Genomic DNA, 225,971 nt, shown 5'->3' on the forward strand with positions numbered 1-225,971 from the left:
ATGCGGTGCCGCATGAATTCGCGGAACACGAAGATCGGCGCCTGGACGTAGAAGGTCATCGAGTTGTGCTCGAACGGCGAACCGTGGCGGTCGCGCATGAGGTAGTTGATGAGGCCGCGGTCGCGCCCCGTCGCCTCGGTGCCCTCGGCGGCGGCCTCGAGGGTCTGCTCGCCCTGGGTCGAGACCCGGGCCGCGAAGAGCACGTCACTGTCGGATGCCGACGAGCGCACCAGCTCGACGGTGACATCGCTGCGGAACTCGATCTCGGGGCTGTCGGCGCGCTCACTCACGGCTCACACACTACCCGCCGGGGTGACGCCGGATGACGCCGCGGCGCCCCGACACCGCGGCCGGCATTACTGTGGAGCGGTCATGGAACTCCTCCCCGCCATCGTCGTGCTGACCGCGCTGCTCGCGGTCACCGTCGGCATCGGTCTCACGCTGCGGTGGCGGCAGAACCGGCCGCGTCCCTTCGACCCGCAGGAAGTCGTCGAGCCGACCCGCCTGGGCGCGGAGCGGCTCGGCGACGAGGCGACCCTGCTGCAGTTCAGCACCGAGATGTGCGGCCGGTGCCCGGGCGTCCACCGCACGCTCCGCGAGATCGCGGACGAGCGGGACGGGGTCATCCACCTCGACGTCGACCTCACCCACCGCGTCGACATCGCGCAGCACTTCCGGGTCCTGCAGACCCCGACCACCCTCATCCTCGACAAGCACGGCATCGTGCGCTCCCGGTTCGGCGGCACACCCGGACGCCAGGTCGTCGAGATGGAGCTCGACCGGGTGACCACGGGAGCCGGCCGTGGCTGAGGTGCGCGGGATCGATCCACGCGGGCCGCGGTTCGCGGCATCCGTCACGTCGGTGCTGCTGCTCGTTGCGACGCTGCTGGCGCTGCTGGGGAGCTCGACCGCTCACACCGACGCCGGATTCGGCTGGCTCGGCCCGCTGGGCGGCGGCATGTTCATCGTCCCGGTCCAGGGCTGGGTGCTTCCGTTCACACCGCTGCCGGCGCGCCTCCTCGACCCCGGCTTCCTCGCCGTCCTCGTGATCGCGGTGCTGTTCCTGTGGGGTGTGATCTCGCCGCGCACGGCGCCGTGGGGTGTGCTCTACCGCCGCCTCATCCAGCCCCGCCTCGCTCCCCCGACCGACCTCGAGGACCCCCGCCCGCCCCGTTTCGCCCAGGGCGTCGGACTCTTCGTCACCACCGTCGGTCTGCTGCTCCACGTGATGGGCGTCCCGGTGGCGCTCCCGATCGCCGCGGGCCTCGCCTTCATGGCCGCGTTCCTCAACGCCGTGTTCGGGCTGTGCCTCGGATGCCAGTTGTGGCTGGTCCTGCAGCGCGTCGGCCTCGTGGGCCGTACCGCCTGACGCTCCGCTGCGGCCGCGTCAAGTCATATCGCACGCTCATGGACGAGGTTTAGGCTCGGCAGCGATCCGTCACGACCACGACCGAGGAGACACCATGAGCGTCACGAGCGAAGCCACCACCAGCTGGAAGGGCACCCTGTTCGAAGGGGCGGGCGAGGTCGCCCTCGAGAGCTCCAACCAGGGACCGTTCGCCGTGAACTGGAAGGCGCGCAGCGAGGGATCCACCTCGGTGACGACGCCCGAGGAACTCATCGCCGCCGCACACTCGTCGTGCTTCAGCATGGCCCTCTCCAACGCCCTCGCCGAGAACGGCACCCCGCCCGAGAGCGTCGAGACCACGGCATCCGTCACCTTCATCCCCGGCTCCGGGATCACCGGCTCGCACCTGAACGTCAACGCGTCGGTGCCCGGCCTCTCGGCGGAGGACTTCGACCGCATCGCCAACGAGGCGAAGGCGGGATGCCCCGTCTCGGCAGCCCTCTCCGGCATCGAGATCACGCTCGAGGCGACGCTTGCCTGATCGCCGCGTCGTCGTCTCGGGGGCGTCGGGTCTGATCGGACGGGCGCTCGTCGATTCGCTGCGGGCCGACGGGTACACCGTCACGCGACTCGTCCGCCACGAGGCGCAGGCCCCCGACGAGGTCACCTGGGCGCCGGGCGATTCGCCGCTCGACCCCCAGGTGCTCGCGGGGGCTGCGGCCGTCGTGAACTTCAACGGCGCGACGATCGGGCGCTTCCCGTGGACGCCGTCCTACAAGAAGACGCTGGTGTGGTCGCGCATCCATCCGACGCAGACACTCGCCCGCGCCCTCCGCGAGCTCGGGGACGAGGCGCCGTTGTTCGTGAGCTCCTCGGCGACCGGGTACTACCCGCCCGACGCGCACGGCCGGACCTTCGACGAGTCGGGTCCGCGCGGCGACGCGTTCCTGTCCGACCTCTGCGGCGAGTGGGAGTCCGCGGCGACCGCATCGGGCGTCCGCACCGCGCTGCTGCGCACCGCCCCCGTCGTCCACCGGGACGGCGTGCTGAAGCCGCTGCTGCTGCTCACCAAGCTCGGCCTGTCGGGGCCGCTCGGCCGCGGCACGCAGGTGTGGCCGTGGATCTCGCTCGAGGACGAGGTCCGTGCGATCCGCCACATCATCGACCGCGGGATCACGGGACCGGTCAACCTGACGGGGCCCGAACGCGCCACCGCGAACGACCTCGGCTTCGCGCTGGCACGCCGCCTGAACCGCCCGTACGTGCTGCGCGCGCCCCTGTGGGCGGTCCGGCTCGTGCTCGGCAAGGACGCGGTCGAGGCACTGCTCGCCAACGACACGCACGTCGTCCCGGCGGTGCTGCTCGAGTCGGGCTTCACGTTCCGGCATCCGACCGTCGAGGACGCCGTGGCGGCGGCCGTCTGACCGGTCAGCCGCGACGGTCGGCGCGCTCGCGCGAGATCGCGGTGCGGATGGCGCTGCGTGCACGCCGGCGGTCGCCCGCACCGTCGTAAAGGAGCCCCATCCGGTACCAGGCGCGCCAGTCGTCGGGGTCGCGCTCGACGGCGTCGCGGTACGCCGGGAAGAGCGCATGGGCCTCGGCCTGCACGGGGCGTCCGCTCGGGCGCAGCGACAGTTCCTCCTCCGGCAGGCCGCCCTCGGCCTCGAGTCGTCGGCCGAGCCGCTGCGCTCCCAGGCCGAAGCTCAGCTCCCGCCACAGCGCCCACACCGCCACGACGGGCAGGAGCACGAGGGCGATCCCCATCGCGATGCCCACCGGATCGCCGCTCGCCACGAGCAGCACGGCGCGCTGCGCGACGAGGGCGATGTAGAGGACGAGGACGACGGCGACGATCCCGACGCCGATGCGGGTCCTCATCGGGCGGTCGTCGCGGCGACCTGGCCCGAGACGTCCCCGTCGGCGACCGGCACGGTGCGGGACGTGTGCGGCATCCGGATCCCGATGTCGATCATCGCGTCGAGACCGACGACGATCCCCGACGCGTCGCGCGCGGCATCGAGTGCCACGCGGATGCCGGGGGCATAGGCCGCGGCAGGGTCCACGGTGTCGTGGACGATCGTGAGCGACTCCCCCGGCCCCGACAGGATCGTCTCCTGGCGAGCGATGACGCCCGGACGGCGGAGCGAGTGGACGGGGACGCTCGCGATCTGCTGACCCCGCGCGCGCTGGTCGACGTGCGGCGCCTCGACGGGTCCGACCTCCGACCGCGCCGCGGCGATGAGCTCCGCGGTGCGGACGGCCGTGCCGCTGGGCGAATCGACCTTCGTCTCGCGGTGGGTCTCGACGATCTCGATCGAGGGGAAGAAGGGAGCGGATGCCGCGGCCAGCGCGGACCCGATCACCGAACCCAGCGAGAAGTTCGGGATGAAGACGGCGCCCGTGCCGGCGGCATCCACCAGCGGGCGGACGAGGGCGATGCGCTCGGCGGACCATCCGGAGGTGCCGACGAGGACGTTCTTGCCGCGCTCGATCGCGGCGCGGACGACGTCGATCGACACGGCCGGGGTCGAAGCGTCGACGACGAGATCGGCCCCGTCGAGCTCGGCGAGGTCGCTCGAGGACCCGAGGACGGCGACCGTCTCGTATCCGTCGGTCGCTGCGATCACCTGGGAGATGATCCCGCCGAGTTTGCCGGTCCCGCCCACGAGGGCCACGCGCGTCGTCATGCCACCAGCCTAGGCGGGCAGGAACGACGCGATCGTGTCCCACGCGAGCTTGACGACCAGCAGGCCGAGGACGACGAGGAACACGACGCGGACGAAGCCGTTGCCGCCGCGGGTGGCCATCCGTGCGCCGAGGAGACCACCGGCGATGTTGGCGCACGCCATCAGCAGGCCCAGGGCGAGGATGATCTCGCCGTGCACACCGTAGACGATGAGCGCGGCCAGGTTCGTCGTGAGATTCGCGATCTTGGCGTTCACGCTCGCCTGCAGGAACCCGAAGCCGAGGACGCCGACGAGGAGGATGACGAAGAACGACCCGGTGCCCGGCCCGAGGATCCCGTCGTAGAAGCCGACCCCGAGCCCGATGGCGCCCGAGCGCCACACCACGGCGCGGCGATCCGTGTGCCGCGGCTCGTGGTGCAGCCCCATGCGGGGCCGCAGCAGCGTGTAGACGCCGACGGCGACGACGGCGACGAGCACGACAGGGGTCAGGAGTTCGCGGGGCACGTACCGCGAGAGAGCCGCACCGACGGCGGAACCGGCGAACGCCCCGGCGACGAGCGGGATCAGGAGGGTGAGGTGGACCCGGACACGACGCAGATAGACCCAGCTGGCCGAGAGCGTCCCGAAGAAGGACGAGAGCTTGTTCGTCCCGAGGATGAACGGCGTCGCGACGTCCTTCGGCACCCCGATCACGAGGGCGGGGAGCTGGATGAGGCCGCCTCCTCCGACGACGGCGTCCACCCAGCCGGCGACGCCGGCGGCGACGACGAGGAACAGCAGGGCGCTCGCGGAGACGGGGAGCCACTCGGCGAGGAGAGGGCCGGTCAGCACCTCACACCGAGAGGATGTCGGGGAGGCCCGTCCGCAGCTCCACGGGCAGGTGCGCGAGGTCGTTGTGGGAGACGAGCGTCCACGGACGCCCCGGGCGCTGCGCCAGCACCGTCAGGCCGCAGTGCGCCTGATTGATCGTCAGCCACCGCCATTCCGGCGCCTGCAGCACCTCGCGCACGAACCACGCGATGACGAAGTTGTGGGTGATCAGCAGCTCGTGCGCGTGGGGACGGTGCGCGAGGAATTCCGCCCCGGCATCCGCCATCTGCGCGGCTCCCGCGTCGGCCTCGGCCTCGGTCACTCCCCCGAAGAACGGCTCGTAGACGTGGGGGGTGTCCGGCGTCATGCCACTCGGCACGCAGTCGAACAGCAGGGCGGTGGGCTCGGGGTCGACCGCGGGCAGGCGCTCGGCGACAGCGCGAGCGGTCTCGGCCGCACGCAGCAGCGGTGAGTGCCACACAGCGGTGAGCGGGACCCCCGACAGGCGATCCGCGAGGAGCTCGGCCTGGCGGCGACCACGCGGCGAAAGCGGTCCGTCAGCCAGCCCGTGCTCGGCGTCGAGGTGCTCGCCGTGCCGCACCAGATACAGATAGTGCGTCACCTGATTGCTCGCTTCGTCGAAACTGCGCCGGGGGTTGCCCCGGCTCCTTCCACCCTAAACCAGCCTCAGTCGGTGGCCCGCGCGATCTCGGCGAGGTGGGCACGACTGAGGTGCACCCCCACCCCCTGCACGAGTTCGTCGACGTGAGCGACGGCGTACGCGTTGACGATCGGGGCCGCGACGACCCGCTGCGCGAGGAGCCAGGCGATCGCGACGGCGGCGGGCGGCACCGCGAGCTCGCCCGAGATGCGGTCGAGCGCCCGCAGGGTGCGCGCGCCTCGACGGTTCATACTCGCCGCCAACTGGCGACCGCGCACCGTGCCCCCGACGTGGTCGCGGTCGCGATGCATCCCCGACAGGTACCCGTGCTCGAGGGCCTGCGACGGCGTGACGGCGATGCCCTGCGCTCCGGCGACCAGTCGCAGATCGCCGTCGAACTCGTCGCGCCGGAGCACGTTGTACGGCACGTCGAGCACCGTGAAGCGGGGGTATCCGGCCGCCGACAGGATGCGGGCCTCCACCAGCTGCGCGGCGCGGTAGCCCGCGGCGCCGACAGCACGCACCTTGCCCGACTCGACGAGCCACTCCGCCGTGGCGAGGGTGTCCTCGAGCATGGTGGTGCGGTCGGAGGTGCCGTCGAGGGACAGCACGTCGATCCGGTCGGTGCCGAGTCGGATGAGGGATGCCTCGACGGCCCGCACGAGGTTGACCGGGCCGAGACCGGGGTTGTCGGCGCCGCGACCGACCCGGACCGTGAGGACGATGTCGTCGCGGTTGCGCCGGGCCGCCATCCATCTGCCGATGGCGTGCTCGCTGCGACCGGCGGCGTAGCTGTCGGAGGTGTGGAGCGCATTGCCGCCGCGGTCGACGTAGCGGTCGAGGATGGCGTGGGCCGCCGCGATGTCGACGTGCCAGCCGAACTCGCCGCCGCCGAGGATGAGCGGGAAGACCGAGAACCCGGTCTCGCCCAGGGCGACGCGCACGGTGCGGCCCACCGGAGCGCCGTGGACGGGCAGCGGACCGGAGGGGTGCAGGGCGGGCGCGGCGCTCGGCGACGTCGGATCCGCCGTCTCGAACGCTGCCATGCCCGTCTCCTTGCAGAGCGCTCGGGGAGGCATGCGTCCACGCGCCGCCGGGTGCGCTCACTCCGAGGGTAGAACAGCCCTCGGACGCGACGTGCACAGCCACCCCGTGGACGATGACGTTTCGATAACGGTTGCCGCAGCGGGGCGGCAGCGAAACGGCGAACGCCCGCCCTCCGAAGAGGACGGGCGTTCGTCAGAGGAGGATCAGGCCTCGACCGCCGCCTCGGCGGCCGCGTCGCCGGCAGGAGCCGACTCTTCGACCACGGGCTCGAGCGACAGCTTGCCGCGGTCGTCGATCTTGGTGATGCGGACCAGGATCTTCTGACCGACACCGAGGACGTCCTCGACGTTCTCGACGCGCTTGCCGCCGGCGAGCTTACGGACCTCGCTGACGTGCAGCAGACCATCCTTGCCGGGCAGAAGCGAGACGAACGCACCGAAGGTCGCGATCTTGACGACCGTGCCCAGGAACTGCTCGCCGACCTCGGGGTTGGTCGGGTTGGCGATGGCGTTCACCTGCGCCCGCGCGGCCTCGGCCGAGGGACCGTCGACGGCGCCGATGTACACCGTGCCGTCGTCCTCGATCGAGATCTGCGCGCCGGTCTCGTCCTGGATCGCGTTGATCGTCTTGCCCTTGGGGCCGATCAGCTCACCGATCTTGTCGACCGGGATCTGGACGCTGATGACGCGCGGCGCGGTCGGCGCCATCTCGTCAGGCGCGTCGATCGCCGAGTTCAGGACGTTCAGGATCGTGAGGCGGGCATCCTTCGCCTGCGTCAGCGCGGCGGCGAGCACCGACGACGGGATGCCGTCGAGCTTCGTGTCGAGCTGGATCGCGGTGATGAACTCGCTCGTGCCGGCGACCTTGAAGTCCATGTCGCCGAGGGCGTCCTCGGCACCGAGGATGTCGGTCAGCGCGGCGTAGCGCGTCTGGCCGTCGACCTCGTCGGTCACGAGACCCATCGCGATGCCGGCGACGGGTGCGCGCAGCGGCACACCGGCGTTCAGCAGCGACAGGGTCGAGGCGCACACCGAGCCCATCGACGTCGAGCCGTTGGAGCCGAGCGCCTCGGACACCTGACGGATCGCGTACGGGAACTCCTCGCGGCTCGGCAGCACGGGAACGAGGGCGCGCTCGGCCAGGAAGCCGTGCCCGATCTCGCGACGCTTCGGGCTGCCGACACGGCCGGTCTCACCGGTCGAGTAGGGCGGGAAGTTGTAGTGGTGCATGTAGCGCTTGCTCGTCGTGGGCGACAGCGAGTCGATCTGCTGCTCCATCTTGAGCATGTTCAGCGTGGTGACACCCAGGATCTGGGTCTCGCCGCGCTGGAAGATCGCCGAGCCGTGGACGCGCGGGATGACCTGCACCTCGGCGTCGAGCGGACGGATGTCGGCCAGCCCGCGGCCGTCCATGCGGACGCCCTCGGAGAGGATGCGGCCGCGGACGACGACCTTCGTCACCGACTTGTACGCGGCGGAGAACTCGATCGGCGCGCCGGCGGGCAGCTGCTCCGCCTCGACGGCCGCGATGAGCTCCGCCTTGACGCGGTCCTTCACGGCGTCGTCGGCAGCCTGACGCTCCTGCTTGTCGGCGATCTGGTACACGTTCACCAGGTCGTCGTAGGCGCGGCCGGCCACGAAGTCGTAAACCTCGGAGCTGTACGGCGGGAAGACGGGGTAGACGCCCGGCTCGCGCGAGGACTCGGCGGCCATCTGCGCCTGCGCCTCGACGAGCTGCTTGAGGAACGGCTTGGCGGCCTCGAGGCCACCGGCGACGATGTCCTCGCTCGGCTTGACGGCGCCGCCCTTGATGAGGTTCCACGAGTTCTCGGTGGCCTCGGCCTCGACCATCATGATCGCGACGTCGCCGTCGGGCAGGACGCGACCGGCGACCATGAGGTCGAACACGGCCTCCTCGACCTGCTTCTGGTTCGGGAACGCGACCCACTGGTCGGCGTGCTCGCCGTGACCGGGGATGAGCGCGAGGCGCACACCGGCGATCGGGCCCGAGAACGGCAGACCCGAGATCTGCGTCGACGCGGAGGCCGCGTTGATCGCGAGGGCGTCGTAGTACTCGCCGGGCGCGATGGACAGCACCGTCACGACGATCTGGACCTCGTTGCGGAGGCCGTCGACGAACGACGGACGCAGCGGCCGGTCGATGAGGCGGCAGACGAGGATCGCCTCCGTCGAGGGACGACCCTCGCGACGGAAGAACGAGCCGGGGATCTTGCCCGCCGCGTACGAACGCTCTTCGACGTCGACGGTCAGCGGGAAGAAGTCGAAGCCCTCACGGGGGTGCTTGCCGGCGCTGGTGGCCGACAGGAGCATCGTCTCCTCGTCGAGGTAGGCGGCGACGGCGCCCTGCGCCTGCTGGGCGAGGCGTCCGGTCTCGAACCGGACGGTGCGGGTGCCGAAGCGTCCGTTGTCGAGGACGGCTTCGGCGGCGGTGATTTCAGGACCTTCCAAGAGGTCTCTCCTTCTTTGTTTAGACTCGCACGCGCGTTTCGCGAGCGAGATCGTGCGAAGGAGCAGGAACAGGCAGATATGGGCGCGCGGAGAATCCGCGAGGACCGCCTGCGCTGGCCACCAGTCGAAGACCACCATCCGCGGGAACGGGATGGGAATCCACCACAGGGGACCAGCTTCCTGCCGGGCCTGCTCCATGAGCTCACTGTGAAGTTGAGCGGATGCCGCGATGAGAACCGCGGGCAACCCGACCCAGCCTATCAGCGGACCCTTCGGAGTGCGTATCGTGGCGGCATGAGCGACGACGAGAAGACCGCGGACGCGGCATCCGAAGACATGAAGCGGAAGTTCCGCGAGGCGCTCGAGAAGAAGAACGCGCACAGCCGGAAGGGTGAAGCCCACCTGGACGGAGACTCCGCCGTGCACGGGACGCACGGCGCCGTCACCAAGCGCGAGTTCCGACGCAAGAGCGGCTGAGCCCGAGCGGCCCGACATGACGGCGGGCCCGGACGCCTTCTGGCTGTCCGGGCCCGCCGCGTTCGTGTCGCGTCAGTGCGAAGCCACCTCCGCGCGGCGGCGAGCGCGCTCCTCCTTGGCCGCTGCCTCGTCGAGGGCGGCGTCACCGATGCCCGTCGTGTCGACGGCGCCGGTGTCGTCCGAGACGCCGTGACCCGTGAGCGTCGACTCGTCGAAGGGTCGCTGCCCCGCGAGGACCGCGGCGACCTGCTCGCGATCGATCTGCTTCGTCCACGTGCCGATGAGGAGCGTCGCGACGGCGTTGCCGGTGAAGTTCGTGAGCGCACGGCCCTCGGACATGAACCGGTCGATGCCGACGATGACGCCGACGCCGTTGACGAGGTCGGGGCGGTAGGCCTGCAGACCGCCCGCGAGGGTCGCCAGGCCCGCACCGGTGACACCGGCAGCGCCCTTCGAGGCGATGATCATGAAGACCAGGAGACCGATCTGCTCGGGGATCGACATCGGCGCGCCCATGCCGGCGGCGATGAACAGCGACGCCATCGTCAGGTAGATCGCGGTGCCGTCGAGGTTGAACGAGTACCCGGTGGGGACCGTGATGCCCACGACGGGCTTGGAGACGCCGAGGTGCTCCATCTTGGCGATCAGGCGCGGCAGGGCCGACTCGCTCGAGGAGGTGCCCACGATGAGCAGGTACTCGCGGCCGAGGTACTTCATCACCTGGAAGATGTTGATGCGGGCGACGGCGTACAGGAGCGTTCCGAGGACGCCGACGATGAACACGATGCACGTGATGTAGAAGGCGATCATCAGAAGGCCGAGGCTCAGGATCGCAGCGACACCGGTCTTGCCGACGACGGCGGCGATGGCACCGAACGCACCGATCGGGGCGAGCCAGAGGATCATGCCGAGGATGCGGAAGACGAGCGCCTGGAGATTCTTGACGGCGTTCATGATGGGCTCGCCCTTGGCGCCCATCTTCTGCAGCGCGAAGCCGACCAGCAGCGCGATGAAGAGGACCTGGAGGACGCTCTCACCGGTGAAGGCCGAGAAGAAGGTGGTCGGGATGATGCCGATCAGGAACTCGCTCGTCGTCTTGGCCTCGGGCAGCGAGTCCGTGTCGTAGGTGGCGCCCTGCATGTTGAGGCCCTCACCCGGGTGGATGATGTTGCCGACGACGAGACCGATCGCCAGGGCGAACGTCGACATCGCCATGAAGTAGAGCAGCGCGAGGCCGCCGATACGGCCGACCGTGGCCGCCTTCGCGATGGAACCGACTCCGACCACGATCGTGCAGAAGATGATCGGCGCGATCATCATCTTGATGAGGTTGACGAACGCCTTGCCGACCGGTTCCAGCTCGACGGCGAAGGTCGGCCAGACGAGTCCGACCACGCAGCCGAGGATGACCGCGATGATCACCGAGACGTAGAGCCAGGTGTGCTTGTCCCAGGCCTGCTTGCCGCGGCGCGGGTTGTATCCGGGGAGCCGGAACGAGGATGTGAGGGCCATGATCTCTCCTGCGTGACAGTCGTTGTCGTGAGCCGACGGCTGTGTCGACGGGGACCAGCGTGCGCCTGTCCGCTCCGCCCCTGCAGTTGTGGTCGTATTGTTCCCACAACGGCGAGAGGAGTGCAGCGTGGCGCGACCCCGACCGACGAGCGCGGCATCCCGCGTCTTCGTCGCCGTCTCGGCCGCCGTCGTCGTCCTGTCCCTCGCGATGGCCGGGATCCTGCTCTGGGAGGGGCAGCGCGCCGTCCGGGCGGAGGCAGAGCGGGTGACGCGCGCGGTCGCCGAGACCATCGCCGACAGCGCCGGCGTCGTCGACGCCCTCGCGCAGGGGGACCGCGCCGCGGCGTCGCGCGTCCTGCAGCCCGTGATCGAGGCAATCATCGCCGACGCCGGCGTCGACTTCGTGACCGTGATGGACCCCTCCGGCATCCGGATCACCCATCCTGACCCGGCTCGGATCGGCGAGCGCTACCTCGGGACCATCCCCGAGGGCACCGCGACCCTCACGGAGGAGTTCACCGGGACCCTGGGGCCGTCCGTCCGGACGATCGTGCCGGTCGTCTCGGACGGCGAGGTCGTGGGTCGAGTGTCGGTGGGCGTCACGATCGGATCGATCGCCGAGACGCTCGGCCCGCGCGTCCTGGTGGCGGTCGGCATCGCGGTGGTCCTCGCCGCGGCGGGGCTCGCCGGAGCCATCTTCGCCCGGCGGGCGACCCGGCGGGTCACCGGAGACCTCCCCGCCGGCGCCGTGCGCGACGCCGTCTCGTCGTACGAGTCCATGCGCACCCTCGGGGAGGCGCTCCGGGCGCAGACGCACGAGCACGGCAACAGGCTGCACACGGCCATCGCCCTGCTCGAACTGGGCCGCACGAGCGAGGCGATCGAGATCCTCTCGGAGGACGCCCGGCAGAGCCAGTTGCTCGTCGATCAGGTCGCGGCCCGCCGCGAGGGCGACCCCACCGTGGGCGCCCTGCTGCTCGGCAAGGCGTCGCAGGCCGCCGAGCGCGGTGTCGAGTGGCGCGCGCGCATCGACGCCGACGCGCCGCGATCGGTGCTCTCCCCCGTCGACGCGGTGTCGGTCGTCGGGAACCTCATCGACAACGCGCTGGATGCCGCGGCGTCCGGCGCCGCGCCGCGGTGGGTGGACGTGCGCATGACCCGCACCGCGGAGGACGAGCTCGCCGTCGAGGTCGCCGACAGCGGGGACGGCATCCCGGCTGAGATCGCGGACCGCATCTTCGCGCACGGCTTCTCGACGAAACCCGCGGGCGAGCTCGGTCGCGGCGTGGGCCTCGCCCTCGTGCGCTCGATCGTGGAGGAGGCCGAGGGCACGATCTCGGTGACGTCCGATCCGACGACGTTCCGCGTCATCCTCCCCCGGAGGAACGGATGATCGGCGTCCTGGTCGTCGACGACGACGCCCTCACGCTCGAACTCCACCGGCACTACGTCGAGCGGCTGGACGGCTTCGAGGTCGTCGCCGAGTGCACGGGCGCGCGCGCCGCCGTCGCCGCCCTGCTCGACAATCCCCGCGCCGCCGACATCGACCTCGTCCTGCTCGATATGACGATGCCCGACGGCTCGGGCCTCGATGTCCTCCGCCACTTGCGCGCCCGAGCCGGGACGGTCGACGTCATCGCGATCACGTCGGTCCGCGATGCGGAGGTGGTGCGACAGGCGATCACGCTCGGCGCGGTGCAGTACCTCGTCAAACCCTTCACGTTCGGCGACTTCCAGGATCGGATGCAGCAGTACCGCCGCTTCCGCGACCAGGTGTCGCAGACGGCGGGCGCGGCGACGCAGGCCGAGATCGACGCGATGCTCGGGACCCTGCGCACCGCGCCCGCGCCGACCCTGCCGAAGGGGCTGTCGCCCGAGACCCTCGGCCGCGTGAGCGCGCTGCTGCGGACGGGGCCGGCGTCGGCACGGGAGGCGGCGGACCGGCTCGGGATGTCGCGGGTCGCCGCGCGGCGATACCTGGAGCACCTCGCCGAGGCGAGCCGGGTCGAGCGGGTGCAGCGATACGGGACCCCGGGCCGCCCTGAGACGGAGTACCGCTGGAAGCAGTGAGCGGCGCCGCTCAGCGCTGCACGCCGGCCCGCCCGCCGGGACGGCCGACGAGGACGTAGTCCGGGACCTTCGCCGTCAGCCCGTCCCCGGCCGTCCGGCCCCGCAGCCGGCGCCACACCCACGGCAGCGCGTCGCGGCGCAGCCACGAGCCGGTCGGGGGCTCCTCGTCGACGTGGAAGGCCTCGTCGAGACCGGCGAGCGCCTCGGCGTCGGGCATGCCGAGCGCCTCAGCGGCGCGGTAGGCGACGTAGCGGTGCCCCCGCGAGCGCAGGTGGACCTTGTCGTCGGCCCAGAGCTCGACGCGCGACAACTCGGGGAGGGCCGCGAGGTCGAGGAGGATCGTGCCGGTGCGTGCGGCCGCCCGGCGCAGGTGCGCGTTGTAGACGGCGAAACGTCGGGTGAACACGCCCGCCGCCCACCTGTCAGGGAGGAACACCGTCGCGAGCAGCACGTCGCACCCCGCGTCGCGGAGGCGGATCACGGCATCCTCCACCTGCGCGGCCAGCGCGACCGGGTCGCACCGCACCTGGGTGAGGTCGTTGGCGCCGATCAGCACCGACACCAGGTCGGGGCGCATCTCGAGGCATCGGGGCAGCTGCTCCTCGACGAGGTGCGCGACGCGGCGACTGCGGACCGCCAGGTTCGCGTAGCGGAAGGGACGACGCTCCCCGCCGCTCAGCGCGAGCAGGTGCGCGAGCCGGTCGGCCCATCCGCGGAACGCACCCCGCGGCATGCGGGACGCATCGCACAGGCCCTCGGAGATCGAGTCCCCGAGCGCGACGTACCGGGACCAGGAGCGCCCGCCCGCGGCGCCGGGGGAGGCGATGTCCGGGCGGGGCCACGCGAGCGCCCGGCGCCCGGCATCCGTCCGGTGCAGCATCGCCGCACGGTCGTAATGCTCGACGAGGCGGTCCGCGAGCGCCTCCCAGGTGCGTCCCGACACCGCGTCGCGGGCGGCGCGGGCGAAGGCGCGCCGCTTCGCGCCGTCGCCGGCGAGGTCGGCGACCCGCGCGCGCAGGTCGTCCGCGTCGCCCGGGCGGTAGAGCCACCCGTCGACGCTGCTGCGGACGAGGTCGACGGGACCGCCGGCCCCCGTCGCCACGACCGGGACGCCGCTGGCCTGCGCCTCCTGGATCGTCTGGCCGAAAGTCTCGCTCTCGCCGGGGTGGACGAAGACGTCGAACGACGCGAGCGCGGTCGCCAGCGCGTCGCCGTCGAGGTGGCCGAGGAAGACCGCGTCCGGCAGGAGGTGCTCGAGGACCGGTCGCGCAGGCCCGTCCCCGACGATGACGAGACGGATGCCGGGGATCCCCCGCAGCGCCGCGAGGTCCTCCACCTGCTTCTCGGGAGCCAGCCTCCCCACGTACCCGACGATCACCTCGCCGGGGGCGATGCTCCGCCGCCACCGCTCGTCGCGTCGGCTCGGCGTGAACCGCGCACCGTCGACGCCGCGTCCCCACAGCGCGACGCGGTCGACGCCGAACCCCTCGAGCTGCGCGCGCGCCGACGCGGAGGGGGCGAGGGTGAGGGTCGCGCGGCGGTGCAGCCGGCGCACGTGCGCCTCGGCCAGGGCGGCCCCCTGCGGGAGCCCGTACCTCCCCGCGTACGAGACGACGTCGGTCTGGTACACGGCGACGCTCGGCAGCCGGCGCGCCTCCGCGGCGAGCAGCCCCTGCCACCCGAGCAGGAACGGCGAGGCGAGGTGGACCACGTCCGCGTCGAAGCGGGCGAGGTCGCGGGCGAGCGAGGCGACCGGCGGCACGGCGAGACGGACGGCGGGGTACCGCGGCAGCGGGACGGACGGCACGGCGCGGCCCGGCATCCCGAGCCCCCGGCGTCCGGCGGCGGGCGCGATGACGAACACGTCGTGCCCGCGTCGCTCGAGATGGTCCCGGATCTGCAGGACGGATCCGGTGACCCCGTTCATGTGCGGGAGGAAGGACTCGGTGACGACCGCGACTCTCACAGCACCAGGGTGACGGGCGGCGGAGCCCTGACACAGCGCGGAAGGCCCGGATCGCGGAGTGTTCATCCACCCCTCCCCGCGCGTCCACCGACCGGTTCCGCGCCGTCCCCCGTTCGCGCGTCGTTCACCCCCGCCTGCTACACAGGCGCCGTGTTCGCCGATCTGCTGACGAGCGTCGCGGCGGGCCCGTGGGCGCTGCCGGCGCTCTTCGCCCTCGTCCTCGCCGACGCCGTCCTCGTCGTCGTCCCGGGCGAGGTGGCCGTCACCGCGGCGGGGGCGCTCGCGGCCGCCACCGGAACGCCGCCGCTCGCCGCCGTCGTCGGGGTGGCCGCCCTCGCCGCCTTCTGCGGCGACGCGCTCTGCTACGGCGTGGGGCGCTTCGCCGGCGTGGAGCGGTGGGGATGGATGCGGCACCGCCGCATCCGTGCCGCGTTCGAGTGGGCGGGAGCCCGCCTGTCGCGCGGGACGGCGACGGTGGTGTTCACGGCGCGGTTCATCCCCTTCGCCCGGCTCGCGGTCAACCTCACCGCGGGAGCGACGAGGGTGCCCGCGGCCCGGTACCTGGGCGCGGTCGCGGTCGCGGCGACCGCCTGGGCGCTCTACCAGGCGGTCGTGGGTGCCGCGGTCGGCGGTCTCCTGCCGGGCAGCCCCGCGCTGGCCGTCGTCGTCTCCATCGCCGTTGCGATCATCCTGGGCGTGACGATCGACGCGGCGGCGGCCCGCTGGACGGGCCGCCGCTCACGCTGACGGGGTCACTCCCCCGTGAGACCGCCGAGCAGGTGGCCGAACGAGCCGCCCTTGCCGAGGTAGGACTCGGGGTCGAACGGGTCGAGCGTCTCGCCGGCCGGGCGCCGCGTCACGGCATCCGCCAGTTCCCGTGCGCCGCGCTCGATGCGAGCCGACAGCGGCGAGACGTCGTCGGCGCGGGCGCCCCAGTCCGAGGACGCGGCGAACACACCGGTCGAGACCGCCTCGGCGTGCAGGTAGGCGAACAGCGGACGGATCGCGTAGTCGATCGCGAGCGAGTGCCGCGCCGTGCCCGCGTTCGCCCCGATGAGGACGGGCTTGCCCTGCAGCGCGTCGGGGTCGAGCACGTCGATGAACGACTTGAACAGGCCCGAGTAGCTCGTCGAGAAGATCGGCGTGACGACGATGAGCGCGTCGGCCGACACGACCGTGTTGATCATCGTCTCGAGGGCGGGCGGGGCGAACCCGGTGAGGAGGTTGTTCGTGATGTCGTGCGCATACTCGCGCAGCTCGAAGGTGTCGACGGATGCCTCCACCCCCCGCTCCCGCAGGTCCGCGAGCACGGCGGTCGCCAGCTTGTCGGCGAGCATCCGCGTCGACGACGGGTTCGAGAGCCCCGCCGAGACGACCGCGATGCGACGGGCGGTCATCGCGCACCGCCCAGACCGAACGCGGCGCCGACGGGAGCCGGGGTGTCCTGGTACGGGCTCGGGCCGGAGAGGTTGTCGCCGCGGTTCGCGCGCGGGCGGGCCTCACGGACCGGACCGTCACCGTACGTGGCGGCCACCCGCGCCGCGTGGGTGGGGGCATCGGGGACGATGGCCGGCCGATCCTTCGCCAGCTCCTTGCGGAGCACCGGCACGACCTCGCCGCCGAGGAAGTCGAGCTGCTCCAGCACGGTCTTCAACGGAAGCCCCGCGTGGTCCACGAGGAAGAGCTGACGCTGGAAATCGCCGAACAGGTCGCGCATGCCCGCGTACCGGTCGATCACCTGCTGCGGCGACCCGACGGTGAGCGGCGTCATCTCGGTGAAGTCCTCCATCGACGGGCCGTGGCCGTAGACGGGGGCGTTGTCGAAGTACGGGCGGAACTGCGCGACGGCATCCTGCGAGTTCTTCGCCATGAACGCCTGACCGCCGATGCCGACGATCGCCGTCTCGGGAGCCCCGTGGCCGTAGTGCTCCCAGCGCTGACGGTAGAGGCCGATGAGGCGCTGGTAGTGCTCGGCGGGCCAGAAGATGTTGTTCGCGAAGAAGCCGTCGCCGTAGTACGCGGCCTGCTCGGCGATCTCGGGCGTGCGGATCGAGCCGTGCCACACGAAGGGCGGCACACCGTCGAGCGGCCGCGGCGTCGAGGTGAAGCCCTGCAGCGGCGTGCGGAACTTGCCCTCGAAGTCGACGACGTCCTCACGCCACAGCTTGTGGAGCAGGGCGTAGTTCTCGATCGCGAGCGGCACGCCCTGACGGATGTCCTTACCGAACCAGGGGTAGACGGGACCGGTGTTGCCGCGCCCGAGCATGAGGTCCATGCGACCGCCCGACAGGTGCTGCAACATCGCGTAGTCCTCGGCGATCTTCACGGGGTCGTTCGTCGTGATGAGCGTCGTCGAGGTCGAGAGGATGAGGCGCTCGGTCTGCGCCGCGATGTACGCGAGAGTCGTCGTCGGCGAGGACGACCAGAACGGCGGGTTGTGGTGCTCGCCGATGGCGAAGACGTCGAGGCCGACCTCTTCGGCGTGCTTGGCGATCTCGACGGTCGCCGCAATGCGCTCTCGCTCGCTCGGCGTGTGACCCGTGGTGGGGTCCTGCGTGATGTCGGTGACGGTGAAGATGCCGAACTGCACCCCAGGCCAGGTGGTGGTGGTGCTGTTGGTGTCGCTCACGGTGTCCCTCTCGATTCCCGGACGGATCGCGCCCGATTCATGCAAGTGAATATACCGGTGTCAACGCCGTGGTGTCCACGTTATTCCCGCGGGTACTCTGGCCCGGATGAGTACCGCCGCCGCGGGCCGCACCCGCCGCATCCCGATCTGGGACAACGCCCGGGCCGCCTGCATCCTGCTCGTCGTCCTCGGGCACGCCATCCAGCGGCTGACGTACGACTCGGACATCGCGCAGAGCCTCTACTTCCTGATCTACGCGTTCCACATGCCGGCGTTCGCGCTCATCTCGGGCTACTTCTCGCGCTCCGACCCGCCGAGCAGACGACGGATGACCCGTCTCCTCACCGACATCGTCGTGCCGTACGTGATCTTCGAGGGCCTGTGGACGCTGACGAAGTTCCTCGTCGAGGGCCAGGCGAACCCGAATCTCACCCAGCCGTCGTGGACCCTCTGGTTCCTGCTCGCCCTCGCCATCTTCCGGCTCGTGCTGCCGTACCTCGCACTGCTCCGGATGCCGCTGCTCTGGACGCTCGTCATCTCGATCACGGTGGGCTACTTCCCCAACGTGGACGCGACGCTGTCGCTCTCGCGCACGCTCGGGCTGCTGCCGTTCTTCGCCCTGGGATGGTGGCTCAGCCATCACCGCATCCTCGAACGCCACGGGCTGCTGCAGCGACGGAGACTGTCATTGCGTCTGGCCGCCGCGGCGATCCTCGTCGCCGCCGGCGTCTGCGCGTGGGTGTTCGTCGGCCCGCTGAAGGAGATGAACCTCAGCCAGTGGCTCTTCTACGAGGAGAACTACGTCGATCTCGTCGGATGGCAGTGGTGGGCGGGCGGCGTGCGACTGCTGCTCATGGCCCTCGCGCTCGTGCTCAGCGTCTCGTTCTTCGCGCTCATCCCCCGCGGCCAGTACCGCTGGACCTCGATCGGACGGTACACGATGTACGTCTACCTCCTGCACTCCTTCGTGCTCTACCCGTTCCGGGAATCGGGGGTGCTGCGCGGACTCGATCCGACGTGGCTGTGGCTGCCGCTCGTCGCCCTCCTGTCGGTGGCGATCACGGTGCTCCTGGCGTCCCGACCGGTCCGCCGCGTCTTCCGCCCGCTGATCGAACCGCGCCCCGGATGGCTGTTCGCCGACCCCGACCTCACGCGGAGCGACGGACGGCGCAACGACCCGACGGGGTCGCGGCGGCCGGGCGCGCCGAGCGGGACGCCCAGGACCTGAGAGGAGTCAGGCGGGGGCGAACGTCAGGCCGAACGCCGCGGCGACGCCCTCGTTGACGACCCGCCCCGCTCGCACGTTCAGTCCCTTGGCCAGCGCGGGATCGGCCGCCGATGCGGCATCCCACCCCTTGTCGGCGAGCGCCGTGACGTAGGGCAGCGTCGCGTTCGTGAGGGCGCGCGTGGAGGTCTCGGGCACCGCGCCGGGCATGTTCGCGACGCAGTAGTACACGGCGTCGTGGACGCCGAACGTGGGGTCGTCGTGCGTGGTCGGACGCGACCCCTCGAAGCAGCCGCCCTGGTCGATCGCGATGTCCACGAGGACCGCGCCCGCCTTCATGCCCGCCACCATGTCGAGCGTGACGAGCTTCGGCGCCGCCGCACCCGGGATGAGGACCGATCCGATGACGAGATCAGCGGATGCCACCTGCTCCGCGATCTCGTACCGGCTGGAGGCGCGGGTGTGCAGGCCGGCATATCGTTTCTCGAGCTCACGCAGCCGCGGCAGCGAGACATCGATGACGGTGACGTTCGCACCCATCCCGAGGGCGTTCGCCGCCGCGTGCTCGCCGGCCACCCCGCCGCCGATGACGACGACCTTGGCCTTCGGCGTCCCGGCGACCCCGCCCAGGAGGGTGCCGCGGCCGCCTGCGGCACTCATGAGCGTGTGCGCGCCGACGGTGATGGAGATCCGGCCGGCGACCTCGCTCATGGGCGACAGGAGGGGCAGCGACCGATCCGCGGCCTGCACGGTCTCGTACGCCACGGCGGTGGTGCCCGCCGCAATGAGGGCGTCGGTGAGCGGTCGGTCCGCGGCCAGGTGGAGGTAGGCGAAGAGGGTGAGGTCGCCCCGGAGGTGACCGTACTCGGCGGCGATGGGCTCCTTGACCTTCACCACGAGCTCGGCGTCGCCCCAGGTCGATTCGGCGTCCGGCGTGATCGTCGCACCGGCCGCCGCGAAGGCGTCGTCGGAGAGGCGGGAGCCCGCGCCGGCACCGGACTGCACGAGGACCTCATGACCGCGGGAGACGAGGGCGTCCACACCGGCGGGGGTGATCGCCACCCGGTTCTCGTTGTTCTTGATCTCAGTGGGGACCCCGATGCGCATGGCGGCACGCTCCTCGTCGGCGAGTGATGTGGATTTATCCTGCAGATGATTCGTGACGAACGTGTGACAACGGCAAATCCTTCGGTGAAGATGGCCCGAGGATGGAAGAAGGAGACGGAATGACGGCTATTTCGCACGACCGGGCGAAGGATCTTCGACCCGCCGTCGACCTCGACGAGGTCGACCGTTCGATCGTCGACGCCCTCGCCGCCGATGCGCGGCTCACGAACGCGGAACTCGCCGCCCGCATCGGGGTGGCACCGTCGACCGCGCACGCCCGCACCCGCGCGCTGGTGGAGCGCGGGGTCCTCACCGGCTTCCACGCGAGCGTCGACCAGCGGGTCGTCGGTGCGGGACTCCAGGCGATGGTGCACGTGACACTGCGACCCGGCTCGCGCCACGAGAGCATCACGGAGTTCGCCCACGAGGTGCGCGGGCTCCCCCAGGTCATCCAGATGTTCTTCCTCGGCGGGTCGGACGACTTCCTCATCCACATCGCCGTCGCGGACTCCAGCGAGGTGCGGGCCTTCGTCGTCGAGCACCTCTCCGCGCAGCGCAGCGTCGCGAACACCCGGACGAGCATCATCTTCGACTACCACCGCAATCGCGTCGCCGCCCCGTTCCACTGAGCCGGTAACGACCCGCAACATTGGGCGGCACGCCGGGGCGGCCTGCTTATCCTCGGACCATGTCCGCTCAGAGCCTCCCCGTCCTCGACCTCTCACTGCTCGATCAGGGGCCCGAGGCCGCCGACGCGTTCCGTGCCGAACTGCGCCGGGTCACCCACGAGGTCGGGTTCTTCTACCTCACCGGCACGGGCGTCTCCTCCGAACTCGAGGCCCGCCTCCACCGCGCGGCGCGCGCCTTCTTCGCGCTGCCCGACGAGGCGAAGCTCGAGATCGAGAACGTGAAGAGCCCGCACTTCCGCGGGTACACGCGTATCGGCGGCGAGCGCACGCAGGGCCTCGTGGACTGGCGCGAGCAGATCGACATCGGACCGGAGCGCCCGGCGGTGACCGACCCGGACGCCCCCGCCTACGCCGCGCTCGTCGGACCCAACCTGTGGCCGAGCGCCCAGCCCGAACTCCGCGGGATCGCCGAGGAGTGGACGACGATCCTGTCGGACGTGGCCCGGACGCTCCTGCGCGCGTGGGCAGAGGCCCTCGGCGCACCCGCGACCTACTTCGACGACCACTTCGGCGAGGCGCAGACCCTGCTCAAGATCGTCCGCTACCCGGGGTCCGCTGCGCCCGAGCCCCAGCAGGGCGTCGGTGCGCACAAGGATGCGGGTGTCGTCACGCTGCTGTGGGTCGAGCCCGGCAAGGGCGGCCTGCAGGTCGAGCGCGACGGCGAATGGATCGACGCACCCGCCGTTCCGGGATCCTTCGTCGTCAACATCGGCGAACTGCTCGAACACGCCACCGGCGGGTACCTCACCGCGACCAACCATCGCGTCGTCTCGCCCCGGGCACCCGAGGACCGCATCTCGGTCCCGTTCTTCTTCAACCCGTCACTCGACGCCGAGCTGCCCGCGATCGACCTCCCGGCGGATCTGGCCGCGCAGGCGCGCGGGGTGTCGCAGGACCCCCGCAACCCCATCCACGGGCTCCACGGCGAGAACGCGCTGAAGTCGCGACTGCGGGCGCACCCGGACGTCGCCGCGATCTGGCACCCCGACCTTGTCGCCGCGCGGGCCTGATCCGGAACGACGAAGGCCGCCCCACACCGTGGGGCGGCCTTCTCAAGAATGTTTTGCGCGATTGAACGCTGGGTGCGGTGCCTTATCGACGGAGGCCGAGGCGCTCGATGAGCGAGCGGTAACGGTTGATGTCGACGTCCTGGAGGTAGCCCAGGAGACGGCGGCGCTGACCGACGAGCAGGAACAGCCCACGACGCGAGTGGTGGTCGTGCTTGTGCTCCTTGAGGTGCTCGGTGAGGTCCTTGATGCGCTGCGTCAGCATCGCGACCTGCACCTCGGGGGATCCGGTGTCACCGGGGTGCGTCGCGTACTCTTCGATGATCGCCTTCTTGACGTCTGCTTCCAGTGCCATAGGTGATCCCCTTCCTCTTCGTTGCGCGGCGCCCGACGCCTGATGCGTGGGCTCTCTTTATCCGCGGCCGATCGAACGGCAACCACAGGAGTCTACACGACGGGGACCGAGGTCACCGCCCGCCGTCAGTAGCGCGAGGTCACACCGAGGTACTCGTCCAGCGTGAGGCCGGTCTTCTTCAGATGCGTCGCCACCCCCATGCCGACGTACCGCAGGTGCCACGGCTCCCAGCGGTAGCCGGTCACCTTCTCCTCGCCTCGGGGGTACCGCACGATGAAGCCGTACCGATGCGCGTTCGCGGCCACCCACCGGCCGGCGCGGGTCTCGCCCCAGGACTGCGAGATCGAATTGACGTCGATGGCCAAACCGGTCTGATGCTCGCTGTGGCCGGGTCGCGCCGAGCGCCGTTCGGCCTCCGCCCTGCCGTGCTGACGGACCTTGCTCGCGAAGACGCTCTGCTGCGAGGCGTAGGAGCGGAAGCCCGAGATGATCGAGAGCGAGACGCCGTCCTTCCTGGCGTCGGCCCGCATCCTCGCCCAGGCGCTCGTCAGCTCCGGACGGAGCCCGTTGCCGTAGGAGGACGGCAACGGGATCGACTTGTTCACGATCAGGATGCCGCGGATGTACATCGGCTTGCCGGGGGCGACGGTGCGGACCGCGGGCGACCCCGCGGAACGCCACTGCGCGGTCGTCATCGGGGTCAGATAGCCGTCCATGCGGTGGAGGATCGAGGACCCCGTCGACAGGCGCACGAACGAATCGCCGGGGATCCGCGAGCGGATGGTCGTCTTCGGGCGGCCCGCCCGCGCGTACTCGGCCGCGCTGAGCGCTTCGACGGTGTCGATGCTCCGGTCGCCGGCCGAGGTCGGCCACGTGACGAGGCCGTAGACGATCGGGGACCATGCCGTCTTCGCGTAGACGACCGGAGCGCGCGCCACCTGCGGCTTCCCGGCGCGCCGGTACTCCGCGGCCGTGACCACCCGGTGCGATCCGTTCGTGCGGACGAAGTGCACGGCGGGCGACCAGGCGGCGCGGTACCAGCCGCCGGCCACCACGGAGCCCGCGCGCGGCGAACCCGCCGCGCGCCGCTCCGCCGACGTCATCTTCCTCGTCTTCCCGTCGGGCGTGCGCGCGTAAAGGTCCGACGGCCCGGACTGGTAGCGGAAGTAGCGCGTCGTCGGCACATGTCCCATCAGGCGGACCTTCGGCGAGCCGGCGCTCACGAACGACGTCCGATCGAGCGCGACGACCTTGTCGACACCGCGGTCGTCCGTGCCGTCCGGCCAGGTGATCAGTGCGTACACCTGAGGGGACCACGTCACCCGCCCATAGGTGACGGGAAGGGTGCGGATGCGGGGACTCCCAGCGGCCTTCCATTGCTCCCGCGACAGCGCGGTGACGCTGCCGTCCGTCCGGGTGCGGTAGACCCGCGGGTCGGTGGACCACGGCGTGCGGTAGTAGCCGTGGACCGTGACAGCCGGAGACGGGGAGGCCGTCGGTGTCGGGGTGGGCGTCGGTGCCTGGGTCGGCGTGGGCGAGGGCGTGCCGGTCGGCGCCGCGGTCTGCGCCGATGCCGCGCCGGGCGTCAGGACCACGGTCAGCGCGAGTACCGCCGCGGCGAGCACCACCGTCCACCGTGCCCGCGGGCGCTCGTTCCCCATGATGCTCACCTTAGGGCAGAGCCCGGGCGCACGTGTGGCCCGACCGAGGAACGGCCGGGCCACACGTGAGGCGTCGGATCAGGCGACGTCGAGCAGATCGATGATGAAGATCAGCGTCTTGCCGCCGAGGAAGTGTCCACCGGCGGGACCGTACGCGAGGTGCGGCGGGATGACGAGTTCACGCCGGCCGCCCACCTTCATCCCCGGGATCCCGTCCTGCCATCCCTGGATCAGGCCGCGGAGCGGGAACTGGATGCTCTCGCCGCGGTTCCAGGACGAGTCGAACTCCTCACCGGAGAGGTACTCGACGCCCACGTAGTGGACGGTGACGGTGTCGCCGGGCTTCGCCTCGACACCGTCCCCCTCGATCAGGTCGCGGACGACCAGGTCGGCGGGTGCGGGACCCTGAGGCGCGTCGATCTCGGGCTTGGTGCGGTCTGCAGTCATGAGTCCATCCAACCCGAGGCGCTCTCCGTGGTCAAAGCCGTCAGGCCTGGACGGAACCCTGGAGGTCGAGCTCGATGGTGACGTCCTTGCCGACGAGCACGCCGCCGGTCTCGAGCGCCGCGTTCCAGGTCAGACCGAAGTCCTCGCGGTTGATGACGGTCTTCGCCGTCGCACCCGCCTTGTAGTTGCCCCAGGGGTCGGTGCCGAAGCCACCGAAGTCGACCTCGAAGGTGACGGGCTTGGTGACGTCCTTGATCGTGAGGTCGCCGTCGACGAGGAAGTCGCCGCCCTCGACGCGCACACCGGTCGACGTGAAGGTGATCTCGGGGTAGGTCTCGACGTCGAAGAAGTCGGCGCTGCGGAGGTGGCCGTCGCGGCCCTCGTCCTTGGTGTCGAGCGATGCCGCGTCGACCTTCGCCTCGAGAGTGGCCTCGAGCGGGTTCTCGGGGGCGACGAGGGTCGCCTCCTTGACGTTGAAGTGGCCACGGACCTTCGAGATCATCATGTGGCGGACACTGAAGCCGACCTCGCTGTGCGAGGCGTCGAGGATCCAGGTCCCCGCCTTGTAGCCGGGGATGTCGAGGGTCGCGGTGGAGTCGGTCATGGTGGTCCTTCGTCTGGGGGCCCGGAATGCTCCGGCGGTCGAGAGGGCGAAACGTCGCCGCATCCGATCCTATTCCCCTGAATAGAAAAACCCGCCGCGGGCGGGGGTCTTGACAGCGTCGGGAGTGAGCGGGATCATTTTTCCAAGCCAACTCAGCGCCCGGAAGACTCGCAGGCATCGCCGCGGCACCGGGCGCTGAGTCTTTTCTCCGGCAGTCCCCCTCAGCGGGCGAGGACGTCGCCGCGGGCCCGCGTGGCGCGCTCGAGGTAAACACGCTCGTCGACGGCGGCCGCAGGGTCGCGGCCGGTCACCACGCGCTGCCGCGCGGCGGCCAGCGAGGTCGCCTCGGCGATGAAGCGCCGCATCGCCGCGGACCGGTCCCCCGGCAGCGTCCGCGCCCAGGCGACCGCACGCGCGCGACCGGCGCGGGTCGCCAGCATGTCGACCTCGCCGGGCGAGAACCACCCCGCCGCGGCGTAGTCGCCGAGTCGCGCGCGGGTCAACCGCGCCTCCTCGCGTCGCAGCAGGACGACACCGACGATGAACAGCACGAACAGCGGCACCTGGAGTGTCGTGTAGAGGGCGAAGAAGTCGGCGAACACGGCGGAACCGTTCCAGAGGGCGTGCAGAGCGATGGCCCCGACGATTCCGAGGAGCCACCGCGGTGTCCCCGCGGAGCCGCGGAGCCCGATCCGCGCGGCCCGGCCGAGCGCGTACCCCGTCACTGCCGTGAACATCACGTGCGCGAACGGCGACAGGACCCCACGGAGGAAGAACGTGTAGGCGGCGCTCTCGACACCCTCGGTGATGAGGCTGTCGGCGAAGTAGAGGATGTTCTCCGTGAAGGCGAACCCCGCCCCGACGAGGGCGCCGTAGACGACACCGTCCACCGGTCCGTCGAAGGCGCGGCGCGCGGCGACGAAGACGAGCAGCACCCCCGCGCCCTTGGCGAACTCCTCCACGATCGGCGCCTGCACGACGGCCGACAACGTCTCCGGCACCTGCGGGACGACGAGACCGATGACGAGGTCGACCGCCAGGGTGAGGGCGACGGATGCCACCGCCCCCCACGCGAGCGCGAACACCACCAGGCCGCGGGGCTCCGGCTCCCAGCGGTCGATGATCCGGACCGCGACCAGGACGAGCGCGAGCGGGACGAGCGCCAGGACCCCCGCGACGACCGCGGCGACGGGGCCGAGGAAGGTCAGGAAGTAGGCCGCGAGGCCGAGCGCCACCAAGACGAGCACGATGCCCACGATCCAGAGGACCGTCCGCCCGGCTCCCGGCGTGGGCACGGGCAGGTCCCGGCGCGGCGGAGCCGGCGGGGGCGTCGCCGGCATCGAATGGGTCGGCTGCGCGAGCGGCGACGGGAACGACATGCGCTCAGCCTAGGGGCGGGCGCGCACGAGCCGCCGCCGCGCACGGGAACGATAGCCTGGGACCATGCGCTTCGCCCACGTTGTCCCCGACGGAGTCGACGAGCCGCAGCTGGTCCTGGTCGAGGAGGATCGTGCGACGGTGGTGTCGCGCCTCTTCGACGGTGCACCCTCGCGCCTGCAGCGGCTCATCGAAGGAGGTGACGCCCTCCTCGCCCGCGTCCGGGACGCGGCCGCCGACCCCGAGGTCGAGTGGATGCCGCTGGGCTCCCCCGTGTTCGCGTCCGCGATCCTCGACACGCCCGTCACGATCGCCGTGGGCTTGAACTACGCCGCGCACTCGAGCGAGCTGGGACTGAAGGCGGACGCCGCTCCGACCATCTTCACGCTGTGGCCGGGCTCCCTGGGCGGGCACCGCCAGACGACCACCTGGCCACGTTCGCTGAGTCAGTCGGTCGACTACGAGGCCGAACTCGGTGTCGTGATCGGCCCAGCGGCCCGCGACGTCGCGCTCGAGGACGCACTCGACCACGTGTGGGGCTACACGGTCGTCAACGACATCACGGCCCGCGACATCCAGTTCTCCGAGGCGCAGTGGTCGCGGTGCAAGTCGTTCGACGGCTTCACCCCGACGGGCCCCTTCGTCGTGACGGCGGACGAAATCTCCGACCCGCAGGATCTGCACATCTGGGCCGTCGTCGACGGGCAGACGGTGCAGGATGCCTCGACGGGCCAGATGATCCACCCCGTCGCCAAGCTCGTCTCCTACCTTTCGCGGTCGGCGACCCTGCTCCCCGGCACCCTCATCTCGACCGGCTCCCCCGGTGGCGCGGGCTACTCCCGCGATCCGCAGATCTTCCTCCGCGACCGTTCGACGGTCACGGTCGGCATCGACGGCATCGGTGAGCTGACGACGTTCTGCCGGATCACCGACTGACCCGCAACGACGAGAGCCCCGGATGCCGCGCATCCAGGGCTCTCGTCGTTCCGAATCTCGGATCAGTAGCCGTTGCTCTCCAGCAGCTCCTGGCACGAGGTGGTGACACCCTGCCAGGTCACGCTTCCCGACGGGTCCTCGAAGCAGGCGTTGATCTGAGTGGTCAGATCGCCTCCGACGCTCGCCGCCAACGAGACGAGGGCGATGACGACGATGATCCCGATGATCAGCAGCACGACGCTCACGATGATCGCCGCGATCGCCAGACCGTTCTTCACGCCGGCCTTGCGGCTCTGCACGAGAGCCACGATGCCGAGGATGAGACCGATCACCTGGGTACCGGGGATGATGGCGAGGATCAGCGCGACGATCGCCATGGTGCGGCCGGGGGTCGATCCGCCCGAGGGGGCGGCGTTGTACTGCGGCGCGTTGCTGTAGGCGGGCGCTTCGTAGGCCGGCGGTGCCGGGGGGACGTTCTGGGAGTTCGGCTGGTTGGGATCAGTCATGGAAGTGTCCTTCTGGTCGGTCATCGGCCGGGATTACGACCCCGACGCTAGCGTTCACCGTTCTCCCAGACAACCGGCAATCAGTGCTGCTCCACGTCACCCGGTTTCGTGATAACGGGGATCGCCCGCGTGACCGCCTGCAGCCCCGACAGGCGTGCCGGCGACAGCTGCTTGTCCACCTCGTCGCGCGACATCAGGCCGGCTTCGACGACGAGGTCGCCGACGTTCCGCTTGGTGAGCAGCGCGGTCTTGGCCAGGGCCGCGGCGGCGGTGTAGCCGATGAACGGCGTCAGTGCCGTGATGACGCCGACCGACGACCCGACCATCGTCCCGAGGCGTTCGCGGTTGGCCGTGATGCCGTCGACGCAGTTGACCCGCAGCGTGCGCATACCGCGACGCATCCAGGTGATCGACTGGAAGATCGAGTGCGCGATCACCGGCTCGAACGCGTTCAGCTGCAGCTGCCCGCCCTCGACGGCCATCGTCACCGTCAGGTCGGCGCCCGCGACGGCGAAGGCGACCTGGTTGACGACCTCGGGGATGACCGGGTTCACCTTGCCGGGCATGATGCTCGAGCCGGCCTGCCGGGGCGGGAGGTTGATCTCGCCGAAGCCCGCCTGCGGGCCGCTCGAGAGGAGCCGCAGGTCGTTGCTGATCTTGGAGAGCTTGATGGCGTTGCGCTTGAGCGACGACGAGAACGACATGAAGGCACCGGTATCGCTCGTCGACTCCACGAGGTCCTCGGCGGTCTCGAGGTCGAGTCCGCTGATCTCGCGCAGGTGGCGGAGCACCGAGCCGGAGTAGTCGGGGTGCGTCGTGATGCCGGTGCCGATGGCCGTCGCACCCATGTTGATCTCGTAGAGCAGGTACGCGTTCTCGCGGAGCCGGTGGTAGTCCTCCCCCAGCGTCGTCGCGAAGCCGTGGAACTCCTGCCCGAGCGTCATGGGCACGGCATCCTGCAACTGGGTGCGGCCGACCTTGAGCACGTCGTGGAACTCGTCGGCCTTCTTCAGGAAGGCCTGCCGCAGCAGGTCGAGCTCCTCGAGGAGGGACTGCAGGTCGAGGCCGAGGCCGACCTTGATCGCCGTCGGGTAGACGTCGTTCGTCGACTGACTGCGGTTCGTGTGGTCGATCGGCGAGAGGAACGCGTAGTCGCCTTTCGCACGGCCGGCCATCTCGAGCGCGATGTTGGTGATGACCTCGTTCGCGTTCATGTTGGTCGAGGTGCCGGCCCCGCCCTGGATGACGCCCACGACGAACTGGTCGTGGAACTCGCCGTCGATGACGCGCTGCGCCGCACGGTCGATGAGGTCGGCGCGGGATGCCTCCAGCACGCCGATCTCCTTGTTGGCGCGCGCGGAGGCCTGCTTGACCATCGCGAGGGCGACGACGAGGTCGCGGTAGACGGAGATGGGCCGCATCGAGATCGGGAAATTCTCGAGCGCTCTCGCGGTGTGGATGCCCCAGTAGGCGTCGGCGGGGATCTCCATCGATCCCAGGGAGTCGGTCTCGGTACGCGTCATCGCGTCAGGTGCCATTGCGGTGTCCTTGTGGGTCACAGGGTGCGGGGATAGGACGAGCCTATCCCCGCACCCCCCGACCTCAGCGGTTGACGCTCGACATGTCGGCGTAGCGGTCGCCGACCGCCGGCCCGACCCCGCTCAGCCGGCGCAGCTGGTCGTCCGTGAGCGCGAGCTCGGTGGCGCCGATGTTCTCGTCGACGCGCTCGAGCTTGCGCGTCCCCGGGATGGGCACGATGTCCTCGCCCTGCGCGAGGAGCCAGGCGAGCGCGACCTGAGCGGGGGTCGCGTCCACCTCGCCCGCGACGCCTTCGATGACGTCCACGATCCGCAGGTTGGCGGCGAGCGCCTCGTCCTCGAACCGCGGGTTGTTCCGACGGAAGTCGTCCTCGTCGAGCTGGTCGACCGAGCGGATCCGACCCGTCAGGAAGCCGCGCCCGAGCGGCGAGTACGGCACGAACCCGATGCCGAGCTCGCGCAGCGCGGGCAGCAGCTCGGCCTCGGGATCGCGGGTCCAGAGCGAGTACTCGGTCTGCACGGCGGTCATCGGATGCACCGCGTGAGCGCGCCGGATGGTGGCGACGGATGCCTCGGACAGCCCGTATCCGCCGATCTTGCCCTCCCGGACGAGGTCGGCCAGCACACCGACCGTGTCCTCGATCGGGACGGACGGGTCCATGCGGTGCTGGTAGTACAGGTCGATGCGATCGGTCTGCAGCCGGCGGAGCGACCCCTCGACGGCGGTCCGGACGTTGTCGGGACTGCCGTCGATGCCCGGCTGGTCGCCGTCGGTGTGGCGGATGGTCCCGAACTTGGTCGCGATGACGACCTCGTCGCGGCGGCCGGCCTCGGCGAGGGTGCGACCCAGCAGCTCCTCGTTCGTGTACGGCCCATACATCTCCGCCGTGTCGAGGAGGGTGACGCCGCGGTCCAAGGCGCCGAGGATCGTCCGGGCACCGCCGGCGTCGTCCTGTCCGGCGCCGGTGTAGAAGGCGCTGATCCCCATGAGTCCGAGGCCGATGCGGCCGACCCGGGGACCGTTCTGGCCGAGTGCGGTGGTCTTCATGATGCGGTGATCTCCTTGTCATAGATGTCGATCTTGTGGTCGATGGCGGCGAGACTCAGCGTGACCTCCTCGAGCCGGCGGCGGACGACCTCCCGGTGCTCGACGAGCAGTCGATGCCGTTCCGCGATCGTCGCGTCCCCCTCGCGCACGAGCTCGGTGTAGCGACGCATGGTGGCGATCGGCATCCCGGTCCAGCGGAGCCGCGTGAGGAAGCGGATCCAGGCGAGGTCCGCCTCCGAGTAGCGCCGGTGGGTCGAGGAGGTCCGGTCCACGGGATGCAGCATCAGGCCCGCACGCTCGTAGTAGCGGAGGGTGTGCGCGCTGACGCCGGTCGCGTCCGCCGCTTCGGCGATGGAGGCGCCGGCAGAGGTGGAGAGGAGGGACATGCCCTCACGGTAGGACTTCGAGTGCGCGCGAAGTCAAGAGGCTCAGGCGGGCTTGCGGGAGAAGGCCTCGAGGCGCTCGTCCGGTGTGAGGGCGGCCATCCGCTCCACCCACTCGGCCGAGAAGTAGTCCCCCGTCGGCGCCTCGACCACGGGGACGACCGTGTGCGTGATCGTGTCGTCGTAGACGTGCACGAGGTGGAAGGACTGTCCGGCATCCATGCCGTTCACCTCGGTCGCCGGTCGCTGCAGGTTCATCGTGTAGCAGGTCGCGGAGGCGACGCTCACGGGGATGCCGGCGAAGGTGCCCGAGGTCGAGTAGTGCAGGTGACCGGCCAGGATGCCGCGCACGTCGGTGCCGGCGAGCACGGCCGCCAGCTCGTCCTGCTCCCGGAGCTCGAGGATGTCGAAGAACGGGATGTGGCTCGGGATCGGCGGATGGTGCAACGCGAGCAGCGTGCCGAGCGGCGCCGGCTCGGCGAGCACCTCCCGGAGCCACTCGCGCTGCGCCGCATCGACGAGGCCGTGATGCCAGCCGGGGACGGTGGAGTCGAGGACGACCAGTCGCAGCCCGTCCAGGTCGTGGACCGCGGTGAGCGGCGCTTCGGAGCCCGGCTCATCGAAGAGCACCTCCCGCAGGGCGGGTCGCTCGTCGTGATTGCCCGCGACCCACACGACCGGCGCATCCAGCTGCTCGGCCATCGGTTCCACGAGCTCGCGCAGCCGGCGGTAGGCGGCGGGCTCTCCCAGGTCGGTGAGATCGCCCGTCACGACGATCGCGTCGGGGCGGATGCCGGTGCGCTCGACGGCTGCGAGGGCTGCCGCAACACCGCCCGTGGCGTCGTAGGCGCCACCGAGCGGGCGATCGCCGGCGAGCAGATGGGTGTCGCTCAGATGGACGATCGTGCGGACGGCGGGCGCGTGGCGGCCGAAGGAGACGGGCTGCATGCCGCCCAGCCTATTGACGCCCCCGGACGCGCGGCGATCAGTGGTTGAACAGGATGAGCAGGAGCCCGCCCAGCACGACCAGGCCGCAGACCGCGAACGCGGCGTACGCCCCGACGAGGGCGATGCGCTTCTGCGCCGGGCTCAGCGGGTTCTTCTTGGCGGCCTTCTTGGCGGCCTTGGCGGCCCGCTTCTGCTCTTTCGGCGTCATCACGGTCAGCGCGTCGGTGAAGGTGGCCGGGATGACCACCGGCACCCGTCCCGCCCGAACCAGCAGACGCAGACCGATCGCGTAGAAGGCGACCACCGTCGCGGCGGCGAGGAGCGCCGCGACGAAGACCTGGACGAAGGCGAGCCAGTTGACGTCGACGCTCATCGGGTTCCCTCCTCGTCGGATGCGGCGGCGGACTGCGCGACGCGCTGCTGACGGCGCGTGGGGGGCGGTTCCTCCGTGAGATCGACGGCGGCACCCGAGTCGGCCACCTCGCTGCTCATCGCGTTCGCCGCGGTGACCTCGTTGCGCCGGGACCGCAGGAAGATCGCGAGCACGACGGCGACGGCCACGACGGCGCCGATGATGACGCCGATCAGCTCACCCGGTCCCTCGCCGAAGAGGTTCTCGAGTCCGACGATGAGGAGGGCGGCCAGTGCGCCGACGATGCCGGCGGCCGGAAGCGTGAGGACCCACCCGACCGTGATGCGCCCGACGGTGCGCCAGCGCACGCTCGACCCGCGGCGACCGAGGCCCGACCCGATGACGGACCCCGAGGCGACCTGCGTCGTCGACAGGGCGAAGCCGAGCGCGCTCGAGGCGAGGATCGTCGACGCGGTGGATGCCTCCGCCGAGAAGCCCTGTGCGGGCTTGACGTCGGTGAGGCCCTTGCCGAGCGTGCGGATGATGCGCCACCCGCCCATGTACGTGCCGAGAGCGATCGTGAACGCGCACGCGAAGATGACCCAGAGCTCGGGCTCGGACTGCGTCTGCCACCCGACCGTGATGAGGGCGAGGGTGATGACGCCCATCGTCTTCTGCGCGTCGTTGGTGCCGTGCGCGAGGGCGACGAGCGACGACGTGAAGATCTGACCCCAGCGGAAGCCGTCGCGGCCGTCCGGCTTGTTGTCGTAGCGGCGGGTGACGGCGTAGGCGATCTTCGTGGCGGCGAAGGCGATGATGCCGGCCGTGAGGGGGGCGATGAGGGCGGGGAGGACGACCTTCGACAGGACGACACCGACGTTGATCGCGCTGACGGACGCGCCGACGATCGTCGCCCCGATGAGGCCGCCGAAGAGTGCGTGCGAGGAGCTCGAAGGAAGGCCGAGCAGCCAGGTGAGCATGTTCCATGTGATGGCGCCGATCAGCCCGGCGAAGATGATCGCGGGGAAGATCGAGGGCGAGAGCTGATCCTCGCGGATCATGCCGCCCGAGATCGTCTTGGCGACCTCGGTCGACAGGAATGCGCCGACGAGGTTGAGGATGGCAGCCAGGAGCACCGCGACCTTGGGCTTGAGTGCGCCCGTCGCGATGGGTGTCGCCATCGCGTTCGCCGTGTCGTGGAAGCCGTTGGTGAAGTCGAAGAAGAGTGCCAGTGCGATGACCAGGACGACGATGAGTGCTGCGGTCTCCACAGTTCGCTTTCCGTCGGGAATCGGGGGAACGGGTGCCGCGGCGATCGGCGTTGCGAACGAAAAGTTCACCCAGACGTCACCAGGGGTTCAATCGGGCCTGGGAAATCCTCGCACACGATCCGCCATGGCATAACCCGCGCGCGCCCGCGAGGGTCGGTTAGCGTGGTCGGGTGACCTCCGAAGCCGTGACACCGCCCGTCGCCGACCGCCGCCCGTTCACCCGCACGCACCACGGAGACGACGTCTCGGACCCCTACGAGTGGCTGCGCGCGAAGGACGACGAGACCGTCATCGGCCACCTCGAGGCGGAGAACGACTACACCGACAGCCGTACGGCGCACCTCGCCGGCCTCCGCGAGCGGATCTTCGAGGAGATCAAGGGCCGCACGCTCGAAACCGACCTCTCCGTCCCCTCGCGCCGCGGGCAGTGGTGGTACTACGGCCGCACCGTCGAGGGCAAGCAGTACGGCATCAACTGCCGCGCCCCCATCGCGGACGTCGCGGACTGGACGCCGCCCGTGCTCTCCCCCGACACCGACGTCCCCGGCGAGCAGGTGCTCCTGGACGGCAACGTCGAGGCCGAGGGCCACGACTTCTTCTCGCTCGGCAGCCTCGACGTCTCGAACGACGGCACCCGGATGCTCTACGCCGTCGACGTCGCCGGTGACGAGCGCTACACCCTCCGCATCCGCGACCTGGTGACCGGCGACGACCTCGCCGACGTCATCGAGAACACCTTCTCCGGCGCGGTCTTCTCCCCCGACGGCCGTCACGTCGTCTACACGACCGTCGACGACGCCTGGCGACCCGACACCGTCTGGCTGCACGAAGTGGGGACGGATGCCGCATCCGACCGCGTCATCTTCACCGAACCCGACGAGCGGTACTGGGTCGGCGCCGGCTTCACGCGCAGCGACCGCTTCCTCGTCATCGGGGTGGGGTCCTCCATCACCTCGGAGGAGTTCCTCGTCCCGGCCGACGACCTCACGGCGGAGCCCCGATCTGTGTGGCCGCGCCGCGAGGGCGTCGAGTACTCGCTGACCCACGCGGTGATCGACGGGGAGGACGTGCTCTACATCCTCCACAACGACGGCGCGCTGGACTTCGAGCTGGTGCGGGTAGCGGCATCCGACCCCACCGGGCAGCGGCACGTCGTGCTGCCGCACCAGCCGGGTCGGCGGTTGCTCGACGCGTCCGCCTACCGCGACTGGGCGGTCGTCGAGTACCGCCGCGAGGGCCTCGCCCGCGTCGGGATCCTCGACTACGCCACCGATGAGGTCACCGAGATCGCCTTCGACGAGCCGCTGTACGCCGCCGGGGCGAGCGGATCGTCGGAGTGGGCGCCCCCGGTCATCCGTCTCGGTTACGCCTCGTTCGTGACGCCCGGCACGGTGTACGACTACGTCGTGGCGACGGGCGAGCTCCTGCTGCGCAAGAGCCAGCCGGTCCTCGGCGGGTACGACCCGGCCGACTACGGTCAGGAACGGGTCTGGGCGACCGCCGACGACGGCACGCGCGTCCCCGTTTCTCTCGTGTGGAAGCGGTCGTTCGGCGAACCGGGAGCGGCGCCCCGCCCCCTGCACCTCTACGGCTACGGCTCGTACGAGCACTCCATCGAGCCCGGATTCTCGGTCGCCCGCCTGTCGATGCTGGACCGTGGCGTGATCTTCGCGATCGCCCACGTCCGCGGCGGTGGCGAGATGGGGCGCCAGTGGTACGAGGAGGGCAAGCTGCTGCACAAGCGGAACACCTTCACGGACTTCGTCGCCGTCGGCCGTCACCTCGTCGCCGAGGGGTACACCTCCCCCGACCGCCTGGTCGCGGAGGGCGGCTCCGCCGGCGGTCTGCTCATGGGCGCCGTGGCGAACCTCGCCCCCGACCTGTTCGCGGGCATCCTCGCCGGCGTCCCGTTCGTCGACGCGCTGACGACGATCCTCGACCCGTCCCTCCCGCTCACCGTGATCGAGTGGGACGAGTGGGGCGACCCACTGCACGACGCCGACGTGTACGCCTACATGAAGTCGTACACCCCCTACGAGAACGTGCAGGAGGGCGTCCGGTACCCCCGCATCCTCGCCGTCACCTCGCTCAACGACACCCGGGTGCTCTACGTCGAGCCGGCGAAGTGGGTCGCGCGGCTGCGCGAGGTCGGTGCGGACGCCCTGCTCAAGTGCGAGATGGTGGCGGGGCACGGTGGCGTCAGCGGGCGGTACAACTCGTGGCGCGAGCGCGCGTTCGAGCTCGCCTGGCTCCTCGACGTCCTGGGACTGGCCGACGCGGACTGACACTGTAAGCGGGGCCGTGGGTACGATGCCCCCATGGCACCCGTTCCCCGCTACCGCGCGGCGGTCCGCATCGATCTCGACCTCGTCTGCGCGCACCCCGACGATCTCGTCGGCGGCATGGACGACGCGTCACGGATGTCCGCGTCGTCGATGGATGCCGAGGACGCGCTGCTGTCGCTGATCGAGGTGTCGGTGGCCGACGGCGCGCAGCACCTGGTGCGGATCGCGTCCACGAGCTCGTCGATCGTGGACTCGGAGTGGCAGGGCACGTCGGGGACCCTTCCCGAGGGCTCGTCGGACACCGCGCGGGTCGCCCGGGCCGGCGCGCGCCTGGCCGGCATCGACTGGGCGCTCGACGAGCTCTTCGGCGGTTCGACGAGTGAGGCCACGGCATCCGAGCTGCGTCAGCGGACGATCATCAAAGGTCTCGTCTGGAACGCCTCGGTCCTGGTCGTCGACTGCCTCTTCGACGACGTGCGGCAGCTCGCGGACGCGGCAGACGACCGATCCGCCTGGCGGGAGACGCATGTGATCTCGCAGCTGCCTCCGCAGTACGCCACGCACTACGACCGGGCGTTCGCGCAGAAGTTCCTCGCCGCCACGATCGAGGTCACCTCCCGGCTCAGCGCCTCACCCGTGTACCCTCCCACCGTCGCCCACGAGCTGGCGCTGAAGCTCGTGCTCGACGAGGCGGCGCGCAGCGCCGAACGCCTCACCGGCGACCTGCCGGAGGGCTGGCGCGAGCACCTGGACACCGTGCTGTTCCAGGACCTCGATGCGGAGTCCCTCTTCGTCGATCAGGATGCGTCGAGCAAGCAGGATGCCGCCGCCGCGACTCCTCCGCTCGACTTCGCGAGCTGGTTCATCCCGTATGCGCACGCGCCGGCGCCGGCGCCGTACGCGAGCGACGATCTCAAGGAACCATCCCGCGGCTAGCACGCTCGGCCGCGTCAGGCAATTGTCAGTTTTGCCCGCGCCGATCCCGTAACATTTTGAGCCCCAGGGGGAGTACTCCACGACGGTCGGTTCGTCATTACGGATGTGAAGGTGCATCCCGGACCACCGGTCCCGATCAATCGGGATGGAGAAGACTCTGGCGTCCTTTCACCACGCCATTGAGGAGACTCCTGTGGAAATCACCCCTCTCGTCTGGGGCATCACGATCGCCGTCACGATCGCCTTCTTCGTCTACGAATTCTTCGCGCACGTCCGCAAGCCGCACGAGCCGTCGATCGGCGAGTCGGCGCGCTGGTCCGCCTTCTACATCGGTCTCGCGCTGATCTTCGGTGTCGTCATCGGCCTCATCCCGGGATGGGGCTGGGTTTACTCGGGCGAGTACTTCGCCGGGTACCTGACCGAGAAGGCGCTGTCGATCGACAACCTCTTCGTGTTCCTCATCGTCATGACCGGGTTCGCGGTGCCGAAGAAGTACCAGCAGAAGGTCCTGATGATCGGCATCGTCATCGCGCTCATCATGCGCGGTGCGTTCATCGCCGTCGGCGCCGCCCTCATCGAGAACTTCTCGTGGATCTTCTACGTCTTCGGCGCGCTGCTGCTGTTCCTCGCCTACCGTCAGGCGTTCGCACACGGTGAGTCCGACCCGGCCAACGGCAAGTTCATGCAGTTCGTCCGCCGCATCCTGCCCGTCAGCGACGAGTACAACGGCGACAAGCTCACGGTGAAGAAGGCCGGTAAGCGCTTCGTCACCCCGATGCTGCTGGTGATCATCGCGATCGGCTTCGTCGACCTCATCTTCGCGGTCGACTCGATCCCCGCGATCTACGGTCTCACCAACGAGGCGTACATCGTGTTCACGGCCAACGCGTTCGCCCTCATGGGTCTGCGTCAGCTCTACTTCCTCATCGGCGGTCTGCTCGAGCGCCTCGTGTACCTCGCACAGGGCCTGGCCGTCATCCTCGCCTTCATCGGTGTCAAGCTCGTCCTGCACGCCATGCATGTCAACGAGCTGCCGTTCATCAACGGGGGCGAGCCGATGCTGTGGGCTCCCGAGATCCCGATCTGGTTCTCGCTCCTGTTCATCGCGGCCACTATCGTCGTGGCCACGGTGGCGAGCCTCGCCAAGACGCGTCGCGACCGCGACCGCGAGCTGGACGCCGGCGCACCGACCTCGACCCCCTCCCCCGCAGAGACGAAGGAGCACCGCTGACCGATGGACAGCGACCATACGATCCCACCCACCGATGAGATCGGACCCGTCGGAGTGATCCGATGAACGATCTGGCACTGAACATCGCCCTCGTCGTGGTGTTCGTCCTGGTGGGCGGGGTGTTCGCGGCGACCGAGATGGCGCTGGTGACCCTGCGGGAGAGCCAGATCAACGCGATCGCCGCGCGCGGCAGGCGTGGGCAGAAGGTGGCGGGCCTCGCCCGCAACCCCAACACGTTCCTCTCGGCCGTGCAGATCGGCGTCACCGTGGCGGGCTTCGCGTCCGCCGCGTACGGCGCGACCTCGATCGCCCCGTCGGTGGCGCCGCTCATCGAGTCGTGGGGCGCAGACCCGGGCTTGGCTCTGACGATCGCGACGCTGATCCTCACGCTGCTCATCGCGTACCTGTCGCTCGTGCTCGGAGAGCTCGTGCCGAAGCGTCTCGCCATCCAGCGGAACGCCCAGTTCGCCTACGTCGTCGCGCCCGTCCTCGACGGGTTCGCCAAGGTGATGAGGCCGGTCATCTGGCTGCTGTCCGTCTCGACGAACGCCCTCGTGCGCCTCCTCGGCGGAGACCCGCACAAGACGGGTGAGGAGATGACGGATGAGGAGGTCCGCGACATCGTCGCGAGCCACGAAGGTCTGCCCGAGGACGAGCGCCGCATCCTGGAGGACGTCCTCTCGCTGCGGGAGCGACAGCTGAGCGAAGTCATGCGACCGCGTCCCGACGTCACCTCCCTCGACGACAGCGCGACGATCGGCGAGGCCATCTCCGCCGTGCACGAACTGCCGTTCTCGCGGTACCCCGTCGCCGACACGTCCATCGACGACATCATCGGCTTCGTGCACGTCCGGGACCTGTTCGAGGCGGCTGCGGATGCGGCGGCCCCGCTGTCCAGCATCGTCCGGCCGATCCCCTACTTCCCGTCGACGGCGCGCGTCCTCCCGACGCTGACGAAGATGCGGGCGGAGGGTCACCAGATCGCTGTCGTCGTCGACGAGTACGGCGGTACGGACGGCATCGTGACCCTCGAGGACCTCGTGGAGGAGGTCGTCGGTGAGATCTTCGACGAGTACGACGACGCCGTCGCCCCCGTGGGTGATCGCGAGATCATCGACGGGCGCCTCAACCTGCAGGACTTCTCCGAGGCGACGGGGATCACGCTCCCCCGCGGCGCCTCGGACACGGTCGCCGGATTCGTGACCGAGCAGCTCGGTCGCCTCGCGGTCGTGGGCGACACGATCGACGTCGACGGCGCGACGATCCAGGTGACCGCCATGGACCGCCGGCGCATCGCGGAGGTCCGCGTCACGCCTCGTGAGGCCGAGACGCCCGTGGCGTGAGCCGAAGCTACCCGCCCGCTCGACCCTCGCGAAACGTCGTGCGAGCGGGTAGCGTCATGCCCTAGACGGGCTGAGCGCGGTGGGGACCTGCGCTGCTCGCGACTTCTTGGGGGAAGACATGACGAGTGCGTCGACCGTCTCGCGCGCGACCGATCCGGCGCTCGCCCGCACCATCCCGTCGCTGGACGGGATCCGAGCGCTCGCGGTGCTCTGCGTGATTTGGGGGCACGGCGCGGCCACGCTTCCCCAGAACGACGTCGTGGTGTTCCTCCGAGCGAACCTTCCCGGCGGATACTTCGGCGTGCAGGCGTTCTTCGTCCTGTCGGGGTTCCTGATCACGACGCTGTTGCTGCGCGAGCGCGGCAAGACGGGTCGCATCTCGCTCTCGGCCTTCTACCGCCGTCGGGCGTACCGCATCCTTCCCGCGCTGTTCGTTTTCCTCGCGGTCGTCTCCGCGCTCGCGGTGACCCGGGTGATCGACGGGCTCGGCCCTCGCGACATCATCAGCCCCGCCCTGTTCCTCCGCGACTACTGGCCGCTCGACGGCTCGTGGTGGACGGGGCACACATGGTCGCTCAGCGTCGAGGAGCAGTTCTACGTCCTCTGGCCGCTCGCCGTCATCCTCATGCCCCGCCGGGTCGCGGTGAAGGTGCTCGTCATCGGCGTCCTGATCTCGCCGTTCGTCCGGATCGGGACCTACCTCCTGCCGTTCGTGCCCGAGGGAGGAGTGACTTACATGTTCCACACCCGCGCGGATGCGCTGATGATCGGATGCCTGTTGGCGTACGGCGCGGGAGAGCGATGGTTCGAGCGCCTCACCGAGTGGATCTTCGCGCGTCACCTGCAGTGGGCGGTGGTGGTGTGGCTGCCGCTGTCCTGGGCGCTCACGTCGAGGTTCGAAGGCGTGTGGATGTACACGGTCGGCTACGTCGGCGATGCTCTCGCGGTGGCGCTCGTCATCGTGTGGATGATGCGGGCCCCCGCCTCGCCGTTCGGACGATTCCTGAACTGGCGCCCGATGGTCCACATCGGGCTGATCTCCTACAGCCTCTACCTCTACCAGCAGCTGTTCCTGACCCGGCACAACGAGACCTGGTTCGGGGGGCTGACGATCGGCGGACTCCTGGCACTGCTGCTCGTCGCGGAGGCGTCCTACTGGTTCGTCGAGCGTCCGTTCCTGCGCCTGCGCGTCCGACGCGAACGGGCGAAAAGCGACGCAGCGGTGGTCGGGGCACTCTGAGGGCTTCGGCCTGCTCCCGGGGCGTGCGACGGTCGCGGCCTGCGCCGGTCGCCTAGTGTTTCTGACGATGACCGAGGGTTGGCAGATCCACCTCTTCGTCCCGGCGGCGGCGCAACAGCCGTGGCATGACGACGAGGCGGCCGAGGTTTGGGCGCACGCCCGTCGGGCCTGGTTCGTCGCAGGCCCGCAGGCGACTGTGGGCTGGTTCGGTTTCCGCCTGGGCGCGCGGACTGCAGTCGCTCTCGCCGAGGCGATCGAGCGCTGGACGGATGTCACCGATGAAGACGATCTGCGCGACTGGCCGGCGGATCTGCGAGAGCTTTCGAGTGGCTCTCCTCAGCGTCATGCTGACGTCGTACACGTGGAGCCTGCCTCGTTCCTACCCGTCGCACTGTGGACCTTCACGGCCACCACGGAAGCCGCTGCCTTCGATGTCGCTGAACGCCCGCGGCCTATCGAGCACAGCATCTGGGAACCGGGGACGGTCGGATTCTGGATCGACGTCGCCACCGCCCACATGCTCCTGCGGGTTCCGTGGGGATCACAGGGCGCTCTCTCACAGCTCCGCAAACAACTGTGGTCGTGGCTCGTCGAGCGCGACGCGGAGCGGCTCAGCGCAGAAGCCGAGTGAGCCCGCACCTGCCGCCTGACAGCATGAGGCATGCCGGCTACAGGACGTGAACCTGCAACCCCCGTATGACAAGTACGGGTCGACGCACAGCGATGGTGCCGGCTACAGGACGTGAACCTGCAACCCCCGTATGACAAGCGCGGGTCGACGCACAGATGGAGTGCCGGCTACAGGACTTGAACCTGCAACCCCCGTATTACAAGTACGGTGCGCTACCAATTGCGCCAAGCCGGCAGGTGGCCCAGTCTATCCGGGCCGCGCCGGTCACTCCGCAGGCGCGGTGGGCGTCGGCGTCTCCGCCGGTGCCGTCGGCGTGGGGGTCGGGGTCTGCTCGGTGTAGAACGCGTCGCTCGCGCTCGTCAGCACGAACTGCGAGAACTCCGCGGCGTCCGACAGTGCACCCATGTAGGGCTGGCCGTTGACGAGGATCATCGGCGTGCCGGTGAGCTCCAGACCGTCGGTGTCGGGGATGCCGGCGATCGCGCGCTCGGTGGCATCCTTCGCCCACTCGACGAAGTCGCCGTCCTCGATGCACGACCGCAGCTTCTCGGGGTCGCTCGCGCCGACGGCCTGCGCCAGGTCGGCGAGCTCGACGTCGGAGAACCCGTCCGTGTCCATCGCCGGCTGACGCGTGAGCAGCTCGGTGTTGTACGCGAAGAAGACGCTCTCGTCGTGGGTCGCGACGCAGGCCGCCGCCGCGGCGGCGCGCAGCGAGTACTTCGTGCCGTTGGACTTGGCCGTGAGCATCGACACCGGGTGGTAGCTGAGCGTCGCGGCTCCCTGGTCGACCCACGTGGTGAGCTGGTCGACATTGGCGAGCTGCCATTCGCGCGCACCCGGCGAGAGGTAGTCGACGTAGACGCGGATGTCGACGGGAGCAGCGGTCGGGGATGCCGTCGGTGCCGGCGTCGCCGCCTTGTCCGACCCCGGGGTCGCCTCGACGGCGCTCTCGTCGATCGCGCCCTGGTCCGCCGCGACGCCCGTGACGTCGCTGACCGCGAAGCCGTCCGACGATGCGGTGCTCGGGGTCAGGTCGCGTCCGCCCATCGTCGACGTGACCGACCACACGACGACGGTCGCGACGGCGGCGACGGCCGCGGTCGCCAGGACGCCGAGCGAGATGCGACGAGCGATCCGCGCGCGCGACTGGCGGACGTGGACGCGCTGCGCCTTCTCTCGCACGGCCTCGCGGCGGTCGGTCGCGGATGACGGAGTGTCGCCGGAATCGGTGGACATGAAACCTCGGGAAGATCTGTGGTGGCCTCAGGGCCCGGCGCTCGGGGGTGGCGCACGGTCCGATGTTAGTCAGACGCGCTGGAAAAAGGCTGACGAGACCGCATCCCCTCTCGCGGCCCTCCCGTGCCATACTGAACACGCACCCGATGGCGGGTGTGCGGGGTCGTCCCCGCTCGCTTCACTACGGATCGTCCGGCACGTACCTGCCGGTGAAGGAGAAGAAACAATGGCGTCCGTCACGTTCGACAACGCAACCCGTCTGTACCCCGGTGGAACCCGCCCCGCGGTCGACAAGCTCAACCTCGAGGTCGCCGACGGCGAATTCCTCGTCCTCGTCGGCCCGTCCGGCTGCGGTAAGTCCACCTCCCTGCGCATGCTCGCGGGTCTCGAGGAGGTCAACTCCGGCTCGATCCGCATCGGCGACCGCGACGTCACCGACGTCCCGCCGAAGGACCGCGACATCGCGATGGTCTTCCAGAACTACGCGCTGTACCCGCACATGACCGTCGCCGAGAACATGGGCTTCGCGCTCAAGATCGCCGGCGTCGGCAAGGAGGAGCGCGCCGCCCGTGTCCTCGAGGCCGCCAAGCTCCTCGACCTCGAGCAGTACCTGACCCGCAAGCCGAAGGCCCTCTCGGGTGGTCAGCGTCAGCGTGTCGCCATGGGTCGCGCCATCGTCCGTCAGCCCCAGGTCTTCCTCATGGACGAGCCGCTGTCGAACCTCGACGCCAAGCTCCGCGTCCAGACGCGTACGCAGATCGCGTCGCTGCAGCGTCGCCTCGGCGTCACCACGGTCTACGTCACGCACGACCAGACCGAGGCCCTCACGATGGGTGACCGCATCGCGGTCCTCAAGGACGGTCTGCTCCAGCAGGTCGGCACCCCGCGCGACCTCTACGAGAAGCCGAACAACGTGTTCGTCGCCGGCTTCATCGGCTCGCCTGCCATGAACCTGTTCCCGGCGAGCCTCGCCGACGGCGGCATCCAGTTCGGCACCGAGGTCGTCCCGCTCGACCGCGACACCGTCGGCCGCGCCACCGGCAGCCAGGTCACCGTGGGTGTGCGCCCCGAGGACATCGAGGTCGGCCCCGCCGACGGTCGCGGCCTCGCCGTTCAGGTCGACCTCGTCGAGGAGCTCGGTGCCGACGGCTACCTGTACGGTCACGTCGACATCGACGGCAAGCGCACCGACGTCGTCGCCCGTGTCGACGGCCGCAACCACCCGAACGCGGGCGAGACGGTCACGCTGGCCGCCAAGCCTGGCCACGTCCACGCATTCGACATCGAGTCGGGCGACCGCCTCAACGACAAGCCGGTCGTCTCGGCCTGATCGTCATCATCAGCAGGACCGCGGCGCGGGAAGGTCTCCGGACCTCCCGCGCCGCGGCGCGTCAGCCGGAGGTCACCGCGTGGTCCATTCCCTGAGCATCACCGCCAGCAGCGTCGACGCAGGGCTCCTCGCCCTGCCCTGGTCGACCCCGCTCGGCGAGTGGCCGAGCGACGCGATCGTCTCGCTCCCCAAAGGCCTCTCCCGCCACCTCGTGCGTTTCGCGAGCCTGTCGGGGCGGGTGATCGCAGTGAAGGAGACGACCGCCGAGATGGCGCGCCGGGAGTACGAGATGCTCGGCTCGCTCGGCCGGCTCGACGTGCCCTGCGTGAGTCGGGTGGCGGTCATCGACGGGCGGCGGACACCCAAGGGCGAACCGCTCCCGGCGGCCCTCGTCACCGCGCACCTGCGCTTCTCGCTCCCCTACCGCGCCCTGTTCACCCAGGTGCTGCGTCCCGACACCGCGACGCGCCTGGTCGACGCGCTGGCGGCCCTGCTCGTGCGCCTGCACAACGTCGGCTTCTTCTGGGGCGACGTGTCGCTGTCGAACACGCTGTTCCGACGGGATGCCGGGGCCTTCGCCGCGTACCTGGTGGATGCCGAGACGGGCGAACTGCACGAGGGCGGCCTCACGCGGGGTCAGCGCGAGCACGACCTCGACGTCGCCCGCACGAACATCGCCGGCGAGATCATGGACCTCGAAGCCGGTGGCCGCCTCGAGGGCGGTGTCGATGCCGTCGCCATCGCCGACGGCATCATGTCCTCGTACCGCTCCCTGTGGAGCGCGCTGACCGAGACCGAGAGCTTCGCCGCGAACGAAACCTGGCGCATCACCGAGCGTGTGCAGCGGCTCAACGGTCTCGGCTTCGACATCGGCGAGATGTCGATCGACGAGACCGCCGACGGCACGAAGGTCCTCATCCAGCCGAAGGTGGTGGATGCCGGCCACCACCAGCGACGTCTGCTCCGCCTCACCGGGCTCGACGTCGAGGAGAACCAGGCGCGGCGCCTGCTCAACGACATGGACGAGTTCGCCGCCCGCGTCTCACGCCTCGGCAGCGACGAGGAGATGGTCGCGCACGAGTGGCTCACGCGGGTGTTCGAGCCGGTCGTCAAGGCCATCCCGTGGGAGCTGCGGAGCAAGCTCGAGCCCGCCGAGGTGTTCCACCAAGTGCTGGAGCACCGGTGGTACATGTCGCAGGCGCGCGGTAAGTCGATCCCGATCGCGGAGGTCCTGTCGTCGTACATCGACGACGTCCTCCGTCACCGCCGCGACGAGGCGACCGTGATGGGGCCGCCGACCGAGACGATGGCCGTTCCGGTCGTCACCGCCGATCTGCCCCTCCCCGACGAGGACGACGAGGAGCAGGTCGACTGGCGCGACCTTGTCTGAGCGGGGTCAGTACCCGACGGTGAACCGCTCGTTGCGGTGCTTCGGCGACTCGATCTCGTCGAGGACGGCGATCGCGAAGTCGGCACCGGAGATGAAGGACTCGCCTTTGTCGTCGGTGACAATGACGTCGCCGCCGTCGCGGTACGAACCGGTGCGCTCCCCCGGCGCCCAGGCGCCGAATCCGCCGGCCGGGTGGATGTAGAACCACTCGCGGCCGGTCGTGTCGGCCTGCAGGTCTTCGAGGATGCCGATGGCCTCCATCGCTTCGGGCTTGATCTCCTCGGGGAAGCCGCTGTCGATCACGCGGGGCCCACCCGGGGCGACGAGGCTACCCCCGGCGCCGCCGACGACACCGACCCGCACGGACAGCGGAAGCTCGCGGATCAGCTCGGTGACGGCATCCCGCATCTTGCCGGCCATGTCACCGCGCGGCGACGTCGCGAATACGACGACCTCGACGCCCTCCAGCTCGGCGACGAGCGCGGGCGCGTCGAGGAGCGTGCCCTCGACGTAGGTCGCGCCGTCGACGCGTTCGGCGGGGAGCTTGCGGGCCACGGAGACGACCGTGTGGCCGCGCTCGGCGGCCTCGGCGACGATGTGGCCGCCGGCGTAGCCGGTGCCACCGATCACAGCGATACGGGTCATGGGATGCGTCCTTTCGCAGTCGGTGACGTCAGTCTGGCGCGCGTTCCTATGCCTGGGCTCTCACTCGGACGCCGCGCGCAGCGTGGCGACCTGGTAGAGCGCGACGGATGCGGCGATGCCGGCGTTCAGGGACTCCGTCGCCGCGTTGATCGGGATCGACACGATCTGATCGCACGTCTCGGTGACCAGGCGCGAGAGACCCTTGCCCTCGGAGCCCACGACGATCACGACGGGGCGGTCGGCGAGCTCGAGCGCGGGCAGGGAGACGTCCCCGCCGCCGTCCAGACCCAGGATGAAGACGCCCTGCTTCTTGAACTCCTTGAGCGTCGTCGTGAGGTTCGGCGCGATGGAGACGGGTATGCGGGCGGCCGCCCCGGCGCTCGTCTTCCACGCGGCGGAGTTCACGCCCGCCGAGCGGCGCTGCGGCAGGATGATCGCCTGCCCGCCGAACGCGGCGGTGGAGCGGATGATGGCACCCAGGTTGCGGGGATCGGTGACGCCGTCGAGGGCGACGAACAGGGGCAGCTGGCCGCGGTCGATGACCTGCTCGAGCAGGTCCTGCGGGTGGGCGTACTCGTACGGCGGAACCTTGAGCGCGACACCCTGGTGCACACCGTCGAACCCGGCCATCCGGTCGAGCTCCTGACGGGTGACCTCGAGGACGGGGATGTCGCGGTTGGTCGCGATCGAGAGCATCTCCTTGACGCGGTCGTCCATCTCGACGCGCTGCGCGATGTAGAACGCGGTCGCGGGGATCTTGGCGCGGAGTGCCTCGAGCACGCTGTTGCGCCCGGTCACGGTCTCGGTGTCGTCACCGGACTTCGCCTTGGGCGCGCGACCGCCCGTGGTCTGGCGGATCTGCGGTTTGCCACCGGCGGCGACGAACCGCTCCTTGGCGGCCTTGCGCTTCCCGGCGGGGTGCCAGGCGCGGTCCTCGGCCTTGGGGGTCGGGCCGCGCCCTTCGAGCGAGCGCTTGTTCTTGCCGCCGGATCCCTTCGTGGGACCCTTCTTGCCGCGTCCGGCGGACGGGTTGCCTGGCTTAGCCATTGTTCAAACTCCAATGGGTCCCTTCGGGACCGTCTTCGAGGACGACGCCGGCCGCCGCGATCGCGTCGCGGATGCGGTCGGCTGCCGCCCAGTCTTTCGCCGCGCGGGCCTCCGCGCGCTGGTCGATCATGGTGGTGATGAGGGCGTCGAGGGCGGCGTCCGCCGCGGCGCCGTAACCGACCGCTGTCGCGGAATCGTCTGCGGGAAGTCCGAGGACCTGCAACATGGCGACGACGCTCCCCCGGTGCGTAATGGCGGTCGCCAGGTCCCCCGCATCGACCGCCGTGTTGCCACGGCGCACCGTGTCGTGAAGCACGGCGAGCGCCTGCGGCACGCCGAGGTCGTCATCCATCGCCGCCGCGAACGCGTCCGGGATCCATCCCGGACGCAGTGCCGTCGCGGGATGTTCGGTCGCCCGCAGGACGCGCTGCAGGAACGACTCGATCCGACCGAGCGCCGCCTCGGCCTCGGCGAACGTCGAGGCGGAGAGATCCAGATTCGAGCGGTAGTGAGCGGCGAGAAGCGCGTACCGCACCACGACGGGGTCGTTCTCCTCCAGCACGTCCTCGGCGAGCAGGAAGTTGCCGAGCGACTTCGACATCTTCTGATCGCCGACGGTCACGAGTCCGTTGTGTACCCAGTACCGCGCGAACGGATCGCCGGCGGCGGTCGACTGCGCGAGTTCGTTCTCGTGGTGCGGGAAGCGCAGGTCGAGACCCCCGCCGTGGATGTCGAACTCGGGCCCGAGGTAGCGCCGGCTCATCGCCGAGCACTCGATGTGCCAGCCGGGACGGCCCGATCCCCAGGGCGATGGCCATGCGGCATCCGCCGGTTCGCCCTCCTTCGTGCCCTTCCACAGGGCGAAGTCGCGCGGATCGCGCTTGCCGCGCGGATCGGCGTCGGCGGCGGACTCCATCGCGTCGACGGACTGGCGGGTGAGCGACCCGTACTGCGGCCAGGACCGCACGTCGAAGTACACGTCACCTGCCGCGGCGTACGCGTGGCCGGCCTCGATGAGGCGTTCGATGAGTTCCTGCATCTGCGGGATGGATGCCGTCGCCCGGGGCTCGTACGTCGGGGGCAGGATGCCGACCGCGGCATACGCGCGCGAGAACTCGAGTTCCATCCGGTACGCCAGCGCCCACCAGGGCTCGTCGTCGGTCGCGTTCGCGAGGACCTTGTCGTCGATGTCGGTGACGTTGCGGACGAACGTGACGCGACCGAAACGGTGGGCGAGCCACCGACGGAGGACGTCGAAGCTCAGCGCCGCGCGGACGTGGCCGATGTGCGGCCCCGACTGGACGGTCGGCCCGCAGACGTACATCGTGACGTTTCCGGGGTCGGCGGGCGCGAAGTCGCGCAGCGCCTGAGCCTGGGAGTCGTAGAGCCGAACCGTCACCGGTCCATGCTACCGGCGGGTGGCGGAGGCACCCGCGTCGAGACGATAGAAAAGGAGGGTGCTGCATCTGCTCGCCGTCCTCGCCGCCGCGCTGCTGTTCGGGACGACGGGAACCGCCAACGCCCTCGGTCCGGACGACGCCTCGACGCTCTCGGTCGGCGTCGCGCGGATGGTGGTCGGCGGCATCGGGCTCGCTGCCCTCGCGTTCCTCCTCGCCGCCCGGTTCCGCCGGCGGACGCCCGACCGGCCGCGCCCCGCGCTCACCTGGCGCCCGCTCGCGCTCATGGCGGCCACGGGGGTCGCGATCAGCCTCTACCAGCCGCTCTTCTTCCTCGGCACAGAGACCAACGGCGTCGCCGTCAGTACCGTGATCGCGCTCGGGTCCGCTCCCGTGCTCGCCGGCATCCTCGAATGGGCGATCTCGCGCCGGGTGCCCTCCGGATTGTGGATGGCGGCCACCGCCCTCGCCGCGGTGGGTGTCGTGCTGCTGGGGATCGGCGGCGGGTCGGGCACGGGTGGCGTCGACGGCGCGGGTCTCGCCGCCGCCGTCGGCGCCGGCGCCTGCTTCGCCGTGATCGCCAACGCGCAGCGGCGCCTGCTCGACGCGGGATGGGACGCCTTCACCGTCGTGGGATCGATGGGTGTCGGGTCGGCCGTCCTGTGCGCCGCGGCGATCCCCTTCGTCGACCTGAGCTGGGCGGCGACGCCGTCCGGGCTCGTGATGGCGCTCTGGCTCGGTCTCGCGACGATCTCCCTCGCCTATGTGCTCTTCACGTGGGGCCTCCAGGGGCTGACGGCGGCTACGGCTGCGACGCTGACCCTCGGCGAACCCCTCACGGCGACGGTGCTCGGCGTGACGGTGCTCGGCGAGGGACTCTCCCCTCTCGCGGTGACGGGCCTCGTCGTCCTGGCTGCGGGTCTCGTGACCGTGGCCTGGGGGTCGCGGCGACCCCGCGACCCCGCCCCGTTCGCCGTGGAGGCCTGACGTGCCCGCTCCCCTCGACATCCGCCTCGACGACCTCACCGGGCCGGCCAGCACCGCCCTCGTGCGGCAGCACCTCGCCGGCATGCACGCGCAGTCCCCCGCCGAGAGCGTGCACGCCCTCGACGTCGGCGCGCTGCGGCATCCGTCCGTCACCGTCTGGTCGGCGTGGCGGGAGGGCGAGATCGCCGGGATCGGAGCCCTCGCCCGTCTCAGCAAGACCGACGGCGAGCTGAAGTCGATGCGGGTCGCCGACGCTCATCTCGGCACCGGCGTCGGCCGCGCGATCCTGCGTCACATCCTCGCCGCGGCTCGCGCCGACCGCCTCACCCGGGTCTGGTTGGAGACGGGGTCGGATGCCGCGTTCCTCGCCGCGCGCACGCTGTACGCGAGTGAGGGGTTCGTCGAGTGCGAACCGTTCGGCGACTACCGCCCGGATCCCGCCTCGACCTTCATGACGCGAGAGCTCTGAGCCGCGAGGTCACGCCGGCACGACGACGGCGACCGCGAACGCCGCGACGCCCTCTCCGGTACCGGTGAATCCGAGCCCGTCCGTCGTCGTCGCCGAGACCGCGACGGGGGCGCCGAGCGCCTCGGACAGCACCCGCTCCGCCTCCGCGCGCCGCGCGGCGAACCGCGGCCGGTTCGCCTGCACCTGCACGCTGACGTTGCCGATGCGCCATCCCGCCTCGCCTGCGAGAGCGCGGGTGCGGGCGAGGAACGCTGCGGCATGAGCACCGGCGTACTCGGGCTGGTCCGTGCCGAAGTGCGTGCCGATGTCGCCGAGCCCTGCGGCGGCCAGCACCGCGTCGACGATCGCGTGCGCGACGGCATCCCCGTCGGAGTGCCCGTGGAGTCCCGGCTCCCCCGGCCACTCCAGGCCGGCGAGCCACAGCGTGCCCTCGCCGCCGAAGGCGTGGACATCGGTACCGATCCCGACCCGCGGGATCGCGACCGGCGCCGCGGGGACGACCGGCGGGATCGGCGAGACGAGCCCGCGTGCCCGGTCGAGGTCGGCCGGCGTCGTGATCTTGAACGCCCGCTCGTCGCCGGGGACGGTGCGCACGACCGTGCCGGCGGCCTGCAGCAGGGCGGCGTCGTCGGTGTGGTCGGCGGCGGCATCCCGATACGCGTCGTCGAGGACGGCGCGGCGGAAACCCTGCGGGGTCTGCGCCGCGGCGAGGACCGACCGGTCCACCGGCTCGACGACAGTGTCGGCGTCGATCCGCTTCAAAGTGTCGACGACGGGCAGCACGGGGATGACCGCATCCGACCCCGCGGCGACCGCGTCGATCACGCGGGCGAAGACCTCGGGCGGGGTGAGCGCGCGGGCGGCGTCGTGGACGAGGACGATCTCAACGTCGGGCCAGACCGCGGACAGTCCCGCCGCGACCGACGCCTGCCGGGTCGCTCCCCCGGCGACGACCGAGACCAGGTCACCCCGATCACCGGCGGCCTCGTGGGCCTCGGTCGTGGCGTCGCCGACGCGGTCGGCCGGTGTGACGACGACCACCTGGGCCTGCGGAGCCGCGAACACGCCGCGCAGCGCGTGACGCAGGATCGTGTGCGCATCGATCCCCACGAACGCCTTGGGCGCGTCGGCCCCGAGCCGCGTGCCCGACCCCGCGGCGACGACGATGACGGCCACACGCGGAACGGGGATGATGCTCATGCCTCCGAGCGTACCGACGCGTGTGCCCGCGGGCGGCGCCGCAGGAGGAACACGGCGACGGCCAGCAGCACCGCACCCCCGACGGCGATGGGCAGATCGAGGAACCACTCCATCACCGCGAACGGCGGGACGAACGCGCACACCCAGGCGAGGGCAACGACCGCCCGGGGCGGTGTCGACCCGAGCGTGCCGAGGGCCTCCCACCGTGCGATGGCGAGGGAGAGCAGGAGCAGGACGGCCAGCACGACGACGAAGAGGATCGGCCGCGACCACCACCAGGCCTCGGAAGCCGGTGTCGGGGCCGCCCCGGGGATGAGCAGGCTGACGCCGGTGAGGGCCAGCATCACCGGCAGGTGCCAGAGGTAGATCGTCATGAGCCGGGACCCGAGGACGAAGACGACCCCCTGCATCGCGCGGAGCGACATGAGGCGCGCGAGCGCCGGCTTGAGCAGTCGCAGCAGACAGGCCTGGGCGATCCCGAGGACCACGAGCGGCACCGTCGGCGGATTGAGGTTGCCGAGCATGCTGGTCGAGTACGGTCCGACCGCCGTCAACGGCCACAGGAGCAGATAGCAGGCGGCCGCGATGCCGGCGAGGGTGAGCGGATGCCGCCGGTCGAACCATCCGTCGGCGTACCAGAACCCGAACTGCTGCACGAGGGGCCAGACGAACAGCAGGTTCAGCAGGCCGACCTCTTCGACACCCGACGAGAATCGCACCACGTCGACCGCGATGACCCCCAGGGCGAGGACGACGAGCGTCGCCACCGGGCGGCGGGCGTGGCAGGCCGCGAGGAACGGGACCGCCGCCTGACAGAGGAGATACGCCGCGAGGAACCACAGCGGCGACCCGGCGCCCACGGCGGCATCGGACACGAGCTGCGCCGGCAGACCGGCCGCCGTGGCGACGCCGAGGACGACCGCGAAGAAGACGAAGAGGGGCAGGGCGGGCTGCGCGAGACGGAGCGTGCGCGTGCGGATGAAGCCGGCGGCATCCCCGCCCTTCGCCGTCCATGACCGCCAGCCGGTGGCCGCGGCGAATCCGCCGACGACGAAGAAGAGCGGCATGATCTGGCCGACCCACGTCGCCGCGTCGAACCACGGCTGCTCTTCGGCGGGGCGGGATGCGACGAGACCGCCGTCCGGCCCGGGTCCGATGCCGACCTGCACGAGGTGCACGACGATGACGAACAGGACGCAGACGACCCGGGCGAGATCGAGGGTGAGGTCCCGCCGCGACAGGTCGACGGCGGCGGGTGCGGCGCGGGTGGTCACGGCCTCATCATGGCGCGCGCATCGCCCGAACGCACGCATGCCGTCCCGCGGCAAACGAAGAACGGCCGGCTGAGCAGCCGGCCGTTCTCTCGTGGTCTCAGGAGGCGAGGACCTCGTCGAGGACGCTGGACGCCTTCTCCTCGTCGGCCTTCAGTGCCAGCGCGATCTCGGAGATGAGGATCTGCCGCGCCTTCGCCAGCATCCGCTTCTCACCCGCGGAGAGCCCGCGGTCCTGGTCGCGGCGCCACAGGTCGCGCACGACCTCGCTCACCTTGATGACGTCACCCGACGCGAGCTTCTCGAGGTTCGCCTTGTAGCGACGCGACCAGTTGGTCGGCTCCTCGGTGAAGGGTGCGCGCAGGACGTCGAAGACCTTCTCGAGCCCGTCCTTGCCGATCACGTCGCGGACGCCCACGAGATCGACGTTGTCCGCAGGGACCTCGATGATGAGGTCGCCCTGGGTGACGTTGAGCTTCAGGTATTTCTTCGTCTCGCCCTTGATGACGCGATCCTTGACCTCGATGATGGTCGCAGCGCCATGGTGCGGATAGACGACGGTTTCGCCAACCTCAAAAAGCATGCAGTTGTGTCCTTTCGGCAACCTCCAGAATACCACAGGCGACATACGCTAGAGTTCGCCGCCCCCTCCGCCCGGTCCCGCCGTCGTGACCCCATAGGATGAGAGTGCCGCCGTTCGTGTCATCTGGAGGATCCGTGAAATCGCGTCTCATCGCGTCCCTCGCCCTGGGCGCCGCCGTCGTTCTGGGAACCACGGGCTGCAACATGCTGGCCCCGCAGGCGACGACCATCCAGTACTCGGCGTCCGACGGCGTCAACATCCCCGAGTCCGGGCCGCTGAAGGTCCGGAACGCCATGATCATCGCCAACGAGGACGGCTCGCTGGGCAACCTCATCGCCGGCATCGTCAACGGCACCGATGAGGACCTGGTCCTCAACGTCACCGTCGGCGACCAGCCGCAGCGCGTCGACGTCCCGGCGAACAGCACCGTCAGCCTCGGCGTGACGCAGGCTCCGCTCCTGTTCGACGACACCGGCAAGCCCGGCTCCGACGTCGACGTCTCGTTCCAGTCGGGCGAGGGCGAGGGCGTCCGCGTCGCCGTCCCGATCCTCGACGGCACGCTCCCCTACTACACCGAATTCGTCCCGACGCCCGCCGCGACGGCGACGACCACCGGCTGACACCCCCGTCACGAAGGCCCCCACCGCGAGGTGGGGGCCTTCGTCGTCGAGGGGGCGCTCAGGCCTCGAAGCGGTAGCCGAGTCCGCGGACGGTCAGCAGCATGACGGGGTCGCTCGGGTTCGTCTCGATGCGCGAGCGGATGCGCTTGATGTGGACGTCGAGCGTCTTCGTGTCACCGAAGTAGTCACTCCCCCACACCCGGTCGATCAGCTGCCCGCGCGTCAGCACGCGGCCGGCGTTGCGCATGAGCAGTTCGAGGAGCTCGAACTCCTTGAGCGGCATCGAGATCTCCTTACCGTCGACGGCGACCGTGTGCCGGTCGATGTCGAGGGTCACGCGACCGCCCTGGATGATGCGGTCGTCGACGTCGAGCTCGTCGCTGTCCGCCCGGCGCAGCACGGCGCGCATGCGGGCGAGCAGCTCACGCGAGGAGTAGGGCTTCGTGATGTAGTCGTCGGCGCCGAGTTCGAGCCCCACGACGATGTCGACCTCGCTGTCCTTCGCGGTCAGCATGATGATCGGCACCTTGGAGGTCTGCCGGATGACGCGGCACACCTCGGTGCCCGGCATCCCCGGCAGCATCAGGTCGAGCAGGACGATGTCGGCGCCGCGCGACGTGAACGCGTCGAGGGCCAGGCCGCCGTCCTCGGCGATCTCGACCTCGAACCCCTCCCGTCGCAGGAGGTAGGCGAGGGGGTCGGCGAGGTCGGGTTCGTCTTCGACGATCAGGACTCGGGTCATGAGGCTTTCCTTCGGCTGGGCGCCTTCGCGCCGATCTTCTTCTTCTTGGGCTTGCGGGTGGTGGAGGTGTCGACGGCGGCGAGGGGCAGGCGGATCGTGAAGGTCGACCCGCGGCCGGGGCGCGACCAGAGGTCGACCGAGCCGCCGTGGCGCTGGACGGCGTGCTTGACGATCGCGAGCCCGAGTCCCGTGCCGCCGGTGCGCCGGGACCGGGCCTGGTCGGCGCGGTAGAAGCGCTCGAAGACGCGCTGCTGGTCCTCCTCGGGGATGCCGATGCCATGGTCGGCCACGGCGATCTCGACCGCGCCGTCGGCCTCCCGCACGCCGACCCCCACCTGCGCTCCGGGCGGCGAGTAGGCGATGGCGTTGGCGAGCAGGTTGCTGACCGCCTCGGTGAGGATCTGGCGGTCGCCGCGGACGAACAGGCCGCGGTCGCCCCCGCGGGCGACGCTGATCTCGGCGGACTCCGCCGACACCGCGAGCGACTCGATCGCCGCGCGGACCACCTCGTCCACCGAGACGTCGCGCATCTCGGAGATCTCGTCGGCGGACTGCAGGCGGGAGAGGTTCATGATGCGGGAGGTCAGCTGCCCGAGGCGGGTCGCCTCGGCGCTCAGACGCCTGACGAAGTGACGCACCTGTTCGGGGTCGTCGGCGGCGGACTCGATCGCCTCGGCGAGGAGGGTGACGGCGCCGACGGGGGTCTTGAGCTCATGCGAGGTGTTCGAGACGAAGTCGCGCCGCATCTGCTCGACGCGCTCGCGCTCGGTGATGTCGCGGATGACGATGAGGGTCAGACGCGGGGTGATGACGCTCGCCCGCGCGGCCACGACGCGCGGCTCGACGCCGCGGTTGAGCGTCATGTTCTCGGTCGCGGGGAGCCCCGTCTGGCGGGCGCCGCGCACGAGGGCGCGCAGCCGCTCGGCGTCGAGGCTCTCGTTCACCCGCAGCGAGAAGACCTCCGCCGTCGCGGAGGCGGCGAGGACGAGCATCGACGGATCGACGACGACGGCCGCGTCGTCCATGGCCTGCAGAACGGATGCCGTGCCCTCGGGGAGATCGGTCGAGGTCACCAGCCGGGTGCGCTCCCGCGATCGCGCTGCATAGAACACGAGCGCGGCTGCACCGCCGCCGACCAGGAGCCCCACGACGAGCGCCAGCAGCTCGAGCTGCGTCGAATCCATGACCCCAGCGTAGGGTGGGCACACCCCCGCCATCGGACGGAAATCGGCCCGTAGGTCGGTCACCGCCGACTGTTCACCGTGTCGGCACCGACCGTTAACCTGAGCGCGGGAGGATCGCCGAGGTCTCTGCGCGACAGTCGCGCCCCTCACCCGCCCGCACGAAGAGAAGGTGCTCCATGCGCGAAGTTTTCCACCAGTCCCTCGAGGACGTGCAGACCCGTCTCGTCGAGATCTCCGAACTCGTCACCGTCGCCATCGAGAAGGCCACCCGGGCCTTCGCCACAAGCGACGTCGCCCTCGCCGAGGACGTCATCGACAACGACCAGGTCATCGATGACAAGGCCATCGAGCTCGACGAGCTCGCCATCGAGATCCTCGCGCGCCAGCAGCCCGTCGCGCGCGACCTGCGCATCGTCGTCGCGGCGCTGCGCGTGAGCGCGTCGCTCGAGCGCATGGGCGACATCGCCGAGCACATCGCCCAGCTGACGCGGATGCGCTTCCCCGAGCGGGCGGTCCCGAAGGGACTGAAGAACACGTTCACGAAGATGGGCGAGATCGACACCGAGGTCGCCCGCACCCTGGCCGACCTGCTGCGCACCGAGGACCTGTCGCTCGTGAGCCGCCTGCACGAGCTCGACGACCAGCTCGACGCACTGCACCTCGCGGTGTTCGAGAAGGTCCTGAGCGACAACTGGCAGGGCGAGGCATCCGCCACCGTCGACGCCACGCTGGCCTCCCGCTATCACGAGCGCTTCGGCGACCACGCCCTGTCGGTCGCCAAGAAGGTGTCGTACCTCGCGACCGGAACCTGGGCCGCCGACACCGAGGGCGTCGACCTCGAGGTCTGAGCCGCCGCAACGAGGAAGAGCGGATGCCGAGAGGCATCCGCTCTTCGTGTTCCCGGTGTGAGGCGGGTTACTTCTTGCCCTGCGAGGCGACCGCGGCGGCGCCGGCAGCGGCGGCGTCGGGGTCGAGGTACTCGCCCGGTCCGATCGGGACGAGGTTCTCGTCGAGGCGGTACACGAGCGGGATGCCGGTGGGGATGTTGAGCTCGGCGATGTCGTCGTCGCTGATGCCGTCGAGGTGCTTCACGAGCGCGCGCAGCGAGTTGCCGTGCGCGGTCACCATGACGGTCTTGCCCGTCTTCAGGTCGGGGACGATCTCGCTCTCCCAGTAGGGGAGCAGGCGGTCGATGACGATCTTCAGCGACTCGGTGCGGGGCACCTCGCCGTCGATGCCCTCGTAACGCACGTCGCCGACCTGCGTGTACGGGTCGTCGTCGGAGATGTCCGGCGGCGGGACGTCGAACGAGCGACGCCAGAGCATGAACTGCTCCTCGCCGAACTCCTCGAGGGTCTGCGCCTTGTCCTTGCCCTGCAGGGCGCCGTAGTGGCGCTCGTTGAGGCGCCACGACCGCTTGACCGGCACCCACAGGCGGTCGGCCGCGTCGAGGGCGATGTTCGCGGTCTGGATGGCGCGGGACAGGAGCGAGGTGTGCAGGATGTCGGGCAGCAGACCCGACTCCTTGATCAGCTCGCCGCCGCGCTGGGCCTCGGCCTTGCCCTGATCGGTGAGACGGACGTCCACCCACCCGGTGAACTGGTTCGACTTGTTCCACTCGCTCTGGCCGTGCCGGAGGAGGATCAAGGTGTAGGGGGCTGTCATGCCCGCAATCCTACCGGCGCGGCGGGTGCGATCATGGGGGCATGACGCGCTCCGATCCTGTCGTCGGACAGGTGACCCGGGGGACGACGAACACCAACCGCCTGCGCCGCGTCGACCGCTGGATCGCGCGGCATCCGGTGCTGCGCCGGACCGCCGATCCGCTCGTGGTGGACCTCGGGTACGGAGCGAGCGGGGTGACCGCGTTCGAGCTCGAAGCCCGGCTGCGGCGAGCGCGCCCGGACGTCGAGGTGCTGGGGCTCGAGATCGAGCCGGCCCGCGTGGAGCGCGCCCGCGCACAGCTCGCGCAGGTCCGTGCGGGGGCAGGGGTGTTCGCCGCGGATGCGCGCGTGTCGTTCGCGCGCGGCGGGTTCGAGGTGCCGGTGGCGGACGGTCGCCGCCCGGCGGTGATCCGCGCGTTCAACGTCCTGCGTCAGTACGACGAGGCCGACGTGCCCGCGGCGTGGGAGCGGATGGCGTTGCGCCTGCGCCCGGACGGGATGCTCGTCGAGGGCACGTGCGATGAGCTAGGCCGGATCGCGACCTGGATCGAGATCGGACCGGATGCCGCACCCCGCTCGCTCACGATCTCGTTGCGGCTCGCGGGGCTCGACTCCCCCGCCGTCGCCGCCGAGCGGCTGCCGAAGGCGCTCATCCACCGCAACGTCCCCGGCGAGCGGGTGCACGACGTCCTCGACGCCCTCGACCGGGAGTGGACGCGGGCGGTCGCGGCGTCGTCGTTCGGCCCGGTCCAGCGGTGGCGCGCCGCTCTCGACGCGCTCGTTGCGGCGGGGTGGCCGATCGGCGGGCGGAGCCGGTGGCGACTGGGCGAGTTCACGGTGCCGTGGGAGGCCGTCGCGCCCCGATGAGCGGGGCGCGTCACACCCGCGGGAGCAGCGCGCGGGCCTCGTCGGGGCGCAGGCCCGTCGCGCACAGCAGGTCGGTCGCGAGCGGCCGCAGCGCCGTGATGAGGGTCTGGTCGCCGAGCGATCCGTCGGGGACGAGGGCGACCGGGTCGAGGCGGGCCGCCACCGCGGTGAGCACCTCGCGCGCCGCCGGCTCGTACGAGATGTCGGTCAGCGACGAGGCGACGAGGTTCGCGCCGCGCACGAGCTCGAGGAGCAGATCGGCGGCGACATCGCGCTCGCGACCGTCGTCGCTCAGGTAGACGGCGCGCCGGGCGACGACGCGAAGGTTGCGCACCGCGAGGTCCATGGCCTGCCGCATCCGCTCGAACCGATCGAGCTCGAACCGCTGGCGGCGGAGGAACGGCGAGATGCGGGCGATCGCCGCGCCCGACTCGACCGAGACGCGCCAGTCGTCGACGCGGCCCTGCAGCTCGCGCGCCTTCTCGAGCCCGCGCTCGGCGCGCACGCGGCTGCCGCGACGCAGGCCCTGCGCGACGGTGCCGGCGGCGCCCTCGAAGGCAGCGAACAGGCGCGTCGCGTCGGCGAGGGCGGTGCGGAGCGGGCTGCGCGGGATGAGGGCGGTGACGAGCAGCGCCATCGCGCCGCCGATGAGGGCGTCGAGCAGTCGCAAGAACGGGGTCTGCGAGGGGACGACGACCACGATGATCGACTGGATCGCCGCGGCGATCGCGAAGCCCGCCTGCGGCGAGACGAACCGCGCGATCGACAGGCTCACCCCGAGGGTGAGGGCGAGCTGCCACCACCCGCTGCCGGCCGCGAAGACGACCAGCTCGGCGACGAAGACGCCCAGCACCATGCCGATAACGGTCTCGAGCACCCGCCACGGTCGGGCGTCGCGGACGAGACCGAGGCTCGAGATTGTGACGGTCGCCGCGATCAGCGGAGCCGGGTGCCCCAGTCCGTAGTGCGCGATCGAGAACGCGGCGCTCGCAGCGACGACGAGCTGCACGATCGCGACGGCGGACCCGCGCAGTCGCGCCCAGCCCTCGCGCGGATACCTCCGGGCGGTGGGCACCGGAACCGTGGTGGTCGGTTCGGGCGCCATCGTCAGCGGCGCTGCGACAGACGGGGCAGACGCGGGACGGATGCCGCACGCCCGGCATCCGGCGGAACGACGACCTCCTGCGCCGCGGCGATCTCGCCGTCCGCGACGGCCACGGTCAGCGCCGCGTCGACGGGGACGGACCGCTTCACGATCGCGAGGGCGATGGGGCCCTCCTCGTGGTGGCGGGCGACGGAGGTGATCGCTCCGACCTCGGCGCCGTCGAGGCGGACCGGTGCGCCCGGGTCGGGCAGCTCGGCATCCGATCCGTCGAGCTGCAGCGCGACAAGGCGACGCGGCGGGTGCCCGAGGTTGTGCACCTTGGCGACGGTCTCCTGCCCGCGGTAGCAGCCCTTGTCGAGGTGGACGGCCGTGCGCAGCCAGTCGACCTCGTGCGGGAGGGTCCGGCCGTCGGCCTCCGCGGCGGCGCGGGGACGCCACGCGGCGACGCGCAGCGCGTCGACGGCGAGGTGACCGGCCAGGCGGACGTCGCCGCGGACGGCGGCGGCGGCGAGCTCGTCGAGGGTGGCCCGCGGCACGATCGCCTCGGCCCAGTCGCGCTCGGCACCGGGGTGCGGTTCGACCGGGGAGTATCCCCACCCACCGTGGCTCACGCGGGGCCACGGGTCGCGCCACACGAGGGCGGCGCCCAGGGCGTCGACGGCGGCGGCGGTTCCGCCGACGACGGCGTGGTCGGCGGCGTCCTGCGGGTCGACGCGCAGGCGGAATCGCATCCGCGTCAGCCAGGTCAGCAGCGCGTCAGCGCGGTCGTGGTCGACGATGAGCCACGTGCGCTCCCCGTCGTCCACGACGGATGCCGCGTGCTCGACGTGCCCCTGCGGGTCGAGGACGAGCAACTCGGTGCCGACTCCGGGCTCGAGGGTCGTCAATGCCTGCGAGGTGATGGAGTCGAGCCACGAGAGCCGGTCCTCGCCGGAGACGGTGAGGACGGCGCGGTCCGCAAGGGGCGCGACCGCGGCCCCGCTCGCGAGGTCGCGCTGCTCCCGCACCGGGTTGCCGAGGTGGGCGAGCCCGCGGCCATCGAGGACAGCACCGGGCACGGCCGCGAAGGCGTCGGCGGTCATTGGACCCTCGCGAGTCGAGCGGAGGCGTGGGACGACAGGTCCGAGCCGAGCGCGGCGATGTCCCACGCCCACAGCAGGTGCCCGTCGACGAGCCCGTACATCCGGGTCGCGGCGCCGTACTCCTTGGCGCCCGCGGGGCGGACGATCGCGTCGGTGGCGATGTCGATGCGCGGACCGCGCACCTGGCCGAGGTAGATCTCGCTGATGCCGTCGGAGTGCACGAGCGCGACCTCGATCTCGAAGCCGTCCTCCGCCGTGCGGAGAGCCTCGACGTCGTGCACCGTGCGCGCGTCGGCGCGGGGTGCGAGGGCCGGCAGCAGCGCGGGCCCGGGATCCTGCTCGGTTGCGGGGCGGGACAGCCGCCAGTACCCGGTCTCGGCGACGAGGTCGCGGCGGCGGCCCTCGGCATCCTCGAACCAGGCGGTCGCCGCGTAGTTCAGGGCGTCGCCACCGTCATGGCTGAAGCTCACGCGGTGGGAGAACTCACCCGACATCGTGCGACCCTGCGCGTCGTACTCGAGGACGCCGGTGCCCTCCCACACGCCGAGGAGCCAGGAGAGCGGGACCAGATCAGCCGGAAGGTCGGTCGGCAGATCGATCACGATGTCAGCGCTGACCGCGGTAGAGGTTCCAGACGACGACGCCGGACACGAACGCGATCGCGAGCGATGCGAGGCCGAGCAGCCCGACGAAGAAGAGTTCGAGTGCGACGAGATCCATGCCGTCCACTTTAGCGGCCGGGAGCGGGCTCCCGGTCGGCGGATGCCGGTGGATCAGCTCGCGAAGAGTTCGGCGAGCGCGAAGCCGGCGCCGATGAGTCCCATCACCAGCATCGCGCCGAGGACGCTCGCCGAGATGCGCATGATGAACCCCTGCGACCGCCCGGACGCCAGCTGCACCGCGAAGGCGAGGAAGAAGCAGAATCCGAGACCGACCAGCAGCCACGCACCGCGCCAGTCGGGCTCGACGAACACGCCGACGGCGAGGGCGACGAGAGCGGCGGCCACCCAGACCGCGATCACTCCGGCGGCCCGTCGACGAGGAAGGATCTCGGGCGCGGTCATGGTCCCTATTGTGACGCACCGGCGCGGGGCCCGCACGGCGGCGAGCCCGCGTCGCGGCGGCCGCGGGGTGAGCCCCTAAGATGAGACCGGTTCCGAGTCCGCACCGGAGGGTCCCCCTTGGCACAGTTGCTCGTCCTGAGCTCCGCCGCCGGCGGCGACTCCGTCCTGCCCTCCCTCGAACTGCTGAGCCACCGGGTCCGCCAGATCCCCGCCGAGGCGGCGCAGCTGGTGAACGCCCCCAATGCGGACATCGTGTTCGTCGACGCCCGTAAGGACCTCGTCGCCGCGAAGTCGCTCTGCAAGATCCTGACGACGACGGGTCTCGACGCGCCGCTTCTGCTGGTCGTCACCGAGGGCGGACTCACCGCGGTCTCCCCCGACTGGGGCATCGACGACGTCGTCCTCGTCGGCGCAGGCCCCGCCGAGGTCGATGCCCGCATCCGCCTCGCCATCGGACGCGTGTCGAAGGAGCAGGTCTCCACCCGCATCCAGACCTCCGGCATCACGATCGACGAATCCTCCTACTCGGCGAAGGTGCACGGTCGCCCGCTCGACCTCACCTACAAGGAGTTCCAGCTGCTCCACTTCTTCGCGACGCACCCCTCGCGGGTGTTCACCCGCGAACAGCTGTTGAGCGAGGTGTGGGGTTACGACTACTTCGGCGGCACCCGCACGGTCGACGTGCACGTGCGCCGGCTGCGCGCGAAGCTCGGGGACCTCGAGCAGCTCATCGGCACCGTGCGAAACGTCGGCTACCGCTTCAACGTCTACGAGGACGAGCAGCTGCCGGGCTCCTCCGCCTGAGTCGGATGCCGCGGCATCCGTCGCCACGTTCACGCAGACGTCACCGTCCCCTGCAATGATGTGGAGATGATCGACACCCAGGTTCACGACTCCGGACTGGGCGACGCGGACGACGACGACTTCGACGACGTCGTCGAAGCGTACGACTCGCAGCTGCCCGACAACCGCTACCTCGACCGCGAGCTCAGCTGGCTCGCGTTCAATCAGCGCGTGCTCGAGCTCGCGGAGGATCCGAACCTGCCGACGCTGGAGCGCGCGAACTTCCTCGCGATCTTCGCGAGCAACCTCGACGAGTTCTTCATGGTGCGCGTCGCGGGGCTCAAGCGCCGCATCCTCACCGGGCTGGCCGTTCCCACCAACGTCGGACGCGCTCCGCTGGACGTGCTGACGGACCTCGCGACGTCGGCGCACGCGCTGCAAGAGCGTCACGCGGCGGTGTGGTCCGAGCAGGTCCGCCCGGCCCTCGCCGACGCGGGCATCGAGGTCGTCTCCTGGGCCGAGCTGTCGGACCCCGAGCGGAGCACGCTGTACGACTACTTCTCGGCGCAGGTCTTCCCGGTACTCATGCCGCTCGCCGTGGACCCCGCCCACCCGTTCCCCTACATCTCGGGTCTGTCGCTGAATCTCGCCGTGCGCATCCGCAACGCGCGCACCGGCCGTCAGGAGTTCGCCCGTCTGAAGGTGCCGCCCATGCTCCCCCGCCTCATCGAGGTGGCGAAGAACGGCTCCACCGTGCGGTACCTGCCGATCGAGGAACTGATCTCCGAGAACCTCGACGACCTGTTCCCGGGCATGGAGATCCTCGAGCACCACACGTTCCGCCTCACGCGCAACGAGGACGTCGTGATCGAGGAGGACGAGACCGAAAACCTCATCCAGGCGCTCGAAGCCGAGCTACTGCGCCGCCGCTTCGGTCCGCCGATCCGCCTCGAGATCACCGAGGACATGGACGAGGTCACGCTCTCGCTACTGCTCGATGAGCTCGACATCACCGAGAACGACGTCTACCGCCTGCCCGCCCCCCTCGACCTGCGGGGACTCTTCTCCCTGTCGCAGATCGAGCGGCCCGATCTGCGCTACCCGGCGCACGTGCCGAAGACCTCGACGCCGTTCCAGCCGGCCGAGCAGAACGGACGCGCCGACATCTTCGCGGCGATCCGCAAGGAGGACGTCCTCGTCCACCACCCGTACGAATCGTTCACGACGAGCGTCGTGTCGTTCCTGCAGCAGGCCGCACGCGACCCGCACGTGCTCGCGATCAAGCAGACGCTGTACCGCACCTCGGGCGACAGCCCGATCGTCGAGGCGCTCATCGACGCGGCCGAGAACGGCAAGCAGGTCCTCGCGCTCGTCGAGGTGAAGGCCCGCTTCGACGAGGCGGCCAACATCGTGTGGGCGCGCAAGCTCGAGAAGGCCGGCGTGCACGTCGTCTACGGCCTCGTGGGGCTGAAGACCCACTGCAAGCTCCTTCACGTGATCCGCGAGGAGGACGGCGTCCTCCGCAGCTACAGCCACATCGGGACGGGCAACTACAACCCGAAGACGAGCCGCATCTACGAGGATTACGGCCTGTTCACCGCGAACGAGCAGGTCGGTCGCGACCTGACCCGCCTCTTCAACGAGCTGAGCGGCTACGCGATCGAGAAGAAGTTCAAGCGGCTGCTCGTGGCCCCGCTCCACCTGCGCAAGGGCCTCCTCCGTCACATCGACGGCGAGCGCCGCAACGCGCTGGCCGGCAAGCCCGCCCACGTGCGCATCAAGGTCAACTCGATGGTCGACGAGCAGATCATCGACGCCCTCTACCGCGCCAGCCAGGCCGGGGTGAAGGTCGACGTCTGGGTGCGCGGCATCTGCTCGCTGCGCTCGGACCTGCCGGGGGTCAGCGACAACATCACGGTGCGCTCGATCCTGGGGCGCTACCTCGAGCACTCCCGCATCTTCACGTTCCACAACAACGGCGACCCGCAGGTCTTCATCGGCAGTGCCGACATGATGCACCGCAACCTCGACCGCCGCGTCGAGGCGCTCGTGCGGGTGACCGAGCCCGCGCACGTGAACGAGTTGATCTCGCTGTTCGAGCTGGCGATGTCCGACACCACGAGCTCGTGGCACCTCGGCGCCGAGGGCGAGTGGACGCGGCAACATCTGGATGCCGAGGGCAACCCGCTCGTCGATCTGCAGGAGAAGACGATGTCGCAGGTGCTCCGCCGCCGGCGGGCGCGGGCGGTGCGATGACGGAGACCGCGGTCTACGCCGCGGGCGGCGTCGTCTGGCGGATGGTGGACGGCAAGCTGCTCGTGCTGGCGATCCACCGCACGAAGTACCGCGACATCACCCTGCCCAAAGGCAAGGTCGATCCCGGTGAGACCCTCGCCGAGACGGCCGTGCGCGAGATCTTCGAGGAGACCGGCATCCGTGTCCACCTCGGGGTGCCCGTCGGGATCTCGAAGTACCGCCTGCCGAGCAAGCGGACGAAGATCGTCCACTACTGGAGCACCGAGGCGACCGAGGAGGCGATCCGCGGGTCGTCCTTCGTGCCGAACCGCGAGATCGCCGCGATCGAATGGCTCACCCCGAAGAAGGCGCTCGAACGGCTGAGCTATCCGGTCGACGTCGAGATCCTCGAGAACTTCCTGCGCCTCGTCGACGACGGCGTGCTCGCGACCTTCCCCGTCGTCGTGCTGCGCCACGGCAAGGCGACTCCCCGCGAGGACTGGAAGGGGAAGGATGCCGCGCGCCCCCTTACCGACCGCGGCAAGCGCCAGGCGAAGGCGGCCGTCGGGCCGTTGCGGGCGTTCGGCATCCGTCGGGTCGTCTCGAGCGACGCGGTCCGCTGCGTCGACACCGTGGCACCGCTCGCGAAGACGCTGGGCCGCGACATCCGTCGGACCGAGCTGATCTCGCAGGATGCCTGGGAGGAAGGACACGCGGATGTGCGCGCCGTCGTCGGCAAACGCGTGAGGTCGCGGAAGGCCGCTGTGCTGTGCTCGCACCGACCGGTGATCCCCACGATCATGAGCGAGCTGGCGCTGGCGACCGGGAGCCTGAAGGGCTCGTACATCGAGAGCGCCGCCGACCTCGAGGTCGGCGGGTTCTCCGTCGCGCACCTGTCGGCGACGAATCCCGGCTCGGGCATCGTGGCGATCGAGACGCATCCCCCGAAGGTGTGAATCGGCTGAGCGAGAGGCGTTCGGACCCGACCCGTTCACCTGTCGTTCACCTGTCGAGCGGAACCTGGTCACCGGCGACTCTTAGCGTCGAGCCAGCCCCGCACCGGGGTGTCCCGATCACCCGAAGGAATTCACACGTGAAGCTCAACCGCATCGCCCGCGTGGGCGCTGTCGCTGCCGTCGCCGTCCTCTCCCTGTCGGCCTGCGCCGCCAACGAGGGCACCCCTGCTGGCGCCGGCCAGCCCTCCGACGGCGGCAGCTCGCTGTCGGGCACCGTCAAGGCGACCGGCGCCTCCTCGCAGGGCGCCGCCCAGCAGGCGTGGACCGCGGCCTTCCAGATTGCCAACCCGGACGTCACGGTCAACTACCAGCCGACCGGCTCGGGCACCGGCCGCGACAACTTCATCGCCGGCTCCAGCAACTTCATCGGCTCGGACCGCGCCTACAAGGCCGACGAGATCGCCGCCGGGAAGTTCGGCGCCTGCGCGACGCCTGACATCGTCGAAGTCCCCGCCTACATCTCGCCCGTCGCCGTCGTCTTCAACCTCGAGGGCATCACCGAGCTGAACCTCACGCCCGAGGTCATCGGCGAGATCTTCAACGAGAAGATCGAGAAGTGGAACGACCCGAAGATCGCGGAGATCAACGAGGGCGTCGAGCTGCCCGACCTGGCGATCACGCCCGTCTTCCGCGGCGACGAGTCCGGCACGACCGGCACCTTCACCGCCTACCTCGCCTCCGTCGCGCCCGACGCGTGGCCGTACGAGGACGACGACGCCTGGCCCGTCAAGACCACGCGCTCCGAGGCTGCCCAGCAGACCTCCGGCGTCGAGGCCGCCGTCAAGGCCGGCAACGGCACCATCGGCTACATCGACGCCTCGCGCGTCGGTGACCTGGGCTCGGCCGCCGTCAAGGTCGGCGACGAGTTCGTGCCGTTCTCCTCCGAGGCCGCCGCGGAGCTCGTCGCGTCGTCGCCGCTCGAGGAGGGCCGTGCCGACGGTGACCTCGTCTACGACGTCGACCCCGCCAAGGCTCCCGCCGGCTCGTACCCGATCGCACTCGTGAGCTACCTCATCGGCTGCCAGCAGTACGAGGATGCCGACACCGCCGCCATCGTGAAGGCGTACTTCTCGTACATCGTCAGCGAAGAGGGCCAGAAGGTCGCCAACGAGGCCGCCGGCTCCGCGCCGCTGTCGACCGAGGTCGCCAGCGAGGCCCAGGCCGCCATCGACCTGATCGGCGCCAAGCAGTAACACCCCTGCTGCGGGTGGCCCTCCACGGAGGGTCACCCGCAGCCCCACGTCCGCCCGCTTCCGACCCGAGGACTGCGATGCCCCCCACCTCCGACCTGGCCACCGACCAGGCGCCCACGAGACGACCGATGCGTCGCCGCGGCGACCTCGTCTTCTCCAGCACCGCGCTCGGCGCGGGCATCATCATCCTCATCGTGCTCGCCGCGGTGACGCTGTTCCTCATCGTCGAGAGCGTCCCCGCCTTCACCGCGAACCCCGACGAGACGCAGTTCCTGAGCGGCGAGCCGTTCTGGCAGTACGTCTGGCCCTTCGTCTTCGGCACACTCTGGGCGTCGATCATCGCCCTGGTCGTGGCGACCCCGCTCGCCATCGGCATCGCGCTCTTCATCTCGCACTACGCCCCGCGCCGGCTCGCCTCCGCCCTCGGCTACATCATCGACCTGCTCGCCGCGATCCCCTCGGTCGTCTACGGCCTGTGGGGCGCCCTCGTCTTCTCGCAGATCCTGCAGCCCTTCTACGTGTGGCTGAACGAGAACCTCGGCTGGATCCCCTTCTTCGCCGGTGCCGTCTCCCCCACCGGGCGCACGATCCTGACGGCATCCCTCGTCCTCGCGGTGATGATCCTGCCGATCATGACCGCGATCACGCGCGAGGTCTTCCTGCAGACGCCCGTCCTCCACGAGGAGGCGGCGCTGGCCCTCGGCGCGACGCGCTGGGAGATGATCCGCATGGCCGTGTTCCCCTTCGCCCGGGGCGGCATGGTCTCGGGTGCGATGCTCGGGCTCGGTCGCGCCCTCGGCGAGACGATGGCCGTCACGATGGTGCTCTCGGCCACGGGTGCGGTCACCTTCCAGGTGCTCAACTCGAACAACCCGACGCCGATCCCGGCGAACATCGCCCTCAACTTCGGTGAGGCGTACGGGGACGGCGTCAACGTCCTCATCGCGACCGGCCTCATCCTCTTCCTCGTGACCTTCGCCGTCAACGCGCTCGCGCGGTGGATCGTGAACCGTCGCGCCGAGTTCTCTGGAGCGAACTGATGACGACGACCCTCACCCGCTCCACGGCCCGGACGCCCGTCGGCAACTCGCTCACCGCGGGTCAGCTGCCGAAGTGGATGCCGTGGGTGCTGCTGGCCGGCGCCCTCGCCCTCTCGAGCATCGTGTTCGCCATCATGAACGGCGGCGGTGACGTCGCGGACTTCAACATCGCCGCGGCGGTCTTCGTCGGGGTGGTGCTGTTCGCGGTCGTCCTCGTCATCCTCTCGAGCGTCGTCGAGACCCGGCGCCGCGCCGCCGACCGACTGGCGACCGTGCTGGTGTCGATCGCCTTCACGATCGCGCTGCTGCCGCTGATCTCGCTGCTGTTCACGGTCGTCGTCAACGGCATCGCACGATTCGACCCGATGTTCTTCTCGTACTCGATGCGGAACATCGTCGGCGAGGGCGGTGGAGCGATCCACGCCATCTACGGCACGCTCATCGTCACCGGGTGGGCGACGCTCATCTCCGTGCCGATCGGCCTCATGACGTCGATCTACCTCGTCGAGTACGGACGCGGCCGTCTCGCGAAGGCGATCACGTTCTTCGTCGACGTCATGACCGGCATCCCCTCGATCGTCGCGGGTCTGTTCATCGTCGCCGTCTGCGCGCTCATCTACGGACCCGGTCTCAACACCGGCTTCATGGGATCGCTCGCGCTCAGCGTGCTGATGATCCCCGTCGTCGTGCGGTCGAGCGAGGAGATGCTGCGGCTCGTGCCGAATGAGCTGCGCGAGGCGAGCTACGCGCTGGGTGTGCCGAAGTGGCTGACGATCGTCAAGGTCGTGCTCCCGACATCCGTCGCGGGCATCACGACGGGCATCATGCTGTCGATCTCCCGCGTCATCGGCGAGACCGCGCCGCTGCTGCTGACGGCCGGCTTCACCCAGTCGCTCAACGTGAACGCGTTCGACAACCCGATGATGACGCTCCCCGTGTTCGTCTACGACCAGTTCCAGAACCCCGGCACGAACATCCCCGCCGCCCTCGAGCGGGCCTGGGCCGGCGCGCTCACCCTCATCATCATCGTCATGGCGCTGAACCTCATCGCACGCTTCGTCGCGAAGAAGTTCGCCCCCAAGTTCGGCCGCTGACCCGCGGCATCCGACAGAAAGCACCCGAAGTGTCCAAGAGCATTGAAGTCAACGACCTCAACGTCTACTACAGCGACTTCCTCGCCGTGGAGGGCGTGTCCCTCGACATCGAGCCCCGCAGCGTGACGGCCTTCATCGGCCCGTCCGGATGCGGCAAGTCCACCTTCCTGCGCACGCTGAACCGCATGCACGAGGTCATCCCCGGCGCGCGCGTCGAGGGCGAGGTCCTGCTCGACGGCGAGGATCTCTACGGTCCTGGCGTCGACCCGGTGCTCGTGCGCCGTCAGATCGGCATGGTCTTCCAGCGCCCGAACCCGTTCCCCACGATGTCGATCCGCGACAACGTGCTGGCCGGTGTGAAGCTCAACAACTCGCGCATCTCGAAGTCCGACGCCGACGCGCTCGTCGAGAAGTCGCTGCGCGGCGCGAACCTCTGGAACGAGGTCAAGGACCGTCTCGAGAAGCCCGGATCGGGCCTGTCGGGTGGTCAGCAGCAGCGCCTGTGCATCGCCCGCGCGATCGCCGTCTCGCCCGACGTGCTGCTCATGGACGAGCCGTGCTCGGCCCTCGACCCGATCTCGACGTTCGCGATCGAGGAGCTCATCCAGGAGCTCAAGAGCGAGTACACGATCGTGATCGTGACGCACAACATGCAGCAGGCCTCGCGCGTCTCGGACAAGACCGCGTTCTTCAACATCGCCGGCACCGGCAAGCCCGGCAAGCTCATCGAGTACGACGAGACCGGCACGATCTTCACCAAGCCGTCCGTCCAGGCCACCGAGGACTACGTCTCGGGTCGCTTCGGGTGAGTCCTACTCCCTGAGGCCACGCGCCGGCACGGATTCGGGTTCCGTGCCGGCGCGTTTTCTTTGTGCGCGGATGCGTCGCGTGCGTGGGTCGGGTTGGCGTTCGCGGATGCAATGGATGCCGGGCGACACGCGGCATCCATCGGATCCGGAACGGCGTGTCGGGGCGGATCTGTTGCATCCATGAACGGCCTTCCTCCCCAGAGGGTGGGATGCGGCGGCTTTCCCTCGGTTCGGGGTGCGAGTCCGTGCGGGGTGACAGCGGCGGCGAGGATCGCGGGATGTGCGAGCTGCGGCATCCGGTTCTCCGTCTTCGTCAGTTGCTCGACGCGGGGTGGTCGATGCGTCGGGTGCAGCGTGCGCTGCGGACGGGTGAGCTGCGCCGGGTCCGCGTCGGCGTCTTCGTTCCGCCGGACGCGTGCGCCGACGCCGTCGCGATCGCCCGGCACGGCGGGTCGATGGCGTGTGTGACCGCGGCGCGGCATCGCGGACTGCGGGTGCTCGACGAGGACGATTCGCCGCACGTCTGGATGCGGCCGGGCGGCCGGTCGCACGACGCGGACTGCGACTGCGTCGAGCACTGGGACGCGCCGGGCGTCGGTGAGTCGCGGCGCGAGCCGTCGCTCGCCCGGGTGCTGCGGCAGGTCCTCCTGTGCCGTGGCGTCGAGGCGTTCTTCGTCGCGCTCGAGTCGGCCCGACGACAGCGAATGCTCGACGGCGACGACATGCGGTGGCTCGCGCAGAACCTGAACGCCGCCGGACGCGAGGCTCTCGGGCTGAGCCGGGACGACGCCGACAGCGGTCTCGAGTCGCTGCTGCGGTGGCGGCTGCGCGGGTTCGGGCTGACCGTGCGGACGCAGGTGCGCGTCGCGGGCGCCGGTGTCGTGGACGCCCTGATCGGCGACCGCGTGATCGTCGAGGTGGACGGGCGGGAGAACCACGACGGCGCGTCGCTGCGGCACAAGGACCTCGTGCGGGACGCGAACGCCGCCCTGTGGGGATATGTCACGCTCCGGTTCGACTACGCGATGGTGCTGCACGACTGGGACCTCGTCGAGCGCGCGATCTTCGCGGCCCTCGCGCGGGCGTGACGCGTTCACGGATGCAATGGATGCGGGGCGACACGCGGCATCCCGGGGCGGGTCGGCGGCGTGTCGGGGCAGATCTGTTGCATCCGTGAACGGCAACCCGCCGCGGGGTCAGTCGCGGGGGCTGAGGAGGTAGCGGTTGAAGGATGCGGTGAGCTCGGCGTCCACGGCCAGCGGGCGACCGTCGACGGCGGTGATCGGGGCGGCCAGGCGCACGCTCGAGACGAGCCAGGCGGCATCCGCTTCGTGCAGGGCCGAGACGGGCAGCGTCTCGTAGGCGGTCTCGAAGCCCTGCGCGGCGAGGTGATCGAACAGGCTCAGCTGGGTCGTGCCGTGCAGAATGCCGCCGTTCGGCGCCGGGGTCACGAACGCGTCGCCGCGGCGGATGATCAGCGACGCGGTCGGCGCCTCGAGCACGAATCCGTCGGAGCTCACGAACACGGCGTCGTCGGCTCCGCGGCGCTTCGCCTCGCGGATCGCCGCCATGTTCACCGCGTAGGACAGCGTCTTCGCGCCGAGCAGCAGCCACGGTGCACGCCCCGGCAGATCGATGCTGTACCCGCGGTCGAGCACCGCCACGGCGATGCCCTCGGTGCGCGCCTTCGTGAAGTCCGCGGCCGGCGCCACCGTGACCCACGCGGTCGGCGTCGGACCGTGCTCGACACCGCGGCTCAGGATCAGCTTGATGACCGCCTCGCCCTCCCCCGACGCGGCCTGCGCACGCCGGATCGCCTCGCGCCACTGCCCCAGGTTCGGCGCCGGCAGCTCGCAGATCTCGGCCGAATGGGCCAGACGCTCGAGGTGCGGCTCGACCTCCTGCGCGTGCCCGTCGACGACGCCGATCGACTCGAAGATCCCGTCGCCGCGCTGCGTGCTCAGCTCGCCCACGGTGAGCGCGGGCGCCGACGGATCCACCTCGGTGAACGTGTCGGCGAAGTCGGTGCGCGCATCGTCGGATGCCGCGGGGTCGATCATGAGAGCGAAGCGCCAAGCCATGCGATGAGCCTACGCGGCGGCATCCGTCGTCGGCGGTGTCGACGGATGCAACGGATCGTGCGCGACACGCCGTTGAAGTGCGACGGGATGCCGGGTGTCGCCCGGCATCCGTTGCATCCGTGAACGCGCACGGCGCCGGCGCCGCGACACGCCCGGCCCGAACGAAATCCCCCGCAGGCTGGAATACCCGCGGAGCCCCTCCGTTACACTTTTCTAGCCGGGCCGCAGTAACCCCGGGCTCCATCTTCAGCCGCTGCGAGCGGCCACGCGCCGAGAGGCGTTCTGCGGCCCGGCACTTTCATGCCCGCGAAGGGGGCTCCGACTCAGGTGAGGCCGTCGCGACGCCACAGGGCCGCGGCCGCCGTGAGGTCGCCTGCGTAGGTGTCGAGGCGCAGCGCGCGGGTCGTGAACTGCGACGCCCGGCCGGGTTCGCTCGCGTCATAGTCGTCAGCGAGGTCGGTCGCGCCGGCCGAGACGACGCGCGAGAATGCCGCCGCCCGTTCGAGGGCGAGCGCGAAGTCGCCTGCGAACACCCCGCGCATGATGAGGTCGATGAGCGAGACCAGCTCGTCGGGGCTCGCCGGAGCCGGCGCCCCCGCGATGACGACGTCGGCCGACGCGAGCCGCGTGCGTCCCCGCTCGTAGAGCAGCGCGGACGTGGCCGGGTCGTCGTGGATCATCAGCTGCAGCAGGTACAGACGCCACAGCGCGCCCGGCAGCGACCGGGCCGGCGACTGCGCCCACAGCTCGGCGATGGTCGCGATGCCGTGCGCGTCGGTGAAGGTCACGAGCCGGTCGATGACCTCGTCGTGCGGCGCCTCGCGCACCCGCGAGAGCAGAGCGGATGCCGTGGCGTGCGCCACGCGGCTGGCTTCAGCGGGATCGTCGGCGGCGAAGTTGCGATCGAACGAATCGGGGGAACGGCGGACCGGCTTGTGGAAGTCGCGGGACGCGTCAGACATCGCTCCAGGCTACCCCGCAGCGCGGGGACGGGCCGCGGCCGGCTCAGGCGGTGGGGATCGTGATGATCGGGTCGGTCGTGGGCGAGCCGTCGGGCGATCCGCCCTTCTGCTCGACCGTCACCGCGACGATGTCGCCGGGCTGGAACTCGCCCGACAGCAGCGCCGTGACCTCGTCGGACGGGTCGAACACGCCGGCCGAGATGGGCTGGTCGCCGCGGATGAACCACAGCTCGAACGAGCGGTCCGAGGCGATCTCGGGCGCGTCATCCGTCGTCAGCACGACCTTATCGAGCTCGTCCGACCAGTGCAGCACGGCCTCGCCGCCGTCGGTGAACTGACCGGTCACGGTCTGCGCGTCGGGCGCGGCCTCGATCTGCTCCAGCGCCTGCACCTCGAGGGGCGTGCGGGCCTGTTCGACGAGGGATCCGACGCCCCAGCCGATGCCGACGAGGAGTGCGGCGGATGCGACGAGCGCGAAGAGTCCGCGGGTCCAGTTGCGCCGCTGCACGGCCTGGATCGCTTCGGTCGGCGGGCCGGCGACGACCGGGTCGTCCGCGGGAGCGGCAGCCGACTCGACCGCAGGCTCAGCGGCGACAGGCTCCGCGGCAGCGGCACGCGCCGAGGCCTGCGGCATCCCACTGATCTGCTCGAGCAACCGGGCCCGCAGATCGGCGGGAGGGGCTTCTTCGCCCGCGCCTTCGGCGAGGAATCCAGCGACCTGCGCGTCGGCGTCGACCTGGTCCTGCCACTCGGGGTGGGCGGCCAGTGCGTCCTGGTAGGCGCGCTCGTCCTCCGGGGACAGCGCAGCGAGCGCGTGTCCTGCCGAAAGCTCAGCGAAATCCTTCTCGTTCACAGTGTCACCCCCATCTCCTGTCGTAGGCGGTTCAGTCCGTCGCGCATACGTGTCTTGATCGTTCCGAGCGGCGCTCCGAGGAGCGTCGCAATCTCACTTTGGCTGTATCCCCCGAAGTAAGCGAGGGTGAGGGCCTCACGTTGCGGGTCGGGCAGAGACCGGAGGGCGCGCACGACGCGACGCCCTTCGATCTTCATCTCGACCTGCTCGGCAATGCCTTCTTCTTGTGTGTAGGCGTCTCGGGCTCCGACACGCATATCCCGGTCCACGCTCGATTGAGCTGAGCGCACCCGGTCGACGGCCCGACGATGAGCCATCGTCAGGATCCAGCTTCTTCCTTGCCCTTTGTTCGGAGCGAACGATGAAGCGGATTGCCACACCTCGAGGAAAACCTCCTGCAGCACTTCCTCACTCTGGGACGGGTCGACGAGGACGCGTCGGATAAGGCCGAACACGCGAGACGACAGCGTGTCGTAGAGCTCAGCGAAAGCCGCTTGGTCGCCGTCGGCGATACGGACGAGCAGATCGCCGGCGTGATCCGCCGACTGCCCGTCCTCGGGGACGTCAACACCGTCGATAACCATTACTCCCCAGCATGCCATTCCCGCGTCGCGGAACCCGGATGACGGGGCGCGAAACCCCGCTGAACAACGGAATCGAGAGCGTTTCGTGACCGTCGGCATCCGCTCCGTCGGGACCGGCGAAAAAGAATCTCGGGAAATGTGCAATCCGTTTGCCTAGTGGTTCCGAAGACCAGACATCGCCGCCGCAGAGGGCGGTCCCAACACATGGAGGACAACATGTTCAGCACGAAGAAGAAGATGACCGCAGCACTCTCTCTGACGCTGGTCGGTGCGTTCGCTCTCGCCGGCTGCTCGTCGAGCACCGCCCCCGAGGGTGGCACCAGCAGCGAGGGCATGGAATCGCAGGAGCCGATGGAGTCGCCCTCGCCCGAGATGACCGAGGACACCATGGACCCCGCCGCCAACCTGGTCGGCCCCGGCTGCGCGGACTACGCTGCTGCGGTTCCGGACGGCGCCGGCTCGGTCGCCGGTATGGCGCAGGACCCGGTGGCTACCGCGGCATCCAACAACCCGCTCCTCAAGACGCTCGTCGCTGCTGTCAGCGGCCAGCTGAACCCGGACGTCAACCTGGTCGACACCCTTAACGGCGACGAGTTCACCGTGTTCGCACCGGTGGACGAGGCCTTCGCCAAGATCCCCGCCGACACGATCGAGGGTCTGAAGACGGACTCCGAGACGCTGACGTCGATCCTCACCTACCACGTGGTCCCCGGCCAGATCTCGCCCGACGACATCGTCGGCACGCACGCCACCGTTCAGGGCGCTGACCTCGAGGTCACCGGCTCGGGCGACGAGCTCATGGTCAACGACGCCAACGTCATCTGCGGTGGCGTCCAGACCGCGAACGCGACCGTTTACCTCATCGACACGGTGCTGATGCCCCCGATGTAATTCACGGTCTATCTGACCGGCGGCGTCGTCGAAGCTCTGCGGGCTTCGGCGGCGCCGCCTTCTTTTTCCCTCGTGCGGGGGATGCCGCGGGTCGGCGCCTTCCCTAGCGTCGAGGTATGGCGAACAAGAACATGAACGGGATGTCGCTCGGTTTCTGGATCACGTTCGGGATGCTCGGCGGCGCGATGGTCGGGCTACTGTTCCTCGACAACATCGGCCTCGGCGTCGGGTTTGGCCTGTCGTTCGGGATCATGCTCGGCATCATCTTCGGCAGTTCGAAGAGCGCCGAGTGACGGATGCCGCGCCGCTCCCCCAGTAGGCTGGGACGCTGAGGGCCTCTAGCTCAGTCGGTAGAGCATCGGACTTTTAATCCGCGGGTCGTGGGTTCGAGCCCCACGGGGCCCACCTCTCGACCAGTGCGCAGACAACACACGATGCGCGCGAATTGTCGCCGCTGCGACTCAGCCACCCGACCCACTAGCGGTCCTCCGATCACCGCCGCGATGCGGCTGCAATGCGCTCATGCGTCGCGCGCACGAACGCGGCGTAGCCCCCCGGCGTCCGTCCCCAGAAGCGGCCCGACGTGACCACCTCGTTCTCGTCCGTTGCCACCACGGACGCGCCGAGCGCGCGGGCGGCGTTGACGAGTTCGACATCCTCGTGTTGCTCGAGGTCGCCGAACTCCCCCGCCGCGAAATACACATCCCCGCGCAGTCCGAGATTTGCCCCGTGAACGTTGCCCGCGGGTCGGCCGGCTGGATGTGTCTCTAACCAGTACGCCACGTGCTCCGGTGTCAGATCGGCGAAGTCCGGGCGGACAGTGCCCAAGACGACGTCCGCACCCAGGGCGCGAAGATCAAGCTGGTGACTGAGCCACCCGACGGGAACGGCAGAGTCCCCATCCGTCGTGCTGACCCAGACGTCAGCCGGTGACGGCTCCCCCAGCTCGGCCATCGCAGCCCTCACCCCCACTCGTCGCCCGGTCCCCACGTTCCGCGCCTCGATGCTGACGGTGTGCACCGGCCAGGCTCGCGCGATCCGCTCCGACGCATCCGTGCACGCATCGAGGACGACCACCGTCGCGATCGAGACACCCGGGTGTGTCTTCCGCGCGTGCGCGATCGCGGAGGTCAGAGCGGCGAGACACGCGTCGAGCAATTCGGCCTCGTCGTGCACCGGGACGACGATCGCGACCGAGGGCACCCTCACGGAACGAGCCCGGTCTCCGCCGCGACCGATCGGGCACCCGAGAGCCCGTAGACCTCCAGCACGAAGTCCTCCTCCTCATGCTGTAGCAGCCGGACGAACCCCTCCGCGCCGCGGAGCGCCGCGTGCACGGCATCGCCGGAGAGCGGATACTCCGTCACCGGGTGACGCCAGTGGCACGCGACAAGGTGCCCCCCGGCCGTCAGTGCACCTCGCATCCGCTCGATCGCCACAGTCAGATCGCCGCGGCTCCAGTAGTAGCCGACCTCCGACAGCATGATGAGGTCGAACTGGCCCTCCGGCCATTCGTCGGGAAGAGCCATCCGCTCGAATCGAACCGTTGTCCGACCGCTGAGTCGGCGGCGCGCCATCGCCAGCGGGGCGTCGGCGATGTCGACCGCGCGCACCGCATCGGACCGGTCGGCCAGCAGCTCCGTCAGCACACCCGTTGAGCAGCCCAACTCAAGCGTCGAGCGATAGCGCTCGCGAGGAAGACTCGCCATGGTGACGGCCCGCTTGCGCTGCTCGTACCAGCGCGATTCGAACCCCCACGGGTCATCGCCGTTCCGCTCGTAGAAGGACTCGAAGAAGTCGGCACCCACACTCGACGCCGGCGGTCGCACGAAAACCTCGAAGGGCCGGTCGAAGTGCGCCTGCATCCCGTCATGGAGCATCACCTCGTCACCCGGAGCCGAAGACAGCGGAGCGATCTGACTGCGATGACGACGCATGGCTGCGAGCTTGCGATCGGCAGTTTCGTTGTCGAGCGTGAACACCTCAAGGTCATCCCACGGCACGTCCTCCGACGACCCCCAATGCCACAACCAGATGGGATAGCCCCGCCACGGGACGCGAAGATCGCCGCATACCTCCGCGGACACCTCCCCCACGACACGGTGATCCCGATGACCGTCGCCCGTCCACGGCGATACGACGAGGCGCTTCACCGCCCCCGTGAGAAGTTCACGAAGGGATGCCGCAATCGCACCCCGATGGCTGTCGGTCCCACCGTCCGGCAGCCCAAGGAACTGCAGCTCGATCTCCGGGCTCAACTGCTCAAGAGCCTCGGCCACCTCGCGGCGCCGCAGCGTCGCGAGATCACCGGGTGTGTGGGACGGCGAATCCGGGTGCGACCCCTCGCCGTCGGTCACGACGAGCACCGTCACCCTCGTCCCGCGGCGGGCGGCGCTCGCCATCAGCCCTCCGGCGCCCAGGGTCTCATCGTCGGGATGGGCGGCAACGACGACCAGGTGCTCCACGTCCGCGTCGAGGTCCGGAAGAGCCCGTCCGTCGAAAGCCTCGCGCCACACCTCCTCCGTCGTTCCCGCATCGAGGTGACTGAAACTCACCATGTGCCACGTCCCTCCGCGATGTCGGCTCCGATCCTCGCCACGTCGCGCTCGCCGTGGTGCTGACGCAGGTAGATCTGCAGATCGGCCACCCGCCGGGCATGCCCTTCATCTGCGACGAGGGGCAGCGGCCCCAGTGCGCGCGCTGTGTCGGCGAGCGTCGATTCGACCGCGCTCGCGACGATCGCTCGCGCGCGGCCGGCGAGGGTGCCGGGATAGCGCAACGCCGCTGAGCCGTCCATCTCCTTCGCGGCGGTGCGGAGGGCGAGGCGCGCGCCCCAGAGCGCCATGTCCGCGTTCCCGAGATGCACGCGCGACAACTGGTCGGCACCAGGACGACGCGCGGCATCCCGCAGGGCGGAACGTAGCGGCAAGACGCCACCCCACCAACATGCCGCCACGCCGATCCCTCCGGCTGCGAAACCGGGCCGACGCAGATACCAGCCCGGTTCACCGACGGGCACCGCGGGCGCGTCTGCGAAGTCGACCGGAGCACTCACGATCTGGTCGAGTCCGCGGGCATGCCATGGTCCCGACCGGGGGGCGACCTCGGGTCGCTGCATCTCGACCGCGAACAGCCGACGCTCGTCGCCGACCCATGCGGTGACGAGCGCATGCGTCACCTGCTGCGCGAGCGAACACCACGGCTTAGTCCCCGAGAGGTGCCACCGGGAGCCGACCATCTGCGCCTCGAGCCGCACTCCCGCACCTTCGGCAGCGAACACACCCCACGATGATTCAGAGCCCGCGCCGATCGAGGCGAGATCGACCTCGCAGCCACTCCGACGCGCCTGCTCGAGGATGGTGAGTGCGTCCAGGTGAGGTTCGAGAATGCGCGCCGCCGCCACATCTCGGAACGCGACCGCTGCGAGGAAGGTCCACTGCTCGGCGAGCGACCACTGTTCACTCACAGCCGCGCCCGCGGAAACGACCCACACGAGAGTCGCGGGAACGTCCGTCCCGAACCCAGCGACTCGATCAGCCGCTGCGAGGGACGCGGCGGCAGCCTCGGGGAGGGGCCCGTCGCCTAAGCGGACTGCATCGAGATCTTCTGGGACGTCACTCACACCCGGAGTCTGTCCGCGATGCGTGCGCAGAGGCAGAGGCTTGCGATGCCACGGACCCGTCGGGTACATCCTCGTGACCAGACCCCTCCCGGCGATCCAGATCGCGCCCTAGTGTCGTACCCGCAGGTCGCCGTTCATGAGCTGTGTGGGCGGCCCGAACGAATCGCTGCGACCGCGGTGCCGAGCCGGGGCCGCTATCTCGACAAGAGGAGACGACAGTGCCGAACTACCTCATCGCCTTCAACGACGAATGGGTGCCGCCGCAAACCACAGAGCAGCTGCAGACCAAGAGCCAGGCGTCGATGGCAGTGCTCGAAGAGATGAAGCAGGCGGGCGTGTTCGTCTTCGCGGACGGCGGCATCGACGCGTCGACGGCGCTCTTCAGCGTGCAGCTGAGGGGCGGCGAGCCGGCGTTCACCGACGGACCCTTCGTCGAAACTCAAGAGCACCTCGGCGGGTTCACCGTGATCAACGTTTCCACTGACGACGACGCACGCTACTGGGCGGGACGCCTCGCCCTCAGCCTCGACTGGCCGCAGGAAGTCCACCGCTTCCCGGGTGGCGTCGAAGACATCATCGACCGGCAGACTGCCGAGGGCGAGTGACCACCTCTCTTGCCGCACCAAAGGGTGCTCGCGCCCACGGGTCTTGACGGCGTACTTGCATTTTGCAAGTATCCCCACATGAGCCTCTTCATCACCTGTCCTGTCGCCGATGTCGAACGCGCCACGGCCTTCTACACCGCCCTCGGATGGACTCTCAACGCGGACATGTCCGACCACAACGTGTCCTGCTTCGCGATCGCGCCCGACCAGTACGTCATGCTCGGCAGCCGCGAGATGTACGCGAGCGTCGGCGGCGTCGAGGATCTGATCGGCGGTCCCGACACCCCGTCGAAGGTGACCGTCTCCTTCGATCTCGACAGCCGGGAAGCCGTCGACGCGATGGTCGAACGGGCGCGAGCCGCGGGCGGCCGCGTCGGCGACACCGACGACTACCCCTTCATGTACCAGCGGCAGTTCGACGACCCCGACGGCTACCACTACTCCCCGTTCTGGATGAAGCCGGACGCCGATCAGACCTCGTGAGCGACCTCGCTGCCGCCCTCGACATCGTCGGCGCGCGGTGGGCTCTGCTCATTGTGGAGCGGCTGCTCGAGGGTCCACAGCGCTACGGCGACCTTCAGCGTGAGCTCGGTGCACCGACGAACATGCTGGCGACCCGCCTCAAGGAACTCGAAGCCGCAGGCGTGCTCCGCCGTCTTCCGCTGAAGCACAACACCCGCGCCTACGCCCTGACCGATCGCGGCCTCGACCTGGCGGACGCGATCGCGGCACTCGGACGTTGGGGATCAGGGCTGAGCGACACTGAGTAGCGCCTCGTTGGACGGCACTCACGACCCTGTGCTCAGGCGATCCGGGGACTGAGCACCCCGATCCCCCAGCGCCGGCCGATGTCGTTGTACCGGCTGACGAACCGACCGGTGATGCCGCAGGCGAGATCGGTGAACTGCTTGCGAGTGGGCATCGAAGACCACTTTCAGGACCACGCGAGACCGCGGAGGGTCAGCAAAGTGCCGCCCGGCTCAGCACTCGTCGCCATTGACCGCCCGAAAAAGCCCCGAGCGCAAGCCCCTCGCCCCTTGAGTCCGGGGAGCGCGCCGGAGCGTTACGGTTACGGCATGCTCCGCCTCGTCGCCCGGGTCTACTGGACGTTCAGCCGATGGACGCTCGCGACCGAGCCCGCGCCGACCCAGCCCACCGTCGTCCTGGGGGCGCCGCACACGTCCAACTGGGACTTCGTGCTCATGCTGGCCATCGCGTGGCGCCTGAAGATGCGGTTCCGCTGGCTGGGCAAGGAGAGTCTTTTCCGCGGCTGGCGCGGCCCGCTGATGCGCTCGATCGGCGGCATCCCGGTCGACAGAGCGAACCCCGCTGGAGTGGTCGACGCGCTCGTGCAGCGCATCCGCGACGGTGAGGTCTTCGGCCTCGTGGTGACGCCGGAGGGCACGCGCGGCGGCGTCGGGCACTGGAAGTCGGGCTTCTACCGCATCGCCCGGGAGGCCGGCCTCGCCGTCACGCTCGGGTATGTGGACCGCACCACCATGACCACCGGGCTGGGACCGACGCTCACGCTCATCGGCGACGTGGGCGCGGACATGGATGCCATCCGCGCGTTCTACTCCGATAAGTCGGGATTGCGGCCCGAGCGACGCGTGGAGCCTCGGTTGCGCGAAGAAGGCGATCCTCGACCGACAACGTCGCCCTAGGCGGAGCCGACCCTGCGATGGGCTGAGCCGTTCAAGCGGACGCGACGCTACGAGACGGCTTCGCCTGCGTCGGACGTCACGAACCAGTCGGTGAACGATTTGGCGCGGCCGTCGTCGGTCAGCTCGATGACCATGAGGTTGTCGTACTGCCGACTCTTCTCGGTCGAACTCGGGTAGCTCGTCCGACCGCGGATGATTGCGATGTCACCGTCGACAGCGGTGAGCTCGTAGTCGAACGACCACGTGCCGGGCTCATCCTTCTGCGCGAGCCAGCCCGCGATGATCGCGTCGTGACCGACCCATGGGGGCGTTGATGGGCCGTCGCGGTACTCCGCCGCCGGCGTGAACAGCGAACGGATGTCGTCCGGGTCGTTGGTCTCCCACGCGCGGATGTAACCGGCGATCCACGCGTCGGCGGCCTCAACAGCTGCCTCTCGATCCCACATGACCTGAGGCTCGCCGACGTCGGCGGCGAGCGCAAGGTCCGTCCCGGGTTCGGTCGCAGCAGGCCGACGTCGCCGTCAGAACAGGCGAGCGACGCCCCCGGCGTGATCAAGGGACTGGATGTCACCGACGAAGGTGTCCGTGTCCGCCCCAGTCGGTAGGCTCACTCAGGCCGGGGATCCGGCGATCACTGGGGGAGAAAAATGAAGATTCGTCACGCACTCGTCTCGTTCACTGCCGCGGGAGCCCTGCTGTTGGGGGGATGTGCAGCCGCCGGCGATGAGGCCACGAGCAGCGCACCCGCCACACCTGCAGCGATCGAGGTCGACGAGCAACTGACGACGGTCGACGTCAAGGTGGCGAAGTCGATGCTCGACCCGGAGGGCGCGCTCACCGACGATGAGATCGTCGCGAGCGCGAAGGAGAAGGGGCTCTCGGCCGTGGTCGAGGGCGACACCGTCGTCTACACGATGACGAAGTCTCAGCGGGACGAGATGCTCGCCGACATGCGATCTTCCGCGCGGGAATCCGCCGACGAACTCGTCGCCGACGACACCAACTCTGTCACCGCCGTCGACTTCAACGACGCGATGACTTCCTTCACGGTGTCGGTCGATCCCGCCACGTACAACGCGATGGAAGGGTTCCTCGTGCTCGGCTTTTACATGCAGGGCGCGCTCTTCCAGCAGTTCACGGGAGTTGCCGCGGACGACATCGACGTGACCGTCGACTTCGTCGACAACTCGACGGGCGAGGTGCTCGACTCGGGCTCGTTCCAGGAAATGCGCGACAACCTCGACCAGTAGGGCACTTTCGGGCTGGTCAGCCCCCGATCGCGTTCATCCCCCGCGCGGGCTGCAGGAACGACGGGTCGTTGATCGCGTGCCCGGGCAGCTTGCCCAGCACGCACGCGTGCAGCACCTCGGCGATCACGCGACGCCGATCGGCGGGCGCGGCATCCCCCGGCATCCCGCGCACCGCGCTCGTCACGTCGTACTCGGTCAGCGAGAACAGGCAGTTGCGGAACTGACCGTCGGCGGTCAGCCGCAGACGGTCGCACGCACCGCAGAACGGCGCGGTCACCGACGCGATCACGCCGACCTCGTGCGGGCCACCGTCAATCCGCCACTTCTCGGCCGGAGCGCCGCCGCGGCCGGGCACCGGCTCCAGCGACCACCGCTCCGACAGCGCTGCCAGGATCTCCTCGCGCGTCACCATCGCGCTGCGATCCCACGTGTGTCCCGCATCCAGCGGCATCTGCTCGATGAACCGCAACTGCGCGCCCGCCTCCATCGCGAACGCGACGAGGTCGGCCAGCTGGTCGTCGTTGACGCCCCGCATCGCGACGGCGTTCAGCTTCAGAGGCTTCAGATCGGATGCCGCGGCTGCCGCAATCCCCTCGAGCACGTCATCGAGCCGGTCACGCCGCGTCAGCGCGGCGAACCGCTCGCGATCGATCGTGTCGATGCTGATGTTCAACCGCGTCAGACCCGCGTCGACCAGGTCGGGCAGCACCTCGGCCAGCCGGATCCCGTTCGTCGTCATCGCCACCTCGACCGGACCGTCGGGCCCCGAGATCGCTGCGACCCGACGCACCACGTCGACGATGTCCGTCCGCAGCAACGGCTCGCCGCCGGTCAGCCGGAAGGTGCGGATGCCGAGACCCGCCGCCACCTGCGCGATCTCGACGATCTCATCCGTCGTCAGGATGCTCGTGCGCGCCAGCCACTCGTTGCCCTGCTCGGGCATGCAGTACGTGCAGCGCAGCGAGCACCGGTCGGTCAGTGAGATGCGCAGATCGCGGTGGACACGGCCGTGCGTGTCGACGAGGCCGACGGCCGGGTCGGGCACCGTTGCGGCGGGTACCTGCGGCGGTCGGCCGAGCGAGATCGGCACGGCCGTCACCGGCTCATCCTCCCGCGGCATCCCATCTTCCGAGCTTAATCGCCCTGACCGGCGAGGCGGCCTGTCAGACCGCCCACGGGCTGGGAAGTCGGCACCAATCCCCCCGTCGGGTGACGATCCCGCGGTACGTTTCGGCGCATGAGTCTGCGCCGCATCGCCCTGCCGGTCCTCGCCGCGTCCGCCCTGCTCCTCACGGCATGCGCGCCGACCGAGTTCGCCCGCGAGCAGACCGCCGCTGACCGCCCCGGCGCCGTCGTCGACGGGGCCGACGGCGCGATCGACATCGCGACGCTGCGATACGTCGGGAAAGCCGACGCGTACGACGTCTACCTGGCGCGTGCAGCGGGTGACGGCGACTCGTTGTGCCTGTCGCTCACCCTCGACGACGCCTGGCAGACCACGGAATGCGCGCGCGACTCCGTCTCGGTACGGATCAGCGACAGCGCGAGCGTGGCCGCCGACCTCAGCCACCGCGGCGGCGAGGACCGCGACATGCTCTCCGACAACGTCTGGGTCAACCGGAAGTAGCCGGTACCGCGACGAACCGCACGCGGGACGGGTCGACCTGCAGCCATACCGTCTCGCCCGCCGAGAGCGACATCCCCCGCACGTCCACCGCACCCGCCGTCGTCCGCACTCGCGCTCCCGACAGCGTCGGCTCCACCCCCACCACCGTCGCCGACCACGCGTTGTCGCCCGCAGCCCCCACGATCCGCACGTCGCCCGGCCGGAACACAGCGGCGAGCCCGACACCGTCCCCGGCGGCGAGCGCGGTCGACGCGGCATCCGTGCTCGTCAGCACCTGCCCCGCCGCACCCCGCCACACGCCGCGCGCGGCGACCCCCGGCATCCGATTCATGTCCGCGATCGACGCGACGAAAGCGGATGCCGGGGCCCGCAGCACCTCGCGCACCCCGCCGCTCTGCACCACGGTTCCCGCCTCGATCACGAACAGCCGCTCGGCGAGGGCGACCGCGTCGTCGGCGTCGTGCGTGACCGCGACGGTCGTCGTGCCGGCGAGCTGCTCGCGCAGCATCCCGCGGATGGCCGACGCCGTCACGGGATCCAGCGCGACCAACGGCTCGTCGAGCAGCACTACCCGCGGCGACGCCGACAGCGCCCGCGCGATCGCGACGCGCTGCTGCTCGCCTCCCGACAACTCGCGCGGCATCCGCGAACCCGTCCCGCCGAGACCCACCCGCTCGAGCCACGCGTCGGCCTCGGCGCGCGCCTGGGCGGCCGGCACCCCGGACGCGCGCGGACCGAACGCGACGTTCTCGCGCGCGCTGAGGTGCGGGAACAGCCGCGGATCCTGCCCGAGCAGCACCACGCCGCGCTGCATCGGCGGCGTGCGCACCCGCGGAACGGCCGCCCGCTCGACTGTGCGACCGGCCACCGCGATCTCGCCGCCGTCGAGCGGCACGAGACCGGCGAGCGCCTCCAGAAGCGTCGACTTGCCCGCGCCGCTCGGACCCATGACCGCGACCGTCTCGCCCGCATCCGCATCGATCTCGACGTCCACCAGGAACCGCGGACGCTCCACCACGACGTGCGCCCGCAGCCCGCTCATCGCACCGCTCCCGGTCGCCAGCCGCGCACCAGCATCAGCACCAGTACCGCCGCGGCGAGCAGCAGCAGCGCGAGCGCGACGGCCGTGCCCTGCGTCACCCCGGCGCCGTTGAACGCCGTGTAGATCGCGAGCGGCATCGTCTGGGTGACGCCGGGCCGGTTGCCGGCGAACAGCGCGGTCGCGCCGAACTCGCCGATCGCGCGGGCGAAGCACAGCACGACACCGGCCACGATCCCGGGGGCCGCGAGCGGCAGCGTGATGCGCCGCAGGATCGTCCAACGTCCGGCGCCCAACGCGGCGGCGGTGCGCTCGAACTCCACCCCGGTCGAGCGCACGGCGCCCTCGACGGCGAGCACGAGGAACGGCAGCGCCACGAACGTCTGCGCGACCACGACGGCGGGCGTCGTGAACGACAGCCCCCACCCGCCGAGCCACCCCTGCCGACCGAACAGGTACAGCAGCGCGATCCCGCCGACCATCGGCGGCAGCACGAGCGGCACCGTTACCGCCGCCCGCAGCACCGCCGCCAGGCGGGGACCCGACCGCGCGATCAGCAACGCCAACGGCACCCCGATCACGACGCACACCGCGGTCGCCGCAGCCCCCGTGCCAAGCGAGAGGCCCAGCGCCGACAGGGCCGCGGGCGACGTCACGTCGGCGACGAACGTCGACCACTGCACCCGGGCGATGAGCGCGACGAGCGGCAGGATCAGGAACGACAACCCGATCAGCGCCGGTACCGACAGCGTGCGCGGGACGTAGCCGCGCCCCGCGCTCACGGCGCCCCGAACCCGCGGTCCGCGAGGATCCGCTGCCCGGCATCCGACAGCACGAACGCGACGAACGCATCGGCGGCCGCGGGGTTCGCGGCATCCGTCAGGGCAGCGATCTCGTACCGGTTTACGACGTCGCCGCTGCCCCGGGGGACGATCGCCTCGACATCGTCGCGCCCGACCACGTCGGTCGCGTAGACGAGTCCCGCATCGGCCTCGCCCGCTGCCACCTTCGTGAGCACCGCGGTCACGTTCTGCTCGAGGCTCGCAGGGTCGACCGTGACATCCGCGCCCTCGAGCAGTCGAGCGGATGCCGCGCCGCACGGCACCTCGGGTGCGCAGAGCACCGTCACGACGCCCGACAAATCGGCCAGCGACGCGACCTTCTTCGGGTTGCCCGCCGGGACGACGATCACGAGCGTGTTCGTCGCGAAGACGGCGGGGTCGGGTGCGAGCTCCGACACCTTGGCCATCGTCGCCTCGTCGGCGGACGCGAAGACGTCGGCGGGCGCCCCCTCGGCAATCTGCGTGGCGAGCGTCGACGAGCCGTCGTACACGGGACTGATCCGCACGTCCGGATGCTGCGCCGTGAACGCGTCGGCGATCTCGTCGAACGATGCCTGCAGGGATGCCGCGGCGTACACGGTCAGCGTTCCGTTCACGTCGTCGTCCGACGCCGGCGGAGTCGAGGCGGCGCAGCCCGTCAGCGCGAGCACGAGCGCAGCGAGCGCGACGGCCGGGCGGCGCACGTCAGTCCCCCGCCAGCTCGACGACGACGTTCGTGGCCTTCACCGACGCGCGCGCCGTCGTCCCGACCTCGAGCTGCAACTCGCGCACCGCCTCGGCCGACAGCAGCGACACCACCCGGTGGGGACCGGCCTGGATGTCGACCTGCGCCATGACCCCGTCGACCTGCACCCGCGTGACGATCCCGACGAAGCTGTTGCGCGCGCTGGAGCGATGCTCGAAGCCGTCACCGGGATCGTTCGCCATGGTCACCGCGAACGCTGCGAGGGCTTCGCCGGGGATCTCGGCGGGCACCGCATCGGTCACGGGGAGCAGGCCCTGGTCTATCCAGCGCCGCACGGAGTCGTCGCTCACACCCAGCAGACGGGCGGCCCGGGCCACACGGTAGGTCGTCATGGTTCGATCATGCCGCACACGCGGCTGATTCGGGGCCTACGATGCCGCATATGCGGACCCGTTCGCTCGTAGGCATCCGATTCCGCGACGGGCCCTGCCATCACCGAGACACGTACACTCGGGACATGCGCCCGTTGGTCGATCCCGTGCCCGAGTTGGATCCCGACGAGCGCCGGCGCACCGCGCGCCACACGGTGCTGAAGGGCATCGGCGACGAGGGGCAGCGACGGCTCGCGAACACCCGCGTCGCCGTCGTGGGTGCGGGCGGCATCGGCTCGCCGGCGATCCTCGCGCTCGCCGCCGCGGGCGTCGGCGAGATCATCGTCGTCGACGACGACACCGTCGAGCTGCACAACCTGCAGCGCCAGATCGCGCACCGCATCGAGGACATCGGCGTGCACAAGACCGAGAGCACCGTGCGCGCGGTCGCCGCCCTGTCCCCTGTCACCGTCGTGACCCCGATCACCGCGCGTCTCGACGAGAGCAACGCGCAGGAGTTCTTCGGGGGCGCCGACATCGTCATCGACACGAGCGACTCGTTCGCGACCCGTCGCGCCGTCGCGGCGGCCACTGAGGCGCTCGGGCTGCCGCTCGTCTGGGGAGCCGTGCGCGAATGGCACGCGCAGGTCACCGTCTTCTGGTCGCGGCCGACCGAGGGCGATCCCGTCGTGCTGAACGACCTGTTCGCCGTCGGGACGGAGGGCGATCCGCCGACGTGCGCGCAGGTCGGCGTGCTCGGCGCGCTCTGCGTGCAGGTGGGCGGCATCCTGGCCACCGAGGTTGTCAAGCTCGCGATCGGCAACGGCCAGCCGCTGCTCGGCCGCATGCTCGTGCTCGACGCGCTCTCGAGCCGCCAGCACGAGCTCCCGCTCCGCTCGGCGGCGACCGCGGCGGCCGGCGCATGAGCGGGCTCCGCAGCGTCGAGGACCAGCTCGTCCGCGTCCTCGCCGCCGTGCGCCCGATCGGCGGCGAGACGCTCCCCGTCGGCCACGCCGCGGGGCGCACGCTCACGGCACCGGCCCTCGCCGCGCACGACATCCCCCTCTTCGACAACTCCGCGATGGACGGGTTCGCCGTGCGCGCCGCCGACGTCGCCGCGGCGGGGCCGGGGCATCCCGTCTCGCTCCGTGTCGTCGCGGACCTGCCGGCGGGGGTCGCGACCGATCCGCCGCTCGCCGCGGGCGAGGCGGCGCGCATCATGACTGGCTCACCGACGCCGACCGACGCCGACGCGATCGTGCCGTTCGAGAGCACGGCCGGCGGCCTGGCCGACTCGCTCGGCACCGTCGAGGTGCTCGAGGCGCCGACGCCGGGCGCGTTCATCCGCCGCCGCGGCGCGGACCTGCGCACCGGCGATGTCGTGATCGATGCGGGCGAGCGCCTGGGACCGTTCCAGGTGGCCGCGGCAGTCGCGGCGGGCATCGACGTGGTGACCGTCGCCCGAGCACCCCGCGTCGCCGTGATCTCCACCGGCAGCGAGCTGCTCGCTCCGGGTGAGCCCGTCCGGCGGGGGCTCATTCCCGACTCGAACGGACCGCTCCTCGCGCAGCTCGTCGTCGAAGCGGATGCCGAGCTCGTCCTCACCTCCCGCGTGTCGGACGACGGTGCGGAGGTCGCGCAGGTGACCGCCGACGCCCGCGCGGCCGGGGCCGACGTCATCGTCTTCACCGGCGGCGTGAGCGCCGGCGCCTACGAACCCGTCCGTGCCGCCTTCGACGGCCACGGCGAGGTCGAGTTCACCCGGGTATCCATGCAGCCGGGCAAGCCGCAGGCGTTCGGCACAGTGGGTGACGGATGCCTCGTGTTCGGCCTTCCCGGCAACCCGGTCAGCGTCGCCGTGTCGTTCGAGGTGTTCGTGCGCCCCGCCCTCCTCGCCCTGCAGGGTCGCTCGGTCATCCAGCGCCCGCGGGTCACCCTCACCGCCGCGGAGTCGTGGACAACACCGCCTGGGCGTCGCCAATACCTGCCCGCGGTCGTCGACCTCGTCGCCCGCACGGTGCGCCCCGCGACGGCGGGCGGCTCGGGCTCGCACCTGGCCGGCGGGCTGGCACGGGCATCCGCGTTCGCGATCGTTCCCGCCGAGGTCGCACGCGTGGCCGTCGGCGACGACGTAGATGTCATGCTGGTGGGATGAGCTTTCCCCACCTCGATTCGGCCGGCCGGGCGCACATGGTCGACGTCACAGCGAAGACCCCGACGGTCCGCACGGCGACCGCCCGCGGGTTCGTCCGGTGCAGCGCCGACGTGATCGCCGCGCTCCGCGACGGCACCGCGCCGAAGGGCGACGTGCTCGCCGTGGCCCGGATCGCCGGCATCCAGGCGGCGAAGTCCACCGCCACGCTGCTGCCCCTGGCGCACGTCATCGGCGTGCACCGGGCATCCGTCGAACTCGACATCACCGACGAGGGCGTCGAGATCGAGGCGACCGTCGGCACCGCCGACCGCACCGGCGTCGAGATGGAGGCCATCACCTCGGTGTCGGTCGCGGCGCTCGCCGTCGTCGACATGATCAAGGGACTCGACCGCGCGGTCGTCATCGAGAACGTCCGCATCGTCGCGAAGTCCGGCGGGCGCTCGGGCGACTGGGTGCGCACCGGCGAGGAGGAGCGGGCATGACCCTCGTGCGCTACTTCGCGGCAGCCGCCGAGGCCGCCGGAACCGAGAGCGAGGAGCGGACCGAGGCGACCCTCGACGAGCTCCGCACCGCCGTGCTCGACGAGCACCCGAAGCTGTGGTTCGTGCTGCCCGACTGCGCCGTGCTGGTCGACGGCGTGCGGACCGACGGCGACGCCTCGCTCGCCGACGCGCGCCTCATCGACGTGCTGCCGCCGTTCGCCGGAGGATAAGGGCGGGTGGGTGAGCGCGGTTCAGCCGCCGATGCCCTTCCAGGCCGTCGTGCCGTCCTCCTCGACCTGACGCTTCCACACCGGCAGGTCGGTCTTGATCGTCTCGATGATCGCGCGGCAGACCTCGAACGCCTCGGCGCGATGCTCCGACGCGACCGCGATGACGACTGCCGCGTCGCCGACGGCGAGGCTGCCGACGCGGTGGCTGACGGCGACGACGGCGTCCGCGGCATCCCCCGCCTCCGCGGCGATGCGGTGCAACGTCGCCTCGGCGTCGGGGTGGGAGCTGTACTCGAGCCCGACGACCGTGGTCGCGGCATCCGGATCGTTGTCGCGCACCCGCCCGATGAACGTCGTCACCGCGCCGTATCGGGGGTCCTCGACGGCGCGCAGATGCGCCTCGACGTCGAGCGCGGTTTCTTCGAGCCGCGCGATCCGCACCGTATTCACGAGTGGTCCCCGCCCTTCGCCTGATCGACCACGTGCCGGGCGACCGACACGATCACCGGGATGCCGGAGGCCACCGCTCGGGTCGAGCCCGGGAGGTTGACGATCAGCGCCCCCTCGGGCTCGACGACGCCCGCGACGCAGCGGGAGAGCAGCGACATGGGGGTGTCGGCGAGGCCGACGCGGCGGAGCTCCTCGGCGATGCCCGGGATCGCTCGCGTCACCACGCGCTCCGTGCCCTCGGGGGTGCGGTCTCGCGGACCCACTCCGGTGCCGCCGGTCGTGACGATGAGCCGGGCCGGGGTCGCGAGCGCACGGCGGAGCGCCTGCTCCACGGCATCCGCTCCGTCGGGGACGATCTCGCTGCCGTCGCACGGAATGCCGGCCTCGCCGAGGAGCGCGACGGCGAGCGGCCCGCCGCGGTCCTCTCGTTCGCCGGATGCCGAGCGGTCGGACACCGTGATGACGTAGGCGCGGAGGGTCACGTGCTCACCCTAGGCGGTCGCCAGCAGGCGGTCACGAGACGGTGATGAGCGAGCGCTGCCACCCGGTCGAGCCGTCGGGGGCAATCGGCGCGCGCTCCTCGATCTGGGTCTCGCCGTTCTTGTTGATCGCACGCACCGCGATGTAGTGGGGGCCGGGCGTGGCGTCCCACTCGAGGACCCACTGCACCCAGGTGTCCTCGTTGATCGGCGTCGAGAGCTTCGCCGACTGCCAATCGCCGTCGTCGATGCTGACCTCGACGCGCTCGATGCCCACAGTCTGCGCCCACGCGACGCCCGCGAGGGGCACCTTGCCGGACGCGACCGGGGTACCGCTCTTCGGGGTGTCGAGACGTGAGGAGAACTTGATGGGCGCCTCGGCGGAGTATCCGCGCGGGGTCCAGTACGCCTCGTCTGCGGCGAAGGTGGTGATCTTGAGCTCGGTCACCCACTTGGTCGCCGAGACGTAGCCGTAGAGCCCGGGGATCACCATGCGGACGGGGAAGCCGTGCTCAGGCGGCAGCGGCTCGCCGTTCATCGCCACGGCCAGGATCGCGTCGATGTTCTCGTCGGTCCCGGCCGACAGCGGAGTGCTGGCCGTGTACCCGTCGACGCTGCGGGAGAGGATCATGTCGGCATCCGCCTTCGGCCCCGCCATCTTGAGCACCTCACGCAGTGGCACGCCCTGCCAGATGGCGTTGCCGACGAGCCCACCGCCGACCTCGTTCGAGACGCACGTGAGCGTGATCGCGTACTCGTCGAGGCCCATGTCGAGCAGGTCCTGGAAGGTCAGCTCGACGCGCTGGTCGACCATCCCGTCGATGACGAGCCGCCACGTCGAGGGGTCGACCGTGGGCACGGTGAGCGCCGTGTCGACGCGGTAGAAGTCCGCGTTGGGGGTGATCAGGGGGCTGATGCCCTTCACGTCGAGCTCGGCACCCGCGGGGATCGTCACGGTGCTTCTCGGGGCCGGCAGCTTGAGCGCCCGACGGATGGCGTCGGCCGAGGCGGTGGCGGCGCTCACGGCGCGCGCCGTAACGCCCACGACCACAGCGGATGCCCCGGCGATGGCGGTCGTCAGCAGGAAACGGCGGCGGTCGAGGCCCTCTGCCTCACCGGTGTGGGTGTCGCCTCGCCAGCCGCGCAGCCACCGTCCGAGCAGGAACAGGACCGCGGCGGAGCCGAGCGTGCCGAGCGTGGGCGGGAGGAACGCCAGCGGCGTGGCGTCGGCGCGGGTGACGATCGCCGCACCCGACAGGATCCCCGCGACGAAGAGCGCTATCACGCCGACGGGCGGTCGCACGTACTCGAGGATGCCGGCGATCGCCGACGCGATCGCGACCGCGAGGCCGAGCCCCGCGAGCAGAGCAACCTTGTCGTACTCGCCGAACGTCGTAATCGCGAACTCCTTGAGCGGCCGCGGCACGATGTCGACGACGAACGATCCCACGGCGAGGATCGGACTCGCCGTGCTCGAGAACAGGAGGGCTGCGAGTTCCGCGATGGCGAGGAACACCGCGCCCGCGACGATCCCCGAGAGGGCGGCCCACAGAGTGAACCGCTTACCGCTGGTGTGAGTGCTCATGTCATCCCTTCAACAGGTGTTCGGAGCGAACACGCGATCGGATGAACCGAGGAGCGGCACGCGAGGCGAGCTGATGCGTCTCAGTCTGGCTGGTCGTGTGAGCGAAAGCTCGCTCTTGCGGATCAGTGCGTCGGCAAGGCAGCGGCGAGGGTGTCCGCCCCGGGCCTGTCGGGGCACAGTGCGAGCATTCCTTCCACCTCGTAGATCTGGTTCCCGCTGAGCGGGTCGATGCTGAGGTATCCGTTGTCGGTGATCGCGCACTGGGCGTGCAGACCCACCAACGCCTCCTCCCGGTCCCCGGCGTACGCGGGGAGCGCCAAATCGATCGCCGCTTCCTGCTCCGGCGTGACAACAGAGCCGTGTTTGAACGGCTCGCACGAAGTGACCGTCGGCATCGCCCACACCTCTTCCCAGCTGGCGAACTCCCCTTCCAGCTCACCGCTTTCGGGCGTGAAGCATCGGTAGGTGAATGTCACCGGCTCAGGCTCCTCGGACGAGGGCGGATTCCCTCCGTCAGGCGGCGACGTGGTGGGAGGTGGCGACGTCGCGACGCCGTGCTCCGGAGCCGTGGACGTCGGTGTCGGGGCGGGCGTCGGCGTCGAGGGAGGCGTCGGGAGCGCCGTTCCCGTCGGTGTTGTTGCGACAGTGGAGCTCTGGGTCAGCTGAGCCGTGCCGATCGCTGCCACCGTGATCGCCGCAACGACTACCGCCGCGAAAGAGACCGCGAAGGTCTGCGCTCGCAGACGCCGTCGCCGTGAGATGGTCGTCGCGCCGCGACGAAGCATCTCGTGAAAATTCCTGCGCTCGGCAGGAGTGAGTTCGGGACCGTTCATCGGGCCACCAGTCCTTCCAGTTCTCCGCGCAATCGCGCTTTCGCTCTCGCGAGTCTCGACTTGACCGTTCCCGCAGGAACACCGAGTGCGTCTGCGGTTTCTCGTTCGGAGTAGCCCTCGAGGACGGCGAGGACGATGACATGCCTTTCCCTGGCGGGCAGTCGCTTCAATGCAGCGAGAACCCCCGACTCATCGACGTCCGACCGATCAGTCCGTTCAGGAATGGGGGCGCGACGCAGCAAGTCACGGTAGCGTCGGCGCGATCTCTCCAGGTTGAGGGCGGCGTTGCTCACCGCGGTGAACAGCCAGGGGACAGGCGACCCTGCGACCAGATGAACGGCGCGGCGCCGACGCCAGAGCTCGAAGAGGCCGATCGCGACGGCATCCTTTGCATCGTCGGCAACGTCGAGTGTCCGCGCCGCGTGTCGCAGGAGGCGCCTTTCATGACGTTCGAAGAGGCGCGTCAGACCTCGCGGGTCATCGGCGAGCACCAGCGCCCAATCGGCGGCGTCATCGTCATTCACACCTGTTAGTGTCCGGTCGGCTCCGAATGGTTCCAAAGTGATCGTCGAGATCGCGAAAACCGTCGGCACGCAGACTCGAGCCATCGGCGTGCGGGGGCGGGCCGTCGACGGCGTCGAGTAGTGTCGGCCCGGTGACCCCCGCGCACCTCGCCGATCGTCTCGAGAAGACACCCGGGCCCCAGCTCCCCTCGCACCCGGCGATCGCCGTGTGGCGCGCAGCGGCATCCGCCGACATCGACGCGATCCACGCGGTCGTCAGCGCGGCCGACGCGGTCGACCACCCCACGTGGACGACTCCGCGGCAGGACGTGGCCGAGGCGTTCGAGTCGACGCACATCGACCCCGCGCGGGACACCCTGGTCGCCGTCACCGCCGACGGCGAGATCGTCGCGACCGGCGTCAGCGCACTTCACCCGTCGCGGGCCGGAGGGATGCTGTCGGTCGACCTGAGCGGTGCGGTCCACCCGCAGTGGCGCCGCCGCGGCATCGGCACCGCACTGCTGCGCTGGCTCGACGCGCGGGCGCAGCAGCAGGTCGCGCGGGCGGCGCAATCGCTCGAGGGCGGCGGGTCGGAGGGTCGGCTCAAGGCGTACGTCGAAGAGCCCAACACCGACCACGCCACGATCCTCGCGGCGCAGGGGTACACGGCCGAGCGCTGGTTCTCGACGATGGAGCGCGACCTCGCCCAGCCCGTCACCACCCTTCCGGTGCCGGAGGGCATCTCTCTCGTGCCGTACCACCGGGCACGGGATGCCGACGCGCTCGCCGCGCGCAACGACGCCTTCCGAGACCATTGGGGAAGCCTGCCGTCGAACGAGGAACGCTGGCAGCAGTTCGTCGGCGGCGACTTCTTCCGCCCCGACCTGTCCCGCATGGCCGTTACGGACGACGGGCAGCTCGTCGCGTTCTGCCTCGCCTCGGTTAACGAGGAGGACTTCGCGGCGCTCGGGGCATCCCACGCCTACATCGACCTGATCGGCGTCGTCCGGTCGCACCGAAAGCAGGGGCTCGCACCGCTCGTCATCGCGGCCGCCCTCGAGGCGATCACGGCCGAGGGGCTGGAGCGTGCCGTGCTCGATGTCGACACCGACTCCCCCACCGGAGCCAACCGGCTCTACGAGGGGGTCGGGTTCGTCGCGACGCACCGGGTCGTCGCGATGGTGCGGCGGCTCTGAGGGCCATCGAGCTCTTGGCGGCGGTCAGCGGCCTCCGTCCGTGAACGGCCAAGCGACGGTCAGCCGCAGGTCTTCGTCGTCGCGGGGCGAGTTGTGCCAGATCTCCCGCGGCGGGCCGACCGGCGTGCCCCCGGCATCCGTGATCCATGCGTGCACCTCGTCGTAGAGCGCCAGGATCTCGGGGAAGTCGGTCTCGCGGCCCTCGGCGTGGCGGAGCGCGAGCTGGCCGCCCGTCATCCGATAGCTGCGGACGCCGTCGGTTTCGTCGATGAGGCCGTCGACGGGCAGCACGATCTCGAGCGGACCGTCGGAGTCGCCGGTGACGGGGGCGTGGAAGACCCCGAACGGGTCGCCCGTCGGAGTGAGCCCGGCGCGTGCGGCGACCTGCCGGAGCCGGGTCGTCTCGGTGTGGATGATCTCGTCCATCTCGTGCGGCGCCATCCGGCGCATGACGCTGAGCACGGGCCGGTCGGCCTCGATCGTGGTCTCGACAGCGGACATGGGGGTCTCCTTCGTGAGATGGAGCCGCGCTCGGGCGAGCACGGCGTCGTTTGCCTGCACGCGGCGGTGCATCGAGGCGACCGCGGCGTCGAGCAGGGCGACCGCGCCCGCGGGGTCGGCCTCGGCGCGGTCGAGGATCGCGGCGATCTGCTCGAGCGACAGGTCGGCCGAGCGCAGCAACGCGATCAGCCATCCGGTAGGCACCTGGTCGGGCGAGTAGTAGCGGTAGCCGGTGCTCTCATCGATGCGGCGCGGCTGCAGCAGCCCGCGCTCGGCGTAGATCCGCAGCGCCTTCGCGGACAGCAGCGTCTCTGCGCCGAACCGTCCGGCGGTCATCCACTCCTCGTGTTCTGTCACGTGCTCAGCCTCGGCCATGCCCCTGGGGCGAGGTCAAGCACCGATAGCGTGAGCCTGCGGCGCGGGCGGCGCGTCGCGTCGGCAAGGGAGGAGGCTTACGAGATGCCGGAGAAGGATAGACCGACCCGGCGCGGCACGTTCCTCATCGCGTGCGCGGCCGCACTCGGCGTGATCGCGCTCGTCTACATCTCCGGGCTGCAGGTCGGTTTCGGAGCGAGGTGGGGGCTCTTCAGCGGAGCGCTCGCGTTCCCGGGCATCGTGTTCGCCGGGCTGCTAGCCGCCTCTCTCGTGCTGAGCGCTGTGGCCGTGGCATCCGGCCGCGCATCGCGCTCAGCACGCATCGTCACCGGCAGCGTGTCGGCGGGCCTCCTCGCAGCGATGGTGGTGACCCTCGCGGTGACGCCGGCGCCGGTACCCCCGGAGTCCCTTCCCGCTCGCTCCGCCGACGCTCTCCGCCTGCTCGCGTGGAACGTGCAGCAGACGGCGGAGAGCCCTGACGCGCGGAACCGACTGATCGAGACGCTCGAGCCGGATGTCGTCGTGTTCAGCGAGCTGTACGAGGGGAACCTCCAGTCCGGCGATGTGCCGGCGGGCTACGTCAGCTACGGGGTACGCGGCATCGCCGTCACCGTTCTGGTCGCCGACGACCTGCCGCCCTACCGCGTCAGCGCGGCGGACGACTCGGGCGCGACCTCTGGATTCGTACTGACTGCCGAGACCGACGGCGCCGCTCCCGAGATCGTCGCCGTGCACCTCGTCCGCCCCGGTATCGACGGGGACACGACTCTGCGGGATCGCGGCCTCGACTGGATCGCGGAGCAGTGCGCGTCACCCGATGCGATCGCCGCCGGAGATTTCAACGCCGTCGCCCCCAACATGCCACGCGGCAGGCTCGGCTTCTGCCGATCCGCTGCCGTGTTCGCACCGTCGTGGCCCGCGTCGATTCCGCCGCTGTTCGGCGCGGCGATCGACAACGTGCTCGTTTCCGAGAGGTGGGATGCCGAGAGAGTCGCGACCCTCGACGTCCCCGGCCTCCGCACCGACCACCGCCCGATCGTCGCGGACGTGGTGCCCGCCCTCATCGAGGGCGCCGCGCGCTGACGTCAGCGACGACGCGTTTCATCAGAGCAAGCACCGCCGCCGGCCTTTCGATCGCCGCGAAATGCCCGACGCCGTCCAGCGTCGTCTCGCGGAAGTCCACGATCGCGGCCGACAACGCCGCCGCATCCCCTTCACCCACGAAGACATCGCGGTCACCCTGGACCGCCCTGACCGGGCAGCGGATGCCGCGCCACGACGACTCGTCGTAGGCGGCGGCCGCACGGGCGGCGGCGACGAACGCAGCGGGACGGATCTCAGCGGCGAGCGCGCGGATGACAGAGGGGTCGATGTCGCGCGGCGCAGCGAAGAGAGGTGAGCTCAGCACGCGGAGCAATCCGGCCCGCTCGAGTCGACGCAGGAACCCCGCCGCCGCACCGCCCAGGGTGCGGAGGAACCGCATCGCGAGGAGCATCCCCGCCAATCCCGGCAGGCGCAGACCGCCTCGGATCGGTCGCCGCACGGCGTCGAACGCGGCGGCACCGGACGGGGACACGAGGACCACCCCGTCCGTCATCTCCGGGGCCCGGGCCGCGAGGTCCAAGGCCAGCGCACCCCCGAGTGAATGCCCGACGACCACCGAGCGCCGGTAACCCAGCCGCTCGATGACCTCGAGGACGGCGGTTGTCGTACGCACGATGTCGACACCGTCGCGCGGTGACTCGCTCTCACCCCAGCCAGGGAGATCGAACGCCACGACGTCCGGCAGCGGCGCCCCGCTGCGAGCGGCCTCTTCCAGCAACGGCGTCCAGGTGGTCCATGACCCTGCCGCGCCGTGCAGGAATACGGTGGCGACCGGTCCACGCCGATCACCCACGCGTACCGAGACGACACCGACTGCCGTCGGGACCCGGACCGTCCGCAGGCCCAGAGCCGCGGCATCCGTCGTCAGCCGAGATCGCGCCGTCGACGGCGTCTCGCGGTGCTCGCTCCCCCTCACAGTGGTGATTCGTCGCGGTGACGACATCGGATCGGCGAGCACCGGCATCCGCTCTCTGCGCGTCCACCACCCAACTGCTTCTCGGCTGGGCCCACACACCCACTGGACGGGACGGGTGATCATGAGAACACGCGCAGACGCCCTCGAGGCGTGGGAGGAGCAGGTCGCCCTCTTCGCCATCGTCAAGCTCGATCCCGACGGCATCGTCCGCGGCTGGAACGCCGGTGCCGAGACGCTCAAGGGGTACACGGCCGACGAGATCAGAAGATCGTGCGTGACATCAGCGGCGAGAAGCGCGCCGAGGATGAGCAGGTCTCGCTGCAGCGCACCTTCGCCCACGACTTGATCTCGCCCGTGACGGCCCTGCGCGGCTATCTCGACCTGCTCGAGGAGGATCTGGGCGGCGAGAACCGGCACCTCCGCCTCGCGATCGAGACCAGCGAGCATCGCGGGGCGATGGCGAGCGTGCTCATGGCGGACGCGTCCCGGAACGCCCGCGAACGTCAGCGGACGTTCGACGTGGGACGGCGGGTCGGGGATCGGGCTGGCGAGTGTCGCGGCGTCCATCTCCGAGCACCGCGGCACCCTCGGGATCGACAGCGAGGTCGGCGTCGGGACGACCGTCACGATCACGCTACCGCTCGCCTGAGTCCGCGTCCGGGGCGCGGAGGTCCGCGGCGCTCTACTCCGGGTCCTCGGTTGCGGCGCAGTCTGGCGCGATGACGAACTGGCCGTCGCTGGTCGCGGCCACCAACCGCCCGTTGAGCCAATACCGCACGACGTATCCCTCCGACCGGTGGACCTCACCGCCGCCGACAGGGGCGACGGCGAATATCACGGTCATCTCCGGACCCGCGTCGACCACCGTGCCGCGGACGTCGAGCCGGCGATCCCAGAACCGAGGATCCGGCGGGTAGGCGTCGGCGCCGAGGCTCGTGCTGTTCTCGATGGGGACAAGGTAGGTCTCTCGAAGTTCGAGACCTTCGGGATCCACGAGCTCGACCGAATCCATCACGACCGCCGCCCCCTCGGACGCTCTTGCGACATCGCCGAAGGTGATCATCCGCCCATCCGATGGGGCGCAGACCTCGTAGCCGCTCCCGAGCGTCACGGGAGGCTCGGACGCGCAGCCCGTCAGACCTGTGGTGACGACGAGGCAGCCGGCCACGGCGGTCACGAGGGAGTGGCGCACGCGCTCACCCTGGCACAGATGCGGGACCCCCGCACCCGGGACTCAGCCGATGCGCGCGCGGAGGGCCTCGGCATCCGTCTCACCGTCGACCAGCACTGCGCGCGCGAGGTCACGGGCGTCCTCGACGTTCCAGAGCAGCACGCCGACGGGAGCGCCGGACTCGTCGCGGTAGTAGACGACCGTCCGGTCCGCGTCGAGGTCGACGACGAGGGGATCCTTCTCGGGATCGAGCGCGCCGACCGCCTCCCATCGCACGCCGAACACGGCCGAATAGAAGTACGGCGTGTGCGTGTACGGCAGGCGCTCCCCCGCCATGGAGCGGCCGACCGCGGCACCCATCTCGTTCGCGTTGTCGACGTGCTCGACGCGCGTGCGCCCGAGGATCGGGTCGGGGTACGACGCGATGTCGCCCGCAGCCCAGATTGCGTCGTCGCTCGTGACGAGGTGCTCGTCGACGACGACGCCCTCATCGACGACGAGGCCCGCCTGCTGGGCGAGGTCGGTCACGGGGTCGACGCCGAGGCCGAGCACGACGATGTCCGCCGGCCGCTCGTCGCCGCCCTCGAGCACGACGTGCAGGCGGTTCCCCTCCGTCCGGACCTCTTCGACGCGCGCGTTCGGGCGGAACTCGACCCCTCCGTCACGGAACAGCTGCTCGTAACGCCGGGCGAGCTCGGGCGGGAACGTGCCGTCGCCGAGGACCTCGGACGGGAACACCAGCTCGGTCTCGACGCCGTTCTGCACGAGCGCGGCCGCGATCTCCGCGCCGATGTAGCCGCCGCCGACCACGACGGCGCGACCGCCCTGCGCCGCGAGTTCGCGCAACCGTCGATAGTCGTCCGCCGAGCGGAAGAACAGCACGCGGTCGTCCTCCGGCGCCGGGATCTCGCGGGGCTTCGAGCCGGTCGCGAGCAGCAGGCGGCGGTAGCCGAGCTCGTGCCCCTCACCGATCGAGACCGTCTTCGCCTCGCGATCGATGGACGTGACGAGCGTCTCGAGCCGCAGCTCGGCGCCGGTCGCCTCGTCGGTGCCGAGCGGAACCTGGTCCCACGTGAAATCCGGGTCGGTCCAGAGCTTCTTCGACAGAGCCGGCCGCGTGTACGGCGGGTCGATGTCCGCGCTGAGGATCCCGATCGTCCCGTCCGGATCCAGTTCCCGGATGCCGCGCGCCGCCGCATCCGCCACCATCCCGCCGCCGACGATCAGATAGTCGTAGGTCCTCATCGCATCGCTCCGCTCGATTCGTTTGGGGCAACGGTAGGTGGGAGCGGTGGGATCGGCGGCGGGGTTGCGTGTGTGCGCGAGGGCGGTTAGGTGGGGGCGGTTGCGTGCGTGGGCGGGGGTGCGCGCGGAGCGGGTAGGTGGCGCGGATTCGGAGATGTGCGTCGGATTCGGATCGCGTGGGCTGGTGCATCCGAATCCGGCGACTCCCTCCGATTGCGGCGCCTTCACCTTGAGTCGCGCGTGCCGTCTGGGGCGGACCGAGTCGCTCTTCCCGCTCTCGCGAAGAATGAGAGGACTCTCATTTTTGGGGTGTGCACATCATGTGATCTGGGCCGGTTTTGCCGGGGTGGATGTCGGTGGCCAGTGGCAGAGTGCAGGTATGACGGATGCGGCGGAAACCCCCGGTGGCGAGGACTATCTCGCCATCCTGGCGGGCGTCGTTGCGGACGCGGGTGACGTCGCCGTCGAGCTTGCGCGGGCGCAGGTCCAGGAGCTGCGGATGCTCGCCGCCGCCGGCCGTCTCGCCGAAGCGCAGACCGCGCAGCGCAACGCCCGCGTGCAGGTCCACGACATGGCGCTGCGGTCTATCGCGGCCGAGGTCGGCGGGGTCATGCGTGTCACCGATCGGACCGTGCAACGGCGCATCGGCGAGGCGCGAACGATGATTGAAGGCTTCCCCGCGACGGTCGAGGCATGGGAGCAAGGCCGGATCGTCCGGGGCCGCGCGATCGCGATCCTCGAGACCGGGACGAGTCTGCCGGCGGAGTTGTGGCCCGAGTTCGAGCAGGTCGCGATCACCCGATGCGAGCGTGACACTCCCAACAGGGTGCGGGGAGAGTTGAAGATCCTCGCCCACCGGATGCACCCGCGCTCGTTCGCGGAACGGCACGAAGAAGCCGCCGCGACGCGATGCGTGCGGATCGTGCCGGGACGAGACGGGATGTCCGACGTGATCGCAACCGTCCCGACGGTGATCGCCGAGGGCATCCACGACCGACTCACGCAGCAAGCGCGCGCGATCATCGACACCCGCGACGAACGCATCGCTGCGCGCGGAGGTATCGGTGTCGCGTTCGGGGCCGCAGTCACGCAGCGCGACAGCGACAGCGACAGCGACAGCGAGGACGCTGCCGTGATCGTTGCCACTGACAACCGGTCCGCCGATCAGGTCCGGGCCGACGTGTTCGCCGACCTCTTGCTCGCGGGAACACCCACCCTCGACGACACCCGCGACACCAGCGCAGGCCCGCTGGGCGCGATCCGCGCCCGCGTGCAGGTCCTCGTCCCCGCCGCCACCCTCACGGGCGAGGACGATGGGCCATGCGACCTGACCGGCCGGTCCCCCATTGACCCGGCGACCGCCCGGACGCTCGCCGGCGGCACCCACATCTGGGAGCGCCTGTTTCACGACCCGACCACCGGGGTCACTGTCTCGACAGATTCGTACCGCGTCCCGTCCGGGATGCGCCGGTTCCTGCAAGCCCGGGACCAGCACTGCCGGTTCCCGGGTTGCCGCGTCGCGGCGATCCGCTGCGAAGTGGATCACACTCACGATCACGCGCTCGGCGGACGAACCGAGCTCACGAACCTCGCGCATCTGTGCCAACGGCATCACTCGATGAAGCAGTTCACCGCGTGGAGAGTGCGACAACTGAAGGGTGGAGTCCTGGAATGGACCTCACCCCTCGGCAGGACGTACCGCGAAGACGCCCCCACCCCGGCGGTCGCGTTCACCCCTGCCGAACCACCACCACCGCCGATCGCGCCAGCGGAACCCGCACCTTTCTGACGCGACCATCGGGCGCGCCCAGACGCCGCGCGCGTGCGAGCGCCAGTCGAGTGCCACGCCCCCCGACCCACCACCGACCTACTACGCGCCGAGCCCCGCCGCCTTCTCCCGCAGCACCGCCTGCTGAACCGTGTTCGCCGTGAGTTCTGCTGCTGCCAGCAACTCGGCCCGCGCCTCCGACACCCGCCCCAACCGCGCTAGCAACTCCCCCCGCGCGCTCGGAACGACATGCGACCAGCGCAGCGCCCCGGCGCGCTCCACCTCATCGACGATCGCCAGCGCCTCCGCCGGACCCACCGCCATCGACACCGCCGCGGCCCGGTTCAGCTCCACCATCGGGCTCGGCGCGACCCGACCGAGGATCTCGTACAGCAGCACGATCCGGCCCCAATCGGTCTCCGCCACACTCGGCGCCACCGCATGGCACTGCGCGATCTCCGCCTGCAGCGCGTACGGACCCCGCCCGAGTCCGCGCGCCGCAGCCACGGCATCCGCCCGCCGCAACTCGTCCACCGCCCTCGCGATCTGACCGCGATCCCAGCGCGTTCGGTCCTGGTCGGCGAGCAGCACCGCGCCACCCGACGCGGTCTCGCGCGCCGCGAACCGTGACCGCTGGAACTCCATCAGCGCCAGCAACGCCAGCGCCTCGGGCTCCCGCGGCAGCAGCCCCGACACCACGCGTCCCAGCCGGATCGCCTCATCCGCCAGATCCGGACGCACCCACCGGTCACCCGCCGTCGCCGCGTACCCCTCCGTGAACACGAGGTAGATCACCCCGAGCACGGCACCGAGCCGCGCCTTCCACTCCGACGGATCCGGAGTCTCGAACGGCACCCCCGCCGCGGCCAGCGTCTTCTTCGCCCGCGTGATCCGCGCCTGCACCGTCGGCACCGACGCGAGCAGCATCCGCGCGATCACCTCCGTCGTCAGCCCCGCCACCACCCGCAGCGTCAACGCGACCTGCGACTCGCGCGACAGCGCCGGGTGGCACGCCGTGAACACGAGCCGCAGCATGTCGTCGTCGATCGGCTCCCACTCGGCATCCACCGCCTCGTCCCACTCGCGCGCGATTCCCGCGTAGCGCTCGTCGAGCGCCGACCGGCGCCGCCACGCATCCACGACCCGGCGCTTCGCCACCGCCGTCAGCCACGCGCCCGGGTGGGCCGGCGCTCCCTCATTCGGCCAGGAACGCAACGCCTCGACGAGAGCCTCCTGCGCGACATCCTCGGCGAGGCCGAGGTCACCCGTCATCTTGGCGACGGATGCCACGATCCGCGCGCCCTCGATGCGCCAGACGGCCTCGACCTGACGCCGAGCATCACTCACGATCGGCTCAGTCGCCCGCGTTCTCGGCCTGCTCCGCGCGCCAGCCCTTCTCCTTCTGGATGTACTCGTTGTCCGAGTAGTCCGCGAAGTCAGACTCGTCCGTCACGCGACGCACCTCGAGCTTGTTGCCCGGCGTCAGCGGCGCCCGCTTCGCCCACTCGATCGCCTCTTCGGCCGTCGCGGTCTGCAGGATCCAGAACCCGTTGAACAGCTCGTGGATCTCGCCGTAGGGGCCATCGCTGACGACCGGCGTCTCGCCCGAGAAGTCCACGACGTACCCCGCCTCGGGCGCGAGCCCCTCACCGGCGACCAGCACACCGGCCTTCATCATCGCTTCGTTGTACGCGCCCATCGCATTGATGACCGCCTCGAAGTCCATGTGCTCGTAGTTCTCCACGGCCGCCTGGGTGGCCCGCATGATCAGCATGTGCTTCATGGTTGTCTCCTGAGTGTCCGGGGGGACGCGATCTCGTCCCTCTCACTATCGCGTCGAACGAGCGCATGCGGAATCGACATCACGTCGAGAAATTCTTCCGCGCTCTAACGTGGACGTGTGCGTGTCACCGCGAGTCCCCGACGAACCGTCGTCCTGATCGTCGCGCTCAGCCTCATCGCGGCGGCGATCCTCGCCTACGGTCTCCGCGTCGCCTGGCTCATGGTCCTCGCCGACGAAGGCGATGTGCCCCCGGCATCCGCCCTCACCCTCCCGGCCGACGTCACCGTGTCATCGGACACGATCGGATGCGGCAGCGGCGGCTGCTCTCGCACGCTCACCCTCACCCCCGCCGACGGAACCACCCCCGAGGCACTCGCCGACGAGCTCGGGACCACTCCGCAGCAGCTCATCCCTGGGACCTTCGTCGACCCGCGCACCGTCTCGGCGTTCGGGACGGTCGGCGACGGCGAGCTCGTCGTCGTCCTTGACTACTCGTCGACGCCGTACGTGCCCTGACGGGTCACCCGTCCGCGAGCACCGACCTGCGCGGCTCGACCACGGCCGCCACGATCGCCTCGATCGCGAACTCCGACGCGCGGCCGAGGTCCACCGCGGTCGGGTCGAGCAGCCACTGGATCTGCAGCCCGTCCATCACCGCGAGGATCGCGGCCGAGCCGTGCGCGATCGACCCCGGCTCGGTGATGCCGCGCTCCTGGCAGATGCGCTCGAACGCCTCGCGCAGATCCTTGCGCAGCACCGTGTACCGGTGCTCGAAATACGACCGCCCGGGGTGGTCGTCGGTGACCGACTCCGCCGACAGCACCGCGTAGGCCTGCACGATCCCCGCCCGGCGCATGTTCATCATCGCGGTGTGCACGAGGTGGCGGAACAGCTCCATCCCGCCCGGGATCCGCCCGCCGTCCAGGTCGACGACATCCGTCTGATCACGGTGCTCGAGCACTTCGAGGAGCAGCTGATCCTTCGACCCGAAGTGATGCAGGATGCCGGCGTGCGTCATGCCGACCTGTTCGGCGATGTCCTGCAGGGTGCCGTTCGCGAAACCCTTGGACCCGAAGATCTCCTGGGCCGCGTCGAGGATCTCCCGACGACGGACGAGCGTCGCCGGGCGCGACTTCGTCTGGTGCCGACTTTCGGCCATGATCCGCCTTCTTCTCCCCGCTGCGGATCAGATCTTACGCAGATCCCGGCGCCCGCATCATCCGAGGTTGTGAACTTACTTACTTGATTGTAAGTTTTCCCATGCAATCACACTCAGCGCCGAGTGGCACTCCTTCGGAGGTCTGTAAGCGGCGCCGGGACCCACAGATGAAGGAGAAGCAATGAGGCTGAAGACCTCCCTCGCCGCCGCCGGTCTCACCGCGGCACTCATCCTCACCGGCTGCGCCGCCGGTGGCGGAGACACCAACGGCAACTCGGGCAACGGCACCGGAGCCGCGCTGACGATCGCGAAGCCCGACGGCGCGATCACCACCGAATCCCACAACCCCTACCTCGGCGACTCGGCGGGCTCGCGCTACGGCTACGCCAAGGTCATCTTCGAGCCCCTCGCCCTCGTCAACCCGACCGGCGACCTCGGCACCACGCCGTGGCTCGCGGAGACGGTCGAGTGGAACGACGACTACACGCAGCTCACCGTCACGCCCCGCAGCGGTGTCAAGTGGAGCGACGGTGAGGACTTCACCGCCGACGACATCGTCTTCACGTTCAACCAGTACCTCAGCGGCAAGCTCACCGACACCGGCGCCCTGGGCGTCACCGACGTGAAGGCCGACGGCGACACCGTCGTGCTCACCTTCGGCAGCTCGAAGTTCACGTCGCAGGGCCGTGTGCTCCACACCCCGATCGTTCCGGAGCACATCTGGAAGGACATCGAGGACCCCAACACCGACCCCCTCACCGATGAGGGCAAGCTCGTCGGCACCGGCCCGTACGTCATGTCGAACTGGTCGACGGAGTCCGTCTCGCTGAAGGCCAACCCGGACTACTGGGGCGGCGACCTGGCCGTGCCGCAGTTGAACTACGTCTCGTACGGCGACAACGCCGCCCTCACCACGGCCCTCGCGACCGGCGACGCCGACTGGGCGCAGGCCTTCATCCCGCAGGTCCAGGAGAGCTACCTCGACGCCGACCCCGACAACGTGTTCCTCGTCTCGCCCACCCCGGGCGCGGGCACGCTGTTCATGAACCTCCAGAAGAAGCCTTTCAACGACCCCGCCCTGCGCGAGGCGCTGGCGTGGACGATCGACCGGCAGGCATATGTCGACATCGCCCGCGAGGGTGCGAGCGAGGCGATCTGGAACAAGACCGGCCTGAGCTCGGTGCTCGAGAGCGAGATCATCGACGAGTACAAGGACGACAACTACGCGGTCGACGTCGACAAGGCCAAGGAGGTCCTCGAGGACGCCGGCTACACCTGGAACAGCGGTGCGCTGACCGACCCCGACGGTGAGCCCGTCGAGTTCTCGATCTCCGTCCCCGCCGGCTGGAGCGACTGGAACACCGAGCAGCAGCTCATCTCCGAGGAGCTCGACAAGGCGCTCGGCATCAAGGTGAACGTCGACCAGCCCGACTTCGGCGGCTGGGACGCCGGCAAGCAGGAGGGTGACTTCGACGCGATCATCCACTGGCTCGAGGACACCGGCAACGCGTACGGCCTGTACACGTCGACGATGGACCCGAAGTGGATCGTCGACGGCAAGGCGGCCTTCAACTTCGGTCGCTTCGACGACTCGAAGGTCACCGAGGCGCTGAACACCTACGCCAACGCCGCCTCCGACGAGGAGCGCACCGAGGCCGGTGCCGTGCTGCAGAAGGCATTCGTGGAGAACGTCCCCGCCATCCCGCTGGGCGCGCACCCGCTCCTCGGCGAGTTCAACACGCGCAACTACGTCGGCTGGCCGTCGGAGGACGACCAGTACGCCGCGGGTGACCCGACGCAGGCCGGTGTCGTTCAGATCCTGACGAAGCTGAAGCCCAAAGAGTAATCCGACCGAGTGACGGGTGGATGCCGCTGGCCCGGCGGCATCCACCCCACCACCCCTGCCACCCCACGAAAGCGAGCACGCACCGATGCGCGATTCGTTACTGTCCGTCGACGACTTCTCCGTCGTCTACGACGTCGACCCCCCGGTCGAAGCCGTCAAGCACGTCAGCCTCGACCTGCGCCGCGGCGAGATCCTCGGCCTCGCGGGCGAGAGCGGATGCGGCAAGACGACCCTCGCCTACGGTGTGCAGCGCTTGCTCAAGGCGCCCGCCGTCATCTCGAGTGGATCCGTCACCTTCCGCGACGTGTCCGGCGAGGACATCGACGTCAACTCGCTCGACGCCGAGCAGATGCGCCGCTTCCGCTGGGACAAGATCTCCATGGTCTTCCAGGGCGCGATGAACGCCCTCAACCCCGTCGCGACGATCGGCTCGCAGCTCGCCGACGTCTTCGAGGTGCACCGCCCCGACATGAACCGCGCCGCGCGGCGCGAGGCCGTGGACGAGCTCCTCGAGATCGTCAAGGTGGGCGCCGCCCGCCGCCGCTCCTTCCCCCACGAGCTCTCCGGCGGCATGCGTCAGCGCGTCATGATCGCGATGGCGCTCGCGCTGCGGCCGCAGCTGATGGTCATGGACGAGCCGACGACCGCGCTCGACGTCCTCGTCCAGCGCGAGATCCTCAAGCAGATCTCGCAGCTGCGCCACGAGTTCGGCTTCTCCGTCATCTTCATCACGCACGACCTGCCGCTGCTCCTGGAGATCAGCGACCGCATCGCCATCATGCGCGAGGGCGAGATCGTCGAGATCGACACCGCCGAGCGCATCTGGCGCAACCCGCAGCACGAGTACACCCGCACCCTGCTGTCCTCGTTCCCGCGCCTCACCGGTGAAAGGGGGGTCGTCGTCCGATGACCACACTCGAATTCGACGGCGTCACGAAGGTGTACCAGGTCCGTGGAGCCGGCCAGATGAAGGCCCTCGACGACGTGTCGTTCACCCTGACGTCCGGTCAGACGATCGGCCTCGTCGGCCAGTCCGGCAGCGGTAAGTCGACGATCGCCAAGATCCTCACGCAGCTCGAGACGCCCACGAGCGGCGAGGTCCGCCTCGACGGCGCCCCCATCCCCCGCCGGGGCAAGGGTCTGCGCGCCTACCGGCAGCAGCTGCGCATGGTGTTCCAGGACCCGTTCGCCTCGCTGAACCCGTACCACTCCATCCGTCACCACGTCGAGCGCCCGCTGCGCCTGGACGACGTGGTCCCGAAGCGCGAGGTCGAGGACGAGGTGCGCCGCCTGCTCGAGCGCGTGCGACTCGACCCCGACTCGGTCATCGACCGCCGCCCGCACGAGCTCTCGGGCGGGCAGCGGCAACGCGTCGCGATCGCCCGGGCCCTGGCATCCCGCCCCCGCCTGCTCGTCGCCGACGAGCCCGTCTCGATGCTCGACGTCTCGATCCGCATGGGCGTGCTGAACCTCCTCGCCGACCTGCAGCGCGAAGAGGGCCTCGGCGTGCTCTACATCACGCACGACCTCGCGACCGCGCGGCACTTCAGCGACGAGATCCTCGTCCTCAACCAGGGCCGAGTCGTCGAGAGCGGCACCGCGGACGACGTCATCCTGCGCCCGCAGAACCCCTACACGCAGGAGCTCCGCGCTGCCTCGCCCGACCCCGAGAGCCACTTCGCGTCGGCTCCCGGCTTCTCCGGAGGTGCCCGATGACCGCCGTCGAACCCCAGCTGCCCGTCGAGACGTCCGACGCGCTCGAGGTCGGCACGACCGCCACGACCGCCGTCAAGGGACGCTCCCGCATCCCGTGGCGCTTCCTCGGCAGCCGTGCGCTGTTCTACCTGTTCACGCTGTGGGCCGCGATCACGATCAACTTCTTCCTGCCCCGGTTCATGAAAGGCGACGCGGTCGACCAGTACCTCGCCCGCAACCGCAACGTCACCCCCGAGGCGGCCGACGCCCTGCGCGCCCTGCTCGGCATCGACACCGACAAGTCCCTGTGGCAGCAGTACCTCGACTACTGGGGCCTCATGCTGCGCGGCGACCTCGGGGTCTCGCTGCTGCACGGCCTGCGCCCCGTCACCGAGGTCATCGGCCAGTCCCTGCCGTGGACGGTCGGTCTCGTCGGCTTCGCCACGATCGTCTCGTTCCTCATCGGCACGATCGGCGGCGCCATCATCGGCTGGCGTCGCGGCAGCCGCGCCGAGGTGATGATCCCGATCACGACGTTCCTCAGCACCATCCCGTATTTCTGGCTGGGTCTGCTCGCCATCGCGCTCTTCTCGGTCAACCTCAAGTGGTTCCCGATCGGCAAGGCCTACGGCGTCGGCTACTCGCCCGAGTTCACCCCCGAGTTCATCGGACAGGTGATCCATCACGGCACCCTGCCCGCCGTGACGATCATCATCGCCTCGCTCGGCGGCTGGATGCTCGGCATGCGCAACATGATGCTCACGGTCCTCGACGAGGACTACATCACGGTCGCGCAGGCCAAGGGGATGCCGAACTCGCGCGTCCTCTGGCGCTACGCCGCGCGCAACGCGGTGCTCCCCCAGATCCAGAGCTTCGCGCTGTCGATCGGCTTCATCGTCGGCGGCACGATCGTCATGGAGATGGTCTTCAGCTACCCCGGCGTCGGAAAACTTCTGCTGGATGCCACGAACGGCAAGGACTACGCGCTGATGCAGGGCGTCTTCCTGGTCATCACGCTGTCGGTGCTGGTGGCGAACATCCTCGCCGACATCGCCTACGCGTTCCTCGACCCGCGCACCCGCCAGACGGAGGCCTGACCATGACCACCACCGCCACCATCCGCATGGCCCGCACCGAGGACCCGACGCCCAACACGTTCTGGGCCCGCCTGGGGTCGGCGTTCGCGATGTTCCGCAACGCCAAGTCGATCACGGGGCTCGCCATCCTCGGCTTCTTCGTCCTCATCGCGATCTTCGCCGACGTCCTCGCTCCGTTCTCGCCCACCCAGGTCGACAACACGGCGCGGTTCCAGCCGCCGTCCGCCGAGCACTGGCTGGGCACCACCCACATCGGCGAGGACGTGCTCAGTCAGGTCATCCACGGCACGCGCGGCGTCATCGTCGTCGGCTTCCTCGCTGCGATCCTGGCCACCGTCATCGCCATCGTCGTGGGTGTCGTCTCGGGCTACGTCCGCGGGTGGAAGAGCGAGGGCCTCTCGGCGCTGACGAACGTGTTCCTCGTCATCCCGGGTCTGCCGCTCATCATCATCGTCGCCTCGATGTTCGAGGAGCCGCCGCTCGTCCTCATCGCCGCGGTCCTCGGGATCACCGGCTGGGCGTGGGGCGCCCGCGTCCTGCGCGCGCAGACGATGTCGCTCCGCAACCGCGACTTCATCCAGGCCGCCCGAGCGAACGGCGAGCCGCTGCGCCGCATCATCACCGTCGAGATGCTGCCGAACCTCATGGCCCTCATCGCCGCGAGCTTCGTCGGCACCGTGACCGCCGCGATCCTCGGCCTCACGACGCTCTCGTACATCGGCGTCATCCCGGTCAACACCTACAACTGGGGCACGATCCTCAACTGGGCCAGCGCGCAAGGCGCGTTCCGGCAGAACCAGTGGTGGTGGTACCTGCCTCCGGGCCTGTGCATCGCCGCGATCGGCGTCGCGCTCTCGCTCATCAACTTCGGCATCGACGAGTACGTGAACCCGCGTCTGCGCTCGGCCGGCGAGCGCGCCCGTGCCATGAAGAAGAAGGGGCTCGACGTCAACGACGCCGTCACGGTCGTCCGCGCACCCGCCTCGACGCACCGCACCACCTCGAAGGACAGCACCGCATGACCGTCGTCGACCTGCCCACCGCCCCCTACCTCGACCCCGCACGGACCGTCGAGGAGCGGGTCGCCGACCTGCTCGGGCGCATGACGCTCCCCGAGAAGGTCGGGCAGATGATGCAGTTCGACGCCCGCGAGGACCTCGAGCACATCGTGCACGAACGCCACGCCGGCTCGATCCTGCACACGTCGCCCGAGAAGGTGCTCCGCGCCGCCGAGCTCACGGCGCAGACACGCCTGCGCATCCCGCTGCTGGTGGCCGAGGACTGCATCCACGGGCACTCCTTCTGGGAGGGGGCGACCATCTTCCCGACGCAGCTCGGGATGGCCTCGACGTGGGACGCCGAGCTCGTCGAGCGGGTCGCGAAGGCGACCGCCGCAGAGGTGGCGGCCACCGGCATCCACTGGACCTTCTCGCCCGTCCTCTGCATCGCGCGCGACCTGCGCTGGGGTCGCGTGGACGAGACGTTCGGGGAGGACCCGTTCCTCATCGGCGAGCTCGCCTCGGCGATGGTGCGCGGCTACCAGGGCGACGGCCTCGACGACCCCGATGCGATCCTCGCGACCGCGAAGCACTTCGCCGGGTACTCCGAGACCCAGGGCGGGCGCGACGCGAGCGAGGCCGACATTTCCCGCCGCAAGCTGCGCTCGTGGTTCCTGCCGCCGTTCGAACGCGTCGCGAAGGAGGGATGCCGCACCTTCATGCTCGGCTACCAGACCACCGACGGCGTGCCGATCACCGTCAACGACTGGCTGCTGAGCGACGTCCTCCGCGGCGAGTGGGGCTACACCGGCACCCTCATCACCGACTGGGACAACGTCGGCCGCATGGTGTGGGAGCAGAAGGTGCAGCCCGACTTCGTGCACGCCGCGGCGGCCGCCGTGAAGGCCGGCAACGACATGGTCATGACCACGCCGGGGTTCTTCTCCGGCGCGCTCGAGGCCGTCGAACGCGGGATGCTGACCGAGGCCGACATCGATCAGGCCGTCGCGCGCATCCTGTCGCTCAAGTTCCGCTTCGGTCTGTTCGAGAACCCCCGCCTGCCCGACCGCGAGCGCATCGCCGCGATCGTGGCCCGCAGCGCCCACACCGACCTCAACCTCGAGGTGACCCGCCGCTCGCTCGTGCTGCTGCGCAACGACGGCACCCTGCCGCTGGCCGCCGGCACCCGCCGGATCGCCGTCGTCGGCCCCCTCGCCGATGACGCGCAGACCCAGCTGGGCGACTGGGCGGGGTCCTCCGGACAGGTCGATTGGATGCCGGACGGCCACCCGCGTGCCCAGATCACGACGGTCCTCGACGGGCTGCGCGAGCGTTCGGGCGGGGCGGTCGAGTACGCGCGGGGCGCCGACATCCTGCGCCTGACCGACGACCCCGCCGGCACGTTCCCCGACGGGCAGCCGCGCCCGCCGATCATCGTCCCGAGCGACCCCGACGAGGAGGGGATCGCCGAGGCGGTCGCCCTCGCCGAGCGCTCCGACGTCGTCGTCGCCGTCGTCGGCGACCGGATCGAGCTCGTCGGCGAGGGCCGGTCGACCGCGACCCTCGAGCTCATCGGCGGGCAGCGCGCACTCCTCGACGCCCTCGCGGCGACGGGCACGCCGCTCGTCGTCGTGCTCATGGCGTCGAAGCCGCTCATCCTGCCGGCGTCGGTGCGCGAGGCATCCGTCGTCTGGGTCGCGAACCCCGGCATGCAGGGCGGTCGCGCGATCGCCGAGTTGCTGCTCGGCGAGATCGAACCCGCCGGACGCCTGCCGATCTCGTTCGCCCGTCACGCCGGCCAGCAGCCGACGTACTACAACCAGATCCGCGGCCAGCACGGCGACCGCTACGCCGACCTCACCCAGGAACCGGCGTTCGCGTTCGGCGACGGCCTCTCGTACACGGCCGTCGAGTACGACGAGCCCGAGATCCTGACGCCCGTGGTCTCCGCCGGGGACACCGTCCGCGCCCGCGTGACCGTCCGCAACACGGGCACGCGCCCCGCGCACGAGGTCGTCCAGGTCTACGTGCGCGACACCGTGACCTCGGTCAGCTGGGCCGACAAGGAGCTGAAGACGTACCGCCACGTCGACCTCGCCCCAGGGGCTGCGGCGACGGTCGAGATCGAGCTGCCGGCGTCCGACTGCACGATCGTGGATGCGGCCGGCCGCCGCATCGTGGAACCCGGGGAGTTCGACCTCCTCATCGGGCCGTCGTCCCGCGACGAGGTGCTGCGGGCGGTCTCGTTCGAGATCCGCTGACACGACGGAACAGCGAGGGGCGGGTGCGTGGTGTCACCCGCCCCTCGCTCGCGTCACGTGCCCGGCGCTTCAGCGGGAATCTGCGCTCCAGCGGACATTCGGCCTCGGTTCAACCGCTGGAACGCGGATCGCCGCCGTTACGACGAGCCGATCGCACCCCGGCGCCGCCGGGCGAGCTACTTCAACCCCGTCATCGCGATGCCCTGCACGAAGTAGCGCTGCAGGAACAGGAACAGCAGCAGGATCGGCGTCACGACGAGGACCGACCCCGCCATCAGCAGCCCGTAGTACGTGCCGTTCGACCCGACCGAGTAGAGCGACAGCGCCACCGGCAGGGTGTACATCTGCTCGGTCTGGGCCACCACGAGCGGCCAGAGGAAGTTGTTCCACGAGCCGAGGAAGGTGAGGATCGCGAGCGTGGCGATCGGGGGGCCGCACTGCGGCAGCACGACGCGCAGGAAGATGCGCCACTCCCCCGCCCCGTCGATGCGCGCCGCCTCGATCAGCGCGTCCGGCACGCCCATGATGAACTGCCGCATGAGGAACACGCCGAGCGGTCCCGCCAGGAACGGCAGGATGAGCGCCGGATACGTGTTGACGAGGCCCATGTTCGCGACGAGGACGAACATCGGCACGAGCGTCACGACACCCGGGACCATCAAGGTCAGCAGCACGAGGCCGAACAGCACCTTCTTGCCGGGGAACTCCAGCTTCGCGAGCGCATACGCGACCATCGAGCAGAACACGATGTTGCCGACCACGACGACGAGCGCCACGACCACCGAATTCAGGAAGAACTGTCCGTAGTCCAGCTGCGTCAGCCACTGCGAGTAGTTGTCGAGCGTCGCCTGCTCAGGCCACCACGTGATGGGCCGCTGCAGCAACTCGCCCTGCGTCTTGAAGCTGCCGAGCAGCATCCACATGAACGGCGCGAGGGTCAGGATCAGCCCGATCGTCAGCGCGAGGTAGGTGACGCCGCGCGACCAGCCGATCGGCCGTCGACGCCGGCGGGGCGCGGCATCCGTCGTCACCGCGGCCTTCTCGGGCTCGGTCACCGTCGTGATCGCCATGTCAGTTGTCCTTCGATCGCAGCAGTCGGAACTGCACAGCCGACAGCGCTGCGATGAACGCGAACAGCACGTAGGCCGCCGCGGACGCGAGCGAGTAGTCGCCGTATCCGAACTGGTTGTAGACGTAGTAGCTGATGGTGAGGGTCGAGTTCAGCGGACCGCCCTGGGTCATCACGAAGGGCTCCTCGAAGACCTGCAGGAAGCCGACCGACAGGAGGACCGCACCGAGCAGCAGCGTCGGCCGCATGAGCGGCAGCGTCATGCTCGTGAAACGACGCCAGGCGCTCGCGCCGTCGACCTCGGCGGCCTCGTAGACGTCCCGCGGGATCGCCTGCAGACCCGCCAGGAAGATGATCATGAGCGTGCCCATGTTGCGCCAGGCGCCCATCACGATGATCGACGGCATCGCCCAGACCGGGTCGTTCAGCCAATCCGGGCCGTTGATCCCGACCCAGGAAAGCACCGTGTTGAGCAGCCCTGAGTCCTGCAGGATGAACTTCCACACGACGGCGACCGCGACGATCGATGTCACGACCGGCGTGTAGAAGCCCACCCGGAAGACGCTGCGGAACTTCTCGATGCCCGAGTTCAGCGCGACCGCCAGCAGCAGTCCGAGCGCCATCGTGAGCGGGATGCCGACACCGACGAAGTAGAAGGTGTTGACGATCGACTTCACGAACAGTTCGTCCTGGAACAGCGCGACGAAGTTGTCGAACCCGATTACGTTGACCGAGAACGGCGAGCGCAGGTCCCGCACGCCGAGATCGGTGAACGACATCGCGAACGAGCCCAGCAGCGGGCCGAGCATGAAGACAGCGAAGATGACGAGGAACGGCAGGGCGAACAGCCACGCCACCACCGCGGTGCGGCGCCGCTGGGCGGCGAAGCCTCCTCGCCGCCCAGCCGCGCTCGTCGAGACGAGCGCCACGATGGTTACCAGCCCGTGCCGAGCGACTCGGCCTTGGCGATGATTGCGGATGCCGCATCCGCCGCGCTACTGCCGTTGGCGACCTTCTCGGCCTCGGTCTCGATGAACGCCGACATCTCGTTCCAGCTCGGCACCGACGGCGGAGCCACGGTGTCCTCGAGCTGCTCGTTCAGGACCGACAGGCGCGGGTCGGAGGTGAACGGCTCAGAGTCGAGGGCGGAGGTCACGGCCGGCAAGGCGTTGACCGTCTCGAACCACTGCTGCTGCGTCTCGGGGTCGGCGAGCCACTTGATGAGCTTCCAGGCGCCGTCGGCGTTCTCCGCGTCCTCGAACACACCGAGGTGCCCGCCGCCGAGGTACGAGTCGTTGTTGTCGGCGCCAGCCGGCACCGGCGCGGTGCCGACGTTCTCGTCGACCCACTCCGGCGACTCCTGGTCGCCCAGCACGCCGACCATCCACGGGCCGGAGATGAACGCGGGGTTCGAACCGCTCGCGAACGCGGCCGTCTGCTCGTCGCCATAACCGGACATGGGCGCGAGACCTTCGGTGAAGAACGAGGCGTAGTACTCGAGCGCGTCGGTGAGGGCAGCCTCGTCCCACGCATAGGCGGTGCCGTCGTCGTTCAGCACCTCGCCGCCGGCCTGCGCGTAGAACGGCAGGATGACCTGCGTCGAGTCTTCGGCGTCGCCCATCGGCAGCTGGATGCCGTAGTCCGACCCGTTCTCCTGCATCGCCGTCGCGAAGGCGGTCAGGTCGTCCCATGTCTTCGGCGCCTCGACGCCCGCGTTCTCGGCGAGGTCGGTGCGGTAGTACATGACGCGGGTCTCGACGTACCACGGCACGGCGTAGGAGGTGCCCTCCACCTCGGTCGACTCGAGCGCCGTCTCGTTGAACGAGTCCTCGTCGACGAGGTCGTCGGGAACCTTCGCGAGGCCGCCGGCGGCGACCATGGAGGGCAGCAGCGACGAGCCGATCATGATCGCGTCGGGCACGGTGCCCGCGGCGACCGCGGTCTGGTACTTGGTCATGACGTCGGTCCACGGGATCGAGGTGACCGTGACGCTCGCGTCGGGATTCTCCTCCACGAAAGCATCGGCGAAGTCCCCGAGGTTCTCGCCCTCCTCGCCCATCGCCCAGATCTCGATCTCGCCCTTCGCGGGCGCGTCGTCGACCGTCGCCGCCCCGCCACCTCCGCCGTTCTGTCCGGCGTCGTCCGCCCGGCCGCAGCCGGCCAGGGCCAGCATGCCCACCACGCCGATCGCTCCGAACGCGAGTGCCTTGTTGCGCATCTTCACGGGATCCTCCTCATCGAGTCTTGACGCAGCGGCAGCTGGTCGGAAAACTAACTTAGCGACTGCTCGCTTAGTTAGTTGAGCATAAACTGACGGGAACCGACCTCGCAAGAGAGCAGGCCATGAGCAACGCAGCCGAAGACACCCCCCGCCCCCTCCCCGACCGCCCCGACCTGCGGAGGGTCCGCGGGGACAAGCGGCGGTCGACGATCCTCGAGACCGCCGTCGAGGTCTTCGGCGAGCTGGGATACCGCGGCACGTCGCTCCGCGAGATCGCGCGCCGCGTCGGGATCTCGGACGCGGGCCTGCTCCACCACTTCGGGTCGAAGGTCGGCCTGCTCGCGGCGACGATCGCCGAGCGCGACGAGATCGACCGCAGGCGCCGTGAGGAGTCCGAGGCCGCGGGCGTCAGCTTCGTCGACACCATGCGCGACCAGGTGGCCCGCAACACCCGCTTCCCCGGGCTCGTCGCCCTCCACGTCGTACTCTCGGCCGAAGCGACCGACCCGCAGCATCCCGCCCACGAGTCCTTCCGTGAGCGCTACCGGGCGATCCGTCACCAGGACGACGAATCGTTCACGCGCCTGCAGGAGCAGGGGGAACTGCGCACCGACCTCGACCCGAAGCGAGTCGGCCAGCTCGTCACCGCCATGATGGACGGCCTGCAGCTGCAGTGGCTGCTCGACCCGGACGCTGTCGACATGGAAGGGCTGTTCGAGGACTTCCTGCACCTGCTCGAGATCCCTGCCCGCGACGACACGGGAGCCGACGACACGACCGCGTAAGAACGGCCGCCCTGCCGGACATGCAGGAGCATGGGGGCCATGTCGCACGCAGACCGTCGCCGGCGCTTCGAGGAGATCGCCCGCGACGTGATCGAGCCCGTGCGGCGCTACCTCGCCCGGCGCGCGCACGCCGCCGACGTCGACGACGTCGTCTCCGAGACGCTGCTCGCCCTGTGGCGGCGCCTCGACGATATCCCCGCCGAGCACATCGCGTGGGCCATCGGAGTCGCGCGACTGCAGCTCGCCAACACCGAGCGGGCGGCGCGGCGGCGCAACCGGCTGACCAACCGCATCCGCACCCTCGACCCTCCCCCCGAGACGACCGCCGACACCGACGACGGCACCGACGACGCGGTGCGGCGCGTGCTGGCGTCGCTGCGGCCCGCGGATGCCGAGGTGCTGCGCCTCTGGTCGTGGGAGCAGCTCGAGCCGCGCGAGATCGCGGTCGTCCTCGGCGTCACCGCCAATGCCGCCACCGTCCGGCTGCACCGGGCCCGGAAGAGGTTCGCCGACGCGTGGCGTAAGGAAGCGGCATCACCCGGACATGTCGAAGTGAAGGAGAGGAGCGGACGATGACCGACCACGAGCAGGACGACCTGCGGCGACTCATCCGCCGCGCCGACCCCTCCGCGTCGCTCGCGCCCCTGCGCGGCGACGAACTCACCCGACTGACGGAGGACACCATGACCCGCACCGACCCCGCGCCCGTCGGCGCCCGCGCTCCCCGCCGCGGCTGGCTGCTCGCCGGCGGCGGCATCGTCGTCGCGGCCGCCGCCGCTGCGTTCCTGCTGCCGATGGCGCTGGCACCCGCGGCGCCGCCGACCCACCTCGAACTCGCCCCCGACGGCGGCCTCAACGCCTCGTGCGCGCAGATCACGCCCGAGATCATCGGGCAGTCTGAGGACGCGTTCCGCGCGACCGTCACCTCGATCGCGGACGGCGTCGTGACGCTCTCTGTCGACAAGCGCTTCACCGGCGACGTCGGCGACACGGTCGAGGTCGCGCAGGGCGAGGACACGGTGGTCGACGGCTCCCCGATCGTCTTCGAGGACGGCACCGCCTACCTCATCGCCGCCACCGACGGCGTCATCGCGACGTGCGGCTTCAGCAACGTCGACTCGCCCGAGCTCGAGGCGATCTACCAGGCCGCGTTCACCGGCTGAGCCCGCGTCAGACCGGCGCGATCCGGTACAACACCTCGGGGCGGCCGCGCCGGCCGTAGCGGTGCGACACCGCGATCGCGCCGGAGTCGGCGAGGTGCGTCAGGTACCGGTGCGCCGTCGCGCGCGACAGATCGCACGCGCTCGCGACCTCGAGCACCGAGCGTCCTGCGACGGGGTCGAGCGCCTCGAGCACCCGCGCCAGCGTCGGCGCGGCGAGGCCTTTCGGCAGCGGGCGCGATCCGCCGGAGGGAGCGGTGATGGTCCGGATGCCGCCGGTCGCCAGCAGCCGGTCGATCTCGCCCTGGGCGAGCGGGCGGTCGCGCCCGGCATCCGATCGGGCCTGTCGCTCCTCGCGGTAGCGCTCCAGCCGTTCGCGGAGGGCGGCCTCGGTGAACGGCTTGACGAGGTAGCCGACCACGCGCGCGGCGAGCGCCTGCCGCACCGTCGTCTGGTCGTGCGACGAGCTGATCACGAGGACGTCCGGCTCGACCTCGACGACGGTCCGCAGCCGGTGCAGCACCTCGACGCCGCTGATGTCGGGGAGCCGCATGTCGAGCAGCACGAGGTCGACCCCCGCCGCGCTCTGCGCGAGGGCGTCGCGTCCCGTGCCCGCGGCACCGGCGACCGTGAACCCGGGCACCGCGTCGACGAACCGGCAGTGCAGCGCACGCGCGCCCTGGTCGTCGTCGACGACCAGCACCCGGATCACCGGCCCGGTCACGCCCGCTCCATCTCGAACGCGAACCGCGCGCCGCCGAGCGCCGACGGGCCGACCTCGATCGTGCCGCCGCGCGAGGTCACCGTGCGCCGGACGAGGTCGAGGCCGTACCCGCGGCCGAAGCCGGTGGTGTCGTGCTTCGTCGAGAAGCCCTGCCCGAAGATCCGGCCCGCGACGCGCGGATCGACCCCGGGACCGTCGTCCTCGACGGCGCCCCGCAGGCGCCCGCCGTCGTCGCGCAGCACGCACCGCACCCGCGTGGCACCGGCTTCGCCCGCGTTGCGGCAGAGGTTCGCCACGACCGAGACGGCACCCTCGTCGAGGTCCTCCGCCAGCGCCAGGTCGAACTCGGCCTGGGCGCCGAGATCGAGCAGCTCGGCGCGCACGGCGTGCATCGTCGCCTCGGCGATCGGCTCCGCATCGGTCGCCCCACCGTCGTGCGCGCGCATCGGGGCGACGTCCTCGATGTAGCCGAGCGCCGCCGCGTCGTCACCGCGCGACACCAGTCCGTGGATGACGTGCAGCCGCGTGCGGAACTCGTGCGACTGCTCGCGGAGGGCGGCCGTCGTGCGTGTCATCTGCGCGTTCTCCGCGGCCACGGCATCCGCTCGTCGGAACCGGCGCTCGACCGCCGCCGTCAGCGCCGAACCCGCGAGCGTCGCGACGATGAGCGCCCCGATCCCCCACGGCAGGAGACCGGCGAGCGCGTGGTCGCGGTCGTCCGCGATGCTCGACTCGAGCACGCCCACCGCGACCATCCCGACGATCCCGCCGTCGTCGGCGCGCACGGGCACCTTCGCCCGCAGCGACGGGCCCGAAGCGCCGCGCTCGGTGCCGAGGAACGTCTCGCCCGCCAGCACGGCGGCGTTCGTCGTCTCGACCTGCACACCGCGCTCCGACGCGGACGGGTGCGTGATGCGGACGCCCTCGTCGTCGGTGATGACGACGTAGTACACCCCCGCGGATGCCGCGACGAGCTCGGCGAGCGGCTGCAGCGCCGCCGTCGCCGAGGCGAGGTCGGTGGCGTCGGCGAGGTCGGCCGGGGTCCCGGCATCCGTCACGGCCGACAGCGTCGCCCGGACCTCCCCGAGGTCCGCGATGCTCTCCGCGACCCCCATGACGCGCTCGGCCGTCGCCTCTCGGATCGTCCGCTCCTGCACGACCATCGCGACCGCGACGGTCGCCGACAGCGCCGCGAGGGTCACGACCGAGGGCAGCACGAGCAGCAGCAACCGCACCGCGCGGGGCCGCAGCGGAGACGCCATCGTGCACCACTCCTCGTCCGTCGCGCGACGCGTGAGCGTTTAAGAGAACAACCGACGGCGGATGCCGGCCCGTCGCCGCGCGCTGTCATCCTATTTCGATCGCGCGGAGACGACGATGTCCGCGCGGAGGGAGCAACGATGACCCAGACAGACACCCCTGCGCTCACAGACAACCCTGCGCCGCCGCGGCGCACCCGGAGCGTGGTGGGCAAGATCGTCGGCGGCGTGATCGCCGCCGCCGCCATCGGCACGGCCGCCACCGGGTCGGTCGTCTCCGCGTCGACCGGCAACGAGGTCGGCGCCTCCATGACGATCGTCGCCCCCGCTGCCGCGGGCGGCGGCTGGGACGGCGTCGCCCGCGAGCTGCAGCAGGCGCAGAAGGCGAACGGCCTCGTGAACAACGTGCAGGTCGTGAACATGCCCGGCGCGGGCGGCACGATCGCCCTCGGCAACGTGTCGGTGCTCGAAGGTCAGCCCAACAACATGCTCGTGGGCGGCACGGGCCTGCTCGCCGCGACGATACAGTTCGACTCGGCCGCGACCCTCGACGACGTCACCCCGCTGGCCGTCGTGGTCGAGGAGTACGACGTCATCGTGGTCCCGGCGGACTCGCCTTACGAGACCCTCGACGACCTCGTCCAGGCGTGGAAGGACGACCCGAAGGCGCTCCCCTGGACCGGCGGCGGCTCGTTCGACCAGCTGGTCGTGACCGACCTGGCGCTGTCGGCGGGGATCGATCCGGTCGACACGACCTACATCTCGTCCGACGGCGGCGGCGAGGCCATCCAGGCCCTCCTCAACGGCACCGCGAAGGCGGCGGCGGGCGGCTACCCCGACAACATCGACCAGATCGAGGCCGGCCGCCTGCGCGCCCTCGCCCTCGTCGCGAACGAGCCGATCGAGGGCATCGACATCCCGACCGCCGTCGAGCAGGGCCACGACGTGACCCTCACCAACTGGCGGTCCCTCTCGGCACCGACGGGGCTCGACGACGACGAGCGCGAGGCCCTCACCGAGCTCGTGCTCGACAGCGTCGCCACCCCCGAGTGGGAGGGCGCCATGGAGCGCTACCACTGGACCGAGCGCATCATCACCGGCGACGACCTCGACGCCTTCCTGCGGGACGAAGAGGTCCGCATCCGCGAACTCTACGAGGAGATGGGACTGTGAGCTTCCCCGCCAACCCCACATCGGCGTCCGCCGTCGTCGGTGAGCGCCTGCGCCTGGTGTCGGGCCCCGGACTCGCCGCCCTGCTCAAGGGCCTCACGATGCCCCTCGTCCTCGTCGGGTTCGCGACGTACCTCGTCGTCGGCATCGTCACGATGCGCGTCCCCGAGGGCGCGGCCTTCCCGGGGCCGCAGTTCTTCCCCGGCATCATCGCGGCGGGGCTCTACGCCTTCGCCGCGGTCCTCGCCGTCGGCGCGATCCGCGAGATCCGCGCCACCCCCGACGCGCTGACCGCCGAGCTCGAGGCCGAGCGCGCCGGTGAGGAGCCGCCGCGCCCCGTGCGGGTCGACCTCCGCTCGTTCGCGTGGGTCGTGCTGTCGTTCCTGGCCTTCGCCTTCCTCCTCGAGATCCTCGGCTGGATCCTCGCGGCCGGCCTGCTCTTCTGGTGCATCGCGCGGGCGTTCGGGGCGACCCGGCCGGTGCAGAGCCTGATCGTCGGGCTCACGCTGAGTTCCCTCGCCTACATCGGTTTCGACATGGCCCTCGGGATGCCCCTCCCGTCCGGCATCCTCGGGGGTTTCTGACATGGACGTCCTGACACTCCTCGGCGAAGGCTTCGCCGGCGCCCTCACCCCCGCGAACCTGCTCTGGGTGCTGATCGGATGCCTCCTGGGCACCGCGGTCGGCGTCCTCCCCGGGCTCGGCTCGTCGATGGCGGTCGCTCTGCTGCTGCCGATCACCTTCTCCCTCGACCCGACGGCGGCGTTCATCATGTTCGCGGGCGTCTACTTCGGCGGCCTCTTCGGCGATTCGACGATGGGCATCCTGATGAACACGCCGGGCCAGGCATCCGCCATCGCCTCCACGTTCGAGGGCCACAAGATGGCGCTGAACGGTCGCGCCGCCCAGGCCCTCGCCACCGCGGCGATCGGCGCCTTCATCGGCGGCATGGTCGCCTCGATCGTCGTCGTCTTCGTTGCCCCCGCGCTCGCCGATTTCTCGAGCCGGTTCGGTCCCGCGGAGTTCTTCGCTCTCGCCGTGTTCGCGTTCGCCGCGACCTCGTCCGTCGTCGCCGACAGTGCGATCAAGGGTCTCACGTCGCTGTTCATCGGCCTCGGCATCGCCGTCATCGGCGTGGACGGCGTCTCGGGTGCGCCCCGGTTCACGATGGACTCCCCGAACCTCTTCGACGGCATCTCGCTCGTGACCGTCACCGTCGCGATCCTCGCCCTCGGCGAGGTCATCTACGTGGCATGCCTCGAGCGGCACATGACCGACAAGGCGCTCATCAAGCCCACGGGCCGCCCGTGGCTCAGCCGTCGCGAGCTGAAGGAGGCCGCGCCGGCGTGGCTGCGCGGCACCGCGATCGGTCTGCCGTTCGGCGTCGTGCCCGCGGGCGGATCCGAGATCCCGACCTTCCTCGCCTACGGCCTCGAGAAGCGCCTGGACAAGCGGCGGAAGAACCCGATGTTCGGCAAGGGTGCGATCCGCGGACTCGCCGCCCCCGAGGCCGCCGGGAACTCGACGACCGGTATGGCGATGGGCGCCCTCCTGGCGCTCGGCCTGCCGATCTCGGCGACCGCCGCGATCATGCTCGCCGCCTTCCGCCAGTACGGTCTGCAGCCCGGGCCCCTCCTGTTCGACCGCGCGCCCGACCTCGTCTGGGCACTGCTGGCGAGCTTCTTCATCGCGATGATCGTGCTACTCATCCTGAACCTGCCGTTCGCGATGCTGTGGGCGAAGCTCCTGCTGATCCCCCGTCCGTACCTGTATGCGGGCATCACGGTCTTCTGCGGACTCGGGATCTACGCCACGTCGGGCTCGACGTTCGACCTCGTGATGCTGCTCGGCATCGGCATCCTCGGTTTCCTCCTGCGGGCGCTCGACTTCCCGCTCGCGCCGCTCATCATCGGCATGGTCCTGGGGCCTCTCGCCGAGACGAGCCTGCGGGATGCCGCGATGAGCGCCAACGGCGACTTCACCGTCCTCGTCCACGGCCCCATCTCGATCACCCTGTACGCGCTGCTGGCGGCCGTGCTGGTGTTCTCCATCCGCAGCAAGGTCGTCGCCCGGAAGCGGGCCGCGACGGCGGAGAAGGAGCTCGTCGACGCCTGACGCGGCATGACGAAGGCCCCGCGCGCTCGATGCGGCGGGGCCTTCGTCATGCGATCGTCAGGGCGTCGGCATCCCGCCGTTGACGTTGAGGGTCTCGCCGAGCACGTAGCTCGACTCCGGCGACGCCAGGAACACGTACGCCGGGGCGAGCTCCGCGGGCTGTCCCATGCGTCCGAGCGGGGTGTCCTCGCCGAACTGCTCGAGCTTCTCGGGCGGCTGCCCGTCCGTCACCTGCAGCGGCGTCCAGATCGGTCCCGGAGCGACCGCGTTGACGCGGATGCCCTTGGGCGCGAGCTGCTGGGCGAGCGCCTTCGTGAACGCGTTGATCGTCGCCTTCGTCGAGGCGTAGTCGACGAGCGTCTCGGACGGCGAGTACGCCTGGATCGACGTCGTGTTGATGATCGTCGATCCCGCGGGGAGGTGGGGCACCGCCGCCTTCGTGATCCAGAACATCGCGTCGACGTTCGTCGTGAACGTGTGGTCGAACTGCTCGTCGGGGAGCTCGGTGATGTCCTCGCTGTAGATCTGCTTGCCGCCGTTGTTGACGAGGATGTCGAGACCGCCGAGGCCCTCGACCGTCTGCGCGACGAGGCCGACGCAGTACTCCTTGTCCTTCAGGTCGCCCGGCAGGGTCAGGACGGTAGCCCCGGCCTCGCGAAGGATGCCGGCGATGCGCTGCGCGTCCTCCTCCTCTTCGGGCAGGTACGACAGGGCCACGTCGGCGCCCTCGCGCGCGAACGCGATCGCCGTCGCCGCGCCGATGCCCGAGTCGCCGCCGGTGATGAGGGCCTTGCGCCCCGTCAGCCGACCGGTGCCGCGGTAGGTGTCCTCGCCGAGGTCGGCCTGCGGAGCGAGGTCGGCGTCGAGGCCGGGCTCCTCCTGGTGGCCCTTGCGGGGTTCGATCTCGGAGTAGAGCTCCACCGGGTTCGTGAACGTGTACTGGTCGCGTGCCATCGTGCTCTCCTTCTTCGTGGTGGTCGTGGTGCCGGTCTGTGGGGCTCAGCGGCCGTCGGCGTCGTCGCCGACCAGCTCGCGGATCGTCAGGGCGGCGCGGATGAGCGCCAGGTGGCTGAGCGCCTGCGGCAGGTTGCCGAGGAACGCGCCGTCGTCGGGGTCGATCATCTCGGCGAACATGCCGACGTCGTTGCCCGACGCGACGAGCTCGTTCATCGCAGCGATGCCCTCGTCGTGGCGGCCGACGCACACGAGCGCGGCGGCGCGCCAGAAGCCGCACGCGACGAAGGTCGCCTCCTCCTCGCGCATGCCCGTGTAGCGGAAGAGGTGCGGCCCCTCGCCGAGCTCTCCCGAGAGCGCGTCGATCGTGCGCGACATCCGCTCACCGCGGTCGAAGCCGCTCAGCGAATGCAGCAGGACGGAGGCGTCGAGGTCGCGGCTGCCCTGGGCCATGACATACGCGCCGCGGGACTCCGACCAGCCGTGCTCGTCGACCCAGTCACGCACGAGCTCCGCCTCGGCCGCCCACCGCTCGCTGCTGCCCGGGATCTGCTCGAGCTCGGCGAGCCGCACCGCGTCGTTGAGCGCCTGCCAGCATCCCATCTTCGACGAGACGTAGTGCCGCTCCTCGGGCAGCTCCCACATGCCCGAGTCGGGGTTCCGCCACGAATCGCACACCTTGTCGGCGTACATCGACAGCATGCGTCCGGTCTCGACGTCGAGGGCGTTGCCCGCCTCGACGTAGGCCCGGCAGATCGCGAACAGGTCGCCGTAGACGCCCAGCTGCACCTGCTCGCGGGCGGGGTTGCCGGTCACGACCGGGCCGATCCCGCGCCACCCGGGCACGTCGTACTCGGTGACGTGGCCGTCGAGCTCGCCGTCGAGGGTGTACATGACGTGCAGCTCCGGCCCGTGCCGGCGGATCGTCCGCAGCAGCCACGAGATGGCGGCGTGCGTCTCCTCGCGCAGCCCGAACCCGACGAGGGCGTCGAGCGTGTACGCGAGGTCGCGCACCCAGGCGAGGCGGTAATCCCAGTTCTTGCCCCCGGCGAGGCTCTCGGGGAGCGACGTCGTCGCGGCCGCCGCGATCGCACCGGTCGGGCTGTGGATGAGGAGCTTGAGCATGAGCGCGCTCCGCTGCACGTCGGTCGCCCACGGACCGTCGTACGAGAACTCCCGCGACCAGGCGCGCCAGGCCTCGATGGTGCGGTCGATGCCGCGGTCGACGTTGTCGGGGTCCGGAAAGTGGATCGGCTCGTCGTGGGTGCCGACGACGATGAGCAGGTGCCGGCTGCCCTTCGTGGCCGTGAAGCCGCCGGCGAGTCCCGTCGCGATGCCGTCGGCGGATGCCGCGGGTTCCGGCCCGTGGTCGCGGCCGGTCACGCCGATCGTCGTGAGTCCCGAACGCAGGATGCTGCGGCCGTTCGCCCGGTCGTGCCACGGCGCTGCCGTCTTCAGCGACGTGCCGGGCTGGACGCGCCAGCGGAAGGCCACCACACCCTCCACCCCGTCGACGCGGCGGGCCAGTTCCGCCCACGGCAGCCGCCCCGCGACCCCCGTCACGAGCGCGTCGGTCACGGTCGCCGTGCCCGAGGCGGTGCGGAAGGTCGTCACGAGGACGTTGGTCCGCGGCAGGTAGCGGCGACGCACGTCGTACTCCTCCACCGGTTCGAGCTCGATGCACCCGCCGGCGTCGTCGTCGAGCAATCGCCCGAAGATCGGCAGGTCGTCGATGCCGGGCAGCGGCATCCAATCGATCTGACCGCGCAGCCCGATGAGCGCGACCGTTCGGCCGTCACCGATCGGCGCGTAGCTGCGCAGATCCTGACCGGGAGCGGCGTCGTCGTGAGGGGGCATGACCCGAGTCTTCCCGGGGCGCCTACCGAGCGGATGCCGGTTGACACCCCGCCGACGATGTGTGACGGCGCCGGGTCAGGCAGCTGCCTCGCGACGTTCGGCCAGTCCGTCGATGACCCCGCGGTAGGCGTCCAGCATGCGATCCGCGCCCAGTCGAGGTCGGGCGGCGAGGGCCGCGGCGCGGTAGTCCGGCCGGCGGGCGATGACCTTCGCCCAGGCAGCGGCGATCGCGTCGGGGTCGTGCGGCGTGACGAGTCCGATGCCCGCGACGACCTGCGCGGCGTCGCCGACCGCCGTCGTCACCGGGGTCGCCCCGCTCGCCGCTCCCTCGATGAGGCAGAGCGGCGACGCCTCGCCGAACGCGCTCGTGAGGGCCACGATGTCGGCCCCGCGGTACAGGCGCGGCATGTCGTCGCGGATGCCGAGACGATGGATCCGCTCGACGGGAGCACCCGCCTCGGCGATCGCAGCGGTGAGCGCGGGGTCGTCGACCGTCATGCCGGCGCCGCACAGGACGTACTGCGTGCGGGTGTCGCGCGCCGCGTGCGCGGCGACCGCCCGCAGGAACAGCCCCGGGTCCTTCATCGCGTCGAAACGCGCCGCGAACAGGACGACCGGCGCGGTCGGGGCGATCCCGAGGTGGGCCCGCAGCGGCATCCGCTCGTACGGCTTGGGACGGTACCGCGTCAGATCGATCCCGTTCGGGATCACGACGCGCTCGACGGACGGCGGCGTGTAGCGCGCGTAGGCGTCGCTCGTGGATTCCGCGCACGAGATGGTCGTGGTGAGCCGACCGGATGCCGCCATCTCCCCCATCCAGCGCGCCGCGGCGCCCGAGTGCGTCGGGTCCGACCGGTGCAGGCACGCGGCGATCGGCACGTCGGGAAGGAGTCCGTGGGCTTCGAGGGCGAGGAGGAGGCCGAGCGGCTGCTCCTTGAGGGTGAGGATCACGTCGGCGCGCCGGACGGCCGCGGCGGCGACCTCGAGCTCCGCGTCGGTGAAGCTCTCGGGCTCGGGCGGCAGGGCGCCGGCCTCGCGTCCCAGGTGGGTGACCTCGACACCGGCGTCGCGCAACCACCGGTACCGCGGGTCGTCGGCGATGTGCTGCACGGCGCCCTCGCGCCGGGCGCGCGACGCGATCGACAGGACGGCGTGCTCGTGCGAACCGTCCTGGTGGAGCGCCGTCACGACGTTCGTGTGGAGCACGCGGGCGCCGCCCGAGAAGAGGCCTTCGTACAGGGAGAGCACGCGGGGACCGGTCATCCCCCCATGCTGAGGCGGGGCCGCGCCGGCGCGATGAACCGCAGATGACCATCGCGTGAAGATCGCCGCGGAGGGGTCACCGTGCGGTGGTGACCGCCTCCCACGCCGCGTCCGAGAACAGGGTGATCCAGACGGCGAAGACGACCAGGCCGACGGCGGTCGCGATCAGCCAGCCCCAGAACGGCGCGAGCCCGCGGCCCGTCTCGCGGTGCACGACGAACGTGCGACCCGCGACGTAGACGCCCAGGGTGGCGACAAAGGCGAGCACGGCCCATCCCCAGCCGAAGGGCGACGGGATACCGCGACGCCGCAGCGCGCGATGGTCGAGGCGCGCGAACAGCACCGCGAGGGCGACGAGCACGAGGTCGACGACGACCAGCAGGCTGAGACCGGCGACGATCCACCCCGCCGGCGTCAGCGCGCCCGACGCCTCACCGAACAGCCGCGCGACCGCCTCCATGTCGAGGAACGCCCCCGTGTAGAGCGGCAGGACGGATGCCGCGATCGCCGCCCAGATCCAGACGGTGCCGGCGCGCGCGGCGCCGGGTGCCGGGGCGGGCTCCGGGGCAGGGCGGGGAGACGGGGCCGGGGCGGGTTCCGGGTCGTCGACCGCGACGGGCGTGCGCGGGGCGACCGTGTCGGTCGCCCACTCCGTGCCGTCCCACCACCGCAGCTGATCCGGCTCGCCCGGATCGGGGTACCAGCCCGCGGGCGCCTGGCGGCTCACCGGCCGCTCTCGTCCCGGTCGCCCGTCGACGAGGCGAGTTCGGCGCCGGCGTGCGCGAGTTCGGCGAGCGCGGCTTCGCTGGGGGCGGGCGCGACGCCGGCGATGAGGTCGGTGAGGATGCGGACCCGTCGACCGTGCGCGATCGCGTCGAGAGCGGATGCCCGGACGCAATGATCCGTCGCGATCCCGGTGACGTCGACGTCGACCACGCCGTGCGCCGTCAGCAGGTCGGCGACCGTCTCACCGGCATCCGTCACCCCTTCGAACAGCGAGTAGGCGGGCCGGCCCTGCCCCTTCTTGACGTGGTGCGTGACCGCGCTCGTGTCGAGGCCGGGGTCGTAGTCCGCGCCCGGGGTGCCCGCGACGCAGTGCACGGGCCACGAGTCGACGAAGTCGGGCTCGGCGGCGAAGTGCCCGCCGTTGTCGCCGTCGCCGTCGTGCCAGTCGCGCGAGGCGACGATGAGGTCGTAGTCGGCGGCGTGAGCTCTCAGGTGCGACGTGATGGCTGCGGCGACCGCATCCCCTCCGTCGACGCCCAGGGCCCCGCCCTCGGTGAAATCGTTCTGCACATCGACGATGAACAGCGCTCGGGTCATGTGACGAGGGTACGACGGCGCGGGGCCGGCGGTCATCTCCGTGTCGCGGGCGGCGCGGCTACGCTGGCGGCATGACCGTCCCCGTCCGCGACCGCCGCTCGACCGCAGGCATCCTCGTCGCCCTCGGCCTCGACGTGCTGCTGGTCACGGTCTTCGCCGCGATCGGACGGGCCAGCCACTCCGAGGCGCCGTTCGCGGGTCTCGCGACGACGGCGGGGCCCTTCGTCGCCGCCCTCGTGGCCGGCTGGCTGGTGGCCCTCGCCTGGCGCGCCCCGCTCGCGGTGGTGCGCACCGGCATCCCGGTGTGGGCGGTCACCGTCGTCGGCGGCATGATCCTGCGCGCCCTCTCCGGTCAGGGCGTGCAGGTCGCCTTCGTCATCGTCGCCGCATCCGTCCTGCTCCTGCTGCTGGTGGGATGGCGCCTCGTCGCCGCGCTCGTCGCGCGCCGCCGCTCGGCCGACTGACGGCGCCCGTCACGCGTCGAGCGTGCGGCGGTACTCGGCGCGCGTCATCTCCTCCGGCGCGGCGTCCGCAGGCGCATCCTCCGCATCGATACGGGACAGCTTCGAGGGCCACCAGATCTTCCGGCCGATGTCGTACGCGAGGGCCGGAACGAGCAGCGAGCGCACGATGAACGTGTCGAGCAGCACGCCGAAGGCGACGATGAAGGCGAGCTGGACGAGAAAGAGGATCTGGATCACGCCGAGCGCCGCGAACGTCGCCGCCAGCACGAGGCCCGCCGAGGTGATCACCCCGCCCGTCGCGACGAGTCCGCGGAGGATGCCGCGGCGCGTCCCGTGGACCAGCGATTCCTCGCGCACGCGCGACATGAGGAAGATGTTGTAGTCGATGCCGAGGGCGACGAGGAAGACGAAGCCGTAGAGCGGCACGGCGGGATCGCCGCCCGGGAACCCGAACACGTGGTTGAAGACGAGCGCGCTCACGCCCAGCGCCGCCGCGAACGACACGATGACGCTGAGGATCAGCAGCACCGGTGCGAGCACCGAGCGCAGCAGCAGCATGAGGATCAGCAGCACGACGACGAGGATGACGGGGATGATCACCGTCCGGTCGCGGATCGAGGTGTCGTTGGTGTCGAGGTCGACGGCGGTGGTGCCGCCGACGATCCCCTCGAACGGCGCGTCGGCGAGGGAGGCTCGCAGTTCGCGCACCGTCTGCTCGGCCTCGAGCGAGTCCGCCGCGTCCGAGAGGGTGGCCACGAGCATGACGTCGCCGCCGTCCACGGTCGGCTCGGGGGCCGGCGTGCCGGGAGGGCCCTGCGGCGCGAGGACGAGCTCGCCGCCCTCGACGCTGACGGCGGCCTGCCCCGAGGGCGTGTCGTCGGCCACGACGCCGACGGAGTCGACCCCGTCCTGACCGGCGACGAGCTGGGCCGCCTCGGGGGCGTCGTCCTCGGACACGATGACGTAGAGCGGGCTGCCCGATCCCGCGGGGAAGTGCTCGGCGAGCACGACCCCGCCGTCCCGCGCCTGGGACTCCCCCAGCACGAGTTCGCTGGCGGGGACGCCGTCCGCCTTCAGCTGGGTGACACCGACGGATGCCGCCAGCAGCACGACCGTCGAGAGGATCCAGACGACCCGCGCGCGGCGCGCGACGAACCGTGCGAGCTTCGCCCACAGCCCGCGGGTGGGCTGCGTCAGGTCGGCGGGGAGCTCCGCCATGCCGGTCTTCGGGATGAACGGCCAGAACGCCGCGCGCCCGACGAGGGCGAGGAGCGCGGGCAGGAAGGTCAGCGCCGACAGCATCGCGAACGCGATGCCGATCGAGGCGATGGGGCCGAGGGCGCGGTTGCTCGCGAGGTCGCTGAGCAGCAGGCAGAGCAGGCCCGCGATGACCGTGCCGCCCGAGGCGAGGATGGGTTCGATCGACCCCTTCCAGGCGGCGGTCGCGGCATCCCACCTCCGGCGCCCCTCCCCGATCGCCTCCCGGAAGCGCGCGACGTAGAGCAGGGCGTAGTCGGTCGCGGCGCCGATGACGAGGATGAAGAGGATGCCCTGGACCTGACCGTTGAGGACGACGATCCCCGCCTTCGCGAGCCACCACACGCTCAGCAGGGCGACGCAGAGGGCGAACACCGAGGTCAGCAGCACGAGGATCGGCAGCAGCGGCGACCGGTAGACGACCACGAGGATGATGAAAACGGCGCCGAGCGCGACGAGCAGCAGCAGGCCGTCGATGCCGGTGAAGCCGGTTGCGAGGTCTGCGGTGAAGCCGGCCGGACCCGTGACCCATGCCCGCAGGGAGTCGGGAGCGTCCGCAGCGACCAGCTCACGCACCTCGCCGACGATGTCGGTGACCTCCGCCGAGGCGTCGATGGAGACGACCACCTGCGCCGCCTCGTCGTCCTCGGACGGGATGGCGGGCGAGACCTCGAGGACGCCCTCGAGCGCACCGATCTCGTCGGCGACGGTCTGCACGCCCTCGAGGTCGGCAATGTCGAGGCTGCCGGTGCCCTCGAAGACGACGAGCGCCGGGATCGCGTCGCCGCCGAGGAAGTCGTCGAGGCGCTCCTGCACCTGCGTCGACTCGGCGCTCTGCGGCAGGAAGCTCGACTGATCGTTCGTCGAGACCTCCTCGACCTTGCCGAAGTAGGGCCCGCCGATGGATCCCCCGGCGAGCCAGATGACCACGAGGACGAGCGGAAGCGCGATGCGCAGCCAGCGTGAGGATGTCGATGCGGAGGACATATACCTAGCTTATCTAGATATACGCTTTTGTAACAATATTAGGATCGCAGGAAGAAGACGATCACCGAGGCGAGCACCGTCACGACGCCCAACGCACCGCCGCCGACCGCCAGCCCCACCAGCAGTCGCAGGACGGGCGGACGCCTCGTGAACCGCATGCGATCGCGCCAGCCGTGGCGATACCAGATGCGCGCCGTGCCGCCTGCCCCGAGGTGATCGCGGTCGTGAGCAGACAGCTCGGCGGCGTTCACCTCGCCGGCGTCGTCGAGCCACCGCAGGGTGCGACCGTCCTCGTCGAGGTACGCGTCCGCGGGGAGCCAACTGCCGTCGGACGCCCACACGACGAGGGCGGCGATCCCGAAGACGACGGCAGCCCCGAAGCCCACCCACGAGAAGATCTCGAGAATCGCATCGAGGGCCTGTGTCACCCGTGTGTCCTCTGTTCTGGAGCCACCTAAGGGAATCGAACCCTTGACCTATTCATTACGAGTGAATCGCTCTGCCGTCTGAGCTAAGGTGGCGCGCTTCGCTCGCGCGTTGCACGATCATCGATCCTACAGGGTCCGAGGGGATGGTGCGAACGCGCCCCTATCCGGCATCGCAGCGGACGTCGCCGGTGGGCACCTCGCCGTCCTCGACGTACGCCACGACGGTGTCGTCGACGCAGGCGTTCCCCTTGTTGAACCCGGTGTGCCCCTCCCCCACCCGCGTGATCAGGATGCCGGAGCTCAGCTGCTCGGCCAGGGCCGCCGACCACTCGTAGGGGGTCGCGGGGTCGTTCGTGGTGCCGATGACGAGGATCGGCGCCGCCCCGTCGGCGGTGATCTCGCTGCGTGAGCCCGTCGGCGGGTAGGGCCATTCGTCGCAGAGGTCGACGTCGGAGCTCCAGTACGGCGCGAAGGTGGGCGCGTCCTCGGCGACCTGAGCCTCCGCCTCCGCGACGACGTCGGCCGGGTCGGCCGGGTAGTCCATGCAGTTGTAGGCCGAGAACGCTTCCGTCGAGTTGTCGAGGTACGACCCGTCGTAGCGGTTGTAGTAGCGGTCGACGAGGGCGAACATCTCGTCGGGATCGCCTTCGAGGACCGCGGTGAGCGCCGAGGAGAGAGTCATCCAGCTGCCCTCGCTGTAGAGCGCCGAGATGATGCCCATCACAAGCGCGTCGGCCCCCAGCATCCGCCCGTCCGAGGCCGGCAGCGGGGACGCGTCGACGGCGGCGAGCGCGTCCTCGAGCTGCTGCTGCGCCGCGTCCTGCGCCCCGTCGAACGGGCAGTCCGAGCCGGCGAGGCACCAGGTCAGATAGGCATCGAGCGCGGATTGGAAACCGGCGGCCTGTCGCGCGCCGACGATCGCGCCCGGGATCGACGGGTCGAGTCCGCCGTCGAGGACGACGCGGCCGACGTTCTGCGGGAAGAGCTTCGCGTACGTCGCGCCGAGGAACGATCCGTACGAGTACCCGAGGTAGGCGAGCTTCTCGTCGCCGAGCACAGCGCGCATGAGGTCGAGGTCGCGGGCCGCGTTCTCGGTGGTGATGAAGGGCAGGATGCCGCCGCTGTTCGCGTCGCAGGCGCGGGCGAACGCGGTGGCCGACTGCCGCTGCTCGCCGGCGCGCTCGGGCGTGCCGCGCGGGGCGGCGGGGATGTCGAAAAGGTACCGGTCCATCTCGGCGGCGTCGAGGCAGCGCACCGCCGTGGAGCGTCCGACCCCGCGCGGATCGAAGCCGACGACGTCGTACGACTGCAGCAGCTTCGGCCCGACGGCGAAACCCGCCGACTGCTGGACCATGTCGACGCCGCTCGCACCCGGTCCGCCGGGGTTGACGAACAGCGACCCCTTCGACTCGCCGTTCGAGGCGACGCGGACGATGACGGCGAGGTCGAGGTCGCCGGCGTCCGGGTCGGTCCAGTCGCGCGGCGCGGTGATCGTGCCGCAGAAGTAGCCCCCGTCGTCGAAGCCGGTGCACTGCTCCCACGCGAGGTCCTGGCCGTAGTAGTCCTCGAAGCCGGCGGGGGCGCCGGAGACCACCGGCGCGCGGTCGGGGGCGACGGGCGTCCTCGGGGTGCAGCCGGCGAGCATCACCGCCGCGAGACCGGCCGCCAGGACGGCGGCCGCCGCGCGGCGGAGCACGCCGCGGATCACGCCGCGCGCCCCGTCGCGACGGTGATCAGCATGCTCTCGAGGGCCAGGGCGGGGGCGGCATTGCCCTGCAGGTTGGTGCGCGTGAGCGCGATGGCGTCGAGGACGGTCAGGGTGTGCTGCGGCGTCCACGCCGCCGCGAGCGCCTCGATGTCGGGCGTGAGCTCGCGGTTGATGAGCTCGGTCTCGCGGCCGAACTGCCGCATGAGCGTGTCGCGGTAGAGCGACTCGAGGTCGGTCAGCACCCGGTCGATCCCGTCGCGCAGGCTGCGGGTCGCGCGCCGCTTCTGCTCGTCCTCGAGGGCGCTGACCTGGCTGCGCACGGCGGGAGGCACGGCGCTGCCCGGAGCGACCCCGAGCGTGCGCAACAGCGCCTCGCGCTCGCTCTCGTCGCGTTCCGCGGTGAGCGCCTTCGCGTCGTCGGTCGCGGAATGCACGATCGTGGCCGCGACCTCGACCGCGTCGCCGACACCGCGCACGCGGAGCACTGCGCGGAGGGTGCGCTCGCGACGCTCACGGGATGCCGCATCCGTCGCCAACCGCTGCGCCATGCCGATGTGGCGCTGTGCGAGCCGGGCCGACTGCTCGGCCACGGCCTCATCGACGCCCGTCCGCTGGACGATGAGCCGGGCCACGTCGGCGACGTCGGGCTCGCGCAGCCGCAGGATGCGCACGCGCGAGCGGATCGTGGGGAGCAGATCCGCGTCGCTCGGCGCGCAGAGGATCCAGACGGTCTGCTCGGGCGGCTCCTCGAGGGCCTTCAGCAGGACGTTGCTCGTCCGCTCGACCATGCGGTCGGCGTCCTCCATGATCATGACCCGGTAGCGCCCGAGCGACGGCGAGAAGTAGGACCGTTCGACGAGCGAGCGCGCCTCTTTGATCGAGATGATGACGCCCTCGGTGCGGAGGGCCGCGAGGTCGGGGTGGGTCCGCGCCATGACCTGCCGCATCGCGTTCTCGTCGCCCGGCTCGGCGATGAGCGCCGCCGCGAACGCGTACGCGAGGGTCGACCGGCCCGATCCCGGCGGTCCGGTGATGAGCCACGCGTGCGCCAGCTGGGAGGGGTCGGATGCCGCGGACCGCAACTGCGCGACGGCCTCGTCCTGACCCCAGACCTCGCCCCACGGGAGCACGTCGGTGGAGGCGGTCATGCCGTTCAGCCTACGAGGTGCCGGGGACGCTCAGGACAGGTGCGGGGCGACGCGGGAGCGGATCTCCGCCGCGATCTCGTCGATCGCCCGCGTCGCGTCGACGACGAGGAAGCGGTCCGGATCGGCTTCCGCGAGCGCGAGGAACGCCGCGCGCACCCGCTCGTGGAACGCGCTCTTCTCGGCTTCGAGCCGGTCGAACGGCTTGTCGGCGGCATCCAATCGTCCACGCGCCGTCGCCGGATCGACATCGAGCAGAACCGTGATGTCGGGGAGCGCACCCTCCGTGGCCCACAGCGACAGGTCGCGGATCTCCCCTCCGTCGAGCACGCGGCCGGCGCCCTGGTAGGCGACCGAGCTGTCGAGGTAGCGGTCCTGGAGGACGACGTCGCCGCGCTCGATCGCCGGCCGCACGAGGGTCGCGACGTGGTGGGCGCGGTCGGCGGCGTAGAGGAGCGCTTCGGCGCGCGGCGCGATGTCGCCGCGGTGGTGCAGGACGATGTCGCGGATGAGGACGCCGACGTCGGTGCCGCCGGGTTCGCGCGTGCGCACGACCCGGCGACCCTGCTCGCGGAGCCACTGCTCCAGCAGGGCCGCCTGCGTCGTCTTGCCCGAGCCGTCACCCCCCTCGAGGGTGATCCACAGCCCGGAGGTCACTTCTTCTTCGCCGCCGGCTTGCGCGCAGCGGGCTTGCGGGTCGTGCGCTTGGGCGCCGGCCCCTTGGCCCGCTTGTCGGCGAGCATCTGCACGGCGACCTCGAAGGTGATGTCGTCGGGCGTCTGACCGCGCGGGATCGTCACGTTGGTCGTGCCGTCGGTGACGTAGGCCCCGAAACGGCCGTCCTTGATGCGGATCGGCTTGCCACTGACCGGGTCGGCCTCGAACTCCTTCAGCGAGGTCGCGGCGCGGTTGGCGTACTTCGGCTGCGAGTAGATCTCGAGGGCCTGCTCGAGCGTGATGTCGAAGATCATGTCCTCGCTCGCGATGCTGCGCGAGTCGGTGCCCTTCTTGATGTACGGACCGTACGGACCGTTCTGGGCCGTGATGACGGTGCCGGACTCGGGGTCGACACCCACTTCGCGCGGCAGCGACAGGAGCTTCAGCGCGGTCGCGAGGTCGATCGTCTCGGGCGACATGCTCTTGAACAGCGAGGCGCGCTTGGGCTTGGGCGCGACGGCCTTCTTCGCGCCGCGCTTGGGCTTGGCCTCCTCGGCCGGCGCTTCCTCCTCGGGGAGCACCTCCTCGAGGTAGGGCCCGAAGCGACCGTCCTTGATGACGACGTCGCGCCCGTTCTCGGGGTTCTGCCCGAGGACACGGTCGCCGCCGACGGGTGCCTCGATGAGCTCCTGCGCCTTCTCGGGCGTGAGCTCGTCGGGGGCGAGGTCGTCGGGGACGTTGATGCGCCGCGGCGTCTCGGGGTCGTCGCCCGGGACCTCGAGGTACGGACCGTAGCGGCCGAAGCGGAGCACCGCGACGTCGCCGATCCTGGTGGAGTTGATCTCGCGCGCGTCGATGTCGCCCAGGTTGTCGACGATGTTGCGGAGGCCGACGTGGTCCTCGGAGCCGAAGTAGAACTCGCGCAGCCAGGCGGCGCGGTTCTGCTCGCCCCGGGCGATCGCGTCGAGGTCGTCCTCGAGCGCGGCGGTGAAGTCGTAGTCGACGAGATCGGCGAAGTGCTCCTCGAGCAGCCGCACGATGCTGAACGCGAGCCAGCTGGGGACGAGGGCCTGGCCGCGCTTGGACACGTAGCCGCGGTCGAGGATGACGTCGATGATGCTCGCGAAGGTCGAGGGACGGCCGATGCCGCGCTCCTCGAGCGCCTTGACGAGCGACGCCTCGGTGTAGCGGGGCTTGGGGCTCGTCGCGTGGCCCTTCGGCTCGACGTCGGTCAGTCGCAGTGCGTCGCCGACGGCGAGCGCCGGCAGCGACTGGTCGTCGGTGCGGTCGTTGTCGTGGCGCTTCTCGTCGCGGCCCTCCTCGTACGCGTCGAGGAAGCCCTTGAACGTGTAGACGGTGCCGGATGCCGTGAACGTCGCGGTGCGACCGGCGGCATCCGCGTCGATCGTGACGGTCGTCGTCTCGTACTTGGCGTCGGCCATCTGGCTGGCGACGGTGCGCTTCCAGATCAGGTCGTAGAGGCGCAGCTCGTCGCGGTCGAGGCCGGAGGTGACCTCCTTGGGCGTGCGGAAGTGCTCGCCCGAAGGACGGATCGCCTCGTGCGCCTCCTGCGCGTTCTTCGCGTTGTTGCGGTAGCTGCGGGGGTTGGCGGGCACGGCCTTGTCGCCGTACAGGGCGACGGCCTGCGTGCGCGCCGCGGTGACCGCTTGGGCCGACAGGGCGGTCGAGTCGGTACGCATATAGGTGATGTACCCCTTCTCGTAGAGCCGCTGCGCGACGCCCATGGCGTGCTTGGCGCTCATCGAGAGCTTGCGACCGGCCTCCTGCTGGAGGGTCGAGGTCGTGAAGGGGGGCTTGGGGCTGCGTGTGCCGGGCTTGGCCTCGACGCTGACGACGGATGCCGCGCCCGACGCCTCGAGCGCTGCGGCCAGCTCGCGCGCCTGGTCCTCACTGAGGACGACGACGGCCTTCTTCAGCGCACCGGTGTCGTCGAAGTCGGTGCCGCGCGCCAGAGGGGCGCCGTCGAGGCGGGCGAGGCGGATCGCGAACGAGTCCGACCCCTTCACGGCGGTCGAGTCGACGTCCCAGTACGAGGCGGACACGAACGCCATGCGCTCGCGCTCGCGCTCGACGACCATGCGGGTCGCGGCGGACTGCACGCGCCCGGCGCTCGTGCCCTGACCGACCTTGCGGCGTGTGACGTCCGAGACGTCCCAGCCGTAGAGGCGGTCGAGGATGCGCCGCGTCTCCTGCGCGTCGACGAGGGCGTGATCGAGCTCGCGGGTGTTCTTCACCGCGGCCTGGATTGCGTCCTTCGTGATCTCGTGGAAGACCATGCGCTTGACGGGGACCTTGGGCTTCAGGGTCTCGAGCAGGTGCCACGCGATGGCTTCGCCCTCGCGGTCCTCATCGGTGGCGAGCAGGAGTTCGTCGGCGTTCTTCAGGGCGCGCTTGAGCTCGGCGACCGTCTTCTTGCCGCGGTCGCTCTCCACATAAAGAGGAGTGAAGTCGTTCTCGATGTCGATGGAGTACTTGCCGACGGAGGTCTTCTTCAGATCCGCCGGGATGTCCTTCTTGTCGGCGAGGTCGCGGATGTGCCCGACCGAACTCATGACCTCGTATCCGTCACCCAGGTATCCCTGGATCGAGCGCATCTTCGTCGGCGACTCGACGATGACGAGCTTCTTGCCCTGTGCCACGTGGGGTCCTTTCTTCGTTGCACACCATACACACCGCGTTGTCAAGAGCACGCTGGGAGCGGTTGCGGTCCGGCGCGTCACCCGGCGCCGGGCGGCGGGCCCGCGCGGGCGCGCGCCCGCGCGTCCAGGGGGCCCACGCCGATCGAGACCTCGATCGTGACGATGAGGCCGTCGATGCGACACGCGGAGACCGATGCGCCCACGCGCGAGGCCACGTCCGCGGCGCGTGCGCACGGTTCGCCGGGAACGAGTCCCGACGCGGTGTCGGCGGCCGCCAGGGCTGCGGCGTCGGCAGCTCCCGCGGCGCGCGCGGCGGTCGCCGCCGCCCCTCCGGCTGCGAGGAAGCCGACCGCGAGGGTCGCCGTCACCGCCAGGACGCCGACGGTCGTCGCCGATCCCGCCATCAGTCCCCCTCCCGCGCGGGCAGGGCGCACGACGATGCGCGCAGGTCGGGCAGCGGCAGCGGGACCCCCGGTGCCGCGGTCAGATCGACGCAGACGAGGTCGCCGTCCCGGCGGGTCCCGACCTCGGCGCCCGAGGCGAGGGCGCGCGCGGCGGCGACCACCCGATCGGCGGGCTCCTCCCGAGCGGCCAGGCGGGCCGCCTGCGCGGCTGCGTGCTCGAGCCGCACCTGCCGACCGCCCACGAGAGCGCCGAGACCGCGAGCACGAGCACGAGGACGACGGCGGGGACCGTCACGGCGAACTCCGCCGCGACCGATCCCCGCTCGTCGCGCCTCATGAGACGGTCAGGGCGCGCCGGACCAGGTCGGTGAGGATGCCGCGCACCTCGTCCGAGCGCATGATGATGACGAGCAGGCCCGCGAAGGCGACCGCCGCCATCGTCGCGATGGCGTACTCGGCAGTCGCCGCGCCGGTCTCGTCGGCGAACAGTTCCGCCGCGCGACGGCGGGTCAAGGTGGGCAGGTCGTGGGATGTCATGATCTCCTCCGATGTGGGTTGTGGATGTGGGCACGTCTGGGGCTCACAGCGTGAGCGGGGTCGTGGTGAGGGCCGAGAGCAGCATCGGCCCGACGCCGAGCAACAGGAACGCGGGGAGGGTGCAGACCCCGAGCGGCAGCAGGAGCCGCCCGGACAGGGCGGCGGCGCGCAGCCGACCCTCCGTCCGTGCCGCCTGACGGCGTGCCGCGGCATCCGCTCGGAGCAGTTCAACGGCGGGAGCTCCGGCGGAGCGGGAGAGGGCGAGCACCGCGCCGGTCTCGCTCGACGGCGCGAGGCCCGACGCCGCCGCCGCGACCTCGATCGCGCGCGGGATGGAGACGCCGCCCGAGAGGGCGATCGCGATCACCTCCGCATCGAGCCCCGGGATATCCTCCGCCGGCTGCGCCCGGGCGACGAGGGCGCGGGTCCACCGGTGGGTCAGGAGCATCAGCGACCCTCCGGCCACGAGACAGACGGCGCCCGCCGGCGTGGCGAGGGCCGTGAACGGGTCGAACCCGAGCGCCGCGCCCAGCCCCAACGCGACGAGGGGCAACCACGCGATGAGGCGGGCCGTCGTCTGCGGCTCGGCGAGCGCCGTGCGCACGTCGTCGCGCGCCTGATGGGCGTCGCGAAGCGCCTCGGCGAGGCCGCGCAGGCTCGCCGCCAGGGGCGCCCCGACGACGGTCGCGACCTGCCACGCCACCCCGATCTGGCGCCATGCCTCACCGCGTTCGGCGAGAGCGGATGCCGGCGGATCCCCTGCGTCGAGGCGGGCGCACACCGCGCCGGCGGTGTCGTCCCCCGCCGTGGCCAGGTGGCGCCAGGCGGCGCCCGGCGCGATGCCGGCCTGCAGCAGGACCGCGAGACGCTGGACGACGGCGGCGACCGCTGCCGCATCGGGTGCCGCCGCGGCATCCGCTCTCCTCCGGCGGCTCACGGGAGGTCCTCCACGCCGAGCCGGTCGCCGCGCACGACGGGACGCGCGATCCCGGTCACGCGCCGCACCCCGTCACGACCCCGCTCGATGTGCACGATCGCGCCGATCGCGCTGGCGGTCTGCCGCGCGAGCGCCCGGTCGTCCATGCCGGCGAGGGCGCCGAGCGCTTCGAGGCGCGCGGGCACGTCGGCGATCCCGCTCGCGTGGACGGTGCCCGCGCCGCCGTCGTGTCCCGTGTTGAGCGCGGTCAGCAGTTCGCGGACCTCCTCACCTCGACACTCCCCCACCACGAGACGATCCGGCCGCATCCGCAGCGCCTCGCGCAGCAGGCGCCCGAGCGCGATCGCCCCGACGCCCTCGAGGTTCGCCTGCCGCGCCTCGAGGCGGACGTGGTGCGGGTGGGCGATGCGCAGCTCCGCGACGTCCTCGATCGTGACGATGCGTTCCGACACCGGGACCCGCCCGAGGAGCGCCGCGAGCAGCGTCGTCTTGCCGGCGCCGGTGGCCCCCGTCACGAGGATGTTCGCCCGCTCGTCGACGAGTCTCTCGAGGCGTGCGCCCGTCGCGGCGTCGAAGGTGCCGCGACGGCCCAGCTCGTCGAGGTCGGCCATGCCCGTCCCGGCCAGTCGGATCGAGATCGTTGCGCCCGTGCAGGCGATGGGCGGCAGGACGGCGTGCACCCGCACCCCGTGCTCCCACCGCACGTCGGCACAGGGTGTCGCGTCGTCGAGGTGCCGCCCTCCCAGCGCGATCAACCCGACGGCCAGCTCGCGGACGGCCGCCTCGTCGAGGCGCCAGTCCGGGATCCGTTCCGCTCCCCCACCCCGGTCCACGTACAACCCCTGCGTGCCGTTGACGAAGACGTCGGTCACCTCGGGGTCGGCGAGGTAGCGCCGCAGCGGCGCGACGACGGGATGCGGCGGCACCGGGCGCGGCTCGGCGGACGCCGTGCGGCCCCGCGGAGCGACGATGAACGGATGCGGCATGCCCGAGACGCTAGGCGCGGCGACGGGCGCGCCCCGGCGGCCGTCGGGCAGCGGTGGAGGACCGCGTCCGCACTCGAGGTGTGCAGGAATCGGCGCACCCCGCCCGGGAAAAGGAGAAGGGCGGCACCCATTGGGGGGAAGGGTGCCGCCCACGCGACCGCGCTTCAGGGGGGATCAGCGGGGCCGCGAAGCCGAATCGATGTTCGGGCGGTAAGTATCTTACGCACATCGGACGGGTGCACGTTCACAGACACTCGATGGTTGCCACGCACCCACTATCGGCGGTAGTAGACGACGACGAGCGATCCTAGAGTGACCGCATCGCAGGACGAGGCCACGACGGCCCGACGCAAAGGAGCGCCGCATGAGCAGCCAGATCGACCACCTCCTCACCGAGACCCGCCGCTTCGCGCCGTCCGCGGAGTTCGCGGCCCAGGCCAACGCCCACGCCGACCTGTACGAGGCCGCCGCGCAGGATCGCGAGGCCTTCTGGGCCGAGCAGGCGCGAGCGCTCCACTGGCACACCCCGTTCACGAAGAACCTCGACTGGTCGAACCCCCCGTTCGCGACCTGGTTCGAGGACGGCGAACTGAACGTCGCCTACAACTGCCTCGACCGGCATGTCGAGGCGGGCCTCGGCGACCGCGTCGCCCTGCTCTGGGAGGGCGAGCCCGGCGACGAGCGCCGGGTGACCTACGCGGAGCTGACCGACGAGGTCAAGCGCCTCGCGAACGTCCTGACCGACCTCGGGGTCGAGGCCGGCGACCGCGTCGCCATCTACCTGCCGATGATCCCCGAGGCCGTCGCCTCGATGCTGGCCGTCGCGCGCATCGGCGCGATCCACTCCGTCGTCTTCGGCGGCTTCTCGGCCGACAGCCTGCGCTCGCGCATCGACGACGCCGGCGCCAAGCTCGTCATCACGAGCGACGGCGGCTACCGCAAGGGCAAGGCCTCGCCTCTCAAACCCGCCGTCGACCAGGCCCTCGCCGACCGCGGGCACGGCCCGCAGGAGACGGTCGAGCACGTCCTGGTCGTCAAGCGCACCGACACCGAGGTCAGCTGGCAGGACGGGCGCGACCTCTGGTGGCACGACCTCGTGCCCGCGGCATCCGCTGATCACGTCGCGCAGCCGTTCCCGGCCGAGAACCCGCTCTTCATCCTCTACACGTCGGGGACGACCGGAAAGCCGAAGGGCATCCTGCACACGAGCGGTGGCTACCTCACGCAGGCCGCCTTCACGAACAAGGTCGTGCACGACCTGCACGCCGAGACCGACGTCTACTGGTGCACGGCCGACATCGGCTGGATCACGGGACACACCTACGTCACTTACGGTCCGCTCGCCAACGGCGCGACGCAGGTGATCTACGAGGGGACGCCCGACACCCCGCATCCGGGCCGCTGGTGGGAGATCGTCGCGAAGTACGGCGTGACGATCCTCTACACGGCCCCGACGGCGATCCGGTCGTTCATGAAGCTCGGCCGCAGCATCCCCGAGCAGCACGACCTGTCCTCGCTGCGCCTGCTCGGCAGCGTGGGCGAGCCCATCAACCCCGAGGCGTGGATGTGGTACCGCCACGTCATCGGCGGCGACACGGCACCGATCGTCGACACGTGGTGGCAGACCGAGACCGGCGCGATCATGGTGTCGGCCCTTCCGGGGGTGACCGAGACGAAGCCGGGCAGCGCCCAGGTGCCCCTCCCCGGCATCAGCGTCGACGTCGTCGATGAGAAGGGCGAGGTCGTCGGCAACGGCAACGGCGGCCTCCTCGTCCTCACCGAGCCGTGGCCGAGCATGCTGCGCGGCATCTGGGGCGACCCCGAGCGGTTCAAGGAGACCTACTGGGACAAGTTCGCCGACCTGGGCTACTACTTCGCCGGCGACGGGGCTCGCCTCGACGAAGACGGGGACGTCTGGTTCCTCGGCCGCGTCGACGACGTCATGAACGTCTCGGGACATCGGTTGTCGACGACCGAGATCGAATCGGCCCTCGTCGGCAACGAGGCTGTCGCCGAGGCCGCGGTGGTCGGCGCGTCCGATGAGACGACCGGTCAGGCGGTGGTGGCGTTCTGCGTCATCAAGGAGTCGTACATGAAGGCGAACCCGCTCGAGGGCCTTGTCGACACGCTCCGCGCCTGGGTCGGCGAGCAGATCGGCCCGATCGCACGCCCGCGCGATGTCTACATCGTGACGGAGCTCCCCAAGACCCGCAGCGGCAAGATCATGCGGCGCCTGCTGCGCGACGTGGCGGAGGGGCGCGAGGTCGGCGACACCACGACCCTCGCTGACACGATGGTCATGTCGACGATCAAGGGGCAGGTCACGAAGAAGTAGCGCGGCCGGCGGCCCGGTCGATCAGGCGTGCGAGAACACGACCTCGACTTCGACCGGGCTGTCCAGCGGCAGCACGGGCACACCGACGGCGGAGCGCGCGTGACGGCCGGCGTCGCCGAAGATCTCGCCCAGCACGCTGCTCGCGCCGTTGATCACGACGGGCTGGCCGGTGAACTCGGGGACGGATGCCACGAATCCCGTCACCTTCAGGACGCCGGTCAGCCGGTCGACACCGCCCACGGCGGCCGCGGCGGCGGCGATGGCGTTGAGCGCGCACTGGCGCGCGAGCGCGGCGGCGTCGTCCGCGGAGACGAGGCCCTCACCCTCGCCCACCTTCCCGGTGGCCGGGAGCGCGCCGTCGACCATGGGGAGCTGCCCCGCCGTGTAGACGAGGTCGCCGTGCACCTTGGCCGGGATGTACGCCGCCAGCGGCGGGACGACGGAGCCGAGCTCGATGCCCAGCTCGGCGAGTCGCGCGGAGACCGACATCAGCCCTGCCCGAACTGTCGGGCGGCCTGAGCCGCGGCATCCAGTCCGGCGTTGGCGGAGCCGTCGCCGCCCGAGGGGCGCTTGAAGTAGCCGACGAGGCCGCCCTCGGGGCCGGTCACCACCTGCACGAGCTCCCACCCCTGCTTGCCCCAGTTGTTGAGGATCGCGGCGGTGTTGTGGATGAGCAGGGGCGTGGTCATGTACTCCCACGTGGTCATGCGGTGCTCCCGGAGGTCGAGGCGGGGCGGCCCTGACGGGCGCGACGACGGGAGCGTCACCGAGGCGTCACCCAGCTATCTCCCTTACGATCAGCCTATGCCCCACTCGAAACGCACGGCCACCGGTGTGCTCGGAGGCCTGTTGGGCCTCATCGGTCTGAGCACTGTGGCCGCTCTCCTCGTCACGGCGACCATCACTCCCGCGATCGCCGTCTCCGGCTACGCCGCGACGAGCGCGATCAAGATGTTCGAGAACATGCCGAGCTATCTCAAGATCGAGAAGCTGATGCTGCCGACGACGATCTACGCGAAGGACGACGAGGGCAAGGACGTCAAGCTCACCGAGTTCTACGATCAGAACCGCATCCCGGTCACCTTCGACCAGGTGAACCCGGTGATGTACGACGCGATCCTCTCGAGTGAGGACAAGAACTTCTACACGCACGGCGGCATCGACCTTCTCGGCACGCTGAGCGCGCTCGCCCGCAACGCGAGCTCCGGCTCGAACCGCGGTGGATCCTCGATCACCCAGCAGTACGTCAAGAACGTCCTGCAGCAGACCTGCGAGGCCAAGGCCGTCAGCACGGAGGAGGTTCAGGCCTGCTTCAAGGAGTCGACCGCGAACCGGGGCACGGAGGGCTACCAGCGCAAGATCCAGGAGATGCGGTACGCCATCCAGTTGGAGAAGGAGTACTCGAAGGACGACATCCTCCTCGGCTACCTGAACATCGCGCACTTCGGCGGCTCGGTGTACGGCATCGGCGCCGCCGCCCGCCACTACTTCGACACCACGCCCGAGAAGCTGACGATCGGGCAGGCCGCAGTCATCGCCGGCATGGTGCAGGAACCCAACACGCTGCGCATCGACCGGCCCGACGGCTCGACGACGACCAGCGACGGCACGCCTGTCAACGGCGCCGGTGACGGTTACAAGCTCAGCAAGGCGCGTCAGGTCTACGTCTTGAACCGCCTGCTCGAGGACAAGAAGATCACGCAGGCGGAGCACGACGAAGCCGTGGCCGCCCCCATCGAGCCGAAGATCACGTCGCGCCCGCAGGGGTGCTCGGTGGCCAAGGGTGCGGAGTTCTTCTGCGCCTACGTGACGTCGATCATCCGCAGCGATCCCGCGTTCGGCGCGGAGCCGAACGACCGCATCGCGGCGCTGCGCCGCGGCGGCCTCAGCGTCTACACCACGCTGGACGTCACGCTGCAGGAGGCCGCGAACGAGGCGATCTCCGTCGTCCCCGCGAGCGTCGATTACATGGACCTCGGTGCCTCGGGCGTCCAGGTCGAGGTGGGCACGGGTCGTGTGCTCTCGATGGTGCAGAACCGCCCGTGGGCGGATCAGGCCGACGACAAGACGACCACCCAGGTCAACTACAACGTCCCCGTACGCAACGGCGGCGGCGGTCACTCGGCCGGATCGACCTACAAGGTGTTCAGTCTCATCAACTGGATGCAGCAGGGTCACTCGGTCAACGAGATGCTCAACGGACGCGTCGGCACCAAGACGGTGCAGACGTGCGACGGTGCGACGCAGACCGTCTACACCGGTGAGGGCACCGGACCCGACGGCCAGCCCCGCATCGGCAACTTCGAGGGCAACCGGGGCTACACCGGCACCGTCGCCCGCTTCACGAAGGACTCGCTGAACTCGGGCTTCCTGACCATGGCCGAGAAGATCCCGGTCTGCACGACGAACAAGGTGGCCGGCGACCTGGGCGTGACGCTCGGCAACGGCCAGCCGCTCGACCAGAACAACAACCCCTACGACGTCCTCGGCTCGCAGGATGTCGCGCCCATCGACATGGCGAACGCGTATGCCGCGATCGCCTCGAACGGCACGCTCTGCGCCGCGAAGGCCATCGACCGCGTCGTCAACGCGGACGGCGAGGAGCAGCCGATCCCCGACACGAAGTGCGAGCGCAAGCTCAGCGAGGACGTCGCGGCAACTGCGGCCTACGTCCTGCAGAGCGTGATGACCGGGAGCGGAACCGGTAGCGGTGCGCGCACGTTCGACGGTGTTCCGATCTTCGGCAAGACCGGCATCCACCAGTTCCTCCACACGTGGATGATCGGCTCGAGCACCGAGGTCACCACCGCGGTCTGGGTCGGCAACGTCAAGGGCCAGGAGCGCCTCGAGAATCACTATGAGAGCGGCTACCGCCTCTCCCGCATCCGCAACTCGATCTGGCCCGCCATGCAGCGCGCCGCGAACGAGGAGTTCGGTGGCTCGAAGTTCCCCGAGCCCTCCGCGGAGCTCACCAAGCGCAGCTACGCGCGGCTGCCGAGCGTCATCGGCCTCGACGTCGACGCCGCGACCGACCGTATCGAGGACGCCGGCTTCAGCGTCGTCGTCGGCGAGCCCGTGTCCTCGCCCGAGGCCGAGGGCACGATCGTGTCGCAGACGCCCGGCGCGGGCCGCGTCGTCTCGGGCACGACGGTCACCATCAACCCGAGTGACGGCGAAGGCGTCGTGGTCCCGGGCGTGAGCGGCACCCCGGAGCAGGCGGCGCGGGCACTGTCCGACGCCGGCCTCCGGAACGTCGCGCAGACGTGCGAGGACGACGACGGCGCGCCCGCAGAGGGTGTCGTCACCGGCACGGATCCCGCCGCCGGCGAGACCGTGAGCCGCGACGCCACGATCACCATCGAGTACCAGTCCTCCGACTGCGACGGCAATGGTGACAACGGGGGCGGCGGCAACGGCCGCGGCAACGGTCCCGGCAACGGCAACGGTCCGTGAGGCCCGCCGGTCACACCGCCCTCACCGCGCTCGGCGCGGTGGGGGCGGTCGGCGTCGCCGCCGGCGTCTGGGGCGTCGGGATCGAGCGGTACCTCTTCACGCTCCGGCGTCATGAGCTGGCCGTCCTGCCGCCGGGGAGCCCCTCGGTCACCGTCCTCCACCTGTCCGACGCCCACATGGCGCCGTGGCAGCACCGAAAGCAGCGCTGGATCGCCGACATCGCCGACCGCATCCAACCCGACCTCGTCGTGAACACGGGCGACAACCTGGGGCACGTCGACGGTCTGCGCGGCATCCGAGCGGCGTTCGCGCCCCTCCGCGGCGTACCCGGGTTCTTCGTGCACGGGTCGAACGACAAGGTCGCCCCCAGCGCCCGCAACCCGATCAAGTACCTCTTCGGCCCGTCGGGACCGCAGAACCACGAGTCCTTCACTCCGTCGCTCGACACCGACGCCCTCGACGACTACCTGACGGGCCTCGGCGAGACGCTCATCGACAACACCGCCGCGAGCATCCGCGTCGGCGGTGTCCGCATCGACGGCTTCGGGGTCGACGACGCGCACCGCGACTTCGACGACCTCGACGCCTCCATCGACGCGCTCCGCGCCCTCGGCGCCGGCGCAGACGTCCGCCTGGGGGTCACGCACGCTCCGTACCGACGGGTGCTGGACGCGTTCACGGATGCCGGTGCCGACCTCCTCATCGGCGGGCACACGCACGGCGGCCAGGTCCGCATCCCCTTCGCGAAGAAGGCGCTCGTGTCGAACTGCGACATCCCGCTCGAAAAGGCGCGCGGGCTCAGCTCGTGGACGCACGACGGACGCACGGTGCCGCTGAACGTCAGCGCCGGCCTCGGCCACTCGATCTACGCACCCGTGCGCTTCGCGTGCCGACCCGAGGCATCCGTCCTCGTCCTCCGCGCCCGACGCGCCGACGATTCGCCCGAGGGGCGGTCGGCAGGGTAAGCTTGGAGGGTTGCCACGGGGTGTGGCGCAGCTTGGTAGCGCGCGTCGTTCGGGACGACGAGGCCGCAGGTTCAAATCCTGTCACCCCGACCGCAGAGAGGCTCCGCCGGATTCCGGCGGGGCCTTTCGCATCCCTCCTCGGAGGGGCCATCGCACCTCCCACCGAACGGAGTCCCATGACCTCTCCCCGCCTCGTGGCCTTCGACCTCGACGACACGCTCGCACCCTCCAAGAGCGCCATCGATCCGCGGATCGGCGAGCAGCTGCTGCGCCTCGCGGAGCGCGTCGAGGTCGCGATCATCTCGGGTGGCCAGCTGCAGCAGTTCCGCTCGCAGGTCGTCGAGCGCCTGCCCGAAGCGCATGCCGGCCTGCTGGCGCACATCCACCTGATGCCCACCTGCGGCACGCAGTACTACCGCCTCACCGCGGACGGCATCGAGACGGTCTACGCCCTCTCCCTCACCGACGACGAGAAGCAGCGCGCACTCGCGGCCGTCGAGGAGGAGGCGAAGCGCCTGGGCCTGTGGGCCGAGCAGACGTGGGGACCGATCCTCGAGGACCGCGGGTCGCAGATCACCTTCTCGGCGCTCGGTCAGTCCGCTCCCCTCGACGCCAAGACGGCGTGGGACCCGACCGGGGAGAAGAAGAACACGCTGCGCGACGCGGTGGCCGCCCGCATCCCGGACCTGGAGGTCCGCTCCGGCGGGTCCACCTCGGTCGACATCACGCACCGCGGGATCGACAAGGCCTACGGCATGCGCAAACTCGCCGAGCAGACCGGCATCCCGCTCGACGACATGCTGTTCGTGGGCGACCGCCTCGACGAGCACGGCAACGACTACCCCGTCCTCGCTATGGGCGTGACCTGCCACGCCGTCGAGGGCTGGGAGGACACTGCCGCCTACCTGGACGGGCTGATCCCGACCCTGCCGGCCCGCTGAGCCGCCTCAGCGCAGCCTGCCGCCCGACTCGCGCAGGTAGCACCGGGCGCACATCGACTCGTACGTGACGCGGTCGGCGGACAGTTCGTCGATCGCGACCTGGTCGCCGTCGAAGACGAACCGTCCGCCCACCAGCCGCGCGTTGAACAGCGCCTTGCTGCCGCAGCGGCAGATGGTCTTCAGCTCTTCGAGACTGTGGGCGAGCTCCATGAGCCGCGCGGACCCCGGGAAGGCCCGGGTCTGGAAGTCGGTGCGGATGCCGTAGGCGAGGACGGGGATGCCGTCGTTCACCGCGATCCGCAGCAGGTCGTCGATCTGATCGGGCACGAGGAACTGGGCCTCGTCGATCAGCAGGCACGCGACGTCGGTGCGCGTGTCGGGGACGAGCGCCGCATCGGCCTCGAACTGCACCCGCCGGCGATGCTCCGCGAACAGCGCGCGGGCGTCGTCCTCCGGCCCGATGAGGAAGTCGACCTTGCGTTCGACGCCCAGCCTGCTGGAGATCTGGTCGGCGCCCTTGGTGTCGATCTCGGGCTTGGCCAGCAGCACGTGCTGCCCGCGCTCCTCGTAGTTGAAGGCGGCCTGCAGCAGCGCCGTCGACTTGCCCGAGTTCATCGCGCCGTAGCGGAAGTAGAGCTTCGCCACGGATGCGTCTCAGGCGTTGATCTTGAGGGCAGCCGCGGTCGTCTGCAGGACCTCGTGCGCCGTCTCCGGTGCGTCGTTGAGCGTCCGACCGTACGTGGGGATGAGCTCCTTGAGGGTCGGCTCCCACGCCGGCAGGCGGTCGGCGAAGCAGGTCTTCAGCAGACCCAGCATGATCGACGCGCCGGTGGATGCGCCCGGCGAAGCACCCAGCAGTCCTGCGATGGAGCCGTCCGCGGAGCTGACGACCTCGGTGCCGAACTGCAGCACGCCGCCCTTCTTCGGGTCCTTCTTCATGACCTGCGCGCGCTGACCGGCCTGCAGGAGCTCCCAGTCCTCATCGCGGGCGCTGGGCATGAAGTCGCGGAGCGAGTCGACCTTCTTCGCGTGACCCTTGAGGAGCTCGCTGACGAGGTACTTGATGAGACCGGGGTTGTCGATCGCGACCTTGAGCATCGGGAGGATGTTGCCGGGGCGCACCTGGGCGATGATGTCGGTCATCCGACCGTTCTTGAGGAACTTCGGGCTGAACGTCGCGAACGGGCCGAACAGCAGCGACGCCTCACCGTCGACGACGCGCGTGTCGAGGTGCGGGACCGACATGGGCGGCGCACCCACGGAGGCCTGCGAGTACACCTTCGCCTTGTGCTGCGCGACGAGCTCGGGCTTGGAGGTCTTCAGCCACTGGCCGCCGATCGGGAAGACGCCGTAGCCCGAGATCTCGGGGATGCCGGAGCGCTGCAGGAGCTTGATGGCCCAGCCGCCGGCGCCCACGAAGACGAACCGCGCACGCACCTTGCCGGGAGTGCGTCCGACGGTGTGGCGGTAGGTGACCTCCCACGTGCCGTCCTTCTGACGCTTCAGGTCGCGCACCTCGCGGTTGGTCTCGACGTCGACGCCCTGCGCGGCGAGGTGCTCGAACAGCTGACGGGTGAGGGATCCGAAGTCGACGTCGGTGCCCGCGGGGACACGCGTGGCCGCGAAGGGCTCGCCCTTGCGGCGCTGCTGCATGAGCAGCGGGGCCCACTGGTTGATGACGCGGGAGTCCTCGGAGTACTCGATGCCGGCGAACAGCGGCTGCTCCTTGAGCACTTCGTAACGTTTTTTGAGGAACGCGACATCCTTCTCGCCGCGGACGAAGGTCATGTGCGGCGTCGCGTTGATGAACGTCGACGGCTCGTCGAGCACACCGCGCTCGACGAGGGCGCTCCACAGCTGCCGGGACTGCTGGAACTGCTCGTTGATCCCGATCGCCTTCGCCGGGTCGATCGTGCCGTCGGGTCCTTCGGGCGTGTAGTTCAGCTCGCAGAGGGCCGCGTGGCCCGTACCCGCGTTGTTCCACGCGTTGGAGGACTCCTGCGCGACCTCGGAGAGACGCTCGAACACGCCGATCTTCCAGTCCGGCTCGAGCTGCTGCAGCAGGGTGCCGAGCGTGGCGCTCATGATGCCGCCGCCGATCAGCAGGGCGTCGTACACCTCCGTCGGACTCACCGCGGCGGGGCTGCTCGCGGCGGCGTTCTCTGCGGCGTGATCGTCTGCTCCGGGATTGTCAGTCACGGTCATCCAGTCTACGTCGCCCGACCACCGGCGATCGCCGTCGGGGCGCCCCCGGCGGTGCAGGAATCAGGGTTCTTTCCCCAGGTGAAACACGGATGCCGGGTGCCGCCGCGCGGGGACGGGGGCACCCGGCATCCGCTCCGGCATCCGCCCTCAGACGCGGGCGGTCAGGTTCGCGGCGACGAGCTCGGCGATCTGGACCGCGTTCAGAGCGGCCCCCTTGCGGAGGTTGTCGTTGCTGATGAACAGGACGAGGCCCTTACCCTCGGGCGCGGACTGGTCGGCCCGGATGCGGCCGACGAGGCTCGGGTCGGTGCCGGCGGCGGCGAGGGGGGTCGGGACGTCGGCGAGGGCGACCCCGGCGGCGTCGGCGAGGACCTCGCGCGCCCGGGCGGGCGTGATGTCGCGCGCGAACTCGGCGTGGATCGACAGCGAGTGGCCCGTGAAGACGGGGACGCGGACGCAGGTCCCGGCGACGCGGAGGTCGGGAAGCTCGAGGATCTTGCGGCTCTCGTTGCGGAGCTTCTTCTCCTCGTCGGTCTCGTCCTCGCCGTCGTCGACGAGGTTGCCGGCGAAGGGGATGACGTTGAACGCGATGGGGGCGACGTACTTCTGCGGCGCCGGGAACTCGACGGCGGCGCCGTCGTGGACGAGACCGATCGCGCCGCCCTGGCCGACCACCGACTCCACCTGGCCGAGCAGCTCCTCGGCCCCCGCCAGACCCGAGCCCGACACCGCCTGGTAGGTGCTGACGGTCAGGCGGACGAGCCCGGCTTCGACGTGCAGGGGCTTGAGCGCGGGCATGGCGGCCATGGTCGTGCAGTTCGGGTTGGCGATGATGCCCTTGGGCAGATCCTCGATCGCGTGCGGGTTGACCTCGCTGACGACGAGCGGGACCTCGGGGTCCATCCGCCAGGCGCTCGAGTTGTCGATGACGACGGCGCCCGCCTCGGCGAACCGCGGCGCGTGGGCGCGCGAGCCCGTCGCACCGGCGGAGAACAGCGCGATCTGGATGCCGGCGGGGTCGGCCGTCGCGACGTCCTCGACGATGATCTCGCGGCCGTCGACCTCGACCGTCGAGCCGGCCGAGCGGGCCGTCGCGAACAGGCGGAGCTCGCGGATCGGGAACGCGCGCTCGACGAGGATGTCGCGCATCACCGTCCCGACCTGGCCGGTGGCGCCGACGACGGCGACGGAGAATCCCGAATCGGAGAAGACGGTCATGGTGCGGTTCCTCGGGGGTGCGGCGCCGCGCGACGAGGCGTCGCGACAGGGCGCAGGAGAGCGGGTTCCGGCGATTCTACCGGCGCCTCGGGTGCCGCGATCCGCATGTGTCGCCCGGGCGTCACACCCAGGCGCGCAGCTTGCCGGGGTGGCGCATCATCCAGACGTCCGTGATCCGCTCACCGTCGGTCGCGAACGTCACGACCGCGGCGACGGCGCCGCCCAGGCGGATCACGAAACCGAGGCCGTCGCCGGTGACCGCCGGCTCGTACACCGCCGCGGGCTGCTTCTGCGCCAGCCCGAGCAGGAACCGCGCGACGTGGTCGGCACCGCGCACCGGCCGCCTGGCCGCGGAGACGACCCCGCCGCCGTCCGAGACGAGGACGACGTCGGGCGCGAGCACGCGGACGAGGGCGTCGAGCCGGCCCGTCGCACTCGCGGCGGCGAACGCGGCCACGACCTCGTCGTGCCGGCTGCGCGGGACGGCGGCCCCCGGGCGGCGGCCGACGTGACGACGAGCGGATGCCGCCAGCTGCCGGCAGGCGGCGGGTGAACGCCCCAGCACCTCGGCGATCTCCCCGAAGGGCACCGCGAACACCTCGTGCAGCACGAACGCCACCCGCTCGGCCGGGGTGAGGGTCTCGAGGACGAGCAGGAGCGCTGTCGAGACATTCTCTGCCCCGACGGCGGCATCGGCGGGGTCGCCGCCGGCGGATTCGGCGGGGACCGGCTCGGGGAGCCACTTCCCCACGTAGGTCTCATGGCGCGCCCGCGCCGAGCCGAGCACGTCGAGGCAGATCCGGCCGGTCACCCGCATGAGCCAGCCCGCGGGGTTCGCGATCTCCGCCCGCTCGGTGTCGCTGAGGCGCACCCAGCGGACGTACGCCTCCTGCACGGCGTCCTCGGCCTCGGCGAGCGTCCCGAGCATGCGATGGGCGGCGGCGAGGAGGATGCGGCGGTGCGCGTCGACCTGGCCGGCTGCGGCATCCGGTCGCGTCGCGGCATCCGTCATCGCGATCTCCGTCCTCGGCCTCACATTCGCGGAGGCTGCGTCGTCACCACAGTGACACACCTTCGGAAGGGGAGAGATGAAGATCGCAGTGGCAGGCGGAACGGGCACCGTCGGACGGCTCGTGGTGGACCGGGTGCGCGCGGCGGGGCACGACCCCGTCGTCCTCTCGCGGGCGGCGGGGGTCGATCTGCGCGACCGCGCGGCGACCGATCGCGCGCTGGCGGGCGTCGAGGCCCTGATCGACGCGGCGAGCGTCGGGACCACCCGGGCGGCGACGTCGACGGAATTCTTCCGGGCCGCCTCCGGAACGCTCCTCGCGGCGGCCCGGGCGGCGGGTGTGGCGCACGCGGTGCTGCTGTCGATCGTCGGGATCGACCGCAACCCGAACGGCTACTACGCCGGCAAGGTCGTGCAGGAGGAGCTGTTCGAACGCGGCACGGTGCCCTGGACGATCCTGCGGGCGACCCAGTTCCACGAGTTCGCCGGGCAGGTGGCGTCGCAGGCACGGCTCGGGCCGCTGCAGCTGGCTCCGCGCGCCCGCGTGCAGCCGGTCGCCGCCGTCGAGGTCGCGGCGCGCCTGGTCGCCCTCGCCGTCTCGGGACCGCAGGGACGTGCGGCGGACCTCGCGGGGCCGCGCGAGGAACGCCTCGAGCGCATGATCCGGGCGTGGGTGCGTCGGGACGGCTCGCGGCCACCCGTCATCCCCGTCGCCATCCCGGGGGCGCAGATGCGCGGTATGCGCGCGGGGCTCAACCTGCCGACCGCGGGGGCGACGCTCGCCGGGCCGACCTTCGACGACTGGCTCGCCGCGCATGGATGAACCCGGCGGGGCCGTCGTCAGCGACCGGTGCCGGCGTGGACGACGGCCTCGGTGTCGCCGTCGAGACCGTACGCGGTGTGCACGACGCGCGCCGCCTCGGCGAGGTCGTCGCCGCGGACGACGACCGAGATGCGGATCTCGGAGGTCGAGATCATCTCGATGTTGACGCCCGTCGTCGACAGCGCCTCGAACAGGGTCGCCGAGACGCCCGAGTGGGTGCGCATGCCGGCGCCGACGACCGACAGCTTGCCGATCTGGTCGTCGTGGACGAGCTTGTCGAAGCCGACCGAGCCCTGCTCGACCGACAGCGCGCGCAGGGCCGTCGACGCCTCGGCCTTGGGCAGGGTGAACGAGATGTCGGTGCGTCCGGTGGCGGCGGCCGACACGTTCTGGACGATCATGTCGACGTTCGCGCCGGACTTCGCGACGATCTTGAAGATCTCGGCGGCCTTGCCGGGGACGTCGGGCACGCCGACGACGGTGATCTTGGCCTGGCTGAGGTCGGTGGCGACACCGGTGACGATGGGCTCTTCCATCTCTTCTCCCTCTTCGTGGTCGGGGGCGGTCATCCCCGGACCGAGAACGTACGTGCCGACACCCGAGCTGAAGGTCGAGCGGGCGTGGATCATAACGCCGTGACGGCGGGCGAACTCGACGGCGCGGATGTAGAGCACCTTCGCGCCGTTGGCGGCGAGCTCGAGCATCTCCTCGGACTGGACCGTCGCGAGCTTGCGGGCCTTCGGCACGACGCGCGGGTCGGCGGTGAAGATGCCGTCGACGTCGCTGTAGATCTCGCAGACGTCGGCGTTCAGGGCGGCGGCCAGCGCGACGGCGGTGGTGTCGGACCCGCCGCGGCCGAGGGTCGTGATGTCGCGGGTGTCGCGGCTGAAGCCCTGGAAGCCGGCGACGATGACGATCGCGCCCTCGTCGAGCGCCTCACGCACGCGCACCGGGGTGACGTCGACGATGCGGGCGGCGCCGTGCGAGCTGTCGGTGATCATGCCGGCCTGGCTGCCCGTGAACGAGCGCGCCTCGAAGCCCATCGAATTGATCGCCATCGCGAGCAGCGCCATCGAGATGCGCTCACCGCTGGAGAGCAGCATGTCGAGCTCGCGCGGAGCGGGCAGCGGTGAGACCTGCGAGGCGAGGTCGAGAAGCTCGTCGGTCGTGTCGCCCATCGCGCTCACGGCGACGACGACATCGTGACCGGCGCGGCGGGCGTCGACGATGCGCTTCGCGACGCGGCGGATGCTCTCGGCGTCGGCGACGGACGAACCGCCGTACTTCTGGACGATCAGGGCCATGGTCGGATACTCCCGGGTGGATGCCGGGCGCAGCCGGCGGGCGGAGACTCACGCCCGCCGTCCATCCTACGGAGCGGCCCGTACCGCGACAGCCATGTGACGCGGGCGGACCGCCGGGAGGGCTCATTTAGGCTGGTCCCCATGGGACGACGCCAGCTCTTCACGTCGCTGCAGGCCCTCGTCCGCACTCCCGAGAGCTCGGCTCCGCACACCGAGATGCTGCCCGTCATCGACGACGCGTTCGCCGTCGGGGTGCTCGATCTGGCCATCCGCATCGGCGAGTCCATGCTCGCCTCGGGCGCTCCTGCGAGCGAGGTGACGCTCACGATCGTCCGGGTCGCCGGGGTGTACGGCCTCGACCCCGTGCACGTCGACGTCAGCTACAACTCGATCACCGTCGCACATCACCGCAGCGGCGCCGACCGCCCGATCACGCTCATGCGCGTCGTGCGGAGCCAGGCTCCCGACCACGCCCGCTTGCAGCGGCTGCAGGCCCTCGTCGCCGCGATCCGGAACGGGATGCCGCTCGAGTCCGCGCGCGCCGACTTCCGGATCGTGCGGCGCACCCCCTTCGCCTACCACCCGCCGGTCATCGTCGGGGCGCAGGCCCTGCTCGCCGTGGGCGTCGCCCTCATGTTCGGCGCGAACTGGCTGGTCATCCTGCTCTCCTTCATCGCGGCGGCGGGGGCCGCGATCACGCAGTTCCTCCTCGGCCGCGCGCACGTCCCGTTCTTCTTCAGCCAGGTCGCCGGCGCCTTCGTCCTGACCCTCATCGCCGCCGTCGCCCCGCGCCTCGAGGCGACGGGATGGATGGCGGCGCAGGACATCCGACCGTCTGTCATCGTCGCCTCGGGCATCGTGCTCATGCTCGCGGGGCTCACCGTCGTGGGCGCCGCGCAGGACGCGATCGACGGCTTCGCGCTCACGGCGACCGGCCGCATCCTCGAACTCACGACCCAGACCCTGGGGGTCGTCCTGGGCATCCTCGCGGGACTCGAGACGGCGCGCGTCGTCGGGGCGGGGATGGACGCCCCGAACGACCCGCTGCCGTTCGGACCGATCCCGTTGCAGTTCGCGGGCGCCGCGCTCATCGCCGTGTCGGTCACGATCTACAACGGCGCCGGGCTCCGGGTCGTCGCGGTCAGCGTGGGTCTGAGCGTCGTCGCCTGGGCGGGCTACACCGCGGCATCCGCCCTCGGCTTCGAAACGGCGGCCGCCAGCGGCGTGGGCGCGTTCGTGGGAAGCCTCGTCGGCATCCTCGCCGCCTACAAGCTGCACGTGCCGTCGGTGGCGATCACGACGGCGGCGATCCTGCCGATGGTGCCCGGCGCGGCCGTGTTCCGCGGGCTCCTCGGCGTCGTCGAGTCCGGGCAGAGCACCGTGACGCTGCTCATGGGCTTCACGACCCTCGCCTCGGCGGCGACCGTCGGGATCGCCCTGGCCGTCGGCGCGTCGCTCGGCATCTACGTCGGTCAGCCGCTGCGCGCGACGCTCGGAACCGTCATCCGCGCCCGCGCGCGCGAACGGTCCTGAGCTCTCCCCTAGGCTCTCCGCATGAGCTCTGCGAGTGACGCGATCTGGAACCGGGCCGTCGATTTCGACATCGCCGCAACGCTGGCCGGCGACCTCGCCGCCCGACGGGTCCTCACCTTCCACGGCATGGTCCAGAACGGCGGATTCTGGTACGCGATCGAGGTGCACTCGAGCGATGACGAGTTCCCCCTGAACGCGATCGCCGACGGCTACCGCACCCTCGGACTCGAAGCGACCGCCGAGGCCGTGGACCGAGCAGCGTCCGAGTACGACGAGACGGCCGGGATCGGCGACGAAGAGGCGTGGGGCGAAGCCGAGGAGCGTGTCAACGGCGAGTACCGCATCGAGGACGAGGACATCCTCGCGGCCATCGAGCGCACGCACGCCCAGGAGCCGGAGCTGTTCGCCCCGACCGACTGACTAGACCGCGCGGCGGCCTTCGAAGGCGCGGCCGAGGGTGACCTCGTCGGCGTACTCGAGGTCTCCGCCGACCGGCAACCCCGACGCGAGCCGGGTCACCCGGATCTCGAGGGTGTGGAGCAGGCGGCTCAGGTAGGTCGCGGTCGCCTCGCCCTCGAGGTTGGGATTGGTCGCGAGGATCACCTCGGTGACGGTGCCGTCGGCGAGGCGCTGCATGAGCTGCGCGATGCGGAGGTCGTCGGGACCGATACCCGCCATGGGGCTGATCGAGCCGCCGAGCACGTGGTACAGCCCCCGGAACTCGCGGGTGCGCTCGATCGCCGAGACGTCCTTCGCGTCTTCGACGACGCAGATGAAGGTGCGGTCGCGACGGGGGTCGCGGCAGATGGAGCACTGCGTCTGCTCCGACACGTTGCCGCAGATCTCGCAGAACCGCACCCGCTCACGCAGCTCGGACAGCAGCTGCGCGAGCCGAGAGACGTCGAAGGACGGCGTCTGCAGGATGTGGAACGCGATGCGCTGCGCCGACTTCGGGCCGATGCCGGGCAGGCGGCCGAACTCGTCGATCAGGTCTTGGACGATGCCGTCGTACATGGATCAGTTGAACCTCGTCGGCGGCGTGTACGGCTCCTCGCGGATGAACCGGGCGCCGAGCAGTTGTCGGACCGCCGCCTCGCCGACCCGCTCGATGCCGCCCGGGCGCGGCGCCCGCGTCGGCTCGGCGGCGAGCCGCGTGGGCGGTGGGGTGTGGACCGGGACGGGCGCGTCGACATCCACCGGCGGCGGCACGTCGTCCTCGTCGTCGTCGGGTGCCTCGGCGGGAAGGACATCGCCCTCCCGCGGCGCGGTGAGCGTGCGGACCGGCGCGGGGGCCGCATCCTCGGGCTCCTCGTCGACCGCGAACTGCGCGGCGGGCGCACCGTCGTCGGAGGGGATGGGAGCGACCGCCCACTCGGTGACGGGCGCGGCGGCCGCGGGGGCGGTCCGCGGGGCGGCGGACGGCGGACGGGATGCCGCGGGTGCAGCGGCGCCGCCGGGGCCGGACGAGGGCGTCGCGGCCGGCGGGGCCGTCGGGGCGGGCGGGACGTCGGGTCCGACGCCGCCGGGCGGCGGCGGGGTCGGGTCGGTGTCGTGCCGCGTGAGGTACTTCACCCGCACGCCGAGCACCGACAGGATCGCGGTGCGCAGATCCTCGCTCGGACCCTTGCCTGCGCTCAGCTTCTTGAACGACTGCACGTCGGCGTGGCTCTGGAACGACAGCGTGAGGATGTCGCCCTCCGCATATGCCACCGGCCGGGACGCGCTCGCGATCATCCACGACGTGCGGCTGAGGTCTTCGAGCCGGCGGAGGATCTCGGGCCACGAGTCACGGATCTGCGCGAACGTCACCGGCCCGGTCGGGACGGGCGGCTCGGGCAGGGCCGCCGGGGCCGGCTCGGGCGCCGACGGGGCGGGCGCCGCGGCGGCCCCTGCGCCGGGAGCGGCGGGAGCGGATACCGGGGGCGTCGCGCGGGGTTCCACCGCGGCGGGCGCCGGCGCCGCGGCGGGTGCCGGCGCGGCGCCGACCGGCGCGGAGGCGACCGGCGCGGGCGCCGAGGGTGCGGCCGCGGCGCCCGCGCCGGCATCCGTCGCGGCGAGGACACGGGCCACGAGAAGCTCGAGCTGCAGGCGGGGCGAGGTCGTGCCGGTCATGTCGTCGAGCGCGGTGACGACGAGGTCGGCGATCCGCGAGAGCCGGTCGGTGCCGAACGCAGCCGCCTGGCGCCCCATGCGCTCGAGCTCGTCGGCCGGCACACCGCGCAGCACGGCGCGGGCGCCCTCGCCGGTCGCCGCCACGATGATGAGGTCGCGCAGGCGCTCGAGCAGGTCGTCGACGAAACGTCGCGGGTCCTGACCGGTCTGAACGACGCGGTCGACGGCGCCGAAGGCCGCGGCGGCATCGTGCGACGAGAACGCGTCGACGACCTCGTCGAGCAGTTCGGCGTGCGTGTAGCCGAGCAGGGCGACCGCGCGCTCGTAGCCGACGGCGCCGTCCTCGGAGCCGGCGATGAGCTGGTCGAGGAGCGAGAGGGTGTCGCGCGGCGATCCCCCGCCGGCGCGGACGACGAGCGGCAGGACACCGGGCTCGACCGTCACGCCCTCGCTGGCGCAGAGCTGCTCGACGTACTCGAGCATGGCGGCGGGGGCGACAAGGCGGAACGGGTAGTGGTGGGTGCGCGAGCGGATCGTGCCGATGACCTTCTCGGGCTCGGTCGTCGCGAAGATGAACTTCACGTGCGCGGGGGGCTCCTCGACGAGCTTCAGGAGCGCGTTGAACCCCTGCGCCGTGACCATGTGCGCCTCGTCGAGGATGAAGATCTTGAAGCGGTCGCGCGCGGGGGCGAAGACGGCGCGTTCGCGCAGGTCGCGCGCATCGTCGACACCGTTGTGCGAGGCGGCGTCGATCTCGACGACGTCGAGCGAACCGCCGCCGCCGCGGCTGAGCTCCTTGCAGGAGTCGCACTCGCCGCACGGGGTGTCGGTCGGGCCCTGCGCGCAATTGAGGCAGCGCGCGAGGATGCGGGCTGAGGTGGTCTTGCCGCAGCCGCGGGGACCGGAGAAGAGGTAGGCGTGGCCGACCCGGTCGCTGCGCAGCGCCGTCATGAGCGGCTCGGTCACCTGGCTCTGTCCGATCATCTCGCCGAAGGTCTCCGGGCGATAGCGGCGGTACAGGGCGGTGGTCACCACAACAGACTACGGCGTGGCGCCGACATCCGATCCGGCGCCGAGGCTCCGGGCACCGGGAACAGCCGGGGTCGGTCTCACGTTGCAGCCGTCATGTCCCCCGAGCCCGTCGACGTCGCCGTGATCGGCGCGGGGCAGGCCGGGCTCAGCGCCGCCTACCATCTGCGTCGCCGCGGTTTCGTCCCACTCGGGGACGCCGAGGCGGAGGTGCCCACGTTCGTCGTCGTGGACGCCGAGACGCACGCCGGGGGCGCGTGGCAGCACCGGTGGCCGTCGCTGCGGATGGGCACGGTCAACGGCATCCACGAGCTCCCCGGCTACGCCGTGCCGCCGGCGGATCCGCGGGCGGCCAGCCGGGAGGTCCTGCCGGAGTACTTCGCTGCTTACGAGGCGCGGTTCGAGCTCGCGGTCCGTCGCCCCGTGCAGGTGCGCGCCGTCCGACGGGCCGACGACGACCCGCGCGGCCGGCTGATCGTCGAGGCGGACACCAGCGACGGCGCCCACGCCTGGGCGGCGCGGTACGTCATCAACGCGACGGGCACGTGGCGGAAGCCCTTCTGGCCGACCTTCCCGGGGCAGGCGTCGTTCGCGGGACGGCAGCTGCACGTGCACGACTACCGCTCGGCCGAGGAGTTCCGCGGTCGACGCGTCGTCATCGTGGGCGCCGGGGTCTCGGCGATCCAGTTGCTCGACGAGATCTCCGCCGTCACGGACACGTTCTGGGTCTCACGCACCGAACCGCAGTGGGATGCCGTCGCGTTCGACACAGCCGCGCGCATCCAGGCGATCGCCGGCGTCGAGGAACGCGTCCGGCAGGGGCTGCCGCCGGGCAGCGTCGTCTCGGTCACCGGGGCGCACTGGTCACCGTGGGCGCAGGCGGCGAAGGACCGGGGCGCCCTGGTGTGGCATCCCATGTTCACCGCCATCGAGCCGGATGGGGTACGGATGCCGGACGGCACCCTCGAGCCGGCGGACGTCATCCTCTGGGCGACCGGGTTCCGCGCCGACATCGCGCACCTCGCCCCGCTCGGGCTGCGCACCCCCGCCGGCGGCGTGCGTGTGCGCGACACCCGCTCGATCGACGAACCCCGGCTGTTCCTCATCGGCTACGGTCCGTCGCAGTCGACGGTCGGCGCGAACCGCGCCGGTCGCGACGCGGTCCGCGCCATCGTCCGCGAGCGCGCCGCCGCGACGGTCTGAGTTCAGACCGTCGCGGTGACATCGCCCGCGTCGACCGCGGGGAACTGCCGCGTGCGGGTGTCGGGCTCGGGCGCCGCCTGCTCCCCGGCATCCGTCGGCTGCTCCTCGGCGGTCACGATCGGGATCGTGCCCGTGTGCACCGGGACGGAGGTCGCCGCCGTCGCGTCGGGCACAGACGCGGACAGCAGTGTGCCGTCCTCGCGCAGCTGCTCCCCGATCTGTCGGAGTGTCGGACGCCCCGGGATCACGGGGCCCTGACCCTCGAGCGGCACCGTGACCGTCTCACCGGCCGCGACCGTGTACCCGGCGCCCCGGACCGTGAACGACACGGCCTCGCCCTCGCCGGCGGCGACCGTCATCTCGTCGCGGCGGACCGTGATCCGCAGGCGTGTGCCGTGCCAGTGGAGCGTGTACGACAGCGACGGCCAGTCGGCGGGCAGGCGCGGGTCGAAGCTGAGCGCCCCGCGGTGATCGCGCATGCCGCCGAACCCGGCGACGAGCGCCGTCCAGACGCCGCCGGCGGAGGCGACGTGGACGCCGTCGGACGCGTTGCTGTGCAGGTCGCCGAGGTCGACGAACGCCGACTCGCGGAAGTACTCCAGCGCGAGGTCCTGGTACCCGACCTCGGCGGCGAGGATCGCCTGCACGACCGCCGAGAGTGTCGAGTCCCCCGTCGTCAGCGCGTCGTAGTACTCGAAGTCGGCGAGCTTCTCGGCCGGGGTGAACTGGTTGCCCTGCAGGAACAGGGCGAGCACGACGTCGGCCTGCTTGAGCACCTGGTACCGGTAGATCACCAGCGGGTGGAAGTGCAGCAGCAGCGGGCGCTGCTCGGCGGGGGTGTTCTCGAGGTCCCACACCTCGCGCTCGAGGAAGACGGCGTCCTGGGGGTGGATGCCGAGGGCCTCGCTGTACGGGATGTGCATCGCCTCGCCGGCGCTCTGCCACGCGACCGGCTCGGCCTCATCGAGATCGAGACGGTCGACCATCGCGCGGTAGGCCTCGGGCTGGTCGACGGCCATCTCGCGCACGACGCGCGCGGCGTAGCGCAGGTTGTACCGCGCCATGACGTTCGTGAACAGGTTGTCGTTGACGACCGTCGTGTACTCGTCGGGACCGGTCACCCCGTGGATGTGGAAGCTCTCGGGCTCGCCCGTCTCGGTGAACCGCCAGAACCCGAGGGTCGCCCACAGCCGCGCCGTCTCGACGAGGATGTCGACGCCCTCGCGGTGCAGGAAGTCGGTGTCCCCCGTCGCGCGGACGTACTTGCCGAGCGCGAAGGCGACGTCGGCGTTGATGTGGTACTGCGCGGTGCCGGCGGCGTAGTAGGCCGAGGCCTCCTCGCCGTTGATCGTGCGCCACGGGAACAGCGCGCCCGCCTCGTTCAACTGTCCCGCGCGCTTCCGGGCCGCCGGGAGCATGAGGTACCGCATCCGCAGCGCGTTCCGCGCCCAGAGCGGCGTCGTGTACGCGAGGAACGGCAGGACGTAGACCTCGGTGTCCCAGAAGTAGTGGCCGCTGTAGCCCGAGCCGGTCACACCCTTCGCGGGCACGCCGAGCGAGTCGGCGCGCGCGGCCGCCTGCGCGAGCTGGTACAGGCACCACCGGGTCGCCTGCTGCAGGTCGTCGTGCCCCTCGATGAGCACGTCCGACCGCTCCCAGAACGCCTGCACCCAGGCCTCCTGCCGCTCGAACAGCCGCTCGATGCCCTCGTGCTCGACCCGGTCGAGCGTGCGGCGGGCGCGCTCGACGAGCTCGCGCGCGGGGACGCCGCGGGAGGTGTGATACGCGACGGCCTTCGTGATCGTCACCGGCACACCCTGCTTCGCCTGCACCCGGAAGACGTTCTTGGCGACGTCGGGCTCGACGAGCGAGCGCGACGAGTACTCGTTCTCGGTCTCGACGAGGTGGTCGGCGACGACGGCGACCGTCATGCCGGAGTCGGTGACCTTGTACGACAGCGCGGCGCGGGTGCCGTCCTGCCAGTAATCCTCGGGCTGCAGCACCCGGTTCGCGAAACCGTCGGCCTTGCGGGGGTCGAACCCGGCCTCGGCCTGCTTGCCGAGCCCCGGGCCGCCGTACACGTCCTGGCCGTCCTGCCGGTTGATCATCTGGCAGCTGACCGTGACCGGGGCATCCGCGTTCAGCACCGTGACCGAGATGCGCATGACGGCGACGTGGCGCTCCTCGAAGGAGACCATGCGCTCGTAATCGATGACGACGTCCTTGCCGCTCGGGGTCATCCAGCGGATGTGGCGGGTCAGTACTCCCCGGCGCATGTCGAGGGCGCGCTCGTATTCGCGGAGGTCCGCGATGTCGAGGGAGAGCGGCTCGTCGTCGACGTAGACGCGCATGACCTTGCTGTCGGGCGCGTTGATGATCGTCTGCCCGACCTCGGCGAAGCCGAAGGCGCGCTCGGCGTGCCGGATCGGGAACACCTCGTGGAAGCCGTTCAGGAACGTGCCGTGCTCGTGCGCGTGGCGCCCCTCGGGGTGGTTGCCCCGCATGCCCAGGTAGCCGTTGCCCTCGGCGAACAGCGTCTCGGTGACGCCGACGTCGTCGAGCGAGAACGAGGTCTCGACGAGACGCCACGGGTCCACGGGAAAACGATGACGATCGATCATGCGGGGGTCCTTCTTCGGGTGTCAGGACGACAGGGGGATGCCGCGGGTCAGGCGAAGACGGCGAGGTCGTCCACGACGACGTGCGCCCCGGCGTCACGCAGCGCCTGGGCTCCGGCGCCGCGGTCCACACCCACCACGAGACCGTACCCGGCGGAGGCGGCCGATCGCACGCCCGAATGCGCGTCCTCGACGGCGGCGCTGCGCGCGGGGTCCACCCCGAGCAGCTCGGCGGCGCGCGCGAAGACGTCGGGCGCGGGCTTGGAGGCGAGGTGCTCGGACTCGGCCACGACGCCGTCCATGATGACCGGGAAGCGGTCGATGATGCCGGCGACCGTGAGGACCTCGCGGGCGTTCTTCGAGCTCGAGACCACGGCGATGGGGACGCCGGCGGCCTGCAGCTTCTCGACGAGGGCGAGCGAGCCCGGGTACGGCGCGATGCCGTCGGCGCGCAGCACGCGCTCGAAGACGACGTTCTTGCGGTTGCCGATCCCGCAGATCGTGTCGACCGAGGGGTCGTCGGACGGGTCGCCCCACGGCACCTCGACGTCGCGCGAGCGCAGCAGGCTCGCGACGCCGTCGTACCGCTTCTTCCCGTCGAGGTGCTCGAAGTAGTCGCTCTCGCGGTAGGCGGGCTCGACGCCCCACGAGGCGAACAGCTCCGTGAACATGCTCTGCCAGGCGTGCATGTGGACCTCGGCCGTGGGGGTCAGCACACCGTCGAGGTCGAAAAGGACTCCGTCGAAACGGGTGAGGTCGGGAAGCTCAGCCATCGTCACCGGACCAGCGTAACGGCCGTGCCCGTCAGGCCGTCGCGACGGCGTGGGCCTGGCGCGCGATCTCGAGCTCCTCGTCGGTGGGCACGACGAGGACCGTCACGAGAGAGTCGTCGGTGGAGATGACGCGGATGCCGCGTTCACCCGACGTGTTGCGCTCGGCGTCGAGGTGGACACCGGCGAAGCCGAGGGTCTCGAGGGCGGCGGCACGCACGACGGCGGAGTTCTCGCCCACGCCCGCCGTGAACGAGATTACGTCGACGCCGCCGAGCTGCGCGAGGTAGGCGCCGAGGTAGGCGCGGAGCCGGTGGATGTAGACGTCGAAGGCGAGCTGCGCGTCGGCATCCCCCTCACGTCGGCGGGTGTCGATGTCGCGCATGTCGGACGCGCCGGCGAGTCCCAGGAGGCCGCTGCGCTTGTTGAGGAAGGCGTCGAGCTCGCCGGGGCCCATGTCCTCGCGCCGGGCGAGCACCCCGAGCACCGACGGGTCGATGTCGCCGGAGCGCGTGCCCATGACGAGCCCCTCGAGTGGCGTGAGCCCCATCGAGGTGTCGACCGACTCGCCGCCGCGGATGGCCGTCGCCGACGCCCCGTTGCCCAGGTGCAGCACGATCTGCGAGAGCTCAGCGAGCGGCCGCCCGAGGAAGGCCGCAGCCGCTTCGCTCACGAACTTGTGACTCGTGCCGTGGAAGCCGTACTTGCGGATGCGGTGCTTCTGCGCCGTCTCGCGGTCGATCGCGTAGGTGTATGCCGCGGCCGGCATCGTCTGGTGGAAGGCCGTGTCGAACACCGCGACGTGGGGGACGTCGGCGAAGGCGGCGCGCGCCGCGCGGATGCCCTGCAGCGCCCCCGGGTTGTGCAGCGGCGCGAGGGCCGACAGCTCGTCGATGTTGATCTCGACGAGGGGGGTGATGAGGGTCGGCTCGAAGAAGCGGGCGCCGCCCTGGACGACGCGGTGCCCGACGGCGACCGGGCGCGCGTTTTGGAGGGAGGGCCCCTGGGCCGCGAAGGCCTCGAGCATGACGGCGAACCCGGCGGTGTGGTCGGGGATCGCGCGCTCGATGCGCGAGGTGGCCTTCGTCGCCGTGACCGCGGCGCGCTCCCCGCCGAGGAAGACGGTGTGGGTCGCGATGCCCGACTCCTCGCCGATCCGCTCGACCAGGCCGGAAGCGAGGGGACGCTCAGTGGCGACGTCGACGAGCTGGTACTTGAACGAGGACGAGCCGCTGTTGATGACGAGGACGGGGGTCATGCGCGGGCCTCCGGGGACGCGGCATCCGCGTTCTGCGCCTGGATCGCGGTGATCGCGATCGTGTTGACGATGTCCTCGACGAGGGCACCGCGGGAGAGGTCGTTGATGGGTTTGTTCAGTCCCTGCAGGACCGGACCCATCGCCACCGCGCCGGCCGAGCGCTGCACGGCCTTGTAGGTGTTGTTGCCCGTGTTGAGGTCGGGGAAGACGAAGACGGTCGCCCGACCGGCGACATCCGACCCGGGCATCTTCGTCGCCGCGACGGCCGCGTCGGTCGCGGCGTCGTACTGGATCGGACCCTCGACGAGGAGCTCCGGAGCACGCTCGCGCACGAGCGCGGTCGCCTCGCGCACCTTCTCGACGTCGGCACCCGACCCGGACTCGCCGGTCGAGTACGAGAGCATCGCGACGCGCGGCGAGATGCCGAACTGCTCAGCGGTCGCCGCCGACGACACCGCGATGTCGGCCAGCTGCGGTGCGGTCGGGTCGGGGACGACGGCGCAGTCGCCGTAGACCAGCACCCGATCGGCGAGCGCCATGAGGAACACGCTCGAGACGACGTCGACGCCGGGTTTGGTCTTGATGATCTCGAAGGCCGGACGGATGGTGTGCGCCGTCGTGTGCGCCGCGCCCGAAACCATGCCGTCGGCGAGGCCGAGGTGGACCATGAGCGTGCCGAAGTAGGAGACGTCGGTGACCGTGTCGGCGGCTTGCCGGAACGTGACGCCCTTGTGCGCGCGGAGTCGCTCGTATTCGCGGGCGAACTTGTCGACGTGGACGGCGTCGAAGGGGCTCAGCACCTCGGCGGCGCGGATGTCGAGACCCAGCTCGAGGGCACGCGCGTGCACCTCGATGGGCTCGCCGAGGATCGTGATGTCGGCGATGCCGCGCGCGAGGGCCGTCGCGGCGGCGCGCAGGATGCGATCGTCGCCGCCCTCGGGCAGCACGATGCGGCGACGCTCGCGCCGGGCGCGTTCGATCAGCCCGTACTGGAACATGAGGGGCGTGACCACCTGCGAGCTCGCGAGGCCGATGCGTCGGAGGAGATCGTCGGTGTCGACGTGCTGCTCGAACAGCGTCAGGGCCGTGTCGTACCGGCGCTGCGAGTGCGCGGCCAGCCGGCCCCGGGCGCTCATGATGCCGCGCACGGTCTCGTACGTGCCCTGATCGGTCGCGAGGATCGGGAGGTTCGAGTCGAGGCCGTCGATGAGGCGCTCGACGTGCTCGGGGAGCTCGAACGGGCCGTAGAGGACGATGCCCGACAGCGAGGGGAAGGTTCCCGACGCGTTGGCCAGGAGCGCCGCCAGCAGCACCTCGGTGCGATCGGCGGCCACGGCGAGGATCGCGCCCTCCTCGAGCCGCGGCAGGACGTTGTTGAGCGACATTCCTGCGACGACGACGTGCAGCACCTCGCGGTCGAGCAGCGCCTCGTCGCCCTTCACGAGCGTCGCGCCGAGCGAACGGGCGACGTCGCCGACCGACGGGGCCACGAGGTATGCGTCCTCGGGGATCGCCCAGACCCCGATGTCGCCCGCTGCGGCGGGGACGGCGCGGACGGCTGCGACGATGTCGTCGAGGTGCGCGGGGTCGGCGCGGTTGACCACGACGGCGAAGATGCCGGCGCGCTCGTGGGTGATCTCGGACAGCGCGAGGGTCGCGAGGTTGCCGACCTGTGCGGGTGTCAGCCCACCGGCATCCGTCTGCCGCTCGCCGTCGGCGGCCTGCCCCGACAGCACCACGAGGACGGGCGCGCCCAGGTTGGCCGCGATGCGGGCGTTGTAGCCCAGCTCGGCGGGACTGCCGACGTCGGTGTAGTCGCTGCCGACGATGACGACCGCGTCGCACTGGGCCTCGACCGCCTTGTACCGCTCGACGATGCGGCCGAGGGCCGCCTCGGGGTCGGCGCGGACCTCGTCGTAGGTGGCCCCGATGCACTCGTCGTAGCCGAGGTCGACGCCGTCATGGTCGAGGAGCATCTCGAGCACGTAGTCGCGCTCCTCGGTCGAGCGCGCGATCGCGCGGAACACCCCGACGCGGGGCGACCGGCGACTGAGGGTGTCGAGCACGCCGAGGGCGATCGTCGACTTCCCGGAGTGACCTTCCGCGGAGGTGATGTAGATGCTCTGAGCCACGCTCCCAGCCTAGGGTCGCGGCCGATGGGCGGGCTGGGAGGCGCCGGGCAAAAGAAAGACTCTCCGCGAACCCGGCAGAGCCTGGTTACCCTTGCTACGTTTCCGTCCTGGGGGAGTTGGCCTGGATGCCGTCTCGCGGAGAGCTGCTGCAAGTCTACCCGACGTCGGGCGCCCGCCCGTGACGGGCGGGTTAGCATCGGGTCGGGCGCGCTGATGCGCCGACCGCGTGAGGGGGACGGATGACCGACGACCAGACGACGATGACGGCGCCGGGGGGCGCTTCGACGTCACGGGCAGCGACCGGAGTGGATGCCGCGGTGTTCGCCGAGACCACCGATGCCCTCATCTCCTCGGTGTCGCAGGTCATCGACGGCAAGCCGGACGCCGTCCGCGCCGCGCTCGTGTGCCTGCTCGCGGAGGGGCACCTCCTCATCGAGGACGTGCCCGGGGTCGGTAAGACGATGCTGGCCCGCGCGCTGGGCGCCTCGATCCGGGCGACGGTACGCCGCATCCAGTTCACTCCCGATCTGCTGCCGAGCGACGTCACCGGTGTGAGCGTCTACGACCAGTCCGAGGGGCGGTTCGAGTTCAAGCCGGGGGCGATCTTCGCCCACGTCGTCATCGCCGACGAGATCAACCGCTCGTCGCCCAAGACCCAGTCGGCCCTCCTCGAGGCCATGGAGGAGCGCCAGGTCACGGTCGACGGCACGAGCCGCGGCCTCCCTGATCCGTTCCTCGTCGTCGCGACTCAGAACCCGATGGAGATGGAGGGCACCTACGCCCTGCCCGAAGCGCAGCGCGACCGTTTCATGATGCGCATCTCGATGGGATATCCGGATGCCGCGAACGAGGCGCTCATGCTCCGCCAGCGCGACACCGCCAACCCGCTCGACGCGATCCGTCCCGTCATCTCGGCCGAACGCGTCGCCGCCCTCATCGCGTGGGCGCGCTCGGTGCACGTCTCCCCCGCCGTCGAGGAGTACGCCGTCGCGCTCTCGCGGGCGACGCGCGAGCACAGCGACCTGCGGCTGGGGGCGAGCCCGCGCGCGACGCTGCAGCTCGTCCGCGCCGCGAAGGTGTGGGCGGCGCTCGAGGGCCGTGAGTACGTGATCCCCGACGACCTCGTGACGCTGCTCGAACCCGTCTTCGCCCACCGCCTCATCGCCGCCCGCGGCGGCGCGATGGCGCGCGGCCGGGGCGGCGCCGACCTCGTGACGTCGGTGCTCGACTCGGTGGTGCGCTCGGTGCGCGTCCCCGTCGCCGCGCGCTGAGCGGTCCGACGACATGACGCGATGGCCCCTGACCCCCCGGGGAACAGGAGCGGTCCTGGTCGGACTCGCTTCGTTCGTGTGCGCCCAGATCTTCTCCGTGCCGGCGCTCGTCTTCTTCGGCGTGCTGCTGCTGGCGGCGGTGGGCGTCTCGTTCGCGTCGCTGTGGCTGGGACACCGCGACGACGGCGTGCGCCGCTCGTTCGCGCCCGCCGTGGCGAGCGTCGGGGGCGACGTCGACGTCCGCGCCCACGTCGAGGCGCGCACCGTCCTCCCGACGGCGGTGGGCACGTGGCGGGACCGACTGCCCCGCGGCGTCGACGGCGAACCGAGCGGCGTCTACCCCGCGCTGCGGTCGGGTCTCGTCTCGGGCGGGCACAGCGTCGACATCTCGTACCGGGTGCAGGCCCGGCGCCGGGGCGTGCGCCCCATCGGCCCCCTCGTCGTCGAGACGACCGATGCGTTCGGACTGAGCCGGCGGCGTCAGCAGCTCGGCGGCACCGTCCCTCTGACCATCGCGCCCGCCGTCGTTCCGCTCGAGGCCTTCGAGGAACTCCCGGGAGCCGCCGGGGGCACGATGCAGTCCGTCACCGACAAGCTCGGGCAGGGCGCCGACAACCTCATCCCGCGCGTGTACGCGCCCGGCGACTCGATGCGCCGCATCCACTGGCGCGCCAGCGCGCACCGCGGTGAGCTGATGGTGCGTCAGGAGGAGCGCGAGTCGAACCCGGAGGCCGTGATCGTCTTCGACCGGAGTGTGACGCGGTGGAGCGGCGATGCCCTGCGCTCCCCCGGCGAGGACGCGGGCTTCGAGGCGGCCGTCTCGATCGTGGTCTCGGCCGCGCACCGCTTCGTGCAGGAGGGGTACAGCGTGACGATCGTCGACGTGGACGGCTCGGAGATCGCCGAGCCGCTCGAGGGCGGCGACACGACGGCGCTTGAGGCGCTCACGACGGGTTTCGCCACGCTCACCGCGCGACGGGACGGGAACCTCCGCACCCTCTCGACGCTGTTCGCCGGGACGACCCTCGGTCCCGTGGTCGTCGCGACCGGCGAGATCGACGCGGAGGATGCCGCGGCCCTCCTTCCGATCGTCACCCACAGCAGCCTCCCGGTGCTGTTCGCGCTCGGCGGGTCCGCCGAGGCGATGCGCATCGCCCGCGACGGCGGCTGGCGCGTCCACCGGCTCGAACCCGAGGACGAGATCGACACCCTCTGGTCGGGCATGGCGGGGTTCCCCGAAGGCCGCGGTCATGTCGACTGACCGGATCGAGGCGGAACGGCCCCGCCACGACGGTCCGTCGACGATCGCGCTGCTCCTGGCGATCGTCGCGGCGCTCATCCCGCTGTTCTCGGTGATCGCCGGCGGTGCATGGGCGGCGCTCGCCTTCGTGCTCTCGGCCCTCCTCCTCGGCGCCGGCTACCTCCTGCGGCGCCTCCGGCTCGTGGCCGGCGTCGTCACCCTCGCCCTCCTGGCGCTGTGGACGGCGATCATGACGGCGGTGTTCTTCTCCGACGTCGCGTGGCTGCTCGTGATCCCGTCCGGTGAGGCGTTCGCGCGGGTGCCGCGGCTGCTCGAGATCGCGAGCTCCGACATCGCCGTCGGCGTCGCGCCCCTCGAGGCCTCGGCGTCGCTGACGTTCCTCATCGTCGGCGCCGTCGGAGTGCTGACCATCGCGCTCGACCACGTCGTCCTGACGGCGCGGATGCCGCTCCTCGGCGGTATCGCACTGATCGCCGTCTGGCTCATCCCGACGATCGCCGTCCCCCGCGCGGTCGACCTGTGGGCGTTCGCGCTCCTCGCCCTCGCGCTCCTGTGGCTCATGCGCACCGAGACGCGCGCGCGGCACCGCGCGCTGCAGCCCGCCGCACCCCGGGGCGGTGTCGGCGGCGTGGCCGCCGTGATCGCGGCATCCGCTGTCGTCATCGCCGTCATCGTCGCGCCCGTCCTGCCGACGGCCGTCGCCCCCGCGGGCGGGTTCGGCGGCGGCACGAGGATCGACGCGAGCCTCAACCTCGGCGACGATCTGCGGCGCCCGGCCGAGGTCCCCGTCGTGCGCCAGTGGAGTGCGAGCGGCGGACCCTCGTACCTGCGGGTCGCCACCCTCACCGAGCTCGAGGGCGGGTCGTGGCGTCCCGACCGCGCCCGCACCGTGCCCGTCGAGGAGTGGGAGCCCGACGACTCCGCCGCGGAGGGCATCGAGATCGTGGAATCGTCGCGGACCGTCGAGGTGCTCGACCTGTCCTCGGCGCAGCTTCCCGTCCCGGCCGATGCGGTGTCGTTCGAGGGCCTGAGCGGCACCTGGCGCATCGCGGCGGAGAACGGCACGGTCGTGTCCCCCTCCTCGGCGGCGCGCGGTCAGCGTTTCGACGTCGTGACCCGCAGCCCCGCGCCCACGATCGAGCAGGCCCGCGCCGCCCAGGCGCGCGGCGGCCCCGACGACGCGCGGGGACTCCCGGCCGAGACGCCCGACGACATCGGCGCCCTCGCCGCCGAGGTGACCGCCGACGCCGGCACCGACTACGACCGGCTGCTGGCGCTGCAGTCCTGGTTCCGCGGACCGGAGTTCGACTACTCGCTCGAGGCGCCTGTCGAGGACGGGTTCGACGGACCGGGTGTCGAGGCCGTCTCGCGGTTCCTGCAGGTGCGATCGGGCTACTGCGTGCACTTCGCCTCGGCGTTCGCCCTCATGGCCCGGTCGCTCGACATGCCCTCGCGGGTCGTCGTGGGGTTCCTCCCGGGCCTCGCCACGGGCGACGTCGTCGACGACGAACGGGTCTACCAGGCGACGACGGCGCAGCTGCACGCCTGGCCGGAGGTCTTCTTCGAGGGCATCGGCTGGGTCGGGTTCGAGCCGACGAAGAGCCTCGGCACCGCGCAGCGGTTCGCCTCCGACGACGACGGCTCGAACGAGCCCGAACCCGAACCGACGGCGAGCTCGACGCCGCAGCCGACCTCGAGTGCCTCGGCGGCACCGCGGCCCGAGGACGACCCCACCGCCGGCACCACGCCCACCTCGACCGCCTCGGTCACGCAAGCACTCCCCGTCGTCGGCATCGTCGCGGCGATCCTCGTCGTGCTGGCCCTGCCGGCCCTCGTGAGCGCCACGGTCACCCGTCGCCGCGCCGCGCAGGCCCGGGGCGGCAGCGCGGTGGCGGCCTGGCGTCTCGTGCAGGACGCCGCGATCGATCTCGGCATCCCGGTGCCCGACTCCGAGTCGCCCCGCGCGTTCGGCTCCCGCCTGCGTCGTCACCACGGCGCCCCCGCCGACGCCGTCGAGCGACTCGTCGACGCGGTCGAACGCGCCAGCTACGCCCCGCCGGGATCGTTCGGCGACGAGGGCGCGGCGATGGCGACGGATGCCGCCGCCGTCCGCGCCGGGCTGTACTCGGCCGTCGCGGCGCGGCGGCGTCGGATCGCGCGCCTCCTGCCGCGATCGCTGGTCATCCGCCCGGGGTCGACGTTCGCCGAGGAGACACCGGTGCGCCGCTGAGCCGCCCCGGCGGGAACGCCGAAGCCCCGCACCACTCGGGTGCGGGGCTTCGTTGTGGCGGAAGCGACAGGATTTGAACCTGCGAGACGAGTTACCCCGCCTACATGGATTCCAGCCATGCTCCTTCGGCCGCTCGGACACGCTTCCAACGGGAGAGCCTACCACGCGGGGGTCGTCCGGCCCGCGCGCGGGGCGCGGCATCCGTCGTCAGTTCAGGGCGCGGGTGCTCTCGGGGATCACCCCGTCGCGGTAGAGATCGGCCGCGACGTCCTGGAACGCGGTCAGCGCGACGCGCTGGGTCAGGGGGCCGTAGGAGATGCGGGCGACGCCGAGCTTCTCGTACGCGCCGGCGGTGAGGGCGCCGGGCAGCCCGATGACGCTGATCCGGCCGATGCCCTCCACGAGGCGGGAGGTGGTCTCGGCGTCGAGGACCCCCGGCACGAAGACGACGTCGGCGCCGGCGTCGAGGTAGGCGCGTCCGCGCGCGATCGCGTCGGCGATCGACTCCTCGACGGGGCGGCCGCCGCCGCGGACGAACGCGTCGGTGCGGGCGTTCAGGGCGAAGGGCACACCCTCCGCCTCGGCGGCGGCGACGACGGTCGCGACGCGCGCGACCGACTCGTCGAACGGGCGCAGCCGGTCCTCCATGTTGGCGCCCACGATGCCCGCCCCGATGGCACGGCGGGTGGTGTCGCCGGTGTCGTCGTAGCCGTCGTCGAGGTCGGCGGTGACGGGGATGTCGCCGGCGACGGCGACGATGCGCCCCACCATGTCGAGGGTGGTCTCCAGCGGGATCGTGCCGTCGTCGTAGCCGAAGGATGCCGCGATCGAGTGCCCGGCCGTCGCGATCGCGCGGGTGTCCGGGAGGGCGAGGACGGCCTTGGCCGAGACGACGTCCCACACGTTGACGACACGAAGGATCTCGGGGGCGGCGTGGAGTTCGCGAAGGCGGCGAGCGCGGCCTTCGACGGAGAGGGTGGTCATGCCTCCACCGTGCCACGGCGGCCCGGTGGAATGCACCACCGGGCCGCCGCGAGCGGAAGGACGGGCCGTCCGCTCACCCCACGTCGCCTCGCCAGGCACCGGTCTCAGCGCCGCGGGACTCGATGAACTCTTTGAACTTCTGCAGATCCTTCTTGACCGCGTGGTCGTCGATGCCGATGGCGGCGCCGACGGTCTCGACGAAGCCCTCGGGCTTCCAGTCGAGCTGCACCGTGACGCGCGTCTCGGTGTCGCTCAGCCGGTGGAAGGTGACGACCCCGGCGTGATCCTCGTCGACGCTCTTCCACGCGACACGCTCGTCGGGATGCTGCTCGGTGATGTGCGCGGTGAACTCGCGCTCCACGCCGCCGATCTTCACCTTCCAGCGGTTCGTCGTGTCGTCGATCTGCGTGATCGACTCGACGTAGCTCAGGAAGTGCGGGAAGGACTCGAACTGGGTCCACTGGTTGTACGCGGTGGACACCGGCACACTGACATCGACGGTCTCGATGATGCTGGCCACGGTTTTCCTCTCGTCGTGATCGTGCCGCCCATCGTGCTCCCGATGCGTTCGTCCTCTCCAGGGGCTTGCACGAGCGACGGAGGAACGGATAGAAGCGGCGATAGGCTCGTCCGCGACTGCCGACCCGTCCCCCGCAAGGAGCCGCATCGTGCGCACCCCCGCCCTGCCCCTGCTCGCCGCGACCGCCGTGCTCGCCCTCGCGGGGTGCTCGGCCGACGAGACCCCCGCCCCGAGCACGTCCCCGACCGCGTCGGCATCCGCATCTGCGGCACCGCCCGCCTCCGCGTCCCCCACCCCCGACGCGACGGCCGGCGCGCCCGTCGTCGAGACGCCCGTCGAGTGCGAGACGCTCGACCTCGCCTCCGGGACGGTCGCCGGGTCGGACCTCGGCCCGTGCCTGCAGGCGGTCCTCGTGCGCTACGACACCGGCACGCTCACCATCTCCGGCGACGAGCTCGCCGGAGAGATCTCGTACCACTACGACCCGATGTTCGAGTTCCGTGGCGACCTCGAGACCGGCGGCGGGCCGGTGGCCATCAGCTTCCTCGACGGCGACATGCTCATCGACGAGGGCGACGGGCCCGTCGTCGCCGATCCGGACTCCGCCGATCCCACCGAACAGGCAGCCGGAGCCGCGGCGGAGGCGTACCGCGTCTTCTCGGACCCGGGTTTCATCGGCGACCTCATCGGCGGCGGCGACACCTGGTCGGTCTCGCCTGCGCCCGAGCCGGTCGAGACGCCCGACGGGTCCGTCGAGGCCTACCGCCTGGAGAGCACGGCGGCGTACGACTGGTACGGCATCCCGATCGACGCCTACACGCTGTGGCTGACGGAGGACTTCCGTCCCGTCGCGGCGGAGTCGACCACCGGATTCCTCGGGCGGACGGCGACGCTGACGCAGCAGCTGTCGGGCCTCGGCGAGCCGGTCACGATCTCGCCGCTGAGCTGAGTCGGCGAACGCGTCGCGGTCAGCGCCGCGCCAGGGCGGCGAGCGCGTCGCCCGTCATCCGCTGCGTCGTCCACTCGTCCATGGCCTCGGCGCCGATGGACCGTTAGAAGCCGACGGCGGGCGCGTTCCAGTCGAGCACCGTCCACTCCAGTCGCGGATAGCCACGCTCCAGTGCGACGGCGGCCAGGGAGGACAGCAGCGCCGTACCGTACCCGCGGCCCCGGTCCGCTTCATCGACGAAGAGGTCCTCGAGCCAGATGCCGTGGCGTCCGGTCCAGGTCGAGTAGGTGAGGAACCACACGGCGATCGCGCGGATCCCCCCGTCCCGCTCGACGACGTGGGCGAAGGCCTTCGGATCGTCGCCGAACAGGTTGGCGGTGAGATCGTCCGTCGTCGTGCGGACGGCATCCGGCTCGCGCTCGTACACGGCGAGCGCGTGGATCGCGGCGAGGATGCCGGCCTCGTCGCCGGGCGCCGCAGCGCGCAGGACGGCGCCGTCGTCGAGCGTGCGGGCAGGGAGCGCGGTGGGAGATGCCATGCCTCGAATGTAGCGGCGGCGTCGGATCGCCGCCGTGGACGCGGCGCGCTACGCTCAAGCCACCGCACCCCCGGAGCAAAGCAGGTTCATCCATGGCCAGACGCGGCGCCAATCAACCCAGCGTCGGTGGTTACAACGAGGCTGTCGTCCTGGACCAGATCCGCCGGGCCCACGGACACAGCCGCGTCGAGCTCGCCGACGCCACCGGGCTGTCCGCACAGACCGTGTCCAACATCGTCCAGCGCCTGCTGGATGCGGGGATCGTCGAGGAGGCCGGCCGCACGAGCTCGGGGCGCGGCAAGCCGCGTACGACCCTGCGACTGGTCGGAAGCAGCCGCTACGCCGTCGGCGTCCACCTGGATCCCGGACTCATCACGGTCGTCGTCCTGTCGATCGACGGCGAGGTCGTCGCCCGCCACGCCCGCGCCACGCCGCGCGCACAGGACCCGGCCGACACGGTGGCCGTCCTCATCGAGGACATCCAAGCCGTGCTGTCCGAGTCGGGGATCGACCGCAGCCGGATCGTCGGCCTCGGGATCGCCGCGCCCGGACCGATCGACGCCGACCGCGGCATCGTCGTCGACCCGCCCAACCTGCTCGGCTGGGACCGCGTCCCCCTCCGCGACGCGATCGCCGAGGCCACCGGGCTGGCAGTCGTGCTCGACAAGGACGTGACGGCGGCGGCCGTCGCCGAGAAGTGGGTCGCCGCTCCCGGTGGGGCCCCGAACTTCGCGTTCCTGTACCTCGGCACCGGACTCGGCGTGGGACTCGTCGTCGGCGACGAGGTCGTCCGCGGCGGGTCGGGCAACGCCGGCGAGATCGGGCACATCGTCGTCGACCCCGAGGGTCCGTCGTGCGCGTGCGGACTGCGCGGATGCATCGCGGTCACGTGCGCGCCGCTCCCCCTCGTCGAGGAGGCCGAGCGCCGCGGCGTGCTCGAGGCGGACCGCGAAAGCGACGACCCGACGCGGGTGGATGCCGCGCTCACCCGGCTCGTCCACATGGCCGAGGACGGCGATGAGCGCGCCCGCGACCTGCTGCAGCGGTGCACGGTGCACGTCGCCCGCGCCCTCGCCGTCGTCTCCAACCTGCTCGACGTCGACCGCATCGTCATGGGCGGTCCGCTCTGGGACCGCGTCGGACCGACCTTCACCGAGGCGATCCCCCCGCTCCTCGACGAGATGCGCGTCGCACGCGGGGTCCATCCCCTCTCGATCGCGGGCACCGCACTCGGGTCGGATGTCGGGGCGATCGGCGCCGCGTGCCTCATCCTCGACGAGGCCCTGACGCCCCGGCCGACCTCGCTTCTGGTGCCGTCTGCGTGAGCCCGGCGCCCGACGCCGCGAGGCGTCTTGACTCCGCTATGTCCATCGGTTTGACTTACCGTGTCCCGTCGTTGCGCGTGGACGCCACGATCCGGAGCAAGGGGGCACCGTGAGAGCTCGCACCGTCGTCACATCCATCGCCGCAGCGACCGCTGCCGTCCTCCTCCTCGGCGGGTGCTCCGCTGAGGAAGGCGAAAGCAACGGTGACACCGTCACGGTCGTCTACGCGAAGACCGCCTCGTTCGAGGTGCTCGACACCCTGATGAAGACGGCGAAGGAGGAGTTCGAGGCATCCCACGAGGGGATCACCGTCGACCTGCAGCCGATCACCGCCACGGACGACGACTACAAGACCCGGTTGCAGCTCTCGCTCGCCTCGCCCGACACCGCCCCCGACGTCTTCTACGAGGACACCTTCACCGTCCGCAGCGACGCCGAGGCCGGCTACCTCCTGAAGCTCGACGACAAGCTCGCCGACTGGGCCGACTGGGAGATGTTCGACGAGGCCGGCCGGAACGCCGGCAAGGGTGAGGACGGCGGGACCTACGCCCTGCCGCTCGGCACCGACACGCGGGTCATCTGGTACAACAAGGACGTCCTCGAGAAGGCCGGGGTCGCCACGCCCTGGCAGCCCGAGAGCTGGGACGACATCCTCGCCACGGCCGCCGCGATCAAGGAGAGCCAGCCGGACGTCGTGCCGTTCAACATGTACGCGGGCACCGGGACCGGCGAGGGCACCGTGATGCAGAGCTTCTACGAGCTGCTCTACGGCACCGGCGAGGGCACCGGCCTGTACGACGACGACGCGGGCAAGTGGGTCGTCGGATCGCAGGGCTTCATCGACTCGCTGACGTTCCTGCAGACCCTCTACGACGAGGGCTACGCCGTGAGCGCCGACCAGGCCCTCGACCCGAACGTGTGGCAGGCCGTCTTCGGCGAGTGGTTCCCGAAGGGCACCCTCGGGGCGACCGTCGAGGGCTCGTACACCCCGTCGTTCTGGGCCGAGGGCGGTCAGTACCCGTGGCCCGAGTACACCGACACGATGGGGGTCGCCCTCTTCCCGACGCAGGACGGACAGGCGCCCGGCGGCGTCAGCATGTCGGGCGGGTGGACCCTCGCGGCATCGGCGCAGACGGACGTTCCCGACCTCGCCTTCGACTTCATGACGACGGTCCTCAACAAGGAGAACGCGCTCTGGTACGCGATCAACAACGCGCAGATCGCCGTCCGCACCGACGTCGCCGAGGACCCGACGTATCTCGAGGCCAACCCGTTCGTCGGCGCTGTGACGGATGCCGTCTCGGTGACGCACTTCCGACCCGCGAACAGCGACTACCCCAAGATCTCGGTCGCGGCGCAGCAGGCCACGGAGGCGGTCATCACGGGACAGCAGTCGCCCGCCGAAGCAGCCGCCGCCTACGACGACGCCGTCCGCGAGATCGTCGGCGACGACGGGGTCACCACCGGATGACCCCGTGAGCACGACGCTCGCGCCGCAGCAGGACCGCCGCGCGTCGCCCCGCCGCCGCGGCCACGGTCGGGTCGACATGCGCCTCTCCCCGTCGCGCGCGCTGCCGCTCGTCCCCGCCGTCGGCCTCCTCCTCGTCTTCCTGGCCGGCCCCATCGTGTGGGCGACGGTCGGGTCCTTCACCGACCGCGCCCTGACGGGAGTCGGGGCTGCGAAGCCGGAGTTCATCGGCCTCGACAACTACGCCCGGCTGTTCACCGATCCGGTGCTGCCGCTGTCGGTCCTGCTGACCGTCGTCTTCGTCATCGGCTCGGCCATCGTCGGGCAGAACATCCTCGGGCTGCTGCTCGCCGTCCTGTTCCGCGCCGGCAGCAGAGTCGTCGCGGGCACGGTGGGCGTCCTGGTGGTCACGGCCTGGGTCTTGCCCGAGATCGTGGCGGCCTTCGTGGGCTACGCGTTCCTCTCCGCGGACGGGACGCTCAACGGCGCGCTGTCGCTCGTCGGGATCGAGGGCCCCAACTGGCTCTACGCCCTGCCGCTGCTGGCGGTCATCCTCGCGAACACCTGGCGGGGCACCGCGTTCTCGATGATGATCTACCGCGCGGCGCTCGACGACGTGCCGCCCGAGGTCACCGAGTCGGCGATGATCGACGGCGCCGGCACGTGGCAGCGGCTGCGCTACATCACGCTGCCGATGATCTCGGGGACGATCTTCACGAACCTGCTGCTCACGACGCTGCAGACCCTGTCGGTGTTCACCCTCATCTGGGTCATGACCAAGGGCGGCCCGGGCGACCTCTCGCGCACCCTCCCCGTGCTCGCCTACAGCGAGGCCTTCTCGTTCGGCGACATCGGGTACGGCAACGCGATCGCGATCGTCATGCTCGCCCTGGGCGCCGTCTTCTCGATCGCCTACGTCGTGTCGCTGCGGCGCCGAGGGGGTGTCGCGTGACCAGCGCCACCGCGACCGTCACCACCGCGACCCGGCGCACCCCCCGTGCGCCCAGCGTCGCCTCGCCGCGCCGCGGCGCGACCCGGTTCTGGGCGAACCTCGTGCTCGTGATCATCGGGATCGTGTTCGCCGCGCCGCTCGCGTGGGTCGTTCTCGCCTCGATCGACTCGGCGGCGACCTACCGCGTGGCGTGGCCGACCGCCCCGACCCTCGACAACTTCGCCGACGTCCTCACCCCCGAGCTGACGCTCCGCCCGCTCGTGAACAGCCTGCTGCTCTCGACGGGTGCAGCCGCGGTGACGGTCGTGGCATCCGTCCTCGCCGCCTACCCGCTCTCGCGGTACCGGTCGCGATTCCACGCGCCGTTCCTCTACTCCGTGCTCTTCGCGAGCTGCCTGCCGATCACCGCGATCATGGTGCCCGTCTACAGCCTGTTCGTGCAGGTCCGGCTGATCAACCAGCCGTGGGCGGTGGCGCTGTTCCTCGCCGCGAGCGCCCTTCCGATGGCGCTGTGGATGACGAAGAACTTCATGGACTCGGTACCGGTGAGCCTCGAAGAGGCCGCCTGGGTCGACGGGGCGAGCGCGATGCGCGCGCTGTGGACGATCGTCGTGCCGCTCATGCGCCCCGCCCTGAGCGTCGTCTTCGTCTTCGTCTTCCTGCAGGCCTGGGGCAACTTCTTCGTGCCGTTCGTCCTCCTGCTGACGCCCGACTGGCAGCCCGCCGCGGTATCGATCTACGCCTTCTTCGGGCAGTACGGCACCGTCGCCTACGGACGCCTGGCCGCCTACTCCCTGCTCTACTCGCTCCCCGTCCTCGGGCTCTACCTCCTCGTCACCCGCGGCCTCGGGGGCTCGTTCGCCCTCTCGGGCGCCGTGAAGGGCTGACCCGTCCCGGCTCCCGCGCCGCACCGACCTCCAAGGAATCCGCATGCACCGCAACGACCACCTGGCCCTGCAGCGCATCGACCGGCTCGTGCGCGACCGGCTGCCCCCCGCCCTGCACCGCGAGACCGCCCCCGTGACGATCGAGGCGTGGGAGGTCCCCGACGAGCCCGTGCTCTTCGCCGAGGCGATCCGGCAGGAGTACGCGCCGTTCGCCGTCGGCACCGAGTGGGGCAAGCCGTGGGGGACGGTGTGGTTCCACGTCACCGGCCGCGTGCCCGACTCCTGGCGAGACGTGCCGGGCACCCGTCCCGAGATCGTCGTCGACCTCGGCTTCGACGGCTCCGGTCCGGGGTTCCAGGCCGAGGCGCTCGTGTTCCGCCCCGACGGCTCGATCGTGAAGGCGATCGAGCCGCGCAACACCGCCGTCCCCGTCGAGGGCGACGAGATCGACCTCTGGATCGAGGCGGCGGGCAATCCCAGCGTCGCCGGGACGTTCACCTTCGCCGCGACCCCGCTCGGCGACAAGCGGACCGCGGGCACGGAGCCCGTCTACCGGCTGCGGCGCCTGGAGCTCGGACTGCTCGACGAGACGGTGTGGGAGCTGCAGCAGGACATCTGGACCCTGCGCGGACTCGTCGAGCAGCTCGACCCCGACCGCACCCGTCACGCCCGCGTCCTGGCGGCGCTCGGCCGCGCGGTCGACGCGGTGGACCCCGACGACGTCGCCGGCACGGTCGCCGCGGGGCGCGCCGAACTGCGCGACGCGCTCGACGCCCCGGCATCCGCCACCTCGCATCAGCTGACCGCCGTGGGGCACGCCCACATCGACTCGGCTTGGCTGTGGCCGGTCCGCGAGACCGTGCGCAAGGTCGCGCGGACGTTCTCGAACGTGCTCGACCTCATGCGCACCGAGGACGACTTCGTCTTCGCGGCGTCGTCGGCGCAGCAGTACGCGTGGATGAAGCAGCACTACCCCGAGCTGTTCGAGCGGATGCGGCGGGCCGTCGCCGAGGGCCGGTTCGCGCCCGTGGGCGGCATGTGGGTCGAATCCGACACGAACATGCCGGGATCGGAGGCCCTCGCCCGCCAGTTCGTCGAGGGCAAGCGGTTCTTCCTCGAGGAGTTCGGCGTCGAGCCGCTCGAGGTCTGGCTGCCCGACTCGTTCGGGTACTCGGCCGCGCTCCCCCAGATCATCGCCGCGGCGGGCTCGCGCTGGTTCCTCACGCAGAAGATCTCGTGGAACGAGACCAACCGGATGCCGCACCACACGTTCCTGTGGGAGGGCATCGACGGCACCCGCGTGTTCACCCACTTCCCTCCCGTCGACACGTACAACTCCGACCTGTCGGCGGCAGAGCTCGCCCGCGCCGAGCGTCAGTTCGCCGAGAAGGCGCACGCGACGCACTCGCTCGTGCCGTTCGGCTGGGGCGACGGCGGCGGCGGACCCACCCGCGAGATGATCGCCGCCGCGCGCCGCACCGCCGACCTCGAGGGGTCCCCCAAGGTGCGCCTGGGCTCGCCGGCGCAGTTCTTCGCAGACGCCGAGGCGGAGTACGCGGCGCCGCCGGTGTGGTCCGGGGAGCTCTACCTCGAGTACCACCGGGGCACCTACAGCGCGCAGGCGCGCACGAAGCGAGGCAACCGCGAGAGCGAGCACCTGTTGCGGGCGGCCGAGCTCTGGGCGACGCTCGACACGGTCCGCACCGGCGCGACCTACCCCGCCGAGCGGCTGCGCGCCCTGTGGCAGACGGTCCTGCTGCACCAGTTCCACGACATCCTGCCCGGCACCTCGATCGCGTGGGTCCACCAGGAGGCCGAGGCGACGTACGCCCGCGTCGCGGACGAGCTGCGGGAGATCATCGACACCGCCCTGCGCTCGCTCGTAGGCGAGGGCGAGCGGGCGCTCGCGGCCAACGCCGCGCCGGTGGCGCTCGGCGGCGCACCGGCACTCGGCGTCGGGGCCGCGGCATCCGCTCCCGCCGTCCTGCCCGAATCGGACGGGGACGGCTGGCGGTTCCGGCATCCCCGGTTCGACTGGGCGATCGACGCGCGAGGACTCGTCGTGGGCGCCGTCGACCTCGCCACGGGCCGCGAGCTCATCGACCCCGCGCACCCCGGTGGCGCGCTGCACCTGTTCCGCGACACCCCGCGGGACTGGGACGCGTGGAACATCGACGTCGAGGACGGCGCGCTCGGGACCGTCCTCGAGGCGGCCGACGAAATCACGGTCGACGGGGCCGAGCTCGTGGTCCGGCGCCGGTTCGGGTCGTCGTCGGCCGAGCAGCGCTACCGCGTCGACCCCGCGTCCGGCGCGCTCGAGGTGGCGCTGCGGCTCGACTGGCGCGAGCGGCAGAAGATGCTGAAGATCGCCTTCCCGCTGCGGGTGCGGGCCGAGCGCGCGGAGTCCGAGATCCAGTTCGGCCACGTGTCGCGGCCCGTCCACATGAACACGACGTGGGATGCCGCCCGGTTCGAGACCGTCGCGCACCGCTGGATCCGCGTGGCCGAGGGCGAGTACGGCGTGGCGATCGCCAACGACGCGATGTACGGCCACGACGTGCAGCGCGCGCCCGGCTCGGACGGGGGCGCGCGGACGGTCGCACGGGTCACCCTCGTGCGGGCGCCCCTGTTCCCGGACCCCGAAGCCGACCAGGGCGCGCACACCTTCCGCCTGTCCGTGCTCCCGGGCGCCACCGTCGCGGCGGCCGTCGCGGAAGGGCTGCGACTGAACCTCCCGGCCGTCCCCCTGCAGGGGGCGCGCGAGGTCGACGCGCTCCTCGAGCTCGACGACCCGGGCGTCGTCGTCGAGGCCGTCAAGCTCGCCGACGACGGGTCGGGCGACGTCATCGTGCGGCTCTACGAGGCGCTCGGCTCGACCCGCACCGCACACCTCGTCCCGGGCTTCCGGGCGACCGGCGTCGTGCAGACGGACCTGCTCGAACGCCCGATCGCGGCGACGGCACTGCGGGATGCCGCCGGCGACGCGGTCCGCCTCGACCTGTCGCCGTTCCAGCTGGTCACGCTGCGCCTGGCGCGCTGAGCGTCGCCGGACTCAGTCGAGTCCGCGGACCGGGACCCCGAGCCACTCGCCGAGGTCCCGGACCTCGGCGTGCGCCATCTCGCGCTCGTCATCGTCCAGGGGGACGAGCTCGTGCACGGCGGAGACCACGAGGTTCTCCTTCTTCTTGTCGAGCGCCGCGTCGAGCAGACCCACGAAGCGGTCGCCGACGAGGATCGGATGCGCGAAGTAGCCGTAGACCCGCTGATGCTTCGGTTTGAACTGCTCCAGGACGTAGGTGAACTCGAACAGCTCGGTCAGGCGCGGGCGGTCGAACAGCATGCGGTCGTACGGGTTGAGGATCGCCGCCCGCCCGCCCGGATCATCGCCCCGGGCGGCGAGCGCCTCGGGGTCGACCCGCCAGCGCCACGCGCTGCCCTCGACCTCGGCCGGCTCACCCGCCGTGCCGACACCCGACCACGACGACTTCTCGCGCGCGATGCCGAGCGCCTGCAGCCGCCGTGCCGCCAGAACGTCCTCGGCGTCGGCCGGGTCCATCTCGGCATCCCGTGCACCGTAGACACGGTCGGGCAGGTCCCACACGCGCTGGCGGCCGATCCGCCCGCTGATGGCGACGTCGCCGAGGTACGACATGAGCTCGAGCATGCGCGGCACCTGATTCGCGCCATACCAGCCGCTCTCGTTCTTCACCTGGACGACGCTCGTGTCGGGGATCTCCGAGGCCGGCAGCGGTCCCTCCCGCTCGAGGCGTCGCAGGATCTCGGCGCGGAAGGCGGCGTTGGCCTCGAGGTACTGGCGTGTCGAACCGCCGAGGCGGCGCCCCGGCATGACGGCGCGGAGAGCCGGGAGAAGGGATGCCGGGCGGAAGTGCCCGTCGTACTCGAACAGCAGCCGGTCCCCCTCGACCGCCTTCGACAGCTGCCCCGGCTCGTAGGCCCAGCCGATGCGCGACCAGCAGATCGACTGCTCGCTGGGGGCGATGACGGCCGTCGGGTCGATCTTGATCGCGGCGATCTGCTCGGCGACCTCGACGACGTCGCCGGGCCGGTCTGCGTCGAGCAGCTGCGCGCGCACCGCGATGCGGCGGGCCTCGTCCCTCGTGAGCCGGTGCATGGGTCGAGGCTAGCGCCCGCCTCGGACGCTGCTCAGCCGGTGGGCTGCAGGCGCGCGTCGACGGTGCGCCGCTCGTCGAAGACGAAGCAGTCGCCGTCGAATCCGTCGCCGCCGACGTGCTCGAAATACCCGAGGATGCCGCCGTCGAGCTGACGCGCGTCGATGCCGTCCTCCCGCAGGACGAGGGCCGCCTTCTCGCAGCGGATGCCGCCGGTGCAGAAGCTCACGACGGTCTTGTCGACGAGCTCGTCGCGGTGCGCGGCCGCGGCATCCGGGAACTCGGTGAACTTCTCCAGGCGCCAGTCCAGCGCACCGGCGAACGTCCCGTGGTCGACCTCGAAGGCGTTGCGCGTGTCGAGCAGGACGACCTCACGGCCGTCGTCGTCGCGGCCGGTTTCGAGCCACCGTCGGAGCGTCACGGGGTCGACCGCCGGGGCGCGTCCGGCCGCCGGTCGGATCGCGGGACGGTCCATCCGGATGATCTCGCGCTTGTGCTTGACGAGCATCTTGCGGAACGGCTGCTCGGCCGACCAGCTCTCCTTCGTCGTGAGCGCGGCGAACCGTTCCTCGGCCCGCAGCTCGTCGACGAACCCGCGGACGTCCTCCGCCGGTCCCGCGAGGAAGAGGTTGATGCCCTCCTCGGCGACCAGGATCGTGCCGCGCAGCGAGCGCGCGTCGACCCGCTGCTGCAGCTCGGAGCGCAGCGACGCGGGATCGTCGATCGGCGTGAAGAGGTAGGCGGAGATGTTCAGGACGGATGCCACCGGTCCAGGCTAGGCGACCGGCGGCATCCGTCCCGGGTCGGTCAGCCGACGAACGGTGCCGAGGCGTCGTCGAGCGCGGCGACCTCGTCGGGTGCCAGCTCGAGCGTCGCGCCGGCGATGAGACCCTTGACCTGGTCGACGCGCGAGGCCGAGGCGATCGGGACGGCGCCCTTCGCCCGCAGCCACCCGAGGGCGGCGGAGGCGACCGAGACGCCGTGGGCGGCCGCGACGTCGTCGAGGGCGGAGAGCACCGCGAGCCCGTCGGCCGTCGCGTACTTCGCCGCCGATCCCGCGCGGGGCGAGGACTGCCCCGCGGTGTCGGCGGAGCGGTACTTGCCGGTGAGGAATCCGCTCGCGAGGGCGTAGTACGGCACGACGGTCAGCCCGAGCTCGGCCGCCGTCGGGACGACGTCGCGCTCGACGGCGCGGTCGACGAGGTTGTAGGCGGGCTGGGTCGCGATGGGTTCGGCGACCCCCTGCTCGCGGGCCAGGCGTACCCACTCGCGGGTGCGCTCGACGGAGAAGTTCGACACGGCCGGGTAGCGGATGAGTCCGTCGGCGACGAGGGAGCCGAAGGCGGCGACGGTCTCCTCGAGCGGGGTGTCGGGGTCTTCGGCGTGCGCGTAGTACACGTCGATGGTGTCGACGCCCAGCCGGGCGAGCGATGCCTCGGCGGCCGCGCGCACGTTGTCCGCCGACAGGCCGGGGAACTCGGGGTGTTTCGAGACCTTGGTCGCCACGACGACGCCTTCGGGCCGCCGCGAGGCGATCCACTCGCCGATGATGCGCTCGCTCTCGCCGCCCGAGTTGCCGGGGACCCACGCGCTGTAGACGTCCGCCGTGTCGATGAAGTCGCCGCCTGCGGCGGTGAAGGCGTCGAGGACGGCGAAGGACGTGTCGCGGTCGGCCGTCCAGCCGAAGACGTTGCCGCCGAGCGACAGGGGGAACACGGTCAGATCGCTGGTACCGAGAACAGTCATGATTTCGATCCTGACACGGCCGCGGATGCCGGGGCTCAGCGCGCGACGATCTCGTCGGCGTTCGCCTGGATCCACGTCATGAGGGGCGTCATCCGCTCCATGAGCTCGACGCCGCGCGGGGTCAGGGAGTACTCGACGCGGGGCGGGACCTCGGGGTAGGACGTGCGCGCCACGATCCCGTCGGCGGCGAGGGTGCGCAGCGTCGTGGCCAGCATCTTCTCGCTGATGCCGTCGACGCTGCGACGCAGCTCGCCCCAGCGACGCGTGCCGTCGGTGAGCGCGAGGAGGACGAGGACGCCCCACTTGCTCATCACGTGGTCGAGGACGACGCGCGACGGGCACGCCTCGCTGAAGATCCCCGGCGACTCCTGCCGCATCCGCTCGAAACTCACCGACACGTCAGCAGCTTACCTGAAAGTGGGTACCCTCCGATCGGAATGCATGGGGGTCCGGTCGAGGTTGTCCCGGCTGTCGCGCGCATCGCGCGATCATCGAAAGGACTCGCCATGACCATCCTCGTCACCGCCGCCGGCGGCCAGCTCGGACACCTCGTCGTCGACGCACTGCTCGCCCGCGGCGCCGCCCCGGAGAGCATCGTCGCCGGAGCCCGCACCGTCGCGAAGGCCGCCGACCTCGGCGACAGGGGCGTGCGCGTCGTGCCGCTCGACTACACCGTGCCCGAGTCGGTAGACGCCGCCCTCGAGGGTGTCCACATCGTGCTGCTCATCTCGGGCTCGGAGCCGGGCGGGCGCCTCGCCGGCCACCTGACCGTCATCGACGCCGCCGCCCGCGCCGGTGTCGCGAAGCTCGTCTACACGAGCGTCTCGCACGCCGACACCGTCGACCTCGTCCTCGCCCCCGACCACAAGGCGACCGAGGAGGCGATCGCGGCCAGCGGCATCCCCGCCGTGATCCTGCGCAACAACTGGTACATGGAGAACTACGCCGGCGACCTGGCCGGCGCGGCGCAGACGGGTGTCTTCTCTGCCGCCGTCGGCGACGCCGCCGTGGCCGCCGCCGCGCGAGCGGACTACGCCGACGCCGCCGCGGTCGTCCTGCTCGAGGACGGGCATCTCGGCCGCACGTACGAGCTCGCGGGACCCCGCGCCTCCTACGCCGACATCGCCGCCGCCATGGGCGAGGTGCTCGGGCGCGAGGTCGTGTACGCGCCGGCGACCCCCGACGAGCTGGCGGCGCGGCTGGCGTCGTTCGGGCTCGATGAGGGCACCGTCGGGTTCGTCGTCGCCCTCGACGGCGGCATCGCCCGCGGCGCCCTCGACGTCGCCTCGTCTGACCTGACCGACCTCATCGGGCGCCCCGTGACGCCCTGGACGGACGCGCTGCGCGCCGTGACGCCCGCGAGCTGACCCCTCGCACGCTCCCGCGGCCGCGACATCCTTATTCATCGGAATGGATGCCGCGACCGCGGCGTTGTGCCCGGTATGCAACGCTTCGGAACGCTGTCCTTCGGCCATTACGGTCCCCTCGGCGGGGGTCGCGAACTCACCGCCGGCGACTCGATGCTGCAGGCGATCGACCTCGCGCAGGGCATGGACGAGCTCGGGGTGAACGGCGCGTACTTCCGCGTGCACCACTTCGCCCGTCAGCAGGCCTCCCCCATGCCACTGCTCGCCGCGATCGCGGCGCGCACCTCGCGCATCGAGGTCGGCACGGGCGTCATCGACATGCGCTACGAGAACCCGCTCTCCCTCGCGGAGGAGGCGGCCGCGGTCGACCTCATCAGCGACGGACGGCTCGCGCTCGGCGTGAGCCGCGGGTCACCCGAGAGCGTCATCCGCGGCTACGAGACCTTCGGCTACACCGGGTCGACCGACCCGCGCGGCGCCGACATCGCCCGCGAGCACTTCGAGCTGTTCCTGCGCGCCGTGGAGGGCGAAGGACTCGCCGAGAGCGACCCGCACAGCCCGTTCGGCGGCGGCCACGGGCTGCAGCGCATCGAACCGCACTCCCCTGGGCTGCGCTCGCGCATCTGGTGGGGCGCCGGCAACCGCGACTCAGCCGAATGGGCGGGACGCATGGGAGTCAACCTCATGTCGTCGACGCTGCTGACCTCGGCCGACGGTCGCCCCTTCGACATCCTGCAGGCCGAGCAGATCGACGCGTTCCGCGCGGCCTGGCGCGAGGCCGGTCACGCGGGAACCCCGCGCGTCTCGGTGAGCCGCAGCATCTTCCCCATCACGACCGCGGAGGACGCCATGTACTTCGGCGGCCGCTCCGACGGCGACCAGATCGGGATCATCGACGGCATGCGGTCGACCTTCGGCAAGACCTACGCCGGCACCCCCGACGAGCTCGTCGAGCAGCTGCGGCACGACGCCGCGGTCCGCGAGGCCGACACGCTCATGCTCACGATCCCGAGCCAGCTCGGTGTCGCGTTCAACCTGCGCCTCGTCGAGTCCTTCGCCCGCTACGTCGCCCCGTCGCTGGGGTGGACGCCGACGCACGAGGTCGCCACTGCGTAGCTCTCCCGTCGACGCGGGCGGGCGTCGTGCGGCACACTGGAGCGCCTGGTTTCGTCAGCCGTTCCCGGAAGGACCGCAATGACACGCGTCCGCGTCGACCTCAACATCTCGCTCGACGGCTTCGCGACGACGACCGATCAGACGCCGGAGAACCCGTTCGGCGACGACTGGGGCAGGCTCACGCGGGACTACACGGTGACCCGGACCTTCCGGCAGCGCGTGCTGCACGACACCACCGGGGAGGGCACGACGGGTGTCGACGACGCCTACGCGGAGCGGTACTTCGCGGAGCTCGGTGCGGAGATCATGGGCGCCGGCATGTTCGGTCTGCACGCGAACCCCGACGACCCCGACTGGCGCGGATGGTGGGGCGACGAGCCGCCCTTCGGCTTCCCGGTCCTCGTCCTCACACACGCGCCGCGGGCGCCGATCGTGTTCGCGAACGGGACGGAGTTCCATTTCCTGACGGCGACACCCGCCGAGGCGCTGGCTCGCGCCCGCGAGCTCGCGGGCGGTCGGGACGTCCGGATCGGAGGCGGCGCCGAGACGGTGCGCGCTTTCCTGCGCGACGGGCTCGTCGACGACCTCCACGTCGCGATCGTCCCGATCCTGCTCGGCCGCGGTGTGCGCCTGTGGGACGACCTGCGCGGCCTGGAGAGGGACTACAGCGTCACGTCGGAAGCCGCCGAGAGCGGGGTCGTCCACACGACCTTCCGTCGCGGGGCCTGAACCGGGAGGAAGGCCCGCGCGGGCATAGGGTGTACGCATGCGGACCCGCGCGGACATCGAGTGCTGGCTGACCGACATGGACGGCGTGCTCGTACACGAGAACACGCCGATCCCCGGCGCCGCTGAGCTGCTCGAGCAGTGGCGCGACGAGGGCACCCCGTTCCTCGTGCTCACGAACAACTCGATCTTCACGCCGCGCGACCTCAGCGCCCGGCTGCGCGCGTCGGGACTCGTCGTGCCGGAGGAGTCGATCTGGACCTCGGCCCTGGCGACCGCGGACTTCCTCGCCTCGCAGATGCCGGGCGGCACCGCGTTCGTGATCGGTGAGGCCGGTCTCACGACGGCCCTCCACGAGGCGGGCTTCATCATGACCGAGACCCGCCCCGACTACGTCGTCGTCGGCGAGACCCGCAACTACTCGTTCGAGGCGATCACCAAGGCGATCCGCTTCATCGGCGCCGGCTCCCGTTTCATCGCCACCAACCCCGACGCGACCGGCCCCTCGACCGAGGGCGTCCTGCCGGCGACGGGCGCCATCTCGGCGCTCATCACGAAGGCCACCGGCAAAGAGCCCTACGTCGTCGGCAAGCCCAACCCGATGATGTTCCGCTCGGCACTCAACCGCATCGGCGCGCACTCCGAGAACACCGGCATGATCGGCGACCGCATGGACACGGACGTCGTCGCCGGGATCGAAGCGGGCCTGCACACCGTGCTCGTGCTCACCGGCATCAGCGACACCGCCGAGATCGAGCGCTACCCGTTCCGTCCCGACGAGATCCTCGGCTCGGTCGCCGACCTGGTGCGCACCGAACCGCGCGAGAGCGACTCCCCCGACGTGCAGGCGGCGCTCGGCCTCTGACGGTCGGCGCCGGTCACCAGCCCATCGAGCCCGGCACGCCCTTGAACGGTCCCACGACCTGAGACGTGACCCATCCGCCGTAGAAGCGCCCCGGCTGCGGGGTCACGACCTCACCGGTGACGGTGCACTCGTCCATCTGCTGCGCGTACACCGCCACCCGGTCCGCGAGCTCCTCGTAGCCCGGTTCGGGATGCGGGTAGTTCCACGCCGCCGCAGGGCGGGACACGCCGCCACCGTGGACGTCGAGGTAGCGCGCAGCGCCCTTGAACTCGCAGAAGGACGACCCCTGACCGGGCGTCAGCGCACCGGGGACGAAGTCGTCGATCGGCAGGTAGTAGACGGGCGGGTGGCTCGTCTCAAGCACGCGCAAGGCGCGGCTCGTCGAGACGACGCGTTCGCCGCCGAGGGTGATCGTGACGGTGCCGGTGACCGGTTCGACGCGGGGAGGCCGGGGGTAGTCCCAGACGCTCTCCTGGCCCGGTCCGACGGGGTCGGGGGTGGGATGCCGCATGGTCTCAGATTACGGGCGGAATCACGGGTGAGGGCCGCCCCCGGGCACCCGGCATCCCGCCATAATGAACTCATGACGGCCCGGCGCCCGACCGCCTACAACGCGATCTCCACGTCATCGCGCGTGGAGATCCTCCACCTGCTGCAGACGACTCCGCAGCAGACGGTCGGCGAGCTCGTCGCGGCGACGAAGCTGCATCCGAACACGGTCCGGGAGCACCTGCAGCGGCTCATCGAGCGCGGGTTCGTCGCCACCGAGGTCGAGAAGCGCACGACGCGCGGCCGACCCCGGGTGTTCTACCGCGCCGTCGACGGCGTGAGCGTCTCGAGCCCGGAGCACCGTCGCAAGGTGCAGGCCGCCGCCGAGCGCGGCGACCTCATGCGCCGGGTCATGCCCGAGACCGCCGGGTCGCTGACGGGCGAGGAACAGCATCAGCTCGACGCGCTCGTCGAGCAGCTTCTCGACGGCGGCTTCGACCCCGAGATCGACGAGGACGCCCTCACGATCGACCTGACGCCCTGCGCGCACGCGGCCGATCAGGCGGACAACCGCGAGACGCTCTGCGACGTGCACCTCGGGCTCATGCGGGGCGCCCTCAGCGAGGCGGGCGGACCCTTGGCGGTCGACGGCATGCGCTCGTCGTGCGATCCGCAGCAATGCGTCATCCACCTCCTGCGGCGGCGCCCGGACGCCTCCGCGTGAACCCGCCTCAGTAGGCGAGGTTGGTGCGCAGGGACGAGTACCAGACCCAGGCGTATCCGCCCCGGTAGTGGAGCTTGTACCAGTGACGCTTCGAATCCGAGACCTGCAGCGGCGTGCCCTTCGGGATCGTCCCGCCGACCGCGCCGCCTGCGGACTTCCGCCACGTCGCGTTCTTCGTGGTCCGCACGTGCAGGTCGGAGTGCTTCGCCGCCGCCCCGAACGAGCCGTTGAAGTGGGTGTAGACGGTGCGCGCGATGTCGCGGATGCCGGCCTTCGACGACCCCGCGTCGCCGATCACAGTGAGCACGAAGGTCGCCTTCGGCCCGCGGATGATCGCGGTGTCGGCCTGAAGCAGACCGCCCTTCACCCAGAGCGACCCGGGCTTGGAGGCCTGGTAGGCGGAGGCCGGGATGCCGTTGGGAATGCGGGAGCGGAACAACTGCGTGTGCATGAGATCCCGCAGCAGCGTCGTGTGCGTCTTGTTGAGGATCTGCCCCTTCTCGAGGCGTGCCACCAGCAGGCTCAGATCGTTCGAGGTGGTGCGGTTGCCGGCGTAGAGGACGTCCTGTCCTTTCAGCACGCGCCCGTAGGAGGTCTGCGAGTAGCCGGCGGCGGCGATCTGCTTGTTGAGGTTCGAGACGCCGATCCAGTGCACGAGGTCGGTATGGCAGTAGTTGTCGGACATCCAGATGAGTTCGCGCAGGCACTCCTTGACGGTGAGACCCGACGACAGCTTCGTCGACAGCGACGCCTGCTTCTTCTCTACCCGCTTGAGCGCCGCCCAGGCGACGAAGAGCTTCATCATGCTGGCGGGTTCGCGTCGCGTGGCGCCCGTCTTGCCCGTCAGCACCTCGAGGCCGCCGATCTGCCGCACGGTGACGGCGTAGGACGAGGAGGGATGCCGCTTCGTGGTGGCCGTGATCTTGTCGCGCAGCGTGTTCGCCGCCGCGGTGCGGACGACGGTGCAGCCGTCGCCTGTCAGCACGGCCGCCTGCAACCGGCTGGTCGGACCGATGGCGAGGACGCTGTCCTTTCGCGTGTCGAGGAGGGCGGCCGTGGCATCCGACACGCACTCGGTGCGTGAGTAGAGGAAGGGCTGCCGGAGGGCGCCCGCGACCGCGGCCGCCGTACCGGTCTCGTGGTTGGGGATCGCGACGCCCGAGACCACGACACCGCGGGTGGTCGTGCTCGGGTAGTCGGCGGCCGTGGAGATCGCCACGGCCTCGCTGGTGCCGCCCGCCATGCGACGCACGCTGATCCCGGCGGAGCGGATGCGGTCGACGAACCCCTTCCCCATCATCGAGGCGACGTTCATCATGACAACCTCCTTCGCACCGACGTCCTCCAGCGCCGCCAGCGTGGCGTCGGAGGCCGTGCCGCGACCGTCGACGGCCATGAAGCCGCCTCCCGTCGCGGCGGCGGCCGCCGCGGCGATCGGAGCGGTGTCCATCGTGCGCCCGTCGGCGACGTACACGCGGTCGACGGGGCCCAGGAAGCGCAGGACCGCGCGCGAGAGCGCGTAGGTGTCGGCGCCGGAGATCCGCTCGACGGGGGCCGTCTGACCGAGCACCCGCGCGACCGTACTGTTCACCGACGCCGTCGAGCCGACGACCAGGATGCGCGTCGGCTTCAGCCGGGCGAGTTCGGTCTTGACCGCGGCGGGGATCGAGTCTGGTGCGACGTACAGCATCGGCGCCCGGCGGGCGCCCGCGAGCCCCGCGGCGATCTGCGCGTCGTGGCGTTTGGCGGCGGCGATCACGACCTCGGCGCTTCCGTTCGGGAAGAGGGCGCGGCTCACGGCGATGGTCTGGTCGGCGGCGGTCGCGGCGCTGAGGCGACCCGTCGACGGCATCCGCGGGGCGGGCGGGGCCGCCAGGCGCGCCCCGGCGTCCGGCGTCGGAACGGGTGTCGGCGTCGGCGTGGGTGTCGGGGTGGGCGTGGGAGTCGGGGTAGGCGTGGGCGTGGGCTTCGATGTCGCCGTCGGTGTCGGGCTCGGCGTTGCTGTCGGGGTCGGCGAGACGGTTGGCGACGGTGACACGGTCGGGGTCGGCGACACGGTCCGCGACGGCGAGACGGTTGGCGACGGTGCCACGGTCGGGGTCGGCGACACGGTCGGCGAGGGCGTCGTGCCGGCTGAGGCGGGCCCCGCGGTCAGGACGAGGACCGCCGCCAGCCACGCCGCGGTGAAGGCTGTGGTCCGCCGCACCATCGCGGGAACCCGGGACGAATCACCGCGAGTCATGAGCCCCACCGTAGGCGGCGGAGACCGCTCCCACCATGGCGGTGTCCGGCGCGGCGGCATCCGGGTATTTTGCACGGCCCGATCGGATGCCGCGATCAGCCGGCCGTCGTAGCGTCGGAGCATACCCGTGGAAGGACCAAGCCCGTGGACTTTCTGGACCCGCTCATCCTGGCTCGCCTGCAGTTCGGACTGACGACGCTCTACCACTATCTGTTCGTGCCGTTGACGCTCGGCATGGCGCTCACGGTGGCGATCTTCCAGACGATCTGGCACCGCACCGGCGACGTGACCTGGCTGCACCTGACCCGCCTGTTCGGCAAGATCTTCCTCATCAACTTCGCGATGGGCGTCGTCACCGGCATCGTGCAGGAGTTCCAGTTCGGCATGAACTGGTCCGCATACTCCCGCTTCGTCGGCGACGTGTTCGGCGCCCCGCTCGCCTTCGAGGGCCTCATGGCGTTCTTCTTCGAGGCGACCTTCATCGGCCTGTGGATCTTCGGCTGGGACAAGCTGCCCCGCCGCATCCACCTGCTCACCATCTGGGCGACGGCGTTCGGGTCGATCCTGTCGGCGTACTTCATCCTGACCGCGAACGCCTTCATGCAGAACCCGGTCGGCTACACGCTGAACCCCGACACCGGCCGCGCCGAGCTCACGGACTTCTTCGCGCTGCTGACCAACCCGGTCGCCCTCGCTGCCTTCCCGCACACGATCTTCTCGGCGTTCATGTTCGCCGCGGCGGTCATCATCGCCGTCGCCGCCTGGCACCTGCGCCGCGGGCAGCACGTCGAGACGATGCGTCCGGCCCTCCGCTACGGCATGTGGTTCATGATCATCTCCTTCGCCGGCACCGCCATCAGCGGCGACCAGCTCGGGCTCGTCATGGTGCAGACGCAGCCGATGAAGATGGCGGCCGCCGAAGCCCTGTACGAGAACGCGTGCGGCGCCGACGCATCCTTCTCCATCTTCTCGATCGGCACACCCGACGGCTCGGAGGAGATCTGGTCGCTGCGCGTTCCCTACCTGCTCTCCTTCCTGTCCACCCACACGCTCGACGGCTGCGTCGAAGGACTGAACGACCTGCAGGACCTCTACACGCAGCGCTTCGGCGCGGGCGTCGAGTACCGTCCCGAGATCTGGGTCACCTACTGGTCGTTCCGCTGGATGATGGGCTTCGGCGGTCTCGCCACCCTCATCTCGGTCGCCGGCCTCTGGGTCACGCGGAAGAAGGCGACCCGTCCCGTCGCCGACTGGATGTGGCGCATCGCGATCTGGTCCGCCCCGCTCCCCCTGCTCGGCAGCCTCGTCGGCTGGGTGTTCACCGAGATGGGCCGCCAGCCCTGGATCGTGTTCAGCCTCATGCTCACCGAGGACGGCGTCTCCCCCAGCGTCCCCGGCTGGACGGTGCTCATCTCCCTCGTCGCGTTCACCGCGATCTACGCCTCGCTCGCCGTCGTCGAGTTCCGCCTCATCCTGAAGGCCGCGCAGAAGGGTCCCGACCCCCTGCCCGGGCCCGACGACCCCGACCCACGCGACCTGCCGGTCGACCAGACCCCCTCGACGGTCTACTAGGAGCACGCCATGGATCTCGCCTACCTCTGGTTCTTCGTCGTCGGTGTGTTCTTCGTCGGCTACTTCGTGCTCGACGGGTTCGACTTCGGCGTCGGGATGAGCCTGCCGTTCCTCGGCCGCGACGAGGTGTCGCGGCGCCAGGTCATCAACACCATCGGGCCGGTGTGGGACCTCAACGAGACGTGGGTCATCGTCGCGGGCGCGTGCCTGTTCGCCGCCTTCCCGGAGTGGTACGCGACCCTGTTCAGCGGGTTCTACCTGCCGCTGCTGCTGATCCTGCTCGCCCTCATCCTCCGCGGCGTCTCGTTCGAGTACCGCCACCAGCGCGAGGGGCTCGCGTGGAAGCGCGGCTTCGACCGGATGATCGTCATCGGCTCGGTCGTCCCGGCCCTGCTCTGGGGGGTCGCGTTCGGCAACATCGTCCAGGGGGTGCCGATCGACGCCGACAAGGAGTTCACCGGGTCGCTCCTCACCCTCCTGAACCCCTACGGACTGTGGGTCGGCGTCACCACCCTGCTGCTCTTCTTCCTGCACGGTCTGTACTTCGTGGGACTGAAGGCCGACGGCCGGGTGAAGGAGGACGCTCACGCCCTGGCCCGTCGCGTGGCGATCCCGACGATCCTCTTCGCGGCCGGGACGGTCGTCTGGACCACGGCGATCGCGATGGACCGCGACGCCCCCGCACTGGCGGCGGTGATCGGATGCGGCGTCGCCGCCGCGCTCGCCCTGATCGGCTCCGCCGTGGCCAACCTGCGGGAGCGCGACGGGTGGGCCTTCGCGCTGGGCGCCGTCACGATCGTCACGGCCGTCCTCACCCTGTGGTTCGCGCTGTTCCCCTTCGTCATGCCGTCCTCGACGGACCCGGCGTTCTCCCTCACGATCGAGAACGCGTCCAGCACCGACTACACGCTCGGGGTCATGACGTGGGCGGCGGTCATCTTCCTGCCGGGCATCCTGGCCTACCAGGCCTGGACGTACTGGGTCTTCCGCAAGCGCATCTCGCGGGCGCAGATCGAGAAGGCGGATGCCGCGCCCGCCCACTGAGACGGCGGAGGAGGATCGACCCATGGCCCCCGAGCTCGAACGGCGGCAGCCGCCGGTGGACCCCCGGCTGTGGCGGTACGCGACGGCATCCCGGTCGTTCCTCCTGCTCATCGGACTGCTCGCGCTGGCGCAGACGGCGGTGGTCGTCGGCTTCGCCTTCCTGACGACGCGAGCGGTCGTCGATGCGATCGCGGGACGCGAGATCGCGGGAACCCTCCTCGCCCTGGCGGCCGTCGTCCTCCTCCGCTCGGTGCTCTCGTTCGCGCGCGAGCGGGTGGCCGCCCGCGCGTCGGCGCGCGTCGAGTCGCAGCTGCGGGCGGCCGTGCTCGACGCGATCGCCCGCCTCGGGCCGGGGTGGACCGCGACCCGCAGCACGGCGCAGCTCGCCCTCGTCGCCGGGCGCGGACTCGACGCGCTCGAACCCTACGTCGGCCGCTATCTGCCCCAGCTCGTGCAGACCGTGGTCGCCACGCCGATCCTGCTCGCGGTGATGGGGACCGCGGACGCGGTCTCGGGCCTCACGGTGCTGCTCACCCTGCCGCTCATCCCGATCTTCATGGTGCTGATCGGGCTCGCGACCCGCAGCGTCCAGCGCCGCCAGTGGGACACGCTCACCCACCTCGCCACCCGCTTCGCCGAAACGGTGCAGGGACTGTCCACCCTCACCGTCTTCGGGCGGCAGCATCGCGCCGCGGACTCGATCGAGCGGGTCACCGACGACTATCGGCGCGAGACGATGACCGTGTTGCGGGTGTCGTTCCTGTCGGGGTTCGCCCTCGAGTTCCTCGCGTCGATCTCGGTCGCCATCGTCGCCGTGACGATCGGGTTCCGGCTGCTCGACGGGTCGCTCAGCCTGACGGTCGGGCTCTTCGTCCTCCTGCTCGCGCCCGAGGCGTTCCTGCCGATCCGCCAGGTCGGGGTGCAGTTCCACGCGTCGAGCGAGGGCGTCGCGGCGACCCGCGACGTGTTCGCCATCCTCGACGAGGCCGCCGCGGCGACGCCGTCGGCACCTGCGGCGGCGGCAGTGGACCGGGGCGCGCACGTGCTGCGGCTGACGGACGTCCGAGTGCGCGACCTGCCGCCGGTGGACCTCGAGGCGCGGTCGGGCGAGATCGTCCTCATCGAGGGGCCGAGCGGCGCGGGCAAATCCAGCCTGCTGCACGCCCTCCTGGGCTTCGCGCCCGCGACGGGCCGCATCGAGCTCGACGGCCGCGACGTCCGCACCCTCCCGCCGTCGGCGTGGCTCGCGTGGGCGGGGCAGCGGCCGGGGCTCGCGGCGGGGACGGTCGCGTCGAACGTCTCGCTGGGGGATGCCGCCCTGCCTGCCGCGACGGTCGCCGAGGCCCTGTCGCTCGTGGGGCTCTCCGACGTCGATCCGGAGCAGGTCCTGGGCATTCAGGGTGCCGGACTCTCGGGTGGGCAGGCGCAGCGGGTCGCCGTCGCCCGCGCGATCGCGCGCCACCTGCGCGGGCACGCCCCCGTCCTCGCCCTCGACGAACCGTCGGCCGCGCTCGACGCCGCCGCGGAGGCGCACCTGTGGCGGTCCCTCCGATCGATCGCGGATGCCGGAGCCCTCATCCTGCTCGTCTCGCACCGCACGACCGCCCGCGCGATCGCGGATCGCGTCGTGCGGCTGACCGGTGCGGGGGTGTCGGTGTGACGACGACCCGTGACGTGCTGCGCGGCGCCGTCCCGCCTGTCCGCCGCCTCTGGCCCGCCCTGGCCTCGGGCTTCCTCTCGGAGGCCTCGGCGGTGGCCCTGCTCGCCGTGAGCGCCTGGCTGATCGTGCGCGCCGCCGAGCAACCGCTCGTCCTCTACATCACGACCGCGGTCGTGGGGGTCCGGGCCTTCGCCCTCTCCCGCGCCGTGTTCCGCTACACCGAGCGCCTCGCGGGCCACGACGCGGTGCTGCGCCAACTGGCCCGCACGCGGACCGACCTCGTGCGCCGCCTTCTCCCCCACGCGCCCGCGGGGCTCGCCTCGGCCGGCCGGGGCGATGCAGCGACGGCCCTCGTCGACGACGTCGACGAACTGCAGAACCTGCCGCTGCGCGTCGTCCTGCCGCTCGTGTCGTCGGCCGCCGTCGCGGTCGGCGCCGTCGTGCTCGTCGCCGTCGTGTGGTGGCCCGCCGCCCTCACCCTCGCGGCGTGCCTCGTCGGCGCGGGGGTCGCGGCGACCGCGTGGGGCTGGACGGCGGGCGCCCGCGCCGAGCGCTCGATCGCCCCCCTGCGCGCACGACTCCGCGGCGCGATCCTCGACCACCTCTCGCGCCTCGACGTCCTCGTCGCCTACGGCGCGGAGCACGACTCGCGTGCCGACGTCCGCGCCGCGGACGCGGCGCTGCGGCGCGCCCTGCTCCGGCGCGCCGCGGCGCAGGCGGGGACGGCGGCCCTCGTGTCGCTCGCCGCCGGCGCCGCGACCCTCCTCGCGCTCGTCGCCGCCGCCCCGGCCGCGGCCGAGGGTGCGCTCTCGGGCCCGTCCCTCGCCGTGGTCGTGCTCGTGCCGATGGCGGTGTTCGAGGTCTACACGTCCGTGCCGCTCGCGGCGTCCGCGTGGCGGCAGGTCCGCGCGGCCGCGACGCGTGTCGCGGCCGTCGTCCCCGCCGCGGTGCCGGCGGAGATCCCACCCGCAGGCGCGCCGACGGGGCAGGCACCGCCGCTCGGCGACGGCCTGCGTCTGCGCGGCGTCACGGTCCGCTGGCCGGGCGCCGACCGCCCCGCGCTGACCGCCGTCGACCTCGACGTCCGCCCCGGCGAGCGGATCCACATCGTCGGTCCGAGCGGCGCGGGCAAGTCGACCCTCGCCGCCGCCCTCGTCCGCTTCCTCGCCGCCTCCGGCGAGTACACGATCGGCGCACGCCCCGTCGAGGCGATCGCCCCCGACGACCTGCGACAGACCGTGGGACTGTGCGAGCAGCATCCGATGCTCTTCGACGAGGACATCCGCCAGAACCTGCTCTTCGCCCGCGACACCGCGAGCGACGACGAGCTCGTGCGCGTCCTCGAGCGCGTGGGCCTCGGCGACTGGCTCCGCACGCGCGGCGGACTCGACGCGCGGGTCGGCGAGCGCGGCGCGCTCGTCTCGGGCGGTCAGGCCCAGCGCATCTCGCTCGCGCGCGCCCTGCTGCGCGGCTTCCCCGTGCTGATCCTCGACGAACCGACCGCCGGCGTCGACCCGTCCGCCGCCGATGCGCTGCTCACTGACCTGCTCGGCGCGGTCGACGGGTCGCACGCGGTCGTGCTCATCTCGCACGCCGAGGTCCCGGCATCCCTCGTCGACCGGACCGTCCGCGTCGCGAACGGTCGCCTCACGGCCTGAGACCTCAGGCGGCGGGCGCCTCGCGCTCGGCGGCGGCCGCGATGCGGTTCGCCATGCCCTGGAAGATGAAGCCGTGGAAGGGCAGCACGGCGAACCAGTACAGCCGTCCGGCGAGCCCCTTCGGGAAGAAGACGGCGCGCTGGTCGTACCGTGAGCCCGACCCTTCGGGGCTCGCGCGCAGTTCGAGCCACGCGAGGCCCGGCACCTTCATCTCCGCACGCAGGCGCAGCAGTCGCCCTTCCTCGACGGCCTCGACGCGCCAGAAGTCGATCGCGTCGCCCGCCGCGACCTTGCCGCGGCTGCGGCGCCCGCGCTGCAGGCCCACACCGCCCACGAGTCGGTCCATCCAGCCGCGGACGGCCCACAGGAACGGCGACGAGTACCAGCCGTTCTCGCCGCCGATCCCGACGATGACGCGCCAGAGCTGCTCGGGGCTCGCCGACGTCGTCGCGCTCTGCTCGTCGGTGAACACGAGCCGGCCGGCCCACTCGGGGTCGCTCGGCAGCGGGTCGCTCGGCACCGACGAGACCTCGGCGTCCTGCCAGCTCGTCTCGACGGCGTCGGCCTCGACCTTGCGCAGCGCCAGCCGCACCGCCTCGCGGTAGGGGGTGAGGCCGCCCTCGGGCCGCGGCAGCAGCTCGTCGACGGCGTGGTCGTCCATGATGCACTCGTTCTGCAGCGACGCGATGAGCGGCCGGGCGATCGCGCGCGGAACGGGGGTCACGAGGTTCACCCAGTGCGACGCGAGACCGGGGGTGAGCACGGGCAGCGCGGCGATCGCGCGCTGGCGCAGTCCCGCCTCGACGGCGTACCCGTTCATCATCTGGCCGTAGCGGAGCACGTCCGGCCCGCCGATGTCGACGGCCCGGTTGACGTCCGAGTCGACCCGCGCCGCCGCGAGCAGGTAGTGCAGCACATCGCGCACCGCGATCGGCTGGATGCGGTTGCGCACCCACTTCGGCGCCGGCATGTACGGCAGCACGTCGGTGAGGTGACGCACCATCTCAAACGAGGCGGACCCCGACCCGATGACGACACCGGCCTGCAGGACGAGGGTGGGCACGCCGCTGTGCAGCAGCACCTCGCCCACCTCGACTCTCGAGCGCAGGTGCGGGCTCAGCTCCACACCGGCCGGGTGCAGACCCCCGAGGTAGACGATGCGACCGACGGATGCCTCGGCCGCCGCATCCGCCACGGTCTCCGCCGCCCGCAGGTCCTTCGTCTCGAAGTCGCCGCCGCCGCCCATCGAGTGGACGAGGTAGTAGAGCACGTCGACGTCGTCGACGGCGCGGGCGACGGCGTCGGCGTCCTCGGCCGCGCCCTCGACGACCTCGACCTCGCTCCCCCACACGAACGCCCTCACCCGGGCGGGCGTGCGGACGAGCGCCCGCACCCGGTACCCCGCCGACAGGAGTCGCGGGACGAGGCGTCCGCCGAGGTATCCGGTCGATCCGAGGACCAGCGCACGCGGCGCGGAGCCGTCGGCGCGGGGCTGGGCGACGAGGGCGGATTCGCGGCCGGTTGGGGCGGAGAGCTCGCTCATGTCGCCACGATAGACCGGCCGCGGAGGGGTGCGGCCCCCGCTCGACGGACGGGTTTTGTCAAGGGACAGCCGCACGGATGCGGGCCGCGGACCACGCGCGTACCGTGTAGAGATGGCCAGGTCATCCCGTCAGCCGGTACCCCCGTCCTCCGATCCGATCACCCGCTCGGCGCCCCCGCCACGCCTCGACGTGGACGATGTGGTGGTCGTCGACACGAAGCGCGTCCGCACCGCGATCAGCGGCACGGTCGTCGGCAACTTCATGGAGTGGTTCGACTTCGGCATCTACGGCTACCTCGCCGTCACGATCTCCGTCGTCTTCGCGGACGATCTGCCCGAGCCGTGGAACCTGCTCGTCACCCTCCTCGGGTTCGCGATCTCGTTCCTCGTGCGCCCCATCGGCGGCCTCGTCCTCGGCCCGCTCGGCGATCGCATCGGTCGGCAGAAGGTCCTCTTCTTCACGATGGCGATGATGGCCGTCGCGACCGCCCTCATCGGCGTCCTGCCCACGAGCGCGCAGATCGGGCTCTGGGCGATCGTGCCGCTGTACCTGCTCAAGATGGTGCAGGGGTTCTCCACCGGCGGCGAGTACGCCGGCGCCACCACGTACGTCGCGGAGTTCTCCCCCGACAAGCGACGCGGCTTCTGGTCGTCGTGGCTCGACCTGGGCTCCTACGTCGGCTTCGCCGCCGGCGCCTCGGTCGTCGCCCTCACCACCGTCATCACCGAGTCGGTGTGGGGCGAGACCGCGATGACCGACTTCGGGTGGCGGATCCCGTTCCTCGTCGCGATCCCCCTCGGCATCGTCGCCATCTGGTTCCGCCTCAAGATCCCCGAGACCCCCGCCTACGAGAACGCCGCGGAGACCGAGGGCGAGCCGGACCGCGACGACCCCCTCGCACGCCACGGGATCAGCGGCATCCTCCGTCACCACTGGCGCGAGGTGCTCATCGGCATCGCGATCGTCGCGGCGACGAACACCGCCGGCTACGCCCTCACGAGCTACATGCCGACCTACCTCGAGACCGAGGTCGGGATCTCGAACCTCGGCGCGGCCGTGGCGACCGTGCCGGTGCTGCTCGTGATGTCGGCCTGTCTGCCGTTCATCGGGATGCTGAGCGACCGGATCGGCCGGCGGCCGGTCTACATGATCGCGGCCGGCTCGACGATCGTGCTCATGATCCCGGCGTTCGCGATCATGCAGATCGGGCAGGAGTGGGCGGTCTTCGTCGCCCTTGGAATGGTGGCGATCCCCGTCGCCTTCTACGTCGCCGTGTCGGCGTCCACGCTGCCGGCCCTGTTCCCGACCGCGTCGCGGTTCGGCGCGATGGCGATCGCCTACAACGTCTCGGTCTCGCTATTCGGCGGCACGACTCCGCTGTTCAGTCAGGCCCTCATCGACGCCACCGGCAACACCTACATGCCCGCGTTCTACATCATGTTCTTCGCGCTGCTGGGCGGGATCGCGCTGCTGTCGATGAAGGAGACCGCGAAGCGACCGCTGCTCGGCTCGGTGCCGACCGTCGAGACGCGCGAGGAGGCGATCGAGGTCGTCGAGCGTCAGGACGACGACCCGCTCATCGACACGTCGACGATGCCGATCCCGGTGCACCGCTCATAGCTTGACGCCGTAGGCGCGGGACCCCGGCGACGAGGGCAGTGGCGCGAGCCCGAGGCGGGTGTAGAAGGCCATCGCGCCGGTGTTCCCCGCCGACGCCACGAGGTGCAGTCCGGAGACACCCCGCTCGCGGAGCGCGTGGAAGAGCGTCTCGATGAGGCGGCGCCCCGCGCCCTTTCCCTGGGCCTGCGGCAGCAGGTCGATGTGCAGGTGCGCGGGGAACTCCTCGGCGTACCGCTCGGGCTTCTCCCCCCGGCTGTAGGCGTAGAGCAGGGTGCCGCCCTGACGCGTGACCTCGCGCTCGGGCTTCGGCCAGCGGTGCGCGTGGCGCGGCCACCACTCGTCGTGGAACCACCGCTCGAACGCGTCGGTGTCGGGCGTCGCGACGACGTACCCCGTGACGGTGCCGTCCTCGTCCTCGACGACGAAAGCCAAGTCGGGGTGGCGTTCGACGTAGGGCAGGACCCAGATGTGGGCCCAGATCGCGTCGTCCTCGAAGATCCCGGTCGCGTCACCGCCGCCGTCGGCGGTCCGCAGGCAGATCTCGGCGAGGGCGGGTTCGTCCCCGGGACGGAACGGACGGATGCGGGATGCCGCACTCATCGGCGACCGTTCCCGAACACGCCGCGGATGACGCTGCCGATGATCGACTGCGTCGCCTTCGATCCGAGGATCTGCTCGAGCGGCGAGGACTCGGTTCGACGCGAGGTCCGGGTGCGGCCGCCGGTGCTGCGGAGGATCCGGTCGTACTCCCGCTGCGCGTCGGCTTCGGCCTTCTTCTGCGCCTTGTCCATCGCGGCCTTCTGCTTCGCGTACTCCGCGTCGGCCTTCGCCTTGTCGGCGGCGGCCTTGGCAGCATCCGCCTCGGCGTCCGCCGCCGCCATCTTCGCGGCCAAGATCTCGCGCGCGGACTCCCGGTCGACCGGGGTGCCGTAGGTCGCGAGCAGCGGCGACGCCGCGACGGCGGCCTGCACGGCGGCCGCCGGGGTCGGGGACATGAGCCCCTGCGGCGCGCGCAGCCGCGTCCAGGCGACGGGCGTCGGCGCGCCCTTCTCGTTCATGACGGTCACGATCGCCTCGCCGGTGCCGAGCTCCTGCAGCACGCGTTCGAGGTCGTAGCCCGAGGTCGGATAGGTGCCCACCGTCGCGCGGAGGGCCTTCGCGTCGTCGGGCGTGAAGGCGCGGAGCGCATGCTGGATGCGCGAGCCGAGCTGGCCGAGGACGTCGCCCGGCACGTCCTTCGGGGTCTGCGTCACGAAGAAGACTCCGACCCCCTTCGAGCGGATGAGGCGCACGGTCTGCACGATCGCCGCGGTGAACGCCTTCGACGCGTCGCGGAACAGCAGGTGCGCCTCGTCGAAGAAGAACACGAGCTTGGGCTTGGCGGCATCCCCCACCTCGGGGAGGATCTCGAACAGCTCCGCGAGCAGGTACATGAGGAACGTCGAGAACAGTTCGGGCTTGTCGGCGATGCCGGGCACCTCGAGGAGCGAGATGATCCCGCGTCCGTCGGGGGCGGTGCGCAGGAAGTCGCGGACGTCGAACTCCGGCTCGCCGAAGAACACGTCGGCGCCGCCGTCGGCGAAGGTGATGAGCTCGCGCAGGATGACACCGGCCGTGGCGGAGGACAGCCCGCCGAGGTCCTTCAGCTCGGGCTTTCCGGCGTCGCTGGTCAGGTGGGTGAGGACGGCGCGCAGGTCCGCCAGGTCGACGAGCGGCAGCCCGTGCGCGTCGGCGTAGTGGAAGACGAGGCCGAGGCTCGACTCCTGCGTCTCGTTGAGACCGAGCACGCGGCTCAGCAGCAGCGGACCGAACCCGGTGACGGTGGCCCTGACCGGGACGCCGGTACCGATGCCGCCGAGCGCGAAGTACTCCGTGACGGATGCCGCCGGTTCCCACGCCTGCCCGATCGCCTCGGTGCGGGCCAGGAGCTTCGGGTTCGATTCACCGGCCGTGGCGACCCCCGTGAGGTCGCCCTTGATGTCGGCCGCGAAGACCGGCACGCCCTTGGCCGCGAGCTGCTCGGCGAGCCCCTGCAGGGTGCGGGTCTTGCCCGTGCCGGTGGCACCGGCGACCAGCCCGTGTCTGTTGGTCATCGCCAGCGGGATGCGGATCTGCGCCTCGCGGACCGGGTCGCCGTTGACGAGCGCGCCGAGGTCGAGCGTCTCCTCTTCGAACGTGTACCCCGTGACGATCCGCGCGACCTCCTCCGCGTCGAGCGGGCCGGTGGGCGCGTCGGGAGCGGGCGCGTCGGCCGGAGTGGGTGCGTCGGCCGGAGCCGGCGCGACGGGCGGCGGAGGGTCGGCGGCCGGGGCGGGATCGCCGTCCGGGCCGGCCGCGGTCGGAGGCGCGGCATCCGTCTGTGTCCGTGCGGCCGCCGCACGTGCGGCGGCCAGGGCGGCCTGCGCCTTCGCGAGCTTCAGCTCCGCCTCTGCGGCGGCGGCCTCGGCTTCGAGACGGGCGAGTTCGGCAGCGGCTTCCTCGGCGCTCATGCCGCTCAGCCTAGCGAGAGCCGGCGCTCGCGTTCCCGGACGACGGGGATCGTCAGCGCCGCCGCGACCAGCAGCGTCGTTGCGACACCGAGCACGGTCCCGCCCAGGGTGTCGGTCAACCAGTGCGCATGGACCTGCGTGCGGCTGAACGCCATGAGCAGGGTCCACGCGACTCCGACGACGAGCACCCAGACGCGCGGGAAGAGAATGACCGCGACGGTGGCGATCACCGCGGCGTTCGCCGTGTGGCCGGACGGGAACGACCCGTGGTCGGAGATGACGAGCATCTCCTCCGGCCGCACGCGGCCGAAGATCCCCTTCAGCGCCTGCACGACGAGCGCCCCCGCGATGGACGCGGCCAGGAAGAAGACCGCACCCCACGGCCTCCGGGCCACGAGCAGCAACGCCGCGCCGACGAGGGGCACGACGTAGGTCCCGATGACCCCCGCTCCCAGGATGTTCATGAGCAACGACACGGGTCGGATGCCGGGGAGGAACGTCGCGACGTACGCGTTCCACCAGGAATCGAGGTCGATGAGTTCGGAGTCGGTCGACTCGACGGCGATCCCGGTGGCGACGGCGACGATGAGGAGCACCGCGCCGATCACCGCCAGCCGCAGACCGATACCGATCTCGTGTTCGTGCGTGGGCACTGTCATCGCCCCATCCTGCTCGACGCGGGGCGCCGTCAGGCACCCCTTGCGCAGCCGCGCGGGATGCCCCACACGTCACGAGACCCTATGAAACGCTCACCGCCCAGGGCCCGTGCAGATGCAGGCGAATAAAATCGGAGCGGCGCACCTGCGCCCTCCCCACCCCGACCGACGAGGCCACTCCCATGACCCCGAACGATCCCACCGGCAAGCGCACGAGCGGCAACCCTGCCACGCAGGCGCAGCTGAACCTCACCGTGAAGCAGCAGCGCGAGCAGCAGAAGCAGCAGAAGCTCGCCGAGTACCAGCGCCAGCTCGCCAAGCGCCGCCGCACGAAGACCACCTGGTGGATCGTCGGCGTCACCGCCGCCGTCGTGGTCGTCGGCCTCGTGGCCGCCTCCTACTTCCTCGCGCCCCGCCCCGTGACCGTCGCCCGCGGCGACGGCGACGGCTCGGGCATCTCGGGGGTGCAGACCTTCGAGCACACCGCAAACCACGTCGAGGGCGTCGTCGACTACGAGCAGACCCCTCCCGCCGGCGGCGACCACAACGCGGTGTGGCTGAACTGCGGCGTCTACGACCAGCCCGTCCCGAACGAGAACGCCGTCCACGCCCTCGAGCACGGCGCCATCTGGATCACGTACGACCCGGCGCAGGTCGACCAGGCGGGCATCGACGCCCTCGACGCGCAGCTGCCCTCGGACTACACCGTGCTCTCGCCCTACGAGGACATGGACACCCCCATCGCCGTCAGCGCGTGGAACGCGCAGCTGAAGGTCGACTCCCCCGACGATGAGCGCATCGGCGAGTTCATCAAGGCCTACTGGCGCAACGTGAACGGTCCCGAGCCGGGCGCGGCGTGCACCGGCGCCCTGGACGCGCCCGGCAAGCAGTGACCGACGGCACCGTCGGCGACGAGCCGGGCACCGAGCGCACCCTGCCCCCGTGGTGGGTCGTGCTGCTCGTGGGCCTCGCCATCGCCGCGGTGGCGTTCGCGATCGGCCGCTTCTCGACGTTCGGCATCGCCGGCTCCACCCCGGGTGAAGGCTCCGCCGACGCCGGCTTCGCCCGCGACATGCAGATGCACCACGCGCAGGCGGTCGACATGGCGATGACCATCTACGCCGAGACCGACGACGACGAGCTCCGCGCCCTCGCGTACGACATCGCGACCGGGCAGTCGTCGCAGCGCGGCGAGATGCTGGACTGGCTGGTCCGCTGGGGGCTGCCGCAGTACGACGACCAGCCGATGGCGTGGATGGCGGCATCCGATTCCGGGCATGCGCACGGCGGCACCGAGGGCGAGACCCTCTCGGACGAAGAGGTGCGCGAGCAGATGGGCATGGCCTCGGACGCCGAGCTGGCAGCTCTCAAGGCGGCCACCGGTCAGCAGGCGGACTGCTCATTCCTGACCCTGATGATCCGCCACCACGAGGGCGCGATCCCGATGGCCGAGGCCGCCGTCGACCTCGCCTCCGACGAGCGGGTCCGGACGGTCGCTCAGACCATGATCAAAGGCCAGTCCTTCGAGATCCAGGCGATGACCTCGATGCAGGAGCGCCTCGGCTGCGGCGGCTGACACGCAGACGAACGAAGAGGGGGATGCCGGTGGCCACCGGCATCCCCCTCTCTCGTCGTCCCGGGCTCAGCCCTTCGTCGCACCCGCGAGCAGGCCGCGGACGAAGAAGCGCTGCAGCGCGAAGAACACGATGAGCGGCACGATGATCGAGATGAACGTGCCCGCCGACTGCAGGAACCAGCGGTTGCCCCAGGTTCCTGACAGCGAGTTCAGCGCCTGCGTGATGGGCAAGGCGCCCGGCGAGGCGAAGATCGTCGCGACCAGCAGGTCGTTCCACACCCACAGGAACTGGAAGATCGCGAACGACGCGATCGCCGGCGCGGCCAGCGGCAGGATGATCCGGAAGAAGACCTGACCGTGGCCGGCGCCGTCCACCCGCGCCGCCTCGATGACCTCACCCGGGATCTCCGCGATGAAGTTGTGCAGCATGAACGTCGCCAGCGGCAGCGCGAAAATGGCGTGCGCGATCCAGACGCGGGCGAAGCTGTACTGCACGTCGTTCAAACCGAAGCCCGGGAAGATCGGCACCTCGTTGATGGTGAGCCCCTCCGAGAAGAGGGACAGCAGCGGCACGAGGGCCATCTGCAGCGGCACGATCTGCAGGGCGAACACGAAGACGAACAGCGCGCTGCGCCCCTTGAAGTCGATCCACGCGAACGCGTAGGCCGCCAGCGCCGCCATGACGATCGGGAAGACCGTCGCGGGGATGGTGATCGCGAGCGAGTTCACGAACGCCGAGGCGAGTGTCGTCGACGTACCGCCCGAGTTCAGCGCCTCGAAGTAGTTGTCGAGGGTGAAGTCGGGGTTCGTGAACACCGTCCACCACCCGGTCGACTGCGTGTCGGCGCCGGGTCGGAACGAGGTGACGAAGAGGCCGAACGTCGGGATCGTCCAGAAGATGGCGATGATGACGGCCGCGATCGTCGCGCCCTTCGACGTCAGCTTCTTGTGGGCGATCGCCTCGTTCTTGCGGGTGTCGCGCGCGACCTGGCGGGCCGTGCGGTTGTCGACCGGTGTGGTGGGTGCTGCGACGGTCATCAGCGGATCTCCCTCTGCTTGGCCATCGATCGGGCGTTGTAGATGATCAGCGGCAGGACGAACAGGAACAGGACGACGGCCAGAGCGGACGAGTGACCGTAGCTCTGGAACCGCTGCTGCTGGTTGACCATCTCGAAGCCGAGGACGGTCGTCTCGTCGCGACCGCCGGTCATGACGGCGACGATGTCGTACACCTTCAGCGAGGCGATCGTGATGGTCGTGAGCACGACGATCAGCGACGAGCGGATGCCGGGGACCGTGACGTTGCGGAACCGCTGCCACGCGTTGGTGCCGTCCAGCTGCGCCGCCTCCATCTGCTCGACGGGGACCGCCTTGATGGCCGCCGACAGGATCACCATCGCGAAACCGGTCTGCGTCCAGATGAAGACGACGAGGAGCATGAGCGTGTTGATGACCGGCTTGATCGCCAGCCACTGCACCGGGTCGCCCCCGAAGGCGGTGACGATGGCGTTCAGCAGACCGACCTGGTCGCCCTGGCGGGCGTCGTACATGAACTTCCAGATGATGCCGGCGCCGACGAACGAGATCGCGACGGGCATGAACACGAGGACCTTCAGGATCTTCTCGCCGCGGGCGCGATCGATGAAGACGGCGTAGGCGAGACCGATCACGACCGAGATCGTCGGTGCCAGAAGCGCCCACAGCAGCGTGTTGACCACCGACGCCGTACCGGTCGGGTTCGTGAACACCCAGATGTAGTTCTCCATGCCGACGAACTGCTCGCCCGACTTGTCGAAGAACGACTTGAAGATCGTCGAGATCGCCGGGTAGATCAGGCCGAGGATCAGCATGATGCTGGCCGGCGCCATGAAGAGGATCAGCTGGAACAGGTAGCCGGCGCCCTGACGGGAACGGAAGTCCGCGAAGAAGAGCAGTCCACCGACCAGCAGGGCGATCGCGACGACGTACACCACCGCATTCGCGTAGGGACGCAGCAGGAGGAAGGCCAGCAGCGGGATCAGCAGGCAGGCCGCCAACCGCATGATGAAGTAACCGCGGCCGGGCCGCGGGGCGAACTCGATCAGCACGAGGATGATGCCGACCACGATCCCGAACACCACCAGGATGACGGGGATCTGGATCAGCGGGTTCAGACCGCCGAGCCAGAGGAAGAAGCTGTTGAGCGAGAACCCGATGGTGATGCGTGCCGACTCCTCGCTGGAGGCCGTGAAGGCCAGCAGGAAGAAGAGCAGGACGATCAGGGCGAAGCCGGCGGCGACGACGATTCGGGTGATCGATCGTCCCTTGGGGTCCTGCGCGTGAGTGGTCACGGCGGGTTCGGTGTCGACCGGCCTGTCGACGGTGGTCTGCGACATGGGTGTCCCCTTCTGAGTACGACGACGTACTCGGGCGGTGCGGATGGGAGAAGCGGGGTCGGGCTGGTGCAGCCCGACCCCGCTCGGCTCAGCCGATCGTCAGGCGACGATCAGTTCTCGTAACCGGCCTGGATGTCCGAGAGCACCGTGTCGGTGTCCTTGCCGTCGATCCAGTCGACCATGCCCTTCCAGAACGAGCCCGAGCCCACCGTGGAGGGCATCAGGTCGGAGGCGTCGAAACGGAAGACCGTCGACTCGTCCTGGAGCGTCGTCATCGCTTCCTTGAGGAATTCGCTGGAGGCGAGGCTGGGGTCGGCGTTCTTGTTCGCAGAGATCACACCGCCGAGCTCGACACGAGCGTCGGCGAACTCCGGCGAGGCCATGAACTCCAGCACCTTCTGAGTGGACTCGTCGTCCGAGAAGCCGGCGACGAACTCGCCGCCACCCTCGACCTGGAGCTCGCCCTCGGTGTAGCCCGGCATGATGAACGCGTAGACGTCACCGTCGGGGGCGACCTCGGGGGTCTTGCCGTCGGCGGTCTGCACGTCGAGGAAGTTCGCCGAGAGGAACGACGCCTGGTGCGTGAGCGCGCAGTCGCCGCTCGCGACGGCCGCAGCCACGTCGCCGAACGCCGTCGAGTTGATGCTCTTGACGTCGCCGTAGCCGGCGTTGACGTAGTCCGGGTTGAGCAGGATGTCGCCGACCGCGTCGAACGCTTCCTTGATCTGCGGGTCGGTGAACTTCACGTCACCGGCCACCCACTGGTCGTAGACGTCGGGGCCGGACTGGCGCAGGACGAGGTCCTCGATCCAGTCGGTGCCCGGCCATCCCGACGCGGCGTCGGAGGCGAATCCGGCGCACCACGCGGGGCCGCCGGTGGTCTCGACGATCTTGTCGGTGAGGGCGATCATCTCGTCCCACGTCTTGGGGATCTCGACGCCCCACTCGGCGAACTGCTTCGGGGAGTACCAGACGTACCCCTTCAGGTTCGCGAGCATGGGAGCGGCATAGAACTCGTCGTCGAACGTGCCGTAGTTCTTCCAGTCGGGCGACCAGTTCTCGTCGACGGCACTCTCGACCGCGTCGGAGGCGGGCAGCACCTTGCCGGTGTCGACGAGCGTCTTCAGCAGACCGGGCTGCGGGACGATCGCGATGTCCGGGGCGTCACCACCGGTGACCTTCGTGACGATGTTTCCTTCGAACGACTTGTCGCCGGTGTACTCGACCGTGATGCCGGTGTCGGCGGTGAACTTCTCGAACGACTTGTTGAGGGCGTCGGCCTCACCGCCGGTGATGCCTCCGGCGATGCGGACGGTCTTCTTCGCCTCGCCGCCCGTGCCGCCTTCGCCCTCGGTGCCACCTTCTGCACACCCGGCGAGCACCAGTGCTGCCGCGCCCAGGAGGGCGACCGGGGCAAGAAGACGGTATCGCTGTGACAATGCCATGTACTTCTCCTCTTTCGGGATCATCGTCCGCCCAGAGGAGCCTTGGCCGCATCCTTGGGGAACCGATTCCAGGACAACCTACTTGGCGGTAGCGCTTCGACACAACAGCGAAATATCAAGGTTCTGCATCCATTAGAGTGCCCGGGCCCTCGAGCCGTGAGACCGCTCTCACGGTCGGCCCACGGAACCGGTTCCGGAGTGCCGTTCCAGGCACTACGCTGAGTCCTCGACCGAGGGGACGGTCGGACGGGGTCGAGGAGGACCGATGAGCACCATCGCCGACGTCGCACGTGAGGCCGGCGTATCGAAGGCGACCGCCAGTCGCGCACTGACCGGCAGCACGCAGGTGTCGGCCGATGCCCGACGACGTGTGCACGAGGCCGCGCGCCGGCTCGGATACACACCGTCGACGAGCGCCGTCAGCCTCGCGACGGGACGCACCCGCAACGTCGGCGTCGTGATGCCGCACGTCAACCGATGGTTCTTCGCCGAGGTCCTCGAGGGCATCCAGCAGGCGCTCCTGGAACGCGGACTGGACCTCACCCTGTACGACGCCGATCCGGGCAGCGAAACCCGCCGTCGCGTGTTCGACGAGTTCCTCACCCGCAAGAGGTTCGACGGACTCATCGCGGTCGGGCTGGAGCCCGCCGAGAGCGAGCTCGAGACCCTGCTGTCCCTCAGCCGCCCCGTCGTCAGCATCATCGGCACTGAGCGCACGACGAGCGTCGTGACCCTCGACGACGCGCACGCGGCCGCCCTGGCGACGGCACACCTCGTCTCGCTGGGACACCGCCGCATCGCGTTCCTCGGCGGCACGGCGGCGACATTGTGGCCCCACGTCGAGTCCGCGCGCTACGAGGGTTACGAACGCGAGATGCGCGAGTCGGGGCTCAGCGACCACATCAGCCGCACGCCCGCGGAGCTCACGATGTCCGCCGGCTACGCCGCCGCGGTCGATCTGCTCAGCGACCCCTCGCAGCGACCCACGGGACTGGTGGCGGCGTGCGACGAGGTCGCGATCGGCGCCATCATCGCGGCGCGGCGCCTCGGCATCCTGGTCCCCTCCGACCTCAGCGTCATCGGCATCGACGACCACGAGAACGCCGAGATGTTCGCCCTGACGACGCTGCGGCAGATCCCGCGCGAGCAGGGCGCGACGGCCGTGGAACTGCTCATGCGGCACATCGAGGATCCGACGGCCGAACCGACCAGCGTCATCATCCGACCGCGACTGGTGGTGCGGAACTCGACGTCCACACCGACCGGGTCATCGAGCGCCGCCGTCCGAGACGCCGCCTGGTCCTGACGCCAGGCATCCCCCGGAAACGGCCGAAGGCCCCGGATGCCGAAGCATCCGAGGCCTTCGGAAAGGTGCGGGACCTTACTTGACGGACACCGTCGCGCCGGCGGCCTCGAGGGCCTCCTTCGCCTTGTCGGCGGCTTCCTTGTTCGCGCCCTCGAGCACGGCCTTGGGAGCACCGTCGACGACGGCCTTGGCCTCGCCGAGGCCGAGCGAGGTGAGCTCGCGGACGACCTTGATGACCTGGATCTTCTTGTCGCCGGCAGCCTCGAGGATGACGTCGAAGGAGTCCTTCTCCTCAACCTCTTCAGCAGCAGCGCCACCACCGGCACCGGCAACGGCGACGGGGGCAGCAGCGGTGACGTCGAACTTCTCCTCGAACGCCTTCACGAACTCGCTGAGCTCGACGAGGGTGAGGCCGGCGAACTGCTCGAGCAGCTCCTCGGTGGAAAGCTTCGCCATGATGTATCTCCTAGATAGATGGGGTGTGTGTAAAAGAGCTCGCTCGTCGCTTACGCGGCGTCAGCGGTCTCCAGCTTTTCGCGAAGCGCGTCGATGGTGGCGGCAGCCTTGCCCATCGTCGCCTTCATCATGCCCGCAGCCTTCGCCAGCAGAACCTCGCGGCTCTCGAGCGAGGCGTACTTGTTGACCTCGTCGGCCGAGAGCGCGTTGCCCTCGAAGATGCCGCCCTTGATCACGAGAAGCGGGTTGGCCTTGGCGAAGTCACGCAGAGCCTTGGCAGTGGCGACGAAGTCGCCGTGCACGAAAGCGACGGCCGACGGACCCTTGAGGTCCTCGTCCAGCGCCGTGATCCCCGCGTTGTTCGCGGCGATCTTGGTCAGCGTGTTCTTCACCACGGCGTACTGCGCGTCCTGACGGATCGCGTTGCGCAGCTGCTTGAGCTGGGCAACCGTCAGACCGCGGTACTCGGTCAGCAAGACGGCGTTCGAGTCCTCGAAGTTCTTCGTGAGCTCGGCGACCGATGCATCCTTCTGCGCCATGGTCACTCCTTGATGTGTACGAGACGTCCCGCGGTGGCGGAGCGTCGACCTCGACGGTCGGGCTGCATGAGAAAAGCTCCGGCGCAAGCGCACGGAGCTTCGGCCCGGTTTCCCGGAAGTCTGTCGTACACCTGCGTGGGCCCCTGCGATGCAGAGCTTCGATCGTGTGCGCGGGCGCACAGCGATGACCGACGGTCTTTGGCTTGTCCCCCAGTGTACGCCGCGCTCGCGCACCCGCCAAATCCCGGCATCCGGTCCGTGCGTTCGCGCGAAGGTGCGGGCGGGGCGCCGCCGCGTCGGCCACATCATGTGCTCCCGACGAGACCACACGATGTGGACGGTTCAGGAGATGTGCAGTCGTTCGGAGCACATGATGTGCACGACGGAGGAGGCAGGGGATGCCGCGTTCGCCGCGCTCATGGGCGTGGTGAGATCCGGAAGGCAGCCATCCGGGCGGCGAGCACCTGCGGTGTGTCGAGGTCCGTCCACCCGATGCGCACGAGTCGCTTCTGCGTCACGCCTCGGATCCAATCCTCACGCTGCTTCTCCAGGAGCAGGATGTCGTCCAGGCGTCGACCGGCGCGGAGCTCATCGTCGCGGTACTTGACCGCGCCGTCGAACTCGACGAGAACGTTCTCGTCCTCCAGCTCGATATCGACGCGGTAGTCCGAGCCGGCGGGCCCGCGCACCGGGACTTGGAGCCGGAATCGGGCGAACCCGATCTCCGCCAGCATCCAGCGCGCGATGCTCTCGCCCGTACTCTCGGCGAGACCGTTCGCGAAGGCGATGACCGTCCCGGCACGAGCCGCTCCGCGTGAACCGCGCTTTCGCCGGCCGATGTCGAGCACACTCTGACGCCAGCGCTCGACCGCCTCGGGATCGCCGCCGGATGTGGACGCCACGATGCGCAATGCCGCGTCGGCGGCCGCGACACCGCTGGACGGCGGCAGAACTCGACACACATCCCAGAGCGTCCGGGCCAAGGTCGTGCAGGGCACATCGAACGGGTTCGTGATCTCGGACGGCTCGAGCCGATCCGCGTGTCGGCGCAGCGCCGCGCGACTGACCAGCCGGCCATCCGCCGGCATGCTCACGTGAACCGCATCGGGTACGTGCCGTGCAAGCGGCAGTCCCCACAGCACCGCTGCGGACTGATAGGAGAACACGCTCGTCCCGCCCTTCCGCTCAGCATCGGCGGCGGCGATCTCGACGAGGTGGCGCGCTTCGGGCCATAGGTCGTCGAACTGCTCGGCGAGGACGTATCGATTGCGTTGGATCCGCAGCATCCGACCCTCTCTCACCGCGTCCGTGATGTCACGCGACCGCCACCCGGAGCGTTCCAGATCGGCACGATCGAGAATCAGCCGGCGCGCTTCGGCGAACGAGATGTGTCGAGGCATGCAGCCAAGCCTCTGTAGGGCGGCCCGACCCAGAGGGGTTCGCGCGCCGAACCGGGGAAGCCTCCGCAATCCGTCGTCCAGTGGAGGAAGCGACGGATGTCCACATCATGTCGTCCGCACGAGAACACACGTTCCGCGCAGCTCACGACGTGTGATGTCGACCAGACGACATGATGTGGACAGAAGGGCGGATGCCGGGCGGCAGCGCACGGGCGGGAGGGCGACAAGGCGACGCAGCGCACGCCCTCGCGCGCCGGCACCGGCGCTCGGGTCAGTGCGAGGAGAAGGCGGCGTCGAAGGCGGCGGCGGACGGCTCGTACGTCGAGAGGCGGCGGATGAAGGCGAGCGCCTCGGGGGCTCCGACGAGGCGGTCCATGCCGGCATCCTCCCACTCGACCGACAACGGGCCGGTGTAGCCGATCGCGTTGAGCATGCGGAACGCGTCCTCCCAGGGCACGTCGCCGTGCCCGGTGGAGATGAAGTCCCAGCCGCGCCGAGGGTCGGCCCAGGCGAGGTGCGACGAGAGCCGCCCGTTGCGTCCGTTGCCGAGGCGCTTCTTCGTGTCCTTGCAGTGGACGTGGATGATCCGGTCGCGGAAGTCCCACAGGAACGCCACCGGGTCGAGGTCCTGCCACACCATGTGGCTCGGATCCCAGTTCAGGCCGAACGCCTCGCGGTGGCCGATGGCCTCGAGCGCGCGGTGCGTGGTCCAGTAGTCGTACGCGATCTCGGACGGGTGCACCTCGTGGGCGAACCGCACGCCGACCTCGTCGAACACGTCGAGGATCGGGTTCCAACGGGCGGCGAAGTCCTCGTAGCCGGCGTCGACCATGTCCTGGGATGCCGGTGGGAACATGGCGAGGTACTTCCAGATCGACGACCCCGTGAAGCCGGTGACGATCTTCACCCCGAGCTTCGCGGCCATCCGGGCCGTGTCCTTCATCCCCTCGGCGGCTCGCCGGCGGACCCCCTCGGCGTCGCCGTCGCCCCAGACCCGGTCGGAGAGGATGTCGCGGTGCCGCTGATCGATCGGGTCGTCGCACACCGCCTGCCCACCGAGGTGGTTGGCGATGGCGTGCACCTGCAGTCCATTGCGCTCCAGGATCTCCCTCCGGCTGCGGACGTAGGCGGCGTCGTCCCAGCGGGACACGTCGAGGTGGTCGCCCCAGCAGGCGATCTCGAGCCCGTCGTAGCCCCACTCCCCCGCGAGGCGCGCGACCTCGTCGAACGGCAGGTCGGCCCACTGGCCGGTGAACAGGGTGATCGGTCGCGCCATCGCGGATCCTTTCTCGGATGCGGGGTCCCGCAGTCAGTCGTTCGTCTGCACCCAGCGGCTCTGGTCCGCGGAGCTGCGTTCCACCGCGTCGAGGACGCGCTGCACGTGCAGACCGTCGGCGAACGACGGGCGCGGTGCGGTGCCCTCGGCGACGGCCGTCGTGAAGTCGACGACCTGGTGGGAGAAGCCGTGCTCGTAGCCGAGCATGTGTCCGGTCGGCCACCACGGTGCGAGGTACGGGTGGTCGTGCTCGGTGACGAGGATGCGGCGGAAGCCGAGCTCGGTCCCCGGTGCGGTCGCGTCGTAGAAGTCGAGTTCGTTAAGCCGTTCGAGGTCGAACGAGAGCGCACCGCTCGTCCCCGACACCTCCACCCGCAGCGCGTTCTTGCGCCCCGTCCGGTAGCGGGTCGCTTCGAACGACGCGAGGGCGCCGGAACTCAACCGCCCCGTGAAGAGCGCGACGTCGTCGACGGTCACGCGTCCGCGTTCCGTGCTCGCCGTCCCCGAGAGCCCGATGCCCTCCCCCAGCAGGGGACGCTCCTCGACGAGGGTCTCGACGATGCCCGAGACGCTGTCGACGGTCTGCCCCGTGATGTACTCCGCGAGGTCGACCGCGTGGGCGCCGATGTCGCCGAGCGATCCCGAGCCCGCCTTCGTGCGGTCGAGGCGCCACGTCATCGGCGCCTCCGGATCGATGAGCCAGTCCTGCAGGTACTCGGCCCGCACCTGCCGGACCTCGCCGATCCTGCCGGCGGCGACCAGGTCCCGCGCGAAGGTTGCGGCGGGGACCCGACGGTAGGTGAAGCCCACCATGGCACGGATGCCGCGCGCCGCCGCGCGGGCCGCGGCATCCGTCATCGCCTCGGCCTCGGCGACGGAGTTGGCCAGCGGCTTCTCGCAGAGCACGTGCTTGCCGGCCTCGAGCGCGGCGATCGCGATCTCGGCGTGGGTGTCGCCGGGGGTGACGATGTCGACGACGTCGATGTCCTCGCGGGCGATCGTGGCCCGCCAGTCGGTGGAGGATTCCGACCACCCCCACGTGGCCGCGGCCGCGGCGGTGGCAGCCGCGTCGCGACCCGTCACGACCTGCATGACCGGATCGAGCGGGAGGTCGAAGAACCTCGGTGCGACCCGCCAGCCCTGCGAATGGGCGGCTCCCATGAAACCGTGGCCGATCATCGCGATCCGGAGCGTCTGCGTCATGTCGATGTCCTCTCGGAGGTGGTGGGGGCGCCCACGCACCGGGCGCCCCCTTCGATGATCACTCGAATGAGAGGTCGATGAACTGGTCGACGTTGTCCTTCGTGACGACCGGTGCGTCGAGGACGATCCGGTTCGGGATGCCGGGGGTGATGATGTCCCCGAGCGTCTTGCTCTGAGCGATGAGGCGCGCCAGCGCGACCCCGTCGGCCGCCTGCGTCGACGGGTAGATGACCGTCGCCTTCAGGACGGTGTCGTCGTCCTTGATGGCTTCCATCGCGGCCTTGCTGCCCGCGCCGCCCATCATGAAGAACTCGTCGCGACCGGCGGAGTCGATGGCGGCCATGACGCCGATGCCCTGGTCGTCGTCGTGGTTCCAGATCGCGTCGATCTTCGGGTTGGCCGAGAGCAGCTGGGATGCCGCGGACTCCCCGCCGGCGACGGTGAAGTCGGCGGCGACACGGGCGGAGACCTCGAGGCCGCAGTCCTCGAGCGCATCCTTGAAGCCCTGCGAGCGGTCCTGGGTGAGCGGCAGTGAGTCGATGCCGGCGATCTCGGCCACGACGGCATCCGGGGTGCCCTCGAGCTGCTCGCAGATGTAGGTGCCCGCCGAGACGCCCATGCCGTAGTTGTCGCCGAGGATCGTCGCGCGAGCGGCGAACGGGCTCGAGAACTCGCGGTCGACGTTGATGACGGGGATGCCGGCCTCCATCGCGGCGATGGCGGCCTCGGTGAGCGCGGCACCGTCGGTCGGGAGCAGGACGATGGCGTCGACGCCGTCGTTGACGAACGTCTCGACGGCGGCGATCTGGGCGATGGGATCGTTCGTGCCTTCCGCGGTCTTCAGTTCGACGTCGTCGAAGCTGGCAGCGGCGTCCGCGGCGCCGGAGTTGATGGCGCCGAGCCAGCCGTGGTCGGCGGCGGGACCCGAGAAGCCGATCGTGACGGTGTCGCCGCTCTCGGCGTTCTCCTCGGCCGACGTGCCCTGGTCGACGACGCTGTCCTCATCGGCGCCGGTGCCCGTGCACCCGGCCAGCAGACCGATGGCGGCCGCGGCGGCGGCACCGGTCAGGACGAGGCGCGTCCGGGCGGTCATGCGTGAGCGCATGTCTTCCTCCTTGAATGTGATGCAGCTCTGGTGTGAAGCGGCCAACGCGTCTCTCGGTTTCGAGTACTCACACGAGGAGGGTCAGCGCTGACGGGATGAACATAACAGAACGGATGTTGGAATGGTCAACTTTTGATTTTGAAAGCGCAAAAGTCCCATACCGGCGGATGCGGGCGGTAACAGGCGCATCCGCGCGCATCGTCGGGTCGACGCGCCTGAGCACCCCTTCGTCTTTGTCCTCGCGGGCTGTGAACCCGGCATGTTATGTTCACCGCGTGATCAAAGTCGACCATGAAACGTCATTACTCGACGTCCGCGGCGTGACGAAAGCCTTCGCCGGCGTGCGGGCGCTGCGCGGCGTCGACCTCGAGGTCCGCGCCGGCGAGGTCCACTGCATCCTCGGGCAGAACGGTGCCGGCAAGTCGACGCTCATCAAGACCCTCGCCGGCGTCCACCGACCGGACGAGGGCGAGATCCGGTGGGACGGCGAGGTCGTCGAGATCCCCGACCCGGACGCCGGGCTCGCGATGGGCATCGCGACGATGTACCAGGAACTCGACGTGGTCGACGGCCTCACCATCGCGGAGAACATCTTCCTCGGGCACGAACTCTCGCGCGGCGGATTCACCCGACGCGGCGAGGCCGCCGCACGGACCCGCGAGCTCCTGCGCCGACTGGGACACGCCAGCCTGTCACCGCACCTCGAAGTGAGTCAGTTGAGCGCCGCGAACAAGCAGATCGTCGCGATGGCCCGCGCGCTGTCCCACGACGTGAAACTCATCATCATGGACGAGCCGTCGGCCGTCCTCGACACGCACGAGGTCCAGAACCTGTTCGGCGTCGTCCGCGAACTCACCTCCGCCGGCATCGCCGTGGTCTACATCACCCACCGGCTCGAGGAGATCCGACAGATCGGCGACCGCATCACCGTCCTCAAGGACGGCAGGACCACGGCGACCGGGCTCCCCGTCGCCGACACCCCCACCCCGGAGCTCATCCGGCTGATGACCGGCCGCGAGGTCGCGAACGTGTTCCCTGCGCACGCGCCCCTCGCGACCGACGCGCCCGTCGTGCTGGACGTCGACGGGCTCTCGCTGCGCGGCGTCTTCGACGACGTGTCGTTCCAGGTCCGCGCGGGCGAGGTGGTGGGGCTCGCCGGGCTCGTCGGATCGGGCCGTTCCGAGATCCTCGAAACCGTCTACGGCGCCCGGCGGGCGACGGGCGGCACCGTCGCGGTGGCCGGACGCAGGCTGCGGCGGGGCTCGGTCGTCGACGCGGTCGCGGCGGGGGTCGGCCTCTCGCCCGAGGAACGCAAGAGCCAGGGGCTCGTCCTCGACGAGCCGATTGCGATGAACGTGACCCTCCCCTCGATCCCGCGTTTCGCCCGCGCAGGGTTCCTGGACTTCCGCGCCGAGCGAGCCGCCGCCCGGCAGCAGATCGACGCCCTGGAGCTGCGGCCGGCAGACCCCGATCGTCCGGCGCGCACCCTGTCGGGTGGGAACCAGCAGAAGATCCTCCTCGCGAGATGGCTCGTGCACGGGACCCGGGTCCTCCTGCTCGACGAGCCGACGCGCGGCGTCGACGTCGGCGCCCGGGCGGAGATCTACGCCCTCATCCGGCGGCTCGCGGCCGACGGCAACGCCGTCGTGATCGTCTCCAGCGAGATCGAGGAGGTGATCGGGCTGTCCGATACCGTGCTCGTCGTCGCGGAGGGCCGCATCCTCTCCACCGTCCCCTCCACCCAGATCGACGAGCACGGCGTGCTCGACCTCGTCATGAAAGGAAGCGCCGCGTGAGCGAGCAGACCACCACGGGGGCGGACACTCCCCTCACACCGACGGAACCCGCGGCGACGACGTCCACCGTCACCGCCCCGGACGCGCCCCTGTGGCGCCGCATCCTCTCCGGCTCCGTCGGCCGCAACCTCGGCCTCGTCCTCGCCCTGCTCGTCCTCGTGATCGTGGGGGCGGCGACGGCACCGGACACCTTCCTCGGCCTGTCGAACATCATGGTCATCCTGCGTCAGGCCTCGATCGTCGGGGTGATCAGCATCGGGATGACGCTCGTCATCATCGCGGGCGGGATCGACCTCTCCGTCGGCTCGGTGCTGGGCCTCGCCTCGGTGGTGGGGGCGCTCGCGGCGGTGCAGGACCTCGCCGATCAGACCCATTGGATCGTCATGGTCCTCGTCGCCCTCGCGGTCGGCGTGTTCGCGGGACTGCTGAACGGCATCGTGATCGCCTACGGCAACGTGGTGGCCTTCATGGCGACCCTCGCCATGCTGGTGGGGGCGCGCGGCCTGGCCGAGATCCTCGCCGACCGGCGGACCCTGCAGGTCGGCGGACAGCGCGAGTTCATCACCTTCATGAACCTCGACATCCTCGGTGTCGACATGCTGATCTGGATCTTCCTCGTCGTCGCCGTCCTGGGATGGGTGCTGCTGAACCGGACCACCTTCGGCAGGCGTACGGTCGCCATCGGCGGCAACCGCGAAGCGGCACGCCTGGCCGGCATCAACGTCAAGCGGCACGTCCTGTACCTCTACGCCCTCTCCGGGCTGTGCGCGGGCATCGCCGGCGTGATGATCCTCGGGCGCACGACGGCGGGCACCTCGGTCAACGGTCAGCTCTACGAACTCGACGCGATCGCGGCTGTGGTCGTCGGCGGGACCCTGCTGATCGGTGGACGCGGGACGATCACGGGCACCGTCCTCGGCGTCCTCATCTTCCAGACGCTCACGAACGTCTTCATCCAGAACAACCTCACGTCGTCGGTCCAGGCCGTCGCGAAGGGCGTCATCATCGTGGTGGCCGTGCTCCTGCAGCAGCGGTTCGCACGTCCCGCCGGTCGCTCGTCCTGAGAGGCGTCCCCCTGGCGTCACATGGGAAGCTCCCCAGCGTCGCCGGGGGACAATTGACGGACGCGGGACACGCGCCCGCCGGCAGCAGGACCTGGAAGAAGACCCGATGACAGACTCCCCCTCCCTCGCCAGCGGCGTCAGCGAGCTCTTCCAGCTGCTCCGCGACGGCGTGCCGCGCACCCGGGCCGAACTCGCGAAGTCGACCGGGCTCGCGCGCTCCACCATCGCCGCGCGGGTCGATGAGCTGATGCGGATGGGGCTGATCACGGCCGTCGCCGACAAGGTGTCGACCGGGGGGCGACCGCCGTCGCAGTTCGCGCTCAACCCCGCCGCACGGGTCGTCATCGCGGCCGACCTCGGGGCGTCGCACGCGACGGTGGCGATCGCGGATCTGGCCGGGACCATCCTCGCGGAGTCCTCGGAGCCGATCGACATCGCCGACGGACCGGATGCCGTCCTGTCCTGGCTCCTCGACGGCGCGCGCCGACTGCTCGCCCAGGTCGGTCGGGACGACCCGGCCGTCGCGGCGATCGGCATCGGCGTCCCGGGACCCGTCGAGCACTCGAGCGGCAAGCCGTCCACCCCGCCGATCATGCCCGGGTGGGACGGGTTCGACATCCCGGGGTGGCTGCAGGCGCACATTCCGGTCCCGGTGCTCGTCGACAACGACGTCAACACGATGGCCCTCGGCGAGCGTGCCACCGCGTGGCCGTCGGTGGACAACCTCCTCTTCGTCAAGATCGCGACGGGGATCGGCGCCGGCCTCATCTCGGACGGGCACCTCCAGCGCGGCGCGCAGGGTGTCGCGGGCGACATCGGGCACGTCCACATCGCCCGCGGCGGCGATGTGCCGTGCACGTGCGGCAACCGGGGCTGCCTCGAGGCCCTCGCCTCGGGTCCCGCGATCGCGCGCACCCTCCGCGCGACGGGGGTGGAGGCCCACACGGTGAACGACGTGGTCGACCTGGTCAAGCACGGCAACGTCGACGCCATCCAGGCCGTCCGGCAGGCCGGACGCGACATCGGCGAGGTGCTCACGACGTGCGTGAGCCTCGTCAACCCCTCGGTCATCGCCATCGGCGGATCGATGGCGCGGGTGGGCGAGCACCTGATCGCCGGGGTGCGCGAGGTCGTGTACTCCCGTTCCGCGCCGCTCGCGACGGCGCACCTGTCGATCGTGCAGTCCGCGACGGGTGCGGAGGCGGGCGTCCTGGGCGCCAGCATCCTCGCCGTCGAGCATGCGCTCTCCCGGGACGTTCTCGCCGCGGGGGTCGCGACCGTCTGATCGGTCGACGGCCGCGCGCGGCGGGTCGGGGCAGCCCGCGCGGGAGGGGCGACTTAGGATCGACGGGTGACTCCCGAACTCGCCGCCCGGATCGTCGCGGACTCCCGCGACCGGGTCGCGTGGATGCGGGCCCGCTCCCGCGGGATCACGGCCACGGACGTCGCCGCGCTCACCAGCGAGAAGGCGATCGCCCGAGCGGCCGAGGCGAAACTCAACGGCTCCGGATTCAGCGGCAACGCCTACACCGACCATGGTCGACGGCGTGAGCCCGAGATCGCCGCCTGGGTCGCGGCGACCCACGGCATCCGTCCGTCGTCGGCGCTGTTCCACGCCGAGATCGAGAAGCGGCACCTCGCCACCCCCGACGGGATCATGGTGGATGCCGCGGGCCGCGTCACGCTCGCCGAGATCAAGACGACCAACAAGACGTGGAAGTCGATCCCCCGTACGTACCTGCGTCAGGTGTGGTGGCAGCAGCACGTCCTCGGCGCCGAGCGCACGCTCGTCGTATGGGAGGAGCACCAGGACTTCGTCCCGCTCCGGGACGAGCCGCGGTGCGCCTGGATCGATCGCGACGAGGCCGAGATCGGGTCGCTCGTGCGCCTGGCGACCGCCTTGATCGACGAGCTCTACCACCGCACGACCGGTAAGACGCCGCCGGTGCGCGAGACGGCCGCGCCGGTGAGCCGCCGCGAGCAGCTGCGCGAACGCGACATCTTCCGCGCGCTCGCCCTCGCCGACTGATCCCCCGCGATGAGGCCGCCTCCGGGCGGTGTTCCGTCGCGCGTCGGGGAGATAGTTGACGTGGATCAAATGACGGCATATAGTTGACGTCTATCAAATGTTGACCTGAATCATCTAACAGGAGTTGCATGTCCACCTCGACCCCCACCGCGCCGCGCCGGGTCCTCGCCCCGCTCTCGGGGCTGCTCCTCGGCATGTTCGTGTCGATGATCGCGTCGACGGTCGTCTCGACGTCGCTGCCCGTGATCATCCACGACCTCCAGGGCGACCAGGGCGCGTTCACCTGGGTGGTGACCGCCACCCTGCTCACCACGGCCATCTCGACGCCCATCTGGGGCAAGCTCGCGGACCTCGTGAACCGCAAGGCGCTCTACCAGATCGCGCTCGTCATCTTCGTCCTCGCGACCGCCGCCGCCGGGTTCGCGCAGGACCCCGGCACGCTGATCGCGTTCCGCGCCGTGCAGGGTCTCGGCGCAGGAGGCCTCGCGGCCCTCAGCCAGGTGCTCATGGCCGACATCATCAGCCCGCGTGAGCGCGGCCGCTACATGGGCCTGTTCGGCGCCGTCATGGCCGTCGCGACCGTCGGCGGCCCGCTGCTGGGTGGCGTCATCACCGACGCGTTCGGCTGGCGCTGGAACTTCTTCGTGTCGCTCCCGATCGCCGTCGCCGCGCTCATCATGGTGCAGCGCACCCTGCCTCACTCGAGCGTGAGCAGTCGCCGTCCGAAGATCGACTACCTCGGCATCGTGCTGCTGTCCACCGCCGTCTCGCTGCTGCTCATCTGGGTCACCAGCGCCGGCTCCAGCTTCGATTGGTGGGGCACCGAGACCATCCTCATGGTCGGTGGCGCCCTCGTCGCCGCCGTGCTGTTCGTCGTCGTCGAACTGCGCACCAGCGAGCCGCTCGTGCCGCTCACCCTCTTCCGCGACCGCACCTTCACCCTCGCGGTCGTCGCCTCGATCGCCACGGGCATCGCGATGTTCGGTGCGTCGGTCTTCCTCGGCCAGTACATGCAGATGGCCCGCGGCGCCACGCCGACCGAGGCCGGCCTCATGACGATCCCGATGATCGCGGGGCTCCTGCTGTCGTCGGTCGGTGTCGGTGCGCTCATCACGCGCTTCGGCCACTGGAAGCCGTACCTCGTCGTGGGCAGCATCCTGCTGACCGCCGGCGCGACCCTCCTGTCGACCATCCACTACGACACGGACTTCTTCCTCGTCTCGGTCTACATGTTCCTGCTGGGCGCGGGCGTCGGCATGACGATGCAGAACCTCGTCCTGGCGGTGCAGAACACCGCGAAGCCGTCGGAGATCGGCGTCGCGAGTTCGGGTGTGACCTTCTTCCGCAGCCTCGGCGGCACCGTCGGCGTCTCGCTCATGGGCGCGGCGCTCGCCACGCGCGTCACCGACCTGTTCGGCGGAGCGCAGGAGAAGATCGTCGCCGCCCTCACCGCCCTCGGGCCCGAGGGGGCGACCTGGGCCAAGCAGCTCGCCTCCGGCGCACTCCCCCGCGTCGCCACCATGCCGGAGAGCCTCCGCGTGATCGTCGAGGACATCTACGCGCAGGGCATCTCGTCCGCGTTCCTCATCGCCGTGCCGTTCGGTGTGATCAGCATCCTGGCCGTGATCTTCCTGCCCAACCGCAGCCTCAGCACCATGACGACCTCCGAGCGTCGCCAGGCGTCGGAGGCCGACCTGGCCACCGTGTCGGTGCCCGCCGGAATGGACGCCGTCACCGCGACGGGCACGGTTCCCGTGGTCGCCCCCGACGCCCGGGCGGACGAGGCCGCGAGCGAGGCACGCCGATAACATGGACACGATGTCCGCAGCGACCGACCGAGAGGCCCGCACCCGCGCGGTGCGGGCCCTCGAGGGCGAGTTCAGCGACCTGATCACCCTCTTCCGGCGCAAGATCACCGAGAACGCCAACCGTGTGAGCCCGGGGATGCTGCCGGGCGCCTACAAGGTCTTCACGACGATCGTGCGTCACGAGCCGGTCACCCAGTCCGCCCTCGCCGAAATGCTCCTGCTCGACAAGGGCCAACTCAGCCGGAGCGTGCGCGAGCTCACGGAGCTCGGACTCATCGAACGCACTCCCGACCCCAACGACGGCCGGTCGAGCCTGCTGAGCGCCACGGCGCACGGCCGCGATCGCCTCGCGGATGCCCGGGGCCCCCAGGAGGGCGCGCTGCTCGCCGCGCTGGAGGACTGGCGGGTCGAGGACATCGAGAACCTCGCCCGACTGCTGCACGCCCTCGTCGCCGGATCCCGACCCGACGGCGGCCCCACCACGTAGGCCGCCGGGATTCTCGCTCCGGTGACGCCGACGTAACACCGTCGAGACAATGTCGCGATTGACTGGTCTTCCACCGAGCACCCCCGCGCTCGCCGTCGAGCGCAGGTGAGAAGGAGCAGCCGATGCGATTCCGGCCGCTGCGATCCGCAGCCCCCACCGCGAGCGAGGTCGTCGAGGTGACCGCTCCTCCCGCGGACATGCGCGGCGTGGTCTACGACGCCCCGGGCGACGCCGAGGCCCTCCGTGTCGCCCGCCTGCCCGTCCCGAAGCCCGCACTCAGCGAACTGCTCGTGCGCGTCGTCGCCGCCGGCGTGAATCCGATCGACGCCAAGACCCGCGCGGGTCGCGGCCTGAACGGTCTCCTCGACGGCGACCCCACGCCCCTCGGCTTCGACTTCAGCGGGGTCGTCGTCGCGAGCCCGTTCGAGGCCCACCCGTTGCAGCCGGGCGACCCGGTGTTCGGGATGGCGGCCTTCCCCCGGACGGGCGGGAGCTACGCCGACTACCTCGTCGTGCCCACCCTGTCGGTGGCGCGCAAGCCCGCCTCGCTGTCGCACGTCGAGGCGGCGGGGGTGCCGGTCGCGGCGCTCACCGCCTGGGGACTCGTCGTCGAGACCGCTCACGCGCACGAGGGCCAGCGCGTCCTCATCCACGCCGGCTCCGGCGGCGTCGGTCACTTCGCCGTGCAGCTCGCGGCCTACTTCGGTGCCCACGTGACGGCGACCGGTTCGGAGCGCAACCTCGGCTGGCTGCGCGAGCTCGGGGCATCCGTCGCCATCGACTACACGACGACCCGCTTCGAGGAGGTCGTCGGCGAGGTGGACGTCGTCATCGACCTCGTGGGCAACGTCCACGGCGACACCGGCACACGGTCCCTGACCGTCCTGCGCCCGGGCGGTCTCTACGTCATGGTGCCCACGGGAGCATGGGACGGATACGCGGATGCCGCCGCGGCGGCCGGCGTGCGTGCGACCTCCTACAAGACCATCCCCGACGGTGCCGTGCTCGCGACGCTCGGACGCCTGCTCGACTCGGGTGCCGTGCAGGTCTACATCGACCGGGTATTCGACCTCGCCGACGCCGCCGGGGCGCATCGCGAGCTCGAACGCGGCCACACGCGCGGCAAGATCGTGCTGAGCGTGGCGGACGCCTGATGCGCCGCATCCGCCTCGTCGTCCGGGGCATCGTCCAGGGCGTCGGGTTCCGCTACGCGATGCATCACATCGCACGTACGGTCGGCGCGACCGGCTGGGTGCGCAACCTGTCGGACGGCACCGTCGAGGCCGAGGTCCAGGGCGACGCCGGGGCCGTCGAGGCGGTCCTCGACTGGGCGGCGAAG

221 protein-coding genes, 5 tRNA genes, 1 other RNA gene and 1 pseudogene (2 of these 228 cut by a window edge) are annotated in these 225,971 nt (G+C 70.7%); 105 read left to right on the top strand and 123 right to left on the bottom strand.

The window, feature by feature from the left end:
* On the bottom strand, positions 1-290 hold the 5' end (the start) of the coding sequence (thyX, locus tag Q9S71_RS00285; RefSeq protein WP_217531385.1) for an FAD-dependent thymidylate synthase. 454 nt of this gene lie to the left of the window's left edge; only the first 290 of its 744 coding nucleotides appear in the window; it begins with the start codon at positions 288-290; its stop codon lies beyond the left edge, outside the window.
* Between the two features lie 82 nt (positions 291-372).
* Here thyX and Q9S71_RS00290 point away from each other — a divergent pair, with 82 nt between their 5' ends.
* The 4 genes from Q9S71_RS00290 to Q9S71_RS00305 all read left to right on the top strand — a co-directional run bounded on the left by Q9S71_RS00290 (position 373) and on the right by Q9S71_RS00305 (position 2,772).
* Positions 373-810, top strand: coding sequence for a TlpA family protein disulfide reductase (locus Q9S71_RS00290; RefSeq protein WP_311859951.1), 438 nt, complete (start codon positions 373-375; stop codon positions 808-810).
* Positions 803-1,369: a DUF4395 domain-containing protein gene (locus Q9S71_RS00295; protein ID WP_311859952.1), complete on the top strand. Its 567-nt coding sequence runs from the start codon at positions 803-805 to the stop codon at positions 1,367-1,369. Before Q9S71_RS00290 ends, Q9S71_RS00295 begins: the two co-directional genes overlap by 8 nt.
* A gap of 94 nt (positions 1,370-1,463) precedes the next feature.
* Positions 1,464-1,889: an OsmC family peroxiredoxin gene (locus Q9S71_RS00300; protein WP_311859953.1), complete on the top strand. Its 426-nt coding sequence runs from the start codon at positions 1,464-1,466 to the stop codon at positions 1,887-1,889.
* Positions 1,882-2,772, top strand: a complete 891-nt coding sequence (locus Q9S71_RS00305; protein ID WP_311859954.1) for a TIGR01777 family oxidoreductase — start codon at positions 1,882-1,884, stop codon at positions 2,770-2,772. The genes Q9S71_RS00300 and Q9S71_RS00305 overlap by 8 nt, the downstream gene beginning before the upstream one ends.
* A gap of 4 nt (positions 2,773-2,776) precedes the next feature.
* Here Q9S71_RS00305 and Q9S71_RS00310 read toward each other — a convergent pair whose 3' ends face one another.
* The 6 genes from Q9S71_RS00310 to Q9S71_RS00335 form a co-directional block, all read right to left on the bottom strand.
* Complete coding sequence (locus tag Q9S71_RS00310; RefSeq protein WP_311859955.1) at positions 2,777-3,226, bottom strand: tetratricopeptide repeat protein; 450 nt, start codon at positions 3,224-3,226, stop codon at positions 2,777-2,779.
* Entirely contained in the window at positions 3,223-4,035 is an 813-nt protein-coding gene (gene dapB / locus Q9S71_RS00315) for a 4-hydroxy-tetrahydrodipicolinate reductase (RefSeq protein ID WP_311859956.1), read from the bottom strand. The genes Q9S71_RS00310 and dapB overlap by 4 nt, the downstream gene beginning before the upstream one ends.
* Before the next feature lie 9 nt (positions 4,036-4,044).
* The gene (locus tag Q9S71_RS00320; RefSeq protein WP_311859957.1) at positions 4,045-4,866 is read right to left on the bottom strand and encodes a sulfite exporter TauE/SafE family protein; all 822 of its coding nucleotides are present in this window, start codon (positions 4,864-4,866) and stop codon (positions 4,045-4,047) included.
* 1 nt (position 4,867) lies between these two features.
* Positions 4,868-5,467 carry a histidine phosphatase family protein gene (locus Q9S71_RS00325; RefSeq protein ID WP_311859958.1) on the bottom strand — a complete coding sequence of 200 codons (600 nt, stop codon included), beginning with the start codon at positions 5,465-5,467 and terminating at the stop codon, positions 4,868-4,870.
* 65 nt (positions 5,468-5,532) lie between these two features.
* Positions 5,533-6,552, bottom strand: coding sequence for an aldo/keto reductase (locus Q9S71_RS00330; protein WP_311859959.1), 1,020 nt, complete (start codon positions 6,550-6,552; stop codon positions 5,533-5,535).
* Between the two features lie 204 nt (positions 6,553-6,756).
* Positions 6,757-9,021, bottom strand: a complete 2,265-nt coding sequence (locus Q9S71_RS00335) for a polyribonucleotide nucleotidyltransferase (RefSeq protein ID WP_311861642.1) — start codon at positions 9,019-9,021, stop codon at positions 6,757-6,759.
* A 294-nt stretch (positions 9,022-9,315) separates the two neighbouring features.
* Here Q9S71_RS00335 and Q9S71_RS00340 point away from each other — a divergent pair, with 294 nt between their 5' ends.
* Complete coding sequence (locus tag Q9S71_RS00340) at positions 9,316-9,498, top strand: DUF5302 domain-containing protein (RefSeq protein ID WP_251582516.1); 183 nt, start codon at positions 9,316-9,318, stop codon at positions 9,496-9,498.
* A 72-nt stretch (positions 9,499-9,570) separates the two neighbouring features.
* Here the strand turns inward: Q9S71_RS00340 and Q9S71_RS00345 are convergent, their stop codons facing one another.
* On the bottom strand, positions 9,571-11,010 hold the full coding sequence (locus tag Q9S71_RS00345) for a cation:dicarboxylate symporter family transporter (protein WP_311859960.1): 1,440 nt from the start codon (positions 11,008-11,010) through the stop codon (positions 9,571-9,573).
* Between the two features lie 127 nt (positions 11,011-11,137).
* On the opposite strand from Q9S71_RS00345, the gene Q9S71_RS00350 reads away from it, so the two are divergent.
* Both Q9S71_RS00350 and Q9S71_RS00355 read left to right on the top strand, forming a co-directional pair.
* Positions 11,138-12,403: a sensor histidine kinase gene (locus tag Q9S71_RS00350; RefSeq protein ID WP_311859961.1), complete on the top strand. Its 1,266-nt coding sequence runs from the start codon at positions 11,138-11,140 to the stop codon at positions 12,401-12,403.
* Positions 12,400-13,080: a response regulator gene (locus Q9S71_RS00355; protein WP_311859962.1), complete on the top strand. Its 681-nt coding sequence runs from the start codon at positions 12,400-12,402 to the stop codon at positions 13,078-13,080. The genes Q9S71_RS00350 and Q9S71_RS00355 overlap by 4 nt, the downstream gene beginning before the upstream one ends.
* Before the next feature lie 10 nt (positions 13,081-13,090).
* Here Q9S71_RS00355 and Q9S71_RS00360 read toward each other — a convergent pair whose 3' ends face one another.
* Positions 13,091-15,046, bottom strand: coding sequence for a glycosyltransferase (locus Q9S71_RS00360; protein ID WP_311859963.1), 1,956 nt, complete (start codon positions 15,044-15,046; stop codon positions 13,091-13,093).
* Between the two features lie 150 nt (positions 15,047-15,196).
* Between Q9S71_RS00360 and Q9S71_RS00365 the strand changes: the two genes are divergently transcribed.
* Positions 15,197-15,793 (top strand): DedA family protein, encoded by a 597-nt coding sequence (locus Q9S71_RS00365; protein WP_311859964.1) that lies wholly within the window; start codon positions 15,197-15,199, stop codon positions 15,791-15,793.
* A 5-nt stretch (positions 15,794-15,798) separates the two neighbouring features.
* On the opposite strand, the gene Q9S71_RS00370 is transcribed toward Q9S71_RS00365, so the two are convergent.
* Both Q9S71_RS00370 and Q9S71_RS00375 read right to left on the bottom strand, forming a co-directional pair.
* On the bottom strand, positions 15,799-16,443 hold the full coding sequence (locus tag Q9S71_RS00370) for an FMN reductase (protein ID WP_064003163.1): 645 nt from the start codon (positions 16,441-16,443) through the stop codon (positions 15,799-15,801).
* Complete coding sequence (locus Q9S71_RS00375) at positions 16,440-17,636, bottom strand: LLM class flavin-dependent oxidoreductase (protein WP_157532635.1); 1,197 nt, start codon at positions 17,634-17,636, stop codon at positions 16,440-16,442. Before Q9S71_RS00375 ends, Q9S71_RS00370 begins: the two co-directional genes overlap by 4 nt.
* Before the next feature lie 145 nt (positions 17,637-17,781).
* Here Q9S71_RS00375 and Q9S71_RS00380 point away from each other — a divergent pair, with 145 nt between their 5' ends.
* Positions 17,782-18,903, top strand: a complete 1,122-nt coding sequence (locus Q9S71_RS00380) for an acyltransferase family protein (RefSeq protein WP_311859966.1) — start codon at positions 17,782-17,784, stop codon at positions 18,901-18,903.
* A gap of 6 nt (positions 18,904-18,909) precedes the next feature.
* On the opposite strand, the gene ald is transcribed toward Q9S71_RS00380, so the two are convergent.
* A complete protein-coding gene (gene ald / locus Q9S71_RS00385; RefSeq protein ID WP_311859967.1) occupies positions 18,910-20,007 on the bottom strand; it encodes an alanine dehydrogenase in 1,098 nt (365 codons plus the stop codon).
* Between the two features lie 119 nt (positions 20,008-20,126).
* Here ald and Q9S71_RS00390 point away from each other — a divergent pair, with 119 nt between their 5' ends.
* The gene (locus Q9S71_RS00390; RefSeq protein WP_311289751.1) at positions 20,127-20,636 is read left to right on the top strand and encodes an Lrp/AsnC family transcriptional regulator; all 510 of its coding nucleotides are present in this window, start codon (positions 20,127-20,129) and stop codon (positions 20,634-20,636) included.
* Between the two features lie 59 nt (positions 20,637-20,695).
* Positions 20,696-21,706, top strand: coding sequence for an isopenicillin N synthase family dioxygenase (locus tag Q9S71_RS00395; RefSeq protein WP_311859968.1), 1,011 nt, complete (start codon positions 20,696-20,698; stop codon positions 21,704-21,706).
* Between the two features lie 82 nt (positions 21,707-21,788).
* Here the strand turns inward: Q9S71_RS00395 and rpsO are convergent, their stop codons facing one another.
* From rpsO to Q9S71_RS00420, 5 genes are all read right to left on the bottom strand, one after another.
* Entirely contained in the window at positions 21,789-22,058 is a 270-nt protein-coding gene (gene rpsO, locus Q9S71_RS00400) for a 30S ribosomal protein S15 (RefSeq protein ID WP_018187174.1), read from the bottom strand.
* A gap of 125 nt (positions 22,059-22,183) precedes the next feature.
* Positions 22,184-23,719 (bottom strand): M15 family metallopeptidase, encoded by a 1,536-nt coding sequence (locus Q9S71_RS00405; protein WP_311859969.1) that lies wholly within the window; start codon positions 23,717-23,719, stop codon positions 22,184-22,186.
* A gap of 78 nt (positions 23,720-23,797) precedes the next feature.
* Positions 23,798-24,166, bottom strand: a complete 369-nt coding sequence (locus tag Q9S71_RS00410) for an FKBP-type peptidyl-prolyl cis-trans isomerase (protein WP_217531400.1) — start codon at positions 24,164-24,166, stop codon at positions 23,798-23,800.
* A 40-nt stretch (positions 24,167-24,206) separates the two neighbouring features.
* Complete coding sequence (locus Q9S71_RS00415; RefSeq protein ID WP_064003157.1) at positions 24,207-24,770, bottom strand: YceI family protein; 564 nt, start codon at positions 24,768-24,770, stop codon at positions 24,207-24,209.
* Positions 24,771-24,991: 221 nt separating this feature from the next.
* The gene (locus tag Q9S71_RS00420; protein ID WP_311859970.1) at positions 24,992-26,149 is read right to left on the bottom strand and encodes a PrsW family intramembrane metalloprotease; all 1,158 of its coding nucleotides are present in this window, start codon (positions 26,147-26,149) and stop codon (positions 24,992-24,994) included.
* Positions 26,150-26,213: 64 nt separating this feature from the next.
* Here Q9S71_RS00420 and Q9S71_RS00425 point away from each other — a divergent pair, with 64 nt between their 5' ends.
* The gene (locus Q9S71_RS00425; protein ID WP_311285563.1) at positions 26,214-27,083 is read left to right on the top strand and encodes a fumarylacetoacetate hydrolase family protein; all 870 of its coding nucleotides are present in this window, start codon (positions 26,214-26,216) and stop codon (positions 27,081-27,083) included.
* A 62-nt stretch (positions 27,084-27,145) separates the two neighbouring features.
* On the opposite strand, the gene Q9S71_RS00430 is transcribed toward Q9S71_RS00425, so the two are convergent.
* The 7 genes from Q9S71_RS00430 to Q9S71_RS00460 all read right to left on the bottom strand — a co-directional run bounded on the left by Q9S71_RS00430 (position 27,146) and on the right by Q9S71_RS00460 (position 33,129).
* Positions 27,146-27,589, bottom strand: a complete 444-nt coding sequence (locus Q9S71_RS00430) for a DUF4190 domain-containing protein (protein WP_311859971.1) — start codon at positions 27,587-27,589, stop codon at positions 27,146-27,148.
* A gap of 80 nt (positions 27,590-27,669) precedes the next feature.
* Complete coding sequence (locus Q9S71_RS00435; protein WP_311859972.1) at positions 27,670-29,127, bottom strand: aspartate ammonia-lyase; 1,458 nt, start codon at positions 29,125-29,127, stop codon at positions 27,670-27,672.
* A gap of 64 nt (positions 29,128-29,191) precedes the next feature.
* Positions 29,192-30,175 (bottom strand): aldo/keto reductase, encoded by a 984-nt coding sequence (locus Q9S71_RS00440; protein ID WP_311859973.1) that lies wholly within the window; start codon positions 30,173-30,175, stop codon positions 29,192-29,194.
* Positions 30,172-30,561, bottom strand: coding sequence for a MerR family transcriptional regulator (locus Q9S71_RS00445; RefSeq protein ID WP_311859974.1), 390 nt, complete (start codon positions 30,559-30,561; stop codon positions 30,172-30,174). Before Q9S71_RS00445 ends, Q9S71_RS00440 begins: the two co-directional genes overlap by 4 nt.
* Positions 30,562-30,603: 42 nt before the next feature.
* Positions 30,604-31,506: a phosphodiesterase gene (locus Q9S71_RS00450; protein ID WP_311859975.1), complete on the bottom strand. Its 903-nt coding sequence runs from the start codon at positions 31,504-31,506 to the stop codon at positions 30,604-30,606.
* 37 nt (positions 31,507-31,543) lie between these two features.
* Positions 31,544-31,879, bottom strand: a complete 336-nt coding sequence (locus Q9S71_RS00455; protein ID WP_311859976.1) for a peptidase — start codon at positions 31,877-31,879, stop codon at positions 31,544-31,546.
* Positions 31,876-33,129, bottom strand: a complete 1,254-nt coding sequence (locus Q9S71_RS00460; RefSeq protein WP_064003148.1) for an inorganic phosphate transporter — start codon at positions 33,127-33,129, stop codon at positions 31,876-31,878. The genes Q9S71_RS00455 and Q9S71_RS00460 overlap by 4 nt, the downstream gene beginning before the upstream one ends.
* Positions 33,130-33,314: 185 nt before the next feature.
* On the opposite strand from Q9S71_RS00460, the gene Q9S71_RS00465 reads away from it, so the two are divergent.
* The 6 genes from Q9S71_RS00465 (at position 33,315) to Q9S71_RS00490 (ending at position 40,795) form a co-directional block, all read left to right on the top strand.
* Positions 33,315-35,414: a S9 family peptidase gene (locus Q9S71_RS00465; RefSeq protein WP_422880340.1), complete on the top strand. Its 2,100-nt coding sequence runs from the start codon at positions 33,315-33,317 to the stop codon at positions 35,412-35,414.
* Positions 35,415-35,447: 33 nt separating this feature from the next.
* Positions 35,448-36,350, top strand: a complete 903-nt coding sequence (locus tag Q9S71_RS00470; RefSeq protein ID WP_064003147.1) for a hypothetical protein — start codon at positions 35,448-35,450, stop codon at positions 36,348-36,350.
* A gap of 193 nt (positions 36,351-36,543) precedes the next feature.
* Positions 36,544-37,581, top strand: coding sequence for a TerC family protein (locus tag Q9S71_RS00475; protein WP_311859978.1), 1,038 nt, complete (start codon positions 36,544-36,546; stop codon positions 37,579-37,581).
* A gap of 62 nt (positions 37,582-37,643) precedes the next feature.
* Complete coding sequence (locus Q9S71_RS00480) at positions 37,644-38,924, top strand: hemolysin family protein (RefSeq protein WP_311859979.1); 1,281 nt, start codon at positions 37,644-37,646, stop codon at positions 38,922-38,924.
* A 118-nt stretch (positions 38,925-39,042) separates the two neighbouring features.
* Positions 39,043-40,164, top strand: a complete 1,122-nt coding sequence (locus tag Q9S71_RS00485) for an acyltransferase family protein (protein WP_311859980.1) — start codon at positions 39,043-39,045, stop codon at positions 40,162-40,164.
* 67 nt (positions 40,165-40,231) lie between these two features.
* Entirely contained in the window at positions 40,232-40,795 is a 564-nt protein-coding gene (locus Q9S71_RS00490) for a hypothetical protein (RefSeq protein WP_311859981.1), read from the top strand.
* Positions 40,796-40,956: 161 nt separating this feature from the next.
* Here the strand turns inward: Q9S71_RS00490 and Q9S71_RS00495 are convergent.
* Both Q9S71_RS00495 and Q9S71_RS00500 read right to left on the bottom strand, forming a co-directional pair.
* A tRNA-Thr gene (locus tag Q9S71_RS00495) sits at positions 40,957-41,029 on the bottom strand.
* 30 nt (positions 41,030-41,059) lie between these two features.
* On the bottom strand, positions 41,060-42,031 hold the full coding sequence (locus Q9S71_RS00500; protein ID WP_311859982.1) for a DsbA family protein: 972 nt from the start codon (positions 42,029-42,031) through the stop codon (positions 41,060-41,062).
* 226 nt (positions 42,032-42,257) lie between these two features.
* Here Q9S71_RS00500 and Q9S71_RS00505 point away from each other — a divergent pair, with 226 nt between their 5' ends.
* Positions 42,258-43,361 (top strand): ABC transporter ATP-binding protein, encoded by a 1,104-nt coding sequence (locus Q9S71_RS00505; RefSeq protein ID WP_064003142.1) that lies wholly within the window; start codon positions 42,258-42,260, stop codon positions 43,359-43,361.
* A gap of 79 nt (positions 43,362-43,440) precedes the next feature.
* Positions 43,441-44,751, top strand: a complete 1,311-nt coding sequence (locus tag Q9S71_RS00510) for a DUF4032 domain-containing protein (RefSeq protein ID WP_311859983.1) — start codon at positions 43,441-43,443, stop codon at positions 44,749-44,751.
* A 6-nt stretch (positions 44,752-44,757) separates the two neighbouring features.
* Here the strand turns inward: Q9S71_RS00510 and Q9S71_RS00515 are convergent, their stop codons facing one another.
* From Q9S71_RS00515 to cysS, 3 genes are read right to left on the bottom strand one after another with little or no spacing between them, the layout of a single operon-like run.
* Positions 44,758-45,396 (bottom strand): NAD(P)-dependent oxidoreductase, encoded by a 639-nt coding sequence (locus Q9S71_RS00515; protein WP_217531416.1) that lies wholly within the window; start codon positions 45,394-45,396, stop codon positions 44,758-44,760.
* A 60-nt stretch (positions 45,397-45,456) separates the two neighbouring features.
* Complete coding sequence (gene rlmB, locus Q9S71_RS00520) at positions 45,457-46,443, bottom strand: 23S rRNA (guanosine(2251)-2'-O)-methyltransferase RlmB (RefSeq protein ID WP_217531417.1); 987 nt, start codon at positions 46,441-46,443, stop codon at positions 45,457-45,459.
* Positions 46,436-47,842 carry a cysteine--tRNA ligase gene (gene cysS / locus Q9S71_RS00525; protein WP_311859984.1) on the bottom strand — a complete coding sequence of 469 codons (1,407 nt, stop codon included), beginning with the start codon at positions 47,840-47,842 and terminating at the stop codon, positions 46,436-46,438. Before cysS ends, rlmB begins: the two co-directional genes overlap by 8 nt.
* Positions 47,843-47,900: 58 nt before the next feature.
* Here cysS and Q9S71_RS00530 point away from each other — a divergent pair, with 58 nt between their 5' ends.
* Together Q9S71_RS00530 and Q9S71_RS00535 are read left to right on the top strand one after the other, a co-directional pair.
* The gene (locus Q9S71_RS00530) at positions 47,901-48,827 is read left to right on the top strand and encodes an EamA family transporter (protein WP_311859985.1); all 927 of its coding nucleotides are present in this window, start codon (positions 47,901-47,903) and stop codon (positions 48,825-48,827) included.
* A 1-nt stretch (position 48,828) separates the two neighbouring features.
* On the top strand, positions 48,829-49,296 hold the full coding sequence (locus Q9S71_RS00535) for a GNAT family N-acetyltransferase (protein WP_311859986.1): 468 nt from the start codon (positions 48,829-48,831) through the stop codon (positions 49,294-49,296).
* A 9-nt stretch (positions 49,297-49,305) separates the two neighbouring features.
* Here the strand turns inward: Q9S71_RS00535 and ispD are convergent, their stop codons facing one another.
* The 3 genes from ispD to Q9S71_RS00550 form a co-directional block, all read right to left on the bottom strand.
* Entirely contained in the window at positions 49,306-50,496 is a 1,191-nt protein-coding gene (gene ispD, locus Q9S71_RS00540) for a 2-C-methyl-D-erythritol 4-phosphate cytidylyltransferase (protein WP_311859987.1), read from the bottom strand.
* Positions 50,493-51,770, bottom strand: a complete 1,278-nt coding sequence (locus Q9S71_RS00545) for an acyltransferase family protein (protein ID WP_311859988.1) — start codon at positions 51,768-51,770, stop codon at positions 50,493-50,495. Before Q9S71_RS00545 ends, ispD begins: the two co-directional genes overlap by 4 nt.
* Before the next feature lie 97 nt (positions 51,771-51,867).
* Complete coding sequence (locus tag Q9S71_RS00550; protein WP_036313590.1) at positions 51,868-52,350, bottom strand: CarD family transcriptional regulator; 483 nt, start codon at positions 52,348-52,350, stop codon at positions 51,868-51,870.
* Positions 52,351-52,484: 134 nt separating this feature from the next.
* Here Q9S71_RS00550 and Q9S71_RS00555 point away from each other — a divergent pair, with 134 nt between their 5' ends.
* Complete coding sequence (locus tag Q9S71_RS00555) at positions 52,485-52,970, top strand: hypothetical protein (RefSeq protein WP_064003133.1); 486 nt, start codon at positions 52,485-52,487, stop codon at positions 52,968-52,970.
* A 58-nt stretch (positions 52,971-53,028) separates the two neighbouring features.
* Here the strand turns inward: Q9S71_RS00555 and Q9S71_RS00560 are convergent, their stop codons facing one another.
* Positions 53,029-53,712: a response regulator transcription factor gene (locus Q9S71_RS00560; protein WP_064003132.1), complete on the bottom strand. Its 684-nt coding sequence runs from the start codon at positions 53,710-53,712 to the stop codon at positions 53,029-53,031.
* Complete coding sequence (locus Q9S71_RS00565; RefSeq protein WP_311859989.1) at positions 53,709-54,896, bottom strand: sensor histidine kinase; 1,188 nt, start codon at positions 54,894-54,896, stop codon at positions 53,709-53,711. The genes Q9S71_RS00560 and Q9S71_RS00565 overlap by 4 nt, the downstream gene beginning before the upstream one ends.
* A gap of 176 nt (positions 54,897-55,072) precedes the next feature.
* On the opposite strand from Q9S71_RS00565, the gene phoU reads away from it, so the two are divergent.
* Positions 55,073-55,744 carry a phosphate signaling complex protein PhoU gene (phoU, locus tag Q9S71_RS00570; protein WP_064003130.1) on the top strand — a complete coding sequence of 224 codons (672 nt, stop codon included), beginning with the start codon at positions 55,073-55,075 and terminating at the stop codon, positions 55,742-55,744.
* Between the two features lie 67 nt (positions 55,745-55,811).
* Here phoU and Q9S71_RS00575 read toward each other — a convergent pair whose 3' ends face one another.
* Positions 55,812-56,561 (bottom strand): phosphoglyceromutase, encoded by a 750-nt coding sequence (locus Q9S71_RS00575; protein ID WP_217531424.1) that lies wholly within the window; start codon positions 56,559-56,561, stop codon positions 55,812-55,814.
* Positions 56,562-56,602: 41 nt separating this feature from the next.
* On the opposite strand from Q9S71_RS00575, the gene Q9S71_RS00580 reads away from it, so the two are divergent.
* The gene (locus tag Q9S71_RS00580) at positions 56,603-57,427 is read left to right on the top strand and encodes a class I SAM-dependent methyltransferase (RefSeq protein WP_311859990.1); all 825 of its coding nucleotides are present in this window, start codon (positions 56,603-56,605) and stop codon (positions 57,425-57,427) included.
* A 10-nt stretch (positions 57,428-57,437) separates the two neighbouring features.
* Here Q9S71_RS00580 and Q9S71_RS00585 read toward each other — a convergent pair whose 3' ends face one another.
* The 4 genes from Q9S71_RS00585 to Q9S71_RS00600 form a co-directional block, all read right to left on the bottom strand.
* A complete protein-coding gene (locus Q9S71_RS00585) occupies positions 57,438-58,502 on the bottom strand; it encodes an FUSC family protein (RefSeq protein ID WP_311859991.1) in 1,065 nt (354 codons plus the stop codon).
* A 32-nt stretch (positions 58,503-58,534) separates the two neighbouring features.
* Entirely contained in the window at positions 58,535-59,614 is a 1,080-nt protein-coding gene (gene ygfZ, locus Q9S71_RS00590) for a CAF17-like 4Fe-4S cluster assembly/insertion protein YgfZ (RefSeq protein WP_311859992.1), read from the bottom strand.
* A complete protein-coding gene (locus Q9S71_RS00595; RefSeq protein WP_311859993.1) occupies positions 59,611-60,216 on the bottom strand; it encodes a nitrobindin family protein in 606 nt (201 codons plus the stop codon). Before Q9S71_RS00595 ends, ygfZ begins: the two co-directional genes overlap by 4 nt.
* A 171-nt stretch (positions 60,217-60,387) precedes the next feature.
* The gene (locus Q9S71_RS00600; RefSeq protein ID WP_064003125.1) at positions 60,388-60,678 is read right to left on the bottom strand and encodes a hypothetical protein; all 291 of its coding nucleotides are present in this window, start codon (positions 60,676-60,678) and stop codon (positions 60,388-60,390) included.
* Between the two features lie 117 nt (positions 60,679-60,795).
* Here Q9S71_RS00600 and Q9S71_RS00605 point away from each other — a divergent pair, with 117 nt between their 5' ends.
* From Q9S71_RS00605 to Q9S71_RS00640, 8 genes are all read left to right on the top strand, one after another.
* Positions 60,796-61,482, top strand: a complete 687-nt coding sequence (locus tag Q9S71_RS00605; protein ID WP_064003124.1) for a response regulator transcription factor — start codon at positions 60,796-60,798, stop codon at positions 61,480-61,482.
* Positions 61,483-61,548: 66 nt separating this feature from the next.
* Positions 61,549-63,717, top strand: coding sequence for an RNA degradosome polyphosphate kinase (locus Q9S71_RS00610; RefSeq protein WP_311859994.1), 2,169 nt, complete (start codon positions 61,549-61,551; stop codon positions 63,715-63,717).
* Positions 63,714-64,652 (top strand): NUDIX hydrolase, encoded by a 939-nt coding sequence (locus Q9S71_RS00615; protein ID WP_311859995.1) that lies wholly within the window; start codon positions 63,714-63,716, stop codon positions 64,650-64,652. The genes Q9S71_RS00610 and Q9S71_RS00615 overlap by 4 nt, the downstream gene beginning before the upstream one ends.
* Before the next feature lie 137 nt (positions 64,653-64,789).
* Positions 64,790-65,905 (top strand): phosphate ABC transporter substrate-binding protein PstS, encoded by a 1,116-nt coding sequence (locus tag Q9S71_RS00620; RefSeq protein ID WP_311859996.1) that lies wholly within the window; start codon positions 64,790-64,792, stop codon positions 65,903-65,905.
* A 77-nt stretch (positions 65,906-65,982) separates the two neighbouring features.
* A complete protein-coding gene (gene pstC, locus Q9S71_RS00625; RefSeq protein ID WP_064003120.1) occupies positions 65,983-66,945 on the top strand; it encodes a phosphate ABC transporter permease subunit PstC in 963 nt (320 codons plus the stop codon).
* The gene (pstA, locus tag Q9S71_RS00630) at positions 66,945-68,039 is read left to right on the top strand and encodes a phosphate ABC transporter permease PstA (RefSeq protein ID WP_311859997.1); all 1,095 of its coding nucleotides are present in this window, start codon (positions 66,945-66,947) and stop codon (positions 68,037-68,039) included. The genes pstC and pstA overlap by 1 nt, the downstream gene beginning before the upstream one ends.
* A gap of 29 nt (positions 68,040-68,068) precedes the next feature.
* Positions 68,069-68,848 (top strand): phosphate ABC transporter ATP-binding protein PstB, encoded by a 780-nt coding sequence (gene pstB / locus Q9S71_RS00635; RefSeq protein ID WP_064003118.1) that lies wholly within the window; start codon positions 68,069-68,071, stop codon positions 68,846-68,848.
* A 278-nt stretch (positions 68,849-69,126) separates the two neighbouring features.
* Positions 69,127-69,936, top strand: coding sequence for a DUF559 domain-containing protein (locus Q9S71_RS00640; RefSeq protein WP_311859998.1), 810 nt, complete (start codon positions 69,127-69,129; stop codon positions 69,934-69,936).
* 108 nt (positions 69,937-70,044) lie between these two features.
* On the opposite strand, the gene Q9S71_RS00645 is transcribed toward Q9S71_RS00640, so the two are convergent.
* From Q9S71_RS00645 to sigK, 4 genes are all read right to left on the bottom strand, one after another.
* Entirely contained in the window at positions 70,045-70,929 is an 885-nt protein-coding gene (locus tag Q9S71_RS00645; RefSeq protein ID WP_311859999.1) for an aminodeoxychorismate lyase, read from the bottom strand.
* Between the two features lie 323 nt (positions 70,930-71,252).
* Complete coding sequence (locus Q9S71_RS00650; RefSeq protein ID WP_311860000.1) at positions 71,253-71,891, bottom strand: DNA-directed RNA polymerase subunit beta; 639 nt, start codon at positions 71,889-71,891, stop codon at positions 71,253-71,255.
* A gap of 43 nt (positions 71,892-71,934) precedes the next feature.
* Positions 71,935-72,744, bottom strand: a complete 810-nt coding sequence (locus Q9S71_RS00655; protein ID WP_311860001.1) for an anti-sigma factor — start codon at positions 72,742-72,744, stop codon at positions 71,935-71,937.
* Complete coding sequence (gene sigK, locus Q9S71_RS00660) at positions 72,741-73,328, bottom strand: ECF RNA polymerase sigma factor SigK (protein WP_311860002.1); 588 nt, start codon at positions 73,326-73,328, stop codon at positions 72,741-72,743. The genes Q9S71_RS00655 and sigK overlap by 4 nt, the downstream gene beginning before the upstream one ends.
* A gap of 216 nt (positions 73,329-73,544) precedes the next feature.
* Here sigK and Q9S71_RS00665 point away from each other — a divergent pair, with 216 nt between their 5' ends.
* From Q9S71_RS00665 to Q9S71_RS00675, 3 genes are all read left to right on the top strand, one after another.
* The gene (locus tag Q9S71_RS00665) at positions 73,545-74,219 is read left to right on the top strand and encodes a fasciclin domain-containing protein (protein WP_311860003.1); all 675 of its coding nucleotides are present in this window, start codon (positions 73,545-73,547) and stop codon (positions 74,217-74,219) included.
* 116 nt (positions 74,220-74,335) lie between these two features.
* Positions 74,336-74,512, top strand: a complete 177-nt coding sequence (locus Q9S71_RS00670; protein WP_311860004.1) for a glycine zipper domain-containing protein — start codon at positions 74,336-74,338, stop codon at positions 74,510-74,512.
* 39 nt (positions 74,513-74,551) lie between these two features.
* Positions 74,552-74,624: transfer RNA gene (locus Q9S71_RS00675), tRNA-Lys, on the top strand.
* Between the two features lie 87 nt (positions 74,625-74,711).
* Here the strand turns inward: Q9S71_RS00675 and Q9S71_RS00680 are convergent.
* From Q9S71_RS00680 to Q9S71_RS00690, 3 genes are all read right to left on the bottom strand, one after another.
* On the bottom strand, positions 74,712-75,395 hold the full coding sequence (locus tag Q9S71_RS00680; RefSeq protein WP_311860005.1) for a glycosyltransferase family 2 protein: 684 nt from the start codon (positions 75,393-75,395) through the stop codon (positions 74,712-74,714).
* Between the two features lie 29 nt (positions 75,396-75,424).
* On the bottom strand, positions 75,425-76,684 hold the full coding sequence (locus Q9S71_RS00685) for a PIG-L family deacetylase (protein WP_311860006.1): 1,260 nt from the start codon (positions 76,682-76,684) through the stop codon (positions 75,425-75,427).
* An 86-nt stretch (positions 76,685-76,770) separates the two neighbouring features.
* Positions 76,771-77,685 (bottom strand): acyl-CoA dehydrogenase, encoded by a 915-nt coding sequence (locus Q9S71_RS00690; protein WP_311860007.1) that lies wholly within the window; start codon positions 77,683-77,685, stop codon positions 76,771-76,773.
* Between the two features lie 374 nt (positions 77,686-78,059).
* Here Q9S71_RS00690 and Q9S71_RS00695 point away from each other — a divergent pair, with 374 nt between their 5' ends.
* The 4 genes from Q9S71_RS00695 (at position 78,060) to Q9S71_RS00710 (ending at position 80,110) form a co-directional block, all read left to right on the top strand.
* Positions 78,060-78,446, top strand: a complete 387-nt coding sequence (locus tag Q9S71_RS00695) for a YciI family protein (RefSeq protein ID WP_064003110.1) — start codon at positions 78,060-78,062, stop codon at positions 78,444-78,446.
* Between the two features lie 78 nt (positions 78,447-78,524).
* Positions 78,525-78,929: a VOC family protein gene (locus Q9S71_RS00700; RefSeq protein WP_311860008.1), complete on the top strand. Its 405-nt coding sequence runs from the start codon at positions 78,525-78,527 to the stop codon at positions 78,927-78,929.
* Positions 78,926-79,216, top strand: a complete 291-nt coding sequence (locus tag Q9S71_RS00705) for a winged helix-turn-helix transcriptional regulator (RefSeq protein WP_311860009.1) — start codon at positions 78,926-78,928, stop codon at positions 79,214-79,216. Before Q9S71_RS00700 ends, Q9S71_RS00705 begins: the two co-directional genes overlap by 4 nt.
* 306 nt (positions 79,217-79,522) lie before the next feature.
* A complete protein-coding gene (locus tag Q9S71_RS00710) occupies positions 79,523-80,110 on the top strand; it encodes a 1-acyl-sn-glycerol-3-phosphate acyltransferase (RefSeq protein ID WP_311860010.1) in 588 nt (195 codons plus the stop codon).
* Between the two features lie 47 nt (positions 80,111-80,157).
* On the opposite strand, the gene Q9S71_RS00715 is transcribed toward Q9S71_RS00710, so the two are convergent.
* Complete coding sequence (locus Q9S71_RS00715; protein WP_311860011.1) at positions 80,158-80,556, bottom strand: YybH family protein; 399 nt, start codon at positions 80,554-80,556, stop codon at positions 80,158-80,160.
* Positions 80,557-80,757: 201 nt separating this feature from the next.
* On the opposite strand from Q9S71_RS00715, the gene Q9S71_RS00720 reads away from it, so the two are divergent.
* Entirely contained in the window at positions 80,758-81,360 is a 603-nt protein-coding gene (locus Q9S71_RS00720; protein ID WP_311860012.1) for a hypothetical protein, read from the top strand.
* A gap of 16 nt (positions 81,361-81,376) precedes the next feature.
* On the opposite strand, the gene moaA is transcribed toward Q9S71_RS00720, so the two are convergent.
* Positions 81,377-82,459 (bottom strand): GTP 3',8-cyclase MoaA, encoded by a 1,083-nt coding sequence (gene moaA, locus Q9S71_RS00725; RefSeq protein WP_311860013.1) that lies wholly within the window; start codon positions 82,457-82,459, stop codon positions 81,377-81,379.
* A gap of 138 nt (positions 82,460-82,597) precedes the next feature.
* On the opposite strand from moaA, the gene Q9S71_RS00730 reads away from it, so the two are divergent.
* On the top strand, positions 82,598-82,987 hold the full coding sequence (locus Q9S71_RS00730) for a hypothetical protein (RefSeq protein WP_311860014.1): 390 nt from the start codon (positions 82,598-82,600) through the stop codon (positions 82,985-82,987).
* Here Q9S71_RS00730 and Q9S71_RS00735 read toward each other — a convergent pair.
* Genes Q9S71_RS00735 through Q9S71_RS00750 form a run of 4 tightly spaced genes read right to left on the bottom strand, consistent with a single transcriptional unit; the run spans position 82,974 to position 85,945 of the window.
* On the bottom strand, positions 82,974-84,029 hold the full coding sequence (locus Q9S71_RS00735; RefSeq protein ID WP_311860015.1) for an ABC transporter ATP-binding protein: 1,056 nt from the start codon (positions 84,027-84,029) through the stop codon (positions 82,974-82,976). The genes Q9S71_RS00730 and Q9S71_RS00735 overlap by 14 nt on opposite strands.
* Entirely contained in the window at positions 84,026-84,808 is a 783-nt protein-coding gene (locus Q9S71_RS00740; RefSeq protein WP_311860016.1) for an ABC transporter permease, read from the bottom strand. Before Q9S71_RS00740 ends, Q9S71_RS00735 begins: the two co-directional genes overlap by 4 nt.
* On the bottom strand, positions 84,805-85,551 hold the full coding sequence (gene modA, locus Q9S71_RS00745; RefSeq protein ID WP_311860017.1) for a molybdate ABC transporter substrate-binding protein: 747 nt from the start codon (positions 85,549-85,551) through the stop codon (positions 84,805-84,807). Before modA ends, Q9S71_RS00740 begins: the two co-directional genes overlap by 4 nt.
* 1 nt (position 85,552) lies before the next feature.
* On the bottom strand, positions 85,553-85,945 hold the full coding sequence (locus tag Q9S71_RS00750) for a TOBE domain-containing protein (protein ID WP_217530963.1): 393 nt from the start codon (positions 85,943-85,945) through the stop codon (positions 85,553-85,555).
* Between the two features lie 125 nt (positions 85,946-86,070).
* Here Q9S71_RS00750 and Q9S71_RS00755 point away from each other — a divergent pair, with 125 nt between their 5' ends.
* From Q9S71_RS00755 to Q9S71_RS00770, 4 genes are read left to right on the top strand one after another with little or no spacing between them, the layout of a single operon-like run.
* The gene (locus Q9S71_RS00755) at positions 86,071-86,850 is read left to right on the top strand and encodes a HesA/MoeB/ThiF family protein (protein WP_311860018.1); all 780 of its coding nucleotides are present in this window, start codon (positions 86,071-86,073) and stop codon (positions 86,848-86,850) included.
* Complete coding sequence (locus tag Q9S71_RS00760; protein ID WP_311860019.1) at positions 86,847-88,079, top strand: molybdopterin molybdotransferase MoeA; 1,233 nt, start codon at positions 86,847-86,849, stop codon at positions 88,077-88,079. Before Q9S71_RS00755 ends, Q9S71_RS00760 begins: the two co-directional genes overlap by 4 nt.
* Positions 88,076-88,561, top strand: coding sequence for a cyclic pyranopterin monophosphate synthase MoaC (gene moaC, locus Q9S71_RS00765; protein ID WP_311860020.1), 486 nt, complete (start codon positions 88,076-88,078; stop codon positions 88,559-88,561). Before Q9S71_RS00760 ends, moaC begins: the two co-directional genes overlap by 4 nt.
* Positions 88,558-88,791: a MoaD/ThiS family protein gene (locus Q9S71_RS00770; RefSeq protein WP_311860021.1), complete on the top strand. Its 234-nt coding sequence runs from the start codon at positions 88,558-88,560 to the stop codon at positions 88,789-88,791. The genes moaC and Q9S71_RS00770 overlap by 4 nt, the downstream gene beginning before the upstream one ends.
* A 21-nt stretch (positions 88,792-88,812) precedes the next feature.
* Here Q9S71_RS00770 and Q9S71_RS00775 read toward each other — a convergent pair whose 3' ends face one another.
* The 5 genes from Q9S71_RS00775 to Q9S71_RS00795 all read right to left on the bottom strand — a co-directional run bounded on the left by Q9S71_RS00775 (position 88,813) and on the right by Q9S71_RS00795 (position 92,662).
* Positions 88,813-89,241: a molybdenum cofactor biosynthesis protein MoaE gene (locus Q9S71_RS00775; protein WP_311860022.1), complete on the bottom strand. Its 429-nt coding sequence runs from the start codon at positions 89,239-89,241 to the stop codon at positions 88,813-88,815.
* A complete protein-coding gene (locus tag Q9S71_RS00780) occupies positions 89,238-89,723 on the bottom strand; it encodes a MogA/MoaB family molybdenum cofactor biosynthesis protein (RefSeq protein ID WP_311860023.1) in 486 nt (161 codons plus the stop codon). The genes Q9S71_RS00775 and Q9S71_RS00780 overlap by 4 nt, the downstream gene beginning before the upstream one ends.
* Before the next feature lie 31 nt (positions 89,724-89,754).
* Positions 89,755-91,305, bottom strand: a complete 1,551-nt coding sequence (locus tag Q9S71_RS00785) for a molybdopterin-dependent oxidoreductase (RefSeq protein WP_311860024.1) — start codon at positions 91,303-91,305, stop codon at positions 89,755-89,757.
* A 122-nt stretch (positions 91,306-91,427) separates the two neighbouring features.
* Positions 91,428-91,781 (bottom strand): hypothetical protein, encoded by a 354-nt coding sequence (locus tag Q9S71_RS00790; RefSeq protein WP_311860025.1) that lies wholly within the window; start codon positions 91,779-91,781, stop codon positions 91,428-91,430.
* A gap of 353 nt (positions 91,782-92,134) precedes the next feature.
* The gene (locus Q9S71_RS00795) at positions 92,135-92,662 is read right to left on the bottom strand and encodes an RNA polymerase sigma factor (RefSeq protein WP_311860026.1); all 528 of its coding nucleotides are present in this window, start codon (positions 92,660-92,662) and stop codon (positions 92,135-92,137) included.
* Positions 92,663-92,793: 131 nt separating this feature from the next.
* Here Q9S71_RS00795 and Q9S71_RS00800 point away from each other — a divergent pair, with 131 nt between their 5' ends.
* Positions 92,794-93,837 carry a GNAT family N-acetyltransferase gene (locus Q9S71_RS00800; protein WP_311860027.1) on the top strand — a complete coding sequence of 348 codons (1,044 nt, stop codon included), beginning with the start codon at positions 92,794-92,796 and terminating at the stop codon, positions 93,835-93,837.
* Between the two features lie 24 nt (positions 93,838-93,861).
* On the opposite strand, the gene Q9S71_RS00805 is transcribed toward Q9S71_RS00800, so the two are convergent.
* Entirely contained in the window at positions 93,862-94,695 is an 834-nt protein-coding gene (locus Q9S71_RS00805; protein ID WP_311860028.1) for a MerR family transcriptional regulator, read from the bottom strand.
* A gap of 102 nt (positions 94,696-94,797) precedes the next feature.
* On the opposite strand from Q9S71_RS00805, the gene Q9S71_RS00810 reads away from it, so the two are divergent.
* Complete coding sequence (locus Q9S71_RS00810; RefSeq protein ID WP_311860029.1) at positions 94,798-95,796, top strand: endonuclease/exonuclease/phosphatase family protein; 999 nt, start codon at positions 94,798-94,800, stop codon at positions 95,794-95,796.
* On the opposite strand, the gene Q9S71_RS00815 is transcribed toward Q9S71_RS00810, so the two are convergent.
* Positions 95,774-96,733, bottom strand: coding sequence for an alpha/beta fold hydrolase (locus tag Q9S71_RS00815; protein ID WP_311860030.1), 960 nt, complete (start codon positions 96,731-96,733; stop codon positions 95,774-95,776). The genes Q9S71_RS00810 and Q9S71_RS00815 overlap by 23 nt on opposite strands.
* A 121-nt stretch (positions 96,734-96,854) precedes the next feature.
* Between Q9S71_RS00815 and Q9S71_RS00820 the strand changes: the two genes are divergently transcribed.
* Positions 96,855-97,079 carry a hypothetical protein gene (locus Q9S71_RS00820; RefSeq protein ID WP_311860031.1) on the top strand — a complete coding sequence of 75 codons (225 nt, stop codon included), beginning with the start codon at positions 96,855-96,857 and terminating at the stop codon, positions 97,077-97,079.
* A gap of 99 nt (positions 97,080-97,178) precedes the next feature.
* Complete coding sequence (locus tag Q9S71_RS15090; protein WP_311861645.1) at positions 97,179-97,382, top strand: ATP-binding protein; 204 nt, start codon at positions 97,179-97,181, stop codon at positions 97,380-97,382.
* 33 nt (positions 97,383-97,415) lie between these two features.
* Here Q9S71_RS15090 and Q9S71_RS00830 read toward each other — a convergent pair whose 3' ends face one another.
* Positions 97,416-97,925 (bottom strand): hypothetical protein, encoded by a 510-nt coding sequence (locus tag Q9S71_RS00830; protein ID WP_311860032.1) that lies wholly within the window; start codon positions 97,923-97,925, stop codon positions 97,416-97,418.
* A gap of 42 nt (positions 97,926-97,967) precedes the next feature.
* Positions 97,968-99,149: an NAD(P)/FAD-dependent oxidoreductase gene (locus Q9S71_RS00835; RefSeq protein ID WP_311860033.1), complete on the bottom strand. Its 1,182-nt coding sequence runs from the start codon at positions 99,147-99,149 to the stop codon at positions 97,968-97,970.
* A gap of 379 nt (positions 99,150-99,528) precedes the next feature.
* Here Q9S71_RS00835 and Q9S71_RS00840 point away from each other — a divergent pair, with 379 nt between their 5' ends.
* Entirely contained in the window at positions 99,529-100,938 is a 1,410-nt protein-coding gene (locus Q9S71_RS00840; RefSeq protein WP_311861650.1) for an HNH endonuclease signature motif containing protein, read from the top strand.
* Positions 100,939-101,019: 81 nt separating this feature from the next.
* Here the strand turns inward: Q9S71_RS00840 and Q9S71_RS00845 are convergent, their stop codons facing one another.
* Together Q9S71_RS00845 and Q9S71_RS00850 are read right to left on the bottom strand one after the other, a co-directional pair.
* Complete coding sequence (locus Q9S71_RS00845) at positions 101,020-102,264, bottom strand: RNA polymerase sigma factor (protein ID WP_311860034.1); 1,245 nt, start codon at positions 102,262-102,264, stop codon at positions 101,020-101,022.
* Positions 102,265-102,271: 7 nt separating this feature from the next.
* Entirely contained in the window at positions 102,272-102,700 is a 429-nt protein-coding gene (locus Q9S71_RS00850; protein ID WP_311860035.1) for a YciI family protein, read from the bottom strand.
* Between the two features lie 117 nt (positions 102,701-102,817).
* Between Q9S71_RS00850 and Q9S71_RS00855 the strand changes: the two genes are divergently transcribed.
* Positions 102,818-103,216, top strand: coding sequence for a hypothetical protein (locus tag Q9S71_RS00855; RefSeq protein WP_311860036.1), 399 nt, complete (start codon positions 102,818-102,820; stop codon positions 103,214-103,216).
* 4 nt (positions 103,217-103,220) lie between these two features.
* On the opposite strand, the gene Q9S71_RS00860 is transcribed toward Q9S71_RS00855, so the two are convergent.
* The gene (locus Q9S71_RS00860) at positions 103,221-103,859 is read right to left on the bottom strand and encodes a TetR/AcrR family transcriptional regulator (RefSeq protein ID WP_311860037.1); all 639 of its coding nucleotides are present in this window, start codon (positions 103,857-103,859) and stop codon (positions 103,221-103,223) included.
* Positions 103,860-104,040: 181 nt separating this feature from the next.
* On the opposite strand from Q9S71_RS00860, the gene Q9S71_RS00865 reads away from it, so the two are divergent.
* The 6 genes from Q9S71_RS00865 to Q9S71_RS00890 all read left to right on the top strand — a co-directional run bounded on the left by Q9S71_RS00865 (position 104,041) and on the right by Q9S71_RS00890 (position 111,756).
* A complete protein-coding gene (locus Q9S71_RS00865) occupies positions 104,041-105,705 on the top strand; it encodes an ABC transporter substrate-binding protein (RefSeq protein WP_311860038.1) in 1,665 nt (554 codons plus the stop codon).
* An 85-nt stretch (positions 105,706-105,790) separates the two neighbouring features.
* Complete coding sequence (locus tag Q9S71_RS00870) at positions 105,791-106,615, top strand: ABC transporter ATP-binding protein (protein ID WP_311860039.1); 825 nt, start codon at positions 105,791-105,793, stop codon at positions 106,613-106,615.
* Positions 106,612-107,421, top strand: a complete 810-nt coding sequence (locus Q9S71_RS00875; protein WP_064003082.1) for an ABC transporter ATP-binding protein — start codon at positions 106,612-106,614, stop codon at positions 107,419-107,421. Before Q9S71_RS00870 ends, Q9S71_RS00875 begins: the two co-directional genes overlap by 4 nt.
* Entirely contained in the window at positions 107,418-108,497 is a 1,080-nt protein-coding gene (locus tag Q9S71_RS00880; RefSeq protein WP_311860040.1) for an ABC transporter permease, read from the top strand. Before Q9S71_RS00875 ends, Q9S71_RS00880 begins: the two co-directional genes overlap by 4 nt.
* Before the next feature lie 2 nt (positions 108,498-108,499).
* Positions 108,500-109,519 (top strand): ABC transporter permease, encoded by a 1,020-nt coding sequence (locus Q9S71_RS00885; protein WP_311860041.1) that lies wholly within the window; start codon positions 108,500-108,502, stop codon positions 109,517-109,519.
* Entirely contained in the window at positions 109,516-111,756 is a 2,241-nt protein-coding gene (locus tag Q9S71_RS00890; RefSeq protein WP_311860042.1) for an exo-beta-d-1,3/1,6-glucosidase, read from the top strand. The genes Q9S71_RS00885 and Q9S71_RS00890 overlap by 4 nt, the downstream gene beginning before the upstream one ends.
* Before the next feature lie 176 nt (positions 111,757-111,932).
* Here the strand turns inward: Q9S71_RS00890 and Q9S71_RS00895 are convergent, their stop codons facing one another.
* From Q9S71_RS00895 to Q9S71_RS00905, 3 genes are read right to left on the bottom strand one after another with little or no spacing between them, the layout of a single operon-like run.
* Positions 111,933-112,826, bottom strand: coding sequence for a carbohydrate ABC transporter permease (locus tag Q9S71_RS00895; RefSeq protein ID WP_064003078.1), 894 nt, complete (start codon positions 112,824-112,826; stop codon positions 111,933-111,935).
* Between the two features lies 1 nt (position 112,827).
* Positions 112,828-113,754 carry a carbohydrate ABC transporter permease gene (locus Q9S71_RS00900; protein ID WP_157532618.1) on the bottom strand — a complete coding sequence of 309 codons (927 nt, stop codon included), beginning with the start codon at positions 113,752-113,754 and terminating at the stop codon, positions 112,828-112,830.
* 5 nt (positions 113,755-113,759) lie between these two features.
* Positions 113,760-115,043 carry an extracellular solute-binding protein gene (locus Q9S71_RS00905; RefSeq protein WP_311861652.1) on the bottom strand — a complete coding sequence of 428 codons (1,284 nt, stop codon included), beginning with the start codon at positions 115,041-115,043 and terminating at the stop codon, positions 113,760-113,762.
* Between the two features lie 125 nt (positions 115,044-115,168).
* Between Q9S71_RS00905 and Q9S71_RS00910 the strand changes: the two genes are divergently transcribed.
* The 3 genes from Q9S71_RS00910 to Q9S71_RS00920 are packed head-to-tail and all read left to right on the top strand — an operon-like array spanning position 115,169 to position 116,994.
* Entirely contained in the window at positions 115,169-115,831 is a 663-nt protein-coding gene (locus Q9S71_RS00910; protein ID WP_311860043.1) for a TetR/AcrR family transcriptional regulator, read from the top strand.
* A gap of 39 nt (positions 115,832-115,870) precedes the next feature.
* Positions 115,871-116,407: an RNA polymerase sigma factor gene (locus tag Q9S71_RS00915; RefSeq protein WP_311860044.1), complete on the top strand. Its 537-nt coding sequence runs from the start codon at positions 115,871-115,873 to the stop codon at positions 116,405-116,407.
* Positions 116,404-116,994, top strand: coding sequence for a hypothetical protein (locus Q9S71_RS00920; protein ID WP_311860045.1), 591 nt, complete (start codon positions 116,404-116,406; stop codon positions 116,992-116,994). Before Q9S71_RS00915 ends, Q9S71_RS00920 begins: the two co-directional genes overlap by 4 nt.
* A gap of 7 nt (positions 116,995-117,001) precedes the next feature.
* Here Q9S71_RS00920 and Q9S71_RS00925 read toward each other — a convergent pair whose 3' ends face one another.
* On the bottom strand, positions 117,002-117,715 hold the full coding sequence (locus tag Q9S71_RS00925; protein ID WP_311860046.1) for a response regulator: 714 nt from the start codon (positions 117,713-117,715) through the stop codon (positions 117,002-117,004).
* The gene (locus tag Q9S71_RS00930) at positions 117,712-118,977 is read right to left on the bottom strand and encodes a sensor histidine kinase (RefSeq protein ID WP_311860047.1); all 1,266 of its coding nucleotides are present in this window, start codon (positions 118,975-118,977) and stop codon (positions 117,712-117,714) included. Before Q9S71_RS00930 ends, Q9S71_RS00925 begins: the two co-directional genes overlap by 4 nt.
* 138 nt (positions 118,978-119,115) lie before the next feature.
* On the opposite strand from Q9S71_RS00930, the gene Q9S71_RS00935 reads away from it, so the two are divergent.
* From Q9S71_RS00935 to Q9S71_RS00945, 3 genes are read left to right on the top strand one after another with little or no spacing between them, the layout of a single operon-like run.
* The gene (locus Q9S71_RS00935; RefSeq protein WP_311860048.1) at positions 119,116-120,147 is read left to right on the top strand and encodes a tripartite tricarboxylate transporter substrate binding protein; all 1,032 of its coding nucleotides are present in this window, start codon (positions 119,116-119,118) and stop codon (positions 120,145-120,147) included.
* On the top strand, positions 120,144-120,728 hold the full coding sequence (locus Q9S71_RS00940; protein WP_311860049.1) for a tripartite tricarboxylate transporter TctB family protein: 585 nt from the start codon (positions 120,144-120,146) through the stop codon (positions 120,726-120,728). Before Q9S71_RS00935 ends, Q9S71_RS00940 begins: the two co-directional genes overlap by 4 nt.
* Before the next feature lies 1 nt (position 120,729).
* A complete protein-coding gene (locus Q9S71_RS00945) occupies positions 120,730-122,259 on the top strand; it encodes a tripartite tricarboxylate transporter permease (RefSeq protein ID WP_311860050.1) in 1,530 nt (509 codons plus the stop codon).
* A 57-nt stretch (positions 122,260-122,316) separates the two neighbouring features.
* Here the strand turns inward: Q9S71_RS00945 and Q9S71_RS00950 are convergent, their stop codons facing one another.
* From Q9S71_RS00950 to Q9S71_RS00970, 5 genes are all read right to left on the bottom strand, one after another.
* On the bottom strand, positions 122,317-123,213 hold the full coding sequence (locus Q9S71_RS00950; protein ID WP_217530926.1) for an SDR family oxidoreductase: 897 nt from the start codon (positions 123,211-123,213) through the stop codon (positions 122,317-122,319).
* A gap of 45 nt (positions 123,214-123,258) precedes the next feature.
* Entirely contained in the window at positions 123,259-125,070 is a 1,812-nt protein-coding gene (locus Q9S71_RS00955; protein WP_311860051.1) for a glycoside hydrolase family 15 protein, read from the bottom strand.
* A 75-nt stretch (positions 125,071-125,145) separates the two neighbouring features.
* Positions 125,146-126,333 carry a glycosyltransferase gene (locus Q9S71_RS00960; RefSeq protein WP_311860052.1) on the bottom strand — a complete coding sequence of 396 codons (1,188 nt, stop codon included), beginning with the start codon at positions 126,331-126,333 and terminating at the stop codon, positions 125,146-125,148.
* 76 nt (positions 126,334-126,409) lie between these two features.
* A complete protein-coding gene (locus tag Q9S71_RS00965) occupies positions 126,410-127,060 on the bottom strand; it encodes a DUF2510 domain-containing protein (RefSeq protein WP_311860053.1) in 651 nt (216 codons plus the stop codon).
* A complete protein-coding gene (locus tag Q9S71_RS00970) occupies positions 127,057-127,656 on the bottom strand; it encodes an isochorismatase family protein (RefSeq protein ID WP_311860054.1) in 600 nt (199 codons plus the stop codon). The genes Q9S71_RS00965 and Q9S71_RS00970 overlap by 4 nt, the downstream gene beginning before the upstream one ends.
* A gap of 71 nt (positions 127,657-127,727) precedes the next feature.
* On the opposite strand from Q9S71_RS00970, the gene Q9S71_RS00975 reads away from it, so the two are divergent.
* Entirely contained in the window at positions 127,728-128,120 is a 393-nt protein-coding gene (locus Q9S71_RS00975; RefSeq protein WP_311860055.1) for a DUF3054 domain-containing protein, read from the top strand.
* A gap of 9 nt (positions 128,121-128,129) precedes the next feature.
* On the opposite strand, the gene Q9S71_RS00980 is transcribed toward Q9S71_RS00975, so the two are convergent.
* The 12 genes from Q9S71_RS00980 to Q9S71_RS01035 form a co-directional block, all read right to left on the bottom strand.
* Positions 128,130-130,364: an MMPL family transporter gene (locus Q9S71_RS00980; RefSeq protein ID WP_311860056.1), complete on the bottom strand. Its 2,235-nt coding sequence runs from the start codon at positions 130,362-130,364 to the stop codon at positions 128,130-128,132.
* A 38-nt stretch (positions 130,365-130,402) separates the two neighbouring features.
* Positions 130,403-130,792, bottom strand: a complete 390-nt coding sequence (locus Q9S71_RS00985) for a hypothetical protein (RefSeq protein ID WP_311860057.1) — start codon at positions 130,790-130,792, stop codon at positions 130,403-130,405.
* A 17-nt stretch (positions 130,793-130,809) separates the two neighbouring features.
* Positions 130,810-130,885 (bottom strand) — tRNA-Thr (locus Q9S71_RS00990).
* Between the two features lie 67 nt (positions 130,886-130,952).
* Positions 130,953-132,500, bottom strand: a complete 1,548-nt coding sequence (locus tag Q9S71_RS00995; protein ID WP_311860058.1) for an alpha/beta hydrolase — start codon at positions 132,498-132,500, stop codon at positions 130,953-130,955.
* A complete protein-coding gene (locus Q9S71_RS01000) occupies positions 132,497-133,648 on the bottom strand; it encodes a DNA polymerase III subunit delta' (RefSeq protein WP_311860059.1) in 1,152 nt (383 codons plus the stop codon). The genes Q9S71_RS00995 and Q9S71_RS01000 overlap by 4 nt, the downstream gene beginning before the upstream one ends.
* Before the next feature lie 30 nt (positions 133,649-133,678).
* Entirely contained in the window at positions 133,679-134,302 is a 624-nt protein-coding gene (tmk, locus tag Q9S71_RS01005) for a dTMP kinase (protein ID WP_217530906.1), read from the bottom strand.
* The gene (gene topA / locus Q9S71_RS01010; protein ID WP_311860060.1) at positions 134,299-136,962 is read right to left on the bottom strand and encodes a type I DNA topoisomerase; all 2,664 of its coding nucleotides are present in this window, start codon (positions 136,960-136,962) and stop codon (positions 134,299-134,301) included. The genes tmk and topA overlap by 4 nt, the downstream gene beginning before the upstream one ends.
* Before the next feature lie 77 nt (positions 136,963-137,039).
* The gene (locus tag Q9S71_RS01015; RefSeq protein WP_311285489.1) at positions 137,040-137,366 is read right to left on the bottom strand and encodes an Rv3654c family TadE-like protein; all 327 of its coding nucleotides are present in this window, start codon (positions 137,364-137,366) and stop codon (positions 137,040-137,042) included.
* Complete coding sequence (locus tag Q9S71_RS01020; protein WP_311860061.1) at positions 137,366-137,608, bottom strand: TadE family protein; 243 nt, start codon at positions 137,606-137,608, stop codon at positions 137,366-137,368. The genes Q9S71_RS01015 and Q9S71_RS01020 overlap by 1 nt, the downstream gene beginning before the upstream one ends.
* A 91-nt stretch (positions 137,609-137,699) precedes the next feature.
* Positions 137,700-137,903, bottom strand: a complete 204-nt coding sequence (locus Q9S71_RS01025; protein WP_064003058.1) for a DUF4244 domain-containing protein — start codon at positions 137,901-137,903, stop codon at positions 137,700-137,702.
* 43 nt (positions 137,904-137,946) lie between these two features.
* Positions 137,947-138,840 (bottom strand): type II secretion system F family protein, encoded by an 894-nt coding sequence (locus Q9S71_RS01030; RefSeq protein ID WP_311860062.1) that lies wholly within the window; start codon positions 138,838-138,840, stop codon positions 137,947-137,949.
* Positions 138,837-139,826 carry a TadA family conjugal transfer-associated ATPase gene (locus Q9S71_RS01035; protein WP_311860063.1) on the bottom strand — a complete coding sequence of 330 codons (990 nt, stop codon included), beginning with the start codon at positions 139,824-139,826 and terminating at the stop codon, positions 138,837-138,839. Before Q9S71_RS01035 ends, Q9S71_RS01030 begins: the two co-directional genes overlap by 4 nt.
* Before the next feature lie 364 nt (positions 139,827-140,190).
* Between Q9S71_RS01035 and acs the strand changes: the two genes are divergently transcribed.
* On the top strand, positions 140,191-142,161 hold the full coding sequence (gene acs, locus Q9S71_RS01040; RefSeq protein ID WP_311860064.1) for an acetate--CoA ligase: 1,971 nt from the start codon (positions 140,191-140,193) through the stop codon (positions 142,159-142,161).
* A 21-nt stretch (positions 142,162-142,182) separates the two neighbouring features.
* Here the strand turns inward: acs and Q9S71_RS01045 are convergent, their stop codons facing one another.
* Entirely contained in the window at positions 142,183-142,650 is a 468-nt protein-coding gene (locus Q9S71_RS01045; RefSeq protein WP_217530896.1) for a RidA family protein, read from the bottom strand.
* On the bottom strand, positions 142,650-142,868 hold the full coding sequence (gene sp36 / locus Q9S71_RS01050) for a Sp36 family protein (protein ID WP_064003053.1): 219 nt from the start codon (positions 142,866-142,868) through the stop codon (positions 142,650-142,652). Before sp36 ends, Q9S71_RS01045 begins: the two co-directional genes overlap by 1 nt.
* Before the next feature lie 97 nt (positions 142,869-142,965).
* Here sp36 and Q9S71_RS01055 point away from each other — a divergent pair, with 97 nt between their 5' ends.
* The 4 genes from Q9S71_RS01055 to Q9S71_RS01070 all read left to right on the top strand — a co-directional run bounded on the left by Q9S71_RS01055 (position 142,966) and on the right by Q9S71_RS01070 (position 147,520).
* Complete coding sequence (locus tag Q9S71_RS01055) at positions 142,966-145,614, top strand: transglycosylase domain-containing protein (RefSeq protein ID WP_311860065.1); 2,649 nt, start codon at positions 142,966-142,968, stop codon at positions 145,612-145,614.
* Positions 145,611-146,579: a metallophosphoesterase gene (locus Q9S71_RS01060; protein ID WP_311860066.1), complete on the top strand. Its 969-nt coding sequence runs from the start codon at positions 145,611-145,613 to the stop codon at positions 146,577-146,579. Before Q9S71_RS01055 ends, Q9S71_RS01060 begins: the two co-directional genes overlap by 4 nt.
* Before the next feature lie 16 nt (positions 146,580-146,595).
* Positions 146,596-146,669: transfer RNA gene (locus Q9S71_RS01065), tRNA-Pro, on the top strand.
* An 86-nt stretch (positions 146,670-146,755) separates the two neighbouring features.
* Positions 146,756-147,520, top strand: coding sequence for an HAD-IIB family hydrolase (locus Q9S71_RS01070; protein ID WP_311860067.1), 765 nt, complete (start codon positions 146,756-146,758; stop codon positions 147,518-147,520).
* Positions 147,521-147,526: 6 nt separating this feature from the next.
* Here the strand turns inward: Q9S71_RS01070 and Q9S71_RS01075 are convergent, their stop codons facing one another.
* From Q9S71_RS01075 to sigJ, 4 genes are all read right to left on the bottom strand, one after another.
* Positions 147,527-148,165: a thymidine kinase gene (locus Q9S71_RS01075; protein ID WP_311860068.1), complete on the bottom strand. Its 639-nt coding sequence runs from the start codon at positions 148,163-148,165 to the stop codon at positions 147,527-147,529.
* Positions 148,166-148,174: 9 nt separating this feature from the next.
* The gene (locus Q9S71_RS01080) at positions 148,175-149,725 is read right to left on the bottom strand and encodes a malate:quinone oxidoreductase (RefSeq protein WP_311860069.1); all 1,551 of its coding nucleotides are present in this window, start codon (positions 149,723-149,725) and stop codon (positions 148,175-148,177) included.
* A 147-nt stretch (positions 149,726-149,872) separates the two neighbouring features.
* Positions 149,873-150,943, bottom strand: coding sequence for an aspartate-semialdehyde dehydrogenase (locus tag Q9S71_RS01085; protein WP_311860070.1), 1,071 nt, complete (start codon positions 150,941-150,943; stop codon positions 149,873-149,875).
* Between the two features lie 121 nt (positions 150,944-151,064).
* Positions 151,065-151,979, bottom strand: coding sequence for an RNA polymerase sigma factor SigJ (gene sigJ / locus Q9S71_RS01090; protein WP_311860071.1), 915 nt, complete (start codon positions 151,977-151,979; stop codon positions 151,065-151,067).
* Between the two features lie 52 nt (positions 151,980-152,031).
* On the opposite strand from sigJ, the gene Q9S71_RS01095 reads away from it, so the two are divergent.
* Positions 152,032-152,775 (top strand): SDR family oxidoreductase, encoded by a 744-nt coding sequence (locus tag Q9S71_RS01095; RefSeq protein WP_311860072.1) that lies wholly within the window; start codon positions 152,032-152,034, stop codon positions 152,773-152,775.
* Positions 152,776-152,792: 17 nt separating this feature from the next.
* On the opposite strand, the gene Q9S71_RS01100 is transcribed toward Q9S71_RS01095, so the two are convergent.
* A complete protein-coding gene (locus tag Q9S71_RS01100) occupies positions 152,793-154,079 on the bottom strand; it encodes an aspartate kinase (protein WP_064003044.1) in 1,287 nt (428 codons plus the stop codon).
* Between the two features lie 141 nt (positions 154,080-154,220).
* Here Q9S71_RS01100 and Q9S71_RS01105 point away from each other — a divergent pair, with 141 nt between their 5' ends.
* The gene (locus Q9S71_RS01105; RefSeq protein ID WP_311860073.1) at positions 154,221-155,612 is read left to right on the top strand and encodes a threonine/serine exporter family protein; all 1,392 of its coding nucleotides are present in this window, start codon (positions 154,221-154,223) and stop codon (positions 155,610-155,612) included.
* A 21-nt stretch (positions 155,613-155,633) separates the two neighbouring features.
* Complete coding sequence (locus Q9S71_RS01110; protein ID WP_311860074.1) at positions 155,634-156,032, top strand: DMP19 family protein; 399 nt, start codon at positions 155,634-155,636, stop codon at positions 156,030-156,032.
* Here the strand turns inward: Q9S71_RS01110 and recR are convergent, their stop codons facing one another.
* Together recR and Q9S71_RS01120 are read right to left on the bottom strand one after the other, a co-directional pair.
* The gene (gene recR / locus Q9S71_RS01115; protein ID WP_064003041.1) at positions 156,033-156,626 is read right to left on the bottom strand and encodes a recombination mediator RecR; all 594 of its coding nucleotides are present in this window, start codon (positions 156,624-156,626) and stop codon (positions 156,033-156,035) included. It lies immediately after the preceding gene.
* A gap of 3 nt (positions 156,627-156,629) precedes the next feature.
* Entirely contained in the window at positions 156,630-158,756 is a 2,127-nt protein-coding gene (locus tag Q9S71_RS01120) for a DNA polymerase III subunit gamma and tau (RefSeq protein WP_311860075.1), read from the bottom strand.
* Between the two features lie 93 nt (positions 158,757-158,849).
* Here Q9S71_RS01120 and Q9S71_RS01125 point away from each other — a divergent pair, with 93 nt between their 5' ends.
* Positions 158,850-159,956, top strand: coding sequence for an FAD-dependent oxidoreductase (locus tag Q9S71_RS01125; RefSeq protein WP_311860076.1), 1,107 nt, complete (start codon positions 158,850-158,852; stop codon positions 159,954-159,956).
* Positions 159,957-159,958: 2 nt separating this feature from the next.
* On the opposite strand, the gene Q9S71_RS01130 is transcribed toward Q9S71_RS01125, so the two are convergent.
* From Q9S71_RS01130 to ffs, 5 genes are all read right to left on the bottom strand, one after another.
* The gene (locus Q9S71_RS01130) at positions 159,959-162,577 is read right to left on the bottom strand and encodes a glycoside hydrolase family 65 protein (RefSeq protein WP_311860077.1); all 2,619 of its coding nucleotides are present in this window, start codon (positions 162,575-162,577) and stop codon (positions 159,959-159,961) included.
* A 47-nt stretch (positions 162,578-162,624) separates the two neighbouring features.
* Positions 162,625-163,347 (bottom strand): HAD family hydrolase, encoded by a 723-nt coding sequence (locus tag Q9S71_RS01135; protein WP_217531024.1) that lies wholly within the window; start codon positions 163,345-163,347, stop codon positions 162,625-162,627.
* A gap of 31 nt (positions 163,348-163,378) precedes the next feature.
* Positions 163,379-164,602, bottom strand: a complete 1,224-nt coding sequence (locus Q9S71_RS01140) for an acetate kinase (protein ID WP_311860078.1) — start codon at positions 164,600-164,602, stop codon at positions 163,379-163,381.
* Positions 164,599-166,734, bottom strand: a complete 2,136-nt coding sequence (gene pta / locus Q9S71_RS01145) for a phosphate acetyltransferase (RefSeq protein WP_311860079.1) — start codon at positions 166,732-166,734, stop codon at positions 164,599-164,601. Before pta ends, Q9S71_RS01140 begins: the two co-directional genes overlap by 4 nt.
* Before the next feature lie 51 nt (positions 166,735-166,785).
* Positions 166,786-166,882: signal recognition particle sRNA small type (gene ffs / locus Q9S71_RS01150), an RNA gene on the bottom strand.
* A gap of 91 nt (positions 166,883-166,973) precedes the next feature.
* Here ffs and Q9S71_RS01155 point away from each other — a divergent pair.
* The 3 genes from Q9S71_RS01155 (at position 166,974) to Q9S71_RS01165 (ending at position 171,496) form a co-directional block, all read left to right on the top strand.
* Positions 166,974-168,005: an AAA family ATPase gene (locus Q9S71_RS01155; RefSeq protein WP_311860080.1), complete on the top strand. Its 1,032-nt coding sequence runs from the start codon at positions 166,974-166,976 to the stop codon at positions 168,003-168,005.
* A gap of 76 nt (positions 168,006-168,081) precedes the next feature.
* The gene (locus Q9S71_RS01160; protein ID WP_311860081.1) at positions 168,082-169,266 is read left to right on the top strand and encodes a DUF58 domain-containing protein; all 1,185 of its coding nucleotides are present in this window, start codon (positions 168,082-168,084) and stop codon (positions 169,264-169,266) included.
* Positions 169,256-171,496 carry a transglutaminase TgpA family protein gene (locus Q9S71_RS01165; RefSeq protein ID WP_311860082.1) on the top strand — a complete coding sequence of 747 codons (2,241 nt, stop codon included), beginning with the start codon at positions 169,256-169,258 and terminating at the stop codon, positions 171,494-171,496. Before Q9S71_RS01160 ends, Q9S71_RS01165 begins: the two co-directional genes overlap by 11 nt.
* 55 nt (positions 171,497-171,551) lie before the next feature.
* Here Q9S71_RS01165 and Q9S71_RS01170 read toward each other — a convergent pair.
* The 3 genes from Q9S71_RS01170 to Q9S71_RS01180 form a co-directional block, all read right to left on the bottom strand.
* Positions 171,552-171,643: transfer RNA gene (locus tag Q9S71_RS01170), tRNA-Ser, on the bottom strand.
* A gap of 60 nt (positions 171,644-171,703) precedes the next feature.
* The gene (locus tag Q9S71_RS01175; RefSeq protein ID WP_311860083.1) at positions 171,704-172,480 is read right to left on the bottom strand and encodes an isocitrate lyase/PEP mutase family protein; all 777 of its coding nucleotides are present in this window, start codon (positions 172,478-172,480) and stop codon (positions 171,704-171,706) included.
* A gap of 73 nt (positions 172,481-172,553) precedes the next feature.
* Positions 172,554-173,000 (bottom strand): SRPBCC family protein, encoded by a 447-nt coding sequence (locus Q9S71_RS01180; RefSeq protein ID WP_064003028.1) that lies wholly within the window; start codon positions 172,998-173,000, stop codon positions 172,554-172,556.
* Positions 173,001-173,148: 148 nt separating this feature from the next.
* Between Q9S71_RS01180 and Q9S71_RS01185 the strand changes: the two genes are divergently transcribed.
* Complete coding sequence (locus Q9S71_RS01185) at positions 173,149-173,949, top strand: hypothetical protein (RefSeq protein ID WP_311860084.1); 801 nt, start codon at positions 173,149-173,151, stop codon at positions 173,947-173,949.
* Positions 173,950-173,968: 19 nt separating this feature from the next.
* Here Q9S71_RS01185 and Q9S71_RS01190 read toward each other — a convergent pair.
* Positions 173,969-174,487: pseudogene (locus tag Q9S71_RS01190) on the bottom strand (N-acetyltransferase family protein).
* Positions 174,488-174,579: 92 nt separating this feature from the next.
* Here Q9S71_RS01190 and Q9S71_RS01195 point away from each other — a divergent pair.
* The 5 genes from Q9S71_RS01195 to Q9S71_RS01215 all read left to right on the top strand — a co-directional run bounded on the left by Q9S71_RS01195 (position 174,580) and on the right by Q9S71_RS01215 (position 182,159).
* Positions 174,580-175,812, top strand: coding sequence for an ROK family transcriptional regulator (locus Q9S71_RS01195; protein WP_311860085.1), 1,233 nt, complete (start codon positions 174,580-174,582; stop codon positions 175,810-175,812).
* A gap of 109 nt (positions 175,813-175,921) precedes the next feature.
* Complete coding sequence (locus Q9S71_RS01200) at positions 175,922-177,283, top strand: extracellular solute-binding protein (protein ID WP_311860086.1); 1,362 nt, start codon at positions 175,922-175,924, stop codon at positions 177,281-177,283.
* A gap of 4 nt (positions 177,284-177,287) precedes the next feature.
* Positions 177,288-178,232 carry a carbohydrate ABC transporter permease gene (locus Q9S71_RS01205; RefSeq protein WP_311860087.1) on the top strand — a complete coding sequence of 315 codons (945 nt, stop codon included), beginning with the start codon at positions 177,288-177,290 and terminating at the stop codon, positions 178,230-178,232.
* Complete coding sequence (locus Q9S71_RS01210; protein WP_311860088.1) at positions 178,229-179,119, top strand: carbohydrate ABC transporter permease; 891 nt, start codon at positions 178,229-178,231, stop codon at positions 179,117-179,119. Before Q9S71_RS01205 ends, Q9S71_RS01210 begins: the two co-directional genes overlap by 4 nt.
* Before the next feature lie 43 nt (positions 179,120-179,162).
* Positions 179,163-182,159 (top strand): alpha-mannosidase, encoded by a 2,997-nt coding sequence (locus tag Q9S71_RS01215; protein ID WP_311860089.1) that lies wholly within the window; start codon positions 179,163-179,165, stop codon positions 182,157-182,159.
* A 12-nt stretch (positions 182,160-182,171) separates the two neighbouring features.
* Here the strand turns inward: Q9S71_RS01215 and Q9S71_RS01220 are convergent, their stop codons facing one another.
* The 4 genes from Q9S71_RS01220 to Q9S71_RS01235 are packed head-to-tail and all read right to left on the bottom strand — an operon-like array spanning position 182,172 to position 185,393.
* A complete protein-coding gene (locus Q9S71_RS01220; RefSeq protein ID WP_311860090.1) occupies positions 182,172-183,251 on the bottom strand; it encodes a DNA glycosylase AlkZ-like family protein in 1,080 nt (359 codons plus the stop codon).
* 32 nt (positions 183,252-183,283) lie between these two features.
* The gene (locus tag Q9S71_RS01225) at positions 183,284-184,015 is read right to left on the bottom strand and encodes a sulfurtransferase (protein ID WP_311860091.1); all 732 of its coding nucleotides are present in this window, start codon (positions 184,013-184,015) and stop codon (positions 183,284-183,286) included.
* 41 nt (positions 184,016-184,056) lie between these two features.
* On the bottom strand, positions 184,057-184,995 hold the full coding sequence (locus Q9S71_RS01230; RefSeq protein WP_311860092.1) for an aldo/keto reductase: 939 nt from the start codon (positions 184,993-184,995) through the stop codon (positions 184,057-184,059).
* A gap of 35 nt (positions 184,996-185,030) precedes the next feature.
* Positions 185,031-185,393 (bottom strand): winged helix-turn-helix transcriptional regulator, encoded by a 363-nt coding sequence (locus tag Q9S71_RS01235; protein ID WP_082886173.1) that lies wholly within the window; start codon positions 185,391-185,393, stop codon positions 185,031-185,033.
* A 108-nt stretch (positions 185,394-185,501) separates the two neighbouring features.
* Between Q9S71_RS01235 and Q9S71_RS01240 the strand changes: the two genes are divergently transcribed.
* The 4 genes from Q9S71_RS01240 to Q9S71_RS01255 all read left to right on the top strand — a co-directional run bounded on the left by Q9S71_RS01240 (position 185,502) and on the right by Q9S71_RS01255 (position 189,069).
* Positions 185,502-186,362 carry an NmrA family NAD(P)-binding protein gene (locus tag Q9S71_RS01240; RefSeq protein WP_311860093.1) on the top strand — a complete coding sequence of 287 codons (861 nt, stop codon included), beginning with the start codon at positions 185,502-185,504 and terminating at the stop codon, positions 186,360-186,362.
* Between the two features lie 75 nt (positions 186,363-186,437).
* On the top strand, positions 186,438-187,478 hold the full coding sequence (locus Q9S71_RS01245; protein ID WP_311860094.1) for an LLM class flavin-dependent oxidoreductase: 1,041 nt from the start codon (positions 186,438-186,440) through the stop codon (positions 187,476-187,478).
* A 78-nt stretch (positions 187,479-187,556) separates the two neighbouring features.
* A complete protein-coding gene (locus Q9S71_RS01250; RefSeq protein WP_311860095.1) occupies positions 187,557-188,207 on the top strand; it encodes a dihydrofolate reductase family protein in 651 nt (216 codons plus the stop codon).
* A gap of 37 nt (positions 188,208-188,244) precedes the next feature.
* Entirely contained in the window at positions 188,245-189,069 is an 825-nt protein-coding gene (locus Q9S71_RS01255; RefSeq protein WP_217530835.1) for an HAD-IIA family hydrolase, read from the top strand.
* Positions 189,070-189,082: 13 nt separating this feature from the next.
* Here the strand turns inward: Q9S71_RS01255 and Q9S71_RS01260 are convergent, their stop codons facing one another.
* Positions 189,083-189,580 carry a DUF427 domain-containing protein gene (locus Q9S71_RS01260; protein WP_311860096.1) on the bottom strand — a complete coding sequence of 166 codons (498 nt, stop codon included), beginning with the start codon at positions 189,578-189,580 and terminating at the stop codon, positions 189,083-189,085.
* A 72-nt stretch (positions 189,581-189,652) separates the two neighbouring features.
* Between Q9S71_RS01260 and Q9S71_RS01265 the strand changes: the two genes are divergently transcribed.
* Entirely contained in the window at positions 189,653-190,282 is a 630-nt protein-coding gene (locus tag Q9S71_RS01265; RefSeq protein ID WP_311860097.1) for a helix-turn-helix transcriptional regulator, read from the top strand.
* A 7-nt stretch (positions 190,283-190,289) separates the two neighbouring features.
* Here Q9S71_RS01265 and Q9S71_RS01270 read toward each other — a convergent pair whose 3' ends face one another.
* Complete coding sequence (locus Q9S71_RS01270; RefSeq protein ID WP_311860098.1) at positions 190,290-192,080, bottom strand: serine hydrolase; 1,791 nt, start codon at positions 192,078-192,080, stop codon at positions 190,290-190,292.
* Positions 192,081-192,084: 4 nt separating this feature from the next.
* Between Q9S71_RS01270 and Q9S71_RS01275 the strand changes: the two genes are divergently transcribed.
* From Q9S71_RS01275 to cydC, 5 genes are read left to right on the top strand one after another with little or no spacing between them, the layout of a single operon-like run.
* Positions 192,085-192,636 carry a hypothetical protein gene (locus Q9S71_RS01275; protein WP_311860099.1) on the top strand — a complete coding sequence of 184 codons (552 nt, stop codon included), beginning with the start codon at positions 192,085-192,087 and terminating at the stop codon, positions 192,634-192,636.
* Between the two features lie 32 nt (positions 192,637-192,668).
* Positions 192,669-194,096 (top strand): cytochrome ubiquinol oxidase subunit I, encoded by a 1,428-nt coding sequence (locus Q9S71_RS01280; protein WP_311860100.1) that lies wholly within the window; start codon positions 192,669-192,671, stop codon positions 194,094-194,096.
* A gap of 9 nt (positions 194,097-194,105) precedes the next feature.
* Positions 194,106-195,140 (top strand): cytochrome d ubiquinol oxidase subunit II, encoded by a 1,035-nt coding sequence (cydB, locus tag Q9S71_RS01285; RefSeq protein ID WP_217530831.1) that lies wholly within the window; start codon positions 194,106-194,108, stop codon positions 195,138-195,140.
* A 22-nt stretch (positions 195,141-195,162) separates the two neighbouring features.
* Positions 195,163-196,800 carry a thiol reductant ABC exporter subunit CydD gene (gene cydD / locus Q9S71_RS01290; protein ID WP_311860101.1) on the top strand — a complete coding sequence of 546 codons (1,638 nt, stop codon included), beginning with the start codon at positions 195,163-195,165 and terminating at the stop codon, positions 196,798-196,800.
* On the top strand, positions 196,797-198,458 hold the full coding sequence (gene cydC / locus Q9S71_RS01295) for a thiol reductant ABC exporter subunit CydC (RefSeq protein ID WP_311860102.1): 1,662 nt from the start codon (positions 196,797-196,799) through the stop codon (positions 198,456-198,458). Before cydD ends, cydC begins: the two co-directional genes overlap by 4 nt.
* A 4-nt stretch (positions 198,459-198,462) precedes the next feature.
* Here the strand turns inward: cydC and Q9S71_RS01300 are convergent, their stop codons facing one another.
* On the bottom strand, positions 198,463-200,001 hold the full coding sequence (locus tag Q9S71_RS01300) for an SDR family oxidoreductase (RefSeq protein ID WP_311860103.1): 1,539 nt from the start codon (positions 199,999-200,001) through the stop codon (positions 198,463-198,465).
* Positions 200,002-200,191: 190 nt separating this feature from the next.
* Between Q9S71_RS01300 and Q9S71_RS01305 the strand changes: the two genes are divergently transcribed.
* Positions 200,192-201,622 (top strand): MFS transporter, encoded by a 1,431-nt coding sequence (locus Q9S71_RS01305; protein ID WP_422880341.1) that lies wholly within the window; start codon positions 200,192-200,194, stop codon positions 201,620-201,622.
* On the opposite strand, the gene Q9S71_RS01310 is transcribed toward Q9S71_RS01305, so the two are convergent.
* The 3 genes from Q9S71_RS01310 to Q9S71_RS01320 are packed head-to-tail and all read right to left on the bottom strand — an operon-like array spanning position 201,617 to position 204,770.
* Positions 201,617-202,222 carry a GNAT family N-acetyltransferase gene (locus tag Q9S71_RS01310; protein ID WP_311860105.1) on the bottom strand — a complete coding sequence of 202 codons (606 nt, stop codon included), beginning with the start codon at positions 202,220-202,222 and terminating at the stop codon, positions 201,617-201,619. The two genes, Q9S71_RS01305 and Q9S71_RS01310, sit on opposite strands and share 6 nt — an antisense overlap.
* Positions 202,219-204,111, bottom strand: a complete 1,893-nt coding sequence (locus Q9S71_RS01315) for a helicase HerA-like domain-containing protein (RefSeq protein WP_311860106.1) — start codon at positions 204,109-204,111, stop codon at positions 202,219-202,221. Before Q9S71_RS01315 ends, Q9S71_RS01310 begins: the two co-directional genes overlap by 4 nt.
* A 5-nt stretch (positions 204,112-204,116) precedes the next feature.
* On the bottom strand, positions 204,117-204,770 hold the full coding sequence (locus tag Q9S71_RS01320; RefSeq protein WP_311860107.1) for a phosphatase PAP2 family protein: 654 nt from the start codon (positions 204,768-204,770) through the stop codon (positions 204,117-204,119).
* A gap of 179 nt (positions 204,771-204,949) precedes the next feature.
* Here Q9S71_RS01320 and Q9S71_RS01325 point away from each other — a divergent pair, with 179 nt between their 5' ends.
* Positions 204,950-205,660: a DUF3105 domain-containing protein gene (locus Q9S71_RS01325; protein WP_064003002.1), complete on the top strand. Its 711-nt coding sequence runs from the start codon at positions 204,950-204,952 to the stop codon at positions 205,658-205,660.
* The gene (locus Q9S71_RS01330; RefSeq protein ID WP_311860108.1) at positions 205,657-206,343 is read left to right on the top strand and encodes a DUF305 domain-containing protein; all 687 of its coding nucleotides are present in this window, start codon (positions 205,657-205,659) and stop codon (positions 206,341-206,343) included. Before Q9S71_RS01325 ends, Q9S71_RS01330 begins: the two co-directional genes overlap by 4 nt.
* Before the next feature lie 66 nt (positions 206,344-206,409).
* Here Q9S71_RS01330 and Q9S71_RS01335 read toward each other — a convergent pair whose 3' ends face one another.
* The 3 genes from Q9S71_RS01335 to Q9S71_RS01345 form a co-directional block, all read right to left on the bottom strand.
* Positions 206,410-207,381: a carbohydrate ABC transporter permease gene (locus tag Q9S71_RS01335; RefSeq protein WP_217530811.1), complete on the bottom strand. Its 972-nt coding sequence runs from the start codon at positions 207,379-207,381 to the stop codon at positions 206,410-206,412.
* A complete protein-coding gene (locus Q9S71_RS01340) occupies positions 207,381-208,718 on the bottom strand; it encodes a carbohydrate ABC transporter permease (protein ID WP_064002999.1) in 1,338 nt (445 codons plus the stop codon). The genes Q9S71_RS01335 and Q9S71_RS01340 overlap by 1 nt, the downstream gene beginning before the upstream one ends.
* A gap of 110 nt (positions 208,719-208,828) precedes the next feature.
* Positions 208,829-210,163, bottom strand: a complete 1,335-nt coding sequence (locus Q9S71_RS01345; RefSeq protein ID WP_311860109.1) for an ABC transporter substrate-binding protein — start codon at positions 210,161-210,163, stop codon at positions 208,829-208,831.
* A 265-nt stretch (positions 210,164-210,428) separates the two neighbouring features.
* Here Q9S71_RS01345 and Q9S71_RS01350 point away from each other — a divergent pair, with 265 nt between their 5' ends.
* Positions 210,429-211,469: a LacI family DNA-binding transcriptional regulator gene (locus Q9S71_RS01350; RefSeq protein ID WP_217530805.1), complete on the top strand. Its 1,041-nt coding sequence runs from the start codon at positions 210,429-210,431 to the stop codon at positions 211,467-211,469.
* A gap of 75 nt (positions 211,470-211,544) precedes the next feature.
* Here Q9S71_RS01350 and rplL read toward each other — a convergent pair whose 3' ends face one another.
* The 6 genes from rplL to Q9S71_RS01380 all read right to left on the bottom strand — a co-directional run bounded on the left by rplL (position 211,545) and on the right by Q9S71_RS01380 (position 217,448).
* Positions 211,545-211,925, bottom strand: coding sequence for a 50S ribosomal protein L7/L12 (rplL, locus tag Q9S71_RS01355; protein WP_018186979.1), 381 nt, complete (start codon positions 211,923-211,925; stop codon positions 211,545-211,547).
* A gap of 50 nt (positions 211,926-211,975) precedes the next feature.
* Complete coding sequence (gene rplJ / locus Q9S71_RS01360) at positions 211,976-212,464, bottom strand: 50S ribosomal protein L10 (protein WP_064002996.1); 489 nt, start codon at positions 212,462-212,464, stop codon at positions 211,976-211,978.
* Positions 212,465-212,880: 416 nt separating this feature from the next.
* Positions 212,881-213,933, bottom strand: a complete 1,053-nt coding sequence (locus Q9S71_RS01365; protein WP_311860110.1) for a hypothetical protein — start codon at positions 213,931-213,933, stop codon at positions 212,881-212,883.
* Between the two features lie 202 nt (positions 213,934-214,135).
* The gene (locus Q9S71_RS01370; protein ID WP_311860111.1) at positions 214,136-215,140 is read right to left on the bottom strand and encodes a sugar phosphate isomerase/epimerase family protein; all 1,005 of its coding nucleotides are present in this window, start codon (positions 215,138-215,140) and stop codon (positions 214,136-214,138) included.
* A gap of 33 nt (positions 215,141-215,173) precedes the next feature.
* Positions 215,174-216,319, bottom strand: a complete 1,146-nt coding sequence (locus Q9S71_RS01375) for a Gfo/Idh/MocA family protein (protein ID WP_311861656.1) — start codon at positions 216,317-216,319, stop codon at positions 215,174-215,176.
* Positions 216,320-216,401: 82 nt separating this feature from the next.
* Complete coding sequence (locus Q9S71_RS01380) at positions 216,402-217,448, bottom strand: substrate-binding domain-containing protein (protein ID WP_311860112.1); 1,047 nt, start codon at positions 217,446-217,448, stop codon at positions 216,402-216,404.
* Between the two features lie 320 nt (positions 217,449-217,768).
* On the opposite strand from Q9S71_RS01380, the gene Q9S71_RS01385 reads away from it, so the two are divergent.
* The 8 genes from Q9S71_RS01385 to Q9S71_RS01420 all read left to right on the top strand — a co-directional run.
* Positions 217,769-219,244 (top strand): sugar ABC transporter ATP-binding protein, encoded by a 1,476-nt coding sequence (locus Q9S71_RS01385; RefSeq protein WP_311861659.1) that lies wholly within the window; start codon positions 217,769-217,771, stop codon positions 219,242-219,244.
* Positions 219,241-220,308 carry an ABC transporter permease gene (locus Q9S71_RS01390; protein ID WP_311860113.1) on the top strand — a complete coding sequence of 356 codons (1,068 nt, stop codon included), beginning with the start codon at positions 219,241-219,243 and terminating at the stop codon, positions 220,306-220,308. Before Q9S71_RS01385 ends, Q9S71_RS01390 begins: the two co-directional genes overlap by 4 nt.
* Positions 220,309-220,414: 106 nt before the next feature.
* Complete coding sequence (locus Q9S71_RS01395; RefSeq protein ID WP_311860114.1) at positions 220,415-221,593, top strand: ROK family transcriptional regulator; 1,179 nt, start codon at positions 220,415-220,417, stop codon at positions 221,591-221,593.
* 66 nt (positions 221,594-221,659) lie between these two features.
* A complete protein-coding gene (locus tag Q9S71_RS01400) occupies positions 221,660-222,337 on the top strand; it encodes a YqaJ viral recombinase family protein (RefSeq protein WP_253035409.1) in 678 nt (225 codons plus the stop codon).
* A 128-nt stretch (positions 222,338-222,465) separates the two neighbouring features.
* Complete coding sequence (locus Q9S71_RS01405; RefSeq protein ID WP_311860115.1) at positions 222,466-224,145, top strand: MDR family MFS transporter; 1,680 nt, start codon at positions 222,466-222,468, stop codon at positions 224,143-224,145.
* A 10-nt stretch (positions 224,146-224,155) separates the two neighbouring features.
* The gene (locus Q9S71_RS01410) at positions 224,156-224,632 is read left to right on the top strand and encodes a MarR family winged helix-turn-helix transcriptional regulator (RefSeq protein ID WP_217530797.1); all 477 of its coding nucleotides are present in this window, start codon (positions 224,156-224,158) and stop codon (positions 224,630-224,632) included.
* Between the two features lie 122 nt (positions 224,633-224,754).
* Positions 224,755-225,786, top strand: coding sequence for an NADP-dependent oxidoreductase (locus tag Q9S71_RS01415; RefSeq protein ID WP_311860116.1), 1,032 nt, complete (start codon positions 224,755-224,757; stop codon positions 225,784-225,786).
* Positions 225,786-225,971 carry the 5' portion of an acylphosphatase gene (locus Q9S71_RS01420; protein WP_311860117.1) on the top strand. It continues 93 nt past the right edge of the window, so 186 of the gene's 279 nt are visible here — the first part of the coding sequence; its start codon is at positions 225,786-225,788; its stop codon lies beyond the right edge, outside the window. Before Q9S71_RS01415 ends, Q9S71_RS01420 begins: the two co-directional genes overlap by 1 nt.

The organism is Microbacterium gawkjiense (assembly GCF_031932225.1).
GTDB lineage: Bacteria > Actinomycetota > Actinomycetes > Actinomycetales > Microbacteriaceae > Microbacterium > Microbacterium gawkjiense.

Excerpts from the sequence above, each read along its gene's own strand:
- Q9S71_RS00915 (WP_311860044.1), top strand. The coding sequence starts at position 115,871 with ATGTCGCACGCAGACCGTCGCCGGCGCTTCGAGGAGATCGCCCGCGAC.
- Q9S71_RS00450 (WP_311859975.1), bottom strand. The coding sequence starts at position 31,506 with ATGCAGCCCGTCTCCTTCGGCCGCCACGCGCCCGCCGTCCGCACGATC.
- Q9S71_RS00880 (WP_311860040.1), top strand. The coding sequence starts at position 107,418 with ATGACCGCCGTCGAACCCCAGCTGCCCGTCGAGACGTCCGACGCGCTC.
- Q9S71_RS00440 (WP_311859973.1), bottom strand. The coding sequence starts at position 30,175 with ATGAAGACCACCGCACTCGGCCAGAACGGTCCCCGGGTCGGCCGCATC.
- Q9S71_RS00665 (WP_311860003.1), top strand. The coding sequence starts at position 73,545 with ATGTTCAGCACGAAGAAGAAGATGACCGCAGCACTCTCTCTGACGCTG.
- Q9S71_RS01070 (WP_311860067.1), top strand. The coding sequence starts at position 146,756 with ATGACCTCTCCCCGCCTCGTGGCCTTCGACCTCGACGACACGCTCGCA.
- cydD (WP_311860101.1), top strand. The coding sequence starts at position 195,163 with ATGGCCCCCGAGCTCGAACGGCGGCAGCCGCCGGTGGACCCCCGGCTG.
- Q9S71_RS01320 (WP_311860107.1), bottom strand. The coding sequence starts at position 204,770 with ATGACAGTGCCCACGCACGAACACGAGATCGGTATCGGTCTGCGGCTG.
- Q9S71_RS00840 (WP_311861650.1), top strand. The coding sequence starts at position 99,529 with ATGACGGATGCGGCGGAAACCCCCGGTGGCGAGGACTATCTCGCCATC.
- rplL (WP_018186979.1), bottom strand. The coding sequence starts at position 211,925 with ATGGCGAAGCTTTCCACCGAGGAGCTGCTCGAGCAGTTCGCCGGCCTC.
- Q9S71_RS00340 (WP_251582516.1), top strand. The coding sequence starts at position 9,316 with ATGAGCGACGACGAGAAGACCGCGGACGCGGCATCCGAAGACATGAAG.
- Q9S71_RS01110 (WP_311860074.1), top strand. The coding sequence starts at position 155,634 with ATGAGCTCTGCGAGTGACGCGATCTGGAACCGGGCCGTCGATTTCGAC.
- ald (WP_311859967.1), bottom strand. The coding sequence starts at position 20,007 with ATGCGCATCGGGGTCCCCACTGAGATCAAGAACAACGAGAACCGGGTG.
- Q9S71_RS00750 (WP_217530963.1), bottom strand. The coding sequence starts at position 85,945 with ATGACGACCTACCGTGTGGCCCGGGCCGCCCGTCTGCTGGGTGTGAGC.
- Q9S71_RS00895 (WP_064003078.1), bottom strand. The coding sequence starts at position 112,826 with ATGGCGATCACGACGGTGACCGAGCCCGAGAAGGCCGCGGTGACGACG.
- Q9S71_RS00760 (WP_311860019.1), top strand. The coding sequence starts at position 86,847 with ATGAGCGGGCTCCGCAGCGTCGAGGACCAGCTCGTCCGCGTCCTCGCC.
- Q9S71_RS00565 (WP_311859989.1), bottom strand. The coding sequence starts at position 54,896 with ATGGATTCGACGCAGCTCGAGCTGCTGGCGCTCGTCGTGGGGCTCCTG.
- Q9S71_RS00720 (WP_311860012.1), top strand. The coding sequence starts at position 80,758 with ATGAAGATTCGTCACGCACTCGTCTCGTTCACTGCCGCGGGAGCCCTG.
- Q9S71_RS00710 (WP_311860010.1), top strand. The coding sequence starts at position 79,523 with ATGCTCCGCCTCGTCGCCCGGGTCTACTGGACGTTCAGCCGATGGACG.
- Q9S71_RS01055 (WP_311860065.1), top strand. The coding sequence starts at position 142,966 with ATGCCCCACTCGAAACGCACGGCCACCGGTGTGCTCGGAGGCCTGTTG.
- Q9S71_RS01135 (WP_217531024.1), bottom strand. The coding sequence starts at position 163,347 with ATGGCTGAGCTTCCCGACCTCACCCGTTTCGACGGAGTCCTTTTCGAC.
- Q9S71_RS00870 (WP_311860039.1), top strand. The coding sequence starts at position 105,791 with ATGCGCGATTCGTTACTGTCCGTCGACGACTTCTCCGTCGTCTACGAC.
- Q9S71_RS00810 (WP_311860029.1), top strand. The coding sequence starts at position 94,798 with ATGCCGGAGAAGGATAGACCGACCCGGCGCGGCACGTTCCTCATCGCG.
- cydB (WP_217530831.1), top strand. The coding sequence starts at position 194,106 with ATGGATCTCGCCTACCTCTGGTTCTTCGTCGTCGGTGTGTTCTTCGTC.
- Q9S71_RS00380 (WP_311859966.1), top strand. The coding sequence starts at position 17,782 with ATGAGTACCGCCGCCGCGGGCCGCACCCGCCGCATCCCGATCTGGGAC.
- Q9S71_RS00970 (WP_311860054.1), bottom strand. The coding sequence starts at position 127,656 with ATGACCCGAGCGCTGTTCATCGTCGATGTGCAGAACGATTTCACCGAG.
- Q9S71_RS00515 (WP_217531416.1), bottom strand. The coding sequence starts at position 45,396 with ATGACCCGTATCGCTGTGATCGGTGGCACCGGCTACGCCGGCGGCCAC.
- acs (WP_311860064.1), top strand. The coding sequence starts at position 140,191 with ATGAGCAGCCAGATCGACCACCTCCTCACCGAGACCCGCCGCTTCGCG.
- Q9S71_RS00820 (WP_311860031.1), top strand. The coding sequence starts at position 96,855 with ATGAGAACACGCGCAGACGCCCTCGAGGCGTGGGAGGAGCAGGTCGCC.
- Q9S71_RS00420 (WP_311859970.1), bottom strand. The coding sequence starts at position 26,149 with ATGTCGTTCCCGTCGCCGCTCGCGCAGCCGACCCATTCGATGCCGGCG.
- Q9S71_RS01310 (WP_311860105.1), bottom strand. The coding sequence starts at position 202,222 with ATGAGTGCGGCATCCCGCATCCGTCCGTTCCGTCCCGGGGACGAACCC.
- Q9S71_RS00415 (WP_064003157.1), bottom strand. The coding sequence starts at position 24,770 with ATGACCGACTCCACCGCGACCCTCGACATCCCCGGCTACAAGGCGGGG.
- Q9S71_RS00670 (WP_311860004.1), top strand. The coding sequence starts at position 74,336 with ATGGCGAACAAGAACATGAACGGGATGTCGCTCGGTTTCTGGATCACG.
- Q9S71_RS01250 (WP_311860095.1), top strand. The coding sequence starts at position 187,557 with ATGACACGCGTCCGCGTCGACCTCAACATCTCGCTCGACGGCTTCGCG.
- Q9S71_RS00955 (WP_311860051.1), bottom strand. The coding sequence starts at position 125,070 with ATGCCCCCTCACGACGACGCCGCTCCCGGTCAGGATCTGCGCAGCTAC.
- Q9S71_RS01175 (WP_311860083.1), bottom strand. The coding sequence starts at position 172,480 with ATGACCACCCTCTCCGTCGAAGGCCGCGCTCGCCGCCTTCGCGAACTC.
- Q9S71_RS00890 (WP_311860042.1), top strand. The coding sequence starts at position 109,516 with ATGACCGTCGTCGACCTGCCCACCGCCCCCTACCTCGACCCCGCACGG.
- Q9S71_RS00500 (WP_311859982.1), bottom strand. The coding sequence starts at position 42,031 with ATGTCCACCGATTCCGGCGACACTCCGTCATCCGCGACCGACCGCCGC.
- Q9S71_RS00945 (WP_311860050.1), top strand. The coding sequence starts at position 120,730 with ATGGACGTCCTGACACTCCTCGGCGAAGGCTTCGCCGGCGCCCTCACC.
- Q9S71_RS00960 (WP_311860052.1), bottom strand. The coding sequence starts at position 126,333 with ATGACCGGTCCCCGCGTGCTCTCCCTGTACGAAGGCCTCTTCTCGGGC.
- Q9S71_RS00355 (WP_311859962.1), top strand. The coding sequence starts at position 12,400 with ATGATCGGCGTCCTGGTCGTCGACGACGACGCCCTCACGCTCGAACTC.
- Q9S71_RS01220 (WP_311860090.1), bottom strand. The coding sequence starts at position 183,251 with ATGCACCGGCTCACGAGGGACGAGGCCCGCCGCATCGCGGTGCGCGCG.
- Q9S71_RS00390 (WP_311289751.1), top strand. The coding sequence starts at position 20,127 with ATGACGGCTATTTCGCACGACCGGGCGAAGGATCTTCGACCCGCCGTC.
- Q9S71_RS00640 (WP_311859998.1), top strand. The coding sequence starts at position 69,127 with ATGTGCGAGCTGCGGCATCCGGTTCTCCGTCTTCGTCAGTTGCTCGAC.
- pstA (WP_311859997.1), top strand. The coding sequence starts at position 66,945 with ATGACGACGACCCTCACCCGCTCCACGGCCCGGACGCCCGTCGGCAAC.
- Q9S71_RS00410 (WP_217531400.1), bottom strand. The coding sequence starts at position 24,166 with ATGACTGCAGACCGCACCAAGCCCGAGATCGACGCGCCTCAGGGTCCC.
- Q9S71_RS01025 (WP_064003058.1), bottom strand. The coding sequence starts at position 137,903 with ATGACATCCCACGACCTGCCCACCTTGACCCGCCGTCGCGCGGCGGAA.
- Q9S71_RS01325 (WP_064003002.1), top strand. The coding sequence starts at position 204,950 with ATGACCCCGAACGATCCCACCGGCAAGCGCACGAGCGGCAACCCTGCC.
- Q9S71_RS00975 (WP_311860055.1), top strand. The coding sequence starts at position 127,728 with ATGACCGTCCCCGTCCGCGACCGCCGCTCGACCGCAGGCATCCTCGTC.
- Q9S71_RS00930 (WP_311860047.1), bottom strand. The coding sequence starts at position 118,977 with ATGGCGTCTCCGCTGCGGCCCCGCGCGGTGCGGTTGCTGCTGCTCGTG.
- Q9S71_RS00445 (WP_311859974.1), bottom strand. The coding sequence starts at position 30,561 with ATGTCCCTCCTCTCCACCTCTGCCGGCGCCTCCATCGCCGAAGCGGCG.
- Q9S71_RS00290 (WP_311859951.1), top strand. The coding sequence starts at position 373 with ATGGAACTCCTCCCCGCCATCGTCGTGCTGACCGCGCTGCTCGCGGTC.
- Q9S71_RS00770 (WP_311860021.1), top strand. The coding sequence starts at position 88,558 with ATGACCCTCGTGCGCTACTTCGCGGCAGCCGCCGAGGCCGCCGGAACC.
- Q9S71_RS01255 (WP_217530835.1), top strand. The coding sequence starts at position 188,245 with ATGCGGACCCGCGCGGACATCGAGTGCTGGCTGACCGACATGGACGGC.
- Q9S71_RS00615 (WP_311859995.1), top strand. The coding sequence starts at position 63,714 with ATGACGGAGACCGCGGTCTACGCCGCGGGCGGCGTCGTCTGGCGGATG.
- Q9S71_RS00560 (WP_064003132.1), bottom strand. The coding sequence starts at position 53,712 with ATGACCCGAGTCCTGATCGTCGAAGACGAACCCGACCTCGCCGACCCC.
- Q9S71_RS01095 (WP_311860072.1), top strand. The coding sequence starts at position 152,032 with ATGAAGATCGCAGTGGCAGGCGGAACGGGCACCGTCGGACGGCTCGTG.
- Q9S71_RS00600 (WP_064003125.1), bottom strand. The coding sequence starts at position 60,678 with ATGACCGCGCCCGAGATCCTTCCTCGTCGACGGGCCGCCGGAGTGATC.
- Q9S71_RS00480 (WP_311859979.1), top strand. The coding sequence starts at position 37,644 with ATGAACGATCTGGCACTGAACATCGCCCTCGTCGTGGTGTTCGTCCTG.
- Q9S71_RS01140 (WP_311860078.1), bottom strand. The coding sequence starts at position 164,602 with ATGACCCCCGTCCTCGTCATCAACAGCGGCTCGTCCTCGTTCAAGTAC.
- Q9S71_RS00755 (WP_311860018.1), top strand. The coding sequence starts at position 86,071 with ATGCGCCCGTTGGTCGATCCCGTGCCCGAGTTGGATCCCGACGAGCGC.
- Q9S71_RS00330 (WP_311859959.1), bottom strand. The coding sequence starts at position 6,552 with ATGGCAGCGTTCGAGACGGCGGATCCGACGTCGCCGAGCGCCGCGCCC.
- Q9S71_RS01100 (WP_064003044.1), bottom strand. The coding sequence starts at position 154,079 with ATGGCCCTGATCGTCCAGAAGTACGGCGGTTCGTCCGTCGCCGACGCC.
- Q9S71_RS01125 (WP_311860076.1), top strand. The coding sequence starts at position 158,850 with ATGTCCCCCGAGCCCGTCGACGTCGCCGTGATCGGCGCGGGGCAGGCC.
- Q9S71_RS01195 (WP_311860085.1), top strand. The coding sequence starts at position 174,580 with ATGGCCAGACGCGGCGCCAATCAACCCAGCGTCGGTGGTTACAACGAG.
- Q9S71_RS00485 (WP_311859980.1), top strand. The coding sequence starts at position 39,043 with ATGACGAGTGCGTCGACCGTCTCGCGCGCGACCGATCCGGCGCTCGCC.
- Q9S71_RS00735 (WP_311860015.1), bottom strand. The coding sequence starts at position 84,029 with ATGAGCGGGCTGCGGGCGCACGTCGTGGTGGAGCGTCCGCGGTTCCTG.
- Q9S71_RS00835 (WP_311860033.1), bottom strand. The coding sequence starts at position 99,149 with ATGAGGACCTACGACTATCTGATCGTCGGCGGCGGGATGGTGGCGGAT.
- Q9S71_RS00885 (WP_311860041.1), top strand. The coding sequence starts at position 108,500 with ATGACCACCACCGCCACCATCCGCATGGCCCGCACCGAGGACCCGACG.
- Q9S71_RS01395 (WP_311860114.1), top strand. The coding sequence starts at position 220,415 with ATGACAGACTCCCCCTCCCTCGCCAGCGGCGTCAGCGAGCTCTTCCAG.
- recR (WP_064003041.1), bottom strand. The coding sequence starts at position 156,626 with ATGTACGACGGCATCGTCCAAGACCTGATCGACGAGTTCGGCCGCCTG.
- ispD (WP_311859987.1), bottom strand. The coding sequence starts at position 50,496 with ATGAGCATCATCCCCGTTCCGCGTGTGGCCGTCATCGTCGTCGCCGCG.
- phoU (WP_064003130.1), top strand. The coding sequence starts at position 55,073 with ATGCGCGAAGTTTTCCACCAGTCCCTCGAGGACGTGCAGACCCGTCTC.
- Q9S71_RS00875 (WP_064003082.1), top strand. The coding sequence starts at position 106,612 with ATGACCACACTCGAATTCGACGGCGTCACGAAGGTGTACCAGGTCCGT.
- Q9S71_RS00310 (WP_311859955.1), bottom strand. The coding sequence starts at position 3,226 with ATGAGGACCCGCATCGGCGTCGGGATCGTCGCCGTCGTCCTCGTCCTC.
- sigK (WP_311860002.1), bottom strand. The coding sequence starts at position 73,328 with ATGGTTATCGACGGTGTTGACGTCCCCGAGGACGGGCAGTCGGCGGAT.
- Q9S71_RS00785 (WP_311860024.1), bottom strand. The coding sequence starts at position 91,305 with ATGAGCACTCACACCAGCGGTAAGCGGTTCACTCTGTGGGCCGCCCTC.
- rpsO (WP_018187174.1), bottom strand. The coding sequence starts at position 22,058 with ATGGCACTGGAAGCAGACGTCAAGAAGGCGATCATCGAAGAGTACGCG.
- Q9S71_RS00345 (WP_311859960.1), bottom strand. The coding sequence starts at position 11,010 with ATGGCCCTCACATCCTCGTTCCGGCTCCCCGGATACAACCCGCGCCGC.
- Q9S71_RS01260 (WP_311860096.1), bottom strand. The coding sequence starts at position 189,580 with ATGCGGCATCCCACCCCCGACCCCGTCGGACCGGGCCAGGAGAGCGTC.
- Q9S71_RS01105 (WP_311860073.1), top strand. The coding sequence starts at position 154,221 with ATGGGACGACGCCAGCTCTTCACGTCGCTGCAGGCCCTCGTCCGCACT.
- Q9S71_RS00950 (WP_217530926.1), bottom strand. The coding sequence starts at position 123,213 with ATGGCACGCGACCAGTACACGTTCACGAACCCGGTGGAGCTCTACTCC.
- Q9S71_RS00550 (WP_036313590.1), bottom strand. The coding sequence starts at position 52,350 with ATGCTTTTTGAGGTTGGCGAAACCGTCGTCTATCCGCACCATGGCGCT.
- Q9S71_RS00920 (WP_311860045.1), top strand. The coding sequence starts at position 116,404 with ATGACCGACCACGAGCAGGACGACCTGCGGCGACTCATCCGCCGCGCC.
- Q9S71_RS00980 (WP_311860056.1), bottom strand. The coding sequence starts at position 130,364 with ATGTCCTCCGCATCGACATCCTCACGCTGGCTGCGCATCGCGCTTCCG.
- Q9S71_RS01275 (WP_311860099.1), top strand. The coding sequence starts at position 192,085 with ATGGTCTGGTCGGCGGCGGTCGCGGCGCTGAGGCGACCCGTCGACGGC.
- Q9S71_RS00430 (WP_311859971.1), bottom strand. The coding sequence starts at position 27,589 with ATGACTGATCCCAACCAGCCGAACTCCCAGAACGTCCCCCCGGCACCG.
- Q9S71_RS01410 (WP_217530797.1), top strand. The coding sequence starts at position 224,156 with ATGTCCGCAGCGACCGACCGAGAGGCCCGCACCCGCGCGGTGCGGGCC.
- Q9S71_RS01215 (WP_311860089.1), top strand. The coding sequence starts at position 179,163 with ATGCACCGCAACGACCACCTGGCCCTGCAGCGCATCGACCGGCTCGTG.
- Q9S71_RS00935 (WP_311860048.1), top strand. The coding sequence starts at position 119,116 with ATGACCCAGACAGACACCCCTGCGCTCACAGACAACCCTGCGCCGCCG.
- Q9S71_RS01335 (WP_217530811.1), bottom strand. The coding sequence starts at position 207,381 with ATGACCGTCGCAGCACCCACCACACCGGTCGACAACCGCACGGCCCGC.
- Q9S71_RS01380 (WP_311860112.1), bottom strand. The coding sequence starts at position 217,448 with ATGCGCTCACGCATGACCGCCCGGACGCGCCTCGTCCTGACCGGTGCC.
- Q9S71_RS00300 (WP_311859953.1), top strand. The coding sequence starts at position 1,464 with ATGAGCGTCACGAGCGAAGCCACCACCAGCTGGAAGGGCACCCTGTTC.
- Q9S71_RS00435 (WP_311859972.1), bottom strand. The coding sequence starts at position 29,127 with ATGGCACCTGACGCGATGACGCGTACCGAGACCGACTCCCTGGGATCG.
- Q9S71_RS00645 (WP_311859999.1), bottom strand. The coding sequence starts at position 70,929 with ATGGCTTGGCGCTTCGCTCTCATGATCGACCCCGCGGCATCCGACGAT.
- Q9S71_RS01415 (WP_311860116.1), top strand. The coding sequence starts at position 224,755 with ATGCGATTCCGGCCGCTGCGATCCGCAGCCCCCACCGCGAGCGAGGTC.
- Q9S71_RS01045 (WP_217530896.1), bottom strand. The coding sequence starts at position 142,650 with ATGTCGGTCTCCGCGCGACTCGCCGAGCTGGGCATCGAGCTCGGCTCC.
- ygfZ (WP_311859992.1), bottom strand. The coding sequence starts at position 59,614 with ATGACCGCCGACGCCTTCGCGGCCGTGCCCGGTGCTGTCCTCGATGGC.
- Q9S71_RS01265 (WP_311860097.1), top strand. The coding sequence starts at position 189,653 with ATGACGGCCCGGCGCCCGACCGCCTACAACGCGATCTCCACGTCATCG.
- Q9S71_RS00505 (WP_064003142.1), top strand. The coding sequence starts at position 42,258 with ATGGCGTCCGTCACGTTCGACAACGCAACCCGTCTGTACCCCGGTGGA.
- Q9S71_RS01230 (WP_311860092.1), bottom strand. The coding sequence starts at position 184,995 with ATGACTGTTCTCGGTACCAGCGATCTGACCGTGTTCCCCCTGTCGCTC.
- Q9S71_RS01345 (WP_311860109.1), bottom strand. The coding sequence starts at position 210,163 with ATGGCATTGTCACAGCGATACCGTCTTCTTGCCCCGGTCGCCCTCCTG.
- dapB (WP_311859956.1), bottom strand. The coding sequence starts at position 4,035 with ATGACGACGCGCGTGGCCCTCGTGGGCGGGACCGGCAAACTCGGCGGG.
- Q9S71_RS00730 (WP_311860014.1), top strand. The coding sequence starts at position 82,598 with ATGAGTCTGCGCCGCATCGCCCTGCCGGTCCTCGCCGCGTCCGCCCTG.
- Q9S71_RS00650 (WP_311860000.1), bottom strand. The coding sequence starts at position 71,891 with ATGTCTGACGCGTCCCGCGACTTCCACAAGCCGGTCCGCCGTTCCCCC.
- Q9S71_RS00370 (WP_064003163.1), bottom strand. The coding sequence starts at position 16,443 with ATGACCGCCCGTCGCATCGCGGTCGTCTCGGCGGGGCTCTCGAACCCG.
- rlmB (WP_217531417.1), bottom strand. The coding sequence starts at position 46,443 with ATGGCTAAGCCAGGCAACCCGTCCGCCGGACGCGGCAAGAAGGGTCCC.
- Q9S71_RS01130 (WP_311860077.1), bottom strand. The coding sequence starts at position 162,577 with ATGATCGATCGTCATCGTTTTCCCGTGGACCCGTGGCGTCTCGTCGAG.
- moaC (WP_311860020.1), top strand. The coding sequence starts at position 88,076 with ATGAGCTTTCCCCACCTCGATTCGGCCGGCCGGGCGCACATGGTCGAC.
- Q9S71_RS01405 (WP_311860115.1), top strand. The coding sequence starts at position 222,466 with ATGTCCACCTCGACCCCCACCGCGCCGCGCCGGGTCCTCGCCCCGCTC.
- Q9S71_RS00580 (WP_311859990.1), top strand. The coding sequence starts at position 56,603 with ATGACGCGCTCCGATCCTGTCGTCGGACAGGTGACCCGGGGGACGACG.
- Q9S71_RS00860 (WP_311860037.1), bottom strand. The coding sequence starts at position 103,859 with ATGGCCGAAAGTCGGCACCAGACGAAGTCGCGCCCGGCGACGCTCGTC.
- Q9S71_RS01315 (WP_311860106.1), bottom strand. The coding sequence starts at position 204,111 with ATGAGCGCCGAGGAAGCCGCTGCCGAACTCGCCCGTCTCGAAGCCGAG.
- Q9S71_RS01000 (WP_311860059.1), bottom strand. The coding sequence starts at position 133,648 with ATGACCGCCTCCACCGACGTGCTCCCGTGGGGCGAGGTCTGGGGTCAG.
- Q9S71_RS01165 (WP_311860082.1), top strand. The coding sequence starts at position 169,256 with ATGTCGACTGACCGGATCGAGGCGGAACGGCCCCGCCACGACGGTCCG.
- Q9S71_RS00470 (WP_064003147.1), top strand. The coding sequence starts at position 35,448 with ATGGCACCCGTTCCCCGCTACCGCGCGGCGGTCCGCATCGATCTCGAC.
- Q9S71_RS00405 (WP_311859969.1), bottom strand. The coding sequence starts at position 23,719 with ATGGGGAACGAGCGCCCGCGGGCACGGTGGACGGTGGTGCTCGCCGCG.
- Q9S71_RS01240 (WP_311860093.1), top strand. The coding sequence starts at position 185,502 with ATGACCATCCTCGTCACCGCCGCCGGCGGCCAGCTCGGACACCTCGTC.
- Q9S71_RS01340 (WP_064002999.1), bottom strand. The coding sequence starts at position 208,718 with ATGTCGCAGACCACCGTCGACAGGCCGGTCGACACCGAACCCGCCGTG.
- Q9S71_RS00850 (WP_311860035.1), bottom strand. The coding sequence starts at position 102,700 with ATGAAGCACATGCTGATCATGCGGGCCACCCAGGCGGCCGTGGAGAAC.
- Q9S71_RS00610 (WP_311859994.1), top strand. The coding sequence starts at position 61,549 with ATGATCGACACCCAGGTTCACGACTCCGGACTGGGCGACGCGGACGAC.
- Q9S71_RS01155 (WP_311860080.1), top strand. The coding sequence starts at position 166,974 with ATGACCGACGACCAGACGACGATGACGGCGCCGGGGGGCGCTTCGACG.
- Q9S71_RS01035 (WP_311860063.1), bottom strand. The coding sequence starts at position 139,826 with ATGCCGCATCCGTTCATCGTCGCTCCGCGGGGCCGCACGGCGTCCGCC.
- Q9S71_RS01245 (WP_311860094.1), top strand. The coding sequence starts at position 186,438 with ATGCAACGCTTCGGAACGCTGTCCTTCGGCCATTACGGTCCCCTCGGC.
- Q9S71_RS00715 (WP_311860011.1), bottom strand. The coding sequence starts at position 80,556 with ATGTGGGATCGAGAGGCAGCTGTTGAGGCCGCCGACGCGTGGATCGCC.
- Q9S71_RS00395 (WP_311859968.1), top strand. The coding sequence starts at position 20,696 with ATGTCCGCTCAGAGCCTCCCCGTCCTCGACCTCTCACTGCTCGATCAG.
- sp36 (WP_064003053.1), bottom strand. The coding sequence starts at position 142,868 with ATGACCACGTGGGAGTACATGACCACGCCCCTGCTCATCCACAACACC.
- pstC (WP_064003120.1), top strand. The coding sequence starts at position 65,983 with ATGCCCCCCACCTCCGACCTGGCCACCGACCAGGCGCCCACGAGACGA.
- Q9S71_RS00905 (WP_311861652.1), bottom strand. The coding sequence starts at position 115,043 with ATGCGCAACAAGGCACTCGCGTTCGGAGCGATCGGCGTGGTGGGCATG.
- Q9S71_RS00865 (WP_311860038.1), top strand. The coding sequence starts at position 104,041 with ATGAGGCTGAAGACCTCCCTCGCCGCCGCCGGTCTCACCGCGGCACTC.
- Q9S71_RS00575 (WP_217531424.1), bottom strand. The coding sequence starts at position 56,561 with ATGACAGCCCCCTACACCTTGATCCTCCTCCGGCACGGCCAGAGCGAG.
- Q9S71_RS01080 (WP_311860069.1), bottom strand. The coding sequence starts at position 149,725 with ATGACCGTGACTGACAATCCCGGAGCAGACGATCACGCCGCAGAGAAC.
- Q9S71_RS01370 (WP_311860111.1), bottom strand. The coding sequence starts at position 215,140 with ATGGCGCGACCGATCACCCTGTTCACCGGCCAGTGGGCCGACCTGCCG.
- Q9S71_RS01085 (WP_311860070.1), bottom strand. The coding sequence starts at position 150,943 with ATGACCGTCTTCTCCGATTCGGGATTCTCCGTCGCCGTCGTCGGCGCC.
- rplJ (WP_064002996.1), bottom strand. The coding sequence starts at position 212,464 with ATGGCGCAGAAGGATGCATCGGTCGCCGAGCTCACGAAGAACTTCGAG.
- Q9S71_RS00700 (WP_311860008.1), top strand. The coding sequence starts at position 78,525 with ATGAGCCTCTTCATCACCTGTCCTGTCGCCGATGTCGAACGCGCCACG.
- Q9S71_RS01300 (WP_311860103.1), bottom strand. The coding sequence starts at position 200,001 with ATGAGCGAGCTCTCCGCCCCAACCGGCCGCGAATCCGCCCTCGTCGCC.
- Q9S71_RS01375 (WP_311861656.1), bottom strand. The coding sequence starts at position 216,319 with ATGATCGGCCACGGTTTCATGGGAGCCGCCCATTCGCAGGGCTGGCGG.
- Q9S71_RS00455 (WP_311859976.1), bottom strand. The coding sequence starts at position 31,879 with ATGAGCGTCGACGTCAACTGGCTCGCCTTCGTCCAGGTCTTCGTCGCG.
- Q9S71_RS00425 (WP_311285563.1), top strand. The coding sequence starts at position 26,214 with ATGCGCTTCGCCCACGTTGTCCCCGACGGAGTCGACGAGCCGCAGCTG.
- Q9S71_RS00490 (WP_311859981.1), top strand. The coding sequence starts at position 40,232 with ATGACCGAGGGTTGGCAGATCCACCTCTTCGTCCCGGCGGCGGCGCAA.
- Q9S71_RS01015 (WP_311285489.1), bottom strand. The coding sequence starts at position 137,366 with ATGGCGGGATCGGCGACGACCGTCGGCGTCCTGGCGGTGACGGCGACC.
- Q9S71_RS00910 (WP_311860043.1), top strand. The coding sequence starts at position 115,169 with ATGAGCAACGCAGCCGAAGACACCCCCCGCCCCCTCCCCGACCGCCCC.
- Q9S71_RS01350 (WP_217530805.1), top strand. The coding sequence starts at position 210,429 with ATGAGCACCATCGCCGACGTCGCACGTGAGGCCGGCGTATCGAAGGCG.